We start from the raw sequence: 224067 nt of genomic DNA on the forward strand, positions 1-224067 counted from the left end.
GAACGAATGACGGTATCACGCTGCTCCACATCAATATGGATGCAGGTCATGGCGGGGCTTCCGGCCGCTTCGAGCGGCTGAGAGAGGTCGCACGCGTCTATGCCTTCGCGCTCGCCGTGACGGAAAAAGCCTGATCCCCAGAAAGCTCGGGCCACACTCCGTCCCCGAAGCGCGGCCCGCAGGCGCCCGTCCCTTGCTGATTTTCAGTAAGGGCGATCGCCAATGATGGTGACGCGTTCCATCTGCCGGACAGCCGGCCAGTAATCCGCGGCGGCATAATGCTGACAGGCGCGATTGTCCCAGAACGCAATCGAGTTCTTCTGCCAGCGGAAACGGCATTGATACTCGGGAACAGCCGCCTGCGCGTAGAGATGCGCAAGCAGGGCGTCGGACTCCGCCTTCTCCATGCCGACGATATGTTGCGTGAAGGCGATGTTCACATAGATGCCCTTGCGGCCTGTTTCAGGATGGGTACGCACGACTGGATGTTCCACCATCGGATACTTCCGGTTCATTTCCTTGATTTCCTCCGGTGTCTTCCCCGCCTTCTCCATCAGCTTGCGAAAATGTGCAAAATCATGGACGGCAACAGCACCGTCGATCTTCCCCTTCACCTCTTCGGATAGACCGTCATAGGCCGCATACATGTCGGAGAAGAGCGTATCGCCACCGACATCAGGGACCTCGACGGCGCGCAAAACGGAGCCAAGCGACGGGCATTCGCGCCAGGTCACGTCGCTGTGCCACTTGTTCTCCTTGCCCGGCCGCTCCCGATTATGGGTGATGGCGAGAACTTCCGGGTAACCTTCCTTGTGGGGGGCGAAGGGATGTACCTCCAGTTCGCCAAACTGGCGGGCAAAGGCGAGATGTTGTTCGGTCGTGATGTCCTGATCGCGGAAGAATATGACCTTCCATTGCAGTAACGCTTCGCGCAGTACGGCCCGCGTTGCGGCATCCGTTGGTCTGGAAAGGTCGATACCTGAAATTTCCGCGCCGATGGCCGGGGTGAGCGGAGCTATCGAAAACGCCGCCGTCTCTGGTAACACAGCTGCCTGACTCATGATTTCCTCCTCCTGACGGGATTCCTCCGATCCCTCGATTGTGGAAGCCTAATGCGAGAATGCGCCCGAGCGCCCGCTCGCAATTTGGAAATTCCATCCTGCGGAATTAAGATATGGGTTTGTGACGCGGAGAGGCCAATGCCGCACTCACCCGGCGACATCGAAGGCGTGCAACCCGTTCTGCGCAGTCTTGCCGTTCTCGAAGCCTTGAGTGCGGCAAGAACGGCGACACTTACTCATCTGCACCATGCGACGGGTCTGCCGAAGCCTACGCTTGTTCGTCTTCTCGACACGATGATCTCCGCCGGCTATGTGCGCCGCATTTCACGCACCGCCGGTTACACGCTTACCGAGCGGGTTCTTCGCCTTTCCAGTGGCTTCCGTCATGCCGATCTTGTCGTGGAAGCATCAAGACCGTTTCTTTCCGCCCTCACGGCAGAGCATAAATGGCCGGTTGCCCTAGCAACGCTCGATCACGAAGCCATGCTGGTGCGCATTTCGACACGTCATCAGAGTCCGTTCAGTACCGATCCGGACTGGTTGAACAGGCGGCTCCCGATGCTCGTCTCGGCGCTTGGGCGGGCATATCTCGCGTTCTGCCCTGCAGAAGAACGGCGTCTCATTCTCGCGGCCCTCAAAAGCTCAAAAGCATCGATGAACACACAGGCGCGCGATGAGAAATATGTTTTGTCCATGCTCGATGCGATCCGCAAGCGCGGCTACGCCACAACCGCACCAATGCGCGGTGACCCCGCAATGGGCCTTGCCATTCCCATCATGGGAGGAGAGAGGGTCGCTGCCTGCATTACCATGCGCTATCTGGGCTCGACCATGAACGAAACGGAAGCCGCCGAGCGCTATCTCGTCCCCATGCAAAATGCCGCAATGGCAATAGCCGCTGCGCATGGACGCATGCTCAGCGGCGCGTAATCGTCACCGCGACCTTGCTGGAGCCGATAGCATGGACGCGAAGGCTCTGGTTGTCCTCGTCGCTGGTCGCTTCGCCGCCTTCGACCTCAACATCGTAGCCGTTCGGATATTGCAGCCGAGGCACGAAGATTTCCGTCTCGCCCCCCTCCTCAGCCTCGTAGACAAAACGAAACGCGCCGCTTTCACGCTTGAACTTCATCTTGAGCGGCCGGCCGGAAATCGCGCGCGCGTAAGGCCTTACGAAGCCCTTGAGGCCGCGGCCGCCACTGTCTATGTCCGAAGGATCGGTCCTCTGGTCGATGCTGTAGATCGAGAGGTCTTCCTGGTTCCAACCGTCGCCCACAGCCTGATCGTTGCGATTGGAAGCGGTGTAGTTCCACTGCGTCGAATTCATCAGCAGCTGGTCGAGCGCGTTATACATGAGGTCGAGCGCAATGATGTGCTTCTCCCAAGGGACTTCCGTCCGGTCGCCTGCGTCCCATGCCTTGTAGGCGGCGGCCTCGTCCAGGTCGAAGGGAATACCGAACTCGCCGAGGAGCGCGGGTGCGCCTTCTCCCCCGTTGAGAGTTACCGAAGCATCCTTCAGACGGCCGAGCTGGCGCACATAGGAAGCCTCGATCGCATCCGCGCCTTCCGTCGTTCGGCCGGTATAGGGATTGACCTTCACCGGGAAGTCGAAGCGCTTGGTCGAGAGTGTCACGATGTCGTACCAGTGGCTTGCATTCACCGTGCGTTCCGGCATGTCCGGCGGAAAGCCATGACCGAGGCCCGCACCCGGGTCGAGTTCTGCAAAAAGCAGCCAGTCCTTGTTGATGGCACGGACACGCTCGGCAACGCGCGCGAAGAACGGCCCCATGAAATCCTTTTCCATTTCGAAGCGGCGATCGCCACGCTCGACGAAGAACTCTTCATTCAAAGCTTCGATCGTGCCACCAGCAAGGCGATAGACGCCCGCGCGCTCGAAGGGGCATGCCGCCTTGTCCTTCCAGATAGACACGCCGTCGGGATTGACCAGCACGTCGCGCTTCTTCACGACGGCACGCTGCTCCCAGTCGATTCCCATTTCGGGGATTTCGCGCGCAAGGCCGCGCGCCGCCGCGAAGCCATCAAGCGGCGACCAGGCAAGCCCCGGCCGCGCGGGAAACGGATTCTTCTCGGTCGGCCCGAGGTGGCGATAGCTGAGCGAGAGGCCTACATAGCCGGAACCCGGCTCATTCAGCGAGTCGAAGCCGATCACATTGGGCAAATCCTTTACCCGTTCGGCCACAGCCTCCATCGCCCCGAGATAGTGCTCCTGCAGAAAGTCCTGCGCGGTCCGGCCCTGCACCATGAAATCCGGGCAGAAGGTATTTCCGGCAAAGAAGAGCGTCCACATGATCGCATTCGCCGGATATTTGTAATTCTGCGACCAGGTCATGGTCGGATAGTTTTCTTCCTGCCGTCCGCCGCGCGCGGCGTCATACTTGTATTGCATGACATGCGCGGCGCCCGAGGCGTGGAACTTCGTGAAATCCAGTCCCACGGCATCGAATAGCCATGCGGGTGCACCGTCGCCACCGGTCATCCGGCTCCAGACGTCCTGATGAAAATCGACGAAGACATACATGCCGTAATCGCCTGCCTTGCGGCAGAGCGTCGCGAAATAATCGAGATAGGCCTCGTCATAACGGAATGGCCCCTCATGCTCGACCGCCTCCCAGGTCGTGAGCAGGCGCAGGCAGTTGAAGCCCCATGCCTTCAGCCGCGCGAAATGCTCGTCCGCCTCCGCGAGCGGAAAAGGACGCCCCACAAACGAGACGGTTCGGTGATCGGCAAAATCGGTGGGGATGTTGGTGTGCCCGTTCGGCGCGTAGGGCACCTTGCAGTCGCCACCGAGATTGACGCCACGCAGGAGGCGCGTCCGCCCATCGGTATCCCTGAACCACTCCCCTTCCATCCCAAGCCGCGGCAGCGTCATCCCGTCCTCCTCTTGTTGTTGATCGGAGGATAACGGGCACGGACCCCAGGGAACAGGCGCAACGGCCAATATTTGCAAGCCGGCGCCCGAGGGGGCACCATCCCGCCATCGAAATATGAGAACCCTTGGGGAGCAGAAGACCGTGAACGCGCCGACGAGTGAGAAGACAAGAGAGAACCTGCCGCCGCTGCCAGCCCAGCCGAAGGGCTTGCCCTGGCCAACCGGGGAATGGCCTGAAAGCGATTTGCCTGCAGGGACCGACAAAAAGCGGCTCGCGGCACTGATGAATCATGCTTTCGCCGACGAAGCCCCCGCCGATCTCGGTGAAACTCATGCCGCCGTCATCATCAAGGACGGCAAGCTCGTACATGAGCGCTACTGGGCGGGCTTCGGACCGGACGTCACCTGCCCCTCGTGGTCAAAGGGAAAAAGCATCACGCATGCTCTTGTCGGCATCCTTGCAGGCGATGGCAAGATCGACATCCATGCGCGCGCCGATGTGCCCGAATGGGCGGACGAGAGCGATCCGCGCCACGGCATTACGCTTGACCTCCTGCTTCGCATGTCCAGCGGGCTCGCCTTCCGCGAGGATTATGTGCCGGAACACCCGTCCGACGTCATCGAGATGCTGTGGGGGGCAGGCAAGGACGATGTGGCGCATTTTGCGGCTTCCTTCCCGCTGGAGCATGAACCCGGCAGCTACTGGTCCTATGCAAGCGGCACCACAAATATCGTGAGCCGCGCAGCGGCGCGCGCCGCGGGCGCCTTCGGTGCGGATTTCGAGGCTTTCATGCGCAAGCGGCTTTTCGATCCTCTGGGCATGACGAGTGCAGCGCCGAAATTCGATGCGGCAGGCACCTTCATCGGCTCCTCCTTCTGCTTTTGCACGCCGCGCGATTTCGCCCGCTTCGGCTATCTCTATCTGCGCGACGGTGTGTGGGATGGCGAACGCCTCCTGCCCGAAGGGTGGGTCGATTATGCGCGCACGCCGACATGGCAGCAGCCGGACAATGAAGGCCCCTATGGCGCGCACTGGTGGCTCGACATTGCTGGCCCCGGCAGCTTCTCGGCCAATGGCTATGAGGGACAATACACGGTCGTGGTGCCAGAGCTCGACATGGTGGTCGTACGGCACGGGAAGACGCCCCTCGAAGCCAAGCTCAATCCGAAGCGGTGGATTGCAGATGTGGTGGATTGTTTCCGCACAGCCTGAGCCCTTCCTCGCGAGGTCAAATTGCGGCGCGCTTCGCTCCCGGCTCGTGTAGACTGCGCCGCGAACAACGGTACAGGGGTATTTCCTTGGGCAGCATCGTCCGTTTTCCCGGCGATCTCATCACCGAACATGACAGACGGCGGCTGACATCCGCCGCGGAGGGGTCTCCGTTCGACCTCGAATTCCGGAAGAACGCGCAAGGCGTCCTCGCCTCCTATCTGACGCGTTGCGGGCATCTGCGCCCGAGCTTTCGCCTTCGGAAGTCACCGGAAGGCTGGGAAGCGATTTCGATGGGAGCAGACGACGCAGGCGTCGTCGCCGCAAGCGGACGCAGTGCGGAAGATCTCTTTCGCGCGCTTCTCCCCTCGTCTGAAAAAAACTGAAAAAACAAATACACGGGAGGATCGAATGAACATTATGGCTGGCATCGCGAAACCGGAGGATCTGGGTCTGGACCCGGCGCGCCTGTCGAACATCACCAACTACTTCCAATCCTATGTGGACCGGGGAAAAATCGCCGGGTTCTCGACACTGATCTCGCGCCACGGCGAGATCGCGCATTTCGAGACGGCCGGACAGCGCGATCGCGAGCGCGCCCTTCCGATGGAGAAGGACACGATCTTCCGCATTTATTCGATGACGAAGCCGATCACGAGCCTCGCATTGATGATGCTCTACGAGGAAGGTCACTTCCAGCTCACGCACCCCGTCTCTCGCTACATCCCGGAATTCAAGGAGCTCAAGGTCTGGGCGGACGGCACAGCGGAAAAATACGAGACGAAGCCCTGCGAGCGCGAGATGACGATCCGCGACCTGCTCACGCATACATCGGGCCTTACCTATGGCTTCATGTACGAACATCCCGTGGACGAGCTCTATCGCAAGGCGGGTATCGAGGGCGCGAACACGGTCGGCCTCACTCTCAAGGAAACGGTTCAGGCGCTGGCGAGTATTCCCCTGCTCTTCTCACCCGGCTCCCACTGGAGCTATTCGGTCGCCACGGATGTCTGCGGCTATCTTGTGGAGGTGCTATCGGGGCGCCCGCTCGACGAGTTTCTGACCTCGCGCATTTTCGCGCCGCTCGGTATGAACGATACGGGTTTCTTCGTACCGAAGGACAAGCTCGACCGGTTCGCAACGAATTATTATCGCGATCCGAGGACGCGTAAATCCGGCATCATGGATGTGGGCGACGAGACAAGCTCCTATGCCAGAGCGCCGCGTTTCCTCTCCGGTGGCGGGGGCCTCACCTCGACCATCGCCGACTACTGGCGCTTCTGCCAGATGCTGCTCAATGGCGGAGAGCTCGAAGGGGTGCGCCTCTGCTCACCAAAGACCATTGAGTTCATGACCATGAACCATCTGCCGGGCGGGCAGACGATGAAGCAGATGTCGATTTCGGCTTTCAGCGAGCTGGCGGCGGAAGGGGCGGGCTTCGGTCTGGGCTTTCAGGTTCTGCTCGACCCCGCCGAATCCCAGGCCATCGGGTCCGTGGGCAATTTCTCCTGGGGCGGTGCCGCATCGACCTATTTCTGGATCGATCCGGAGGAGGATCTGATCGCGATATTCATGACGCAACTCTATCCTTCTTCCACCTACCCGCTTCGGCCGCAGCTTCAGCAACTCGTCTACGGCGCCGTGATCGAGTAACCGCACATCATGCCTCTCTGGATCCCGCTGACGATTGCGGCTGCCTTCCTGCAGAATCTGCGCTCGACACTGCAGAAGCAGCTTACCGGGCAGATGTCGGCCATTGGCGCGACTTATGTCCGCTTCGTCTACGGGCTTCCGGTAGCGGCGCTCTATCTCTTGGGGCTTGCCGCCTTCTCGGATGCGGCATTGCCCCAGCCAAACCCGTCTTTCCTGATTTATGCCGTGATCGGCGGTATCGCACAGATATGGGGAACGGTGCTGCTCGTCGCGCTTTTCGCCTATCGGAACTTCGCGGTGGGAACGACCTATTCAAAGACGGAGACGATCCAGACGGCGCTTTTCGGCATCATCGTACTGGGCGACCATCTCAGCCTCGGCGCTTTCGCGGCAATCCTTATTTCGCTTGCGGGCGTCGTCGCCATTTCCATCGCACAGTCCCATCTTACGCTGGGCACTTTCTGGCGCTCGCTCGGCGAGCGGCCCACTCTCATGGGTATTGGCTCTGGGGCCTGCTACGGCATTGCAGCAGTGTGCTATCGCGCCGCCTCCCTTTCACTGGAAAATCCTGACTTCCTGCTTTCGGCGGGCTACACACTGGCCGCCGTCCTGACCATCCAGACCGTGGTGATGACGGTCTGGCTTTATCTGCGCCATCGCAACGAGCTCGCTGCCTCGTTTCGTACGTGGCGCGTGAGCAGTCTCGTCGGCCTCGCTGGGGCACTTGCCTCGATGGGCTGGTTCACGGCGATGACGATCCAGAATGCGGCCTATGTGCGTGCGCTCGGCCAGATCGAACTCGTTTTCACCTTTGCCTCCTCGCGCTTCCTCTTTCGCGAGAAAACAAATGCCCTCGAACTCACAGGCATAGCGCTCGTGATCGGCGGTATCTTGCTACTGATTTTCGTTCGCTAGGGTTTGTGCCCCTCGTCCCGGGGCACGGCTTGCGCCGGCCCCGGGGTATTGGTGGCCGCGGAAAGCCGAGCTGCCATAGCGTGGGGGGCAAGGGGTCGCTGGCAACTCTTCCGCTGCCACCGCCAGACGCGCTCGGGGTGCGCGCCGAGGTGGGTGCCGGGTGCGAATGCCAAGGTGGTAAGGGGACGCTCCACCGTAAACATCCGCATCTGGCGGTTAGTCTTTATCAGCCTGGAACAGCTATCTGATTTTGTCCGGCCGGGGCTTGGGGGCAATAGACCGAACGCAACCCGACACAGCGACAGTAGAACAGAGAACCCGTTCCGAAAAGAAGATTCGTCCGTAGACGCACGATTCTACCCAGGCTGTCCCGCTGCGGGACAAACCTCGATAGACGACACTATAAATGCCTTCAAAATGTGCGTTCTCTAATGGGGAACATCACCCGCGACAGTCGTGCGATGCATGACGCGCAGATGTCCGTCATAGCCGCCATCCGCATAGTGCAACGTGCAGCGATTGTCCCACATGGTCAGCATCTCCGGCTGCCAGCAATGCCGGTAAACGAATTCATCTTTTGTCATGTGATTGTAAAGAAAGCCGAGCAGTGCCGCCGATTCTTCGTGTGTCATGCCCTCGATGCCGACGGTATAAACGGGACTCGCATAAAGCGCCTTGCGCCCTGTTACCGGATGTGTCCGCACCAGCGGATGCGGGCAAGTCTTCTCCGCTTCCTTACTGACAATAATCTTCATTGTCCGCGCTTCCTTCTCCTGCGCGAAGATACCTTCGGTACCATATGGCAGCGCAGCGCTATGGATCGCGACTAGACCATCCAGCATGCCCTTCATCTTGTCAGAAAGCGCGTCATAGGCGCGGGTGCAATCCGCATAAAGCGTGTCTCCCCCTACTGGAGGCACAACCTTGGAATGAAGAATGGTAGCGGCGGGTGGCTCTTCCTGAAAGCTCCAGTCGGAGTGCCAGCCCGCACCGAAGTTTCGCGCCTTTTCATCCGGCTCGCGGCGAAGCTCGAGAATATGCGGGCGGTCCTCCATCGGCGCGATGAAGGGGTCGTGGCCAAAGGGACCAATCTGGAGCGTAAACGCCTCCAGCTCATCATGGCTGAGCGGCTGACCGGGAAACCAGATGACGGCATGATCGGCCCAGGCTTGCTTCACCTCCGCCAGAATATCCGCTGATAAAGGTTTCGAGAGATCGAGGCCGGTGATTTCCGCCCCGAAACCCCTCTCGTTCGGTCTCACATGAATGTGTCTCGTCCGCGTAGCGTTTTGCGACATGGCTTTCCCTCCCTGCCCTGTTTGCCGGGCTTTGAGGAGAGAGTGCCATATCGCGGAGAGTTGCTCTACTGAAGCGGCACCCCGCTAATCGTGATGCGGTGCATCAGGCGCTTTTCACCGTGATAGTCGTTCACTGCGAAATGCCACGTCGCACGATTGTCCCAGAAAGCGACCGAGCCTTCACGCCACTCGAACCGGCAGGTGAATTCCGGGCTTGCGGCATGGGCATAGAGATATTCCAGGAGGGATTTGCTCTCCGCCCACGTCCAGCCCTCGAAATGGGTCGTGAAGGCCGCGTTCACGTAAAGCGCCTTGCGCCCGCTCAGCGGATGCGTGATGACGACCGGGTGCACCGCCTCGCCGACCATGCTCTCGCCCTTGAAGCCCGAGGCCTGATCGCTGGACTTGTAGGCACCGGCGGTACCGAAGACGTGCGCATTCGAATGCACGGCCTTCAAGCCTTCGAGCGTTTTCTTGAGTCCGTCCGACAGGCCTTCATAGGCCTTGTACATATCGGCGAAGAGCGTATCGCCGCCTGTCTCCGGCAATTCCCGGGCAACAAGGATTGACCCCATCGCAGGCGCGGCATCATAGGAATGGTCGGTGTGCCAGCCGCCGCCGATATTCACCTTCTGCTCCTTCTCCTTCCGCACTTCTGCAATTTCGGGGTATTCGCCATTGGCGGGGAAGAATTTGTTGATGTCGATCTCGCCCCAGCGGCGCGCAAAGGCAATGTGTTCTTCCGGCGTCAGCGTCTGGTCGCGGAAAAAGATCACGCCATAATCACGATAGGCTGCACGGATTGTCTCCATGTCGCTATTGCTCGGATTGGCGAGATCGACGCCAAGAACCTCGGCTCCGCAGCCGGGTGTGACCTTCCTGATGGTTGCCGTCTGGCGTTCCATGATTTTCCTCCCGTGGCATTTCCTCCCTTGAGAATATGCCCGGCAGAGCGCAACATTGTTACCTAGGTAACAATTTATGAATCCATGCGATCAAATTCGGATCGGCAACGGATTGCCGAAACTTTCAGCAAAAACGGATGGTTCTCCCGCTGCCCGGCGAGGCTGCGAGAAGCGATAGCCGCCCATGCCCAAATCACCTGGGCAGAGACAGGGCACTGGATCTACGACACAGGAGACGAGGCGCACGGCCTTTACGGTGTCCTTTCCGGATCGGTCAAGACCCATGTCGTGCTCGATAATGGCGAGAGCGTACCGATCAGCATCTCAGGGCCCGGCACCGTTTTTGGCTATGCGGCGCAGGTACTCAGAGGTCGGCGCGTGACGACCGCCATTGCGAGGGAACGCTCCGAGATCATTTTCATTCCGCAGCGCGCGCTCGCTGCCATTGTGCGGGATATGCCGGAACTCTGGCTGCATTTCGCGGAACTGGCGACAGAGCAGCTTGTGTGGGCCGCGCGCGCCTATGCGGAACGCCTGCGGCTCCCCCCGCGCGCCCAGATCGCAAGCCGCCTCTACCTCTATACGTTCCCTTGGGGCGACGGCGGCCCTGCGGTCCTTCCCATCACCCAGAGCGAGCTATCGGAACTGACCGGCTTTTCGCGGAAAACTGTAAATCTCATTCTGAGAGACCTCGAAAAACACAAGCTCATCGAAACCGGATATCGCCATATCCACGTCATCGACCCGGCAGGCCTGCAACGGATCGCTCTGGCGCCCGCCGAATAAAAAAGCCCGCACCGTTCCCGGCGCGGGCTTCTCGCCATTTGTTTTTGCGGCTACTCGGCTGCCTGCGCCACCGAGATGCCCGCCATGCGATTGAGGCGCGTCTTGATGATGGCTTCGGCTTCCGAAACCATGCGCGTCACGAGTTCCTGGCACGACGGGATGTCGTGGATCAGGCCCTGCACCATGCCGGCAGACCAGATGCCGTGATCGGGATCACCTTGCTCGTAGACAACTCGGCCGCGCGCGCCCGCCACGAGATGCGCAATATCCTCGATCTTTGCGCCGCCCTTCTTCTCGATCTCCACCACTTCCTGGCTCACGGCATTTCTCGCCACTCGGGCCGTGTTGTGCAGTGTGCGGAAGATGAGATCGGTCGAGCGCTCGTCATTGGCGACGATCTGCTCCTTCACCTTCTGATGGATGGCGCTTTCCTTGGTGCACATGAAGCGCGTACCCATATTCACGCCTTCAGCACCCAGCGCAAGCGCGGCAACGAGACCGCGCGCATCGCCGAAGCCACCCGACGCGATCATCGGAATCTTCACCTTGTCGGCCGCGGCCGGGATCAGGATCAGGCCCGGAATGTCGTCTTCACCCGGATGGCCCGCGCATTCAAAACCGTCAATCGAGATCGCATCGACGCCCATGCGTTCGGCGGATAGCGCATGGCGAACGGCCGTGCACTTGTGAATGACCTTGATGCCATGTTCCTTGAAGTGATTGACGTGTTCCTGCGGCTTGTAGCCCGCGGTTTCGACAATCTTCACGCCCGACTCGATGATCGCCTGGCGGTACTCCGCATAGGGCGGCGGCTTCAAGGCGGGCAGGATGGTCAGGTTCACACCGAAAGGCCGGTCTGTCAGGCCCTTGCACTTCTCGATTTCCTTGCGCAGGTCATCAGGTGTCGGCTGCGTCAGCGCGGTAATGAAGCCCAGCGCACCGGCATTGGCCACTGCCGCCACAAGCTCCGCCCGGCCGACCCACTGCATGCCGCCTTGCACGATCGGGTGTTCGACCCCGAACAGTTCCGTGAATCTGGTTTTGAGCACGTTCTCTCTCCCTCAATGAAGTCCGGCCTCTTCGGGGCCGTCTCCGTCAATTCGCCGATGCCGAAAGTTCTAGCAGATGCGCCGAGCCGATTGCACGTCGCGAATCCATTGCAAACATTGGAAAATGCCTTGCCGCAGCGTCGCCCAAGGCTTCCCAAATGCTTGAAATGACGGGAAAACCGGCGCACTCTGCCGATCCAAGATCAAACATCAGATTGTTCAAGCATGAACAACGACGCCAATTGGGACGCCTACCGGATTTTCCTCGCGGTAGTGGACACGCAAAGCCTTTCCGGCGCTGGGCGGCGGCTGAAGCTGAGCCACGCCACGGTGGGGCGCCATATCGCCACGCTTGAGAAGCGTCTCGGCGCGAAGCTCTTCGTGCGCGAGCCGACCGGATATGCGCTGACCGGTGCGGGCGAGCGGCTGCGCGCTGAAGTGGAACCGATGTCGCTCGCTGCCGAGCGCGCGCTCCACGCGGCGCTCGGTGCGGATGGCGAAGCACAGGGGCTTGTCCGTGTCGCCATTCCCCACAGTCTCGCCTCCTACTGGTTCATGCCCTATCTCGCGGAATTCCAGAGCCGTCATCCGGGCATCGAAATCGAAATCGTGAACGAGGTGACGCAGGTTTCGGTGAAGCGGCGCGATGCCGACATCGTGATCCGCCCCTATGGGCCCGGCCGCGAGAATGTCGTTGGCCGCAAGATCGGCCGCATCGGCGTCGGCTTCTATGCGTCGCGCTCATACGCGGAGCGGTTCGGTCTGCCCTCGAAGCGCGAAGAGTGGAAGGATCACAGCGTTGTGGGCTTCGGGGGCCGCGCGGCGGAAGTGGAGCTTGCGGACTGGCTCGCCCATGTGACCCAAGGCGCGCGCATTGCGTTGCGCTGCTTTTCGGACGCCGACCTCGTGCAAGCCGTGCGCGCGGGCGTAGGCATTTCCACGCTCGTCTGCCTCACCGGCGACCATTACCCGGACCTCATCCGCATCGCGCCGCAAAAGCTGGCGAACGGTACGGAAATGTGGCTCCTCGCCCATCCTGACCTGCGCGACACGGCGCCTGTGCGCGCGGTCATCGACTTCCTTGGCGAGAAGGCAAAGATCGACCGCGACCGCCTTTCGGGCCGCAACGCGGGCTGAACGTTCGCGAACATCGGCATTCGCACCCCTGAACAAGCAGCATTTGGCATTCCGCGCCATTATGAGCGCGACGAAATTCCGGAGGAAAATCCATGGCCCTGCCCGATATCCTGAAAGACAAACTCGAAGTGCCGGTCATCGGCTCACCGCTCTTTATCGTATCCGGCCCCGAGCTCGTGATTGCCCAGTGCAAGGCAGGCATCGTCGGTTCCTTCCCGGCACTTAACGCGCGGCCCGCACATGTGCTGGAAGAGTGGATCACGCGGATCAAAGGTGAACTCGGCGAATATCAGGCAAAGCATCCCGAAAAGAAGGTCGCACCTTTCGCGGTTAACCAGATCTGCCACGCCTCGAATGATCGTCTCGCGCATGACATCGACATCTGCACGAAACTCGAAGTACCGATCATCATCACCTCGCTCCGTCCGCCCGCCGAAGTGATTACCGCAGCGCATTCCTACGGTGGCAAGGTGTTCCACGACGTCATCAATGTGAAGCATGCGAAGAAGGCGGCTGAACAGGGCGTGGACGGACTAATCCTCGTCTGCGCCGGTGCGGGCGGCCATGCGGGTACGCTCTCCCCCTTCGCGCTTGTGCGTGAAGTAAAGCAGTGGTTCCAAGGTACGGTCATTCTTTCAGGCGCGTTGTCTGATGGGTGGGGTATCGCGGGCGCACTCGCGATGGGTGCGGACCTTGCCTATATGGGCACACGCTTCGTCGCCACGGCGGAAGCAAATGCCGATCAGGCGTACAAGGATCATCTGATCAAGTATGCCGCTGAAGACATCGTCTACAGCAACCTCTTCACGGGTGTGCATGGCAACTATCTTGCGCCTTCCGTTGCCGCAGCAGGTCTCGACCCGAACAATCTGCCGGAAGCCGACAAGTCGAAAATGAATTTTGGCTCAGGCGGCAACATGAAACAGAAGGCGTGGAAGGACATATGGGGCTCGGGCCAGGGTATCGGCCAGATCGCAGACGCACCACCCGTCGCCGAACTCGTCGACCGGTTGAAGCGCGAATATGCGCAGGCCTGCCGCGAATTTGCAGCGCGCATGCCCGCCGAGGCGCTGACAGCGGCGAAGGCTGCCGCCGAGTAGGTCTTGCGACAGAAAGAACAAAGGGCGGCGGGGTAAATCCCGTCGCCCTTTCTGTTTGACCGCCCCCAATCAGGCGATGTAGCGCGCGAACGTCAGGCTCAGAAGACCGAGCGCGTAGAACGTGAGGGCTGAGGTTGCGAAGGCGCTGAGAATGCCTTCGATACGATTTGATATCTTCATCAGACTGATCCTTTTGCAATAAGAGGAGAGGACGCATTGGCAATCAACGGAGAGGCCGGCTCGATGCAGCCGAGATCGGCAAGCGTCGTGCGGACGGCGATGTCGAGGGACGTGTGGGGCTCATGACCGAGAAAGGCGACGAGCTTCGAGTTGTCGAGACGGAGCGGCTGTTTCCAGAGATAGCGCATCTCACGCATCTCCCTGAAGGTCTCGACAAAGGGTGATAGCAGCGTCAGCGCGAACCAGGGGAGACGCTTCACCGGCGCATGGGGTACGCGAGCGGCATAGCGGATCGCATCCACCATCTCCATTCCCTGTTCAAGCCAGTGCCCACCGAAATTGAAAGGCGCAAAACGCGGCAGCTCGCCAGCGCGCAGGAGAAGCCGCGTCATCGTTTCCGCCATGTCCGGCAGGTAGGCCCAGTTGTGGCCGACATGATGCGGGCCGGGATAGGCGACCGAGCGGAGCTTCTTGCCCGGTTTCACCAGGCCTTGCGCGAACCAGTTGTTGCCTGCATTGCGGCCGCCGAAGAAATCGCCCGCGCGGAGAATGAGGACGGGGACGCCCTCCTCCGAGGCTATGCGCAGGCGACGCTCCATCTCGACGCGGAGCTTGCCCTTCTTCGTCTTCGGCTTCTGTGGTGAGTCCTCGCGGATCGCCGGAAAGGCATCCGAACCGTAGTTGTAGACCGTGCCGGGAAAGGCGATCCGGGCGCCGACGGCTTTCGCAGCGGCAATCGTGTTGTCGAGCATCGGCACCACCGTGCCTGCCCAGTTGCGGTAGCCGGGCGGGTTCACGCCATGGACGATCACATCCACGCCCTCCGCCGCGGCGCGGACATCGCTGGCCCGCATCGCGTCGCCCTTCACCCAATCGATGAAGGGCATATCGGCCATCTGCCGGGCGGCTGCCTTGGGATTGCGGTTGAGGGCGCGGATCTGCCAGCCATGGGCGTGAAGGGCCTTCGCCATTTCACCGCCGAAGCCGCCGGTCGCGCCGAGAATAAGTGCTGTCGAAGCCATGTTTCCGTCTCCAGTCGCCGTTTCGTTGACTGGAGAATGGTTTATTCATGTGCGAATATGAATTGCCGAAGTTTCGCTAATATGTATACATTTTCGTATGACTGATGCATCGCCCGGCTGGGAGCTCTACCGGTCTTTTCTCGCGGTCGTCCGCGAAGGAAGCCTCTCTGGAGGGGCGCGCCTGCTCGGCCTCACCCAGCCCACAGTCGGCCGCCATGTAGATTCGCTGGAAGCCTCGCTGGGCGTCGGCCTGTTCACACGCTCGCAGGGCGGGCTCGCTCCCACGGAGGTTGCCCTCGCCCTCGTGCCCCACGCCGAGGCCATGGCCATGGCCGCAGAGGCGTTGCGGCGGGCCGCCTCAGGCGAGGCAGAGGACGACCGCGGCACCATCCGCATCACGGCAAGCGAAATGATCGGCACGGAGGCACTGCCGCCGATCCTTGCCCGTTTCAGCGAGGACCATCCGCGTATCGCAGTCGAACTCGTGTTGTCGAACCGGACCGACGATCTCATCCGGCGTGACGCCGACATTGCCATTCGCATGGTCCGTCCAACGCAATCCTCGCTCGTCGCGCGCAAGGTCGGCGTCATAGGCCTCGGGCTTCACGCCCACAAGAACCTGATCCAGCGTTTTGGCATGCCCATGACTGTCGAAGAACTCACGCAACTTCCGATCATTGGCTTCGACAGGGAGTCCTCCATCCGCCGGCTCAAGGATCTGGGCGGCTTTCCCTTGTCCCGCGAGCTCTTTGCCTTCCGGTGCGACAGCGACGTGGGTCAGTTCGCGGCCCTGAAGGCCGGCGTTGGGTTCGGCATGTGCCAGTACCCGCTTGCGCGGCGCTATCCAGACCTTGTCCCGGTGATGACGGGGGTGATCGAGTTCGAGCTCGACGTCTGGATCGCCATGCATGAAGACCTGAAGACGAGCCGCCGGATGCGCCTCATGTTCGATCATCTGGCGGAGGAAATGGCGGCTTATACGCGGCTTTCGCCCCGGGAACCCGCGGAAAAGCAAGGCCGCAAGTAAGCGGTCGCCCGCATCGCCCTCGCCTGCTATATCACTCGCAAACAAGCCTTCCCCTGCGTTTCGAGGATCCTTCATGTCTCAAGCAGCCGAAACCAATCCCGCAAAGTCCGGCGAAAAGCCCAATCCGCCGCTCGCCTCCTTCAACTGGCAGGACCCGCTGCTTCTCGAAAGCCAGCTGACCGAGGAAGAGCGCATGGTGCGCGACAGCGCCCGCGCCTATTGCCAGGAAAAGCTTTTTCCCCGTGTGAAGGAAGCGAACCGCAACGAGATTTTCCATCGCGAGATCATGAACGAGATGGGCGCGCAGGGCATGCTGGGCCTGACGCTGCCGGAGAAATATGGCTGCGCCGGACTTTCCTATGTCTGCTACGGGCTCGCCGCGCGCGAGGTCGAATATGTCGATAGCGGTTATCGCTCGGCCATGAGTGTGCAGTCCTCGCTCGTCATGCATCCGATCCATGCCTATGGTAGCGATGCGCAGCGCGAGAAATACCTCCCGAAGCTCGCGACCGGCGAGTGGGTCGGCTGCTTCGGCCTCACCGAGCCCGATCATGGTTCGGACCCCGGCTCCATGAAGACGCGCGCGAAGAAGGTCGATGGTGGCTATGTGCTGAACGGCGCAAAGATGTGGATCACCAATTCGCCGATCGCGGATCTCGCCGTGGTCTGGGCGAAGACCGATGATGACGTCATCCGTGGTTTCGTCGTGGAGCGCGGCTTCAAAGGCTTCGAGACGCCGAAAATCGAAGGCAAGTTCTCGCTGCGCGCTTCCATCACCGGCGAAATTTCGCTTCAGGATGTTTTCGTGCCGGATGAAAACATGTTGCCGAATGTGCGGGGCCTTGCCGGGCCCTTTGGCTGTCTCAACCGGGCGCGTTACGGCATTGCATGGGGCGCGATGGGCGCCGCTGAATTCTGCTGGCACGCCGCCCGCCAGTACACGCTGGATCGCACGCAGTTCGGGCGCCCGCTCGCCGCGAACCAGCTCATCCAGAAAAAACTTGCCGACATGCAGACCGAGATCACGCTCGGTCTTCAGGGCTGCCTGCAGCTTGGCCGCATGTTCGACGAGAACAAGGCCGCCCCCGCATCCATTTCACTCATGAAGCGCAACAATTGCGGCAAGGCGCTCGATATCGCCCGCGTCGCGCGCGACATGCATGGCGGCAACGGCGTCTCCGATGAGTATCACGTCATCCGCCACGTCATGAACCTCGAAGCGGTGAACACTTACGAGGGTACGCATGATGTTCATGCGCTGATCCTCGGTCGCGAACAAACGGGCATTCAGGCGTTCTTCTGAACGACAGGCTTGCGAGCAGACGGCGCACCTGCGTCCCGCAGGAAGAGCATGAACAGCGCCATGGGCCGCTTGAAGACGAGAAGATAGGTCACGTGCAAGACGACGAAGAGAACCAGAAGGTTCGCCGCCGTCTCGTGAACTTCCTCGAGCGCTTCGTTCTCCTTGCCGTCCCGGTCGTGCTCGCGCTCCCCGTCGTCGTCGGCGAAGGCCGGCGCGATAGTCACTTCAGCGGCAAACCCGTCAATCGGCGGCGGCTCCATGAGGAGTCCCGTTCCTGTCGCGAGCAGGAGCGTGACGACGATGCCTGCGAGGAGCGTCCGGCTGATCATCGGATGATTGAGGCGCCGGACTTTTGCGAGTTCCGTCAGGTCGGGGAAGAGCCGCGAGATGCCGAGCTGCCGCGGGCCGACTGCCGCCCAGAGGGCGCGAAAGAGGATGACGGCGGCAACGGCATATCCGAGCCAGTTGTGCAGGCCTTCGAGTTCGTCGCCTGTGAAGTAAGCCGCGGTGACGAGGAGAGCGAGCGCCGCGTGATAGAGCCGAATCTTGTGAAATACCGACATTTGAAACCAACCATATTCGAGCCCCGCCCGGAATATGGCCGCTTCGCATGAGACATGGCCAGACTGCATCTTGTCGCAGACACGTCGTTATTCATTCGCAGATTCAAGTGCAACAATTCAGGCGCTGCGCATGCCCCGCTGGCGCTCAGGGCCTACATCCACGTGAATGAAATCCGAACGCGGATAATAACCGACACCACCAGTGCCGATGTCGAGCGACGCCGTCCGCAGATATGACAGTTCGCGGCCCGGAACGCGAATGTCCACTACCATGCCGCGCATGTAATAGCTCTTCTTCGCGACACCGGCATTGCTGCGGCAGCCTGCTGCAATGGAGAACGGTGTCACTCGTCGTGGAACGGCAGTCTTAGCACTGCGTACCAGGCGTAGCCGCGATAGAGCGGGCGGAACTCCAGTTCCGCTCCGAGCTTCGCCGCAAGTGCTTCCAGCACACGCTTGAGGTCGCCGCGCGGGCTCACATGGAATTGTGCAAGCCATGCCCGCAGCATCGAACGAAACCACCGCGGCAGCCGTTCCTGTTCGCCAAAATCGACGATGTGGAGGCTACCGCCCGGCGCCAGATTGCAGACGCCTTGCGCAAGCGTCGCCTGCCAATCCGGGATCATCGACAGCGTGTAGGACATGTAAATGCGCTCAAAGCGGCTCACGCCAAAAGCCGCATAGGGGTTGAAGCGCGTGGCATCCCCCTGCGCGAGGCTGAGTTCCACCCCCCGCCGCCCGGCGGCAGCCTTCGCCGTCTCCAGCATCTCTTCCGAGATGTCCATCCCGTGCAGCCTTGCCCCGGGGAATAGCCGCGCGGCGCGGATGAGATTGCGCCCGGTGCCGCAACCGACCTCCAGCACCGTCGTTCCGGGTACGGCATTCAGATCGTCGATCAGCCGATCGCGGCCAAGCAGATAATATCGGCGGGTAAGGTCGTAGATATGGCGCTGGTACCGATAGGTCCGGTCCATCAGATGCGCGTGATTTTCCTCGCCATGTTCAACCGCGCTCACGACATCAGTCCTTCAGGATATAGAGGTGAAACCCGCCATAAATCGAGGAACGGTCGCGCGCAGTGAAGGCCAGCGACTCTTCGGCGCGATAGTCCCACTGCGCGAGGATTGCATCATCCACCCGGCCCGGCAGCAGGGTCGGTTCCGCCGCCGTACGGAAGATGACGCGCGCGCCGGGACGCGCGGTGCGAGTCATCTGCGACCAGAGATCGTTCAGTTGCGCATCCGTCATCCAGTCCTGCGCATCGAGCAGCACGAAGCGGTCGAGGCTTGCATCGGCGCATTCGCGCAGGTGGTCCGTGAAGGATGCGTTCAACACCTGCATGCTCTTGGCCCGTGCCTGCAACGCCGCGAAGTTTTCGCGCTTCAGATAGGGTGGGACCGCGGCATCTTCGCCAGGCGCATAGGAGCGCGCGAAGGCCTGCCAGGCGAAGTAGTTTTCCGAAAGGGGAAAGCCGCAGGCAAGGCGTTCCAACCTTTCGCGGAGCACGAGGCGCATTTCGCGTCCGCCCGACAAGGCTTCATATTGGGCGGGCGGAATGCCGAGTCCGTAAAGCGTCGAGGGCTTGCCCGTCAGCCAGGCGATTGTGGGCTTCTCGAAGAGCGGGGCGAGCTTCTCGTCGAAGAAGCGCCGCTGACTCTCCATCGTCGGTGCTTCGAGAATGCCGCGCAGCCGCACGCCATAGGCCCGCGCAGCGATGTGCGCTATGCCGATGAAATGGCCGAGCAGACCGTGCCGGAAGAAGCCGCGCGCGAAGAGGGAAATGCGGCGCCGGAAGCCTGCGGGCCTCTTGTCCCAGTAAGTGCGGCTCTTTTCGTCGAGTTGCGGACGAATGAAGCGTTCATAGTCGGCGATATTCTCGCGCCTGTCCCCGCGCCCGAAAAAGCGGAAGAAGTGCTCGTAGCTCGGCAAGTGCGCCGCACCCGCAAGCTTCAGCTTGACCAGCGCCACATGGGTCGGATTGAGATCAAGGGCGGTCACGCGCACTGGAGCTGCCGTCATGTAGGACAGCGCATTGCAACCGCCGGAGGCGATCGTGACGATCCGCGTATCCGCGCTCATGTCGGCATGAAGGTCCATCGCGGCGATATCGACGTCGGGATCTTCCCATATCTGCGGATAGACAAGACCCGTAAAGAGCCAGGTGAAAAGACGTTCGGTCAGCCCTTCCCTGGAAACCGCCTTGTGACGATGGACAGCCGCGCTCAGGCGGCGGCGAACGTCGCGCCTGCCCCCGGCAACGGCAGCATCCTCGGCAAGCGTTTCACTGGTCGCTTCGGCGGTCGTGTCTGACAAGGGGTCACTCCGTTTGCAGATGGCCGACTCGCTTTGCGCGCGGCCCTGACTTGCTGCTACAGCGTTTGCGTAACGTTCGTGTGACGGCCTCGCGACGCCGCAGCTTCCGAATCGGAAAGAGAGGCGTATAGTTCGAGGGAACGAACCGAAAAAACCCCAGGAAACACCGTCTTCCGGTCGTATCGGCAAGGCTCGCCGGATTCGGCAAAGAATGACGTCCAGCCAGCAGGCGCGGTCATCCCGCGCCAAAATCCGGATTTATTCTCGTGGACTCGCGCGCAACCACGTCCCGGACGGACAGCCCTTCGGATTCCAGCCCGCTTTGGCGCCTGGTCCCGCTTGTTCACCGCCACAAGTGGCGCTTCTGGGGTGGCATGTCGCTCATCAATGGGGGGCGGCTGCTCGAAGCCTTCATGCCCCTCTTCCTCAAGATGGGGATCGACAGGATCGCTGCGGAGGATTACCGCCTCGCGCTTCCTGCCCTCGCGATCCTCGGCCTCATGGTGCTGCGCTATATCGCCTTCAATCGCGGCCGCCGTTATGTCCGGGAAGTCGGCGTCGCCGTCGCCTATGAACTGCGCCAGCGGCTCTACTGGCATCTTGAGCTTCAGGGGCCGCGCTTCTTCTCGCGCTACACCACGGGCGACCTGATGGCGCGCGCCATCAACGACATCACGCTGATCCGGCAGTTGGTCGGCATGGGCACCCGGCTCCTTTTCGTGCTGGGCTTTTCCGGCATCATCGCCTTCATTTTCATGTTCTATCAGTCGCCCTGGCTCACGCTTTGGCTGCTGCCGGCGCTGCCGGTCTTCGCTGTTCTGGGATGGATCATCGCGAAACGGATATTCACCCAGTCGACCCAGGTACAGGAAGGCTTCTCCACTCTTTCCGCGCAGGTGCAGGAAAACCTCAACGGCATCCGCACCATCCAGACCCACGCACAGGAAGAGCGCGAGACAGAACGCTTCGAGGCCACCTCGGACGCTTACGCGCGCGACTATTACAAGCTGATGTTCCTGAACTCCGGCCTCACCTCCGCCATGCTGGTCGCGACGGGCTTCACGACGCTTCTCGTCGTCGGCTATGGCGGCATGCAAGTGATCGAGGGCGTGATCACGCTCGGCACGTTCACCGCTTTCATCTTCTACCTCAACATGATGCTCGCTCCGATCCGTGAAGGCGGGATCATGGTCACCCTCTTCCAGCGCGGCGGTTCGGCGGCCGCGCGCATCTTCGATATTCTCGATCACGAGCCCGAAATCCGCGACGCGCCCGAAGCATCCCCGCTGAACGAGGTCGGCGGCGCAGTCACATTGAATCATCTCTCCTATGTCCATCCCGCCAGCAGCGGCGATGAGGGCTGGCCCGCGCTCAACGATGTCACGCTCGATATCAAGAAAGGCGAGATGATTGCTCTGCTGGGCCGGGTCGGTTCGGGCAAATCCACATTGCTCAGGCTGATCGTGCGGCTGCTCGACCCGCCGCCCGGCACCGTCTATCTCGACGGGCGCGACATCCGCATGCTGCCGCTCGCGCAGGTCCGCAGCCAGATCGCCATGGTGCCGCAGGATCCGTTTCTCTTTGCGACGCATATTGCGCAGAATATTTCCTACGATAATCCGGAGCGGACAACGGAGGAGGTCTGGCGCGCGGCTGAAAGCGCCGACCTCGAAACCACAATCCGCCGCTTTCCCGAACGCCTCGAAACGCTGGTTGGCGAGCGCGGCGTGACACTTTCCGGCGGTCAGAAACAGCGTGCAAGCCTCGCCCGCGGCCTCATCCGGGAAACGCCTGTCCTCCTCCTCGACGATTGCTTCTCATCCGTCGACACGGAGACGGAAGAATTCATTCTTTCGCGGCTGAAGGAACTCAGGCACGGCCGCACCACCCTCATGGTGTCGCATCGCGTCTCGACCGCACGCCATGCCGACCGGATCGTCGTTCTCGACCAGGGGCGTGTCGCGGAGGTCGGGACACACAAGGAATTGCTCGCCAAGGGCGGGCTCTATGCCACGCTGGAACGTCAGCAAGGCCGCCGCGACGAACTTGAGCAGACCATCGCGGACGAAACCGGAGGTGATTCATGAGCGACGCCCCGGCGCCCCGTCCTGCCCGCCGCGACCATTCCGTTTTCGACGACGAGATGGAAACGCGCGGCTTCGATTTTTCGCTCCTCATCCGCCTCATGAGCTGGATGCGGCCTTATCGCCGCATCGCTTTCCTCGCGCTCGTCTTCGTCCTGCTGGCGGCCAGCGCCGCCGTGCTGGCGCCGGTCGTGGTCAGCCGTGTCGTCGTGGACGGCATTCTTCTCCCCGCAGGCAATGAAGGGGCGCCCGATTTCGGTCAGAAGGCGCTCAATGGGTGGCTCTCCGGCTTCATGGCGGTTCATCCCCTCATCTCGGCATGCATTCTCTATGGCTTCTGGACGTTGCTATGGGCGCTGTTCGGCCACGGTTTCCGCACCATGCTGGCGCGCACCGTTCTCAATGGACTGCGCGATCTCCGGCGCGACCTTTTCGCTCATCTCGAAAACCTGCCATCGAGCTTCTACGACCGCGTTGCCGTTGGCCGTGTGATGACGCGTCTCACCAACGATGTCGAAACGCTGTTTGAATTGCTGGCGGGCTTCGGCGTTCTGCTCGGCGAGTTCGTTCCCTTTTTCGCCGCCGTGTCGGTGATGCTGGCGCTCAATCCGACGCTCACATTCGAACTCATGCTGCTCCTGCCGGTCGCGGCGCTTGCCACCTGGATATTCCGGCGTGTCTCGCGGCAGGTCTATCGCGGCATTCGGTCAAGCCTCTCGCGGCTCAACGAGAACCTGCAGGAGAACCTTTCCGGCATCGAAGTGGTGCAGCTTTATGGCCGCGAAAAGATCAATTACGAGCGCTATACGGAGATCAACGAGGAGAACCGCGAACAGGAAGACCTCGCCGTCCGCATCGAGAGTTATTACGGCCCGGCCATGGACAGCATGGCCTTTCTCGCCATGGCAGCGATCGTGTGGTTCGGCGGGCATCATGTGTTGTCAGGCGCGGCGACGCTCGGCAGCGTCATCCTCTTTGCGCAATTTGCCGACATGATGTTCCGGCCCATCGTCGCGATGGGCGAACAATGGAATGTCGTCTTCCGCGCGATGGCGAGCTGCGAGCGCATCTTTCAGGCGCTGGACTGGAAGGAAGCACTGCAGAAGCCCGTGGAACCGAAGGAGCTGCCCGCCGATCTCAAGGGCGATGTGCGTTTCAACCATCTCACTTTCGGTTATACGCCGGGCACGACAATTCTGAAGGATGTGACGTTCGACATTGCGCCGGGCGAGCGCATCGCAATCGTCGGGCCGACGGGTTCGGGAAAGACGAGCCTCATCCGCCTGCTCTGCCGCTTCTACGATGTTCCGGCAAACAGCATCATGATCGACGGCGTCGATATCATGGATGTGGACCCCTCCGAGATCAGGAAGCGCATCGGTGTGGTGTTGCAGGATTTCCATATTTTCTCGGGCACAGTTTACGACAATATCATCCTCGGCAATCCGAAGGTCACGCGGGAGGATGCGCGCCGCGCCGCGCGTCTCGTTCATGCCGATCCCTTTATCCGCCTGCTGCCCCAAGGCTATGACACGGTGCTGACGGAGCGCGGGCGAAACCTCAGCCACGGCCAGCGCCAGCTTCTCGCCTTTGCCCGCGTCCTCGCAATGGACCCCGAAGTGCTGATCCTCGACGAAGCGACGGCCAGCATCGACACGGAAACGGAACTCATTATTCAGGATGCGCTCGCCAAGGTGACCGAGGGACGAACCTCCGTCATCATCGCGCACCGGCTGCAAACGATCAGGGAAGCGAACCGGATCGTCGTTCTCACGGGCGGCGAGGTCCGCGAGATCGGTACGCATGAAGAACTCATGGCGCAGGGCGGCCTCTACAAGACGCTCTATGAATTGCAGGTGCAGGATCTTGGCTCGAGCGGCGCAGCTTCCTGATGCGGCGGGAGTTGCTCCCCGATGGGAGCTGAAGTAGCGTCAATATCAGTTGAAACGCAATGAGTGGCCCTTCTTATGACCGAGCATGTCTTGCCTTTTGCCCTTCCTGCCCAGCTCGATCCGGCTCTTTCCGGCATCTCCGACTACTGGCGCAGTCTCATTCGCGGCAAGGCGAGCAATATGCCTTACTGGGATGATGTGAAGCTCTCCGAGCTTGGGAGCGGCGCGGATAGCGCAATGCTGATGACAGTCTTCGACAAGCCGCAGCGGTTCCGCGTTGAAATTGCCGGCAAGGAAATCAGCTCGCGATATAGCGGCGAGCTACAGGGCACATTCACCGACGAGATCGACGTCCACTCTCCGATCGAGTTTCTGCGGGCGCAAGCAAGCGCAACCGCGGAAGGCAGGGTGCCGACCTATTACGCAACTGAAGACTATGCGCGGCTTCTCCTTCCCCTCTGGGGCGAAGGACATGTAGGCATGTTGCTCGCGGGCTATTCCTGGGCCTGACGATCAGAGTTCTTCTATCGATATTTGCGGCAGAAGCCGCTCCACATCGTCCGTCCGGCAGAGTTCCGTGCCGGGCGACAGGAGCGCCGCCGTGCCCCCGGCCATTCCGGCCCTCAATGCCTCGCTCATGCTCTCGCCCGATGCAAGCGCATTGATCAGCATGGCGAGGAAACTGTCTCCTGCGCCGACCGAACTCACCGGCGTAATTTCCGGTGCCCGCCCTCGCCAGCTCCCTTCCTCGCAGACAAGCATTGCGCCGTCGGCACCCAGCGTCACAGCGACGGCATCCGCCTTTTTCTCACCAACAAGACTGCGGGCTGCATCGAGCGTTTCCTTGTCCGTCTGGATGGGCAGGCCAGTAAGCTCGCGCAATTCGCGGAGGTTCGGTTTGATCAGATAGGGGCGCTCACGAAGTGCTGCGGCGAGAGCCGCGCCCGATGTATCGACGGCAAGCCTTGCGCCCAGTTTGCGCGTTATATGTGCGATCTCGGCATAGGCCTCGTCCGGCGCGCCCGGCGGAAGACTTCCGCTCGCCACGACAAATGAAACGCCGTTCATCGCCTCCAGAGCGCCCCTCGTCGCGGTCCAGGCCGCCTTGTCCAATACCGGTCCGGCCAAAACGAACCGGAACTCGTTCCCGGTCTGCCGTTCGAAGGCGGTGAAACTCTCGCGGGTCTCTCCCGCCAGAGGGATAACGACATCCTCTATCCCCTCGCGCTCGACCAGCTCCTGCAAAACCCTGCCCGTCACCCCGCCTGCCGGATAGAGCGCCGTCACATCCGCGCCCGCCCGCAAGAGAACGCGCGCCACGTTTATGCCGCCGCCACCGGGGTCGCGATGGGCCTCGCCACACCGCATCTTGACCTCAGCTTCGATGCGTTCCACGGACGTCGAAACGTCCACGGCAGGATTCAGGGTGAGAGTGACGAGCTTTACTGACATATCCGGTTCCTGTTTCCTTCGGACCTGAAGTTCAGCTTAACGGATCGGCGGAACCGGGGAACCATTCATCAGCAGCGCTGAATGATCGCAGAGGTATTGCTGTTTCCGTACTGCTCGGCCAGCGCTTCGTGCCCGTTACCCTTCTGGATGACATAGGACTTGTTGTTCTGGCCGTCCTGAATGCTGCCGGCGAGGTTGTTGCTGCCCTGCTGGCTCGCATAGGCGGAATTGCCAAAGCCGTTCTGCGTGGCAAGAGCCAGGTTTCCGCCGTTGAAAAATGTACTGCAACTATTCCCGTGGAGTTTGCTGCCCGACGTGGCCGGCCGTCCACCTCTCTGCACGGCCTTCATGACCTTTCTTTCGGACTTGAAACGCTCCAGCGTATTTGTCGCCGTCCAGGTTTCAACACTCGTCCCCTTCTTGTTCTGCTTGACGATCGAGTAGTTCAGATCGCCTGTCTGCAGGACGCTAGCCCCGCTGCCGGCCCAGGCTGCGGGCGCCCCGGCCAGAAGCGTGAAGGCGATTGCCGTTGCTGCGAATGCTCGTGTCTTTTTCATCTTTCTCTCCTGCGTCTTTGCCGTTCCCGCGGGAACCTTGTCCGCTTTTCTACAGAGAAGGCGGTGATCGGCGGCTGAAGCAGATGTTCATCTGCCGTTCAGATGAGATCACCCCGAGGCGGGCTGACGCTTTTTCGCGTTGCCTCAAAAAGACCTTGTCGCTGAACGGAATATGAATGGCGGGTTCAGGCAGCGCTCAGCACGAGCCCGCTACAACTTGCATCGTCAACAGGACGAGCCCCGAGGGCCGATCCAAACAGGAGATGCAAAATGAAAAAGTTTCTACTCACGACGAGCACCATCGCAGCCCTGATCGCGGTCGGCGTCACGAGCGCCAATGCCGGCAACTCGGCCTCCGTCTATCAGAGCGGTCGTCACAATACCGGCGTCTACACGCAGAACGGCTACCACAACAAGGGCGCCATCGACACTGCCGGTCACGGCAACTACTCCAAGGCCACGCAGCAGGGCGAGTGGAACTATCTCTACCAGCAGCAGCTCGGCAACCGGAACGCCGCCCTCACCGACCAGTACGGCCGCAACAACTACGCGGTGACGGGTCAGGAAGGCCGCAACAACTCTTCCGCGACGATCCAGACCGGCCGCAACAACACCGCGGGCACCGCCCAGATCGGCAAAAACCACAAGGCGACGACCGATCAGTGGGGCTCGAACAACACCGCCGCCACGATCCAGGTTGGCAACGGCCAGAAGGCGAACACCGTCCAGACCGGCAAGGGTAACACCTCGGTCGTCATCCAGGGCGGCTACTAAGCGGATTTCATCGGGGGACGGCTTCGGCCGTCTCCCGCGACGTCCCCCAAAAACGGGAGCAGAACAATGCGACTCAAATGGACCTCATTGGTACTCGTACCCATCGTCTTCGGCTGCGCGGCGGCCACAGCGTCGCCGCCCGCTCCCGAAGCATGCGAAATCCGCGCTATTGAAACGGCCTCCGGGCTGCGGCTTGAAAGCGTCGTCTATGGCGCACCGGGCGAAGCAGGCTCCTACGCCATGTCTCTCGAACGCACAGGTTCCGGCGGCACGTCGGAAGTGCGGCAAGGCGGCGACTTCGTGATCGAGGATGGCGGCGAAACCGTCGTATCCGTCACGGAGTTCAATCGCGGTGCGCGCGAAAGCCTTCACGCGTATATGACGGTCGAGAACGGCTACGACAGTTATAGCTGCGGGCTTTGACCTCCGCTTCACCGCCCCAGCCGGTAGTGATCGAACCATAATACGCGCAGTTGCTGACCTTGCGGCGTGTAGCCGATGAGACAGAGCCCCGAAGGTTCGACCGGATTGTTGCCCAGCACCCTGTTTTCATAAATCGCAGCGCATCCCGCGAGTTTCTCGCCGGGATGCGCTTTCGACCAGCGGCAAAGCTCCTCGTGTCCATCGATCATCAGCCGGTCGGTCAGCCGTTTTCCGCGCCAGGCCGGCGCGATAAAGCTCCGGCAGAAAGCGAACTTCTCGCGCATCCTTGGAAGAATCTGGATGTCCGCCGTCAGACAGCCCGCAATTTCGTCACCGGCGTATATCGCGATCACCATCTCTTCGGCGCGCCGCTCCGGCGATGTATCGGCGGGGAGGATTCCTTCGCGCTTCCACATGGCAATTGCGTCGTTCATGGCGCCCCGGTCTTGCCGATGCCAGACGCGCCGGTAGTCGACGGTCTCCGCTTCTGCCATTTTTCTCTTCCCGCAATAAAAAGGGACGGCCAGTTTCAGCACCAGCCGTCCCTCGGGAAAGAGGTCACAAGGTCCAGATTGGAGCGGCCCTTCTCCTCAACGCATCTCAGGCGCCGAGTTGGAAGCCCTCGTAATCGGCAGCCGCCACAGCATCGAGTTTCTCGCCATAGACGTTCACGCCGCCCGTATAGGGCATGAAGACACGCGGCTTGCCGGGAATGTTCGCGCCCATGTACCAGGAATTCGCTTGCGGATAGAGCGTTTCGCTCGCGAGTTCGTTCACATGCGCGACCCATTCATCTTCCGCCTCGCGCGTTGCCTCGATGGAGCGGATATTGCCTTCCGTCAATCGCTTCACGCAGCCCGCAATCCAGTCCACATGCTGCTCAATGGAAACGATCATGTTGGAGAGCACCGAGGGGCTGCCGGGACCGGTGATGAAAAAGAGGTTGGGGAATCCCGCAGAGCCAAGTCCCAGATAGGTGCGCGGTCCCGCCGCCCACTTCTCCCGGAGTTCCGCGCCGTCTCGCCCCCTGATATCTATCGAGAGCAGCGCACCGGTCATCGCATCGAAGCCGGTCGCGAAGACAATGGCGTCGGCTTCATATTCCTTGCCGCCGCAGACGACACCTTTTTTGGAAATCCGCTCGATGGAATTCTCCCGCAGGTCCACGAGATCGACATGCGGCTTGTCGAAGGTTTCCAGATAGTCTGTGTCGAGGCAGAGCCGTTTTACGCCGACGGGATGATCGAAAGGCAGCAGCTTTTCCGTCACGTCCTTGTTCTTTACCGAAGCGCGCATCTTCGCACGGGCAAACTCGGCGGCCAGATGGTTTGCTTCCTGCGTCGCCATCAGGTCGCCATAAGCGCCGAGAAAAGCGAAGCCACCTTGATCCCAGCGCGTCTCCAGTTCCTTCTGCAACGCATCGGGCGCCATCTCTTCGGCCAGCGTTTCGTTGTATTCGAAGCAGATGATCCCGCCCGGGGTTTCGCGTGCATGACGACGATCCTCCAGCAGCGTCTCCTTTGAACGCTCGACCTCTTCGCGCGTCAGCGGGCGGTTGCCCGCAGGCAGCGTGAAATTCGCCGTACGCTGAAACACCGTCAGATGCTCTGCCTCGGCTGCGATGACCGGGATGCTCTGGATACCGGATGATCCGGTGCCGATCACGGCGACACGCTTACCGGAAAAGTCGACGCCTTCATGCGGCCAGCCGCCCGTGTGGTAGCGCTCGCCCTCGAAATCATCAAGCCCGTCGAAATCGGGGACGCGCGCAGCGGAAAGACAGCCCGTTGCCATGATGCAGAAGCGCGTGGAAACGAAATCGCCCTTATCCGTCTCTACCGCCCAGAGGCCGTTCCGTTCGTTGTATTTTGCGGAGGTCACGCGCGTCTCGAAGCGGATATCGCGCTTCAGGTCCAGCTTGTCGGCCACGTAATTCTGATATTGCAGGATTTCCGGCTGCGCTGCGTAGCGCTCGCTCCAGTTCCAGCCGCGCTGAACCTCGTCCGAAAAACCATACTGATATTCAAGGCTTTCCACGTCGCATCGTGCGCCGGGATAGCGGTTCCAGTACCAGGTTCCGCCCACACCATCGCCTGCCTCGAAGACCCGTACCGAAAGGCCAAGTTCCCGCAGACGATGAAGCATGTACATGCCGGCAAATCCTGCGCCGACAATTACCGCGTCGATTTGTTCGGATTGCGCGTTCGCAGGCGCACCCTCTCCCTGAGCAGCCATTCTCTCCTCCCTCGTTTTTTGTTGCTCCGACTCTAGACCGGGAGACGCAACGCACAAGAGAAGAAGATTCGCCCTCGATGCTGCAGCGCATCAAGGGAAGCCGGGAAAAGCCCGGCGGCCCTGCGGAAACGGCAAACGCCGGAGCCTTTTCCAAGGTTCCGGCGTCTGCTTCCTTCTTTTATTCGCAGCTTTATTCGTAGACGAACTCGGCGCCGTCGAGATCGATTTTGGGCAGTTCGTCTTTCTCGACCCAGTAGTCCTGGGTGTGCTGCCATTCCGGCTTGTCGCCGCGCTTCGGCAGCAGGTGCATACCGCGCATGAGATAGCCCGGATTGAAATTCTCCGGGTCGATCCAGGGCAGCAACGGCATGTTGCTGTCTTCCTTGCGGAGCGCGACCGTCACCTTCTTCGCGCCCTTCTTGTCCATATGCTTCAGGAGACGGGCAACGAAATCGCCAAGCAGATCCACTCGGAGTGTCCAGCTCGCGCGGAAGTAACCGAAGACCCAGATCAGGTTCGGCACGCCGGTGAACATCATGCCGCGATAGGTCACGGTGTCGGCGAAGTTGAGCGGCTTGCCGTCGATATCGAAGTCGATATCGCCGAGCACACTGAGGTTGAAGCCCGTTGCCGTGACAATGATGTCGGCTTCGAGTTCCTTGCCCGACTTCAGCAGAATGCCCTTCTCCGTATAGCGTTCGATCTCGTCTGTCTCGACCGAGGCCTTGCCGGAGGCGATACCCTGGAAGATATCGCCATCGGGTACAAAGGCAACGCGCTGCTGCCAGGGGCGGTAGCGCGGCGTGAAGTGCTTCTCCACCGTTTCTTCCGGCAGAAAGAGGCGGACAGCGTCGAGCAATTCCTTGCGCACTTCTTCCGGCTCTTCAAAAGAACGGCGCGCGAATTCTGCCTGGTTGTGCAGGATTTCACGGCGCGTGATTTCGTGGATCCAGTTCTCGTCGACTTCGAGCTGACGCAGCCGGTCGGCAAGTTCGTTCTCGTTGCGGCCGGGAATGAAGTAGGTCGGTGAGCGCTGGAGCAGCGTTACATGCTCGCAGTCACCTGCAATCGCGGGGACGAGCGTCGCCGCCGTCGCGCCGGAGCCGATCACGATGACCTTCTTGCCCTTGTAGTCGAGATCTTCCGGCCAGGATTGCGGATGGATGATCTGGCCCTTGAACTTGTCCATATCCGGCCATTCGGGCGTGTAACCTTCCGAGTGACGGTAGTAGCCCTGGCACATCCAGAGGAAGTTCGCGGTGAAGCGGCGCTCCTCGCCCGTCTTCTTGTCGGTCGCATAGACCGTCCAGAGATTGTCCTCGCTCGACCACTTCGCCGTCGTGATGCGGTGGTTGTAGCGAATGTGGCGATCGAGGTCGTTCTCCTCGATCACCTCTTTCATATAGGTGAGGATTTCCTGCGCCGTCGCGATGGGCGTTCCGGTCCAGGGCTTGAAGCGATAGCCGAAGGTGTAGAGATCGCTGTCGGAGCGGATGCCCGGATAGCGATGCATGTGCCAGGTGCCGCCGAAGCCGTCGAGGCCTTCAAGCGCGACGAACGTCTTGTCAGGACACTGCTGCTGCAAATGATAGGCGGCGCCGATGCCCGAAATACCGGCCCCGACGATCAGCACGTCGAAATGCTCGGTTTTCTGGCCCGTTTCCGGTTTTGTGAGAGTTTCTGTCCCTGCCATTTTGGCTCTCCTCCTGTCGACGCTTCTTTGGGGGCGCCGGATTTTCGATGCCCCCATCTTGACCCTCTCAAATTTAGGGTCAATACCCTAATTTCGTTCCGGCTGGATTAAATTGACGCAGGGCAAGCCTGCCCCGAGACCGGATTCGGAAGCAAAAAACGCCATTTTTTGTCAGCAGACAGAGCATTGGCCGCAAGGCGGAAGAATGCAGAGGCCGAAACGCCCCGCGGCAGGCGGTAAATATCGTGGCAGGAAGGCACGGAAGGCCAGACCGGTCTGGCTGGGGCGGGAGGGTTCGAACCTCCGAATGGCGGGATCAAAACCCGCTGCCTTACCACTTGGCTACGCCCCAGCAGGGCCGAGAGGCCCGGTGTAAACGGCCTCGCGAAACGCGGCGGAACATACCGGCATCGCCCCGGGGGTGCAACCGGATGCAGCGCATGCCGATTCCGGCGGAAAGTGGGGCCGCCCTGCCCCGTTCGCGCTTGCGGCCCCGGGGTTTGACGGCTATAACGCCGCCTCGAATTGGCGAGCGGAGTGTGGCGCAGTCTGGTAGCGCACCTCGTTCGGGACGAGGGGGTCGCAGGTTCGAATCCTGCCACTCCGACCACTAAAAGACGCCAATTCATAATAGAGGCTCCCGGCGCTTATCGGCGCGGGAGCCTTTGTTCGTTTCGGATCGTCGCTTCCCGCTGGCTCTACCAGCCGAGCAGGCCGCCGATCAGGTCGAGAATGGAGCCAAAGCTGCCGCCGCCGCCCGGCGCACAGGCGTGGACCGGCTTGGCGCTCATGAGAAAAGCCGCCGAACCTGCACCCGCTGCAAGCATGGCCGCCGAGGCCGTCATTTTAAGACGGTTCAGCCGAAACAGTTTCATAACAAGACATCCCCTGTAGCTGTTGAGTAGCATCGGCTAACGTCAGCAAGATGCGGGCCGGAGCGGGCCTGCCGCCGGTAACGATAAAATTGCGAGGAATCTCCCCATGTCCGTGACGCTTTACGATTTCACCGCCGCGCCGAGCCCGCGACGCGCGCGCATCCTGCTCGCCGAGAAGGGAATCGTCCATGAGACGGTGCAGGTCGACCTCGCCAAGGCCGAACAGCTCGGCGAGGCCTATCGCAAGATCAACCCCGCCTGCACTGTGCCCGCACTGAAACTCGAGGACGGCACGATCCTCACGGAGAATATCGGCATCGCCGCCTGGGCCGAGGAAGTTGCGCCCGAACCCCGCCTTCTTGGCACCACCCCTGCCGAAAAGGGCCTCGTCTTCAGCTGGAACGCGCGAATCGAATTCGAGGGCTTCATGCCCATCGCCGAAGTCCTGCGGAACACCTCGAAGGGCATGGCCGGCCGCGCCCTTCCCGGCCCCATCGACCTGCCGCAGATCCCGGAGCTGGCAGCGCGCGGCTCGCAGCGCCTCACGCGCTTCTTCGACGTGCTCAACGAGCGTCTCCAGGGCCGCGACTACATTGCTGTCGACAGCTTCTCGCTTGCCGACATCACGGCACTTGTCTGCATCGATTTCGCAAAATGGGTGAAACACGAACCGAAGCCGGAGCACACAGACCTGTTGCGCTGGCATGCGGCGGTATCGGCCCGGCCCGGCGCCAAGGCGTGAAACCGCAAATTTGACAGACGCCCCCTCCCCCCTATGATGCGCCCACTCGATGGTTCCGAGGGACGTCCTTTAGAGGGCGCACCCAAGGAGGCAAGAGGGAACAGGGTGAGGCGAAAGCCAATGCCCTGGCTGCCCCCGCAACTGTAAGCGGCGAGGCTTCGTTCCAATCATGTCACTGGCTGCCACGGTCCTTTTCAAAGGGCTGGCATCCCGGGAAGACGGAACGAGGCCCATGACCCGCGAGCCAGGAGACCTGCCAGCGAGTTCGTCATCTGCCGTGGCCGGGGGTGTGCCAGGGGGACGTCGATCCGCTGGCAATCTGCCGTTCGGCAATGAGCCGCCTGGATTTCCGTTTCCATGTCTCTCTCCCCGCGCACCGGCGCCATGCGGCCGGGGTGGCCGCGCAAGAGAGACAGGACTCTGAACTCAATGACTATCAAAGGCTGGGGGGCCTGCGTCGCCCTCACATTCGCGGCATTTGCCGCCACCTCCGCACATGCGGAAGAGGCAATCGTCACACCGGAACTTCTCGTATCGGCGGGCGTCGAACCCATTCCGGTAAAGCAAGTCTCGAGCTCCTACACCATCGTCACGGCGGAAGAGATCGAGAAGTTCCAGTACCAGGACATCACCGACGCCCTCCGCTCCGTGCCGGGACTCCATGTCGTGCCTTCGGGCGCACGCGGCACCGTGACCACGGTCTTCACGCGCGGCGCGAATTCCAATCACACGCTCGTACTCCTGAACGGCATGCCGCTGAACGACCCGGCCTTCCCGAACGGTGCGGCCAATCTCGCCGGTATCCCGCTCGACAATGTGGCGCGGATCGAAGTCGTGCGCGGCCCGCAATCCGCCCTTTACGGCAGCCAGGCGATCGGCGGCGTCATCAACATCATCACGAAGTCGGGTGCCGGCAAGCCGTCGGTGACGGCGCGCATCGAAGGCGGCACGCTCGGCACCCTCAACACCTATGCGAGCACTGGCGGCAGCTTCGGCGCGACCGATTACTTCTTTTCGGTCTCGCGCGAGGATACGGATGGCAATGACATCACGCCGGCCCGCCTTCGCGACGCCCGCGGCGAAGAAGAGGACGGCACGGAAACGCTCTCCGCTTCCGGCCGCATCGGCACGGCATTCAACGAAAATGTGAGTGGCTCCGTCTTCGTTCAGTATACGGAAGCCGAAGCCGATACGGATGCCGACGGTTCGACCGCCGGCTTTGCCAGCGTCTACCAGAACTTCGATAGCATCTTCGAGTCGAAGCGCCTCTTCATTGGCGGCGACCTTTCGGGACGCTTCCTCGACGGCAAGTGGCGGCCGAATTTCTCGCTGGGCTACACGGACCAGAAGTCGGATTCGAACGACACCCCGGATCCCGGCGGCTCGATCTATCTCGACCGCACGACGAATGAGGGCCGGACCATCAAGGCCGCCTTCGACAACGCCTTCGACCTCACGCCGGAACAGACGCTCTCCATTGGCGGCAGCTATACGCGCGACGAGTTCGAGTCGAGCGGCTACCGCGATCTCGGCGGCTTCGTCATCACGCAATCCTCGGATGCGAAGACGAATGCCTTCGCTCTCTATGCCGGCGATCACATAAGCGTTGGCGATCGTTTCTTCGCGACAATCAGCGCGCGCTACGACATGCCCGAAGATATGGAGGACCGCTTCACCTTCACCTTCGCCCCCGGCATCTACAACCCGGAGACGGATACACGCGTCACCGTTTCCTACGGCACGGGCTTCAAGACGCCCTCGCTCTATCAGCGTTACGGCTTCGACGTGAACACGTTTGGCGGCTTCCCGTCCGGCGTTTATACGGGAAACCCCGACCTCGCGCCCGAAAAGAGCCGGGGCTTTGAAGTCGGCCTCGAACAAGGCTTCGGCAGCAAGGTCCGCACGGGTGCCACCTGGTTCGAAACGAAGATCGAGGACGCAATCTCCATCGTCTTTGTCGGCGCCAACTCGACCGCCATCAACATCGACGAACTCGACACCAAGGGCGTCGAAGCCTTCATCGAGTACAATCCGTTTGCGGAACTGACCACGCGTCTCGACTACACACTGACGATCGTGAATTCCGATCAGTTCGCAAGTTCGATGGTCCGCCGCCCGCGGCACCAGCTCGGCTTCACGGCAAGCTGGGAAGTCATTCCCGGCACGGTTCTTTCGACCAATACGGAATGGGTGGATATCGACCGTGACGTCCCGCGCGACGGTTTCGGCTTCTATCTCGATCCCGGTCCCTACACGGTCGTGAACATTGCCGGATCGCACCGCCTCACAGAGAATGTGAAGCTCACGGCGCGGGTGAATAATCTGCTCGATGCTCACTACGAACCGGCCAACGGCTTCGTCGCGCCGGGCATCGAAGCGCTCGCGGGTGTCGAAGTCACCTTCTGAGCCATATGCACAAACGGCAAAAGGCGCGGGAGAAATCCCGCGCCTTTTCTATTCCGCCATATGTGCTCAGCGTCCGGTGAAATTCGCCGCGCGCTTCTCCACAAAATGCGCCACGCCTTCCTTGAAGTCCTCGCTCGCGAAGCTCTTCTGCATCTCGCTGTCGCCGATCTCGAGCGCGTCGTTGAAATTCTGGAACAGCGCCTTCCATATCTGCGCCTTCATCACGGCCATGGAACGCGGCGACACGGTCTGGGAAAGCATCCGTGCATAATCCATGACATTCGCCATGAATTTTTCCTGCGGGAAGACCTTGTTGACGAGCCCCATGCTTTCGGCCTCCGCCGCAGGCACTTTGCGTGCCGACATCAAAAGATCAAGCGAACGGGCCGGTCCGACAAGATGCGGCAGCAACCATGAAACCCCGTGTTCGGCGATAAGGCCGCGGCTTGCGAAGGCCGTCGTGAACTTCGCCTCCGAACCTGCAAAGCGCATATCCGCATAAAGCGCGAATACGAGGCCGAGCCCTGCCGCCGGCCCGTTAATCGCGGCAATGACCGGTTTCTTCACCTGCATGAGATAGCCGAACCGTCCGCCGTAATGCGGGCTCACATCGGGGCCCAGCCCGCTGGCAAAATCGAACTCTTCCTCGCGCGAGGCTGTCGCCAATTCGCGATCTTCCCACTTCTCCGGTTTGATCTGCTGCAACAGATTCATGTCCGCACCGGCGCAGAAGCCGCGCCCCGCGCCCGTCACCACGATGACGCGAACCTTGTCGTCGGCGACGGCCGCCGCCATCGCCTGTTTCACGCTTTTTTCCATCGCCGCCGTCCAGGCATTGAGCTTGTCCGGCCGGTTGAGCGTCAGCACGGCAATACGGTCCTTCACCTCGTATGTGAGGTCTTCATAAGCGGTCATTTTCTACTCCCTCCCTATCCGGCTATTTCACGCCTTTGGGAAGGAGTATAGGCCGAACCCGCCCTCATGCGACAAACTGCGCTTTTCGAATCTGTGGCGCTGCGGTTTTTCCGGGCGTATGTTTTTCCTCATGGGGAAGACACAAACATATGGGCAAACGCCGCTCGCCCGCTTCGGTGCCGTACAGGTGCTGGCGCTGCTTGCGATGTTCTTCCATATCGCCTCGCCCCTCGCGCTCCAGCTCGCCACCCCCTCGACGGATGGTCTTTTCCAGACCGTAATCTGTTCCGGCGGCGTTGCGCAGACGGTCTATATCGACGAGCAGGGTAATCCCGTCGAACCGGCCGCCCCGGCCTCAAGCGTACATGACTGCAAATCCTGCGTTCATCATTGCGGTGCCGCCGCGCTTGCTGGCTTCTTCGCGCTCCCCGCGCCGCAATGGGCGCTCCCTGCGCCGCTGCGTGTTGCCTATGCCGCGTTCTCCGGCGGCATTTCCTACAGCAACCATTCCCGCGCCCCGCCTGCCTGACCTCAAGCGTCCAATAACCCTTTCATAACGACGCCTGCAGCGCGCCCCGCTAGCGGGCGCACATACTTTTTGGGCAGGCAACATGAAGATTTCTCCCCCATTCGGGGGCGCGGCTCTGGCTGCGCTCCTTTCCGCAATCGTCACCCCCGCTTATGCGGCAGAAGATGAAGCGATCGTCCTTCCGGAAATCGTCGTGGAGGGCGAGGAGGTCGTCACTCCCCTTTCCGGTCTTGCCGATCCTTCCTTCTCCCTCGGCACACTCACCGTCCCCGGCGTTGCGCAGGCGCAGCAGGAAATGTCGCTCATTCCCGGCGCCGTTTCCCTCGTTCCGGCGACGCGCTATCAGGACACCTATGCGCATAACTTCGAGGACGTGATGGACTTCACGCCCGGCGTCTATGCGCGCAAGCGCTTTGGCGCCGAGGTCCGCCTTTCCATTCGCGGCTCGGGACTTTCGCGGTCATTCCATATGCGCGGCCTCGAAATCCTTCAGGATGGCGTTCCTTATAACCTCGCCGATGGTGCGGCCGATTTTCAGGAGATCGATCCGCTCATCGCGCAGCACATCGAAGTCTACAAAGGCGGCAACGGGCTTCGCTTCGGTTCGGCAACACTTGGCGGCGCGGTGAATTTCGTCACGCCCACTGCCCATACGGCGCAGGCCGCAAACCTCGTCCGCTTCGAGGGCGGGAGCTACGGCACGGCGCGTATCCACACCGAAACCGCGCGCATTCTCGGCAATACGGATTTCTTCGCCGCCATGAGCGCCAATCATGTGGATGGCTTCCGCCAGCAGGAATCGGAAAAGAGCATCCGCTTTTCTGCCAATCTCGGTCATCGCTTCAACGACGCGGCCGAGACGCGCTTCTATCTCGTTTCCAACACCGTCGATCAGGAACTGCCGGGTACGCTGACGCTTGCGCAGGTGGAGAACACACCGGAACTCGCAAGCCCCGGCAACATCGCGCTCAACCAGCAGCGCAATGTCCGCTCCCTTCGCTTTGCGAACAAGACGACCCTCACACTCGATGAAGGTTCGACGCTCGATTTCGGCGGATATGCCGGTTACAAGCGGCTCTATCATCCGATCTTCCGCGTCCTCGACCAGCGCGGGCCGCTGGCCGGTCTCTTCGCGCGCTACAACACGGAAAGCCTTGTTGCCGGACACCGCAACATGCTCACCATCGGCGGCGACTTCTCCTGGGGTGAGGTCGATGCAAAACAATATGCGAACCTCTCCGGTTCGCGCGGCGCCTTGCTCGCAAGCGGTACGCAGACCTCGACCAATCTGAAGATCTACGCCGAGAACCATTTCTATGTGGTCGAAAATGTGGCGCTGGTCGGCGGGTTGCAGGCCGTTCACTCCTACAGGAAATTCACCAACGACCTCGCGCCCGCGCAGAGCGACAGCGCGGATTTCACCTCAGTAAGTCCGAAAGCCGGCGTCCTCTGGGACGTGGCGGAGACGGCGCAGGTCTATGGCAATGTCACGCGCAGCTATGAGCCGCCGACCTTCTCCGAACTCGTGCAGGCGACTGTCTTCCAGTTCGTACCGCTCGATCCGCAGCGTGCGGTCACGGCAGAAATCGGCACACGCGGTACCGCAAGGAACGTCGCATGGGACGTGGCCTTCTACCGCGCCCGGGTTAAGGGCGAACTCATCAACTACACGGTGAGCCCGAGCATACCCGCTTCCACCTTCAACGCCGATGAGACGATCCATCAGGGGATCGAGGCCTCGCTCACGCTTGATGTTGGTGCGTGGGGATTGCGAAATCTGCCGGGCGGCGGCCGCCTCCTGTTCGAGCAGGCCTATATGTATAGCGACTTCGCCTTCGATGGCGACGCCACCTATGGCGACAACAAGCTCGCGGGCATGCCGCCCCATGTCTATGTCGCGGCGCTCCGCTACAAATCGTCCGCGCCGAACGGCCTTGGCTGGGACATCGCACCGAAAATGGAATGGGTGCCGGATGGCGGTTATGTCGATTACGCAAACCGTCTCAAGGCGCCCGGCTACACCACCTTCGGCATCGAGGGTGGCGTCGATCTCATGAAAGGCGTTCGTCTTTTCGTCGATGCGCGCAACCTGACCGACAAGCACTACGTTTCGACCTATAGCAACATCACGGATTCAGCTCTGGCCGCGACCAACGTCTTCTATCCGGGCGAAGGAAGAAGCGTGTTCGCAGGTCTCAAACTCGCATTCTGAACAACAAACCGTCATTGGAGAAATCGAATGAAACTCTCGGCGTTCTCGCTTTCCTTGTTGGGCGTTCTTGCCCTCGCCTCGCCCGCCGCCGCGCATGTCGTCCTCGACGGGCCGATGGCCTCCGCGGGCGCCTATTACAAGGCGGTCTTCCGTGTGCCGCATGGCTGCGACGGGTCGGCGACCACCGCCGTCTCGGTTCGCATTCCCGAAGGTGCCATCTCCGTGAAGCCTCAGCCGAAGTCCGGCTGGACGGTGAAGACCGAAACCGCACCCTACGCGCAGACCTATGAAATCCATGGCAAGAAAGTCTCCGAAGGCGTGGTCGAGGTCACGTGGGAGGGCGGACCGCTTCCCGACGACATGTTCGACGAGTTCGCGCTGACGATGAAGCTGCCGGACGACAAGGAGACAATGATGCTCTTCTTCCCGGTCGCGCAGACTTGCGAGGATGGCGCCATTTCCTGGGATGAGTTCCCCGCTCCCGGCGTCGACCCGCATTCGCTCGCCTATCCCGCACCGTCGCTGATGCTGCATCATGGCGAGGGTCACGAACATCACCATTGATGCTTCCCCATACCTATCTGCTAGTCTTCTCCCGAATGAATGACAGGAGGAAGAAATGGGCGTGACGCTGCCGAAGCAGGGCACCGAATGGGGCAAGCTGAAAACCGAGATGGAGGCGCGCGGCTCCCATGACGTCAAATGGCGTGACGGGAAGACCGCCGTCTACGTCTTCAATGCCGGGCCGGATGTCGCGGAGGTTCAGAAAGAGGCCTACACGATGTTCATGTCGGAAAACGGCCTCGGCCCGATGGCCTTTCCGAGTCTGAAACAAATGGAGGAGGAAGTGGTCCAGATGGGCCTCGCCCTGCTTCACGGGCCGGAAGGCGCGGCCGGCAACATCACATCAGGCGGCACCGACTCAATCACGATGGCGGTGAAGACCGCGCGCGATTACGCCCGCAAGGAGCGCGGTGTCGAGGGCCAGTGCAACATCGTCGCGCCGTGGTCGGCGCATCCCGCCTTCGACAAGGCGGCGAAGCTGATGGAGCTTGAGATCCGCCGCATCCCCTGCGCCGATCTTCTGGCCGATGTCGCGGCGATGGAAAAGGCGGTCGATGCCAACACCATCATGCTCGTCGGTTCCGCCCCCTGCTTCCCCTATGGCCTTATCGACCCGATTGAGGAACTCGGCGTGCTCGCCACGAAAAGGAACCTCTGGCTCCATGTCGATGCCTGCGTCGGCGGCTATATCGCGCCTTTCGTGCGCATGAATGGCGGCGACGTGCCGCCCTTCGACTTCGAGGTGCCGGGCGTCATGTCGATGTCCGCCGATCTTCACAAATATGGCTACTGCGCCAAGGGTGCTTCCACCGTTCTCTTCCGCTCAGAAGAACTTCGTGCGCACATGATCTTCGATTGTGCGGACTGGCCGGGCGGGCGAATGGTCACGCCGACGCTCGCGGGTACGAGGCCGGGCGGCGCCATCGCGGCGGCCTGGGCGGTGATGAATTTTCTGGGCGAGGAAGGCTACCGCGCAAAGCACAAACAAGTGACGAATGCGCGCGAGGCCATTGAGGCGGGGATCGCGAAGCTCGGCTTCCGTGTTCTTGGCCGCCCGCAGCTCGGCATCGTTTCCTTCACCCATGACGAAGTCGATCCCTTCGCCGTCTGGGGCAAGCTCTTCGAGCGCGGCTGGTTCACCAGCCTCACCACCGAGCCGAAGGGCCTCCACCTCATGCTTTCGCCCTTCCATGAGAGCGTGACCGGCACCTATCTCACCGATCTCGAATGGGCGCTCGGCGAGGTCAAGGCCGGGAACGAAGGCAAGAAGCGCGAGGCGCGCTACAGCTAGCTCCGGCATGAGAAGAGCCCGCCTCTCCCGGGGGGAGGAGAAGCGGGCTCAGAATACTCGTACGCAACTAGCCATCGGGGACATATGAAACAACGTCCCCGCGACCGATCAGTTCCCGGTCGCGTCGTCGATGCCTTCACCCATTTCCTCGGCCGGGCCGTCATCGAACATCGAGCCCGAATCCGTAGCCTGATCCAGTTCCTCACCCGCCTCTTCCATGGGGCCTTCGTCGTCGCATGCGGCCAGACCGCCCGCGAGCGGGAGGATCAGGGCAATGCCGAAGAGAGTCTTGCGCAACATGAATGGTCTCCGTCTGTGGTGACAGGTCCGGCGCGTCATGCGCCGGGACAGTGTGGCCGGCAGCAGAACCGCCGTGCCGGGTCGGGAAAGAGAACGCGCGGTTTTCATCCGGGTTCCACAGGAGTTCCATAAAATGCCTGACGCAGGGGCAGGCCCCCTACCCATCCCTTCCCCGCCGATTACGGCTTGCGGAGCCCCGATTGCCGTTTTCCCCGGCTGCGCTACTGCTACACTCCCCCGAAACAACAGAGTCACCTGGGGAGGAGACGATGGGCGGAGCGACGATCATTTCCGGCACGCGGACGGCCGAAAACGCCATGCTTCAGGAGCGGGCCGCGCGCGCCGCGAGCGGCTTCAAGAGCCTCGGCATCGGGCCGGGAGACGTCATCGCGGTTTATCTGCGAAACGACTTTCCCTTCATGGAGGCCTCCGCGGCGTCCGGGCTGGTCGGCGCTTATTCAACCCCCGTCAACTGGCACAACTCGCCCGATGAGGCGCGCTACATCTTCGAGAACTCAGGCGCCAAGGCCATCGTCATCCATGCCGACCTTCTGCGCGGCATCGAAACGGCGATCCCGAAGGATGTTCCGGTCTTCGTTGTGGAGACACCGCCCGAGATCGTCTCGGCCTATGGATTGTCGCCCGACGACGCGAAACTTCCGCCGGGCGCGCAGAGCTGGAGCGAATGGCTCGCGCAGTTCCCGCCCATCGAGGCAGGCCCCGCCGAGCCGCCCGGCTCCATGATCTACACATCCGGCACCACCGGCCATCCGAAGGGTGTGCGCCGCGCGCCGCCCACCGCGGAGCAGGCCGTTGCCTGGGCCTCGATCATCGGCAAGGTGATGGGCTTCAATGCCGCTTACGGCGAGCCGCAGGAGATGGTCACAGTCGTTACCGGCCCGATGTATCACTCCGCGCCCAATGCCTACGGGCTCTACGCCTTCCGCGTCGGCGCGAACATCATCCTTCAGCCGCGTTTCGACCCGGAAGAACTGCTGCAGATGATCGAACGCCACAAGGTCACGCATCTTCACATGGTGCCGACCATGTTCGTCCGTCTACTGAAGCTTCCCGACGAGGTGAAAAAGAAATATGACCTTTCCTCGCTGCGCTTCGTGGTTCACGCGGCTGCGCCCTGCCCTGTTCACGTCAAGCAGGCGATGATCGAGTGGTGGGGGCCGGTCATCAACGAATACTACGGCGGCACGGAAACCGGCGCGGTCGTCTTCTGCAATTCGGCAGAATATCTCGCCCATCCCGGCACCGTCGGCAAGGCGGTCGACGATGCGAAGGTCATGGTGATCGGCGAGGACGGCAAGGAACTCACGCATGGCGCGACCGGCGAGATCGTCTGCCGAACGTCCACCATCCCGGATTTCACCTATCACCGCGACGACGAGAAGCGCCGCAACTCGGAAAAGGCCGGGCTCATCGCACTCGGCGATGTCGGCTATCTCGACGAGGACGGCTTTCTCTATCTCTGCGACCGCGCCAAGGACATGGTGATCTCGGGCGGCGTGAACATCTATCCCGCCGAGATCGAAGCCGAGCTCCACAAGATGCCGGGCGTCGGCGATTGCGCCGTCTTCGGCATTCCCGACGAGGAATTCGGCGAATCCCTCTGCGCCGTCGTCCAGCCCCAGCCGGGCGTGACCCTTCAGGAGGGCGATGTCCGTTCTTTCCTGCGCGAGCGGGTCGCGGGCTACAAGGTGCCCCGGAAAGTCGAGTTCCGCAGCGACCTTCCGCGAGAGGACTCCGGGAAAATATTCAAGCGCAAGCTCCGCGAGCCTTACTGGGAAGCCGCCGGACGCAAGATCTGACTTTTCGGCCAACACGGCGCCAAACGAGACGGACACGAAAAAGGGGCGGGAAACCGCCCCTTATTTTTGGGTGCAGTGCGGCAGAATGTCTCGCCGCATCGCAAAATATTCATAGGCTGACATCTTGTCAGTTTGTGCGATGCAGCATATCTTCAGTTCAACGAGACAAGAGAATCGCCGGCAAGGCGACAGCCCCTTCAAGGGGGATGGAAACGATCGGGCCGGACTGAGTGACATTCGAACGAACGAGGTAAGCCCATGACTTCCGCACAGCATCTCGCATCCAATGTGGCGGCGCATACGAGGTCTCTTGGTGCCGACATCACGGCCCAGGCTGAACGCCTCTGGACGGCCGTCAAAACCGTGCCCGCCAAGGCGGTTCATGGCTTCAACGGAACCGAAGCCTTTGTGGCCGGCGGCTACACACTGCTCTCGCTTTATGCGGCTGGTTTCGTGGCCTATATCGCCGCCATCTACTGATCGTCTCCCCCGAAGGAGACCTGGATTTCCCGGTGCGGCGGCTTGTCCGCCGCGCCCCGCTCTCTCATTCCCGCATAGAACCGTTTCCGCCTCCGAAGGAGGCCCCTTGCCCAGCCTCGATTTGCACCCATATACTAAGCCTTCCTTATTAACAGGCATACACTCTACTAAAGCGGCGGGTGAAAATCATGAGTAACGGCAAGAACCAGAATCCGGATCGCAGCACGGGCTTCCTTCTCCGCGACAATTCCCGCTTCATGAAAGTGGCATTCTCGGAGCGCGTCAGCGGCCTCACACAGGCGCAATGGGGCGCCCTCGCCCAGCTATCGCGGCATGAGGGGCTCAATCAGGTCGGTCTTGCCGATCTTCTCGAAGTCCAGCCCATCACCGTGGCGCGGCTTATCGACAAGCTTGTCAGCCTCGGCGTGGTAGAGCGCAGGCCAGACCCCAACGACCGGCGCGCGCAGCAGCTTTTCCTTACCGGCAAGGCGCAGCCGCTGCTCGATCAGATGTGGGAGGCTGGCGACGAAATTCTCGATGAGGCCTATGCGGGCTTCACCGATGACGAACGAACCGCGTTCATCGACATGCTTGTACGGATGCGCAGCAATCTCGCACGTGTCGCACAGGGCGGAGCGCGCAGCCGCGACGTCTTCAGAAAGGCAAGCTGACCGCGCCATTGCGATCCGGTGCCAGACGGTCCAATCTGCCGCCAACACCGGAGGAGAGATGGCCGTTCAAATACCTTACGTCCGCGAGATCGAGTTCGAATATGGCGACTGCGATCAGGTGTCGCCGCTGATCCGCCGCGTCGTCGCGAACAATCCGTCCGCCTTCACCTACAAGGGCACGGGCACCTATATCATCGGCGAGGGCGAAGTCGCCGTGGTCGACCCCGGTCCCCTGCTCAATGAGCATGTCGGGGCGCTGATGCGCGCGCTCGAAGGCGAGACCGTCACCCACATCCTCATCACTCACACGCATAGCGATCACTCGCCCGCCGCCGCGCCCCTGAAGGCGCTCACCGGCGCGGAGACCTATGCCTACGGGCCGCATGGCTCGGGCCAGCTCAACACCCCGGACGATGTGCAGGTCGAGGAAGACGGCGACATGGCTTTTGTGCCGGATTTCGAGGTTCGCCACGGCGACATCATCGAAGGCAATGGCTGGACGGTCGAATGTGTCTACACGCCGGGCCACACATCGAACCATATGTGCTTCGCGCTTCAGGAAGAGAAGGCGCTCTTCAGCGGCGATCACGTCATGGGCTGGTCAACCAGCATCGTCAGTCCGCCCGATGGCAACATGGAGCAGTATATGGCCTCGCTCCGCCTGCTTCTTGAGCGCGATGATGAAGTCTACTGGCCGACGCATGGTCCCGCGATCACCGATCCCAAGCCGTTCGTGCGCTCCTTCATCGAACATCGCGAGGACCGCGAGCGCCAGATCATGGAACAGCTCGCCGCCGGCCACACGCGCATTCAGGACATGGTGCCGATCATGTATGCCGCCGTCGACAAGCGGCTATACCCGGCTGCCGCGCGCTCCGTGCTTGCCCATATGGAGCACCTCGTCGCGACCGGCGCCGTCGCAACGAAAGGCAAGCCCGGCCTCGGAAACGACTACTGGCTGGCTTAGAAAACCGGCGTCATCCCGCCGCGCCGAGCTTCACCTTCAGCGCGTGCAGGTAAGTGCGGATGCGGTTCGCGTTCGCGCCCATGTCGCTGATGCCGACACGTGAGACCGAGCGCATATCGACCGCCGCGCCGTCGCCGCGTTCGGTGACGCGGATCGCGACATCGTCCTTGAAGTTCATGACGCGCGTCGTCGCCGTCGCTTCGATCATCCCCTCTGCGGGGTTGGAGGCGACGATTTCCCAGCCCATCTCGCGCGCGGTTTCGAGCGCGGCTTCATAGACCTTGCCGGGCTGCATGTCGATTTCGAGCGTCGTGAGGTCTGGATAGGCCTGCGCCTGCAACTCGGCGAGGTCCGCCGGTTCCGCCCGGTCGAGCGGGTTCGATGTGGTCCCGCGTTCGGCCACCACCGCGTCGAAGGCGGGCGGATTGTCGAGGTCGGTCGTGATGTCGTGGATGCCCGGCACTTTCGATCCCGCGATCATCGCCTGCCCGACAGGTGCCGCAACGAGAAGCCCGATCACCAGACCGGCGATTGCCGTGCGCACGCCGCTCCGCGACGACATGATGCTGATGATGAGTGCGACGGCGGAAACCACAGCGCCGATCAGGCCGATAGCCGCGCCACCTGCGAGGCCAAGCAGCGCCGGACGGAAGTCGATCACGCCGAAGCGATGACCGAGAATGCCGAGCGCGAGTATCACCAGGCCGAGGACGGATACCCTCAAGCCCCACACGGCAAGCCGCGACTTGTCACCTGTCATGGTGTTCTGTTCTTTCGTTGCGGCGGACGGGGTGTCCGCCGGGATGTGGTTTGCCTTGCCCGGCGCGCCTTTCTACTCGGCAGCGGTTGCCGTCGGCAGCGTATAGTCCTTGAACGTCTCGCGCAGCGCGAGCTTCTGGATCTTGCCCGTCGCCGTGTGCGGGATTTCGTCCACGAAGACCACGTCGTCCGGCATCCACCACTTGGCGATCTTGCCTTCCATGTAGCGCAGGATGTCGTCCTTGGTTGGGCTTTCGCCCTCGTTCGGCACGATGATCAGCAGCGGGCGTTCGTCCCATTTGGGATGCACGATGCCGATAACGGCGGCTTCCGCGACCTTCGGGTGACCGACCGCGAGGTTCTCGATCTCGATGGAGGAAATCCATTCACCGCCGGACTTGATGACGTCCTTCGCGCGGTCCGTGATCTGCATGTAGCCCTGTTCGTCGATGGTCGCGACGTCGCCCGTGTCGAACCAGCCATCCTCATCGAGAATATTGCCGCCCTCGCCCTTGAGATAGGCGCCGGCGACGGCCGGTCCGCGCACCATCAGGTGGCCGAAGGCCTTGCCGTCGGAGGGAAGCTCGTTGCCGTCGTCGTCCGTAATCTTCATCTCGACCGTATAGATCGCGCGGCCCTGCTTCACCTTCACGTCGATCTGCTTTTCGAGATCCCACTCGTCCATGCCCGCCTTCAGCGCGCCGAGCGTGCCCATGGGCGACATTTCCGTCATGCCCCAGGCGTGGAAGACCTTCACATCGTACTTGTCCTCGAAGACCTCGATCATGGAGCGCGGCGCAGCCGAGCCGCCGATCACCACGCGCTCGAGCTTCGGCAGTTCCGATTTCGTCTTTTCGAGATATTGCAGCAGCATCAGCCAGACGGTCGGCACAGCCGCCGTCACGGTCACGCCTTCCTTGTCGAGAAGCTCATAGATGCTCTCGCCATCCATGTTCGCGCCGGGCATGACGAGCTTCGCGCCGACAGCGGGCGCGGCGAAGGCAATGCCCCAGGCATTCGCGTGGAACATCGGCACCACGGGCAGGATCGCGTCCGCCGATTTCATGCCGAGCGCGTCGCCCATGTTCGCCGCCATCGAATGCAGCACGTTGGAGCGGTGCGAATAGAGGACGCCCTTGGGGTTGCCCGTCGTGCCCGACGTGTAGCAGAGGCCGCAAGCCGCGTTCTCGTCCACTTCCGTCCATTTGAACTCGCCGTCTTCCGCCTCCACGATCTCCTCGAAGCAGAGCGCGTTCGGGAGTTTCGTCTCGGGCATGTGGGCCTTGTCCGTCATGATGACATAGGCCTTCACGTTGGGCAGCTTGTCGGCGATCCCTTCGAGGATCGGCACGAAGGTCAGGTCGAGGAAGATGACCTTATCTTCCGCGTGATTGATGATGTAGATGAGCTGTTCGGCGAAGAGGCGCGGGTTCAGCGTGTGGCAGACCGCGCCCATCCCCATGATGCCGTACCAGGCTTCGAGGTGGCGCGCCGTGTTCCAGGCCATGGTCGCGACGATGTCGCCTTCCTTGATGCCGAGCCGCGTCAGCGCCTGCGCGACCTTGCGCGCCCTCAGATGCACTTCCCTGTAGGTGGTGCGCGCGATCGGACCCTCGACGGTCCGTGTCACGATTTCCCGGTCGCCATGAAAGCGGGCGGCGTGGTCGATAATGCTCGTCACGCGCAGCGGCCAGTCCTGCATCAATCCCTGCATGGGTCTCGTTTCCTCATTTCCTGAAGTGACGCCGGGTTTTCCCGGCCTTATCCCCGTTTGGGTCAGTCTAGCGGCGAAGCCCCCGGCGGACAACGCTTGCCCTCATGCCCGCCCCCCGAATCCTTGCCTCGCATGGCCTTGCCCCCTCTAATGGGCGGCAAAACGGCAAATCGCCAAAGCACATCGAAACAGGGAGTTTCCCCATGACCGAGCTTCATTTCCGGTCCGCCTCCGACCTCGGCCGGATCATCCGCCGCCGCGAGCTGTCGAGCGTGGAGCTCACCGGCCACTACATCTCGCGGATCGAGAAGCTCGACGGCAAGACCAATGCCGTCATCGCCCGCGATTTCGACCGCGCCATGACACTCGCGAAGGAAGCCGACGAGGCCTTCGCCCGCGACGAGATCAAGGGGCCGCTCCACGGCCTGCCCTTCACCATCAAGGATGCCTATGAAGTCGAGGGCATCGTCTCCACGGGCGGCGCCCCGGTCTGGAAGGACCATGTGCCCGCGAAGAGCGCCACCGCGGTCGAGCGGCTCCAGCGCGCGGGCGCCATCGTCATGGGCAAGACCAACGTCCCCTACCTTTCCGGCGACCTCCAGACCTATAACGACATCTACGGCACGACGAACAACCCCTGGGCGCTCGACTGCGGCCCCGGCGGCTCGTCTGGCGGGTCCGCCGCCTCGCTCGCGGCGGGCTTCACGGCGGCCGAGTTCGGCTCCGATATCGGCGGCTCGATCCGCACCCCCGCCCATCTCTGCGGCGTCTTCGGCCACAAGCCGAGCTTCGACATCGTGCCGAAGCGCGGCCATCTCTCGCCGCCGCCCGGTGCCTTGTCCGAAGGCGATCTCTCGGTCGCGGGCCCGCTCGCCCGCAGCGCCGAGGATCTCCGCCTCCTCCTCTCCCTCACCGCCGGGCCCGACTGGGCGGATGCGGCGGGCTGGAAGCTCGACCTTCCCGCGCCGCGCGCGACGAAGCCACGCGAGCTTCGCGTCGCCGTCTGGATCGAAGACGAGTTCTGCGACATCGACGCGGAAAGCGCCGAGCTTCTCATCAATGCGGCCAAGGCGCTCGAAGCCTCCGGCGCCAGCGTCGACTGGAACGCACGGCCCGACTTCACGCTGGCTGACATCACCGAGTGCTATCTCATCCTGCTCCATTCGCAGATCGGCGCCGGCATGCCGCAAAGCATCCGCGATCACTGGGCCGAAATGAAAAAGGGCTTCGCCGCGGACGACAAGAGCCATCAGGCGCTGCAAGCCATCGGCGGCACGCTCTCGCTCGCCGAGCGCGCCATCTGGAAGGAACGCCAAGCCCAGTTCCGCTGGAAGTGGCACAACTTCTTCAAAAGCTACGATGTCGTGCTCGCGCCGGTGCTGATGCGCCCCGCCTTCGAGCACAATCACGACAGCAACTGGCACAAGCGCGCGCTCGAAGTGAACGGCGTCATGCGGCCCTACATGGATGTGCTGGTCTGGGCGGGCCCCGCCGTCGTCTCCTATCTCCCGGCCTCCGTCGCGCCGGTCGGCGTCACGAGCGCGGGCAAACCCGTCGGCATCCAGATCATCGGCCCGCACTTGGAGGACTACACGACCATCGAGGTCGCGGCGATGTTCGAGGATATTCTCGGCGGGTTTACACCGCCCGATGGGTGGTGAGGTTCAGCTTGTGCTTCCGACCCGCATAGAACTTGTCACCAATGACGCGGACAAGCTTCTTGTCCTCGAAGATATCGAGCGTTTCTCCGACGGAAGCGGCTGGAAGGCGTTGCTCCGCGTTCGCTCTGGATGGCTGGCATTCGAGCACGACCTCTACTTCTCCGAAAAGCATCTGGCCAGTGCGATATCGAGTCTTGCGACGATGTCCCGTAACGGGCACGCAATTGCGAAACTCACGGGAACCTGGGAGCCGGACTTCCTCTGTCTCGAACTACATACCTTGGGTCATGTCGAAGTCAGGGGCGAAATTGGACACGGTGATTCCTGGAAGCAGATAGTGCGTTTTTCATTTCAAACCGATCAGACGGTGATAGCGCCCTTGATGCGTGACCTCAGCGCGCTCCTTCACACCGGTATTTAGGCAAAATCGTCATGGCCCGGCCTCTCCGTTTCTTCCCACCCTCCCCCTGAGGGAGGGTCGAAAAACTCAAACGCAGTGCAGGGTTTTTCGGGGAGGGGTAAGCGAGAGCGTTCGGCGCATAACCGGAAGCGCGCAATTTGACGATGGCGGAGAACCCCTCCCCTGAAAATCCTGACGGATTTTCAGACCCTCCCACAGGGGGAGGGTGGTCCAGACGATAAGCGCAGAGACCTACCGCCCTTTGACACCACCCGCTCCCCCTCCCATTATGCCGCCAAGCCGCACAATGAAAATCCGAGGAGCTCCCCGATGAGCCTGTCCAACGCCGCCGTTCGCGATATCGAAACGCTTGTCCATCCCTACACCAATCTCGACACGTTCCGCGAGACGGGCCCGATGATCATCGAGCGCGGCGAGGGTATCTATGTCTTCGACAATGGCGGCAACAAATATATCGAGGGCCTTGCCGGTCTGTGGTGCACCTCGCTCGGCTATAACGAGCAGGAGCTGATCGACGCCGCCACCGAGCAGATGCGCCAGATCCCCTTCACGCATACCTTCGGCGGCAAGAGCCATGAGCGCGCGGCGGAAGCGGCCGAACGGCTCAAGGCCATCGCGCCGCACGCCGCCTCCAAGGTTCTCTTCTGCGGTTCGGGTTCGGAAGCGAACGACCAGCAGATGAAGCTCGTCTGGTACTACAACAATGCGAAGGGCCGCCCGAACAAGAAGAAGTTCATTTCCCGCACGCGTGGCTATCACGGCGTCACCGTGGCTTCCGCCTCGCTCACGGGCCTGCCCGCCAACCACCGCGACTTCGACCTGCCGATCGAGGGCGTGCTCCACACTGACTGCCCGCATTACTACCGCTACGCGGAGCCGGGCGAAACGGAAGACGAGTTCACGACGCGGCTCGCGAAGAACCTCGAAGACCTCATCATAAAAGAAGACCCGGATACGGTCGCGGCCTTCATCGCCGAGCCGATCATGGGGGCCGGCGGCGTCATCATTCCGCCCGCCGGTTACTTCGAGAAGATCCAGGCGGTGCTGAAGAAATACGACATCTATTTCATCGCCGATGAAGTCATCTGCGGCTTCGGCCGCACGGGCAACATGTTCGGTTCGGAAACATTCGGCATGAAGCCCGACTCGATCTCCGTCGCCAAGGCGCTCTCATCCGCCTATTTCCCCATCGCCGCCGTCACGGTCGGCGAGGAGATGTTCCAGGCGATGATCGACGAGAGCAAGAAGATCGGCGTCTTCGGCCACGGCTACACCTATACCGCCCATCCGGTCGGCGCCGCCGTCGCCGCGAAGACGCTGGAGATCTACGAGAAGCGCAACATCGTCGGCCATGTGCGCGGCCTCGCGCCGCGCTTCGAGGGCCATGTCGAGCGCCTCGCCGAGCATCCCCTCGTCGGTCATGCCCGCGCCAAGGGCCTTATTGGCGCCATCGAACTCGTCGCCGACAAGTCGGACAAGCGCTCCTTCGATCCCAAGGCCGGCATCGGCGCCGCCGTTGTCGCCGCCGCGCAGCGCAACGGGCTCATCCTCCGCGCGCTGGCGGGCGACATCGTCGCCTTCTGCCCGCCGCTCATCATCACGCTCGAACAGGTCGAGGAAATGTTCGCCGCCGTCCACAAGGCGCTCGACGAAGTCGAGGCGATGGTGAAGAAGGACAATCTCCGCGCAGCCTGAAAGGCCGGTTCATGACCCGCGAAATCCGTTTTCAGCTCATCTTCGAGGGTAAGGCCTCGCCGGAAGACGAGATGGGCCGCCGCATGAATGTCGAGACGGAGGCGATCCTCCAGCCCGGCGCCATCGAGGCGCAGGTTGCGGGTGGTGCGGCCACGGCGAAGTGCAATGCCGTGGTCGAGAACGACGATTATGGCGGCTTCTCGGAAACGGGCGAGATCGTCTTTGGCGGCGGCTCGCTCTTCTATACGAGCACGGGGGACGGGAGCCTTGGCGAAACGCCGGACCCTGCGGTCCAGCTCGGCCATGTCACCTTCCGCGTCGAGCGCGGCACCGGCATCTTCATGGGCGCCAGCGGCTACATCGTCTCCGCCTTCACCGTGAACGAGGACGCCCGCGTCCGCGACAGCCAGAGCGCGGTCGTTTTCGTGGGGTGAAGGTGATTTTCAATGCGATCTCTCTTCCCACCCTCCCCCTGCGGGAGGGTGGGAAGAAGCAATGCTAGATCCGTAGTCGCGGGGAGAGTTTTGAACGCCACCACACCCAAAAATGTCACCCCGCCCCAAACGGCCTGCTTTCGACCGTGTTTCGTGGACAAGTTGAGAAAGGGCCGTTTGACCCTCCCCGAGGGGAGGGTAGGTGGGACCGTCGTCGCAGACTCAAACGTGCTGGCCGCCATTGATCTGGATTTCGGTGCCGTTGACGTAGCTCGACTGATCCGTACACAGAAAATAGATCGTCCGCGCCACTTCCTCGGGCGTGCCGAGGCGCTGCATCGGAATTTCGGCGACGATCTTGTCCGTCCCCGGCGACAATATCGCCGTGTCGATCTCGCCGGGCGCAATCGCGTTCACGCGCACGCCGAGCCGTCCGAACTCGGATGCCATTTCGCGCGTCAGCGCGGCGAGCGCCGCTTTCGAGGTCGCATAGGCGGAGCCTGCGAAGGGGTGTACGCGCTCGCCCGCGATCGAGGTCACGTTGACGACCGACCCCTGCGCCGCTTTCAGCTCTTCCACGAGGCCGCGCGCCAGCATCACCGGCGCAAAGAAATTCACCTGAAAGACCTGCGTCCAGGTATCGACATCCGTATCGAAAACGCCGAGCCGGGAGCCGCCCGTTCCCTTGGGCGAAATCGCCGCATTGTTCACCAGCGCGTTCAGCCGGCCACCCTGATCCTTCAGCCGCTCGCGCATCTCGGCAATGGCGGCTTCCGTATTCTTCACATCGGCAAGGTCCACCTGGATGTGATCTTCCGGGCCCGCTTCCCAGGGGCAGTCCTCCGGGAAAGGATGACGCGAACAGGTGATCACGCGCCAGCCCGCGCTCGAAAAGCGCTTTACCGTCGCATGGCCGATGCCCCGGCTCGCACCGGTCAGGATCAGTGTCTTGCGCTCTGCATTGTCAATTTGTGTCATGGCCGCAATCTAGAGGAAGCGCCCCCTATGCGCCAGCGGTTGCGGAGCTACACGGCGACCCGGCGCTGCTGCACGGCCAACCGCTCGCTCTGAAGCCGCGCATTGATCTCCGCCGCGGCAAGCGAGGCTTCGAGCAGTTCCCCCTCCACCGCCACGCCCTTTTCATCGCGAAGCCAAAGAAGGACATCATAGAGGTGCCAGACATCCGGCGCGCCCACATGAACCGGATGCGGGAATGAAACGTCCTTGCCGGCTGCATATTTCTGCATGTTCTGCCGCGTATAGCCCAGCATCTCGGCCATATCGCTGAGATTGACGAGGTCGGGCTTTGCCTCGACCAGCTCCGCGCCGCGCAGGGCCTCGCGAACCTCGCGCCATGCCGACGCCATTGCCTGCCCGGCGCTTGCCGCATCCCGCGAGAAGCTCAGGGCAATTCTGTCCCGCTTGCCCACACCGACAATCGCATCGTCGCAGCCTGCCTCGAACAACGCATTGACGATGTCGTCGGGATCGCCGAAAGGCGCCACGAGAGAAAAGATCAACTCGAACTCATAAACGGACATCGTCTTTTCCCGCTATTCCCTGCTGTCCTGCATGTATTTGCAATGATCGATCAAACGCCGGATCTGCCTCGCGTGGTTCTCTGCGGATCGCGGCGTACTCCAGATCGAAAACTGGCAGAACTCGCCACACCGGCAGGTCTCGTCGTTCCAGGGGCAGCGCAGATAGCCGAAGCAGTGCCCCCTTCCCTTCACGAAGGTCCAGCCGGCCTCTTCCGCGTGGCGAATAGCCTGTTCGATATCCTTGTGCGGATGGCGCGATCGTCCGGCCATATTGCCTCATGGAATGATAGGGAATTCGATTTGGTTGTCAAGTGACAACCTGCGGGTATTGGGTCACCAGAGGGGCAATCTTCCCTCAATCCGCCGTCATGTCGACAGAATCCAGTGCCTCTTCCAGCACCTCCCCCGGCGTGCCCGATGCGTCCACCCGCGCCCATGTCATTTTGCCTGGATCATAGGCAAGCTGCTTGCGCAGCACTTCGATGCCCGCATCGGAGGGATCGCGCCCTTCCCTTTCGCGTGCCGCGACGCGTTCCTCCAGCACCTCCGCCGGTGCTTCGAGCCAGAGCCCGCGAAATCGCGCATCTGTCCCGGATGTCAGTTCTGCGACGGCGAGGCGCTCCTCTTCCCGCGCAAAGACGGCATCCGTCACCACGCTCCGTCCGGCTTCCAGCGCCTTGCGCGCGAGTGTGTGCATTTCCTCATAAACCCTGTTACCCACGCCCGGCGCATAGGCACCGTCCGGCAGGCGGTCGAGGGGACCGGCACCAAACATCCGTTTGCGAATAATATCGCTCCTCAGATGCACCGCACCGAGCGGGCCGCCAATCCTCGTGACAATTTCCTTCGCCACGGTTGACTTCCCCGTGCCCGAAAGTCCCCCTATGGCAACGAGAAGCGGCTGCGTTTCTTCCAGCGCCTTCAAGGCAAAGTCGAGATAGGCGCGCGCCTTTTCCCGTTTCTCATTGTCCCGCTTCTTCTCGTCGCCTTCGCCGTTCACCTGCACCGCCGTCACCTTGGCGCGCACCACCGCGCGCATGGAAACGAAGAGCGGCAGCAGCGCAAGCCCCCGGATCGCAGGCCCGATATCCTCCTCACGGAGACTGTCGAGCCAGGTGTTGAGCGCACGGGCCGCAAAACCCGCGAGCCGCGCATCGCGCCCGGCGCGAAAGGCGAGGTCCATCAGCAGAAAGGCGAGATCGTAAAGCACATCGATCCGCGCCAGCCGGTCGTCGAATTCGATGCAGTCGAAAATGACGGGGTGACCCTCCACCATCGTCACATTACCGAGGTGAAGGTCGCCGTGGCAGTGGCGCACATATCCGGCCTTGCGGCGTTCATCGAGAAGCGCGGCATGTCTTTCGATCAGCGCCTCGCTCAGCGCCGTCACGCGCCGCACCTTCTCCGCGTCGAGCACGGTTCCGGCGACGGGCTTCATATCCTCCGCGCTGCCCGCGACGATGCTTGCCGTGCCCGCCGCGCCGCCAAAATCGGGCGTCACCTCGGCCTTGCCGTGGAAGGCAGCGACATTCACGGCAAGCTCCGTTACCGCCGAAAGGTCGAGCGCGCCTTTCTCCGCCAGCGTCGCGAGAAGCCCCTCGCCGCCAAAGCGTTTCATCTCCACGAGATATTCGACTGCCTCGCCCTCATCGCCGCCGATGACGAAATCCCCGCCCCTGCGGCGCACCGGCGTCACGCCGAGATAGATATCCGGCGCCGTGCGGCGATTCAGTTCCACCTCGTGTTCGCAGGCAGCTTTCCGCTTTTCCAGCGTCGAGAAGTCGAGGAAGGTGAACTTCACCGGCTTCTTCATCTTGTAGGCGCGCGCGCCTGCAAGGAACACATGCGAGGCATGGGTCTCGATATGCGTCACCGTCTCGTTCGCGCCAAGACCGTGGGCATCGCCGCTTTCAAGAAAGCCGAGCAGCGCCTCGTTCTCGCTTCTATCGGTCAATATTCCGTCCGTTTTCTCAAGCGCGCTGGAACCGGGTGAGCTTTTCGCTGCCTGCCGGGTCTTGATGGATGATGACTTCCGAGCCGGGGAAGGCCGCCATCACATCCTTCTCGACTTCGTCGGAAATGCGATGCGCTTCCGTCAGCGTCATCTTGCCGTCGAGTTCCAGGTGAAACTGGATGAAACTGTAGACACCCGATGTGCGCGTCTTCAGTTCGTGCAGGTTCACCACTTCCGAATGCTGGCGCACGATATCCTTTATGCGCTCGCGGTCCTCTTCGGAGAACTCACGGTCCATGAGCTGGTTGAATGCGTTCATCACGATCTTCGCCGCGCTCCATGCAATAAGCGCCGCAATCACGATGCCGAAAACGGGGTCCGCCCAGTGAAGGCCGAGAAAACCCGACAGCACCAGCGCCGCGATCACCGAAAGGTTCATCAGCAAGTCGCCGCGGTAATGGATCGAGTCCGCCTCGATGGCGAGCGAGCGCGTCTGGCTCACCACGTGGCGCTGATAGGCGACGAGCGCGAGCGTCAGTCCAATGGCAATGACGACCACCGCGATGCCCGCGCCTGAGTAATTCACAGGTTCGGGGTTCATCAGCCTCGTGATCGCCTCGAAGGTGATGTAGCCGGCCGATCCAAAAATGAAGATCGACTGGCCGAGCCCCGCCAACGCTTCGGCCTTGCCGTGGCCGAAGCGATGTTCGAGGTCAGCGGGTGCAAGCGAGGCGCGCACGGCGAAGAGGTTGAGCAGGGAGGCCGCCCCGTCGAGCAGCGAGTCGGTCAGCGTACCCAGCATGGCGATGGAGCCGGTGTACCAATAGACGACGCCCTTCAGCGCGATCAGCACGACGGCGACCGCCACGGCCGCGAGCGTCGCGCGCCGCATCAGCCGCTCATATTCCGGCGCGACGCCGGTTTGTGCATTTGGGGGGATTACTTTTTTTGTGCCGGCTGCGTCCGTGGTCTCGCCGGTAATCTCTGGGGCGCTCATGCGCAGCCTGCCTCCCGGCATTTGTAACGGTTTGATGACATTACGATGACAGTCAGGGGTAGAGTTTCTCGGTTTGCCACCGGGTCGCGCCGGATTCCCTTTTGAAAACAAGGCGGTCATGCAATCTGAAAGGCCGGTCGCGCCAGAACTCGATCCGTCGCGGCACGATACGGAAGCCAGACCAGTGAGGGGGTCTCGGCACCTTCCCGAGGGCGAATTTTGCTGTAAAAACAGCGACTTGCTTCTCCAGCTCGAAACGGGTTTCCAGCGGGCGCGATTGCTTCGAGGCCCATGCACCGATCTGGCTGTCCTTCGCGCGCGAGGCAAAATAGGCGTCCGCCTCTTCCTCGCTGACGGGGACAACCTCGCCGCGAACGCGCACCTGACGGCGCAGGCTCTTCCAGTGGAAACACAGCGCGGCGGCCGGATTTTCCTTTAATTCCAGTCCCTTGATGCTTTCGAGGTTGGTGTAGAAAACAAAGCCGCGCTCGTCCACGTCCTTCAGCAGCACCATCCGCACATCGGGAAAGCCGTCCTTGTCCGCCGTCGCCAGCGCCATGGCGTTCGCATCCTCCGGTTCCTTCTCGCGCGCGAGCGCCATCCACGCGTGAAACAGCGCAATCGGCTCCTCACCGTCGAAAATCCGGTTCTCGTCCGCCTCGGCCTTTACGTCCGTCATGCTTCGTCCACTTCGCGACCCTCAGTCAAAAAGCGCTGTTTTCTGCGCTTTTTGCCACGGGGCTCCGCTCCAATCTTGCCACAATCGCACTTCTATATAGGTAAGTCTTATATCGCTTGGGGGCGACCAAAGCACAGGATTGATCGTTATGAAATTCGTTCAGGGATTGGCCATCGGGGCGATGGCGCTCTCGCTCGCTGCTTGTGACCAGAGCATGTATGGCAATGGTGGCGGCATCAACAAACAGACCGTCGGCACGGTCGGCGGCGCAGTCGCGGGCGGCCTCGCGGGCTCGCAAATCGGCGGCGGATCGGGCCAGCTCTGGGCAACGGGCGCCGGTGTGCTGCTTGGCGCCTTCCTCGGCGGCGAGATCGGCAAGTCGCTCGACCGCGCCGACCGGCAGTATATGAGCCAGACAACCTACAACACGCTTGAAAACGGCCGGTCGGGTCAGCCGGTTCGCTGGCAGAACCCGGATTCCGGCCATTATGGTACGGTGACGCCGCAGCCTGCCTACCAGCAGGGCAATTACAATTGCCGCGAGTATACGCAGACTGTTTATATCGACGGACGCAGCGAGCAGGCACATGGCACGGCGTGCCGACAGGCGGATGGCTCCTGGCAGATCCAGAACTGACAAAATCGCGGGGGCGGGCCGTTTATCATGAGTTTTCTTCGGCCCGCCCTCTCGTCCGGCCTTGTGTTGCCGGTCCTTCTTTTCGCCCTTCACCTCTCGCCCCTGCACGCAGCGCCCGGCGTTACGGTCGATGAGGGTCTTCGTCAGGTTGCGCCCTCCGAAGCGGAGCAAAAAGCTCGCTTTAGCGAGGGCGTTGCCGCCTATGATGCGGGTGACTTCAGCAAAGCCTACGAAATCTGGCTCCCGCTCGCGCAGCAGGACGACCTCGCAGCCATGCGCAATGTCGCCCTTCTCTTTCGCGAAGGGCGTGGCGTTGCCCGCGATCCCGCCCGAGCGCTCTATTTCTACGAACGGGCGGCGCGCGGCGGCCTCGTATCCGCACAGTTGAACACCGCCTTCATGTATCTCGAAGGCGATGGTATCGAACGGGACTACAAGACGGCTTCCTTCTGGTTTCATGCTGCCGCCATCGCTGGCGTTCCTGCGGCGCGGTACAATCTCGGCGTGATGTATGAAAAGGGCCTCGGGGTGGAGAACGACCCTGCCCGGGCCCTTGGCTGGTACGCGCTGGCTGCGCGCGTCGGCCACGAGCAGGCCCTTCAAAGGTTAACGCTGCTCGTCCCCAGCCTGCCCGGCCCCCCGCCGCCCAGCGAGGCCGATGCCGCGCTTTCCCGTACCACTCCACCGCCCACGCCCGCCGAATTCGACCGGCTCGACCATGGGGCGCCTTAACCAATTCGTATAGCGGCTCACCTAATCTGCGTTCTTCAGCGGTTTGGGAGTAGCGCCCTTGCGCAATCCATATGAAGTCCTGGGCGTTGGCCCCGGCGCAAGCAATGCGGATATAAAGGCGGCCTATCGCAGGCTTGCGAAAGAATTGCACCCCGATACGCGAGGCGGATCGGCTGCACTTCATGCCCGTTTTCAGGAAGTGACGGCCGCCTATAATCAGCTCAAGGACGAGGCATCGCGCCGCCTTTTCGAAGCGGAGCGGTTGAGCGAAGCCGCTCAGCGGCGACGGGAACCCGCCTTTGAGGAAACCGCTTCTCCTTCAGTTGCTGCGCAAGATGCACAAGACGACGTCTTCTCCGAGCTCTTCGAGGGCATCAAGAATGCAGGGAAGCGCGTTTTTCGTGCTCGCGGGGAAGACCGCAGCTATCGTCTTTCCGTCAGCTTTCTCGAGGCGGCAAACGGTGCACGAAAGCGTGTGAAACTCGCCGACGGGCGGACTGTCGAGCTTGCCGTTCCCCCCGGCACCACGGATGGCGGGAAAATCCGCATGCGCGGTCAGGGCAGCGAAGGCCATGGTGGCGCAGCACCGGGCGATGCCATCGTCATCGTCGATGTCGCGGCACATCCCCATTTTGCGAGGGAAGGTGCGGATATCCACCTCACCCTGCCCGTCACGCTGCCGGAAGCCGTACTCGGCGCGAAGGTGGAGGTGCCGACTGTTGCCGGCCCGGTGACGCTGACGATCCCTGCAGGCTCCAATTCAGGCACGAGGCTGAGACTCAGGGGAAAAGGGCTTCCTGAGGAAGGCGCCGCAACCCGCGGCGATCAATATATTACCCTCTCGCTCACACTCCCGGACGTTTCGGACCCCGCCCTCAAGGACTTTGCGTCAGGCTGGGCCGCCGGCCTCAAGCACAATCCACGCAAGGGTTTTTCGGAAAACTGAACGGTCACGAATCGACACGAATCGTGAAGAAAGCCCATCCTTGCCGCACGGCTTTTTTGTTAGACCGGTAGGGGCTTTTGTGTAGGATGCGGCTCGATTTTCGGCCAAGACAGTTCACGGGGAAACGATGAGCGAAGCCATCACCAGCACGAGCCCGGTCGTGAAGGGCAGCCTGATGAAGGGCAAGCGCGGCCTTATCATGGGCGTTGCGAATAATCGCTCCATCGCGTGGGGTATTGCCAAGGCCTGCGCCGAGCAGGGCGCTGAAATCGCGTTCACCTATCAGGGCGAAGCGCTGCAGAAGCGTGTTTTCCCGCTCGCGGAATCGGTCGGCTCGACGCTCGTTCTGCCCTGCGACGTTACCGACGCCGCGAGCATGGACGCGCTCTTCGAACGTCTCTCGAAGGAATGGGGCAAGATCGATTTCTTCGTTCACGCCATCGCCTATTCGAACAAGGACGAGCTCGACGGACGCTACGTCGATACGACGCTGGACAACTTCACCGCCACCATGGCCATCTCCTGCTACTCGTTTGCCGCGCTCTCACAGCGCGCCGAGAAGCTGATGCCGGACGGCGGCTCCATCGTTACGCTTACCTATTACGGTTCCGAGAAGGTTATCCCCCACTACAACGTGATGGGTGTGGCGAAGGCCGCGCTCGAAGCAAGCGTGCGCTATCTCGCCGTCGACCTGGGACGAAACAATATCCGCGTCAATGCCGTTTCTGCCGGGCCGATCAAGACGCTTGCAGCCTCAGGTATCGGCGACTTCCGCTACATCCTGAAGTGGAACGAACTCAACTCGCCTCTGAAGCGCACGGTCACTATCGACGAGGTGGGCAATACCGCGCTCTACCTCCTCTCCGATCTCAGTTCGGGCGTTACAGGCGAAGTCCATCATGTCGATGCGGGCTACCATGTCGTGGGCATGAAGGCCGAAGATGCGCCGGATATGAGCATCGTCTGACAATCTCCTGTATTGTTCCTGCCGGTTCACAGCTTGAGGCAGGCCTTTCAAGGCCAGACGGACAGCCATGTCGCATAATACGTTCGGTCATCTCTTCCGTGTCACGACCTGGGGCGAAAGCCATGGGCCGGCGCTCGGCTGCGTGATCGACGGCGCACCGCCCCGGATTCCGGTGAAGGCGGAGGATATCCAGCACTGGCTTGACCGGCGGCGGCCCGGCACATCGCGCTTCACGACGCAGCGGCGCGAGCCCGATGCCGTGAAAATCCTGTCGGGTACTTTTGTCGAAGACGGCATCGAACTCACCACCGGTACGCCGATTTCGCTGATGATCGAGAATGTCGATCAGCGCTCGAAGGACTACGGGGATATCGTCGAGAAATTCAGGCCAGGTCATGCCGACTTCACCTATTTCTCCAAATACGGCATTCGCGACCATCGCGGCGGCGGACGCTCCTCCGCGCGCGAGACGGCAGCGCGCGTCGCGGCGGCGGGCATCGCGCGCGCCATGCTGCCCGGCGTCAGCATTCGCGGCGCGCTTGTGCAGATGGGTCCGCACAAGATCGATCGTGCGAACTGGGACTGGGAAGAAACCGAAAACAATCCTTTCTGGTGCCCGGACAAGACGGCTGCCGCAAAATGGGAGACCTATCTCGACGGTGTGCGCAAGGCGGGATCATCCTGTGGCGCGGTGATCGAAGTTGTGGCCTCGGGCGTTCCCGTGGGCCTCGGCGCGCCGATCTATGGCAAACTGGATGCCGACCTTGCGGGTGCGATGATGAGCATCAATGCGGTGAAGGGTGTCGAGATCGGCGAAGGCTTCGCGGCGGCAGCACTCTCCGGCGAGGAAAACGCCGACGAAATGCAATCCACCAATCACGGCCTTGCCTTCTCGTCGAACCATGCGGGCGGTATTCTCGGCGGGATATCCACGGGGCAAGATGTTGTAGCGCGCTTCGCGGTAAAGCCCACTTCCTCGATCCTTGCCCCTCGCAAGACGGTGACCAAGGGTGGCGAAGAGACGGAAATCGTGACCAAGGGCCGGCACGACCCCTGCGTCGGCATTCGCGCTGTACCCGTGGGCGAGGCGATGATGGCCTGCGTCCTCGCAGACCACTGGCTGCGCCATCGCGCACAGGTCGGCGAAGGGCACACCCCATGAGTGAGCAGGACTACCTGTCCGCTCAGTACGTGAAACAAAAGGGCGAAGGCATCGTCTATGGCGGTCTGATGATCGCCTTCGGCATCGTTCTTTTCGGAGTTCCGCGCGCGCCGCTTATTTCCCTTGTCGCTGCGGGTCTCTCTGCCGGGGTGGCCGTCTATCACTGGCCCTTTGTCAGGAAGAACCGCAAGGCGCTGGCCATCTCTCCGGCCGGGATCACACTTGACCGGCTGGGCCTGCTGCCGTGGAACGCGATTGCGGATGTGACCATCGTCGAGCGATATATCCGAATGATCCGCAATGCCGATCTTCACATCACCTTGCGCCGGCCACTGAATACGGCGGTAGAAAATGCGCCGAACGCGAGTATCTTTCAGCGCTACATGTACCGCTGCTGGAATGCGCCTTCTTCCATGGAAGTCGTCGTAAAACTTTCGACGCTCGACACGCGGCCGGAAGAGGTCGAAGGGGCGGCTCGCCAGCACCTTCCACGCGATATCTGACAGCGCTCAAGCGCGCCGGAATATCCCCACCAGTTCGACATGTGCCGACCAGAGGAACTGGTCGATGGGCGTCACCCCCTCAAGACGATATCCCCCGTCGAGAAGTGCTCGTGCATCGCGGGCGAAGGTCGCCGGATTGCAGGAAACCGAAACGACAAGCGGCACATCCGATCTTGCGATCTCTTCAGCCTGAGCAAATGCGCCAGCACGCGGCGGATCGATAACGATGGCATCGAATTTCTTCAACTCATCCGCCAGCAGCGGACGGCGTGCGAGATCCCGTGTCTCGATGGTCACGGGCTTCAGGCCGAGATCCGGCCCTTGCCGATGTACGGCGCGCTCCAACGCGGCAAGGGCTTTTTTTTCTCCTTCGACGGCATGAACCGAGGCGCCGCCCGCCAGTGCGGCCGAAAAAGTTCCGCACCCGGCAAAGAGATCAACGACATGGCGTGCGCGGCCCACACCTTCACGCACGAGACGTACAAGCGCCGTCTCCCCTTCTGCTGTCGGCTGAAGAAACCCTTTCACCGGCAAACCAACACGCAGACCGGACAGGTCGATCTCGGGCAGACGCCGCTCGGCGAGGATTTCATCATCCCATGAAAGACGCGCAACATTCGCGGCCTGTGCACGTTGCCCGAGCTCTGCGCGCAACGGTCCATCGAGCGGCTTGCCGCCCGTGACGGCGACGTCGAGGCCATTCAAGGTCGAGGTAACGAGAATGGAAGCCCGGGTGCGGCGCGAAAGACCCGGCAAGACCAGCTCACCCAATCGCGCCACGAATTGCTCGATTTCGGGGACAACCAGCGGACATTCGGAAATGGCGACGATCTCGTGGCTTCCACGTTCGTAGTAGCCCACTGTCACGCCTTTTTTTGTGCGCGTAGCCGCGAAGGTGGCGCGGCGGCGGCTTCGCGGTGCAGTAAGAAGAAGCGGTGCGACCTCGGTTTCGATCCCGCGCGCGCGCAAAGCCGCCTCCACCTGCTCGCGCTTCCAGACCGCATAGCCGGCAGGCGCCAGTTGCTGGATCGAGCATCCGCCGCAGCGCATGAAATGACGGCAGGCAGGTGAGACACGTTCCGGTGAGGGCGTGACGATCTTCAGGAGAGAAGCGCGCCCTCCCCCTTCAGTCGCAACACGGACACGCTCACCCGGCAGCACGTAAGGAACGTAGAGCGTTTCGCCTTCAACGTCGGCGAGGCCATCGGCCTGCGCGCCGAGCGCATGAATGTCGATATCGATCTCAGCCATGTTTGCGCGCCGCTATGAGGAATTCGCGATTGCCATCGCCACCTTCGATGGGGCTCGGCGTTACGCCGAGAACCTGCCAGTTCATTTCATCCGACAACCAGGCCGAGATATCCTCGCATACCCGCTCGTGCAGTGCTGAATCGCGCACGATGCCGCCCTTGCCGACATTCTGCGGACCCGCCTCGAATTGCGGTTTGACAAGCGCCACGAGGGTCGCGCCCGGCTCGGCGAGAACGAGTGCCGGGGGCAACGCTTTTTGAAGGCCGATAAAACTCAGATCCGCGACGATGAAAGAGAAGGCTTCGGGGATCGTTTCACGCGTGAGATCGCGCGCGTTCAAACCCTCAAGCGAGCGCAGACGGCCGTCTTCCGCGACTTCCCGTGCAAGCTGGCCATGCCCCACATCCACGGCAACAACGGATGCCGCGCCTCGCTCCAGAAGAACCTGCGTGAAGCCGCCGGTGGATGCACCAAGATCAACGCAAATCTCGCCCGAGGGATCGAGGCCGAAAGCATCAAGCGCGTGAAGGAGTTTCAGCGCACCGCGCGAGACGTATTCGCGCTCCGCCGCCTCCATTTCAATCTCATCTGCCGGTCCAACCATGTCGGAGGGCTTCGAGGCGAGTTGTCCCCGCAGGCAGACCTGGCCGGCCTTGATTGCAGCCTGTGCGCGCGTACGCGTCGCAACAAATCCCCGTTCGACCAGTGCGAGGTCGAGGCGCATTTTCCCGCTATGCATGGAGAGGCTCAGACGAGCTTCGGCAAGGATTGCGGCGCAAGCTCGCGCAAATCCGCGATCTGCCGTTCAAGGCCGAGAGCCGCCACGGCCGTCTCCGCGATCTGGGCCGCATTGAGCCCCGCGGCGTCATACATCTTCTCGGGCTTGTCCTGATCGATGAAGATGTCGGGCATTGCCATGGGCCGCACCTTCAAGCCGCGATCAAGCGCGCCGGAGCGGGCAAGGAAATCCAGCACATGGCTGGAAAAACCACCGATGGAGCCCTCTTCCACCGTAATCAGCACTTCATGCTCGCGCGCGAGGCGGGCGATCAGATCCTCATCCAGCGGTTTGGCGAAGCGCGCATCTGCGACCGTTGTCGAAAGACCAAGCGCGGCCAGATGATCCGCCGCCTTCAAGGCTTCGGCGAGACGTGTGCCGAGCGAGAGGATCGCCACCTTCGAGCCTTCGCGCAGAACGCGGCCCTTGCCGATTTCGAGCGGTGTGCCGATCACCGGCATCTCGACGCCGACACCCTCGCCCCTGGGATAACGGAAGGAGGACGGACGGTCGTCGATGGCAACCGCCGTCGCAACCATGTGCTTCAACTCCGCCTCGTCCGCTGCCGCCATCACGACAAACCCGGGCAAACAGGCAAGATAGGTCACATCGAAGGAGCCTGCATGAGTGGGACCGTCGGCGCCGACGAGCCCCGCGCGATCAATCGCAAAACGCACCGGCAGGCGCTGGATTGCAACATCGTGCACGACCTGATCGTAGGCGCGTTGCAGGAAAGTCGAATAAATGGCGGCAAAAGGCTTGAAACCTTCCGCGGCGAGGCCTGCGGCGAAAGTCACTCCATGCTGCTCGGCAATGCCGACATCGAAAGTGCGCGTGGGGAACTTTTCACCGAACAGATCGAGGCCCGTGCCAGAAGGCATGGCTGCCGTGACCGCGACGATCTTGTCGTCCTGTTCCGCGTGTGCGACGAGCGCTTCCGCGAAGACCTTTGTATAGCTCGGCGCATTGGCCTTCGCCTTCGCCTGCGCGCCCGTGACCACGTCGAATTTCGAGACGCCGTGATATTTATCCTCGGCCGCTTCGGCAGGCGCGTAGCCCTTGCCTTTCTGGGTCACAACATGAATGAGAACCGGACCTTCCGCGTCGCGCACATTCTTCAGGACGGGCAGCAAATGGTCGAGGTTATGCCCGTCTATCGGACCGACATAATAAAGACCCAGCTCCTCGAAGAGCGTGCCGCCCATTGCCATGCCGCGCGCATATTCCTCGGCGCGCCGCGCGCTTTCCTCAAGACGCTTCGGCAGGAGCTTCGCGAGCTGCTTGCCGAGATGGCGCATGGAACGGTAGGTACCGCCCGAGAGCAGTCGCGCGAGATAGGCGCTCATGGCGCCGACGGGCGGCGCAATCGACATGTCGTTGTCGTTCAGGATAATGACGAGACGGCTGTCCATTGAGCCGGCATTGTTCATCGCCTCGTAAGCCATGCCCGCAGACATGGCACCATCACCGATCACGGCGATGACGTTGTTGTCCCCACCCTTGAGGTCGCGAGCGACAGCCATGCCGAGGCTCGACGAAATAGACGTCGAGGAATGAGCGGCCCCGAAGGGGTCGTAGTCGCTTTCGGCGCGCTTGGTGAAGCCGGAGAGGCCCTCGCTCTGACGCAACGTGCGGATACGGTCGCGGCGGCCGGTCAGAATCTTGTGCGGATAGGCCTGATGGCCGACATCCCAGATGATCCGGTCATCCGGGGTGTTGAAGACGTAGTGCAGCGCGACCGTGAGCTCGACCACGCCAAGACCCGCGCCGAGATGTCCCCCGGTCTGCGAGACGGCGTCGATCACCTCCAGGCGCAGCTCGTCGGCAAGCTGACGCAAATCGGCTTCGTCGAGCGCGCGGAGATCCGCCGGTATTTTTACCCGGTCAAGAAGGGGGGTGGCAGGACTTCTGGTCAACACTCACCTCGGCCGCCATGGGCCCGATATGGCCGGAATCCGGCCCTGAAACGAGAGCCGGAAAATCGTGTGCCATTCACGTCTCTCAGTTGCGGCGCGTTATAACGAAATGCGCAGCCTGACGCAAAAGGTCGGCTCTTTCGTCAAATAAATCAAGATGTTGGATAGCCTGATCGGCAAGCATCCGAGCCTGTCCGCGTGCGCGATCCACACCCATGATCGAAACAAAGGTCGCCTTGCCTGCGGCTGCATCTTTTCCGACCGTCTTGCCCAGCGTTTGGGCATCGCTTTCGGCATCGAGCAGGTCATCCGCGATCTGATAGGCAAGGCCCATATCGTGTGCGTAGGCGTGAAGCGCGTGATCGGCCTCCGCCGAAGCGCGGCCAAGAACCGCGCCTGCCTCGCAACAGAAGGAGATCAGCGCCCCTGTCTTCAATTGCTGGAGGCGAGTGATGCCGCCAATGTCGAGTTCCCTGCCCTCGCTGGCAAGATCGATCATCTGCCCCCCCACCATGCCATGTGCGCCCGCGGCATGCGCCAGACGGCGCACAAGCTCCACCCGGACGCGCGCACGTTCATGGGTCTCGGGGTCCGCGAGAATGTCGAAGGCAAGCGTAAGGAGCGCGTCGCCTGCGAGTATGGCGGTCGCCTCGTCATACTCCCGGTGCGTCGAGGGCAAGCCGTGGCGAATGTCGTCATCATCCATGGCCGGGAGATCGTCATGGACAAGCGAATAGATATGCACGCATTCGGCGGCCGCCGCCGCCCGGAGCGCGGCATCTGCCGACACACCGAAAAGCGACGCGCTCTGGCAAACGAGAAAGGGACGGAACCTCTTGCCGCCGCCAAGCGCCGCATAGCGCATGGCCTCGGCCACACGACCTTCGGGCCCTTCGGTGCGCGGCAGCAGACGGTCGAGCGTCCTGGCGACGTCTTCCGCCGTGGCCGAAAGCGCGGCTTCAAATGATTGTGTCGTACCGGGGGAAAAACTCATCGGCGGCGGGTGCTCAGCCCACATCCAGAGGCTCGGTGCCTGAAGGCTCACCGGAAGAGGACAGACTGATCTTATCGATTTTCGCTTCGGCCGCCTTGAGGCGGGCCTCGCAATGCGCCTTCAGCGCCGTGCCGCGCTCATAGAGATCAATGGATTTTTCCAGTTCGGCGCTGCCGGATTCGAGCTGGCTTACAATCTTTTCGAGTTGCGCAAGCGCTTCCTCGAAGCTCAGCTTCTCGATGTCCTTATGGGCGTCGGCTTTGGCGGCGGACATGTTCGTCTCCTCTCGCGCATCGTTCTCAGGTCTTCAGGCGGTGAGCATCAGCGCTTTCACGTGAGCTGCGGCGCTCGCCGCCAGTGCTTTCAAGTCATATCCGCCCTCAAGGGCAGAAACAACGCGGCCTCCACAGAGCCTGCCGGCTGCTTTCACAAGTTCGGCAGTCGCCCAGCCGAAGTCTTCGTCGGTGAGCTGTAAATTGGCCATCGGGTCCGCCATATGCGCATCGAAACCCGCCGAAATGAAGATGAAATCGGGGCGAAACATCTCGATGGTGGGGATAACCGAATCCGACATCGCGGCCCGGAACTCCCCGGATCCCGCGCCGGGCTGCAGGCAGCGATTATAGATATTACCGAGCCCGTGCTCACTTGCCCGGCCCGTGCCCGGATAGAGCGGCCATTGATGGGTCGAGATGTAGAGAAGCGAGGGGTCTATCTCGAAGGCGGCTTGCGTGCCATTGCCGTGATGGACGTCGAAATCGAGCACGGCGACACGCTCACAGCCATGCACTTCGCGCGCATGGAGCGCGCCAATGGCTATGTTGTTGAAAAGACAGAAGCCCATGGCGGTTTCGGGCTCGGCGTGATGCCCCGGCGGGCGCACCGCGCAGAAGCCGTTGCGGGCGCTCCCTGCCATAACCTCATCCACCGCATGAACGACGGCGCCCGCCGCACGATAAGCCGCTTCAAGCGAGCCCGGCGACATCGAGGTATCGGCGTCGATGCGTCGGAAGCCCTCCTGCGGCACCGACCCTTCGATGAAGTCGATATGGCTTTCGGGGTGGACGCGAGCGATCTGTTCACGTGTCGCGCGCGGTGCCTCTACACGCTGGAGCAGCGCGAATTCTTCTGCTTCGAGCGCGCCCAGCACCGCGCGCAACCGGTCCGCGCATTCGGGATGGCCGGGTGGCGTTTCGTGCTCAAGGCAGGCGGAATGGGTGACGAGAAGCGTGGTCATTTTCCCAGCCTAGCACATGGCAAAGCGGGCTTCAGGCGCGGCTGTACCAGTCCACGCCCTTCTCGTCGCGGCGCACTGTCGCAAGGCCCCGTCCCAGCAGGCAATTCAGGTGGGCGAGGCTTTCGCCTGTTGCCATGAAAAAGACTTCCGGGCCGATCTTGCGCTTGAAAAGAGCGGGAAAAACATCAATTGCGCGCTTCGGCTCGTCCAGCATGTCGAGGAGCTTGGCAAGCCCCTCCTCGTGCCCGTCGATGAGCTGCGTCAGACGCTCGTGAAGACCGTAGAAAGGCTCGTTGTGTGCGGGCAGAACGAGGACATCATTGGGCAGGTTTTCGCGGATGCGCTTGCAGCTGTCGATCCACTCCTGAAGCGGGTTTTCATAAGCTTCGGTCGGATGGACACTGATATTCGAAGATATCCTCGGGAGCACCTGATCGCCGGAAATCAGGATGCGATCTTCCTCGCAATAGAGGCAGACATGCTCGGGGGCATGGCCGGAGCCGACGACGACGCGCCATGTACGCCCGCCGACACTCAATTCATCTCCCTCACGCAGACGGCGGAAGATATCGGGCAGTCGCGAAACCCGCTGACCGAAGCCGCCGAACCGCTTGCGATAACTTTCGACGCCACGATCGCTGAAACCGGCGGCGCGGTAAAAATCGAGGGCTTCCTGCGGTGCATCGCGGCCCGTATCGAGGACAAGATTGCGGCACATCAGGAAGTCGGTCCGCGACATCTGGAGGTCGACGCCCCATTTACGGCTGAACCAGCCCGCAAGGCCGACATGATCGGGGTGGAGATGGGTGACGACGAGGCCGGTGACCGGCTTGCCGCGCAGACCCGTCTTGAAAATCTCGCGCCAGAGCGCCTTGACCTCATCGGAGGCAACGCCTGTATCCACAACCGTCCAGCCGTCGCCGTCTTCCAGAAGCCAGAGATTGATATGGTCGAGCTGAAAGGGAAGCGGCATCCGCACCCACCAGATGCCCGGCGCGGCTTCCATCATTTCAGCCGGCTCCGGCACCCTGTCGAAGGGATAACGCAGACCGCGACTTTCTATGGGTGCCTGGGAAATATCGGACATGTGAACTCTCGAACGGGCGCGCACGGAAACTCGCGCGGCACCCGTCCGTGATAGGCGCAGGGCGAAGCGAGGTCAAACCGGCCTTTCACCATGCCAGCCTGACGCTGCGGAAAGAGGCTTCTCAGTCTGCAAAAACGGCGGAGTCGCCTGCCATCAGGCTCTCCGCTCCTGCCGTCGCCGGGGCAAGAAGGCCGTGCACGGCAGGCAACACATTCGCCGCATAAAACTGCGCAATTTCGAGGCGCGATGCCGCCTTGCCGCCGAGCGCCGCGCGAGCAAGGTAATGCCCGCCTGCCGCCGTACCGAAGAGGCGGAGGTAAGGCGTTGCGCCCGCAAGGCAATCGTTCGTGGCAGACTTCACCTTTGCGAGCATGTAGTCCGTCGCCTTGTCCAGCGTGTCGAGCGCATCGTCGAGCGCCGCACCGATGCCCGTCAGAACCTTGTCGTTCGATGAGCGCGCCTCTCGCGCCGTGTCCCGCATTTCAGCAATGAAAGCACGCGCGACATCGCCATTTCCGAGCGGCAATTTGCGCGTCACAAGGTCGATTGCCTGAATGCCATTGGTGCCTTCATAGATCGGCAGGATGCGCGCATCGCGCAGGAACTGCGCCGCGCCCGTTTCCTCGATGAAGCCCATGCCGCCGTGAATCTGCACGCCGATGGAGGCCACCTCGACACCGATATCGGTGGAGAAGGATTTTGCGATGGGGGTCAGGAGATCGGCGCGGGCCTGAGCGGCACTGCGCTTATCCCCGGTGTCGCCAGCATGTGCAGAATCGATCGCGACGGCGGTTGCGTAGCAGATCGCACGCGATGCATCCGTCAGCGATTTCATGGTGAGCAGCATACGGCGGATATCGGGATGTTCGATGATGGGTGCCATTTCACCAAGCGGAAGATCCGATCCTGCGGGGCGGCCCTGCTTGCGTTCTTTCGCGTAGTCCAGCGCGTGCTGATAGGCGGCTTCCGCGATGGCCACGCCCTGCGTGCCGACAAGAAGACGGGCGTTGTTCATCATCGTGAACATGCAGGCGAGGCCGCGGTTTTCCTGACCGATCAGCGTGCCGATGGCGCCTTCCCTTTCGCCATAGGACATGACGCAGGTGGGGCTGCCATGAATGCCGAGTTTCTCTTCAAGGCCGATGCAGAAAGCATCGTTGCGGCTCCCGAGAGAGCCGTCTTCATTGACGAGGAACTTCGGCACGAGGAAGAGCGAGATGCCCTTGGTGCCCGCAGGCGCATCGGGCAGGCGGGCGAGGACGAGATGGACGATGTTTTCCGCCATGTCGTGATCGCCATAGGTGATGAAAATCTTGGTGCCGGTGATGCGATAGGTGCCATCGCCCTGCGGAACGGCCTTTGCCTTCAAGGCATTAAGGTCGGAGCCCGCCTGCGGCTCAGTGAGGTTCATGGTGCCGGTCCACTCGCCCGAGATGAGCTTGGGGAGGTAGAGTTTCTTCTGTTCCTCGGTGCCATGAGCCGTCAGCGCTTCGATGGCGCCCTGGCTGAGGATCGGGCAGAGGCCGAAGGAAAGGCAGGCCGCATTCCACATTTCCTGCATGGCGACGGAGAGCGCCACGGGCAGGCCCTGTCCGCCGAAATCCGGCGTGGCTGCGAGGCTGCCCCAGCCGCCCTCCACCCATTTGCGGTAGGCATCAGCAAAGCCCGAAGGTACTGAAACGTCTTGGTTATTCAGCTTGACGCCTTCGGCATCGCCCGAGCGGTTCAAGGGGGCCAGGACATCCGCCGCAAGCTTCGCCCCCTCTTCCATCACGGATTCCACGAGGTCCGCCGAAAGGTCCGCGAAGGGGCCGGTGCCCATCAAACCATCAAGGCCCGCGACCTCATTCAATGTGTAAGCCATGTCGCGAACGGGCGGACGATATGTCATGAAGGCTCCTCAACTACAAAGAGACGCGGGGGACGGCTGATTTCGTGCCTTTTACTGTATTCTCCGCGTCGTGTGTACCGAGCGAAAGAATGGATTCAAGGTGGGCGGCGTGGCGGAATGCCTGAAGGCAACGGCGGAAGCGATCGAACGGGCGGGCGCCGCGATCCGCGAGGGCAGGCTTGCCGGTTTTCCGACAGAGACGGTCTATGGTCTCGGTGCCGATGCGACAGACGACAAGGCCGTGGCAAGCATTTTCGAGGCGAAAGGCAGGCCCCGCTTCAACCCGCTGATCGTGCATGTGGCGGATTTTGCGGAAGCTGAAAAATACTGTGTTTTCAATGCGGAAGCCGAAAAGCTGGCGCGTATCTTCTGGCCCGGCGGCATCACGCTGGTGCTGCCGAGGCGCGCGGACACGCCGCTTTCGCTGCTGGTGAGCGCGGGCCTCGACACGGTGGCGATCCGCGTGCCTGCGCATGAGACAGCGCGCGCCCTCATCAAGGTGGCGAAACGGCCGCTCGCAGCACCCTCGGCAAACCCCTCCGGCAAGGTGAGCCCGACTTGCGCCGCCCATGTGATGGAAGGGCTTGGCAGCGCGCCGCAACTTGCCTTCGTGCTCGACGGGGGCCCCTGCCCGCTTGGACTTGAATCCACCGTCATCGGATTTCCTCAAGGAATACCGACACTTCTCAGGCCCGGCGCGGTGGCGCGGGACGAGATCGAGACGGTACTGGGCAGGCCGCTCATGGACGCCGACGCGGCGCGCGGCGAGGAAGGCCGTGCCTCGCCCGGCCAGCTCGAAAGCCACTACGCGCCGGGCTCGCCGATCCGGCTCAACGCCCGGGAGGTCGCAGAGGACGAGGTGCTGCTCGCCTTTGGGCCGGATGCGCCGGACGCGAAAACCTCAATGAATCTCTCGGCTTCCGGCGATCTCGGGCAAGCGGCGGCCAACCTCTTCGCGATGCTGCGCGCGCTCGACGCGAAAGCGCAAGGCCGCCGCATCGCCGTCATGCCGATCCCCATGACGGGACTTGGCGAGGCGATCAACGACCGGCTGAAAAGAGCAGCCGCCCCAAGAGAATCAAAGGGTTAGAGAGGTCCAACCAGGATCGTCGGGATGCCGTTCGTCGGCGGCTTGATGGTGGCGACGGCGGTGCCTTCTTTCCGGCCCGGCTTCACCTCCGACACATCGCGGCCAGCGGCAGCGAGGCGGTCGCGGACGGCCGTCACATTCTCCGCCTTCCAGGCAAGTCCCCAGAAATGCTCGGCTTTTGGCGCTTTCGCCGTGTCGAGCGGCTGGACCACCTCGATGGTGAGACCGCCGGTACGGAAGAAAAGCTGGCGGACGCCCCATTCAGGCTTGGTGTGGTCGAGGGCGAGGCGGATGCCGAGCTTGTCCCCGAACAGCGCCTTGCAGGCCTCCGCATCGGGGGTCATCACCACGACATGATCGCAGGCGGAGATGGCCTGCGTCTCCGAAACCCCTTCGGACAGGGGCGCGAGCGGGAGCGCGTCCGCGGGGCTAAGATGTTGAATTCCCAGCATGAAAAGACCTCGGGTCTGGTCTTTCGGGAGGGCGATGGTGCGCCATTCGCGGATGGCGCCCGTGATCTCGTCGCGGCCCTTGCCGTCGACAGGCGCACCGGAGGCAAGGCCGCGCGCATTGAAGGCGGCGCTGGCGGCCGCCGCATCGTCCACGCCCAGCACGATGCCGTAAAGCCCCTCGCCCTGCGCATCGAGATGAGCTTTCAAGGCGTCCGCATTCGCCCCTTCGGCGACCGGCGCATAAAGCTCCACATAGGTATTTGCGAGGCGGTACAAGACGTTACCGGTGCCGACGCCCGGATGGACACCCTTCCAGGAGGGCTCGCGGCCGAAGATCGCCGTGTAGTTCTTCTCCGCTTCCTTCAGGTCGCGGACGGCAATGATGATGTGGTCGACGCTCGTTACTTCAGTCATTTTCAGCAGTCCATTCGAGGGCTTTGCGGCGGCACAATAGGCGTATTGCGGGAGGGCCGCCAGAGGACGGGAAGCAAGCCGGTTTGCGCGGAATTTGTGCCCGGGAGCGGGGACAAGCAGGGGATGACTGTCATCGAAACGTCATCATAACGTCACAAAGACTATTTCAGTTCGTTCGTGTACGGAGGAAAAATAAATAGTCCCCGGTTTTCGTTCTGGAAGGTGTACTCCCAACCCGTTCGGAACTCGAAAAGGTCCACCGGACCTTTTCGCTCGCTTGCACGAGACGTTCCTCACCCCCTCAAGGGGGAGGCGAAGTAAAAAGGCAATTCCCGGCGAGTTGTCCCCGCCCCCGGTCACCCGACCACCCGGCTTTCGCCGGGGGGACACATTTGCTTAGATCATCCCTCACAGCCCACCCAGAAGAAGGCAAAGCCCATGCCCCTCTCCGCTCCCCGCCTGCGCACCATGCTCGACGAGCTCACCCGTCAATATGGCGTGCCGGGGGCCTCCATTGCGGTCTGGTCCGGCGGCGCGATGAAAGAGGCGGCGGCGGGCGTCTGCAATATCGAGACGAAGGTGCCGGTGACGTCCGACACGTTGTTCCAGATCGGCTCCATCACCAAGCTCTATACGACGGCGCTTGCCATGCAGCTCGTGGAGGAAGGCAAGCTCGACCTCGACAAGCCGGTGCGGGACATTATCCCCGATTTCGCGGTGGCTGATGAAGAGGTCGCGGCGGCGGTGACACTTCGCCACCTGCTCAACCATACGAGCGGGATCGACGGCGATTTCTTCAAGGATGCGGGGCGCGGCGAAGACCGGGTGGAGAAATATGTCCGTCTACTGAAGGGTGTGAAGCAGATACATCCGCTGGGGCAGATGTTTTCCTATTGCAATGCGGGCTTCGTGGTGGCGGGCCGCATGATCGAACTGGCTACGGGCAAGACATGGGACAAGGCGGTGCGCGAGCGGCTCGCGAAGCCGCTCGGCACACCCGCCTTCTCGACGCTGCCGGAACAGGCGATGCGGCACCAGACGGCGATCGGTCATGTCGGGCAGCCCGGCGCGCTCGCCGTGACGCCGATCACCTATCTCGCACAGTCGAACGCGCCCGCAGGCTCGATGCCGATGGCGAAGGCCAGCGACGTGATCGCCTTTGCGCGCATGATGATGAATGACGGCGTGGCGGCTACGGCCACGCCGATCCTGAGCGCGGAGAGCGTGCACCAGATGCACCTGCGGACCGTGACCTGCCCGCCGCAGATGAACATCGACGCGATCGGGCTTGGCAGTTTCCTCTGGGACTGGAATGGCGACGGGCATTACGACGTGTTCGGCCATGACGGCTCGACCATCGGACAGGCGGCCTGGCTGCGCTATCACACAGAGAGCGAGACGGCAGTGGCCCTGCTGACCAATGGCGGCAATGGCAAGGGGCTTGCCGACGAGATGCTGGCCGCGATCTTTTCGGACAGCGCGGGTATCCAGCCACCTGAGCCGCCCGCGCCTGCGCGGGACGGTATGCCGGAGGTTTCGCGGCTCACCGGCACCTATGGCAAGGCGAGCGGGACAGTCGAAATTTCGGTGAAGGATGGTGCGCTCGTGGCGATGCACAAGCCCGCGCCAGACTTCGCGGCGCTGCAGGGGACTTACGCAGTGGAGCTTCGTCCTCTGAGCGAGACCTTGTTCATCGGAACCATGCAAGGCTACACGCGGCCCGCGACCTATCATTTTCTAGAGGAGGACGATCAGGGCCGCGCGCTTTATCTCCATACGGGCGCGCGAGCTCATCGGCGGGTGGAGTGAGGGTGCGTGGGGGATTTGCCTCTAACCGCGCCTAAAACAGAAGTGTCATCCCGGCGAAAGCCGGGACCCATTAGCGGCGCTGCAACCAATGAGCTATTTCGTCTACATCCTCGCCAGCCGCAAGCATGGGACACTCTATGTGGGCGTGACGAACGATCTCGCCAGGCGCGTGGAGGACCATCGCAGCGGCATCGCATCCGGCTTCACGAAGAAATATCGTGTCCATATGCTCGTCTATGCGGAAACTTATGATGATATAGAAGAAGCCATCAAGCGCGAGAAGGCGATCAAGGAATGGAAGCGCGCCTGGAAAGTGCAATTGGTCGAGAAGGCAAATCCCGAGTGGAACGATTTGACGGAGTCTCTGAATCGATAGGCCAATGGGTCCCGGCTTTCGCCGGGATGACATTGTTTTTTGTAACGGATGATTTGCTTTACATCGGAGGCACAAGAACCGGCCGCCAAACTGCGGCATTGCCATGAAACCCACGCCCGAGACATTAGAGCGGCTGAAGGAAATCACCGGCGACAAGGGCTTTGTCGCCGAGGAGCGCGACATGGCGCCCTATCTCGTGGAACGGCGCGAGCTCTACAAGGGCCGCGCGGCAGCGGTGCTCAAGCCCGCAACGACGGAAGAGGTTTCCGCGATCATGAAGGTCGCGCATGAGGCGGGGCTTCATGTGGTGCCGCAGGGCGGGAACACGGGGCTTGTCGGCGGACAAATGCCGGACGGTACGGGCGAAGAGATCGTGCTGAGCCTCACGCGCATGAACAAGGTGCGCAGCCTCGACGCGGAGAACAACACGCTGAGCGTCGATGCCGGCGTGACGCTGGCCACCGCGCAGGAAGCGGCAAGCGCGGCCGACCGGCTTTTCCCGCTCAGCCTCGCCTCCGAAGGCTCGTGCCAGATCGGCGGCAATCTCGCGACCAATGCAGGCGGTACGCAGGTGCTGCGCTACGGGAATGCGCGCGACCTCGTGCTCGGGCTCGAGGTGGTGCTGGCGAATGGCGATATCTGGAACGGGCTGACGGGGCTCCGCAAGGACAATACGGGCTACGACCTCCGCCATCTCTTCATGGGATCGGAAGGGACGCTCGGCATCATCACGGGGGCGGTGCTGAAACTTTTTCCCCGCCCGCGCGCGGTCTCGACGGGTTTTGCCGCCGTGCCGGACGTGGCCGCGGCGGTGAAGCTGCTCCGCATCGCAGACGGCTTGTCGGGCGGACAGGTGACGACCTTCGAACTGGTGCCGCGCATCGGCGTCGAATTCGTGACGCGGCATCTGGAAGGCGCGAGCGATCCGCTGCCCGAGGCATCGCCCTGGTATGTGCTGATCGAGATGACGGCAGGCGCGGAGACGGCGAAGCTCGACGAGACGATGGAAATGGCGCTGGAAGAAGGGCTCGACACGAAACTCGTGACGGACGCCGCCATTGCGCAATCGGAAGCGCAGCGCGACGACTTCCGCCGCCTGCGCGAGAGCCTTTCCGACGTGCAGCGCGAGGAAGGCGGCAGCATCAAGCACGATGTTTCCGTGCCCGTGTCGCGGATGGCGGATTTCATTACGCGGGCGACGGACGCCGTGAGCGCGCGGCTGCCGGGCATTCGCCCCGTCCCCTTCGGCCATATCGGTGACGGGAATGTTCACTTCAATCTGAGCCAGCCCGTGGAGATGGACAAGGCGGCGTTTCTCGCGCTCTGGGGCGAGATGAACGCCATTGTGCACGGGATCGTGCGCGAGATGAACGGCTCCATCAGCGCGGAACACGGCGTGGGGCAATTGAAGCGCGACGAAATCGCGGCGACGAAATCGCCGGTGGAGATGGCGCTGATGCGCGCAGTGAAACAGGCGCTGGACCCGAAGGGGATTCTCAATCCGGGGAAGGTTGTTTGAGGGGGAAGCCTTTCCCCTTACGTATCACAAAAATACTGTCATCCCGGAGCTTGTCCCCGGGATCCAATCCACCTTACGGCAAATGCATGAGCTATTTCGTCTATGTTCTTGCCAGCCGCAAACACGGAACGCTCTACATTGGCGTAACGAACGACCTTGCACGACGCGCCTGGGAACACCGGGAAGGCATCGGGTCAAAGTTTACGAAGAAATACGATGTTCACAGACTGGTCTATGCAGAGCCGTATGAGGACATCGAACGCGCAATCCAACGCGAAAAGACCATGAAAGAATGGCCGCGTGTCTGGAAGATCCGGCAGATTGAGCGTGACAATCCCGAGTGGGATGACCTCTGCGACAAACTGAACGGATAAGCGAGTGGGTCCCGGCAACAAGTGCCGGGATGACACCTGTTTTTTAGCTGTGGCCGTGCCGAAAGCTTTCGCCGGGGTGACACCCTGATCTTCAATCCGCACTGCGCGCCAGCGCATTGCCGATGGGCAGGTTCTGGGCGGGGACGATCAGCACCTTGTCGATGCGGGGCCCGTCCATATCGACGATCTCGAAGCGGTAGCCGTTCCAGGCGAAGTAGTCGCCCTCGCGCGGCAAGCGGCCGAACCAGTTGAACATGACGCCTGCGAGCGTGTTCACCTCGGAGCTTTCATCGCCCGGCAGCTTCTGAAGCTTCAGGAGGCGGCGCACTTCCTCCACCGACACGACGCCGTCGATGATCCACGAACCGTCCTCGCGGATGGCGACGGCGGAATTGCCGGGCGCCGCGTGATCGGAAATATCGCCGATCATGGCGAAGAATATCTCCGACATGGTGATGGTGCCGACGACATCGCCATATTCGTCGATGATGAAGCCCATGAACATGTTTTCGGACTGGAGGATGCCGAGCGCCTTCAACACGCTGGCCGTGCGCGGGATATAGAGCGGCTGCGACATGCGCGCGAGGAGCTGGTCGTTGGAGCGCGGGTTGAGATAGAGGTCTTCGAGACGGACCATGCCGATGAAGGGCCCGTTCGAGCCGCGCCGGATCGGATAGCGCATCATCTGATGCTCGCGGATGACGGCGAGGTTTTCCTCGACCGGCTCCTCCACATCGAGCCAGACGAGCTGGACGCGCGGCGTCATGATTTCGGCAACGCGCGTATCGCTGAGATGGAAAACACGGTTCACGATATCGCGCTCGACGCTTTCGATGGCGCCAGCGGCGGCGCCTTCCTCGATCAGATGCTTGATCTCGTCTTCCGTGACCTTCGGCACTTCACGGCCCGTGAAGCCATAAAGCTTGAGGACGGCCTCGGTCGACCAGGAGAGAAAGGTGACGGCGGGACCGAGCAGTTTCGAGAGCTGGTTCATCGGCCGGGCGATGGCGGAGGCGATGCCTTCCGGGTTTGCCAGCGCGAGGCGCTTCGGCACCAGCTCGCCGAGGATCAGCGACAGATAGGTGATGATGACGACGACGAAACCGAAGGCGACGGGCTCCGCGTAGACGCCGATCCAGGGCCAGTCCGCAATGAGGGCGGATAGCGGCCCGGCCAGCGTCGCGCCACCGAAGGCACCGGCAAAGACGCCGACCAGCGTGATGCCGATCTGGACGGAGGAAAGAAAGCGGCCCGGCTCCGACTGGAGCTTGAGCGCGGCTTCGGGACCGGCGGCAGGGCCATCGCCGCGCTTGCGCTTCGACAGGAGCGACTGGAGGCGCTGGCGGCGCGAAGAGACGACTGCCATTTCCGACATCGAGAAGAACCCGTTCAAGAGGATCAGAACGAGCAGGATGATGATGTTCGAGAGCATGGTGTCCCCGGGGGCCTGAAGGGCGATTATAGGAGCAAAGTGCGGCCGTGGCGACGGGGAAGCGGCGGCGACTAAATCACGCTATTGTCAGCAGCTTTCGCGCGGGGGTGGAGAAAGCACATGGCCAGCATGGAAATCGAATCAATCGAGGTGAGGTCCGCGACGGATGCGGACCTCGCGGCGCTTGTGGCGCTGTGGGAGGCCGCAGGCCTGACGCGGCCCTGGAACGATCCGGCGGAGGACATCGCCTTTGCGCGGCGCGGGCCTGCCTCCGATGTGCTGGTGGGAACGAGCGAGGGGCGCATCGTTGCCAGCGTCATGGTCGGCCATGACGGGCACAGGGGCGCGGTCTATTACGTGTCGGCGGACCCGGCGCTGCGGGCGCAAGGCCTCGGCCGGCGCATCATGGCGGCGGCGGAAGACTGGCTGCGGGAACGGGGTGTGTGGAAACTGAACCTGATGGTGAGGCGCGGAAACGAGGCCGCAACGGGGTTCTATGCGGCGCTCGACTATGCGCAAGATGAGGTCGTGGTGATGTCGAAGCGGCTGAGGGAGGGGTGAGGAAGATATTTGCACGCGAAGACGCGAAGGCACGAAGAAGGATTTTGGCGCTTCGCGCCGAAAAGAATTTCAGTACCTGCATCAACCACAGGGGTCATCCCGGCGAAAGCCGGGACCCATTGGTTCCCTCAGCAAGAGCTGTTTGCCGTCTTGCCCGCCGTGCGGCACTGCTTCATTTGCGAGAGCCGCGGCAAGCTGATTTGCGAGTGGGTCCCGGCTTTCGCCGGGATGACAATTTTGTTTTGGCTCTGTCTGCGACCAAAACCGCAGATCAGAACAAGCCCATCTGGCGTTCGTCGGCGACCGGCTGTTTCTTGCGGGCGGGCTCTTCGGGCGCGGCCTCGGCGACACCCCGCTCCTGAAGGGAGGGGCCGTCATTCGCGACGCGATTGATCCGTGTGCTGACGGGTATCGCCTCCATGAGATCGTCCGGCGCGGGACGGAGCAGCGCGAGAAGCTCCTTTTCGCTCGCCGCCGGATCGAGCCAGAGATCCCAGTCCTTCTCGTCCAGAATGACGGGCATCCGGTGGTGGACGGGCGCGAGGGCTTCGTTCGCCTCTGTCGTCACGATGGCGCAGCTGTCGAGTTCGCTGCCGCCGGACGGCATCCATATGTCCCAGACGGCAGCCATGGCGAAGGGCCGCCCGTCCTTGCGGCGGATGAAGAAGGGCTGCTTCGGTCCCTTTCCCGATACGGCTTTCCACTCATAGAAGCCGTCGGCGGGCATCAGCGCACGGTGATGGCGGAAGGCGCCCCGGAAGGAGGGCTTTTCGGCAATCGTCTCGGCGCGCGCGTTGATGAGGATCGACTGGGGCATTTCCTTCGCCCATGAAGGGACGAGCCCCCAGCGCACCAGCAGGAAGCGGCGGCGGCTGCCGCCCTCACCGTCCTGCTCGCGGACCACAATGGGCACGGGCTGGGAGGGCGCGATGTTGTATCGCGGGGGGAAATCCGGCTCGTCCAGATAGGCGAAGAGATCGCGCATCGCGTCCGGCGGCATGGTGATGGAAAAACGTCCGCACATGGCGACAAACTAGACCGAGTCGGCAGGTGAGGACAAAGAGGCTGTTATCTTGTAACATTGCCGCAGACACAGGAGGCGGCATGGCGGCGCAGAACGCGGTTCACGCGCATACATCGCATAATCACCGCGAATGCATCGACGATGCGCTGACGCGGGCGCGAGAGATCTGCGCGGTGCGCGGCGTGCAACTGACGCCGCTGCGCGAAAAGGTGCTGCAAATCGTCTGGCGGAGCCACAAGCCGGTGGGCGCCTATGATGTGCTGGACGAACTGACGCGGAGCCACAAGGCGGCCCGGCCGCCGACGGTCTATCGCGCGCTCGACTTTCTGATGAGCGAAGGCCTCATTCACAAGATCGAATCGCTGAATGCCTATCTCGGCTGCACGGAAGCGGGCGCGACACATTCCGGCCAGTTCCTGATTTGCCGCCAATGCGGCGCGACGGAAGAGATCGTCGATCCGAAGCTCGAAACGGCGCTCGACCAGGCGGCGAAGCGGGCCCATTTCATAGCGGAACGCAAGGTGGTGGAGATTTCGGGGCTGTGCGCCCGATGTGCGGCCTGACGCGCGGGTCCGGATGGAATTTCCGCGCGAGACTTTTCCCATAGCCGCGAAAACCCTCTAGGATCGCCGCCAACCCGGCCTTTCCCACGGAGCTTCCTCATCATGATACGCCCCCTGCCCCTGTTCGCGTACCTCGCGGCTGCCAGTATCTCCCTCGCCGCGACGAGCGCGGGGGCCGTGAGCTCCAAATACCAGACGGGCACACGCTCGGGCCCATTCGTGGCGACGGAGAAATCGCTGAGCGACCTCGTGGGCGACGAATACGAGATCAAGGGCAATCTCGGGACGGCGCTGATCCTGCAGAAGGGCGCTTCCGTCTATTCCTGCCAGATCCCGCCCGACCCCGAGAAGCTGGACTTCAAGCCCTATTTCGTCTGCGCGGAACTTCAGGAACGGCCCCGCGACGCAACGGCAAGCGAAAAAGAAGAAGAGACTCCCGCAACAGGGAATTGACCGAAGGCGGCGCGGCCATAATGCTGCGCGCCTTGAAACCGGAAATCCCAGGAAACGCGAAACAGGATCAGGGAGAAGACAGATGAGCTACAAGCCTTTCGACCTTTCGGGAAAGGTGGCCCTTGTGACGGGCGGCAATGGCGGTATCGGCCTCGGCATGGCGGATGCCATCGCGCAATCGGGCGCGGATGTCGCGATCTGGGGCACGAATGAAGACAAGAACAAAAAGGCCGCCGACCAGCTTCGCGCGCATGGCGTGAAGGTTTATTCGCGCAAGGTGGACGTTTCCGACGAGAGCCAAGTGATCGACGGGATCGGCGCGACGGTGAAAGAGCTTGGCCGGATCGACTCGGTGTTCGCGAATGCGGGCGTTGGCTTCGGCGCACCTTCCTTCGTCGAGATGTCGACTGAGGTCTACAGGAAGACGCTGGCGGTGAACCTCGACGGCGTGTTCTGGACGCTGCGGGAAAGCGCGCGGCATATGGTCGAGCGCGCGAAAAGCGGCGATGCGGGCGGCTCGCTTGTCGGCATTGCAAGCCTTGCCGCCATCGAGGGCGCGGCGCGCAACGAAGCCTATGCGGCGACGAAGGGCGGCGTCATCTCCATGATCAAGAGCGTAGCAGTGGAACATGCGCGCTACGGCATGCGCGCCAATGCCATTCTGCCGGGCTGGATCGCCACCGACATGACGGCGCAGGCGCAGGCCGCGCCCGCCTTCGCGGAAAAGGTGATCCCGCGTGTGCCCGCACGGCGCTGGGGCGAGCCGGGCGATTTCGGCGGCGTTGCCGTCTATCTCACCTCGGATGCCTCGTCCTACCATTCGGGCGACACTTTTATCATCGACGGCGGCTACGCGATTTTCTGAAGAAGAGCGGGCGATTTTCTGAAGAAGAGCGGGCGATTTCTGAGGACACATGACGAACAAGCGGGACAGCACCTTGACGGAGGACGCCGATATCGACCGGCGGCTCATCCTGATGGCACGCACGGTGGTGGTGCTGTTCCGCGAGTTCGAGAAGATCGCGCGCGAGCTTGAGATCACGATCCCGCAATACCGCTTTCTGCTGTTTCTGAAACGCGGGCCGAAGCGGGCGGGCGAACTGGCCGTGGAAGCGGCAATCAGGAAGCCGACCGCTTCCGGCCTCATTGCCGACATGGAAAAACGCGGGCTCATCGCGCGCAAGCCGGACAAGGATGACGGGCGGAGCGTGAAGCTCAGCCTGACGGCGAAGGGGCTGAAGAAGCACCGCGAATTCGAGGAGGCGCTGGCGCGCTACCTGCCCTCGCTGCTCGAAGCGGGCGACGGGGGACGGATGCTCGACGCGTTTTCGGAACTCGCCTACATCATCGACAGTCGGCGGGAGAATACCGGCCCCGTGGCGGTGGACGATCTCGTGGAAGACGCGGACCGTGGCTGAACAACATAAAGGCGGGGGAACGTCATGAGTCTCGATCTCAATCCGGTGTCCGTTTCGGACTATCGCGAGGTGGCGCGCAAGCGGCTACCGACGCAGCTTTTTGATTATCTCGATGGCGGCTCCTACGCGGAGCGGACGCTCGGCGACAATGTGGAAGCTTTCGGGCGGCTGAAGCTGCGCCAGCGCGTGCTGCGCGATGTCAGCCATATCGACACCTCCGCGGATGTCTTCGGCAAGACATGGACGATCCCGGCTGCCCTCGCGCCGGTCGGCTTTGCGGGCATGTATGCCAGGCGCGGCGAAGTGCAGGCGGCGCGCGCGGCCGAGAAGTTCGGCGTGCCCTACACGCTCTCCACGGTCGGCATCTGCTCCATCGAGGAAATCGCCAAGGCGACGACCAAGCCCTTCTGGTTCCAGCTTTATGTGATCAAGGATCGCGGCTATGCGGCGGAACTGATGAAGCGCGCGCATGATGCGGGCTGCTCGGCGCTCGTCTTCACGGTGGACCTTGCCGTGCTCGGCGCGCGCTACCGCGACATCCGCAACGGCATGAACACGAAAATGTCGGCCGGCAAACGGCTCAAGGTGGCCGCCGACTTCGCGCGGCGCGTTCACTGGCTGAAGAACGTGGCGCTTGGCGGGCGGCCGCTCGATTTCGGCAATCTGCGCGAGGCGGTGCCGGGGGCGCGCGGCTTCGGCGCCTTCGGCGCATGGGTTGCGCAGAACCTCGACCCTTCGATGACGTGGGACGACCTCGAATGGGTGCGCAAGAACTGGCCGGGCAAGATCATCATCAAGGGCGTGATGGACGCCGACGATGCGCGGCTCGCGATGAACGCGATTTCACCGGAAGGCATCGTGGTGTCGAACCACGGCGGACGGCAGCTCGACTCGACGCCTGCGACCATCGAGGCGCTGCCCGCGATCCGCGAGGAAGTGGGGGACGCGACAACGGTGCTGCTCGATGGGGGCATCCGCAGCGGACTCGACATCGTGAAGGCGCTGGCGCTTGGCGCGGATGCCTGTCTGATGGGGCGGCCCTGGGTCTATGCGCTGGCGGCGCGCGGCGAGGCAGGCGTTTCCGCGATGCTCGGGACGATGAAGCAGGAAATGCATGTCGCGATGGCGCTGACCGGCAGCACGAAGACAAGCGAGATCGACAAGAGCGCCATTGCGTGACCGAGGCGAGGCGCGATTAAACGATGAAGAGGCCCGTGCGTTCTTTCTGCACCCCCCGGCGGAGCGGGGCAGCAAGGAAAGCAACCATGCTCAACATCGAGAAAACGGATAATGGCGTCATTCACGTCAGGGCGTCCGGCAAGCTGACCCAGCCCGATTACGACACTTTCGACGTTCAGTTCGACAAGGTGGCGCAGGCGAACAAGCCGGTGCGCGTTCTCGTGGAGCTGGATCGCTTCGAGGGCTGGGACGCCGCCGGACTTTGGCAGGAACTCAAATTTGATGTGACGCATAATGACGATCTTGGCCGCGTGGCCATTATCGGCGACAAGACCTGGGAAGAATGGGGCGCGAAAATATCGGAACCCTTCTTCAGCGCCGAAATGAAATATTTCGACAAGACGCAGGCCGCCGAAGCGCGCGACTGGCTGATGCGGCCCTAGGCTGCCAGCGTCAGCGCTCCAGCTCCGCGCGACAGGCGGCTTTCAGAAGCGGCAGGCGATCAATCGCCACGTTCCAGATGATTTCGACATCCACATCGCCATAATCATGACGCAGGATTGAACCGAAGCGGCGAAGGTTCGCAAAGTCCACGTCTGGATGGCGCTCGTCCAGCATGTCGCCGATCTTTCGCGCCGCTTCGCAGATACGCTCGAGGCAACGTTCGACGGCATCTTGCGCGAGCGCATTCGCGCGGAACGTCTCAAGACCCAGACCCGCGATGTGGCTTTCGATACGAAGGACTTGCTCCAGCATGTCTTCGATGCGCCGGCGTGGATCGCTAGAAGACATAAATTTCGTCCTCGGCGAGATGCTGTTTCAATTCCGGTTTCATATCCGGGCGGCGGCGAACGATATCCGTCGGAATGCCGGTCATCCGTTCGATCATGCCGCCGATGCCGGCGAGAGCAACAATATCGATGCGGCGCGCTGGATCGATGTCGGTAACTATATCGAGATCGCTATCCGGCCCGTCCTCCATGCGTGCAACCGAACCGAAGATGGCGAGGTGAAGGACGCCTTGCCTTTCAAGTTCAGAGCGCGCTTTTTGCAGTGTACGGAGCACATATGCGAGGCGGCTGCGGTGTTGCGGGCGATCCGACAGGGTCGCCTGAAGCGCCCGCAAGCTGGCCCGCAGCGGCGCGCCCCTGCCCTTCTCGAAGTTGACGAGGGTTGCCCGCGAAATGCCCGCGCGGCGGGCGAGCTCTGCCTGGGTAAGGCCCAGCCGGGCGCGGGCGGCGCGGCAGTCAGCAGGGGAAAGAGTGTGGGCCGATGTTTCCATAGCTGCATAATGTACAATATTTGTCTTTTTGTCAAATATTGCACATTATAGACCCAGAGAGGCTGTTTCCCCTCCCCAAACGGCTTGCAGCCGTTTGACCCTCCCACAAGGGGGTGGGAAGTGAGCCGTTCTACTCCGCCTTTGTGATTCGGAGAATCTGGCCTTCTTCCTCGTCGGTGAGGAGATAGAGAGCGCCATCCGGCCCCTGCCGCACATCGCGAATACGCAGGCCGAGTTCCTTCAGCATGGGTTCGTCGCCCGTGACCTCATTGCCCTCAAGGGTGAGGCGGGCGAGCTGCGGGATGGCGAGGCCACCGACAAAGAGCGAGCCCTGCCATTCGGGGATCGCATCGCCGGTATAGAAGGCCATGCCGGAGGGACCGATGGAGGGCACCCAGTAATGCACGGGGTCTTCCATGCCCGGCGCCGAACTCTCGCCCGAGCCGACCGCCAAACCGCTATATTCCCGGCCATAGGTCACAACGGGCCAGCCATAATTCTTGCCGGGTTCGGGAATATTGACCTCATCGCCGCCGCGCGGCCCATGCTCATTGGTCCACAGCGCGCCCGTTTCCGGGTGGAGCGCCGCGCCCTGCTGGTTGCGGTGGCCATAAGACCAGATTTCGGGGAGCGCACCTTCTTCACCGGCGTAAGGATTGTCCTCCGGGACGGTGCCGTCCGGCCAGATGCGCACGACCTTGCCGAGATGGGACGAGAGTTCCTGTGCCTGTCCGCGAAACTCCTTCTTCGAGCGTTCGCCAAGGGCAATGAAGAGATGGCCCTCGCGATCGAAGACGAGGCGGGAGCCGAAATGAAGCGTGCTCGCTTCCTTGGGCTGCTGGCGGAAGATCACTTCCACGTCTCTCAGTTGCGGCGACATGCTCTCGGTGAGATGGCCGCGCGCGACGGCGGTGCCGTTCGTGCCACCTTCGCCCTTCTCGGCATAGGTGAGATAGACGAAGCGGTTTTCCTCGAAATCAGGATCGAGCGCGACGTCGAGCAAGCCGCCCTGCCCGCGCGCATCGACCTGCGGCACGCCATAGGCGGCATCGCCGATCTTTCCTTGCGGCGTGACAATGCGCAGGAAGCCCGGGCGCTCGGTGACGAGAAAATTGCCATCGGGCAGGAAGGCAAGGCCCCAGGGATGGTCGAGGCCTTGCGCCACCGTTTCGACGCGGACCTTCACCTTTTCGGTCTGGAAGGTTTCATCCAGCGCGGCGGCGGGAGCAGCAAGAGCAGCGGCGAGAGCGAGAGCTAAAGCGGAATGGCGGATCATGCGTCACCTTTTTGGGCGGAAGAAGGACAGATTTACGCGGCTACACGACAAAAGTAAGGCGGGAGGACGTGCTTGACAGGGTAAGGAGCAAAAGGTTTAGTTAGGTAACCGAACTAAAATGACGGAACCGGCAAAGGGCCGGGTTTTCCGCGTGCAGGGAGAGCTTCCATGGCCATTCACACACCGCTTTGCGACCTTCTGGGCGTCAAATATCCGATCATGCTGGCGGGCATGGGCGGCGTCTCCTACGCGGAACTCGCCGCCGCCGTTTCCAATGCGGGCGGCTTCGGCACGCTCGGCATGGCCGGACTGCAGCCGGAAGAAATCCGTGTGCAGATGAAGAAGGTGAAAGACCTCACCGACAAGCCCTTCGGCGTGGACCTGCTCGCGGCGGTACCCGAATCGCTCGAAAAGACCGCCGACATCATGATCGAGGAAGGCGCGACGGCCTTCATCTCCGGGCTTGGCGTGCCGAACAACATTCTCGAAAAGCTGCATGGCGCGGGCATGAAGGTGATGAATGTCTGCGGCACGGTGAAACATGCGGTGGCGGGCGAGAAGGCCGGGCTCGACGGCGTGATCGCGCAAGGGACCGAAGGTGGCGGCCATACGGGCAAGGTTGCCGGCATGGCGCTGATCCCGCAGATCGTGGATGCGGTGAAGACGATCCCCGTCGTCGCGGCGGGCTCCATCATCGACGGGCGCGGCCTCGCGGCGGCGCTTGCCTTCGGCGCGCAGGGCGTCTGGATGGGTACGCGCTTCATCGCGGCCAAGGAATCCCATGCGGGCGACATGTACCGGCAGGTGATCGTGGAAGCCAAGGACACGGACACGATCGTGACGCGCTGCTACTCCGGCAAGACGATGCGCGTGTTCAACAATCCTTACGTGCAGGACTGGGAGAGCCGCCCGCAGGACATCCAGCCCTTCCCGCAGCAGGCCATCCTTTCGACCCAGAACAATGTGATGGGCGGCATTGGCGGCCAGATCGAGGGCCTCGAGCGCGACCGCTCCTGCTTCGCCATGGGCCAGGGCGCGGGCGGCATTCACGAAGTGCTTTCTGCAAAGGACATCGTGGACCAGACGATGGAAGAAGCCGAGCGCGTGCTCGAACGGCTGAAAAAATTCGGCTGAGCGGCCTGTCCCGCCCCGGGAAGGCCCGCTTCGTGCAGCGGTGATTGCCATCGAGCGATCACCGCGGCTTGCTGGAGGGCCTTCGGGGCGATATGGCACAAGGCTTGTGCAAAAACGGGACGGCGAAGAAAAAGCGGCTTTTGCCGCTGGCGCTTGCGGCTGCGCTCGCCGCCCTCCCCTTTTTCACGGTGCGGGCGGAGGCCCTGCCCGCCAGCGTGACACAGCTGGCCGAGGTGCTGGGCGGCGTTCACCATCTCCGAACGCTGTGCGGCACCAATGAAGGCCAGCTCTGGCGCAACAAGATGATCGAGATGATGGGCACGCTGAGCCCGGGCGAAGCCGAGCGGCAGGCGCTTATCAAGCATTTCAACGATGCCTTTTACCGCTATCGCAACGCCTATCCCAACTGCACCCCGACGGCGACCAGCCAGGCCGACCGCCTGATGCAGGACGGGCACCGGCTGGCCGAGGAACTCGCGGCAAGCGGGCTGGGCAGATAAAAGCCGTTTCAGGGCTGTATTTACGCCGATTTACTCCATTTCGGGCGCTATTAACCTGTCTTTGATGAAACGGGAGACATTCGCCGTCAGTGTGTTACAAAGGCGGAAGTTACGGGGGCAACCCGGCTCGCAGAGGCCGGTGTCAAACACTTTCGGAGAAGGACCCATGGCAGAAGATTTTCCCGGAGACGCCAGTTTCGGTCCGCTCGACGAAGACGGACATGACGCTTCCCCGCTCACCGAAACCGAGCAGCGCCGTGTCGCGCTCCAGAATATTCTGGATGCATGGGACGAGGCGCTGGGCGAAGGCGTGGATGCCGACATCCTTGCGACCACCGCGATTTTCGCGGCGCTTTCCGACATGGTGGAAGCCTATGGCGAGGAGCCTGTGGCGGATATGGCCAACGGTCTTGCCGACCGGGTACGTCAGGGCGAATTCACACTGAACCGCACGCTTAACTGAGCGGCTTCAGATCACCGGGACGCTCATCCGTTGCCAGAATGACAGCCGCGGAGCCTTCTGCGTTTTCCCCGGGCATACGAAATTGCGCCAGAAGCGGCGTCTGAGCGATGGCGCCGGAGAGAAGCGCTTCGGCATCGGCAATGCCCGCGAGGAAAGCCTCATTCTTCGGATTTGAACGACAGTGGCCCCGCGAGGTGGCATAGCAGGACTGCGCCGCGGAAAGCGGCAGTCCCATGACGTTCACCATGAAATCGACGAATGCGCGGCGGCTGTCCGTACGCCGCAGACGCCCTGCCCGTTCGGCCTCGATGGTAAGGCCCATCATATAATCGTGCACCCAGAAAGACTTGGCCGCCGGAGAAACGGCGCCGGAGTCGAGCTGGCCGCTCGCGCGAAGTTGCCTTTTCACATGAGCGAAAAGACGCGCAGCCTCCGCGTCGGCCGCAGCCGAGCGCCGTCGGAAAAAGCCAAACATTGCCCCACCCAGAAAAATTCACCCACAACCGATGTTTCAGCGGTTGCTTACTCAATCCGGGAACAGGGCGCTGTCGCCTATCTGACAGCAGGGCAAGAATGCACTCTTTCATTTGAATGAGGGGCATTTTTGCCGAAAACACTCTAGCCGTCCGCGAGCTCTTTCAACGCGGCAAAGTCGCAGATACGGATGCCGCCATTGCTATTCTCGATGAGGCCTTCGCGCTGCCAGTCGGCGAGGAGCTCGTTCATGTATTGCCGGGAAACGCCGACAAGCGAGGCGATATCGCTCTGGGAAAGGCGAATGTCGAGGAGAAGACCCTCCGCATCCTGTCTGCCGTGGACATGGGCAAGACGGACAAAGGCACTTGCCGCGCGCGCGCGCGCGCTGAGCCGCCGGGCGATGGTCGCGTTGAAATTCGAGCGGATGCTGTAGCAGAGAAGAAGAGCGAAGTCGTGCATGTAGCGGGGTTCGCGCGCCACGATCCGGCGATACCCCGATACCGGAAGCAGGAAGAGCTTGCATTCGCTCAAGGCCGAGAACTCCATCGGACGGGGCCCATCGTCGAAAAGCACCGCCTGCCCAATCCATGCGCCTGGGCCTATTGTCCAGAGCGTCATCTTTTCCATATCGCGGAAATAGTAGAAGGCGCGCAGATCGCCTTCGAGCAGCGCATATACGCCCGCGTGATCGAGGTCTCCCTGCCTGTAGACGGCTGCGCCGGCAGGAACGGTGACGATATGCCCGTGATGGATAATGGCCTGCTGCAACTCCTCCGGCCGCTCGCCCAGCCAGCCTTTGGACAGAAGCTCCAAAGCCTTCGGTTTCGTCCAGTTCGTCATCGGTTGCCCCCCAACCGGGGTCCGACCTGGCGCCGAACCCTGCTCTAGATCATCACCTCTATCAGCCGCGGCCCCTTCTGTTTCACGGCAGAACTGAAAGCATCGGCGAAGTCCTCGACCGTTTCAACACGAACCGACTCGACGCCCATGCCCTGCCCGAGTTCGACCCAATTGAGCTCCGGGTTGTGCAGATCGAGCATGGAGAGCGCCTTGGGGCCGGGGTTCTCGGCGCCGACGCGCATCAGCTCGATGTTGAGGATCGCATAGGAGCGGTTGGCGAAGATGACGTTCACGACATCGAGCTTCTCGCGCGCCTGCGTCCAGAGCGCCTGCAAGGTATACATCGCGCCGCCATCGCCGTGGAGGCAGACCACTTTGCGGTCCGGGCAGGCGACGGCCGCGCCGGTTGCCAGCGGCAGGCCCTGACCGATGGCGCCGCCGGTGAGCGAGAGATGGTCATGCGGCGCTGCATTCGCTGTCGAGATCATCGAGCCAATGCCCGAGGTCGCGGCCTCGTCGGAGATGATGGCGTTATCGGGGAGGAAGTGGCCGACAATCTGACCGGCGGTGAACTGGTCGAGTGCGGCGCCCGCCTTTGGCAGATCCGGCTTTTGAAGCGGCGCGACATTGGCCGGCTCCTTCGGCGCGGCGATCGCCTGTGCCACCGCTTCAAGCGCGGCGACACCATCCTCATGGGCATGAGCGAGATAGAGGATGCCGGTCCCCTCCGGCGTGCACCAGCTCGGCTTGCCTGGATAGGCGAAGAAGGAAACGGGCGGCTTCGCGCCGACAAGGATCAGCTGTTCGACATCGGCGAGCGAGGTCACGATGTCTTCCGCAAAATAGGGAATGCGCTCGATGGCGACGCGGCCCGCACCACGCTGGAGACGCGGCGCGAAGGTGTCGCACATGATGCGCGCGCCGGAGGCCGCCGCGATGCGGCCGGCAAGGGCAAGCCCCTCTTCCTTCAGCGCCTGCCCACGCACGAGGATCGCGGTCTTCCGGCCGTTCTTCAGGGCCTTTGCGGCGGCATCGACCGCCTCGCGGGAAACGGCGGCAGGACCGGGCACGGGAAGCGCGGGCGCGGCATGTTCTGCCTCGAGCCAGGCGGTGTCGGCGGGCAGGACCAGCGTTGCGATCTGGCCGGGGGCCTGCATCGCGGCCTGCACGGCGCGCGCGCCATCGGCGGCGACGGTCTTCGGGCTGTTCGACGAATGGAGCCAGCCGGAGACGGGCCGCGCAAAGCCCATGATGTCGGAGGCGAGCGGCGCATCATATTGCGCGTGATAGGTCGCGTGGTCGCCGACAATATTGACGATGGGGGTGGAAGCGCGGCGCGCATTGTGCAGGTTCGCAAGGCCGTTCGCGAGGCCCGGCCCGAGATGGAGCAGCGTCGCGGCGGGCTTCTCCGCCATGCGGCCATAGCCATCCGCCATCCCCGTCACCGCGCCTTCAAACAATCCCAGGATCGCGCGCATGCCCTCGACCTTGTCGAGCGCGGCAACGAAATGCATCTCCGAGGTGCCAGGGTTCGAGAAGCAGACCTCAACGCCCGCGTTCACAAGCGTCCGCACAAGGCTTTCCGCACCGTTCATGATTGGTCTCCCCGAGGATTTCTTTTTTCAGATTTCAAGACTAAAGCAAAAACGTACAGGCGACACGCACGAGAACAACGACGCCGAAAATAATGATGAGACCGCCCGAGACACGGTTCACGACGGCGAGCAGGCGGTCGTTCATCTTCTGCCGGAAGAGGCTGACGAAACCGGACAGGCCCGCCCACCAGAGCGCCGAGCCCGCCATGACGGCAAGGACGACCGTTGCAGCGTGTTCGTAATCCTCGCCCGCATCCGCAAGCCCCGCGACACCGCCGAAGATCGCGATGAAGCCGAGCATGGTTGCCGGGTTCGTGATGGTGAGGAAGAAGGTGGTGGCAAAGACAGCCGCCATTGCACCGGAAAGATTTTCTTCCGTCGTCTCGTCGAAATGCGGATGGGACATCAGCGTGCGAATGCCGAGCGCGAGGAGAAAAAGCCCCCCCACGATTTGCAGCGCGGTTTCGAAACGGATCACGATTTCGATGGCGGCAGTGAGGCCGAAGGCGGCGATGGCGGCAAAGATCGCATCGCCCGTGGCCGCGCCCGCGCCGGACAGGAAGCCGTTCAACTGGCCGTAGCGCAGCGTGCGGCGAATGACGATCAGATTGACAGGGCCGATGGGTGCCGCGACCGCAAGACCGATCGCCACACCGTTCGCCACCAGACCGAGATCAATCATGCCGGTATTCGACTTTTCTGCTGAACCACCACTCAGGCAACCACGACATCATTGCCGGGCGGCTCCGCATAGAGCTTCTCGACAAGGGCCGCGCGGCGGCCGAGCGCAACCGACTGGTTGATATAGCCCTTGTCGGTCAGTTCGCCCGCATCGACGCTTGGCGGCTCCGTCATCAGCAGCGCGCGCACGACGCGCGTGCTCGATCCCGGATTGCCCTTGTTATGCGCACGCAAGCCCTCGGCCAGACGCTCCAGCACGGCGGGATGACGCACGAGGTCTTCCACGGCGAGCGAAGGATCGCCCGCAATGTTGCGGCAGGCGGGAATGTTCGGGAAGCCGAGAATGCCGATCCATGACCGATCCAGCCCGGCAACGAGCGCATCGGACAAGACACCGTTCGAGCCCGCAACGATATCGACGCGGAGCTTGCCCGCGCTCACCCATGTGCCGGTGGAAAGCTTGAAGTCTTCGGCGACACGGCCATCGAAGACGAGACCTTCCTCGGGGCGCTCTTCATCGAGGAAACGCGCGCCGTCGCCGAGGCGGTAGAAACCCTCCTCGTCATAGGCTTCCGCCGTCTTTTCCGGGTTCTTGTGGTAACCGGGCGTGATGCAATCGCCGCGAACGCGCACTTCCATCTTCTGACCGACAGGCGCGAGCTTCAACTCGACGCCGGGAAGCGGCAGGCCGAGGAGACCCATGCGCTCGGTGGGCCAATGGACATTGCAGATGGTGGGCGCGGTTTCGGTGGCGCCATAGCCCGACGAAAAGACGATGCGCTCGCCCGCCGCGCGGACAGCGACCTTCTGGATACGGTCGTAAAGATCCTGGCTCAGCGCCGCGCCGCCATAGGCAAGCGTGCGAAGACGCGAGAAGAAGTTTTTCGCCAGCGCCTCGTCGCCTTCGAGTTCGTCCGCCAGCATGGTATAGGCGGCGGGCACATTCGAATAGGCGGTGGGCGCGATTTCGCGGAGGTTCTGCACGGTTTCGGCAAAGCCGCCCGGAACGGGACGGCCACCGTCGATGTAGAGCGTGCCGCCGCCGACAAGCAGGTTGTTCAGGATGGCGTTGCCGCCGAAGCAGTGGTTCCAGGGAAGCCAGTTGAGAAGCACGGAAGGCTCCTCGTTTTCTTCTTCCACGGTCACGCTTTTCGGCATGACTGAGTTCACGCACATCATGCGCTGCGTGGTGATGACGGCTTTCGGCATGCCGGTTGAACCGGAGGTGAAGAGATATTTCGCCACCATGTCGAAGTTGAGCCTGGCGTAACTCTCCTCGACATCGTTGCCGGGCGTGGTTTCGGTGAGCGAGGCGAAGGGCGTGCCGAGCGAGCCATCGACGGTGACGAGTTCGACGCCATCCAGATCGAGGGCCTTCAGCGCACGCTCGAAGGGCGCGCCCTCCTGCATGAAGATCAGCTTCGGCTCGACGAGGTCGAAGACGTAGCGGAGCTTTTCAAAGTCGGAGCTCATGGTGGAATAGGACGGAGACACCGGCGCGGCGGGAACGCCCGCGAGGATCGCGCCATAGGTCATGAGCGCATGTTCGATGGAATTGCCGGAAAGGATCATCACCGGCTTCGACTGATCGAGGCCGCGATCGAGCAGCGCCTGCGCGATGGCATTTACCTTCGCGCTGGTTTCGGCATAGGTGAGGAGATCCCAGTCGCCGAAACCTTCCTTGACGGATTTGCGCTTGCCGAGCCAGACGCGGTCCGGCGCTTCCGCCGCCCATTTGCGGATCGGCTCGATGAGGTTCGAGGGTACGGCGCGCAGCGGATGCGGATTGCGCAGGACGATGGAACCATCCGCGCGGCGCTCGACCTCTAGCTTGCGTTCCACATAGCGCGGATCGCGATAAGGAGGCACATTCAGGTCCACGTTCGTCACCCCCGTCACGCGTTCACATCGACGATGGCGCGGCCGCGCACCTTGCCTTGCAGAATTTCGCCTGCAAGCTTTGGCACATCGTCGAGCTTCGCGCGGAAGCTCATCGCTTCGAGCTTCTTCATGTCGAGATCAGTGGCGAGACGAGCCCATGCTTCCTCGCGCTTTTCCTTCGGCGCCATGACGCTATCGATGCCCGCGAGCGTGATGCCGCGCAGAATGAATGGCGCGACGGAGGCCGGCAGGTCCATACCCTGCGCGAGGCCGCAAGCGGTAACCGCGCCGCCATATTTCGTCGAGGCGAGGACGTTGGCGAGCGTGTGGCTACCGACGCAATCGACGGCGCCCGCCCAGCGTTCCTTGCCGAGCGGCTTGCCGGGTTCGGACAATTCGTTGCGGTCGATGATCTCGGCAGCACCGAGGCCTTTGAGATAATCCGCTTCGGAGGCGCGGCCTGTGGAGGCGATGACGCGATAGCCGAGCTTCGCGAGAATGGCGACAGCGACGGAGCCGACGCCGCCCGCCGCGCCCGTGACCAGCACATCGGAGCCCGGCTTCACGCCATTCTTTTCAAGGCCGAGGACGGAGAGCATCGAGGTATAGCCCGCCGTGCCGATGGCCATTGCCTGTTCATTGGAAATCGCATCCGGCAGCTTCACCAGCCAGTCGCCCTTCACGCGCGCCTTCTGCGCATAGCCGCCATTATGGCCCTCGCCGACACCCCAGCCATTCAGCACAACGCGGTCACCCGGCTTGAAATTTGGATTATCGGATTTCTCGACCTTGCCCGAAAAGTCGATGCCCGGAATGAGCGGCCAGTTGCGGATGATCGGCGCAGCGCCGGTAATCGCGAGGCCGTCCTTGTAGTTCACCGTCGAATAATCGACGGCGACGGTAACATCGCCCTCCATGAGATCGGCTTCGGTGAGGTCTGCGAATTCGACCTGCGGGGCCTTGTCGCCCTTCGATACGCGGATGGCGCGGAATGTCCCTGTCATTTCCTGTCCTGACTTCGGTTTTTGGCGCCTTGAGGCGGCTTTTTGAATGTCTGTTGGCGACAAACGAGCCCAAATCAGCCGCTGGGTCAAGCAGCGGGAGCCGCGGGCCTCGGCGCTCTGGCACTCACCTGGCCTGGCGAGTGCTAGTTCATTGATTTCATTGAACGAATCGCAGCATTCGCATGTTTGTCAATCTCGACGCGTGAAATTTTCACGACTAGGATTCACTTGTTACGAGGCTCTTTTGATTTTCGGCGATTTACGGCGATTTGCGGCGTTGCCGTCTGGATTCAAGCGATCTGGAGGTTCAAGCGTGAGACAGGTTTCGGAACTGAAGAAGCTCATCGAAGGCTACCGGCTGGTGACAGCCGAAATTCTCTACCGGATGCCCGACCATCCAAAGCTCCTGCAAAGCTATATCTGGCAGGACTACGACCTGGAGCCGAAATATCCGGCGCTGTCCAAATTTCTGGATTTCTGGGGACGCGAGCTCGACGGACCGATTTACTCGGTGCGCGTGGGCACACGCCGGGTGATCCATCCGAGCGAGTTCGTGCGGGCGGATTTTTCAGAGATGCTGCATTAGAGGGGGTTGAGAGAGCCCTCCACCACGTCGCCCTGACCCCCTTCCGGCGGCTCGTTCACGGCGTATTTTCTTGCCGTGATGCCAAGACGTGGATGGCCCGCCGCCTTAATTCCAAGGGAGGGTCGGGCGTGACCTATTCTTGTTTGTTTCGTCCCGGTTGTTAGTGACGTGGCAGGGCCTCGACGAAGGTGATGGGCTCACCCGTCGCCTGCGCCGCAAGTTCGTCTTCCCACATGGCGCGATGGCCGCGCACGACAGTGCCCACCGGCCAGCCCTTCACCTGCATGCCGTCATAAGGCGTCCAGCCGCATTTCGAGGCGATCCACTTGTTCTCGATGGTGCGTGTTGCGCTCATATCCACAATCGTGAGGTCCGCGTCATAGCCGACCGCGATGCGGCCCTTGCGCGACATGCCAAAAATGCGCTGCGGGCCCGCGGACGTCAGGTCCACGAAACGCTGCAGCGTGAGGCGGCCTTCGTTCACATGGTTCAGCATGACGGGAACGAGCGTCTGCACGCCGGGCATACCGGAAGGCGACTTCGGATAGGGCTGCGCCTTTTCCTCCGCCGTGTGCGGGGCATGATCGGAGCCGATGACGTCGACGATGCCCGCGGCGAGACCTGCCCAGATGCCGTCGCGATGCTCCACCCCACGAATGGGCGGGTTCATCTGCGCATAGGTGCCGAGCTTCTCGTAGCATTCGGGCGCGGCGAGCGTGAGATGTTGCGGCGTTGTTTCCACGGTTGCGATATCCTTGTTCTGCGCAAGGATTGGCATTTCGTCTGCCGTCGAGATGTGCAGCACATGGATGCGCTTGCCCGCCTCGCGCGCGAGACGCAGGACACGCTTGGTGCAAATGACGGCGGCTTCCGCGTCGCGCCAGACAGGATGCGTCTCGACCTTGCCAAGCAGCGCCAGCTCGCGACGCTCACGCATGCGGAACTCGTCTTCCGAGTGGAAGGCAGCGCGACGGTTGATCGCGCGCAACACGCGCAGCACGTCTTCGTCCTTTTCCACGAGCAATGTGCCGGTGGACGACCCCATGAAAACCTTGATGCCGCAGCAACCGGGCGTGCGCTCGATCTCGGGCAGGATATCGACGTTCTGCGTCGTCGCTCCGCCATAAAAGGCAAAGTCGCAATACATGCGGTGACGCGCGCGATTGACCTTGTCGGTGATGGCGTCGGGGTCTGTTGTCGGCGGGGCGGTGTTCGGCATTTCGAAAACGGAGGTGACGCCGCCAAGCGCAGCGGCGCGGCCGCCCGCTTCGAGGTCTTCCTTGTGTTCGTTGCCAGGCTCGCGCATGTGGACCTGGCTATCGGTCACACCGGGCAGGACATGCAGCCCCTTCACATCGACAATCTCGGCGGCATCGGCGCGCGAGAGATCGCCGATGGCGGCGATACGACCGTCCTTCACCGCGATATCGGTTTCGCCGATCCCGTCATGATTGACGACGGTGCCTCGGCGGAAGATGAGATCGTAGGTAACGCTCACGGGGCTTATCCTTTGTCGGACCGGGATGATCCATTGTGACCGGCATTCTGGCCGTTCGGCGCGGTTTTCGCCAGCAGGCCGGCGGCTGCGTCGTAAACGGTGCCGACGGCGAGGTCTTCCATGAAATTGCGGCCGCTCAACAGGAAATCCTCGCCTTCCTCGGCCCTGATTTGCTCCAGCGAACGCGGCACACGCACAGTAACGGCTTTCGGTCCCCAGGGCGCGTAGATCGCATCCGCCGTCGGCCCGAAAAGACCAATGGTAGGCGCACCGGCGGCGGCGGCAAGATGCATCAAGCCGGAATCATTGCCGATATAGAGGCGGACACGCGCGAAACAGGCGCCCACTTCATCAATGCCCGCGCCGACGAGATCGATGCGGCGCTCCGGCGGCACGGCTTCGAGGACCGGGCGGCAGGCCTCGTCCTCGCCGGGGCCACCCGTGACAAGCAGATGCGCACCTTCCATCGGACCGCCGGGACCGAGAAGACGGCGGGCGAGTTCGGCGAAACGGTCCACCGGCCACATCTTGTAGGGCCAGGCGGCTGTCGGCCCGATCGCAAGTACGCTCACCCCATCGGGAATTGTCTGCCGGGCCTTTTCCGCCATTTCCGCGCCCGGCCAGAGGCGCGGGGACGGCACAGGGGCCAGCCCCACGGCCTTCGCATTGTGTTCGACACGGTGAAGCGTGTGCTCGGGCTTGAGAATCCGGCGGTCGAAGGTCCACAAAAGCCAGGCTGTCGCGGAGCCGCGCAGATCGACCACGATGTCGAAACGGCGGAACATGGTGGCCTTCAGAAGCTTGCGCCAATGGCCGATGCGCTTTGCCTTGCGCATCTCGATGATGCGTGTGACGCGGGGCGCGTGAGCGAAGACGGGGACGGCCAGCGGCCCGCAGGCGACCCAGAATTCGGCCTGCGGGTAGCGGTCCATCAGGCCGCCGAGCACGCCAGTCGAGAGGACGGCATCGCCGATACGGTTGGACGCAATGAAGAGAATTCGCATTTACGGGTCCGCGAACGGCCTGAGATTCGGACGCGGCGGCGGCGCCTCCGCAGTTTCCGGTTACAGGCGGGTTATAGGGGGCATGAGAGGACGTGCCAAGTTCGGCAGACTTCTGTAGCTTCCTTGCAGCGTGAGGCGACCGGCCCTAAATCTGGAGGCCGGAACAAAACGAGGCACTACTTATGTCAGGGGCACTTCCTACGGAGGCTCTGGCTTCGCCCTTGAGCGGGCGCGGCGTTCTCAGGATCGCAGGCGAGGAAGCACGCAGCTTTCTGCAGAATCTCGTCACCAATAATGTGGAAAAAGCCGGACCGGCAGAGGCCGTCTATTCCGCCCTGCTGACACCGCAAGGCAAATTCCTGTTCGACTTCTTCATCGTGGAAGAGCCCGGCGGCGGGGGCGCACTGCTCCTCGACTGCGACGGCGCACGGGCGGGCGACCTCGCAAAGCGGCTCGGCATGTACAAGCTGCGCGCCAAGGTGACGATCGAGGATCGGAGCGAGGCGTTGGGCGTCGTGGCGTTCTGGCATGAGGATGCGAGCCCGATGGCGGAGGGGCCGGGCTTCGCAGACCCGCGGCTGCCCGGGATGGGGCGGCGCGCGATCCTGCCAAAGGGCGAGATTGACAGCGCGATCAAGGCCGCCGGGGCCAAGGCCGCGAGCGAGGATGCCTGGCACCGGCTGAGAATCGGGCTTGGAATCGGCGATGCCGCAAAAGATTTCGAACCGGACCGGACCTTTCCCCTTGAGGTGAATTTCGACGAACTTAACGGCATCGACTTCCACAAGGGCTGCTATATCGGCCAGGAAGTGACCTCGCGCACGAAGCGGCGCGGCAGTGTACGCAAACGGCTGCTGCCAGTGCATGTGGAAGGTGACATGCCCGCGCCCGGCACCCCCATCAAGGGCGGCGCGCGCGAAGTCGGCACCCTTCTATCCACCGATGCCGAGACGGAACGCGCGCTGGCGCTCATTCGGCTCGATCTCGTGCGCGCCTCGGTGCTGGAAGCGGAAACCGCAGAAATCCGCCCGGAAATCCCCGTATGGCTGCCGGCCCTCGCGGCAGAGGGAGACGATAATGGCGATACCGAAGGCGAGTGAGGCGGGGCGCTGCCCCTGGCCGGGCGACGACCCGCTTTATGTCGCCTATCACGACGAGGAATGGGGTGTGCCGGAATATGACGACCGGGCGCTCTTCGAGAAGCTGATCCTTGACGGTTTTCAGGCCGGGCTCTCATGGATCACGATCCTGCGCAAGCGCGAGAGCTTCCGCGAAGCATTCGACGGGTTCGGACCTGACATCATCGCGCGCTACAAGCCCGCGAAGGTCGAGAAACTGCTGGAAAATGCCGGGATCATCCGCCATCGCGGCAAGATCGAAGCGACCATCGGCAATGCACGCGCCTGGCTCGACATGAGGGAGAAGGATGAAGGCTTCTCGGATTTTCTGTGGAGCTTCACCGATGGTGTGCCTCAACAGAACAAATGGAAGAGCATTTCCCAGGTGCCTGCCGAAACGCCGATGAGCGTTTCAATGTCGAAGGAATTGAAGAAGCGCGGCTTCAAATTTTGCGGACCGACGATTGTCTATGCGTTCGCGCAAGCCGTCGGCATCGTCAACGATCATCTTGTGACCTGCCCGCGCCACAAGACTTGCTCCGCATTGGCGCGAAATCAAAACAAATAATTAAGCGGCGTTATGCGCTTCTGTTCGCACGCCATCAATGTTCCGCCACATTGTCGGCACATGCGGGCCACGTTGCGCCCTTAGCTTTGCTTCCGTTCCAGCCAGCGGAGGGGATTCCAAAAATGTTCAAGCGCCCCAAGGGTGTTTCCGATACCGATCCAACGCCATCGCCGGGTTCTCCCGGCGCACAAACTGCGAGCGTTGATCCGAAACAGACACCGCCCGACACCTACCCGGAAGACCGTGAACGCGACACCGACAACGCCGCGCGTTCCATCACACCATCCTACCAAGCAAGGAAGCCGACCGTGCGCACTCTTCAATCGACTGCCAGTTCCTCCACCTCGTCGACGCCCACTGCGGCGAACCTGCATGTGGGGCGCGGGCTCAAGCTCGAAGGCAAGATCCAGTCGTGTGACTCGCTTGTGATCGAAGGCGATGTGCAGGCGACGATCGAGAGCGGTACACTGACGATTTCCGAAACCGGCGAGGTTCGCGGCGAAGCGACCGTCGATGCGGCGGAAATCAACGGCAAGTTCGACGGCACGCTGACCGTGAAGAAGTGTCTGACAATCAATTCGTCGGGCCGTGTGACGGGCACCGTGCATTATGGCGAGCTCAAGGTGGAACAAGGCGGCCAGGTCAGCGGCGAAATCCGCGCCGAAGGTGCCGAAGGTGCCTCCGACAAGCCGCGCCTCGCGTCGTCGAGCAGCAAGGACGAGAGCAAGAAGAGCGACGACAGCTCCCCGGCTTCCGGCAACAGCTCCAGCCGTACGGCCTCGATGATCTGATATCCCGTCAGGGATAGAGCCATTCCCCACGCGCCGCGTCCGCCGAAAAGCGGATGCGCGCGCGGCGGTGGCCGGAGCGGCTCAAGACAAGGATATCCGCCTCCTCGAAGATGAATTCAAGGAGCGCAAAATGCCTGCGCCCTTCCTCCAGCCTTTCGAGCGGCGGAATAATTCCTTCCACATCCTGCGGCAGGCCCGATACCGGGCCGGATGAAAGCGCGCCGGGCGCGGCCTCGGCGAGATAAGCGCGGCGGCTTGGCGGCGCGGCGCTTGCCCATGCCGCATCGGCGAGGGAGCCCTGGCGGTGAATCGCGGCCTTTCCAGAAAAACGAGCCTGAATATCGCAGGCCGGATCGTAGAAAAGCAGGGAAGCGCGCGGGTCCGCGGCGATCTCGGCCACCTTGTGCGAGCGGGCATCGGTGAAAAAGGAAAAGCGGCGCGCCTCGCGCTCCAATGCCCGCAGGATCACCGTACGCATGGCAGGAGCGCCATCGGCTGCAAGCGTTGAAAGCGCTGGTTTACGCAAGGGCGAGGCGGCATTTTCAAGCCCCGCTGCCGGAAGAGCCAGCGCCAGAGCCGCCATATCCCCAAGCGTCAGGGTCCTCAGCGCCTCTCCCTCCAGCGGCATGGAGGGAAAATCCATCACCGGCATCGTGGCTCCTTCCTTCGTAGCTGTTTCTGTTTCCTCGGCAGTAGCATCGCCGGGACGGCTGTTCTATTTTATCCGGGCGGCAAGGGGAGCCGCATAGCGCATTTCGGGCACAAGAAAACTCCACATTCCGGGATGCGCGCCGGCAGCAAGATCAGAATCAGGTGAACAGTGACCAAAGTCGTCATCAGCGGGACGGGCGTTTTCACGCCGCCCAACTCCGTCAGTAACGCGGAACTCGTCGAGACCTTCAACACCTATGTGCGCAAGCATAATGAGGAAAACGCCGCCGCCATCGAGCGCGGCGAAATGGAGGCTCTCGCGGAATCGAATGTCGAATTCATCGTCAAGGCCTCAGGTATCGAGTCACGCTATGTGATGGACAAGTCGGGCATCGTCGACCCCGATATCATGGCACCGAGGCTTCGCCAGCGTTCGAACGACGAGCCATCGATCCTGGCCGAGATGGCGGTGGACGCCGCCCACAAGGCGATGAAGCGCGCGAACAAGACCCCCGCGGATATCGATGCGGTGCTTGTGGCCTGTTCGAACCTCGAACGCCCCTACCCTGCCATTGCCGTCGAAGTGCAGGATCTGCTCGGCATCGAAGGCTTTGGTTTCGACATGAACGTCGCCTGCTCGTCGGCCACTTTCGGCATCCAGACCGCCTATGACATGCTGCGCTCGGGCTCGGTCGATTGCGTGCTGATCGTCGACCCGGAAATCTGCTCGGGACATCTCAACTTCCGCGACCGCGACAGCCATTTCATTTTCGGCGATGTATGCACGGCGATCATCCTCGAACGCGAGGAAACCTGCACGGCGAAGGGCGCGTGGGAAATTCTCGGTACGCGGCTGATGACGAAATTCTCGAACAACATCCGCAACAATTTCGGTTTCCTCAACCGCGCAACGCCGGAAGGGATCGGCGCGAAGGACAAGCTCTTCGTGCAGGAGGGCCGCAAGGTCTTCAAGGAAGTCGTGCCGATGGTGTCGCAGCTCATTCTCGACCATATGGCCGATGAGGGGCTCGACCCGAAAGACCTGAAGCGCATGTGGCTGCATCAGGCGAACAAGAGCATGAACGACTTCATCGGCCGCAAGGTTCTGGGCCGCGACCCGGAACGCAGCGAGCAGCCGAACATCCTTCAGGAATATGCGAATACGAGTTCGGCAGGCTCCATCATTGCCTTCAGCCAGTTCAGCGAAGACATGAAGGAAGGCGATCTCGGGCTTATCTGCAGCTTCGGCGCGGGCTATTCCGCAGGCAATGTGCTGGTGAGAAAGCGCGCCTGACGACGCGCTTTCTCAATTCGCATCATTTCTTCAGCGGCTCGATGGTGACGATGCGGAATGTCTGCATCTCGCCATCCTGTTCCAGCACCGAGAGATATTCACCCAGCTTGAACTCGTGGCGGTCGAGCTTGAAAAAGGGCTCGTCTGCCTCCGGCGTCGATACGTCGTAATCGATCGACCAGCCGCGGCCAATATGGCGCAAAAGACCCTTCTGGTCGGGCTCGCCTTCCCAGAAACGGCGCACGGTGCATTCCTTCGAATGGGCTTTCCATCCTTCCGGGTCGAGCATCATGTCGCCATCAAGCGGGACGATGAGATCGTAGCCATGCGCGGGCGAACCGTTCGGATAGTCTTCGTTGCGGGCGAGACTCATATGGACGTGATAGAGGGTCATTCGGTCTTCCGTTCTCTTTTTAATTCGGTGTGTCTTCAGAGCGCCGGGTTCAGTGCGCCCGGTTCAATGCGCCATAAGCACGGGGATCGTGGCGTGGGAGCGGATATGCTGAGTCGCGCCGCCGATGATGAATTCGCGCAGGCGGCTGTGGCTGTAGCCGCCCATGACCAGCAGATCGGTCTTCGCCGCCTCTGCCTGTTCCAGGAGAACCTCGCCCGCCGCGCGGCCCGCCGCATCGACAAGATGCACATCGGCCACGACGCCGTGAAGCTCCAGATAATCAGCAAGGGTCGAACCGGGGCCCGGATCGAGCTCCTTGCCGCCGATGCAGAGGATCGTGACCTTCTTCGCCTTTTCGAGGAAGGGAATAGCCGCGGTGACGGCATGGGCAGCCTCCGCGCTTTCATCCCAGCCGATGCAGACCGATCCGCCAACGGGGTTCCAGGATTTCTGCGGGGCGATCAGCACGGGACGGCCCGCGCTCATCATTGCCGCTTCAAGCGCGGTGCCGCCCGCGACGCCGCTCGTTCCTTCGCCAAAGACGATCAGGTCCGAAAGGCGGCTATGCGAGGCGACGACTTCATCGCGCCTGCCCGTGACATCGAGGAAGCGAACCGAGGGAAGTTTCACCTCGCCGCCCTTCTCCGCGAGGGGAACGCCCGCATCCCCGGCAATCTTCGCGAGGGCCGATTTCACACGGCCGGACGCCTGATCGGCGCCTTCGCGGGCCGCCTGCATCAGATCCTCGATCACCTGCCCGGACACGCCGTCGCCGAGATAAGGCAGGGCTTCCGTCGGGTCGGCCCGGGCGAAAAGGACGACAAGCTGTGCCTCGAACGCGCGAGAGACGGAGAGTGCGGTCGTAAGCACTTCGACATCCTCCGCCCTTCCTGCCAGAGGAACGAGAATTTTGCGGACGGACATGGTCAGTCTCCTTTGTTGTTGTCTTCAGTGCCTGGCGCCGGCGCGAAGAGAGAACCGCGCTCTTTGCCGAGCAGCAGAACAGGGCAGCCTGCGGCAGCCGAAAGGCGCGCCGCATCTTCATCGCCGCCAAGCCAGTTTGCATTTATCACAAGCAGTCCGACACCCCCGTGACGCGCAGCGGCCGCGACATCGGCAGGCGTTTTTCCCTTTGCGGGGAGGCGAAGGAAGCTGGCGCCAATGCGGGAGGCAAGCGTTTCGGCGAAGGCGCTGCAACTTTCGCCTGCGCTCGATCCGTCATCGACCACGCCAACGGGACGGCCGGGCAGCACGGGCTGAAAGGCCGGGCGAAGGGGCGGCGAGGCGCGCAAGGGCAGCGCACCGCGAAGCCCGGCGCTGCCCGATACAAGAAGAACATCGGCCCGTGCCTCGCTCGTCGCGGCGCGAACGGTACGGCCGACCTCGCGCACGGATTCGCCGGGCGCACGGATAACAAGCGTATCGCCCGAGGAGGCACTTGCCGCAAGCGAGGAAAGCGGACGGCCGCGACGCACATCGAAGCTCCAGTCCACATGCGCTTCGCCCGCAATGCGCGCAAGCATGCGCCGCGCGCTTTCGGCCTGCGCCTTCATGGCACGGAGCATGCGCTCGGGATCGAGCGCGCGCACATCGCCGGAAAAGGAAATCTCGCGGGCGAAAGGAAGGCTCGCCAGCGCGACCAGATTATCGTCCTCCACGAACACGCCCTTCAGGCGCGCATCTGCGGAGGCAGCAAGCCGCGCGGCAAGGACCAGCGTTTCGCGAGCGACGAAGGAGGTGTCGAGGCCGATCACGATGCGCGGCACGGCGCCATCGCCTTCCTGCCCGTCCGGCCCCCTGCGCTGCGTCCTGTTCGCGGGGCTTGCCATCATGAGCCCCTCTTGCTGCTGGCGCTTTCGTCCGAACGCTGGGCAAAACGGCGCTGGTTGTCGGCGAAGGCGGCGAGACGTTCTTCCGCCCGGGCGAAAATCGACCCTGCCGGGAAGTGACCGTCCGCCCCACGCGCACCGGCGGGGGCGCCCATGAGAAGTTCCACGCCCTCCTCCACATGCTCCACAGGATAAATTGCGAACACGCCGCGATCCACCGCATCGACGACATCCTGCCGGAGCATCAGATGCTTCACGTTCGATGCAGGAATGAGCACGCCCTGATCGCCGGTGAGGCCACGGCGCATGCAGATGTCGAAAAAACCTTCGATCTTGTCGTTGACGCCGCCGATGGCCTGCACCTCGCCGAGCTGGTTTACCGAGCCCGTAACGGCGAGACCTTGTGTTATCGGCGCTTCGGCAAGCGCGGAAATGAGCGCATAGAGTTCGGCGGAGGACGCGCTGTCGCCGTCGACGCCGCCATAGGACTGCTCGAAAACAATGCTCGCGCTCATCGAGAGCGGGATCTCGGGCAGAAACTGGCCCGAGACATAACCGGAAAGAATGAGCACGCCCTTGGTGTGGATCGGGCCGCCAAGCGCCACCTCGCGCTCGATGTCGATGACGCGGGCGGAACCCAGCCCCATGCGCACACGCGCCGTGATGCGGCTCGGGCGACCGAAGGTGATGCTGCCCATGGACAGAACGGAAAGACCGTTCACCTGACCGATGCGCTCGCCCTCCGTATCGATCATCACGATGTCGCGCGTGATCATTTCGAGGCTGCGCTCGCGCAGGCGGTCGGCACGGGCGATCTGCGCCTCGACGGCCTCGTCCACATGGCCGGCGGCAATTGCCGCTGCGCCGCCGCTCCGCGCGATGTGGTCCGCCTCGCACATGAGGTCGACGATGGGGCGCATGACCATCGAGAGCTTTTCGGCATCTTCCGCCTGACGCGAAGAGCGTTCGATGATGCGGCCGACGCCGGAGCGGTCGAGGGGCAGCAGGTTCTCCTCGCGGCAGGTGCTGGCGAGAAGACGCGCATAGAAGATGTCGTTCTCGGTCTCGCGGTCGATCTCGTCTTCGAAGTCGGCGGCAACCTTGAAGAGTTCGCCGAAATCCGGGTCGAGATTGCTCAGCATGTAATAGAGGTAGCGGTCGCCGAGCAGGATCACCTTCACGTCGAGGGGAATGGGATCGGGTTCCAGCGAGACCGTGCTGACGAGGCTCATATATTCGCCCGCGCTTTCGATCACGAGCTTGCGGCGGCGAATGGCACGCTTCAACGCATCCCAGGCGAGCGGCTCGCGCAGAAGTTTCAATGCGTCGATCAGCAGATAGCCGCCATTGGCACGGTGCAGCGAGCCCGGCTTGATGAGCATGAAGTCGGTGACGAGCGCGCCCATCTGCGGCATGTGTTCGACGCGCCCGAGCAGGTTCGCCATTGTGGGATGATCCTCATAGAGGATCGGTGCGCCGCCGCCGATATAGCCGCCCGCATCGGCGATGTCCTGCGCGCGCGAGGTCGCGGCGCCGCCCTTGCGGGCATCGGCCGAGTTGTCGACGATCACGTTCACTTCATAGCGGCGGAAGGGATCGCTCTGTGCGAAGCCGCCGCCCCGCCCCTGCATCATGGCCTGCATGGCGGCCATGACGCGCTGCTGCTCGTCGTTCTCTCCTTCGCCGCCACCGCTCGCGAACATGCCGATATTCGCGACAAGGTCTTGCGTTACATCGTCCAGCCAGCTGGTGACCGCGGGCAGTCCCTCGAAATGGGAACGCAGATCGCACATCGATTGTGTAACGGCACGCTCGGCGACTTCCTTGTTCAGCTCACCGATATGCTGACGATGTTCCTTTTCCCAGCCAGGCAGGCGCTCAAGCGTTTCGGCAAGTTCCTTCTGGAGAGACTGGATCGTCGCCTCGATGCGCTTGCGGTCTTCCTCCGGCAGCTTGTTGAATTCTTCGGGCTTCAGGACATTGCCGTCATGTACGGGCGCGAGCGCGAAGCCCGCGGGCGTACGCAGCAGCGCGATTTCCTGCGCCTCCGCCTTGCCGCGCAACTCCTCGAAAGCCTGTTCCTGCCGCTCCTGATATTCCTCGTCGATGGACTGGCGGCGGTTCTGATATTCCTCACTTTCGAGGATCGAGGGGATCGTGACCTTCAGATCCTCGATCAGCCGGTCCATGCCGTCCTTCATCAGGCGGCCCGTTCCCGCACCGAGTTCGAGCGCGACGGGTTTGTGTGGCGTGGTGAAGTTGTTCACATAGGCCCAGTCGGAGGGGGCGCGTTCCTTCTTCGCGGCGCCAGCGAGAAAGCGCAGCACAGCCTCGTGCTTGCCCGCCCCGTCCGGGCCGAGCACGAAGATGTTGTAGCCCTGACGGCGAATGGCCGTGCCGAAGCGCAGCGCATCAAGCACACGCTCTTGTCCGACGAGGCCTGTGTGGTCGTCGAGTTCGGCTGTCGTGGCGAATTCGAACTGGCTCGTATCGCAGGCGCGATAGAGGAGTTCGGAGGGTATGGGGTCGACGGCCATATTGCTGATCTTGCCTGTTCAGTCTTATTGCGGGTATTTTCCGCGCCGGGCTGCAGCAGAGCTTATCCCCATGCGCATCATGGACAAAGCCGCCGTTTCGCTGCAATTGGACAGTTCCGCGCAGGCGGTTCATTCTCCTTGATCGACAGCAACCTCGATGCCCCTTAAGTTCCGGCTTCCATGACCACGCCCAAACGCAAATCGGCGGCCCGGAAGCCCCAGACACAACCCCGCGCCTGGCAGCGCATGCTGAGCGGGCGCAGGCTCGACCTGCTCGACCCCTCGCCTCTCGACGTGGAGATCGACGACATTGCGCATGGGCTGGCGCGCGTTGCCCGCTGGAACGGGCAGACGCATGGCGACCACGCCTTCACGGTCGCCGAGCATTGTGTGCTGGTGGACGATATCTGTGCGCGCTTCCGGCCCGGCTGGCCCACCAAATGGCGGCTCGCGGCCCTGCTGCACGATGCGCCGGAATATGTGATCGGCGACATGATCAGCCCGTTCAAGGCGGCGCTCGGGATCAACTACAAGGCCTTCGAACATCGTCTCGAAGTGGCGATCCATCGCCGTTTCGGACTGCCGGACGAGCTGCCGCAGGCGGTCGAAACGCTGATCAAACGGGCAGACCATGCCTCGGCCTTTTTCGAGGCGACGCAGATTGCGGGCTTCTCCGACGAGGAAGCGGCCGAGTTTTTCGGGCGACCCCGCGGGCTCACGCCGATCGTGATCGAGCCCTTGCCGACGACGAAGGCGCAGGCCCGGTTTCTGGCCCGTTTCCGGGAGCTTACCGATAGCCGGAACGCCGATAAGTAGCGGTTTCCTCTCGATTTACGCCCGGGTTTGCACAAATTTGTGTTATTAGAATCGTATAGTCGATTCCGATGCGGGCGCGTCATGCGAGTCCGCGAGACCGGCACCGCAATCCCCGAGCGAATGATGATTTATGTGAGCCCTCTGAGCGCCGTCGAAGATGCGATAAGGGATGTCAGGCCCTCGCATCTCGTGAGCCTGCTCGACCCCGAAACGATGATCGACACGCCGCAGGGCGTTATCCCCACGCAGCATCTGCGCCTTTCGGTGAACGATATCTCCGAGGAGATAGACGATCTGGTGCCACCAGGTGCGGGACATGTGGCGGAACTCATTGAGTTCGTTCAGGGCTGGGACCAGGAAAGCCCGCTGCTGGTTCATTGCTGGGCGGGGATCAGCCGCTCGACGGCAGCCGCCTTCATCACGCTTTGTGCGCTCAATGAAGGCCACCCTGAAGACGACTTCGCAAAGCTCGTGCGCGCGCGCGGCGCCCACGCTCATCCGAACCGGCTGATGGTGCGCCATGCGGATCAATTGCTGAAACGCGACGGTCGCATGTCGGCCGCAATCGAGGCACTCGGGCCGGGACGCGCCTGCTGGGAAGGCGAACTCTTCGCGATCCCCCTTCGCCCCGGCCACGACTGAGGCTGCATGGAAAAGGCCCCCGCAAAGCCCTCCGTCCAGTCCGCCGCCGAAGCGGCGATGCGCTCCGACAAGGCCGTCGTCATCGGGCTCAATGCCGCTATCGTCACCGTTTCCGATTACGGGCCGAAAATCCTCGTCGTGCCGCATGACGAGGCGGACGGCACCGGCGGCTGGGACGCACTGCCCTTCGGTCCGTTCAATCCGCTGGAACACCGCACACTCGAAATCGGTCTGCGTTCCTGGGTGCAGGAGCAGACGCAACTCGAACTCGGCTATGTCGAACAGCTCTACACGTTCGGCGATCGTGGGCGTCACTCGCTGGAAATCGAGGCGCCGGGCGAGCATGTCGTCTCCGTCGGCTATCTCGCGCTGACGCGCAGCCATGACGAAACATTGAAGGGTGCTGCCTGGCGCGACTGGTATCAGCACTTCCCGTGGGAGGACTGGCGCGAGGGAAAGCCGCCGATTATCGATCAGGTGATCGTGCCATTGTTGCGCGAATGGGTGGCCAAACAGTCGGAGGCGTCACCGCCGGAACTCGCGCGAGGCAAGCGCCGCGACCGGATGCGGCTTTGTTTCGGCGTCGATGGTGTCGCGTGGGACGACGAGAAGGCGCTGGAGCGCTACGAACTTCTCTACAGCGCGGGCCTGCTGCTCGAAGCGGCGCGCGACGGACGGCCGAACGCGCAACATCTCTTCCAGGGCAAGGCGCCGCAACTCGGGCGGCCCATGCAGTTCGATCATCGGCGCATTCTGGCCACGGCGATGAGCCGGCTGCGCGCCAAGATCAAATATCGTCCCGTCGCCTTCGAGCTGATGCCGCCGGCCTTCACGCTGTACGAACTGCAAAAGACAGTGGAGGCGCTGCTCGGCCTCCATGTTCACAAACAGAACTTCCGCCGCCTCGTCGAGAATGCAGGGCTGGTGGAACGCACGGGCCGTATGTCCACCCGCACCGGCGGCCGCCCGGCAGAGCAGTTCCGCTTCCGCCGAGAGGTGCTGAATGAGCGCCCGGCGCCCGGCCTCAAGCTCGCCCCATCGCGCAGCCGGGCAAATAGCTGAGCGTTTTCAGTATGTTATACGAATAGATCAGCCGTATATTTCGTCTTGAATCTCATTGTCATCCCACCAACATAAAGTGCGTTGACGCGGCTAATGCTCAGTCGTAGCATAAGCTCGAATTTGAGCCCGGCCCCCCTTTCCCGGTGAGTATCGCGTAAAGATGGGTGTCGGCGTTTTTGATAGCCCCTTTATACTCACTTTGAGCATATAAGGTGGCGGACTAGGGAGGTCGATATGGCCCTCGCAGGTGAAATGCAGCGGAAGACGGGCACAGAAAAGCCCGCGGCGCGTCAGTTCAAACAGATGGACATGCCCGAGCTCGAATATACGCCCGGCATGGCAAAGGAAATGGCGCCTCTCTACGAGAAGGTGAAACACGTCATTCCTTCCGTCGAGTGGCCCTTCTTCGCGCCCTATATCCACGCGATCAACACGCTCAAGAAAGAGCGCGGCGCGGTCGTGCTTGCGCATAACTACCAGACGCCGGAAATCTTCCACTGCGTGTCGGACATTGCGGGCGACAGCCTGCAGCTCGCCAAGGAAGCGGCGAAGGTCGATGCCGACGTCATCGTCCAGTGCGGCGTTCACTTCATGGCCGAAACCTCGAAGCTGCTGAACCCGCAGAAGACCGTGCTCATTCCCGATGCGAAGGCGGGCTGCTCGCTCGCCGATTCCATCACGGGTGCGGATGTGCGTCTGCTGCGTGAGACCTATCCCGGTGTGCCGATCGTGACCTATGTGAATACGTCGGCAGAGGTGAAGGCGGAAAGCGACATCTGCTGCACATCTTCAAACGCATTGCAGATCGTCGAGAGCTTCGGCACGGACCGCGTACTCTGCATCCCGGACGAGTTCCTGGCGAAGAACATCGCCAAGCAGACGGATGTGACGATCCTCACCTGGAAGGGCCATTGCGAAGTGCATGAGCGCTTCACGGCGGAGGAACTGCGCCAGTACCGCAAGGACGATCCGAACATCGTCATCATCGCGCATCCCGAATGCCCGCCCGAAGTCGTCGAGGAAGCGGACTTCTCCGGCTCGACTTCCGGCATGATCAACTGGGTGAAGGAAAACCAGCCCAAGCGCGTCGTCATGGTGACGGAATGCTCCATGAGCGACAATGTGGCGGTGGAAAACCCGAACGTCGAATTCGTGCGGCCCTGCAACCTCTGCCCGCATATGAAGCGGATTTCGCTGAAGAACATCCTCGAAAGCCTTGTCTATATGCGCGAGGAAGTGACCGTCGATCCGGCGGTCGCCATGCGCGCACGCCAGGCTGTCGAACGGATGATCAATCTCGGCAACTGAGCCGCCCGTTACTTCGGGGGGTCATTCGGAAGGTGCTGTCATGACACAAGGCAACATCGTCGATGCCGGCGACGTTCTGATCGTCGGCGCGGGCCTTGCCGGCCTTTTCACGGCGCTCAAGCTCAGCCCGCGTCCCGTGACGGTGCTTGCGGGCGCGCCTATCGGCGACGGCGCCTCGAGCGCCTGGGCGCAAGGCGGGATTGCCGCCGCCATCGAAGCGGGCGACACGGCACAGTCCCATGCGGCCGACACGATTGCGGCGGGCGCGGGCACGGTCGACGAGGAAGCCGCACTCTCCATTGCAAGCGAAGCCGCTATCCGCATCGAAGACCTGCTCAGGCTCGGTGTGCCCTTCGACCGTGATATCGAGGGCAAGCTCGCGGTCGGCCGCGAGGCAGCGCATAGCCACCGGCGCATCGTTCACGTCAAAGGCGACCAGGCGGGCAAGGCGATCATGCAGGCGCTTGTCGCGGCCGTGCGCGCCTGCCCCTCCATCCGCGTGATGGAAGGGCTCTCGGCCTATGAACTCGCCATCGAGAACGGGCGCGCAGCAGGCGTCTTTGCGCGGCCGGCCAATGCGGTCACCGCGCCGCAGCCCCTCCTCATCAAGGCACGTTCCGTGGTGCTCGCATCGGGCGGCGTCGGCCAGCTTTTCGCCGTCACCACCAATCCGCTCCAGGCGCGCGGCGAAGGCGTGGCCATGGCGGCGCGCGCGGGCGCACTGATCGCCGACCCTGAATTCGTGCAATTCCATCCGACCGCCATTGCCGGTGCGCGCGATCCCGCGCCCCTCGTCACCGAGGCGCTTCGCGGCGAAGGCGCGATCCTTGTCAACAAGGCAGGCCAGCGCTTCATGACGGCGATCCATGAGGACGCGGAACTCGGCCCGCGCGACATCGTTGCCCGCGCAATCTTCCGCGAGATCGCAAGCGGGCGCGGGGCCTTTCTCGATGCGCGCCCGGCGCTGGGAACACGTTTCGCCGAAGCCTTCCCGACCGTCTACGAGAATTGCCGCTCGCTCGGCATCGACCCGGCGCGCGAGCCCATTCCCGTTGCGCCTGCCGCGCACTACCACATGGGCGGCATTCACGTGGATGCGCGTGGCCGCAGCACGGTGGAAGGCTTGTGGGCCTGCGGTGAAGTCGCCTCGACGGGCATGCACGGTGCGAACCGGCTCGCAAGTAATTCGCTGCTCGAAGCCATTGTCTTCGGGGCGCGCATTGCTGCCGATGTCGATGGCTCCGTGCCGGAAGGCCGCGCGACGCAGGACATCGCGCCGCCCTTGATCGGCTCCGCCACATCGCCCGACACACCCTTCGTGGATCAGCTCCGCCAGATCATGACAACGCATGTCGGCGTCGAGCGCGAAGGCGCGGGCCTTGCATTTGCGCTCACCGAAATCGCGCGGCTCGAACGCGCAGCGGGACCGGCCAGCCTCTTTGGCAATATCGCGACGACGGCAAAGCTCATCGCCGCTTCCGCCTATGCGCGCGAGGAAAGCCGTGGCGGCCACTATCGCACGGATTTTGCCGAGCCCCGCGCGCCCTGGCGGCACCGCACATTCACCACGCTGAAGGAAGCGAACCGCATTGCGGACGCGGCGACCGGTGTCCTGCCTGCATCGCAAACAACAGAAACACAGGCCAGCGCATGATCCTGTCGCCGCTCCCTTCGCTCATGATCGAGCCTGCCGTGCGAGCTGCACTCGCCGAAGATCTCGGCCGCGCTGGTGACATCACCACGCAGGCGACGGTGCCCGCCGAAGCAAAAGCCCGTGTGCTTCTCAATGCGCGCGAGAGCGGCCGTGTTGCCGGGCTCGATTGTGCGCGCATGGCATTTCGTCTCGTGGACCCCTCGCTCAAGGTTGCCATCGTCAAGGGCGATGGCTCGGATGTCGAACCGGGAGAGACCATCGCCGCCATCGAAGGCCCCGCGCGCGGCATTCTCACGGGCGAGCGCGTGGCGCTGAACTTCCTCGGGCACCTGTCCGGCATCGCGACCTCGACACGCGAGATCGCGCGCGCGATCGAAGGCACGCAGGCTCATGTCTGCTGTACGCGCAAGACAACGCCGGGGCTGCGCATATTCGAGAAATATGCCGTGCGCGCCGGTGGCGGCATGAACCATCGCTTCGGCCTCGACGATGCCGTTCTCATCAAGGACAACCACATCGCCGTTTCCGGCGGCATCGCCGCCGCCATTACCCGAGCCAAGGAAGCAAGCGGCCACATGGTGAAGATCGAGGTGGAGGTCGATACGCTCGACCAGCTCGACGAGGCACTGAAGGCCGGTGTCGATGCCGTGCTCCTCGACAATATGAGCCCGGAGACGCTCACCGAGGCTGTCCGCCGCATCGACGGTCGCGCGATTGCCGAAGCATCAGGCCGCATCACCGCGAAGACGGCGCCCGCCATCGCCGCGTCAGGCGTCGATCTCATCTCCTGCGGCTGGATCACGCATTCCGCGCCCTGCCTCGATATCGGCCTCGACTTCGATAGCCTGACGGCCTCCTGACCTCTTCGCGCTTCCCCGTTTGCGATAACTGGACTACGGTCCACAAAATCAAAACACAAACGGGAGGCGATCATGGGACAGGCGAACGGACGGCAGTCCATCTTCATCACAGGCGCGGCCTCGGGCATGGGGCTCGAAACGGCGCGGCTCTTTCGTTCAAAAGGCTGGTTCGTCGGCGGCTATGACGTGAACGGCGCCGGGCTTGCCGCGCTCGAGAAGGAACTTGGCGCGGAGAACTGCATCGTCGCCAAGCTCGATGTCACCGACAAGGACGCCTATGACGCGGCGGTTGCGAGCTTCGGCGAGGCGACCGGCGGCAAGATGGACATTCTCTACAACAATGCCGGCATCGGCGCGGGCGGCCTCTTCGCGGATATGGATTTCGCGGAAAACCTGCGCGTTGTGCAGGTGAATTTCATTGGTGTGCTGAACGGCATCCATGCCGCGGTGCCGCTGCTGAAGGCGACCGAGAACTCGCTCTGTTTCACAACCTCGTCCTCCTCGGCGACCTATGGCATGCCGGGCATTGCCGTCTATTCGGCGACAAAGCACGCGGTGAAGGGCCTCACGGAGGCGCTCTCCATCGAGTTCAAGCTCATCGGCGTGCGCGCGGCGGACGTCCTGCCCGGCCTCATCGACACGCCGATCCTGCCGGAAGGCGCGGCGGCCAATGCGCCAAAGGAGGGCATGTTCCGTTCGATCCCGCCGATGGAGGTCGCAAAGGTCGTCTGGGAGGCCTATGGCTCCGACAAGCTGCATTGGTATGTGCCGCCGGAACTGGCGGAACTCGACAAAGCCGCAGGCAATGCGCCGGAAATGGTGCGCGAGCAGATCGCGACCACAGGGCCCATCGCACCGATGCTCAGGGCGATGGAAGAACAGGCCAAGGCGAAGGGCTGAGCCTTACCGGTCGCGTCAGGCGAGGGCCGCTTACGAGCGGCCTTCGCTCCGCGCGGGCTTGTAGAAGATGTGGCGGCCGATCTTCGCCACTTCCACCATGCTCGCCGCCCAATAGGGCTGCACGTAATCGGCATGATAGAACATGGCGGGCGCGACCTTCGTGTCGTCTAGCCGGCCCAGCGTCACATATTCCGCCGTGCGCATCGCCTTTGCCCAGGCGCGGCGTTCACTCGGCTTCTTGCTCAGGCCCTTGTCACAGGTGAACGAGAACTGGCAGCCGGTCTTGCGAGACGCGCCCTGATAGACCACGCCGCAAATGCTGTCGGGATAGTGCTTGGAGCCCACGCGATTGAGGATCACGCGCGCGACGGCCATCTGCCCTTCGCTCGCTTCCCCGCGCGCCTCGAAATAGATGCCGGCCGCAAGGCAGCGGCGCTCCTTCTCCATCACACTCGCCTTGACGCGAACGAGCGGCGTATCGACGTCCATCGGCACACCCGGCGCAGGCATGAGGATGCTCGCTGTCTGTACGGCATTGTCGAGAATGGAGCTGTCGCCCGAGAAGGCGCCCGCGAGATCGCGGCCATGCGCGGGCGCATAGGCAAGCATGGGGGTGTATTTACGGACGGGGGTGACCGGGTCCGGCGTCGCCATGGCGCTCAGCACCGTGCCGGACACCACACCGAGGCAGACGAGCGCCGCGCCCGTCTGCGCAGCCCCGGCGACAAGATGGCCCAGGTCGAGCCATTGAAACAATCTACGCATCGTTCTCTAAACCCGTCTGCTTTGTTGTGCAGTTCTCGGGACAATCCCTTCTGTCGAGGGTTTTTGTCCGGCCTTTTTGAGGCCCTTTCGTGAACTACGGACAGCACCGCACGTGCCAGAGCCCGATGCCGCATCGGCACCCGGGCAATCTTCATTCGTTAATCACTGGCCGGGAGATAACATCGGGGTTCAGGCACAACAACGTCATAATTGTCGTATTGTTGACGGATTGAGTTATGTGCTTGAAGAATAACGACTATTTGGCTGCGACAAATCGCACACAGCACGAATTAACGCTGTGTGAGTGTGTTAAAATGGCGCACAGCCGCGCATTTCACATCGACTCAAAGCATTAACGCCGAAGACTCAATTTCGCCTGAATTGTTAACCTTCCGTACACACATCAATCCCGAAACAGGACAATCTGTCTACGGAGTATTCTCGAAACAGTCACGCCGTCCCGGTGTCTTTCGCACCCGCGAGAGCCGATTGTGCGGCTGCGAGACGTGCGATCGGCACGCGATAGGGCGAGCAGGAGACATAGGTAAGGCCCACTTCCTCGCAAAAGGCGATGGAGGCCGGATCGCCGCCATGCTCGCCGCAAATGCCGAGCTTGATATCGGGGCGCGTTTCCCTGCCCCGCTCCGCACCGATCTTCACAAGCTCGCCCACGCCTTCGCGATCGAGCGAAACGAAGGGATCCTGCGTCAATATCTTCTTGCCCATGTAGTCGTTCATGAAGTGCGCGGCGTCGTCGCGGCTGATGCCGAAAGTCGTCTGCGTCAGGTCGTTCGTGCCGAAGGAGAAGAACTCCGCCGATTGCGCAATCTCGCGCGCCATAAGTGCCGCGCGCGGCAATTCGATCATGGTACCGACGATATATTCGAGCTTCGTATCCTTTTCCTTCTCGATTTCCGCCGCGACGGCAACGATGCGCGCCTTAAGGAAGTCGAGTTCGGTTTTCATGCCGACAAGCGGGATCATGATTTCGGGGATCACGGGCGCACCCGTCTTCTCCGCGGCGAGCAACGCCCCCTCGAAGATCGCGCGCGCCTGCATCTCGTAGATTTCCGGGTAGGAAATGCCGAGGCGGCAACCGCGATGCCCGAGCATCGGATTCGTTTCCTCAAGCTCGGTGAGGCGGCGGCGCAGCTTCTCCGCGTCCATGCCGGTCTCTTGCGCGAAATCGGCGATCTCCGCCACGCCCTTCGGCAGGAACTCGTGCAACGGCGGATCGAGCAGGCGGATCGTCACGGGCAGCCCGTGCATGATCTCGAAGAGCTGGCGGAAATCGTCGCGCTGCATCGGCAGGATTTTCGTCAGCGCGGCGCGGCGGCCCTTCTCGTCGCCCGCCACGATCATCTGGCGCACGGTGACGATGCGGTCTTCCTCGAAGAACATGTGTTCGGTGCGGCAAAGGCCGATGCCTTCCGCGCCGAACTTGCGCGCCGTCTCCGCGTCATGCGGCGTTTCGGCATTGGTGCGCACTTCCATGCGGCGGTGCCTGTCGGCCCATTCCATCAATTGCGCGAAATCGCCGGAGAGTTCCGGCTGAAGCGTCGGAATGCGGCCCTTGAGAACCTGTCCGGTAGAGCCATCCACCGTAATGACGTCGCCCTTGCAGAGCGTAACGCCCGCCACCGTCATCGTCTCGGTCTTGTAGTCGATGCGGATCGAGCCCGCGCCGGAGACGCAAGGGCGGCCCATGCCGCGCGCAACCACCGCCGCATGGCTCGTCATGCCGCCGCGCGTCGTCAGGATGGCGACGGCGGAATGCATCCCGTTGATGTCTTCCGGGCTCGTCTCGACGCGCACCAGCACGACATCCTTGCCCGCCTGGCGCATGGCGGCGGCTTCGTCGGAGCTGAAGACGATCTCGCCCGACGCCGCGCCGGGTGAGGCAGGCAGGCCCGTCGCGATCACGTCGCGCGGGGCATCCGGGTCGAGTGTCGGGTGCAGTAACTGGTCGAGCGATGCCGGATCGACGCGGCCAATTGCGGTCTCTTCGGAGATCAGCCCTTCCGCCACCATGTCGACGGCGATTTTCAGCGCGGCCTTCGCCGTGCGTTTGCCGGCGCGCGTCTGGAGCATCCAGAGCTTGCCTTCCTGCACGGTAAACTCGACATCCTGCATGTCGGTGTAGTGGCGCTCCAGCCGGTCGAAGGTCGCGGAGAGTTCGGCGAATGCGTCGGGCATCACCTCTTCCATCGAGGGCTTCTTGTCGTTGCCTTCGATGCGCGCCTTCTTCGTCAGGCTTTGCGGCGTGCGAATGCCCGCCACCACGTCCTCGCCCTGCGCATTCACGAGGAACTCGCCGTAATAGGCTTTCTCGCCGGTGGAGGGGTTACGCGTGAAGGCAACGCCCGTCGCCGATGTATCGCCCATATTGCCGAAGACCATGGCCTGCACATTGACGGCCGTCCCCCAGCTTTCGGGAATATTGTGCAGGCGGCGATATGTCTCCGCGCGGCGGTTCCGCCACGAGCCGAAGACGGCGCCAATCGCGCCCCATATCTGCTCGTTCACATCCTGCGGGAAGGGCTTGCCCAGTTCTTCCTCGACGCGCTCCTTGTAGCGCCCGATCATTTCCTTCCAGTCATCGGCGGAAAGTTCGGTGTCGAGCGCGTATTCCTGCTCTTCCTTGAAATACTCCAGCAGCTCTTCGAAATTGTGGTGATCGACGCCGAGCACCACGTCCGAATACATCTGGATGAAGCGGCGATAGCTGTCATAGGCGAAGCGTTCGTCGCCCGCGCGTTTCGCAAGGCCAGCGGTCGTCTCGTCATTGAGGCCGAGGTTCAGCACCGTATCCATCATGCCGGGCATGGAAGCGCGCGCGCCGGAGCGCACGGAAACGAGCAGCGGGTTTTCCGGGTCGCCGAATGCCATGCCCACGGTCTTGCCGATCTGGGTGAGCGCGGCCTCAAGCTGTTCCTTCAGCCCTTCGGGGTATTGGCGGTCATTGGCATAGAAGGCGGTGCAGACTTCGGTGGTCACCGTAAAGCCCGGCGGCACCGGCAGGCCGATATTCGACATCTCGGCGAGGTTCGCGCCTTTGCCGCCGAGAAGGTCGCGCATCGCGGCCGCACCTTCCGCCTTGCCGTCACCAAAGGAATAGACCCACTTCTTTTCAGCCATCGCACTTGCCTTTGTTGAGGCGAACAGGAGAACGGCCGGGGTTATCCCTCGACCTTGGAAAAATCGGCGACCTCGTGGAGGCCTGCGCGGATTTGCGCCAGAAGTTTCAGCCGGTTCGCGCGAACATCTGCGTCGTCCGCATTCACCGTCACCTTGTCGAAAAAGGCATCGACCGGCGCGCGGAGCTTCGCGAGCGCCGACATGGCGGCACCGAAGTCTTCCTTGGCGACCGCGGCCCTGGCGTCCTTCGCGGCCGTCTCGATGGCAGCAGCGAGCGCCTTTTCTTCCGGTTCCACGAAAAGCTTTTCGTCCGGCGCGGCATTGAACGCGCCTTCGCCGTCCTTCTTCTCTTCGATACGAAGGATATTGGTCGCGCGCTTATACCCGGAAAGCAGGTTCGCGCCGTCTTCCGTCGACAGGAAGTCGGAAAGCGCCTCGACGCGCTTCACGATGAGGGCAGGATCCATTACCCCGCTCAACGAAGCGCCAATCAGATCATACCGCGCGCCGCGGTCACGTAGATAGACTTTCAGACGTTCATAGAAAAAATCGTCGAGAGGACCGCAAAGCGCCACATCCCAATAGAAGTCGGCATCCTTTCTCAGCGCCTTCTCTTTGAAGTTCTCAAAGACCATTTTTCCCCCGGCGCTCTCGACATCCTGGTACCAAACGGCCTCTTTCCAGTCGCCCTGATATTTGTCCTCGACCCGATCGAATTCGTCCTTTGGCAGAGCATTACGCCAATGATCGCGCAGAAGGGGGGGAAACGCGAAGTCATAGAGCGCTGTGCCCAAATCCATCCGGATTCCCGCCTCCAGAAGGATACGGAATACCCCAAGCACCGCACGCCTCAATGCATAGGGGTCTTTGGAACCGGTAGGCGTCTCACCGATACCAAAGAATCCGACCAGCGTGTCGATCTTGTCGGCAAGCGCGACGGTCTTGCCGAGCGGCGTCGAGGGCACGGCGTCGGTCGGTCCGACAGGCGAATAATGTTCGGCAATCGCATCCGCGATCTCGTCGCCGAGTCCGTCGTTCCGCGCGTAATAGGCGCCCATGAGGCCCTGAAGTTCCGGGAACTCGTAAACCATCTGACTGGTGAGGTCGGCCTTGGCCAGTTCGCCCGCAACGCGCGCCTTTTCCGCGTCTGCGCCCGGCACGAAGGGCGCAAGCGCCTCGGCAAGCTTGCCTATACGCATCGCCTTGTCATGCACCGTGCCGAGCTTCGCGTGGAACACGACTTCCTTCAGCTTCGGCAGACGGCTCGTCAGCGTGTGCTTTCTGTCCTGACCCCAGAGGAAGCGCGCGTCGGCGAAGCGCGCGCGCAGCACGCGTTCATTGCCGTTCACAATGGCCTTGCCGCCGTCTTCCGCTTCGAGGTTCGCGACCACGATGAAGCGGTTGCTGAGATTGCCCTTCGCGTCGAGACAAGCAAAATATTTCTGGTTCGCGCGCATGGTGCTGGTCAGCACTTCCTGCGGCACGGACATGAATTCGTCGTCGATGGCGCCCATCAGCGGCACCGGCCATTCGACGAGCCCGGCCACCTCATGCAGCAGCGCGTCATCTTCCTTGAGCGTCAGCCCTTCCGCCGATGCCAGCGCCTTTGCGCCCTCATGGATGAAGTTCGCGCGCTTCTCGGAATCGAGAACGACCTTCGCCTCGAAAAGCTTCATGTCGTAATCGGTGTAGTCCTTCACCGCGAAGGCGTCGCCACTCATGAAGCGATGGCCGCGCGTGGTATTGCCGGACTTGATGCCGTCAACCTCGAAGGGAACGACTTCGCCGCCGAGAATGCAGAGAATCGAATGGAGCGGGCGCACCCAGCGCAGCGTGCCCCTGCCCCAGCGCATGGACTTCGGCCAGGGGAAGGCGCGGATCGTGGCGGGCACGATCTCGGCAATAACATCCGCCGTCGCGCGGCCCTTCTTTTCCGTCACCGCGACATAGAAGGCGCCCTTCTTGTCTTCCTGCACGCTCGCTTCGTCGATGGACGACAAGCCCGCCGCGCGGAGGAAGCCTTCAATGGCCTTTTCGGGCGCGCCGACCTTGGGGCCCTTGCGCTCTTCCTTCACATCCGGCGTCTTTTCCGGCAGATCGTCAATGACGAGCGCAAGACGGCGCGGCGTCGTATAGGCGCGCGCGTTCTTTCCCTCGACGCCCGCCTGCTTCAGCGCATCGGTGACGAGACGCACAAGGTCTTCGCCGGCGCGCTTCTGCATCCGTGCGGGAATTTCTTCCGAGAAAAGTTCGAGAAGCAGCTCGCTCATGCCGCGCCCCCGGCCGGCGTCTTCAGCCATGCCTCGGCGCAGGCCTTGGCCAGCGTACGGACGCGGCCGATATAGACCTGACGCTCGGTGACCGAGATCACGCCGCGCGCATCCAGCAGATTGAAGTTGTGGGAGGCCTTGATGACCTGGTCGTAAGCGGGCAGCGGCAGCGGCTGTTCGCGGTCAAGCAGCGCCGCGCATTCCTTCTCCGCATCCTCGAAATGGCGGAACAGCATTTCCGTGTTAGCCGCCTCGAAATTATGCGCGGAATATTCGACTTCCGCCTGATGGAAGACGTCGCCATAGGTCACGCGGTCTTCGCCGGTCGCGCCGTTGAAGTCCAGTTCATAGCCATTGTCGACGCCCTGGATATACATGGCGAGACGCTCAAGCCCGTAGGTCAGCTCGCCGGAGACGGGCGAACAGTCTTGCCCGCCGACTTGCTGGAAATAAGTGAACTGCGAGACTTCCATGCCGTCGCACCAGACTTCCCAGCCGAGGCCCCAGGCGCCGAGCGTCGGGCTCTCCCAATCGTCCTCGACAAAGCGGATGTCGTGGTTCGCGGCGTCGATGCCGAGTTCCTTCAGGCTCTCCAGATAGAGTTCCTGAAGATTGTCCGGGTTCGGCTTCAGGATCACCTGAAACTGATAATAGTGCTGGAAGCGGTTGGGGTTCTCGCCATAGCGCCCGTCGGTCGGGCGGCGCGAGGGCTGCACATAGGCCGCCTTCCAGGGGAGCGGCCCCAATGCGCGCAGGGTGGTCGCGGGGTGGAATGTGCCCGCGCCCATCGACATGTCATAGGGCTGCAGGATCACGCAGCCCTGCCGCGCCCAATAAGCCTGCAATTTCAGGATCAGGGACTGGAACGAATTGTCGGGCTTCGCCGTCATGTGAGGAGGCGCTTTCAAGCGAAATCGGCCAGCGGAATCGGAGCCCTTGGACGCATGGCCTCGGGCGGGCGCAACCTAGCCGCCGCTCCGGGGAGGGTCAAGTTGAAGGCTGGCAAGGCGAACCGGTAATGAAAAAGGCATCAGGCAGCCGGATCATGACTGCCCGTCAGCGAATCGGTCCTCTTCACATCCCGCCTCAGCGGTCGCGGCGGCTGTGCTCCGGCACATAGATACCGTCGCCGCCGTCACGCAGCGTACCAAGGTCACGCGGTTCCACGCGCGAGCGGCTCCGGGCGCGGGCAAAGGCTTCACGCTGGCGCTCCGCCGTGCGGGCAAGCGCGGTATAGGCCGCATAGCAAGCCGCGATCAAAACGGCTGCAAAGACGATCTTCGTCATTTCATCGTCCTTTCGAACTGCCGGACCCGATGGAACCCGGCCAAGGAAACCCTATTAAAGGCCAAAACGGCTCCAAAGGGAACGCTTCTCGGCTGCGGCGATCAGTCCTTCAGCGAATTTCGCCCCGAAATCGGCCCCGAACCTCTCGAATCCGCCTTCTGCGCGGGTAAAGCCCATGCCGCCGCCCGGTCGCCACCAGGGTGTGCGCTGGGTCACGAGCTTCAGCTTCACTTCCTTGCCGAAGAGCTCGCGCATCCTGGCCCGCAGATCCGCAATGCCGTCGATGAGGCCGCGCTCCAGCGCGCCTGCCCCCGCCCAGAACTCGCCGGAGAAGATGGCCGGGTCGTCCGCCTTCAGCCGCTCGCCCCGCGCGTCGCGCACGAGCTTCTTGAAGTTCTCGTGGACGTCCTTCTGAAGCGCCACAAGGCGCTTCACATCGTCTTCCTTTTCCGGCTGGAAGGGATCGAGCATGGCCTTGCTCTCGCCTGCCGTGTGAACGCGGCGCTCGACGCCAAGTTTCTCGATCAGCCCGGTGAAGCCGAAGCCCGCCGAGACGACACCGATGGAACCGACGACCGAGCTTTCATCCGCATAGATCTCGTCCGCCGCGCAAGCAATCATGTAGCCGCCAGATGCCGCCACGTCTTCGGCGAAGGCATAGACCGGCAGTTCCTTTTCCTCCGCCAGCGCGCGAATGCGCTTGTAGATGAGCGAGGACTGCACGGGCGAACCGCCCGGCGAATTGACGATGAGCGCCACCGCCTTCACGCCCCTGAGCGAGAAGGCCGCTTCGAGCGGGCCTGCGACGCTGGCAAGGTTGAGCCCGCCGCGCAAGGGCTGCGAGGGGCCGATGGTGCCCGAGAGCCGCACCACCGCGACGACGGGTTTCGGCTCCCAGCCGGGAACGATGTGTTTGCGAATGGGGGCGGGAAGGAAAGGCGCTATGCGTTTTTTCATGACCCATTAGATAGGGAGAAGGCGGCCGTCCGGCAAGCCGGGCCGCACAGGGTTCTCAGGCAGGCTGGTCGAGCAGCAGCGCCTCGCCCCGGCGGAGCAGCGCTTCCGTGCGCTCGGTGAAGCGCCCGTCGCGGCCATGAAGCACGAGGCCCGGCCGGAGCGTAAGCGGCGCGCGCGAGCCGCGCTGACCGCGCACGATGATGCGCGAGGCGGCCTTGCCCGCTGCGGGCCAGAGCGGAAAGACCTCGATGCCGCCCAGATGCCCCGTCATGGAGGCGAGAAGATCGCCCAGCGCCTCCGCCCGGTGGATGAAGGTCACCGTGCCCTTGGCCCGCGCCATCACGCAGGCAAAACGCACCCAGTCGTCGAGATCGGAGCCGAGCGTCAGATGCGCCTGGGCCTTGCTCGAATTGGGCGAGGCGGGGCTCGCTGCCGGGTCGTGATAGGGCGGATTGGCAAAAACGTGATGCCAGGCATTCGGTTCGAGGCCCATCGCCGCGAGGTCGCGCACGGGATGTCCGATATCGCCCTCGGCGATGGACACCCTCTCGCCAAGCCCGTTGCGGGTGATGTTCGCAGTCGCAAGCCTTACAAGTTCCGGCTGCAATTCGATTCCCGCCACCTCAAGCCCGCTCACACGGGAGGCAAGGCAGAGACTTGCCACACCGGCGCCCGTACCCGCCTCCAGCGCCCGCTCGCCCGCCCGCGCGGGCACGGCCGCCGCCAGAAGCACCGCATCGAGCCCCGCCCTGTAGCCCTTGGCGGGTTGCAGGATTTTCAGCTTGCCGTCCAGGAACCCATCATCGGTTATTTCCTCGCCGGTTGGTGCGCCGCTCATTGGATATTGCTTCCTTTCGGGGTTTCACTCCCGCTCGGGGATTTCACTCCCCTTGGCGTCGTCGAGAATCTTCCGTGCGCTATCGAGCTCTTCGTCGGCCACCATGATACGCCTCGGCAAGATGCCCAGCGAGCCTTCCACGATGCTGGTATGGCTGTCCAATTCGAAGGGCTCGATGCCCTCCTCCCGCAGTCTGTGCTTCAGATAGGAAATGAAAACGGGGTCGTTGGTGCGAATCAGCTCTTTCACGCGCGATTCTTCTCCCTTTAGGGTCCAGGCGGCCGCTGAACCGGGCTGCGACATATGGCCTGCCGCTCTTGCCGCCCCCGGCACCCCAACCTATGCTCACTTATGACGGCAGGATAACACAAGCCGTATGTGGAAATTCGGGATTCCAGACGGAAATCCGGCCTCAATTCAGGAGTGGTGTGTGGGCGTTGTTGTTCCCCTGGAGGAAGATCGTGGTCGCGGCCAAAACGCGGTAGCGCAGCTTCAGGCGCTGGTTGCCGATGAAATGGAAACCGTAAACGAGTTCATCCGTGAACGGATGGCCTCCGAAGTACCTATGGTTCCCGAGCTCGCAAGCCATCTCATCAATTCCGGCGGAAAACGGCTGCGGCCGATGCTCACCATCGCCGCCTCGCGCATGTGCGGCTACAAGGGCAAGGACCACATCAAGCTCGCCGCCACTGTCGAGTTCCTGCACACGGCGACCCTCCTCCATGACGACGTGGTGGACGAGAGCGACATGCGCCGCGGCAAGAATACCGCGCGCACCATCTGGGGCAATCAGGCAAGCGTGCTCGTCGGGGATTTCCTGCTCGGCCGCGCCTTCAAGCTGATGGTCGAGACGAAATCGCTCCGCGCGCTCGAAATCATTGCCGATGCCGCCTCCATCATCGCCGAGGGCGAGGTGATGCAGCTGGCTTCCGCAAAGGATACCGGCACGACCGAAGACGCTTATCTGCGCGTCATTTCAGCCAAGACCGCCGCACTCTTTGCCGCCGCGACCGAAATCGGCGCCGTCATTTCCGAGCGCGACGGCGGCGAGGCGGCTGCGCTCGAATCCTATGGCCGCAATCTCGGCATCGCCTTCCAGCTCGTCGACGATGCGCTCGACTATGGCGGACGCGCCTCCTCGCTCGGCAAGAATACCGGCGACGATTTCCGCGAAGGAAAGATCACGCTGCCCGTCGTCCTCGCCTTCCGGCGCGGGTCGGCGGAAGAGCGCGCCTTCTGGCAGCGCACGCTGCAAGAGGGCGACCGGCAGGACGGCGATCTCGAAAAGGCGGTCGAGCTGATGAACAGCCATTCTGCGCTGGACGACACGATCCTGCGCGCGCGGCACTACGGCGCCATCGCCATCGACGCGCTCGCGATTTTTCCCGAGAGCCCCTATCGCGATGCGCTCACCGCGCTTGTCGAGTTCTGCATCAACCGCAATCACTGATCCCCTTCCCCCGCGAGGGAGGGTCAGACGGCCTCGCCCGCCGCGACCCACCAGCCCGGATGGGCGGCGGCAATGACATGCGCGGCTTCCCTGGCCGCCTCCTCGGATGGATAAAGGCCGAAGCAGGTCGCGCCGGAGCCGGACATGCGCGCGAGCAGGCAATCCGCCGTTCCTGCGATCGCCTTGCGCACCTCGCCGATGCGAGACGCGATCCCGATCGCCGGCGCTTCAAGGCCATTTCCCTCTTCCCTCGCCCAGCGCACGACATCATCAAGGTTTGCGAAAGCAGGCAGTGTCGGCGCGTCGGGCGCCTCCGGCAGGACCGGCGCCCCCAGTTCGCGGAAGACGGCCGAGGTGTGCAGGACAAAGCGCGGATTGACCAGCACGAACCATGAGCGCGGCAAAGGCAGGGGTTCGATCTTCTCGCCAATGCCCCAGATCAGCGCGGAGGAGGAAAAAAGGCAGACCGGCACATCCGCGCCGAGCGAGGCGGCAAGCGCGGCGAGCGCCGTCTCCTCTGGCGTCACGTCCCACAGGCGTAACAATGCGCGCAGCGTGGCCGCCGCATCGGCGGAGCCACCACCGATGCCGGACGCGACCGGCAGGTTTTTTTCGAGCGTCAGATGCGCGCCCGCCGTCACGCCGGTGAGGCCGCGAAGCGCGCGCGCCGCGCGCAGCACCAGATTATCCGCCTCCCCCTCAAGCCCCTTCGCGAAAGGTCCGGTGACTTCGAGAGAAAAATTGTCCGCTGCGGCTGCCGTCACGCGGTCACCCAGACGCGCGAAGGACACGAGGCTCCGCAGTTCGTGATAGCCGTCTTCGCGGCGGCCCAGAATGCGTAATGTCAGGTTGATCTTCGCGAAGGCGTCTTCGCTTACGGGGCCCCGCATGGACTTACGATCCTGCCGCTCCGTCGGGAAGGGTGCCCTTCAGCTCGCTTTCCACACCCTCGCCCGCCTCAAGTCCGAGATCGAGCTTCGTGCGCAATATGCCCACACGCCGTTCTTCGGGCTCCATCGCCAGCGCGTGGCTCCACTGGAAGCGCGCTTCGATCCGGCGCCCGACCTTCCAGAGCGCATCGCCCAGATGTTCATTGATCGTCGGATCGCCTGGCTGCAACTCCGCCGCCCGTTCAAGATATTTCACGGCAAGATCGTATTCGCCCAGCCGATAGCGCGCCCAGCCGAGGCTGTCGACGATGAAGCCGTCATTCGGGCGGCGCTCCACCGCCTTCTCGATCATGTCGAGCGCCTCGTCGAGCTTGCGGTGCTGCTCGACCCATGAATAGCCGAGATAGTTCAGTACCAGCGGATGCTCGTTCGAAAGATCGAGCGCCAGCAGGAGGTCGGCCTCCGCCTTGTCCCACTGCCCGAGCCGCTCAAGGCAGATCCCGCGCGCATAATACAGCGTCCAGTTCGCCGGTCCCGGTCCGCCGGAGAGCGCGATCGCGCGCTCATATTGCTGCGCGGCTTTCGTGTAGTTTTCCTTGGCGCGGTAGATATCGCCCATGGCGACGATAGGCTCCAGCTTGCCCGGCGCTTTTTTCGACACGGCTTGAAGGATGGCGATGGCTTCCTCTTCCTTGCCGAGCTCGTTGAGCGCCAACGCTGTCTGGATACGCGCATTGAGATAGAGAGCGGAATCCTCATCGACCTTTGCATAGGCCGCAACGGCGTCCGCCCAGCGTTCCTGCTGTTCGTAAGTACCGGCGAGCAGCGATTGCGCGATGTCGAAATCGGGCCGCATGTAAAGCGCAAGACGAAGATAGAGTTCGGCGAGGTTGCTCGCCGTGTCGTTTGCCAGCGCACTGCCAAGCCCGTAAAGCGCTTCGGCCGTGCCCTCCGCCGCATTGCTCGCAAGCGGTGGCAGCGGTTTGCCGGCGTCAAGCTGCTTCAGCGCATGTTCGGCAAGCGGGTGCTCGGGCGAGAGTTCGATGAAGCCTTCGAGGGCGGTGCGCGCTTCGTCGCTGCGGCCCTGCCGCTGCAGGAAGCTCGCATAGGCCTGCACGATGCGGATCGAGCCGCCGCCGCTGGTTTCCATCGCCTCTGCATAGGCTTCGCCCGCGCCCTTGTCGTCGCCCAGCACTTCCAGCATCAGGCCTTCGTGGAAGGAGCGGAAAAGCGCAAAGGCCGCGCGGCCCTCGAAGGCCCCGATCCGCTCCATCGCCAGTTCCTTGTCGCCCTCGCCCACCGCCGCCCAGGCGTCGGTCAGCGTGCCGACAAGCGCCGTGAAGGGGCCGGGCGTCGCCGCCGCGATCTGGCCGCGTGCCTCCGCATAATTTCCGTGTTTCAGGTCCGCGAGCGCAAGTGTGACGCGCGGCATCCGTTCGCCGGGTTCAAGCGCGACGAGCTTCTTCGCCAGCCTTATGGCGCGGTCCATGTCGCCGCCCACCAGCGCCGACATGAAGGCGCGGTCGAGGATGACGGGATCGTCCGGCTCGTCGGCGAGCGCGCGATCGTAGAAATCGGCAGCCTTGAGGTTTTCGTTCACCGAGGCGGCGTAGCGCCCGGCGAGATAGGCACCGTAAGGTGTTTCCGTCTCGCCCCGCGAAAACAGGCCATCGGAAAAACCGCCCGTACCGGCGCAACCGGCAAGCACCGGCGCGAAAACGGCAAGCAGCGCGGCAATCCTTGCCGCACGCCCGATACGCAGGACCGGCGTTACGCGCGCGAACGCCGCATCTTTACATTTCATCCGGGGGCTGGCCTCCGTGCCTCAAGTTGTCCGGCCCGCCGGAAGGCGGGCCGTCACAACACTATATAAAAGCCTCGTCCCCCGCCATCCGCGGATCGGGCTTACATATTCGGGTAGTTCGGGCCGCCGCCGCCTTCCGGCACCGTCCAGTTGATGTTCTGGGCCGGATCCTTGATGTCGCAGGTTTTGCAATGGACGCAATTCTGCGCGTTGATCTGGAAGCGCGGATTGGAGCCGTCGTCGTCGCGAACAACCTCATACACCTGCGCCGGGCAGTAGCGCTGCGCGGGCTCGGCATATTTCGGCAGGTTGTAGGCGATCGGAATGGCCGGGTCCTTCAGCTTCAGATGGACCGGCTGATCTTCCTCGTGGTTCGTCGCCGAGAGGAAGACGGAGGACAGCTTGTCGAAGGAGAGCTTCCCGTCGGGCTTGGGATAGTCGATCGGCTTGCAGTCTTTCGCTTCCTTGATCGACTCGAAATCCGCCTTCTTGTGGCGAAGGGTGAACGGCAGGCCGAGCCCCAGATTGTTCATCCACATTTCAATGGCACCGAGCCCGGTGCCGATCAGTGTGCCGAAGCGCGTGAGAAGCGGCTTCACATTGCGAACGCGCTTCAGATCCTTGTAGACCGGGCTCTTTTCGTAGGCCTCGCTATAGGCGGTCAGTTCGTCGCCCTGGCGGCCATCCTTCACGGCCTCGAAGGCCGCTTCCGCACCCATCATGCCGGTCAGCATGGCGTTGTGGCTGCCCTTGATGCGCGGCACGTTGACGAAGCCCGCCGAACAGCCGATCAGCGCGCCGCCGGGGAAGGTGAGCTTCGGGACCGACTGGAAGCCGCCTTCCGTGATCGCGCGCGCGCCATAGGCGATGCGCTTGCCGCCTTCGAGCGTCTCGGCCACCGCCGGATGATGCTTGAAGCGCTGGAATTCATCGAAGGGCGAGAGGTAGGGGTTCTTGTAGTTCAGGTGAACCACGAAACCGACCGACACGAGGTTGTCGCCGAAGTGATAGAGGAAGGAGCCGCCGCCGGTGCTGTCGTCGAGCGGCCAGCCGAGCGTGTGCTGCACGAGGCCCTTCTTGTGCTTCGCGGGATCGACCTCCCAGAGTTCCTTCAGGCCGATGCCGAACTTCTGCGGATCGCGGCCTTCGTCGAGCTTGAACTTGCGGATCAGTTCCTTCGACAGCGAACCGCGTACACCTTCACCGAACAGCGTGTACTTGCCGCGCAGTTCCATGCCCGGCGTGTAGCTGTCCTTGTGGCTGCCGTCCTTGGCAACGCCCATATCGCCGGTCACCACGCCGCGCACCGAACCGTCCTCGGCATAAAGCACTTCCGCACCGGCAAAGCCCGGATAGATTTCGACGCCCAGTGCCTCGGCCTGTTCAGCGAGCCAGCGGCAGACATTGCCAAGGCTGACGATGTAGTTGCCGTGATTGTTCATCAGCGGCGGAAAGAAGATGTTGGGCAGGCGCAGGCTGCCGGCCGGGCCGAGCAGGAGGAAATGGTCGGCGGTCACTTCGGTCTCGACCGGCGCCCCCTTTTCGCGCCAGTCCGGCATCAGCTTGTCGAGGCCGATGGGGTCGATCACCGCGCCGGACAGGATATGCGCGCCGATTTCCGATCCCTTTTCGATCACGCAAACCGAAATATCGAAATCTTCTTCCGCCGCAAGCTGGCGCAGCCGGATCGCCGCCGACAGGCCCGCCGGGCCGCCGCCGACGATGACGACGTCATATTCCATGTACTCGCGTTCGACTGCCGCCTCGCTCATATTCTTCTTCTCCTTATCCGGCGCTTTTCGCGCTTTTCGCGCCGCCGGATCGCCGCTGAAATCAGGGCTCCGTTATGGTGCGAATGCCCTTTCGGGTCAATATTACCGGGCTCGTGGAACCGCCTGTCTCCAGTTGCGTGTCATTCTCAACAAGACGCGCAGTCCCGCCCGCGATAGAACAAGTGTAGGTTTGGCTTTGCGACCGTCAAATCGTGTCGCATCCGTGAACCGTTCAAATCCAGAGACGCCAGGAACGCCGATGAACAGCTCCGGCAACGAAGAACCGCTCAGCCCGCAGCAAGCCGCCGCGCTTCTCGCTTTTCATGTGGAGGCGGGCGTTGCGGATTTCTTCTGCGACGAGCCCGTGAACCGCTATGCGCTTTCCGACGCCGCCGCGCCGGAGCAAGCCGCGCGCGCGGCGGAAACAAGGCCGGGCTCACGCGAAGCGCCGCGCGGTCCGCGCCCCGATCCGCGCGGCGAGATGGCCCCCTCCCCGCCCGCCGCTCCGGCGTCCGCACCGCGTCCCGCCTCCCCCTCCGCTATTCCGCTCGAGGATGCGCAGGCCGCCGAAAATGCGCGCATCCTGGCGGCGCGCTGTTCGACGCTGGAGGAATTGCGCGAGGCGCTTGCGAATTTCGAAGGCTGTCCGCTGCGTTACACGGCGAAGAATCTCGTATTCGCGGACGGCAATCCGAAAGCGCGCGTGATGATGGTCGGCGAGGCGCCGGGCCGCGACGAAGATCTGCAAGGCCTTCCCTTTGTCGGCCGTGCCGGGCAATTGCTCGACCGGATGCTCGCCTCCATCGGGCTCGACCGGAGCTCGGTCTATATCGTCAATACGCTGCCCTGGCGTCCGCCCGGCAACCGCACGCCGACGCCTGCCGAACATGCCGTCTGCATGCCATTCGTCGAGCGGCATATCGAACTCGTCCAGCCCGAAGTTCTCGTCCTGCTCGGCGGCGTTTCTGCCAAACAGCTCCTTCAGACCGGCACCGGCATCATGCGGCTTCGCGGCAAATGGGCGACGGTGCGAATCGGTGAGCGCGACATCCCCGCCCTGCCGACGCTTCACCCCGCCTATCTGCTCCGTCAGCCCGCGCAGAAGCAGCTTGTCTGGCGCGACCTCCTCGCCCTCAAGGCGCGGCTCACCCCGCCATCGGCCTGAGTGTTAACCAATTCGTCCGATTTCGGGACAGGCGGGCCGATCTGCGCTTGTGAGCAGCGCCGCCGCCGTTAATATGTGCCCCATGAACCGGGGGGCTCATCATCTCCCCGTCGCTCGTGCGGCGGGACGCCTGTTTTGTGCGGCAGCTTTCAGCGCCGCGCTTTTCCTTTCCGCATCTCTTTTTTCTTCACTTCTTTTTTCTTCACCGGCCAATGCCGGAAACATCCTGCTTGCCGAGGCAAGCGGCCAGCAGCCCATGCGCATCTGGAGCCCGGAAATCCTGGGCGGTGCCGACCGCGAGCTCTATCGCGACATCATCGCGGCGACCGAGCGCGGCCACTTCAAGACAGCCGGCAAGCTGGAGGCGAAGCTCAAGGACAAGCGCCTCATGGGCCATGTCCTCTACATCAAATATATGGGCCCGCACTACACCACGCGCTATTCGGAGCTGAAGGCGTGGCTCGCCGAATATAATGATCACCCGGGCGCCGCCGACATCTACAAGCTGGCGCTCCGCAAGCGCGGCTCGGCCGCCTATCCCGACAAGCCCGTCTCCCGCCGCTGGCGCCAGCCCATGCATGCGGCCTATGCGGTCGATGACGGCGACGCCGAAAATCCCTCGCCGCGTTTTCGCGAAATCGACCGCGAGGTTCGCCGCATGGTATCGAGCGGCACGGCGGATCGCGCGCAGGCCTGGCTTCGCCGCAGCAATGTGCGCAACGCGCTGACGAGCCTCGAACTGGACAAGGTGCGCGAGCGCGTCGTCGCCTCTTACTTCCTCGAAGGCGAGAACGAGAAAGCCTATTCGCTCGCCAGCGCCATCCTGCAATCGCATGGCGGCAGAATGCAGCGCGCCAGATGGTATGCGGGCCTCGCCTCATGGCGCATGGAAGACTACGCCACCGCCGCCAGCCATTTCGAATATCTCGCCTCGATGCCGCGCCTTTCGCCCTGGACGAAGGCGGCGGGCGGTTTCTGGGCCGCGCGCGCCTGGCTCGCGGCAGGAAAGCCGGAGAAAGTCGCGCCGCTGCTCGAACTTGCCGCCGAAACCGGCGCCACCTTCTATGGCGTCCTCGCAACGCGTCAGCTTGGCCGCGACCTTCATATCGACTGGGTGGAGCCGCGCATCGACGAAGCCTCCTTCCGCCAGCTGACGGAAACGGATGCCGTGGCGCGCGCCGTCGCGCTGATGCAGATCGGCAAGCGCGACCTCGCCCGCGAAGAGCTTATCCGCGCGCACGGGCTCATCGACCCCTCGCTCGATCAGGCGCTGATCGCGCTGGCCAGTTTCTACGATCTTCCCGCCGTCGAGCTTCAGGTCGCCAACGCGGCTTATGTACCCGCCTCGCGCGCGCCGCGCGGACGCATCGTTCTCAATGCCGGTCTTTTTCCGGTGCCGGACTACATGCCGAGCACGGGCTACAAGGTCGACCGCGCTCTGCTCCTCGCCTTCATGCGGCAGGAGAGCAAGTTCCGTCCCGACGCCATGTCATGGGCGGGCGCGCGCGGCCTCATGCAGATCATGCCGGCCACCGCGAGCCATATCACGCAGGACCGTTCTCTTGCCCGCGCCAACAAGGACAAGCTTCTCGATCCGACCTTTAACATCACGCTGGGTCAGGACTATCTGACCGAACTGATGGGATCGGGCGAGCCCTATGGCAATCTCTTCATGCTGACAACGGCCTATAATGGCGGTCCGGGGAACCTCAACCGCTGGCTCGCGAGCATGGATTTCAAGGGCGACCCGTTCCTCTTCATCGAGAGCATTCCGGCCGCCGAAACGCGCGGCTATATCGAACGCGTCGTCACCAATTACTGGATCTACAGCGAACGCCTCGGCCAGCCGGTCGGCTCGCTCGACGCCTCCGCCTCCGGCGCCTGGCCGGTCTACAGCCCGGCGCGCTGACGCCGCCTCAGACCGGCAGGGCCTTCAGCGCCATGTCGGCGACCTGCTGCAATTCCTTCTTCGTCGCGCCGCCCGACGCCTGAACGGAAATCCCGTTCATCACGGCCGAGACATAGCGCGCCAGCGCGGCCGGGTCCGCATCCGGCGGAAGATCGCCTTCCTTCTTTGCGCGTTCGAAGCGTTTCCTGATCTTCATGCAGCCCGCCTGGCGGCGCTGGGCCAGTTCGTCGCGAATGGCGCTGCTCTCCTCGCCGCCCGCAAGGCCTGCCGTCACCAGCATGCAGCCATGCGGCGACCCTTTCTCGCATTGAGATGAAGCGGCATGGCAGAGCAACCGCTCCGCGGCCTCGCGCACGGTCGGTGCGGCCAGCGCCTCGTCCATCGAGCCGCCCTTCATCTCTTCATAGCGGTCGAGCGCGCGGCGGAAGAGGCCTTCCTTGTTGCCGAAAGCGGCATAGAGGCTCGGCGGCTTGATGCCCATCGCGTTCGTCAGTTCCGATAGCGACGCGCCCTCATATCCCTTTTCCCAGAATACGGTGAGCGCCTTGTCGAGTGCCTCGTCCACGTCGAAGGCACGGGGCCGTCCCATGGCCATGAGGTGTCCTCCATGAATTTTTTTAGTTTCCACTACATAAGCATCTTGAAGGGGGGGCTTCAAGGCCCATATGCGTAGTCATCGCTAAACAAGTCGCTACAGAAGTCCAGTCTCGGGACCGGCCGGTTTCCTCCTCCCTCTCCCCCTCGCCGGCCGGTTCCACCCCATAAAGCCCCCAGTTCCGGCCCTTTTCGGGCCACAGGAGTACGCCATGCCCCGCATCCTTCCCCGCTCCTTTTCCGGCCGTCTTGCCGGTGCCGGTGTTGCCCTTTCCGCGGTCATCATCGCCACCGGCATTGGCGCCGCCGCCGTCTCGGGCAACGAGAGCGAACCCGCCGCGCAGGAGGCGCAGGCACCCGCTTCCGTCTCGGTCGCCCGCGTCGAGCCGCGCGACCTCACCGCCTGGAATGAATTTTCGGGCCGCCTCGAGGCGGTCGAGCGCGTGGAGGTTCGCCCCCGCGTCGCCGGCCTCGTCGAGGAAGTCCATTTTCGTGAAGGCGCTCTCGTGAAGAAGGGCGACCTTCTCTTCACGGTCGACCGTGAGCCCTATGCGGCGGAAGTTGCCCGCACGGAAGCCGAACTCGCCTCCGCAAGGTCGCGCTATGAATTTGCCCGCGCCGACCTTTCCCGTGCGCGCCAGCTCGTCGCCAAGGGCACGATCTCGAAGCGCACCCTCGACGAGCGCCAGAATGTCTTCGGCGAGGCCGAGGCCGCTCTCAACGCCGCCGAGGCCGCCTTGAGGACGACGCGCCTCAACCTCGAATACACGGAAATCCGCGCGCCGATCTCGGGCCGCGTCGGCAAGGCCGAAATCACGGCGGGCAATCTCGTTTCGGCGGGCCCCGGCGCGCCGGTACTGACCACGCTCGTCTCGGTCAGCCCCATCTATGCGAGCTTCAACGCGGATGAACGTGTCGTCGCCCGCGCGCTCAAGGAACTTCCCGGCGCCGATGCCCATGCAAGCGTGGCCAAAATCCCCGTGGAGATGGGAACGTCGGCCAGCGAAGGCACGCCGATCCGCGGTCATCTCCAGCTCATCGACAATCAGGTCGATGCGCAGAGCGGCACGGTTCGCGTCCGCGCGGTCTTCGGCAATGAAGATGGCAGCCTGATCCCCGGCCAGTTCGCCCGGCTCCGCATGGGCGAGGCGGCGTCGCGCCCGGTGCTCGCGATTTCCGAGCGCGCCGTCGGCACGGATCAGGACAAACAGTTCGTGCTGGTCGTCGACGATGCGAACAAGATCGTCTGGCGTGAAGTGAGGCTCGGGGCAACCGTCTCGGGTTTGCGTGAAGTCACCTCCGGCCTCTCGGCGGGCGAGCGGATCGTGGTAAACGGTCTCCAGCGTGTGCGCCCCGGCGATACGGTGGAAACGCAGGAAGTCGCCATGCGCGCGCCGTCGCAATTCGCCGACGCAACCAGCGCCTCCACCCGCTAACTCACAACAAGACAGGCCGGCTCAGGACCGGCCTGTCTCTCCCCTTCGCCAAATAGCTGTCACGTACTTCGTGCGAGGTGCGAACAGAGGAATGTTGCCATGAACATCTCCCGCTTCTTTATCGACCGGCCGATCTTCGCCGGTGTGCTCTCGGTCCTCATCTTCCTTGCGGGTCTGCTTGCACTCCCCAACCTGCCCATCTCCGAATATCCGGAAGTTGTGCCGCCCACCGTTGTCGTGCGTGCGCAATATCCCGGCGCAAACCCGAAGGTGATCGCCGAAACCGTCGCCACGCCCATCGAGGAAGCGGTGAACGGCGTCGAGGACATGCTCTACATGTCGAGCCAGGCGACGACGGACGGGCTGATGACGCTCACCGTCACATTCGCTCTCGGCACGGACCCCGACAAGGCGCAACAGCTCGTGCAGAACCGCGTCGCGCAGGCCGAGCCCCGTCTGCCGGAAGAAGTGCGCAGCCTCGGCATCACCACGATCAAGAGCTCGCCGGACCTCACCATGGTCGTGCATCTGACCTCGCCGAATGGCCGCTACGACATGACGTACCTGCGCAACTATGCCGTCCTCAACGTGAAGGACCGGCTCGCGCGGCTGCCCGGCATCGGGCAGGTCAATCTTTTCGGTTCGGGCGATTACTCCATGCGCATCTGGCTCGACCCGCAGAAGATCGCCGAACGCAATCTCTCCGCCAGCGACGTGGTGAACGAAATCCGCGCGCAGAATGTGCAGGCGGCTGCCGGTATCATCGGTGCTTCGCCGACGCTCTCCGGCATCGATCTCCAGCTTCCGGTGAATGCGCAGGGCCGTCTCCAGAGCGAGGAGGAGTTCGGCGACATCATCGTGAAGACGGGCGAAAACGGCGAGGTCACGCGCCTGCGCGATGTGTCGCGCATCGAGCTTGGCGCCGCAGAATATGCGCTGCGTTCCCTCCTCAACAATGACAGCGCCGTCGCCATCCCGGTCTTTCAGGCGCCGGGCTCCAACGCCATCGAGATTTCGGACAATGTCCGCGCGACCATGGCCGAATTGAAGGAGAACATGCCGGAAGGCGTCGACTACAGCATCGTCTACGATCCGACGCAGTTCGTGCGCGCCTCCATCGATGCCGTCATCCACACGCTGCTCGAAGCGGTCTTCCTCGTCGTCATCGTGGTGATCGTCTTCCTGCAAACATGGCGGGCCTCGATCATTCCTCTCATCGCCGTGCCCGTTTCCATCGTCGGCACTTTCGCGGTGATGTATCTCTTCGGCTTCTCGATCAACGCGCTCTCGCTTTTCGGCCTCGTGCTTGCCATCGGCATCGTCGTCGACGACGCCATCGTCGTGGTGGAAAATGTCGAGCGCAACATCGAGCGAGGGCTCTCGCCGCTGGATGCGAGCTACCGGGCGATGCGCGAGGTTTCCGGCCCCATCGTCGCCATCGCGCTCGTCCTCGTCGCGGTCTTCGTGCCGCTCGCCATGAGCTCCGGCCTCACCGGCCAGTTCTACCGCCAGTTCGCACTCACCATCGCGATCTCGACGGTGATCTCGGCCATCAACTCGCTGACGCTGTCGCCCGCGCTTGCCGCCCTGCTGCTCAAGGGCCATGACGCACCGAAGGACCGTCTCACACGCGGCATGGACTTCGCCTTCGGCTGGTTCTTCCGCCGCTTCAACCGCTTCTTCGGCGCAAGCTCGGAAGCCTATGGGCGCGGCGTCACCGGCACCATGTCGCGCAAGGCCGTGGTGATGGGCGTCTATCTCGCCCTTGTCGGCCTCACTTACGTGATGTTCCAGGCGGTGCCCGGCGGCTTCGTACCCGCACAGGACAAGCAATATCTCGTCGGCTTCGCGCAACTGCCGGACGGAGCCACGCTCGACCGCACGGAAGACGTGATCCGCCGCATGGGCGACATCGCGCTCGATCAGCCGGGCGTGAAGAACGCCATCGCCTTCCCCGGCCTCTCCATCAACGGTTTCACCAACAGCGCCAATGCCGGCATCGTATTCCTGGGTCTGGACGAGTTCGAGAAGCGCGAAGACGCCTCCCTCAGCGGCTTTGCGATTGCAGAACAGCTCAACGAGAAGTTCGGCCAGATCCAGGATGCCTATATCGCGATCTTCCCGCCGCCGCCCGTGCAAGGTCTCGGCACCATCGGCGGCTTCAAGCTGCAGATCGAGGATCGCTCGGGCAATGGCTATGGCGAGCTCGACCGCGTGGTGAAGGATTTCCTCGCCGCCACCGAAAAGGCGCCCGAACTCGCCGGTCTCTTCACCAGCTATCAGGTGAACGTGCCGCAGCTCTATGTCGATCTCGACCGCACACGCGCGCGTCAGCTCGGCGTTCCCGTGACGAGCGTCTTCGAGACGATGCAGATCTATCTCGGCTCGCTCTATGTGAACGACTTCAACAAGTTCGGCCGCACTTATTCGGTTCGCGTGCAGGCGGATGCGCCCTATCGCGCACGCGCGGAAGATATCGGCAAGCTGAAGGTCCGCTCGAACTCCGGCGAGATGGTGCCGCTCTCCGCTCTCGTCCGCGTCGAGCCTTCCGCCGGGCCGGAGCGCGCCATGCGCTATAACGGCTTCCTCTCGGCCGATATCAGCGGCAATGCGGCTGCCGGTTATTCCTCCGGCGAGGCACGTGCCGCCGTCGAGCGGATCGCGGCGGAGACGCTTCCCAAGGGCTTCGCCTTCGAGTGGACAGAGCTCACCTATCAGGAAATTCTTGCGGGCAATTCCGCCCTCATCGTTTTCCCGGTGGCGCTGCTCCTCGTCTTCCTCGTGCTCGCCGCGCAATATGAAAGCCTGACGCTGCCGCTCTCGATCATCATGATCGTGCCGATGAGCCTTCTCGCCGCCATGACCGGTGTCTGGTTCACGGGCGGTGACAGCAACATCTTCACCCAGATCGGGCTGATGGTGCTGGTGGGACTATCGGCGAAGAACGCCATCCTCATCGTCGAATTCGCGCGCGAGCTCGAATTTGCAGGCCGCACGCCGGTCGAGGCCGCCATCGAGGCGAGCCGTCTCAGGCTCCGTCCGATCCTGATGACCTCCATCGCCTTCATCATGGGCGTACTGCCGCTCGCGATCTCGACCGGTGCGGGCTCCGAAATGCGCAACGCGATGGGCATCGCCGTTCTCTTCGGCATGCTCGGCGTCACCGCCTTCGGCATCTTTCTCACGCCCGTCTTCTATGTCCTGCTACGCCGGCTCACGGGCAACCGGCCGCTCCGCCAGCATGGGCAGGCGCTCGACATGGGCGAACCTCTTTCTCCCGCCCCCGGCCACGCGGCCCCCTGAGCCGCGTGGCACCCCCGCCGCCGCGCCGTCGTCATGGCCGATGGCGCGGCGGCATCTTTTCCGGTTATAAGCAGTGCAGTGAAGAAAGGCCCTTTCATGCCCATCGACGAGACGCGCGAGTTCATTCCCCTCAACATCGCGGTTCTGACCGTCTCCGACACGCGTACGCCTGAAGACGACAAATCCGGCGACATCCTTGCCGAGCGCGTCGCGAAGGCCGGACACACCGTCGCCGCGCGCCGCATCGTGCCGGACGACAAGGGTCTCATCCGCGCCGCGCTCAAGTCGTGGATCGCCAGTCACGGTGTCGATGTCGTCATTTCCACTGGCGGCACCGGCCTCACCGGCCGCGACGTGACGCCCGAAGCTTTCCGATCCGTCTATGACAAGGAGATCGACGGCTTCTCCGCCCTCTTCCACCGTGTGAGCTTCGACAAGATCGGCACCTCCACCATCCAGTCGCGGGCGACGGCGGGCGTGGCGCAAGGCACCTATCTCTTCGCCCTGCCGGGTTCGCCCGGCGCCTGCAAGGACGGCTGGGACGAAATCCTCGTCCACCAGCTCGATTATCGCTTCCGGCCCTGCAACTTCGTCGAGATCATGCCGCGCCTCGAAGAGCACAAGCAGCGAAAGTAGAGTGCGGCCTTAGCCAGCAATGGTCCGTTCAAAAAGGTCCGCATACTCGTCCCGGCTCACACCGCGCGGGTTGGTAAAGGTGCAAACATCCTTCGCGGCATGCGCTGCGAGATAGTCGATCATGTCCGCCGTGACGCCCATCTCCCCGAGATTTTTCGGAAGGCCGAGCCGCGTGTTGAGCGCCTCGATCTCGTCCGAAACATCGGCGCCTTCAGCCAGCCCCATCGCCGAGGCGATGCGGGGCAGCGCCTCGCCAATCTTTTCGTGATTGAAGCGAAGCACCGGAGGCAGGCAGACAGCATTCAACGTGCCGTGATGGAGCCGCAGACCGGGAAGCGAACCACAGGCATGGCTCATGGAATGAACCGCGCCGAGCCCTTTGGTGAAGGCCATCGCGCCTTCGGTCGATGCCATCATCATGTTCCAGCGCGCCTGCGCGTCCGTCCCGTCCGCCACAGCGCGTTCCAGATGCCCTTGCCCGAGCGCCCGGCGAATGCCGTCAAGCCCGACCGCGTCGGCGGGCGGATTGACCTGCCGCGAACAGACGGCCTCGATGCAATGGGCGATCGCGTCCATCCCTGTCGCGGCGGTGAGGAGCGAGGGCAGGCCAAGCGTCAGATCGGGATCGCAGATCGCAACACGCGGAACGAGATGTTTGCTTGCCAGAATGAGCTTCTCGCCATTCGACATGATGACGACGGCGCCGGTCGAAACTTCACTGCCGGTGCCCGCCGTCGTGGGAACGGCAATGAGCGGAGCCACCGGGCCTATCTTCCGTGCACCGCCAAGGCCCGCCGTATAGGAGAGCAGTTCGTCTTCATGCGTGACGGCAAGCGCCACCGCCTTGCCGAGATCCATCGAAGAGCCGCCGCCCACCGAGATGATACCGTCGCAGCCCGCTTCGCGGTATAGCGCGGCGGCGGCGAGCACTGCCTCTTCGGTCGGATTTTCCGGCGTGTCATGAAAGATCGTCGTCTGGAACTCGTTCGACATCGCACCGCGCACCTTGTCGATGATGCCGGCTCTCAGCAATCCCTGGTCCGTGCAGATAAGCGGGCGCGATATGCCATTCCCCTTGAGGGTGCCGCCAAGCTGTTCGAGTGCGCCATGATCGAACAGAACCGTCGTGCAGAATGTGAGCGTCGCCACCTTGGTTTTCCTTTTGTCTTTGTATGAAGTTCAGTAGCTGTCCCAGCTATCGGTTTCTTCCTTGTCGAACCGCGAAACAAAAAGCTCCCAGAGATGTTCGCTTTCGCCTTCTTCGAGAAGTTTCAGCCTTCCCCGCAGCGAACGGCGCGTGAGTTCGCCCTTCCGAAAACTTTCGATGAGATCGAGAAAATGGGAAGCCTGGTCGCGTGAGAGTTCGACGGTATGCATTGCCTTCTCCTCAATGGTCCACGGGACAGCCGCAGCGCTCGTCGGCGGGCGTAAGACAGAGAAGAAGCCGCGTCAGGTTTGTGCCGAAGATGGGCGGTGAGCGATGCACCACACCGCCCGATGTATCGCGCCTGCCCGCGAAGATGCCTACCGAGAAGCGCGGCATCTCATGTACCGTGCCGCGAAAGTCGCGCTGCCTGCGAAGCGCGAGATCCGCCTCGGCGGGAGGAACCCATTGCGTTCCCGGCCCGCGATAGGTCGAAAGGAGGCGCATCGGCACGTGGTCCTGATGAAACCGGCTGCACGCATCGTCGTCGATGCATTCCAGCCGCACTTCGAGTTCGCTGCACGCCGCGCGCGCGGCGAAAACCCGGGCAAGCGCCACAATGTCCATTCGCAGCCAGGGCACGCAATCTTTCGGCAACTTATCGGCAACGCGCTCTACCGGGGCGACGAAGCGCGCCGCCGGCAGTTCCTCCGGCGAGAGCGCATCCAGCCATTGCGGGATTCCCTCCGGCACCCGCCGATGCAGGATATCGGGCGCGGCCGCCCGCGGCTCGATCTTCGCGATGGCATTCATGTCAGGCGGCAGCCCCGCTCTGCCAGATGGGGAAGGGATCGCGAAGCCGGTCCCATTCTTCCCAGTCGAACCTCGGCTTTTCGTCGGAACCCAGCAGGCAGGCGTCGAGTTCGCGCCTGATCCACGCCTCGTCCATGTCGCGGCCGATGAAGACGATTTCCTGGCGGCGGTCGCCCCACACCTCATGCCAGTTCTTCTTCAGGTTTGCGCGCCATGCGGCGTCATCGGGCCAGCGCTCGCGCGGCAGCACGTCCCACCAGTGGCCGATGGCCTCGTTGCGGACGAGCGCGCCCGCCTGGCTCACCTCCCCGACCCATTCGGGCCGCGTCGCGAGCCAGAAATGCCCCTTGGCGCGGATCACGCCCGGCCAGCTCGAATTGAGGAAGCGGTGAAACTTTTCTGGATGAAAGGGCCGCCGCGCGCGATAGACGAAGCTGCGGATTCCATATTCCTCGGTCTCCGGCGTGTGTTCGGCGAAACCGAAGAGTTCCTTGAACCAGAGGGGATGGCGCTGTGCCTCCTCGAAGTCGAAAAGCCCGGTATGGAGCACTTCCCCGAGGCCTACGCGGGCGAAATTCGTCTCGACAATCTTCGCATCCGCGTTCAGCGAACGGATGATGCTGCGCGCGAGGTCCAGTTCCTGCGGGCTCGCCTCGTCCACCTTGTTCAGCACGATCACATTCGCAAATTCGATCTGCTCGACGAGAAGGCTCACCAGCGAGCGGTCATCGTCCTCGCCGAGGCTTTCGCCGCGGTCGGCAAGAAAGTCGCTTGAGGCATAGTCCTTCAGCAGGTTCGCCGCATCGACCACCGTCACCATCGTGTCGAGTTCCGCGACATCACCAAGGCTTTCGCCGAACTCGTCGCGGAAATCGAAAGTCGCGGCAACGGGCAGCGGTTCCGAAATGCCGGTCGATTCGATCACCAGATAATCGAAGCGCTCATCTTCCGCGAGCGCACGTACCTCTTTCAGAAGGTCGTCGCGCAACGTGCAGCAGATGCAGCCATTGGTCATCTCGACGAGTTGTTCCTCCGAGCGGGTGAAGGAGGCATCGCCCGCGCGAACGAGATCCGCGTCGATATTCACCTCGCTCATGTCGTTGACAATGACAGCCACCCGCCGCCCCTCGCGATTGTTGAGGATGTGGTTCAGCAGCGTCGTCTTGCCTGCCCCCAGAAAGCCGGACAGCACAGTGACGGGTAGTTTCCGCTCGGACATGGGCAGCACCTCGATGGAAAAAGGGAGCGCTTGGTTTATGATGTGATGTTATAACATTACATCCCTGGGGTATTTCAAGCCCTCAAGCTGTTTTTCCGTTGTAGCTGCCGCCTTGTCGCGTCACGATTCCATCCGGGCAGGAATCATTCGTGCGGGAGAGGCTTCGGACATGTTCAAGGAATTCAGGGAATTCGCCCTCAAGGGCAATGTGCTCGACATGGCGGTCGGCATCATCATCGGCGCCGCCTTCACCACCATCGTCAAGTCGCTTGTCGACGACATCATCATGCCGCCCCTCGGCGTCATGCTCGGCGGTGTCGACTTCACCAATTATTTCATCGCGCTGAATGGCGACGCTGCGGTCGCGACGCTCGCCGAGGCGAAGGAAGCGGGCGTCGCCGTTCTTGCCTATGGCAAGTTCATCAACGCGATCCTGCAATTCACCATTGTCGCCTTCGCGCTCTTTCTCGTCATCCGGCAGATGAACCGGCTGAAAGCACGCATCGCCAGCGGCGACGCGCCCGCGCCAGCCGCGCCGCCCCGCCAGGAAGTGCTGCTTGAGGAAATCCGCGATGCTCTCCGGGCGAAGAGCTAGTCCTTCCTGCGCATCACATAAAACACATAGGAATACTGGCCGGGATTGCTTTCGAAGAGAGCGATCTCGGCCTCTTCATTGGCGAGCACCTCTTCCGCCGCCTCGCCATATTCCGCCCGCATCTCCGCGATCCGCTGCCTCATCGGCGTGTAATATTCCGCCCACCAGTCTTCCGGCGGCAGCACATGCGTACCGAGAAGCTCGTATCCCGCGCGCGCCGCCGCATGGGCGTTCGACGAGATCGTCCCCATCGAGGGATAGGCCGCCTCCCAGAAATCCTGCGCGGCTTGCGAAGGCGTCGCCGTCAGCCAGGTGCATTCCGACACGGCAATCGAGCCGCCCGGCTTCAGGAAGCGCCGCCATGTTTCGAGCCCGCGCTCGAAGCCAAGCAGGTAGATCGAGCCCTCCGCCCAGATGAGATCGAAGCTCCCGTCCTTGAAGGACAGAGCCTCCATGTCGCCGCGCGTCACCACGAGCTGCGCCTCGCTCACGCCTTCCTTTTCGGCGCGCGCATTGAGCTTGTCGAGGAAAGGCTCGAAGAGGTCCACCGCCGTCACGCGCGCGCGCATCTTCTTCTTTGCCGTCAGCCGCAGGAGCTCGAAAGCGGACGCCCCCTGCCCGCAGCCGAGATCGGCGATCTCCGGGCTTTCGGGCAGCGGCGGCAGCATTGAAAAGGCGATTTCCGTCGCGACGGCGCTTCCCGGTCCGTTGCGCGGCAGCGCCAGTTGCAGATCGAGGAAAATCTTGAAGGGATCGAGATCGCTCATGTTTTCTTCCGCCATTTCGCAAGATCCGCGCCCTCGTCGATATCGGCAAGCCGGTCCAGCAAGGCAACGCTCATATTCTGTTCACGGATGTTTTTCAGCGTATCCGCCATCGTTTCCTCACTCGACCAGCGCACGCCCTCGAAGATGTCCTTCACGCGCGGGCGGCGCTTCTGGCCCACCAGCCAGTAGCCGCCATCCTCGGCCGGGCCGATCACGGTGTCGTTCCCTCCCAGCGCGGCGAAGGCAGCGGCGATGTGGTGTTTCCCGATGCCGGGAATATCCGCGCCGATGATGACGACCGGGCCCGGCGGCAGATCGCGGAAGAGGCTCCCCATGCGGTGCCCGAGATCGCCCTCGCCCTGCCCCACGCGCGGAATGTCCTCCGGCCAGATGCCCGGTTCATGGACCGCGCGGTCCGGCGCCACCGCGATCAGCGTGTGCCAGCGCGGGTCGCGCCCGACCCGGCGAATGAGCCCCGCCGCCGCCTCGCGATAGAAGCGCAACGCTTCCACCGCGCCGATATCGCGCGCCAGCCGCGTCTTCACCCGGCCGATCAGCGGCGCCTTGGCCATGATGACGAGTTGCGGGTCGAGCGACACCTAGGAATAGACCTTCGCGATCACTCGCGGCGGCACACGCAGATAATAAAGTGCGAGGCAGAAAAGATTGCGCAAGGAGCGCGCGGCGAAACCGTCGCGCAGGTAACGCGCGGGGCTCGTGACCGCGAGTGTGCGGAGCATGACGAGCCTGCGGCGCGGAATGCGGCGCACGAGGTCCACATCCTCCATCAGCGGCAGGTCGCGAAAGCCGCCCGCCTTCTCATAGAGACGCCGGTTGATCAGCAGCCCCTGGTCGCCATAGGGCAGCTTCATGAGCGCGCAGCGCAGCGCCACCATCTTCTCGATCAGCCGCGCCCAGCCGGAAAAATCATCCAGCGCGAAGCGGAACGAGGCCGCCATCTCGCCATCGCGGAAGCGCCCGCTCTCGATCTGCTCGAAGAGCTTTTCGACTTCGGATACCCAGCCGGGTTCGAGCACCGTGTCGGCATGAAGGAAGAGCAGCCAGTTGCCGCGCGCGGCCTTGGCCCCCGCCGCGAGCTGCGGCCCCCGTCCCTTCGGCGCGCGCACCAGCTTCGCGCCCGCCGCCTCCACGATCTCCAGCGTCTCGTCGCTGGAGCCGCCATCGACCACGATCACTTCCTGCACGAGCCCGCGCACGGCGGCCGGCACCAGCGGTGCCAATGTCCGGGTCAGGGTCTCTTCGGCATTCAGGGTCGGAATAATCACACTAAGCATGCGCGCACGATATCCGCAGCGCCGCATTTCTCAAAATGGGGCCACTTCCCTGCCTTCAGCGCGGCCGGTGTTGCGTGTCCAGGCCCGCCGTGATGAAGAGGGCAGTAGCCGTCCCCTCGATATCGGCCGTGTGCCAGACGCCCGGCTCGTTGACCGCATACTGGCCGGGTTCGAGCGTAACGGTCTTCGCCCCCTCCGGCGTCTCCTGATGCAGGACCATCCGCCCCGCCACGCAGAGCACGATCTCGGCGCCTTTCGGATGCATCTCCCAGCCCTCCCAGGGGCCTGTGAAACTGTGCATCGCGACAAGGCGGCCTTCCGCGCCGTCAGCGTCGTGACGTGCGCCATAGGCCTCGTACCAGTCCATGCCGCCGGTGAAATCCGGCTGCACGCTGGCCTTGCCGCCGGGGCCCAGATGGACCGGATTCTTCGACATTTCGAGTGCGCTCATTCCTGTCTCCCTTTCTCCGCCTTCGCTGCCCCGGCAGTCTAGGGCGCGCGCGGGGCGTAAACAATGTTCTTGTTATGTTCTCTTGTTCGGGTATACTTATGCCCATGACGACGAGTCGCGAAACAGCGCCCCCCGGCCACCCCGCGCAAACCGCCAATTCCCCGTTTGGCAACCGCGCGGCCAAGCGGCCCTACGGCTTCACGGACCATCGCCCTGTCACCCGCGGGGCGCCCCTCGTACCCCCGAGCGTCCGCAAGCCTGATCTGCCCGAGAGCGGCCGCCGTGGCCGGGGCGCGCTGACCAACAAGAGCGGCCGCTACGAGCCGCTTTCGCGCGAACTCGCCGATGATGGCTGGGACAATCTCGAAGACGTGCCCGCGCTGAAGACGCAGGTCACGGAAGAGAGCCCGCGCCACATCATCACGCGCAATGCCTCGCCGGACATTCCCTTCGACCGCTCGATCAATGCCTATCGCGGCTGCGAGCATGGCTGCGTCTACTGCTTCGCGCGGCCGACACATGCCTATATGGGGCTCTCGGCGGGTCTCGATTTCGAGAGCAAGCTCTTTGCCAAGCCCAATGCGGCGCAGCTTCTCGAAAAGGAACTTGCGAAGCCCGGCTATGAAGTCGCGCCCATCGCCATGGGCACGAACACGGACCCCTATCAGCCGATAGAGCAGCGCTACCGGATCACGCGGAGCCTTCTCGAAGTGCTCTCCACCTATAATCATCCGGTGACGATCCTGACGAAGTCCGCGCGGATCGTGCGCGACATCGACATTCTCTCCTCGCTCGCGGAGCGCAATCTCGTGCGTGTCGCGCTTTCGGTCACGACGCTCGACGCGAAGCTCGCCCGCGCTCTGGAGCCGCGCGCTTCCACGCCCGCGCGCCGCATCGAGGCGATAAAGCTCCTGTCGGATGCCGGTATCCCTGTCGGTGCGATGATCGCACCCGTCATCCCGGCGCTCAACGACATGGAGATCGAGAAGCTCCTCACCGGCGTCGCCTATGCGGGCGCGCGCGATGCCAACTTCGTCATCCTCCGCCTGCCGCTCGAAATCCGCGACATTTTCGTCGAGTGGTTGCAGGAACATGCACCGGACAAGGCCAATCATGTCATGTCGCTCATCCGCCAGATGCGCGGCGGCAAGGACTACGATGCGAAATGGGGCGAGCGGCAGGCCGGCACCGGGCCTTATGCCTGGCAGATCGCGCGCCGCTTCGAACTCGCCACGAAGAAACTCGGCCTCGGCGACCGCTCGCGCGAGGGCCGCTCCCTCGACTGCTCGCAATTCCTCGTGCCCGGTCGCGGCAAACAGCTCGCGCTTCTCTGAAATTCAGTCCCCTCCCGGCCTGCCGGGAAACCATGTGCGGAAACCATGTGCGGAAATCATGTGCGGAACGGCAAACAGATGAGCTACTTCGTTTACATCCTGACAGACCAGAGAGACGGCCCCCTCCATATCGGCGTGACGAACGACATCGCGCGCCGTGCATGGGAGCGCCACGAATATCGCCATGCGCATGGGCATGGAAATCGCGATGATAGAGGTGCCCGCTTCACCGAGCGATATGGTGTGCGCCGTCTCGTCTATGCCGAAACCCATGACGACGCCGAGCAGGCAATCAAGCGCGAAAAGGCGCTGAAAGCGTGGAAGGACGACTGGAAGATCGAACTGATCGAAGGCGCCAATCCCGAATGGGACGACCTGACGGAGACGCTGGGCCGGTAAGGGTTGGTGCACGCGAAGGCGCGAAGACGCGAGGTGTTCAAAAAATAACATGTCACCCCCGGGCTTGACCCGGGGGTCCAGGGGCTCCGGGTGTGGCGCATGAAGGACTATTACGTCTACATCCTCGCGAATGGTCGAAATGGAACGCTTTACGTCGGTATAACCAACGACATTCAGCGCCGCGTCTCCGAGCATCGTGAAGAAATCGATAAAGGGTTCACGAGCCGGTACGGCGTAAAGCATCTCGTCTGGTACGAAGTGCATAGCGAAGCGCGAGCGGCGATCCAGCGGGAGAAAAATCTCAAGCATTGGCCGCGGGCATGGAAGGTTGCCCTCATTGAGGAGACGAACCACGCATGGCGCGACCTCTACCCGGAGCTATTTTGAGTTGTGCGAAGAGAGACGCCGCCTGCCGGCGGCTTTTGGACCCCCGGGTCAAGCCCGGGGGAGACATGACAATGGTGAAACGGCCCTCGCCGGGATGACGCCTTGGTTTTGAACAGAGTCAGAGAAATAGAGACTTCTCAAAACTTGCCCCCTTCCCCCTCGCCATGACTCGCGGCACACTCGCGCCCATGCCACCCGCTCCAAAAAAACCGGCAGGAAAGCCGAAAGCAAAGCCCGTCCTCGCAATGCCGGACTACGCCATCGAGACGGAAGAAGGTGCGCCCGCGCGTCTCGTCTGCGGCGTCGATGAGGCGGGGCGCGGCCCTCTCGCGGGGCCGGTCGTTGCCGCCGCGGTCATCATCGACATGTCGAACTGCCCGGACGGGCTCAACGATTCCAAAAAGCTCGACGCCCGCCGCCGCGAGGAACTCTTCGCCGCGCTCGCGGATTGCGCGGAAATCGGCGTCGGCATAGCCAGCGTCGAGGAGATTGACGAGATCAACATCCTGCAGGCGACCATGCTCGCCATGACGCGCGCCGTCGCTAGCCTCCCCCGCGCGCCGCATGTCGCGCTCATCGACGGCAATCGCTGTCCGCAAGGTCTCGCCTGTTCGTCCCGCGCGGTTGTCGGGGGCGATGCGCTCGCCCTTTCCATCGCCGCCGCTTCCATTGCGGCCAAGGTCACGCGCGACCGGCTGATGCACGAACTGGCCAACGCCCATCCCGGTTACGGCTTCGAACGCCACATGGGATATGGCACGCCGCAGCATCTCGATGCGCTTTCGCGCCTCGGGGCGACACCGGCGCACCGCCGCAGCTTCGCGCCCATACGCAAGATATTGAGTCCCGGCCTCGACAAGGGACTCGATATTGTGTCCAACGAATCTGTTAACCTATTGATTCAAAAGAATTATTGACCGCGAATCCCCTCTGACTCATGATCGCCGCCTTGTCATTTTCGAGGGGTAGATCGAGTGGGGCGCGTCAGCGACAAGCCGGGCACTAAAAAAGAGAATCCGGCTGAAATCATCATTCAGGGCGACAGCATCGAGGCAATGAACGCATTGCCCGAAAAGTCCGTGGACCTCATCTTCGCGGACCCGCCCTACAACCTTCAGCTTGGCGGCGATCTCACGCGGCCCGACCAGTCCAGGGTCGATGCCGTCAACGACGAGTGGGACAAGTTCGCGAGCTTCCAGGTCTATGACGAATTCACCCGCGCCTGGATGACGGCCGCGCGCCGCATCCTGAAAGATACCGGCGCGATCTGGGTCATCGGCTCCTATCACAACATCTTCCGTGTCGGCGCGACGTTGCAGGATCTCGGCTACTGGATCATGAACGATGTGATCTGGCGCAAGTCGAACCCGATGCCGAATTTTCGCGGCACGCGCTTCACCAATGCGCATGAAACGCTCATCTGGGCGGTGCGCGATGCGGACCAGAAGAAATATACCTTCAACTATGACGCCATGAAGGCGCTCAACGAAGACCTGCAGATGCGCTCCGACTGGACGCTGCCGATCTGCACAGGCGGCGAGCGGCTGAAAGATGACGAAGGCGGCAAGGCGCATCCGACGCAGAAGCCGGAATCCCTTCTCCACCGCGTTCTTCTCGCGACGACCAATCCGGGCGACACGGTTCTCGATCCCTTCTTCGGCACCGGCACGACGGGCGCCGTTGCCAAGAAGCTCGGCCGCAAGTTCATCGGCATCGAACGCGAGCAGCGTTACATCAAGGTCGCGCGCGAGCGCATCCGTCAGATCAAGCCGGGCGCGGCGGAAGACCTGAAAGTCACGACCTCGAAGAAGGCCGAGCCCCGTGTGCCCTTCGGCACCATTGTCGAGCGCGGCCTGCTCGAACCCGGCGTCACGCTTTACGATCCGCAGCGCCGCCACGCCGCGCGCGTCCGCGCCGACGGTTCGCTCGTCTGCCGCGATGCGACGGGCTCGATCCACAAGATCGGCGCGCATGTGCAAGGGCTCGAAGCCTGCAACGGCTGGACCTTCTGGCACTTCAAGACGGACGGCAAACTCAAGCCCATCGACATCCTGCGCCAGAAGGTGCGCGCGGAGATGGGGTGAGAGGCGGTTCGCGTGAGCGAACGAAAAGGTCCGGTGGACCTTTTCGAGCCTCGAACGCCCTGAGCCATGCGAAGGGCCGGGCAAGCCACACCCTCCTTCGTCATTGCGAGGAGCGCAAACCAAAACAAAATGTCATCCCGGCACTCGTTGCCGGGACCCAATCCACCTCACTGCAAGAACGAACGGCCAATGGGTCCCGGGAATAAATCCCGGGATGACACTTCTATTTTTAGCTCTCGCCGAAGACACCAAAAATCGTCCTTATACAAAATAAATTTCATTAAGACGTAGTCGGCACCCAGCCCACACCAGTGAGATAGGTCAGTTCATTCAGGTTCGGACGATGGCAGCCTGTGGACGAACTTTGAGAAACGACGCTCGAGATGCTGCCCCATCCAGTGCACCCACATTGCCGGCCCACACCAGACTAGGAGAACTATTGCAACAGCTAAGGGCAGCCCATTCTCCCACCACTGAACGTGTAAGACTGCGTATAGGACAGGAAACAAAGCTATCTCCAGAACAAAGATAAACGCAGTGTTCCCATGTTCTCGCAAATGCCGGTACGAATCGCTTAAGTCGGCCTCGAAGTTCACGATAGTTTTTTCCGACCCGTCCTCATCGTCGCTCGCTATTTTTTCAGTAGACTGAATAGAGCGTCGTTTGGCCAGTTTATTTAGATATGCATAGACAATACTGGCTTCATACCCTTCCTTGAACCCGAATCTCCCCTGAACGTGCGAGCGCCAAATTCGCCAACCTTGGAATACACAAAACAGAAGGGTGGCGAGAAGGGCGGGAACATAAAAGCCACTCCATACCAGAGTGGAGAGCACGACTGCAGCAACTAGCGTGATGGCATAAGGGCTTTGCCACAATGAAACGCTATGACCATTTCTGTCCGTGAAATCTAGCACTCTGGTCGCATGAAAAACTAAGATTGGGTAGGACGCGAAATAGCAATAGAGAGATCCCAGCAATATCCAAAAAATTAGATGGGGAGCCCCAAAGCTTTCCGTTCCCATCGCCACGAATTTTTCAACCCCAGCAGACTGCAGAAGGGGGCTGGTTTCGTACAACCAAGCGACAAACAGCATTCCTGCTATTGATGGCATTAGATATCTGACTAGGTAATTTTCCCACCACCTTGTTATACCAGACATTCCGCTCTCCTATTTCCTCCGTACAGAAACAAGATTGTACGCAGAATATATCGAGGCAGACAATCTCACCGCTTCGCGAACAGCGGTCCGGCGTCCGGCATGGCATGCGCCGCGACCTTTCGCATCACGGTCGGCAGAGCCTCGCCTGCGATTTCATCGAGCGGCACCCATGCGCCTTCCCCGGGGACAAGTTTTTTGCGCGTCGTCGCGGTGTAGACTTCGAGTTCCAGATGGAAATGGGTGAAGGTGTGTTCCACCAGACCGGGGACAAGTTTCCATTCAGCATCGAGCGGTGCATGGTCGAGCGGCGCGTGATCGAGCAGATCGTCCGTACCCGGCTTATCCCCGCCCCCTTTATCCCCGCCTCCCGCTGTTTGTGACGGTTCGATGACGTTTCGATGACGTTCGGCCCGCTTTATCCCCGCACCCGGGGACAAGTCGCGCTTGTCCCAGGGTGTGCCCGGCACTTCCATCATGCCGCCGAGCAACCCCTTTTCCGGCCGCCGGCGGAGCCAGACTTCCTCGCCCCTTGTCAGCCAGAAGCAGGCACCGCGCCTCACCGGCCTCGGCTTCTTCGGCGCCCTCGCAGGCAACACGGATTGTGTGCCCGCTTCCCTCGCGTCGCATAAGTCATTGATCGGACAGCGATTACACGATGGGTTCTTCGGTGTGCAGATGGTCGCGCCGAGGTCCATCATGGCTTGAGCGAAATCGCCTGCCCGTTTTTCGGGCGTCAGCATCGCCGCACAGGCGCGGATTTCGGGCTTCACGGCGGGCAGCGGGTCACGCAAGTCGAAGAGCCGCGCCACCACGCGCTCCACATTGCCGTCGACCACCGTCGCGGCGCGCCCGAAGGCAATCGCGGAGATCGCCGCCGCCGTATAGGGACCGATGCCCGGCAACACCCCAAGCCCTTCTAGCTCTTCAGGAAATTTCCCTCCGTATTCGGATGATATGACCTTCGCGCAGGCGTGCAGGTTGCGCGCGCGGCTGTAATAGCCGAGCCCCGCCCACTCCCTCATCACCTCTTCCTGGGGGGCCGCCGCCAGCGCCTCGACGCTGGGCCAGCGCGTCAGGAACCGCATGAAATAGGGCCCGACCGTCGCTACCGTCGTCTGCTGGAGCATGATTTCGGAGAGCCAGACAGCATAAGGGTCCGCCTTCTCGCCTTTCCGCGCGCGCCAGGGCAGCACGCGGGCATGTTTGTCATACCAGGCAAGCAGCGGCCCTGCTGCCGCTTTGCCATTGTTTTTCTTTGGGTTTTCCTTGGGTTTTTCGGATCGTTCGGACATTCCCTAGTCTTCGCTTGGAAGCGGCCTCTCCGTCAATTCGCATGGCGGCCGATTTCGAGTCAGAATGCGCGCCATGAACGGGATCACCGGGAATAAAGTGGCCACGCGCCGTTACAGCCAGCCGCCCATCGGCGCGCGGGTGCTTGCCGTCGCGCGTTCAGTCTTCGTGAAGCGCGGATTCCAGGAGGCCCATGTCCTTGCCCATTGGCCGGAGATCGTGGGCGGCGGTCTTGCGGAGTTTTCGGCCCCGGAAAAGCTAGTCTTTCCAAGGGGTTCCGGGGATGACGGGGGCAAGGCCCGCCGCAGCGGCGCCACGCTCACCATCCGTGTCGACGGGCCCATCGCGGTCGAGATCAGGCATCTCGAACCGCAGATCATCGAGCGCATCAACTCCTATTACGGCTACGGCGCTGTCGCGCGGCTGAAACTCGTGCAGGGCCCGCTGCCGCAGAAGCCCCGGCCAAGGTTTCGCCGGATACGTGCGCTGCGCCCTGAAGAAAGGGCGCTCCTCGCGCAAGGCCTTGAAAAAATTGAAGAACCGTCGCTGCGTGACGCTCTCGAAAAGCTCGGCGAGCGGGTCATCGGGGCGGAACGGCGGCGCTAAGCCCGCGAGTCCCGATTCTCGGCTCAAGGCAACAGAAAGGTTTGGTTGAGAGGCCCCCGCGCCACCGCCATAATGCCCCAACATCTGGTAGGAAGCAGCTCTCGTGAATCAAAATAAAGCAATCATCGCCGGTGCGGCCGCTATCGCCGTTCTCGTGCTCTTGTATCTTGGATACCTGTTCCTCGGGCCCAATGGCAGCGCCTCGGAGCCTCTAGCGGGTACGCCGGATACGGCTTTCGAGAAGGAACTTCTGGTTCCCGGCCCCCTTGGCGACATGGCGCTGGGCGATCCGATGGCACCGGTGACGGTGATCGAATATGCCTCACTCACCTGCAACCATTGCGCGGACTTCAACAACAATGTGAAGCCGAAGCTCGCAGAGCAGTACATAGAGACAGGCAAGGTCTACTACATCTTGCGTGACTTCCCCTTCGACCCGATCGCGACGGCGGCCTTCATGCTGTCGCATTGCGCGGGCGAAGAGCGCTATTACGGCTTCATCGACGTGCTCTTCAAGCAGCAGACGCAGTGGGCCTTCACGCAGACGCCGATGGAAGACCTCAAGGCCATTGCACGGCAGGGCGGCTTCTCCGAAGAGCGTTTCGACCAGTGCATGAAGGACGAGCGGATCTTCGATCACGTCAAGGATGTGGCCACGCGCGGCGCGAAGACCTTCGGGGTGCGCTCCACGCCGACCTTCTTCATCAATGGCGAGAAAGTGGAAGGGGCTGTGCCCTGGGCGGAGTTCGAACCGCTGATCGAGAAGGCTCTTGAGGGCAAGAAGATCGCCCCCGAAGCCGCAAGCGGCGACGCCACACCCGCCGAACAGGAATAACCGCAAGCGCTTGATTCAAAAAGATAAAGCGCCCCAGCAAGATCGAGACAGACAGTGAAGTTCAATCGCCTCCGGCTTTCAGGTTTCAAATCCTTCGTCGACTCGACCGATCTCATCATCGAGCCGGGCCTGACGGGCGTCGTCGGTCCCAATGGCTGCGGCAAGTCGAACCTGCTCGAAGCCATGCGCTGGGTCATGGGCGAGAACTCGTTCAAGAACATGCGCGGCTCGGGCATGGAAGACGTGATTTTCGCAGGCACGGCGGGCCGTCCCGCCCGCAATCATGCGGAAGTTGTCCTCTATATCGACAATGGCGACCGCTCGGCGCCCGCCGCCTATAATGACTGCGAGGTGATCGAGGTTTCGCGCAAGATCGAGCGCGAACAGGGCTCGACCTATCGCATCAATGGCCGCGAAGTCCGTGCCCGCGACGTGCAGCTTCTGTTTGCCGATGCCTCGACCGGCGCGCACTCCCCCGCTCTCGTGCGGCAGGGCCAGATCGCGCAGCTCATTTCCTCCAAGCCGATCAACCGGCGCCGCATTCTGGAAGAGGCGGCGGGGATTACCGGCCTCTATACGCGCCGCCACGAAGCCGAACTCCGGCTGAAAGCCGCGGAAACGAACCTCACCCGCCTCGACGATGTGGTCGCGCAGGTCGAATCCCAGCTCGCCAGCCTCAAGCGTCAGGCACGGCAGGCCGTGCGCTATCGCAATCTTTCGGGCCAGATCCGCGAGACGGAGGCGATCCTCCTCCATCTGCGCTGGACGCAGGCCGTGACCTCGCTCAAGCAGTCGGAAGAAAAGCTCGCAGAGACGGATGTCCGCGTTACCGAACTGACCCGCGAAGCTGCCGCCGCGACGACGCTTGAAGCCGAAGCGGCCGACCGCCTGCCGCCGCTGCGCGAAAAGGAAGCCGAAGCCGCGGCGCGCCTCCATCGCCTCACCGTCGAGCGCGACAATCTCGATGCCGAGGAGGCGCGCGCCAGAGAGCAGGCCTCCCGCCTCACCGCGCGTCTTGAGCAGATCGGGCAGGATCTCGGCCGCGAACGGCATCTGATCGAGGATACGCAGGGCGCGATGTCGCGGCTCGACGCAGAATCGCAGGAACTCAAGGGCGCCGAGGAAGGTCAGGCGGAGGCTCAGGCCGCCGCGCAGGCCCGCGTCGAGGAAAACCGCGTCTCGCTCGATGCGACCGAGCAGGAGCTCGACCAGCTCAATCAGGAAATCGCGGCCCTCAGCGCCGAGCGCACGAGCCTTGTGCGCACCATCGAGGCGGGCCGCCAGCGCATCGAGAAGCTGGAGCGTCAGCTCGCCGAAATCGCGCGCGAACGCGAGACCTTGTCGGACGCCGAAGAAAAAAAGGCGCAGATTGCCTTGCAATCCGCCGAGCTCGACGAGGCGGCAAAACGGGTAAGCGATGCGGAACGTGCCGCGCTCGAAGCGGAAGAGGCCCGGCGGGGCGCCCAGGAGCGCGAAAAGGCCGCGCGCGAGCCGATGCAGCAGGCCGAACGCGCGGCGGGCGACCTCGCTGCCGAGGCGAAGACGCTTGCGGACATGCTTTCCGTCGGCGAAAGCGACCTCTGGCCGCCCGTAATTGACGCCATCGCCGTCGAACATGGCTATGAAACGGCGCTTGGCGCCGCGCTTGGCGACGATCTTGGCGTACCGGAAGATGCGGCGGCGCCGATCCATTGGGGCGCCCTGCCGCCCTTCGACACGCCACCGGCCCTGCCGGAAGGTGCGACCCCGCTTTCCTATTTCGTGAAAGGTCCGAACTCTCTCGCGCGCCGCCTGTCGCAGATCGGTATTGTGGTTTCGGTTGAAGATGGCGAGCGCCTGCATGCCCTGCTTGCGCCGGGCCAGCGGCTGGTCACCAAGGAAGGTGCCCTCTGGCGCTGGGATGGCTACACCGCCGCAGCCGATGCACCGACCGCCTCCGCCCGCCGTCTCGAACAGCGCAATCGCCTCGCCGATCTCGAAGGCGAGCTTGCCGAAGCGCGCAGCAAGGCATCGGAAGCCCGCAACGCTTTCGATGCTGCGCATGTCGCCGCCGAACAGGCGATGCAGGAAGAACAGGCCCGCCGCGCCGCGCTTCGCGAGGCACAGGGTGAGAATAACCGCATTCGCGATGCGCTGGCCTCGGCCGAGCGGGCCGCCTCGGCGCAGCTTTCGCGGCTTGCGGCGCTGGCGGAATCCGATGAACGCCTGTCGGGAGACAAGGGCGAAGCGGGCCGGGCGCTTGAGGAAGCGGAAGTCGCGCTGCAAAACCTGAAGCCGGATGAAGAGCCGCGCGCCCGCGCGGCGGCGCTCCGCGACAAGGTGGCGGCCCTCCGTCTCGAACTTTCGGAAGCGCGTGCCGAGCATGAGGGGCTTCGCCGCGAGGCCGAACAGCGCGCGCGGCGTCTTGCCGCCATCGCACAAGAACGCGACGCCTGGCAGCTTCGTGCAACGAATGCCGAACGCCAGATCGGCACGCTGGAGACACGCAAGGCCGAGGCGGAAACCGAACTCAAGGCGCTTGAAGGTGTGCCCGCCGAAATCGAGCAAAAGCGGAATGCCCTTCTCACCTATATCTCGGAGGCCGAAACAGGCCGTTCGCAGGCTGCGGATGAGCTGGCCCAGGCCGAAAAGGTTCTCACCGAAACGGCCAAGCATTCCAAGGATGTGCAGCACCAGCTTTCAGCCGCGCGCGAAGAACGCGCCCGCATCGACGGGCTCGTGGACGGGGGACGCCAGCGCCGCACCGAATCGGAAGAACGCATCCGCGAAGTGCTTGAATGCGAGCCGGAAGCGGCGATTGCGCAGGCCAACCTCGAAGAAGGCGCCGAGCTTCCCGAACATGACCAGATCGACGCGAAGCTCGAACGGCTGAAACGCGAGCGCGAAAGCCTCGGCGGCGTGAACCTTCGCGCCGAAGAAGAATCGCGTGAACTCACCGAGCAGCTCGAAACCATGACGGGTGAACGCGAAGACCTCGTCAGTGCCATCGCCAAGCTTCGTCAGGGTATCGGCAGCCTCAACCGCGAAGGCCGTGAGCGCATGCTCGAAGCCTTCGAGAAGGTGAACGAGAATTTCTCGCGTCTCTTCACCCATCTCTTCGGCGGCGGCGAAGCCCATCTCAAGCTCACCGAATCGGAAGATCCGCTGGAAGCCGGCCTCGAGATCATGGCGCGACCACCGGGCAAGCGCCTGCAGGTTATGTCGCTGCTGTCGGGTGGCGAACAGGCGCTCACCGCCATGTCGCTCATTTTCGCGGTATTCCTCACCAATCCCTCGCCCATCTGCGTGCTGGACGAAGTGGACGCGCCGCTCGACGACGCCAATGTCGAGCGGTTCTGCGACCTGATGGAAGAAATGACGAGGACCACGGATACCCGCTTCCTCATCATCACTCACCATGCGCTCACCATGGCCCGCATGAACCGCCTTTATGGCGTGACCATGCAGGAACGCGGCGTATCGACCCTTGTCTCGGTCGATCTCGATGTCGCCGAGACGCTTCGTGAGGCCTCCTGACGAGGCCATCAAGTGCCATGACGCAAGGGAAAGGCCCCCTCTCGCGGGGGTCTTTTTCATGTCTTCCAGAGACTCGCCGGGGCATCTCCGTCCGCTCCCGGCGAGGCCGAATGCCGCAGCCGCGAAATCGGCTGAAAAATAGCGTCAATTCAATGACTTACACCCCCTCCAGCGGTCCTTGACAGGTTATTACCCTGACAGTAGGGTGCGCGCGGCTTCGGTCCGGGGCGGGGCTCTGAAAGAGCATTTCTGACGGCGGAGCTTCGCTTTGAAACGGAACGAGGAAGCTGGCACTCCCCCGGATGGCGACAAGGTCGCCCAGAAGAGAGAACTCGATCTTCTGGAACGGCGTATAGCGACTGCGCGCGATGCTCATCGCAGCACGGAAGCAAAGGGAACGAGGCCGGCACCGACGGGCAAACCCTCCGATATGGGGGTCGCCATGAGGCTCTCCTCCGAGCTCGTTGCAGGCGTTCTGATGGGGGCTGGCATCGGCTGGTTCTTCGACTGGTTATTCGGCACCCTGCCGATATTCCTGGTGATTTTCACCGGACTCGGGACGGTAGCAGGCGTAAAGAATGTGCTTCGCGCGACGCAGGCGATGAATGCGACCGCGGCGGAGAAGAAAAAAGATCCATCCGGGCATTAAGCCCGGCGACGTAACGGCCGGCCTCTCTGTCCGGCACTAAATCTGAGGTTGAGGCATACCAGTGGCAACAGGCGCCGAACAATCCGGAGGCGGTTTTCCCGTCGACCCCCTGCACCAGTTTGTTGTGCAGCCCCTCATTCCCCTCAATATCGGCGGTCTTGACGCCTCCTTCACCAATGCGAGCTTCTGGATGGTGGCCACGGTTGTTGCCGTCGCCGTCTTCACAACGCTCGGCATGGGCAAGGGCGCGATGGTACCCGGCCGCATGCAGTCGGTGGTGGAGAGCTTCTACACCTTCATCGCCAACATGGTCCGCGACAATGCCGGCCAGGATGCGATGCGCTTCTTCCCGTTCATCTTTTCGCTGTTCGCCTTCATCTTCTTTGCGAACATGATCGGGATGTTCCCCTACGCCTTCACCGTGACAAGCCACATCGTCGTCACCTTTGTGCTGGCGGGCACCGTCTTTGTCGGCGTGACGCTGACAGGCTTCATTCTCCACGGCGCGAAGTTCCTGAAGGTTTTCGTTCCGAGCGGCGTACCGATGGCGCTTCTTCCCCTCGTGGTCGCGATCGAGATCATTTCGTATTTCTCGCGCCCGATCAGCCATTCCGTCCGTCTTTTCGCCAACATGCTGGCCGGACACATCATGCTCAAGGTGTTTGCCGGCTTCGTCCTCACCTTCATGACGATGGGTGTGGTCGGCTGGGCGGGCATGATCCTGCCGCTCTTCATGATCGTCTGCCTCACAGCGCTCGAGTTTCTCGTCGCTGCGTTGCAGGCCTATGTCTTCACGATCCTGACCTGCATGTATCTTCACGACGCCCTCCACCCGGGTCACTGACCCGGTCGGCGGACGCCAAGTCCCTAAACAGAAATGGTGGCGGCTCCGGTGGCCGTTCCCACTCTCCAAAACGACCCCAAAAGGAGCATCTAACTATGGAAGCAGAAGCAGCGAAGTTCATTGGCGCCGGTATTGCGTGCCTTGGCATGGGCGGCGCCGCCATCGGCGTGGGCCAGATTTTCGCGAACTACCTGGCGGGCGCGCTGCGCAATCCGTCGGCGGCCGATGGCCAGTTCGCCCGTCTGATTTTCGGCTTCGCCGTGACGGAAGCGCTGGGCATCTTCTCGCTGCTCGTCGCGCTCATCCTGCTCTTCGTCTGATCCTTTTACGGATCGGCCAGCCGGTTGCCTTGCGAGGCAGCCGGCGGCAGCCGACTTTGCCTGACCGGAGACCTACATGATCGCCGAAGCCATGGCTCAGGAACCTGGTAGTGAACTCATCGCCGAGACCCATGTCCCGGACGCTGAACATGCGGGAGGCTTTCCGCCTTTCGACGCTACTACGTTCGAGTCCCAGATCGTCTGGCTGGTACTGAGCTTTCTCGCTCTGTACTTCCTGATGTCGCGCGTGGCCCTGCCGCGCATCGCCACGGTGCTCGAAGAGCGCCGCGACCGCATCGCAGACGATCTCGACCAGGCCGCGCAGTTCAAGCGGCAGACCGATGAAGCGATCGAGGCCTATGAAAAGGCGCTGGCGGAAGCCCGTGCCAAGGCCCACGAAATCGCGCAGGAAACACGCGACCGCCTGCATGAGGAGACCGAAAGGCAGCGTCTGGCCATCGAGGCCCGGCTCGCCGAGAAGATTTCGGAAGCCGAAAAGCAGATCGCATCCACAAGGGACGCAGCTCTCGCCAATGTGCGCAGCGTTGCCGTGGATGTGGCGGGCGCCATCGTCACGCAGCTCCTCGGCGAGGCGGACCCCGCCGCCGCCGAGCGGGCGGTCGACACCGAACTCAAGTAACGCGAAGGACGAGCCCACATGCTCGCTACAGCCGAATTCTGGATCCTCGCCTGCCTTGTCGCGTTCTTCGCGATCCTTGGCTACTTCAAGGTTCACCGCACACTGGCCAGCTCGCTCGACAAGCGTGCTGCCGACATTGCGGCCGAACTCGATGAAGCCCGCCGCCTGCGTGAGGAAGCGCAACAGCTCCTCGCCTCCTATCAGCGCAAGCAGCGCGAGGCGATGAAGGAAGCCGAGGATATCATCTCCCAGGCCAAGGCCGAGGCCGAGCAGCTTGCGAAGGAGACCCGCGCGAATATGGAAGCGCAGGTCGAACGCCGCACGAAGCTTGCCGAGGACAAGATTTCCATGGCCGAGACCCAGGCTGTGAACGATGTCCGCTCGGCCGCCGCCGATGTTGCCATCAGCGCCGCCCGCCGCGTCATCGCCGAGAAAGTCGATGCCGGAAAGGATGCGCAGATCATCGAGAAGTCGATCGCCGATCTCGCCTCGAAGCTGCACTAAGCTGCACTAAGCTGCACTAAACTGCGCTAACAGCATCGGGCAAACGCAAGCTCTCGAACCCCCCGCCCCGCCGAACAGGCCGGGCGGGGTTTTTGTTTGCCTTTTCGCTCCCCCCTCCGGTTCAATAAGGCACGGGATCAGGGGAGGCATCATGCTCGACAGATACGAGGCGACCCGTTTCACCCATGAGGGCGTGACGAAACCGGTCTATGTGCGGGGTTCAGGCCCCGCCGTCATCGTCATGCATGAGATACCGGGGATAACGCCGGAGGTGATCCGCTTTGCGGACTGGGTGGTCGATGCCGGCTTTCGTGTCTACATGCCGCTGCTCATCGGCAAGGCCGGACCTCCCCTCACCATCGGCTATGTTGCGCGCTCCATCGCGAAGCTCTGCATCAGCCGCGAATTCCACATCCTCGCCTCCCACAGCTCCAGTCCGGTGACGATATGGCTGCGCGCGCTTGCCCGCCACGCGCATGAGAAAGCGGGTGGCAAGGGAGTGGGCGCAGTCGGCATGTGTTTCTCCGGGAACTTCGCGCTTTCCATGATGCTGGAGCCTGCGCTTATGGCTCCGGTCCTTTCGCAGCCTTCCATGCCCTTCCCGCTCGGGGCGGAACGCAAGGCCGCGCTTCACGTCTCGCCGGAAGAGTTCCAGTGCGTCAAGGATCGCTGCGCAAAGGGGGACAAGGTGCTTGGCCTCCGCTTCAAGGGCGACCGGATGTCGCCGCCGGAGAAATTCGAGACGCTCCGGCGCGAACTCGGTGACGCTTTCGAGGGGATCGAGCTTGAGGACAAGGACGCGAACCCGGACTCGCCCGCACCCAGCCCGCATAGCTGCCTCACCGTGGATCTCGTCGACAAGGACGGCGAACCGACCAGAGAAGCGGCGAAGCGCGTCATCTCCTTTTTGCAGGAACGTCTTCTCGCGGCTTAGGGCGCGATAACCGTCAGTTCCGGCCACATAGCCTTCCAGCGGGCGGCCTTTTCGGCATAGCGTCCGGCATTGAAATTCGCGACGCGGTTCGGCCGGATCGTCATCGCCTCGATGTCGGAGAGCCCACAAGGCGCATAGAGCGTTCCGTCGGGCTGCAGGCCGACCATGCAGGCGGGCGCGAGGAAGCGGTCTATCCCCTCGCATGAGGAGCGCAGCGGCGGATAAGCCGTGCCGAATTTTTCCTCGTACCAGAGATGAACGCGGGCCTGATTGCGCAACTCGATTTCCACGTCGAGGCCCGCAAAAAGATCGCCGCAACGCCGGATCGCGGCATCCTCCGCTTCCCAGCTCGTATCCGGGTCGAAATAGAAGATGTCGTAATCCTTGATGCCGTAGCCCGCCGGGCGATCCGTCAGGACGTTCCACGCCGTCTGGAAGAGCGACCCCGAAACGAGCCACGCATCGCGCAGGCCGAGCGCGGGCAGGCGTACGAGGATGTCGCGGTTCACATCGTTTGCGAGTGCAAACTCGATGAACCGCGCCTCGTCCATCCTATTCCGCTGCCTGGGCCGGAGCGGGCGGTGCCCAGCGCAGCACGGGCCTGCGAGCGGCCGCCGTCTCGTCGAGCCTGCGGCGCGGCGACATATAGGGCGCGCCGGTGAAGCGGTCCTTGTCGTTCGATCTTGCCGCACGGGCGAGATCCTTCAGCGTTGCAATGAAGAGATCAACGGCCTGCTTCGATTCCGTTTCGGTGGGCTCGATCAGCAGCGCCCCGTGGACAACAAGCGGGAAATACATGGTCATCGGATGATAACCCTCGTCGATCATCGCCTTGGCGAAATCGAGCGTCTCGATGCCCGTGCCCTTCAGGAAGCGATCGTCAAACAGCGCCTCGTGCATGCAAGGCCCTTCGAAGGGGGCCGACAGATCGTCTTTCAGCGACGCCAGCACATAGTTCGCGTTCAGCACCGCATCTTCCGCAACCTGGCGCAGTCCGTCCGAGCCGTGGCTCAGCATATAAGAGAGCGCACGAACGAACATCCCCATCTGACCGTGGAAAGCGGTCATGCGGCCGAATGGCTGGGTACCGTCCGCGCTTGCCTCGTCTTCCGTCTCGACGAGGCGGAACCCGTCCTTGTCATGCACGACATAGGGAAGCGGCGCGAAGGGTGCGAGTGCCTCCGAGAAGACCACGGGACCGGCGCCCGGCCCGCCGCCGCCATGCGGCGTCGAGAAGGTCTTGTGGAGGTTGATGTGCATCGCATCGACGCCAAGATCGCCCGGACGCACACGTCCCACGATGGCGTTGAAGTTCGCGCCATCGCAATAGAAATAGGCGCCCACCTCATGTACGGCATCGGCGATTGCCACAATGTCGCGTTCAAAGAGACCGCAGGTGTTCGGATTGGTCAGCATGATCGCCGCGACATCCGGCCCGAGCTTCGATTTGAAAGCTTCGAGGTCGACGCGCCCTTCCTTCGTCGCAGGGATCGCATCCACCTTGTAGCCGAGCAGAGCCGCAGTGGCAGGATTGGTGCCATGCGCCGACTCCGGCACGAGTACGCGTGTGCGCTGTTCGCCCTCGCCCCGCGCGGTCAATGCCGCGCGGATCGCCATCATGCCGCAAAGCTCGCCATGCGCGCCCGCCTTGGGCGAAAGCGCGACGCCGGGCATGCCGGTCAACTCCTTCAGCCAGTGCGACAGTTCATGCATCAGCTCAAGAGCGCCCTGCACCGTTTTCTGCGGCTGCAACGGATGCACGTCGCCAATTCCCGGCAGACGCGCCACCTTCTCGTTGAGTCGCGGATTGTGCTTCATCGTGCAGGAGCCGAGCGGATAGAGCCCTGCATCGATGGAATAATTCTTCGAGGAAAGGCGCACGAAGTGGCGCACCACTTCCGGCTCGGACACGCGCGCCAGTCCGATCTGGCCCTGCCGTTCGAAATTACCGAGATGCGAGGTGAACTCCGCCGGCTCGTCGAGATCGACGCCGCAAGCCCCCGGATTATCGAGTTCAAAGAGGAGCGGCTCTTCAACCTGCAATGCCTTGTTGCCGGTGAAGGTCTCGCGTGCCCCCTCGGCCGATCCACCACCGATCGAGGTCGGACGGCCCTGCTTGTTCATGCCGGACATTAGAGCACCTCCTTCAGCGCCGCCTGATAGGCCGCGCGATCCGCATCCGTATTGATCTCCGTCGACGCCACAATGAGGAGGTCTTCGACCCCCTTTACGCCGGGCAGCAGCCGCGATGCGGGCACACCGCCAAGCACGCCCTTGTCTGCCAGCGCATCGACGACTTCCGCCGCAGGCTTTGGCAGACGCATGGTGAATTCGTTGAAGAAGGCCTTGTTCAGAATTTCGACACCGGGCACCGACGCCAGCTTCTCGGCAAGGCTCACCGCCGCCGCGTGATTGATGCGGGCGAGCTGTGCATATCCATCCTCGCCCAGCAGCGACATGTGGATGGTGAAGGCAAGGCAGCAGAGACCGGAATTGGTGCAGATGTTCGATGTCGCCTTTTCGCGGCGGATATGCTGCTCGCGTGTCGAAAGCGTCAAAACGAAACCGCGCTTGCCATCCGCGTCGACCGTCTCTCCGCAAAGGCGTCCCGGCATTTGCCGAACGTATTTTTCGCGCGTGGCGAAGAGGCCGACATAAGGCCCGCCGAAGTTGAGGCCATTGCCGATGGATTGCCCTTCGGCGACCACAATGTCGGCACCCATTTCACCGGGCGGCGTAACCGCGCCGAGCGAAACGATTTCCGGCACCACGGCAATCAGCAGCGCGCCTTTCGCATGGGCCGCTTCCGCGATCGGACGCAAGTCATGAAGCTCGCCGAAGAAGCCCGGCGTCTGCACGACGACGCAGCTCGTCTCGTCGGTGATGTGAGAAATAATGTCTTCAACCGTATCCGGCAGGGCCGGCGCCATGATTTCCAGCTTGTAGCCCGCAAAGTCGGAAAGGTTCTTCACCACCGCCGAATATTGCGGATGCAGCGTGCCCGACAGAACGGCCTTGCGCCGCTTCGTTACGCGATGCGCCATCAGCACCGCCTCTCCGCACCCCGTCGAGGCGTCATACATGGAGGCATTCGCCACATCCATGCCCGTGATCATTGCGACCTGGGTCTGAAATTCGAAGAGATATTGCAGCGTTCCCTGCGCGATCTCCGGTTGATAGGGCGTGTATGAGGTCAGGAACTCCGAGCGCTGGATCAGGTGATCCACTGCGGCGGGAACATGATGGCGATAGGCGCCGCCGCCTACAAAGAAAGGGGCACTGCCCGCCGCCACGTTCTTCGCGGCCATGCGAGAAAAGATGCGCTCGACCTCGAGTTCGCCTTTCCGGCGCGGCAAGTCCACAAGGCCCTCGCGACGCGCGCTTTCCGGCACGTCGCGGAACAGTTCATCGACGCTTTTCGCGCCGATGACGCCCAGCATCTCGCGCCGGTCGGTTTCGGTCAGGGGCAGATAGCGCATGATCGCATTGTCCTTTCGGGGGATCGCGGTTGGTTCAGGGAAAGCCTTACTGGAGGCCTTCCACGAATTCGCTGTAGGCGGCTTCGTCCATCAGCTTGTCGAGTTCACCGGGATTGCTGAGGCGCAGCTTGATGAACCAGCCATCGCCCATCGCGTCCTCGTTGACGCCTGCGGGCGTCGCTTCGATGTCGCCGTTCACATCGACGATTTCGCCGCTCACGGGCGAGTAGACCTCGCTCGCTGCCTTGACGCTTTCGACCACCGCGGCTTCATCGCCCGCGGCCAGTTCCTTGCCGACTTCCGGCAGTTCGACGAAAACGACATCGCCGAGTTGTTCCTGTGCATAATCGCTGATGCCGATGGTCGCGATGTCCCCGTCGACGCGCACCCATTCATGCTGATCCGTAAAGCGAATATCGCTCATGCCAATCCCCTGATTCCTGTTAGCCGCAGCAAATCCTATTTGCCTGCTTTGTGAAAACGCTTCGTGATAAAGGGCATCGCCGCGACTTTCGCCGGACGCCCTTTCCCTCGCACCATCAGTTCAATGCCGGTACCGGTCTTTGCGGAGCCGGTCTCGACATAGCCCATTGCTATCGGTCCACCGACGCTCGGCCCATAGCCGCCGCTCGTCACCACGCCGATCTTCTTGCCCGATGCATCGGTGATTTCCGTGCCTTCGCGAGCGGGCGCCTTGCCTTCCGGCAGCAGCCCGACGCGCTTCCTCGGTGCCCCATTTGCGATCTGGTCGAGAATGATCTTCGCGCCAGGGAAGTTTCTCTCCTCGCGCCGGCGCTTTGAAATCGTCCAGGTCAGCGCGCCCTCGACCGGCGTCGTCGTTTCGTCGATATCGTGGCCGTAAAGACAGAGCCCCGCTTCGAGGCGCAGCGAATCACGCGCGCCGAGGCCGATGGGCTCCACTTCCGGCTCGGCCAGAAGTTTCTTCGTCAGCGCGACGGCTTCCTGTTCCGGCAGGGAGACTTCATAGCCGTCCTCGCCCGTATAACCGGAGCGGCTGACGATGCAGGGGATCCCCGCAACATTCATTTCCCGGCCGGTCATGAAGGCCTGCTCCGCAGCTTCGGGGGCGAAGCGCGCAAAAACCTCTGCCGCCTTCGGCCCCTGCAGCGCGATCAGCGCCCGGTCCTCGATCCGCTTCAGCCGTATGCCGTCCGGCAGGTGCTTTTCGATATGGGCGAAGTCGGCATCCTTGCAGGCCGCGTTCACGACGAGAAAAAGCACCCCGTCCTTCACAGTGCGCGTCACCATCAAGTCGTCGAGAATGCCGCCCTTTTCGTTCAGCAGCAGTGTGTAGCGGATGGCGCCGGGAGCGAGATCGCGAATGTCGCCCGGTACAAGCGTTTCAAGCGCGGCGGCGACCGCCTCATGGTCCGGCCCCTCAAGCCAGGCCTGCCCCATATGCGACACGTCGAAAAGACCTGCCGCGTCGCGCGTTTGCAGGTGCTCGGCGAGTACGCCCGCAGGATACTGGACGGGCATGTCGTACCCCGCAAAAGGCACCATCTTCGCGCCCAATTCGACATGGAGCGCGTGCAGCGGCGTCGTCTTCAGGGAATCCACGGCTGTGGCAGGTTCCGACATTGGGCTTCCAGGTTCTTCCCCCTTGCGGGGAACAAGTGCGAATCAAATTGGACCGCTACCCGGCGAATTGCTCCGCTTGTAGCGCCCCACTCTGTCGCTGAACCTGAGAGATTTCGCGTCCAGCCGTTAGACCGGCCTGCCGCTTACGCCCTTCGGTGAGACCGGAAAATTCGCTTCCGGTCTGCTTTCCAGAGATTCATCCCCCTGCGGTCCTGGGTGCCTGAGAGTTTCCGGGGCGGTTGCTCCTTCGGCGCCGGGATACTGCGATCTTTTGCAGACCCGGACTCTCCCGCAGAGTTCATCTGTGTGGAGTGATCATATGTTGCGGCCCGCCAGAGTCAAATGGCAAGGCGGGCGACCCCTTTGAAAGCGCCGAATCGCGGCGTTTTCAGGCTTTAACGGATCGGGATATAGGACGTGCGGCGATTATATTCGAGCTGTTCCGGGGTGAGCTGAAAACCCACGAGAATCTGGTAGATGCTGCCATCCGCACGGCCGCCATAGGGAAGGATCGTTCCCTCCACCGTCTTCACGAAATGGACCTGGCGCTGACCCGGCTCAAAGACCACCGGCACCTCATAAACCTGTTTCTTGTCGAAGGCATTAAAGCGGCGCGTCACCGCGACGAAGGTCTTGAGCGTGAGCGCACGGGCGGGCGCGGCAGGCCCGATTTCCGCAACGCCATTAAAGGCGATATCGACGGTAATGGTCGATTCCTCGACATCGTATTTGCAGGTCGAGACGACCTTGCCGATCTCCGCCTTGGCAACCACATCGGTAAGATCCGTGCCTGCACCCGAAAGAAGGGTCACATGGTCGGTCTCGTTGAGGACACCGACGGCCGGGCAAGGATAGAGCGTGGTGCCGCCTTCCTTGATCTCGCCGCCGCCAAACATGCCGCAACCCGACAGCGTCAGCGCAGCGGCAACGGCCAGCACAGGCGCGGCCCGGCGTGAGCGGGAAGCAAGTTTCGTCGGACGGCTCGGCGCGGGCAAGAACGGCATCTTTGTGTCACTCGGTTTGTTGGCGAGGCAGGATGGCAGGCAGGTGGAACACGCGGGCGGGCTTTCTTGACTTTCCCTCAGCGGCCCCCTCTATTACCGCCTTGAACGGTCTCGAAAGCCTTGCAATTCATAAGGTTAGTCGAGACTCGGGACCGCCCCCGGCAGCGCGCAAACTCTATCGGAGTGGTCCCGAAGTCACAAGGCGGACGAGTGCGCCTGCAAGGCCTGCCTGGGCAGCTTCCTGCGGGCAGCGCCAGGTGCAATCCCCCAGAATGGCATCCCGAGAACGGATATGAGCGAGACACAGGCAAAGCCCCCTCTGACGCTGCTCCTCGCGAGCCCGCGCGGTTTCTGCGCCGGTGTCGATCGCGCGATCCAGATCGTCGAACTCGCCATCGAGAAATACGGCCCGCCCGTCTATGTGCGTCACGAGATCGTCCATAACCGCTATGTCGTGGAAGAACTGGAGCGCAAGGGCGCGATCTTCGTCGAGGAACTCGACGAGGTGCCCGCTGGCGCGAAGGTCATATTTTCCGCGCATGGCGTACCGAAATCCGTGCCCGAGGAAGCGCAGTCGCGCGAGCTCTTCTTTCTCGATGCGACCTGCCCCCTCGTCTCCAAGGTCCATGTGGAAGCCGAGCGGCTTCACGAGCGCGGCCTCGAAATCCTGCTGATCGGCCATGCGGGCCACCCGGAAGTGATCGGCACGATGGGCCAGTTGCCGGACGGCGCGGTGAGCCTCATCGAGACGGTGGCCGACGCGGAAGCGCTCCAGCCGCGCGACCCGGAGAAAATCGCCTTCGTGACCCAGACGACGCTCTCGGTCGACGACACGGCGGAAATCGTTGCCGTGCTCCGCCGCCGCTTTCCCTCGATTGCCGGCCCGCACAAGGAAGACATCTGCTACGCGACAACGAACCGGCAGGAGGCGGTGAAGAGCATCGCTCCCAAGGCCGATGCGATGCTTGTCATCGGTGCTCCCAATTCGTCCAATTCCATGCGCCTTGTCGAAGTCGCGGAACGCGCGGGCTGCGCTTATGCGGCGCTCGTGCAGCGCGCGAGCGACATCGACTGGGCCGCGCTGGGAACGCCGAAGACGCTCGGCCTCACGGCGGGTGCGAGTGCGCCCGAAATCCTCGTGGAGGAAGTGATCGACGCTTTCCGGCAACATTTCAGCGTGACGGTCGAAATGACGTCCGTCCGGCGCGAGTCCGTGCAGTTCAAGCTGCCGCGCGCGCTCGCCGTCTGACGGGGGAAATATGGCTGTCTATACCGAAGTGACCGACGAGGAGCTGCGCGCCTTCCTCGAAACCTATGACATCGGCTCTCTCATGTCCTATCGCGGCATTGCGGAGGGCGTCGAGAATTCGAATTTCATGCTCCACACGGACAAGGGCGCCTACATCCTCACGCTTTACGAGAAGCGCGTTGCGGAAGAAGAGCTCCCGTTCTTTCTGGGCCTGATGAACCATCTCGCCTCGCGCGGCATCGAGTGTCCGACACCGGTAAGGGACCGTGAGGGGCAACTCTACAGCCGTCTCGCCGGGCGTGCCGCCGCGATCATTTCCTTCCTCGAAGGCATCTGGATAAGACGGCCGCAGCCGCGCCATTGCGTCGAGGTCGGGCGCGCGCTTGCGGGCATGCATATCGCGGGCGCCGACTTCGAGCTCACGCGGAAGAATGCGCTCAATGTCGATGGCTGGCGTCCGCTTTTCGAGTCCTGCCGCGGCGGGATAGAAGCGTATCAGCCGGGACTTGCGGAAGAACTCGACAATGAACTGACGCTGCTTGCGCGCGACTGGCCGCGCGACCTGCCCTCCGGCGTCATTCACGCCGATCTCTTTCCCGACAATGTCTTCTTTATCGGCGACCGCCTCTCCGGCCTCATCGACTTCTACTTCGCCTGCAACGACGCCTTCGCCTACGACCTCGGGGTTTGCATCAACGCCTGGTGCTTTGAGGATGACGGTTCGTTCAACATCACGAAGGCGCGGGGTCTTCTGCAATCCTACACGCAGGTGCGACCGCTGGAGGCAAGCGAGCTTGCTGCCCTTCCCCTTCTCGCGCGCGGTGCCGCCATGCGCTTCCTTCTGACGAGACTCTATGACCTTATCAACCATCCACCGGGTGCTTTCGTGAAGCCGAAGAACCCGAAAGAATATCTGGCGCGGCTGCGCTTCCATCGCGGCGTTTCCTCGCCGGCCGGATACGGGCTCGACGCATGAGCGGCGATACTGTCGATCTTTATACGGATGGTGCTTGCTCCGGCAATCCGGGGCCTGGTGGCTGGGGTGTGCTCCTGCTCTACAAGGAAAACGAAAAGGAGCTTTGCGGCGGCGAACCCGCCACCACCAATAACCGCATGGAACTCATGGCCGCGATCCGGGGCCTCGAGTCGCTCAAGCGCGACATGAAGGTGCGCGTCCACACGGATTCGAACTATGTGAAGGACGGCATCACCAAGTGGATTCACGGCTGGAAGAAGAACGGCTGGAAGAACGCGAAAAAAGAGCCGGTGAAGAATGCCGAACTCTGGCAACGCCTCGAAAAGGCGATCGAGCGGCATGACGTCTCGTGGCACTGGGTGAAGGGGCATTCCGGCCACCCGGAGAACGACCGGGCAGACGCCCTCGCGCGGCAGGGCATGGCGCCCTATCTCTCCAACCCGAAATGAAAAGGGCCTCCCGGTGGAGGCCCTTTCCGCATTCTTCTGACGTGCCGCTCAGCTCAGCTGCTGCAGCATCGTTTCGGCGCCTGAGACTTTCGCCTCGCCCGGGTTCGGTTCCTTGTTCAGGCTCTTCACCAGGCCGTCATCGACCAGCATCGAGTAGCGCAGCGAGCGCGTGCCCATGCCGAAGCCCGAGCCGTCGAAATCGAGGCCGAGCGCCTTCGTGAAATCGCCATTGCCATCGCCGAGCATGGTCACCTTGCCGTCCGCGCCCTGCTGCTTGCCCCAGGCGCCCATGACGAAGGCGTCGTTCACCGAAAGGCAGGCGATTTCATCGACGCCCTTGCCCTTGAATTCGTCCGCGCTCTTGATGAAGCCCGGCAGGTGCTGGTTCGAGCAGGTCGGCGTGAAGGCGCCGGGCAGCGCGAAGACCACGACCTTGCGGCCCTTGAAGAAGTCGCCCGTCTTCACCGGCTGCGGCCCCTTGTCCGTCAGCTTCATCAGCGTCGCTTCGGGTACCTTGTCTCCGACATTAATGGCCATTCGAGCCTCCTCCTGTTGCGCGCGGGCCATCAGGGCCTCATGCGGTGTTGGCGGCATTTAAACGCCAATCGGCGCCGAGTGCCAGCCCCGGCGGATGCGCACGCGCATCACATTGTCTTGTGGATCACGTAAGCCCTGACAGGGTCCGAAAAAATGAAGGAAAGCTCCTCGCCTTCCAGCATGGCGGGCGAGAGCACTTCCACTTCCATCGCATAACGCACGGTATCGCCTTCCCGTTTCACGCGCGGTGTTCCGAACCATGTATTGCGCGGGCCCGTCACGATGAGTTGCGGCGGCGTGCAGCCGGGCCCGCAGCCTTTCAGCCGCACTTCGAGCGTTGGCGCCTCGTTCTCGCGCCATTTGACCTCGATGAGATCCGGGTCGGCGGGCGGCACGGGCACGCGGGCAAGGGCGGCACGAAGGCGCGCCGCATCCGCCGTCTCCCCCATCGCCGCATCCGGCACGGCGGGCGGTACGGTGAGTTCCAGTTCCGCCCGTCGCGGCACGCAGATATCGGCGCAAATGCCGTAAAGCATCGAGAGGCGCAGCGTCACCGGGCGCGTCCCGTCTTCTGGCACAATGCGCAGCGGCCATGTCAGCCCGTGCTTGTAGCCAAAGGTGATGTCGCCCGGTGCATCGAAGCGCTCCGGCGCAGGCCATCTGAGTTCCACACCCGCCACATTCTCCGATGCCGACCAGTCGAAGACCGGCGGAATGCCCGAATCACCCGGCTTTTCCCAATAGGTTTTCCAGCCATCCGCCAGTTCGAGATCAATGCCTGCGAGAAAGGCGGCACCGTCATGCGCGCGCACCGCGCTTACAAGGGCGAGGCCGCGTACGCCCTCGCCCGGCGCGGCGCCAAGCGGCGTGGCGGCGAACCAGGCACCCAGGCACACCAGCAGAAAACCAAAGCGGACCGCCGCTCTCATATGCATATCCCGTCATTGTCTTTAGCGCGCGCCGCGCCATATCTCTTTCAATGTGAACCTAGCATCGCGCGATCCTTACGCACTGCTCAAATAGCCGTGACCACAAGGAAGCGTGACATCCATCGCGCAAGGGTGCAGGATTTCGGGAAGGTTGCGCTTTATGTTGTGCCCTATCGGCGTGGAGGTGGTTCTGTCATGAGCTCTATGTCGGCGGATATGAGCTTTCGCCCCGAGGACGACGGCTTTCTCGAGGGCAAGATGCTGATCGCAATGCCCTCGATCGGCGATGACCGTTTCGACCGGACGGTCATTTATATGTGTGTTCACAATCCCGACGGGGCGATGGGCATCGTCGTGAACAAACCGGCCGACAACATCACCTTTCCCGACCTGCTCGACCGCCTGGAGATCGAGGTGCCCGGCACAAGGCAGCCCAACGAGATCGCCTGCCCCGTGCTTGCGGGCGGGCCGGTCGAGATGGGCCGCGGTTTCGTCCTTCACACGCAGGATTATTTTTCCGACGAAGCGACGCTGCCCGTGGACGAGAATGTCGGGCTGACCGCAAGCGTCGATATTCTGCGCGCGATGGCCACCGGCTGCGGACCGAGCCGCGCGCTCCTCGCGCTCGGCTATGCGGGCTGGGCGCCCGGCCAGCTCGATGCCGAGATACAGGCGAATGGCTGGCTCCATTGCGACCCGGACCCGGAGCTTCTTTTCGGCCTCAATCTCGACGCGAAATATCACTCGGCGCTGGCGAAGCTCGGCATCAACATCTCGCTGCTCTCAGGCGAGGCCGGTCACGCCTGACCGCGATCAGCGCTGCCGGTAATGGGCCCCGGCAACGCCTCAGCGTTGCCAATAATGAGCAATGAAGTCGAGCGCCTCGGCCGCGCGCATCGGCTGGCCGAAATAATAGCCTTGCCCGTAGTCACAGCCCATCGCGGCGAGGTCGGAGGCCTGCGTTTCGCTTTCCGTCCCTTCGGCCACGACTTCCATGCCGAGATCATGCGCCAGCGTCACCATCGAACGAATGATGAGCGGCGTTTCGCGGTCCGCCGACATGCCCGCCACGAATGAGCGGTCGACCTTCAGCGTATCGAAGGGAAAGCGCTGCAAATAGCTCAGGCTCGAATAGCCGGTGCCGAAATCGTCGAGCGACAGCCCTGCCCCCAGCGCCTTCAGACGGCCGAGCATGTTGGCGGCGAATTCCGGGTTCTCCATGACGAGCGATTCCGTCACTTCGAGCTTCAGCGATCCGCGCTCGATATCGATGCGGTTCAGCACGCGCTTCACATCGTCGATAAGATCGTGGCGCAGAAGCTGGCGGCTCGACACATTGACGCTGACGGTCAGCGCGCGCTCCATCGGGAAGAGCTTCTGCCAGGTCGCGAGTTCCTCGCTCGCCGCGCGCAGCGCATAACGGCCGATCTCGGTGATGGTGCCGAGTTCTTCTGCCAGCGGCACGAAACTGTCCGGCGTCAGCAATCCTTCCTTCGGATGGTTCCAGCGGATCAGCGCCTCGAAGCCGCGCACCGTCCCCTCCGTCAGCGACATGATCGGCTGGTAATAGACTTCCATCTCCTTGCGCTCGATGGCGTGGCGAAGATCGGTTTCGAGCGAGAGATTGTCGTCCGCCTCCGCGCGCATCCCGGCTTCGAAAAATTCGATCCGCGCCTTGCCGGAACGCTTCGCGCGATACATCGCGATTTCAGCTTCCGTCAGCAGTTCTTCGGGATGTTCATGCGCGTCCTCGCAGATCGCCACGCCGACAGAGCAGGTCGGATAGATTTCGTGTCCTGCCACCTCGATGGGCTGGCGCAGGAACTCGCTTGCCTGTTCCGCGAAGGCCAGCGCATCGTCGCGTTCCGTCCGCGTGGCCAGCAGCACCGCGAAACTGTCGCCATCGATCCGCGCCACCGTGTCGTCCTGCGTGACGAGCGACTCGAGGCGGCGCGCAATCGCGATCAGAAGTGCGTCGCCACCCGAATGACCGATGCTGTCATTCACGGTCTTGAAGCGGTCGAGGTCGATCAGCAGCAGCGCCGCGCGCGGGCGTTCGAGCAGGCCCCGGCGGCGAATGGCGCGTGCCATGCGGTCCATGAAGAGCGCGCGGTTCGGCAGCCCCGTCAGGCTGTCATGCACGCTGTCATGCATGAGCCTTTCCTCGGCGAGCTTCTGCGCCGAGATGTCGCGTACCGTGCCGATGCAGCGCGTCGCATAGTTTTCCGGTCCCGCCACGCAGGTTGCCGAAAGCGCCACCCAGCGGAATACGCCATCCGAATGCCGCATCCTGAATTCGAGCGCGAAGGAAACATTGCCGCGTCCGATATAGGCATTGAGCGCGGTCCGGTAGGTTTCACGGTCGGCGGGGTGCATGTGCTCGCGCCATGCGACTTCATTGCCGTCCAGTGTGCCCGCATCGAGGCCGAGCATCGCCTCGACGGAGGGCGACACATAAAGCTTGTCGTTGGTGATGTCCCAGTCCCAGACGCCCATGCGCGCGCCCGTCAGCGCAAAGGCGTGGCGCTGTTCGCTTCTGAGCGTGCCGATATCGGCGCGGCGCCGTCCGCCTTGCGCGTGATAGGCGGCGGCAAAGGCGAAAAGTGTCAGCGCCGTGGTGAAGACGCCGCCCGCAAGCACGGTGCCCGCGAATGTACCGCCCAGCCAGCCCATCGCATGAAAGGCAGCGAAAAAACCGGCGAACGCAAACAAGGCCGCCCCGGGGATCAGCAGTTGTGCGGGCCGCACACCCCGCAGCGCCGCCATGACAACCAGCGGCGCGCCGCCGAAAAGGGCCACGGCCAGAAAGATCCGAACGAAGAGAGCCGCCCCCGAAACCGTGATGAAAGCGAGCGGGATGCCGGCCAGCACTGCATAGCCCAGCAGGCGGGTTGCGCGGGCAAGCGAGGCGGAGTGGCGTTCGCTATCCAGAAAGAAGCGTTCCAGCATGAAGACGGAAGATGCGAAAAGCGTCAGCGCGATGGTGCGCACGACAAGATCCCACCAGGGCGGTAGCGAGAAGATCGTGGCGAGATAGCCGAATTCGCCTAGCAGCACGAGAAAGCCCGCGCCGAGCAGCGCCGCCGTGGCGCGCGCTGCCGCCACGCGCGTAAGGATACCGAGAGATGCCATGTAGACGCCGAAGGCCGCGATCACGGCGAGCATGCCGCCCTGGATGAGGGAAAGGCGCTGCGTGAAGCGGCTCCAGGCCTCTTCGTGCCAGAGATAGATACCCCCGTCCGTGTCATGCGCGGCGTGAAGCGCAACGGCGATGCTCGTCTGCGGCTCACCGGTCAGTGCATAAACATCGAAGCCCCGCCAGGCATGGACGCTGGAGGGTGAGGGATCTTCGCCGCCCGCCGTCAACGCGCGATCGAACTCGACCTCCGGCTGCGGCCAGAAAAAGGCTCCCAGACCCTCGCTCCGCCGGTCCGCAATGAGAAGGCGGGTGACAATTTCCTCGCTCCGGTTGCGAAGCGCCAGCACACGCCAGATACCGCTCTCTTCCGCGCCGCCGTTCCACAGCACGATGGAGCCATCTTCAAGTTCGCCCTCTTCCACCGGCTCGTCATCGGCCAGTGTCTCGGCCGCGATCTCGTTTTCTCCGCTTGCGGGCGGTTCGATGGTGAGCTTCTTGCCGGATGCCGAATAGTTGTGAACATAGGGCGTGAGATCGATGACGGGATGTGCGTCGTCCATCGCCACCGCGTCGAGCGCCTTCGCAGCGCCCGGCAGCATCAGCAATCCGAACGCCAGCGCAAGCGCGGCGCGCGCGCCTATCATGCGCGCCTTCATCTGGCCCCCTCGCCGCATCCCCTTGAAAACCTCTCTCGACTTACTTGCGCCGGTCGTCGCGCAGAATGGCGAAAACCGCGTGATCGCGCCATGCCCCATTGATCCGCAGATAGCCTCTCGCGATGCCTTCTTCGGTAAAGCCGCATTTGCGAAGCACCGCGCGGGAGCGCTCATTCTCCGGCAGGCAGGCCGCCTGCAACCTGTGCAGCTTCAATTCCTCGAACACGAAGGGGATAAGCGCACGCACCGCAGATGTCACATAGCCGCGTCCTGCATGGCGTTCCCCCGCCCAGTAGCCCAGCATGCAGCTTTGCTGAACCCCTCGCTGCACGCCCGAAAGCGTGCATCCGCCAAGCAAAGCATGATCTTCCTCATGAAAGATGAAGAAGGGATAGGCATGATCCTCACGAATTTCGCGCTGATAGCGGCGCAGGCGGCGGCGATAGGAGGCGCGGGTCAGATCGTCGGGCGCCCATGTCGGCTCCCAGGGGGTCAGGAAGGCGCGGCTCCGGTCGCGCAGTTCCGCCCAGGCCTCATAATCGCCGAGCTGCGGATTGCGCAGATAGACGCCGTCGCCCAGCACCATCGGCGTGACGTCAGGTCTCGATATCGAGCGAAGAAATGCCATCGGCGACAGGCCCTCGTCAGCGACGGGCAGCCCCTGGGCGCCCCCCTCCCTCTCAAAGCCGCGCGGTCGCGGCGCTAATTCGCGAATCTTGCCGCGAGACGGTCATAGGATTCAAGTCCGCCGCCGGCCCCCTTGAGCGGCCCGATGGCGGAAAGGGCCAGCCCTTTGCCGCCAAGGAGCTTGCCGGCGAAGCGCCTTACGGCCGCCGCATCCACCGCCTCGACCTTCTCGACCAGTTCCTCGATGGGCAGCACCCGCCCGTGGATCATGTATTGGCGGGCGATCTGCTCGGCGCGGGAGGAGGAACTTTCGAGCCCCATCATCAGCCCTGCCTTGATCTGCGCGCGGGCGCGGGCGACCTCGGCCTCGCTCGCATCCTCGCCGAGCCGCCCCAGTTCGCCCGACAGCACCGGCATCAGCTCCGCCACATGTTCGGGCGCCGTGCCCGCATAAAGGCCGAAGACGCCCGTATCCGCGAAGGACCATGAGAAAGCGAAGACCGAATAGCACAGGCCCCTCTTCTCGCGCACTTCCTGGAACAGGCGGGACGACATGCCGCCGCCCAGCACGCCGGAAAACACCTGCGCCACATAATAGTCCGGGTCCGCATAGGTCGGCCCCTCGAAGGCAAGCGCCAGATGCGTCTGTTCGAGATCACGTTCCTTGCGGATTTCGCCGCCCTGAAACATGGCCTTTGCAGCGGCATTTGTTTTGTGCTGCGGCAGCGTGGTGAAGCGTTCGGTGGCGAGCTGCACCAGTTGCCGGTGGTCTATGCCGCCCGCCGCCGCGAGCACCATGCCCGGCGCGAGATAGCGTTCGCCCATATAACCTTGCAGGTCGTTGCGGCCAAAACCCGACACCGTGTCCACCGTGCCGAGGATCGAGCGGCCGAGCGGCTGGCCGGGATAGGCGGCCTCCAGCAAGTCGTCAAAGACCACATCGTCCGGCGCGTCATGCGCCTGGCCGATCTCTGAAATGATGACGCCGCGCTCGCGCTCCACTTCTTCAGGGTCGAAGACCGAGTTCTGCAGGATGTCGGCGAGAATATCGACAGCGAGCGGCAGGTCGTCGCGTAGCACCCGCGCATAATAGGCCGTCGCCTCATGCGTGGTATGGGCGTTCAGATGCCCGCCCACCGTCTCGATCTCTTCGGCGATGGCGAGCGCCGAACGGCGCTCCGTGCCCTTGAAGGCCATGTGTTCCAGCATGTGCGAAACGCCATGCTCCCGGTCGCGCTCGTGCCGCGCGCCGGTATTCACCCAGACGCCGACCGAGGTCGTCTGCAGATGGGGCATGCTGTCGGTCACAATGGTGAGGCCGTTTTCGAGGCGGGTCACTTCAACGGACATGGACAGAATTCCTGACGGACATGGACATACTCCTGCTTGGCTCCTTCTGTACTCGAAACGCTCAGGCAGCGACGGAGCGGGCGCGCTCGCGGATAAAGGCTTCGATGGCGGCAAGGTCGTTCGGCAGCGCCGTAAGACGTTCCTCGCGCTCGAAGAGATCCGACATGGCGGGCGGCAGGTCTGGATGAATACCCGTCGCCTTTTTCACCGCGTCGGGGAATTTTGCCGGGTGCGCCGTTGCCAGCGTCACCATCGGCACACCAGCATGTCCGCGCAGTCTTGCCGCAGCGGCAAGACCGACTGCCGAATGCGGATCGACGAGTTCTTCCGTTTCTTCCAGCGTCTTGCGGATCGTCTCTGCCGTCTCGGCCTCGTCCACACGGGCCGCCGCAAAGCGCTCGCGGATCATCGACATCGGTTCGGCATCGACCTCGAAGGCGCCCGATTGCGTCAGGCCCTGCATCAGCCGCGTCACGGCCGCGCCGTCCTGCCCATAGGCATCGAAAAGCAGACGCTCGAAGTTGGACGAGACCTGAATATCCATGCTCGGGCTGATGGTCGCCACGACCTTGCCGACCTCGTAGCGCCCGGTTTCGAGCGTGCGGGCGAGGATGTCGTTCACATTGGTCGCCACGATGAGCTTTTCGATGGGCAATCCCATTTTCGCCGCCACGAAGCCTGCGAATATGTCCCCGAAATTCCCTGTCGGCACCGAGAAGGAGACCGGACGGTGAGGCGCGCCCAGCGCCACCGCGCTCGTGAAAAAGTAGACGATCTGGGCCATTACGCGGCCCCAGTTGATCGAGTTCACACCCGCAAGGCTCACTTCGTCGCGGAAGGCATGGTCGTTGAACATCGCCTTCACCAGCGCCTGGCAATCGTCGAACGAACCCTCGACGGCGATGTTGTGGACGTTCATGTCCAGCACCGTCGTCATCTGGCGGCGCTGCACCTCCGACACCCGGCCCTTCGGGTGCAGGATGAAAATATCGGTCGTGTCGCGGCCCCGGAAAGCCTCGATGGCTGCCGAGCCGGTATCGCCGGAGGTCGCGCCCACCACCGTGATGCGCCTGCCCTTTGCCGCCAGCACATGATCGAAAAGGCGGGCGAGGATCTGCATCGCCACGTCCTTGAAGGCGAGCGTGGGGCCGTGAAAGAGTTCGAGCAGCCAGTCATTCGCCGCCATTTGCCGCAGCGGCACAACGGCCTCATGGCGGAAGCCCGCATAGGCGGCGGCGATCATTTCGCGCAGATCCTTGTCGGCAATCGCCGCGCCGATATAGGGGCGCATGACGCGGAAAGCCGTCTCCTCGTAAGTGAGGCCGGCAAGGCTCGCGATCTCGCTCTCGGTCCAGCGCGGCCACTCGGCGGGCACATAAAGCCCCCCGTCGCGCGCCAGCCCCGTGAGCAAGGCATCCTCGAATTCAAGCTCCGGGGCCTGGCCCCGCGTGCTGACGTACTTCACCATAATCTCCAGGATAACCGGCTGCCGGAATTGGGCCGGGACCGGACGGACGTAACCTAGCCTCGTGTGCGAGCCGAGGCAATCGGCATCCTGCCGCGCTGGAAGTTCTATTCATTTCAACTAGTTGTCCAGATAGCGCGCCTCGATATGGGCCTTGAAGGCCGCTGTGCCAAGCGGGCTTCCGGTCGCCTCCGAAACGATTTCGTCGGGTGTCCGGCTTGCTCCCTTGCCATGCACATGGGTGCGCACGAAGCCGAGCAGCGGCTGGAAATCGCCCTCCGCCAGCGCCGCCTCCAGCCCGTCATGTTCGCTCTTTGCCGCCTCGAAGAGCTGCGCGGCGGCGAGCGCCCCCAGCGTATAGGTCGGGAAGTAGCCGAAGGAGCCCGATGGCCAGTGGATGTCCTGCATGCAGCCCGCCGCATCGTCGGCCGGCCGGATGCCGAGCAGGCTTTCCATGCCCTCGTTCCAGGCGGCGGGCAGACCGGCGGCGGTCAGCTCGCCCGCGATCATCGCCCGCTCCAGCCGGTAGCGCAGCATCACATGCAGCGGATAGCTCACCTCGTCGGCCTGAACGCGGATGAAGCCGGGCGCGACCTTGCGGTAGTGACGGAGAATATTTTCCGGCGCCCATGCCGGCCCCTCGCCTCCAAATGCCGCCTTCAGGCGCGGCGCAAGAAAGCGGATGAAGCCTTCCGTCCGCGCCGCCTGCATCTCGAACAGCAGCGACTGGCTTTCATGGATCGTCATCCCGCGCGAACGGCCGACCGGCTGGCTGCGCCATTCCGCGGGCAATCCGCGCTCATAGAGCGAATGCCCCGTCTCGTGGATCACCGCCATCAGGCTTTCGGTGAAGTCCGCCTCGTCGTAGCGCGTGGTGATGCGGCTGTCGTCGGGCACACCGCCGGAAAAGGGATGCAGGCTTACATCGAGCCGCCCATGCGCGAAGTCGAAGCCGATCAGATCCATCACCTCGCGGCCGAGTTTCTCCTGTTGCGCAACGGGGAACGGCCCCTCGATCGGCAGCCGCTCCGGCCCCGCCGCCTGATGTTCCATGACGTCTTGCAGCAGACCGGGCAGGAAACTCTCAAGCCCGGCGAAGAGCACATCGATATCGGCCGAGCGGCGGCCCGGATCGTAGCCGTCGAGCAGCGCATCGTAATGCGAGAGCCCGAAGGCATCCGCCTTCGCTGCCGCCTGTTCGCGCACCAGTGCGATCAGCTTGTCGAGTTCGGGCGCGAGGCTCGCATAATCGTTCGCCGCACGCGCCTTGCGCCAGACCATTTCCGTATGCGATTTCTGGCGCGACAGCCGCGTCACCAGCGAAGAAGGTGTCGCCGTCGCATGGGCGTGAACACGCGCCATCTCGGCAAGATTCGCGCGGCTCCATTCGTCCAGCCCGTCGGCCTCATGTGCGGCGGCAAGAAGCTCCGCCACTTCCGGCGCCGTCAGCGTTTCATGCGCGATCAGCGAGATCACCGCCTGCTGTTCGGCGCGCGCGCCCGCGCCGCCTTCCGGCATCATGGTCGCGCGGTCCCAATGCAGCACCGCCTGCGCGCCGTAAAGCGCCGAGAGCCGCTCGAAGCGCTCCTTCAATGCCTCATAGGCCGCGGTCGAATTACGCTCGCTCATTTTCGCTTTCGTCCGATCCGTCCGTTCGACTTGTGATAGGCAAGGTAGACGCCGACCAGCACCACCGCGAGGCCGAACCAGGTCAGCGCATAGTCGAGATGGTTGTTTGGAATGTCGATCCGCGTGCCTTTCGGCTTCGGCCATTCGCCCGCGAAACTTCCCGCTTCAGCCTCGACGATGAAGGGCGCAACCGTCACGCCCTCAAGACCCGCCCCCATGATGGCCGGGTCGCGTATCATCCAGACATTCTTTGCCGTGTCGTCCGGCCCGTCGAACCAGCCGCGATGCTGGGCTGCGCGCAAGGTGCCGGTGAAGCTCACCTCGCCTTCGGGCAGATCGCCATGCGCGTCCTTGAGTTCGACCGGCACAAAGCCGCGATCGACCATCACCACCGCGCCCTCCGCCACTTCAAGCGGCGAGACAATGCCGTAGCCCGCCGCGCCGCCCGGCGCTTGCGTGAAATGATGAAGCTCGCGGTTGAGGAAATGGCCGCTCAGCGTGACGCGCTCATATTCCGCGTCCGCCACGTCGAAGCTCTCCCATGTGCCGGGCGCGGGCAGCGGTTGCGGTTCGCCGTGGACCCGCGTCTCGATCCGCTCGATCAGTGCTTCTTTCCAGGCAAGCCGCTCGACCTGCCAGACGCCAAGCCCGATCAGCACAGGCAGCGCCGCAAGCGTCATGACGGTGGGCCAGAGCAATGGCCGGAAAAAACGATTGTCGCGAAAGCTCATTTTTCGAGGCGGCCCTCTTCTGCCTTGTGCCGGAACTGCTGCGCCACGAGCCAGCCTTTCAGCGGACGGATCAGCCCGACCGTGAGCGCGAGGGTCAGCGGAATCCACAGTACCGCATGCACCCAATAGGGCGGCGACCATGTGAACTCCACCCAGAGCACGAGGCCGACGATGATGAAGCCCGCGATCATCATGATGAAGACCGCCGGGCCGTCGCCCGCATCGGCGAAGGAATAGTCGAGCCCGCAGACCTCGCATTCGGGCGCAAGGTCGAGAAACCCCTTGTAGAGCTTGCCCTTGCCGCAGCGCGGACAGCAGCCTTTCAGCGCCACCTCGACGGACGAAGGTCCGCTCTTTTCCGATTCCGTCATTCGCCTCTCCTCAAAAGCCGAGGGCGGGCCGCTTCCGCGCCCGCCCCCAAACATGTCTCTTTCCGTCTTCGCTTCTCTTAGTGACCCGCGGCGACAGCGCCGGCAGAGCCCCAGATGTAGATCGCGAAAAACAGGAACAACCAGACCACGTCGACGAAGTGCCAGTACCAGGCAGCCGCCTCGAAGCCGAAATGCTGCTTCGGCGTGAAGTCGCCCTTCACCGCGCGCAGCAGGCAGACGATCAGGAAGATCGTGCCGACAAGCACGTGGAAGCCGTGGAAGCCGGTCGCCATGTAGAAGGTCGAGCCATAGATGCTGCCACCGAAAGAGAAGGTCGCATGGGCGTATTCATAGGCCTGCACACAGGTGAAGAAAGCGCCGAGGACGACGGTCAGGATGAGACCCTGAACCAGCCCCTTGCGGTCGCCATGCTGCAATGCGTGATGCGCCCATGTCACCGTCGTGCCCGAGGTGAGCAGGATGATGGTGTTGAACAGCGGCAGGTGCCAGGGATCGAAAACCTCGATGCCCTGGGGCGGCCAGTGACCGCCGGTGAATTCATAGCGCGCGGCCTGGATCTCCTCGCCCGCAAAAAGGCTCGCATCGAAGAAGGCCCAGAACCATGCAACGAAGAACATCACCTCGGAGGCGATGAAAAGAATCATGCCGTAGCGCAGGTGAAGCTGTACGACCGGCGTGTGATCGCCCCGGTTCGCCTCGCGCACAACGTCGCGCCACCAGCCATACATGGTGTAAAGGACGATGGCGAGACCGACGATGAAGACCCACGGCGCAGAGCCGTGCATCCACTGAACGGCGCCGATCGCGAGGATGAATGCGCCGATCGAACCGACGACCGGCCAAGGGCTCGGGTCGACCAGGTGGTAGTCGTGATGTTTGGCGTGGGCGTCAGCCATGTCCCCTCTTCTCCACTTCAGCGCGCCCCGCAAGCGGCGGCGCTAGCAACCAATTCAGTTCCGGCACACGCCGGTCATCATAAACGTCTCGAAGCGAACGGCGTCAGAGCGGCCGGTTCGCCACATTGCCTCCAAGCTTCACGATCGTCACCACGAAGAACAGCACGATGAAGCCCGCGAGCGCCCAGGCGATGGCGAGATTACGCTGCCGCCGGCGCTTGATCTGTTCTTCCGTCCAGTGCGGCGCTTCGACCTCGTGGCGTTTGCTTTCATCCTGTTCCTGGCTCATGTCCCCTCCTCACATGCCTGGCACGAGGGCGCCCGCAGGGAGCGCGCCAAGGCCGAAGATCTTCTCCACCAGCAGAAGCGAGAAGATGAGAAAGAGATAGAGGATCGAGTAGCCGAAAAGGCGCATCGCCGCCTTTTCCTGCGCCGCGCCCGGCTCCTTGCGCCAGAGGCTGAAGGCAAACCAGAGGAAGCCTGCGCCGAGCGCCGCCGTCACGCTCATATAGAGCGGACCGGCAAAGCCCAGGAAACCCGGCAGCAGCGTCACCGGCACGAGAAGCGCCGAATAGATCATGATCTGGCGGCGTGTCGCCTTGTCGCCCGCAACGACCGGGAGCATCGGCACACCGGCCGTCTTGTAGTCGCCGCTGCTGCGAAGCGCGAGCGCCCAGAAATGCGGTGGCGTCCACATGAAGATGATGAGGAAGAGCACGACGCTTTCGAGCGTCACGGTGCCCGTCACGGCGGCCCAGCCGATCATGGGCGGGAAAGCGCCCGCGGCGCCGCCGATCACGATGTTCTGCGGTGTGCGCCGCTTCAGCCACATCGTGTAGATCGCCACATAGAAGAAGATGGTGAAGGCGAGGAGAGCGGCTGCGACCCAGTTCACGAGAACGCCCATCGTCATCACGGAGAAGACGGAGAGGATCGCACCGAAGGCGGCTGCTTCCGAAGGCGTCACGCGGCCCGCCGGAATAGGCCGTTTCACGGTCCGCGTCATGCGCGCGTCGATGTCGGCGTCATACCACATGTTAAGCGCGCCCGACGCGCCTGCGCCGACCGCGATGCAGAGCAGCGCCGTAAAGCCGATCACCGGGTGGATGCCGCCCGGCGCAACCGCAATACCGACCAGTGCCGTGAAGATCACGAGCGACATGACGCGCGGCTTCAGCAGTTCGAAAAAATCGCGCGCGGACCCCATCCCTCCATCTGGAAGGGCTTGCGTGCGTTCGTTGCTGATCGCGGTCTCGGACATGAACTCGACTGATCTTTCTTGCAGGTCTTTGGCTTGCGGGTCTTTCAAGGCGCTCCGGCCGGGACGGGCCCGGCCGGAGCAATTCGTCACTTGATCCGCGGCAGATCCGAGAACTGGTGGAACGGCGGCGGGGAGGACAGCGTCCATTCGAGCGTCGTCGCACCTTCGCCCCAGGGGCTGTCGCCAGCCTTCTGCTTCTTGATGAAGGCCTGTGCGAGGCCGATCAGGAAGATCACCACGCCGAAGGCGGAGATATAGGAGCCGATCGAGGAGATCAGGTTCCAGTAGGCGAAGGCATCCGGGTAATCCGAATAGCGGCGCGGCATGCCCTGCAGACCGAGGAAATGCTGCGGGAAGAACACCAGGTTCACACCGATGAACGTGACCCAGAAGTGCAGCTTGCCCCAGAACTCGGAGTACATGTAGCCGAACATCTTCGGGAACCAGTAGTACCAGCCCGCGAAGATCGCGAAGACGGCGCCGAGCGACAGCACGTAGTGGAAATGCGCCACCACATAATAAGTGTCGTGCAGGGCACGGTCGACGCCGGCATTGGCGAGCACGACGCCCGTCACGCCGCCGACGGTGAAGAGGAAGATGAAGCCGATCGCCCAGACCATCGGGGTCTTGAACTCGATCGAACCGCCCCACATCGTCGCGATCCAGGAGAAGATCTTGATGCCTGTGGGTACCGCGATGACCATGGTGGCCGCCACGAAATAAGCCTGCGTGTTGACCGACATGCCGACCGTATACATGTGGTGCGCCCACACGATGAAGCCGACGAAGCCGATGGCGACCATGGCATAGGCCATGCCGAGATAGCCGAACACGGGCTTGCGCGAGAAGGTCGAGATGATCTGGCTGACGATGCCGAAGCCCGGCAGGATCAGGATGTAGACCTCCGGGTGACCGAAGAACCAGAACAGATGCTGGAACAGGATCGGGTCACCGCCGCCTTCGGGCGCGAAGAAGGTCGTGCCGAAATTGCGGTCCGTCAGCAGCATGGTGATCGCGCCTGCGAGAACCGGCAGCGAGAGCAGCAGCAGGAAGACGGTCACGAGCACCGACCAGACGAAGAGCGGCATCTTGTGCAGCGTCATGCCGGGGGCGCGCATGTTGAAGATGGTGGTGATGAAGTTGATCGCGCCGAGGATCGACGAGGCGCCCGCGATGTGGAGCGCGAGGATCGCGAAGTCCATCGCCGGTCCGGGTGCGCCGGAGGTCGAGAGCGGCGGATAGACCGTCCAGCCGCCGGAAGCACCGGTGCCGCCGGGGGCGCCGGGCACGAACATCGAGATCACGAGCAGGCCGAGCGCGGGCGGCAGCAGCCAGAACGAGATGTTGTTCATGCGCGGGAAGGCCATGTCCGGCGCGCCGATCATCAGCGGCACGAACCAGTTGCCGAAACCGCCGATCATGGCAGGCATCACCATGAAGAAGATCATGATGAGGCCGTGCGCCGTTACCAGCATGTTGAAGAGGTTGTGGTCGCCCTGCAGGATGCCGTCGCCGGGATGCATCAGCTCCATGCGCATCACGACGGAGAAGGCGCCACCGATGATGCCCGCGAAAATCGCGAAGAAAAGGTACATCGTGCCGATGTCCTTGTGGTTCGTCGAATAGACGTACCGCTTCCACCCGGTGGGGTGATCGGCGTGATCGGCGTGTGCACCCGCAGCTTGCCCTGCCATCTCTCTAACCCTTCGTTCTTACGATGTTTGCTTCACTGGTAGCGGAGGCGCTCAGCGCGCGTCCACGGCCTGTGCCAGTTTAACCTTGCCGTCAGCGCCTGCATCCGCCTGCTGCTGTTCGGTCCATGCCTGGAATTCTTCCTGCGTCACGACCTTCACATTGATCGGCATGAAGGCATGGCGCGTGCCGCAGAGTTCCGAGCACTGGCCGTAATACATGCCGGTCTTCTCGGCGCGGAACCAGGTCTCGTTCAGGCGGCCGGGCACGGCGTCGATCTTCACGCCGAACTGCGGAACCGCAAAGGCGTGGATCACGTCGGCGGCCGTCACGATCACGCGCACCGTGGTGTCGACCGGCACCACCATCGCCTCGTCGGCGGTGAAGAGGCGCGGCTGGCCGGGTTCGAGATCGGCGTCCTCGACCATGTTCGAGATCAGCTCGATGTCGCCATGGTCGGGATATTCATAGCCCCAGTACCACTGGTAGCCGACCGCCTTCACCGTCATGTCGGCTTCGGGGATCACGACTTCCTTGTAGAGGAGGCGGAAGGAGGGAATGGCGATCACGACCAGGATCATCACCGGCAGCACCGTCCATGCGACTTCGAGCAGCGTGTTATGCGTCGTCTTGGAAGGTGACGGGTTCGCGCGGCTGTTGAAGCGCACGATCACGATACCCAGCAGCACTGCCACGAGAATCACGATCGCCGTGATGATCCAGAGCAGCATGTTGTGGAAGGAGATGATGTCATGCATCACCGGGGTCACCGCGTCCTGGAGACCCAGTCCGCCATCGACCGGCGTCGCATGCGCGGCCGTTGCGAAACCGCCGCCCAAAAGCCCCGTCGCAAGAGCCGTCGCGAAAAGGCCAAATACGTTCGAAAACCGCATGCTTATCCCCAGCTATTCAATTCGCTTTCCGGGCGCCGCCCGGACATCCGTGACCAAAGAGGAAGTTGGCGCCAGAAACCATAAAGCGCTTCCCGCCGCAAGCTTCGCCGCGCGCTCTCTTCATTGTTTTGCCGGGCGGCGGCATCCCCCTGATGCAGTCTGCCGAAGAAGCATCGCGGCACTGACATGCGCCGCGCTCCGCCCGGCAGACGACTCGCAGGCGCCAGTATAGCCCCGGTGCGGCGACAAACCACAGTGCGGCCATGGTTTTGCGACGTTTTGCCACAATAAGCGGGAGAATCCGGTCCCCGAAGATACGTGAAATTCCGGTTCACCCTTTCGTATGGAGCGAAATGTCCTAGAGTATTGGTTGGATATTTGTTGCGGAGGATTCGCATCTATGCGCGACGAGGCGCTCATTCATTTTCATCTCGGCCGCCGCATTTCAGCGGGGCTCCTGCTGCCGCAGAACGGAGGCGCGGCGCCCGAGCTTTTGTCGGAAGCCGCCCCCTGGCTCGATCCGCGCGATCCGGGCCGCTGCGTCGTCGGTTTCTGCGCCGCGCATCCCGATCTCGTGGGCGATGTCGTCGGCCCGCCGCCCGAAGGCTGGCGGGACTGGGGCTTCAATGAGTGGGACAACTGGTTCGGCCGCATCAATGGCGTCTTCCTTGTCGATTTGCGCTCGCTCAAGGTCACGCAATATCCGCTATATAGTTGTGCGCCGCATATCGTGCCTTGTGACCTTTCGAGCCTGCCCCGGCGGCTCGTTCCGGTCGAGGAATGGCTCGCGCGCTAAGTCACACGCTCACGGACAGGCTTCATGACCTCCTCCCCCGACGATCTTTTCTTCGCCCGCACCGGGCTCGACCGCGACCGCGTCACCGGCCTTGTCGGCGACACGCTCAATGGCGCGGATGACGGCGAGCTCTTCATGGAATTCCGCCAGTCGGAGGCGCTCGGCTTCGACGATGGCCGCCTCAAGACCGCGAGCTTCGACACCAATCAGGGGTTCGGCCTTCGCTGCGTCGCAGGCGAATCGACCGGCTATGCCCATGCCTCCGACCTCTCGGAAGCCGCGCTGAAGCGCGCCAGCGAGGCCGTCACCGCCGTGAAGACCGGCCATTCCGGTGTTTCGGCGGAGGGCCCGGCCCGCACCAACACGCATCTCTATACGGACGAGAACCCGCTCGGCGCCCAGAGCTTCGAGGAGAAGGTGAAGCTTCTCGCCGAGATCGACGCCTATGCGCGCGCGAAGGATGCCCGCGTGCAGCAGGTTTCCGCCTCGCTCGCGGGCGAGTGGCAGGCGGTCGAGATCATTCGCGCGGACGGCTCGTCCTTACGCGATGTGCGTCCCCTCGTCCGTCTCAATGTTGCCATCGTCGCTGGCGACGGCGACCGGCAGGAAACGGGCTCCTTCGGCGTCGGGGGCCGCATGGGCTACGAAACCTTCATCGATCCGCTGAAATGGCGCGCACAGGTCGACGAGGCGCTGCGTCAGGCGCTCGTGAACCTCGAAAGCGTGCCCGCCCCCGCCGGCGAAATGGATGTGGTGCTCGGCCCGGGCTGGCCCGGCATCCTGCTGCACGAGGCGATCGGCCACGGCCTCGAGGGCGATTTCAACCGCAAGAAGACCTCCGCCTTTGCAGGCCTTCTCGGCCAGCGCGTCGCCGCACCCGGCATCACGGTGGTGGACGACGGCACGCTTGCCGACCGCCGCGGCTCGCTCACCATCGACGACGAGGGCACGCCGACATCGCGCACCGTCCTTATCGAGGACGGCATCCTGAAAGGCTACATGCAGGATCGCCTCAACGCCCGCCTCATGGGCATGGCGGCCACGGGCAACGGGCGGCGCGAATCTTACGCGCATCAGCCGATGCCGCGCATGACCAACACCTACATGCTCTCCGGCAATCACGAGGCGGACGAAATCCTCTCCTCGGTGAAGAAGGGTCTCTACGCCGTCTCCTTCGGCGGCGGGCAGGTCGACATCACGTCAGGCAAGTTCGTCTTCACCTGCACCGAGGCGTATCTCATCGAGAACGGCCGCATCGGCGCGCCGGTGAAGGGCGCAACGCTGATCGGCAACGGCCCGGACGTTCTCACCCGCGTCACCATGGTCGGCAACGACATGAAACTCGATCCCGGCATCGGCACCTGCGGCAAGGGCGGTCAGGGCGTCCCCGTCGGCGTCGGCCAGCCGACGCTGCTCGTCAAAGGCCTCACCGTCGGCGGCACTGCGCAGGCGGCGTAAAGACCGTCAAAGCCCGTAAAGAAACCGCCCTATTCCCTCACTGCTCCGCAGGCGGATGATGCGCGCATGGCGGCCATGTTTGCGCAGCGCCTCCATGATCTTCCCGTCATGCGACGCCTTGAAATTCCAGACATAGCGGAAAAATTCGGCATCGAAGCGTTCCGGGCAGCCCGGCGCCACGTCGCTGCGCGTCTTGCCGTAGTTCCGCGCGGCGCGGCGGAACACGCGCCACATGCAGACGCGGCGCGGCATGTCCATCCAGATGATCGTGTCCGCGCGGCATGCGGATGTCCCATGTCGCGCTGTAATTGCCGTCGATCACCCACTTGTCCTTCGCGACCGCTTCCTCGACCAGCGGGCGGAATTTCCCGGCCCCAAGCTCCACCCAACCGGGCTGCCACCAGAGCCGGTCGAGATGCGTCACGGGCAAGCCGAAGCGCCGCCCGAGCGCGCGCGCCAGCGTCGACTTGCCCGAGCCCGGACTGCCGATCAGGAGAATGCGCTGCACCTCTAGCCCTTCGAACTGTGGCAGACGGCCTGCAGCTTGTTGCCTTCCGGGTCGCGCACATAGGCGCCGTAATAGTTCGGATGGTAGTGGGGCCTGAGTCCCGGCTCGCCCTCGCTCGTCCCGCCCATCTCCAGCGCCTTCGCATGGAAAGCATCGACCGCCGCGCGGTCCGGCGCGAGGAAGGCGACATGCCCGCCATTGCCCGGCACGTGGCGCTCGCCATCAAACGGCTTCAGCACGAAAACCTTCGGCCCCGTCGCCGTCCCGTAGGAGGCAAGTCCCGGCGCCTTGAAGAAGGGCACAATGCCGAGCACCGCCAGCACCGCATCGTAGAAGGCAGCCGCCTTGTCCGGGTCGCTCGAGCCGATGGTGACGTGACTGAACATGAGTGACCCCTCAGACGATAAATCACCGATACGCTGAAACTACCTCCCCCTTGCGGGGAGGTCGAGAAATTCGCAGTACGCGGATTTCTCGGGTGGGGGAAGCGGAATGTCGTTGTCCCCCAGCGCATAATTTCCACACCAGCCCCCCACCCGAAACGCGTTCCGCGTTTCGACCTCCCCGCGAGGGGGAGGTGAAGAGACAAAGGGACCCTAAAACGCAAACTCCTTGTAGACCGGCTCCACCTTGCCGCCCCAGCGCCCGTGATAGAGATCGAGCAGGTCTTGCGCGGGCGACTGTCCCTTCTCGACGATCTCTTCCACCGTGCGCAGATGGATCGCCTCGCTCGCACCGACGCCGTCGTCGTTCCCGCGCGCATCGAGGCCCGCGCGCGAAATCGCGACCGCCTTGCGCGCCACGTCGAGCAGCGTGCCGCCACGGAAGGGCGTCTTGAGCCCGTGCTTCGCCACCTGGTCGCGTAAGGCCTGGCGCTCTTCCGCCGTCCAGTCCTTCACGAGGTCCCATGCCGCATCGAGCGAGGACTGGTCATACATGAGCCCCACCCAGAAGGCAGGCAGCGCACAAATGCGCGCCCAGGGGCCGCCATCCGCGCCGCGCATCTCCATGTAGTTCTTGATGCGCGCTTCCGGGAAAATCGTCGTCAGATGATTGTTCCAGTCGCCCCGCGTCGGCACTTCGCCCGGCAGCGCGGGCAGCCTTCCGTTCAGGAAGTCGCGGAACGACTGCCCCGTCGCATCGATATATTTGCCGTCGCGATAGACGAAATACATCGGCACATCGAGCGCATAATCGACCCAGCGTTCGAAGCCGAAGCCGTCCTCGAAAACGAAGGGCACCATGCCTGCGCGCTGATTGTCCGTGTCGGTCCAGACATGGCTGCGATAGGAAAGATATCCGTTAGGTTTTCCTTCCGTGAACGGAGAATTGGCGAAAAGCGCGGTCGCGAGCGGCTGCAGAGCAATGCCCACGCGCAGCTTCTTCACCATGTCGGATTCCGAGGCGAAGTCGAGGTTCACCTGCACCGTGCAGGAGCGATACATCATGTCGAGACCCATGGTCCCGACCTTCTTCATGTATTCCGTCATGATCTTGTAGCGGCCCTTGGGCATGACGGGAATTTCGTCGCGGCGCCAGTTCGGCGTGAAGCCGAGGCCCAGAAAGCCGATGCCGTGTTCGCCGCCCACTTCCTTCACCTGTGCGAGGTGATCGTGCAGCTCCGAACAGGTCTGGTGCAGCGTCTCGAGGGGCGCGCCCGAAAGCTCGAACTGCCCGCCGGGCTCCAGCGAGATGTTGCCGCTGGTGTCGTTTTCGAGGCCGATGATATTCTCGCCCTCATAAACGGGCCGCCAGCCGAAGCGCGTCAGCCCTTCAAGCATCGCGCGGATGCCGTGGTCGCCGCCATAGGGGATCGGCGTCAGGCCGTTCATGCAAAAGGGAAATTTTTCGTGTTCGGTGCCGATGCGCCATTGGTCGCGCGGTTTCGACCCGCGCTCAAGCGCGGCCACGAGATCGCGACGGTCTGTGATGGGCTCGGGCCCGGCAACGAGAATGCTCATTCGAGCCCCTTTATTCTTCGCGGACCTTGTTCGAGCCGGATGCCCCTGCCCTGCCGCCGATCCTTCATGACGCCGGCCACACCCGCGTCGCAAAGATGTAAGAGCGCGTGCCGCACATGGCAAGCGTCAATGCCGGTTCAAAAAGTAACAGGACAAGCGCGCGGGAGGACAGGGCCGCAGCCAGTTTGGAGGGATTCAATTTCGGGGAAGGGGGTACAAGCCGGACGTGGCCTGTTTCGACCTTGCACAGAACTGGATCGGGTCCCGGTGATCCCGGCCTTCGCCGGGACAGGCAAGTGCCGGGATGACACTGAATGAACCGAGGCCTCGCGTTTCCTTCAATCACGCCACCCGCGCCATCCGCCGCCGGATAGTGGAGAGGAAGTTCGTGCGCTTCTTCTGCGTCGAGGTGTCCATCTGGTAGCAACCAAGCCAGACCTGCCGGCAGTCCTTCCCGCAGAGCGCGCGCATACCGCGCATGAGAATGCGGCGATGCGGCTCGCCGACGAGCTTCGACCACCACCACGAAGCGCCACAGCTCGTCACGCCGCCCATGAAGCGAATATTCTGCAAGCGCGGCTGTATCGCTTTGCCGCCATCGCCGAGATCGAAAGCCGTGCCCGGCACCCAGACGCGGTCGAGCCACCCCTTCAGCATGGCAGGCATGTCATACCACCAGGTCGGAAAGACGAAGACGATGCCGTCAGCCGAGCGAAGCTTCTCCTTGTAGTGTTCGAGCCCCTTGCCATTGCTCGTGGGGTCTTCGTAAGTCTCGTGTTCTTCCGCGCTGAAACGAGGATCGAAATCATCCGCATAGAGATCGACAAGCTCCGTCTCGTGCCCTGCCTGATCGAGACCCTCCAAAACAGCGTCGCACATCGCAGCGACATAGCTGTCGGGTTTCGGATGGCAATAGACGACCAGCACGCGCATGGGTGTCTGTCCTTTCGGAGGTGGCGGAAATCAACATCGGTGCATCAAAAACGAATTGCGTTTCTTCGGGTTCCATTGCCTCCAGATGGACGCAGAAATGCCCTCTTTACGGACGAAACTCGACGCTCCCCAAAAATTCAGCGTCATCCCGGGATTTATTCCCGGGACCCATTGGCAGTTGCGGCAAACGGCGAGGCGAGTGGGTCCCGGGGACGAGCCCCGGGATGACACTTGTTTTTGGTTCGCGAGTATCGCTACCAGTCCCCCAGCATCAGCCCGACTGCCGCCAGCGCCGCAATCGCCGCTGTATCGGCGCGCATGATGCGAGGCCCGAGAGAAATCGCCATCGTATCCGTCCGTGTCCGCAGCATGTCGCGCTCGGCGGGCGAGAAGCCGCCCTCCGGCCCGATCAGCACGGCGAGCGGCGCGCCCTTCTTTCCTTCATCGGCCATCTTCTCAAGCGCGGCCCGCGTCGCGCCCGGCCCTTCGTTTTCGTCGCAGAAGAGAATCCTGCGTCCCGGGGCTCTTTCGTCCCATTTCGAAAGAAGGTTTGCCAGCTTCTCCGCTTCGCGCACCTCCGGCACGGCAACGAGGCCGCATTGCTCGGCCGCCTCCACCGCGTTCGCCTGCAGGCGTTCGTCCTTCAGCCGCGTCACCACGGTCCGCTCCGTGAAAACGGGCTGGATCACGGCCGCACCCATCTCCGTCGCCTTCTGCGCGATGAAGTCGAGCCGCGCCTTCTTCACCGGCGCGAAGAGAAGCCAGATGTCCGGCAAGCCTTCCTGCGCTCTCGTCCGCTCCGTCAGTTCCAGCACGCAGTTCTTCTTGTGGGCTTCCGCAATCCGCGCCGCCCATTCGCCGTCGCGCCCGTTGAAGAGCAGCACCTGGCTTCCCTCGCCCATCCGCAGCACATTGACGAGATAATGCGACTGGTCCTTTTCGAGCGTCAGATGCGCACCCGCCCCGGCGAGGCTCTCTTCTATATAGAGACGCGCCTTGCCGCTCGCGCAGCGCGGGTTCTCGGTGATGTCGGGAATTGTGTCGGCCATCGCACCCTCAGTCGTCACTCACCTTGTAAGGCGCGCACTACCTTTGCCAAAAACAAAATTGTCACCCCGGCGAAAGCCGGATCGCAAGTGAACCTGTCATAATAAAAATCAGACTGAACCACTGAAGCAATCACATGCTCCCTCGAAAGACAGCCCGTGTTCTTCTCTTCGACGGCGACAACCGCCTCCTCCTCATCCGGATGCATGACCCGGATGTCGGCGATGCTTCGGGCAAGGTGCTGGAGCGCGCCTATTGGGTGACCATCGGCGGTGAAATGGAGCCTGGAGAAGATATTGCCATTGCGGCAAGGCGGGAGCTGTTGGAGGAGACGGGTCTGGCAAACTCCTGGATCGGCCCTCCGGTCTGGACCACCGAACATGTGCTTTGCGTCCACGGCAAGAACCGGCTCATGCAAGAGACATTCGTCCTCGCCCGCACCGATACAACCGGTCTCGACCGCAGCGGCTGGACGGAGCTCGAGCGTGCCGTCATCCGGGACATGAAATGGTGGACCCTTGGCGAACTGACCCAAACCCGCGACCTGATCTTCCCGACTTCGCTGGCAGCGCACCTCCCGGCGCTGATCGCCGGAGATATCCCCGCATCGCCGCTCGCCATTGCGCCCTGACGGGGACAAGTGCGGGCTTTGTAACGGTTCGATGACGTTCGTGTGACAGTCGGGCCGAATCGGGCCGCTTTGTCCCCGGGCGCACGCCTCTCCCTCGCAGGTGCAAAATGTCTCGTCCGGGGATAGTCTCACCCACCGGAAAGGGCACTCGACACGCCTTGCCGCCCGCCCAAACCATGCCGGAAAGCCTCCAAAGGAAGAGATGGAAGAGAGAGCCGAAGACCAATCCCGCGTTGCCGACGCCCCGCTTGAGAACTGGGTGGACGCCCATGCGCCTGCGGCCCTGCGTCCTTACGCGCGGCTCGCGCGGCTCGACCGCCCCATCGGCTGGTGGCTGCTGTTGCTGCCCTGCTGGTGGTCGCTCGCGCTGGCAAGCGAGGGCTGGCCCTCTCCCGTTCTTCTCGTCCTCTTCCTCATCGGTGCTGTCGCCATGCGCGGCGCGGGCTGCACATGGAACGACATTGTCGACCGCGACATTGACGCCGCCGTCGCGCGCACGCGGTCGCGTCCCATTCCCTCCGGTGCTGTCAGCGTCAAACAGGCATGGGTGTTCCTTCTCGCGCAATGCCTTGCCGGGCTTTGCGTGCTTCTCTCCTTCAACAGTTTTGCGATCCTTCTCGGGCTTTCCTCGCTCATCCTCGTCGCGATCTACCCCTTCATGAAACGCATCACCTACTGGCCGCAATTCGTGCTCGGCCTCGCTTTCAACTGGGGCGCGCTGATGGGATGGGCCGCCGTCAAAGGCGAACTCTCGCTTGCGCCCTTGGCTCTTTATCTCGGCGCCATTGCATGGACCGTCGGCTATGACACGATCTATGCGCATCAGGACAAGGAAGACGATGCGCTGATCGGCGTGAAGTCGACGGCGCTCAGGTTTGGTGCATCGACGAAGAAATGGCTGTGGGGCTTCTACGGCATCATGGTCGCGGCGCTCCTCGCGTCGGGCGCGCTCGCCGGTCTCGGCTTCTTCTTCTATCCGGTGGTGGCGCTTGCCGCCGCGCTGCTCGTCTGGCAGATCGTCACGCTCGACATAGACGATCCCGCGCGTTGCCTGCGCCTCTTCCGTTCCAATCGCGACTTCGGGCTTATCGTCTTCATCGCCATTGTCGCCGGGCAGGTGGCTTGAAAGCCCCTCATTGCTGCGGTTTCACGTCCGACAGCTTGTCCACTTTCCGCAGGTCCGGGAATAGCCACATCCATATGCCGACGACGCCGAGTGTGCCGATCCCGCCAATGATGACGGCGGGCACCGTACCAAACCAGGCTGCGGTGACACCGGACTCGAACTCGCCCAACTCGTTCGATGCCCCTATGAAAAGCATTTCCACCGCCGTCACGCGACCAAGCATTTGTTGCGGTGTCGCCAGCGGAATAAGCGTCGAGCGGATATTGACGCTCACCATGTCGGCCGCGCCCATGATGGCGAGCGCGCCGAGCGTCAGCCAGAAATTTTCCGACAGGCCGAAGACGATAGTCGCGACGCCGAACAAGGCCACGCAGGCGAACATGATGTGGCCCGTCCGCTTCCTGATCGGGCGCCAGATGATCAGCAGGTTGACCACGATTGCGCCGACCGCCGGGGCGGAGCGCATCACGCCGAGGCCTTCCGGTCCTACATGCAATATGTCGCGTGCGAAGATCGGCAGCAGCGCCACCGCGCCGCCGAGGAGCACCGCGAAAAGATCGAGCGAGATCGCGCCCAGCACGATGGGTGTGCGCCTCATATAGGCAATGCCTGCGGTCACGCGCGCGAAGGCCGATGTCGCGGCGGCGTGTTGTGCGACGGGCGGGCGTGTGCGGATCATCAGGAAGGCAACCGTCACCATCATGAAGAGCGCGGCGCAGACCGCATAAACGAAGACGGGGCCGAAAAGATAGAGCCCGCCGCCGATAGCAGGCCCCGTGATGACCGCGACCTGGAATGTCGATGAGCTCACCGCGATCGCGCGGGGCAATTGCACCGCCGAGACGAGCAGCGGCACGAAGCTCCGCGAGGCCGGCGCCATGAAGGCGCGCGCGCAGCCGAAGAGCGCAAGCGCCGCGTAGAACCAGGTCACGTCGCCCGTATGCGTCAGCGTCAGGATGATGAGCCAGCCCGCGGCCGCTGCTTCGAGCACGCCCGCCACCGCCACGATGTAGCGCCGGTCGATCCGGTCCGCGATGTCGCCCGCTGGCAGCGTCAGCAGCACGATGGGCAGGAATTGCGCGAGCCCCACATAGCCGAGCGCGAGCGGACTTTCCGTGATGTCGTAGACCTGCCAGCCCACCGCCACCGACTGGATCAGCATGGCCAGCGTGCCGAGGAAGCGCCCTGAAATATAGAACCTGAAATCGCGCAGCCGGAACAGCTCGGCGGTCGTGTCTTCGGAGGGGGGTGTCGGGGAATCTGTCATGGGCGCATTTCCTTCGGCGGTTGTATGCCGCAAGCCGCTCGCCCTGTCGCGCCCTTTCCGTGCACGTCGTTTTGCCGCAGTTCGGGGTGCTTGATTTTCGCACCTGCAATGTTACATATGCTGCAACGCAACATTCTCCGTAAGGAGGCTAGAATGAACAAGATTTTCAAACAGTGGCTCCACAACGCCGCGCTCGCCGCCGAGGCTTTTACGGGTCAGGCACATTGGTATGAGATCGCGGGTGAGCCCGCTGCCGTGCCGGTGCGTACAGCCCGAAAGGCGCCCCGCGATGCGGATTTCGGCGCGCTTCGCGCCGCCGACTGATCAGAGCGAGAATGCTCGAAAGCCCGGTTTTCTGCACTCTTTTACGTGAGTTCAGGACCGGGCTTTTCCATATGCTGCGCCTTCCCCTTCCTTACTCACTTGACCGATCGGCCTGAACCATGGTTCATTCCTTGAGAATGAACGGGGGTTCACTTCTTGGCTTACCGGCAAACAGACAAAGTGGCGGCCCGTCTCGCCGAAACGCGGCGCAGCATTCTCGATGCGGCGCGGGACCTCGTTGCCGAGGGCGGTTTTGCTGCCGTACAGATGACGGAAGTCGCGAAAAAAGCGGGTGTCGCCACCGGCACGCTCTACCGCTATTTCTCGTCAAAGGAAGCGCTCTGCCGTCAGGTCTTTCGCGAAGTATCGACACGCGAGATGGGCATGCTTGCCGAAATTGCCTCCGGCGATGAAACGGCGCACGAACGGCTCGTGAAGGTGCTGCGCACCTTCGCCGGGCGCGCTGTGCGTGGACGCAGGCTCGCTTATGCGCTGCTCGCCGAGCCAGTCGATGTGAACCTTGCGGAGGAGCGGAGCTTCTTCCGGCGCACACATGCCGAAATTTTCGCGGGCATTCTCGAAGACGGAATTGAAAACGGCGAACTGCGGAAACTCGACGCCCGCATTGCAGCCGCCTGTATCGCCGGCGCGATCCCTACAGCGCTCATCGGGCCGCTGGCGCCGCAAAGCCATGAACTCGAGAATAATCCCGACCGCGTTGTCGAAGAGATTGTGAAGTTCTGCCTTGCAGGTGCAGGCGTCGCGGCCCCCGAGCCAAAAGAAAAAGCCAAAGAACGGAGAACAACAGCATGAGCATACTGGCAAAGGATCTCCTGACCTCGGGCCAGCTGGCACTCGTGCGCAAGCGCTCCGACTTCCGCGGCACATGGCTCGTATTCCATGCCTGGGCGGTCATCTTCGGCACGATGGCGCTCTTTGTCGCTTTTCCCAATCCCGTCACCTATATCGTTGCGGTGATGGTGATCGGTGCGCGTCAGCTTGGCCTCGCGATCCTCATGCATGATGGAGCGCATGGCATTCTCACAGAAAGCCAGAAACTCAATTCCTTCCTGAGTCAGTGGTTCTGCGCCTATCCGATGATGGCGGAAACAGGGGCCTATCGCCGCTATCACCTGAAGCATCATGCAAACACGCAGCAGCCGGAGGATCCCGATCTCATCCTCTCCGCGCCCTTCCCGATCACGCGCAAAAGCTTCAAGCGCAAGATGGTGCGCGACATTACCGGACAGACCGGCTACCAGCAGCGCAAGGCGCAAATTCTGAACGCGCTCGGCAAGTCCGAATGGCCCTTCGGGCAACGCCTGAAAAATTACCGGGCCAAGCTCGGTCGCGCGACGCTGGCGCAACTGGCCGTCTTCGGTGTGCTCGCGGCGAGCGGCCACTGGTATCTCTATTTCATTCTATGGCTTGTTCCCTTCCTCACCTGGCATCAGGCGATCACGCGCATCCGCAACATCGCCGAACACGCGATGGTACCGGATAATGACGACCCCTTCCGCCATGCCCGCACGACCAAGGCAAACCTGATGGAGCGCGCGCTGATCGCACCCTACTGGGTGAACTATCACGTCGAACATCATCTGATGATGTGGGTTCCTTGCTACAACCTGCCGATGGCGCGCCGTTTTCTCATCGCGAACGGGTATGGCGAGCGGATAGAAACAAAGGCCGGCTATGCCGAGGTACTTCGCATGGCCACCTCACGTCCCGACACGGACGACAAGCCCGGCTCGGTGATCCACAACGCGCGACGGCGTGTTTCGGGCGTTACCTCCGAAGGGTTCGAGGAAAACCAGGGCGCGGCCTGAACCATCCTCTTGACCAAGGCTTCCCTTGCGTCCGATCCGGCTGTCTTTGCCGGTCGCTGAGCGCGTGCTAAGTCTCCCCAACAAGAATTTATCCGGGGAGAGGAAGATGTCAGAGGCCGCGCAAGCCGATCAGGAAACGACGCCCATCCGCGAGGCGCATCGCTTCGACGAAAAGCGGTTGGAAGCCTATTGCCGGGCGAATGTGGAGGGCTTCGGCGGAGAGCTTGAGGTTCGTCAGTTCGAGGGCGGCCAGTCGAACCCTACCTTCCTGCTCATCACCACAGGCCCCGGCGGCGGCAAGCGCTACGTGGTGCGCAAAAAGCCTCCCGGGCAGTTGCTCGCGAGCGCGCATCAGGTCGATCGCGAATACCGGGTCATGAAGGCGCTTGCCGAGACGGACGTGCCTGTTCCTCACATGTACGCGCTGTGCGAGGACGAAAGCGTCATTGGCACTTCATTCTATGTGATGGAATATCTAGAAGGCCGCGTCTTCCGCGAATCCGTCATGCCGGAAGAAAGCGAGGCAGAACGCCGCGCTGTCTATGCCAGTCTCGCCGAGAACCTCGCAAAGCTGCACAAGGTCGACTACCAGAAAGTAGGCTTGGGCGACTTCGGAAGGCCCGGCAACTATTTCGAGCGGCAGATCGGGCGCTGGATCAAACAGTATCGCGGCGCCCAGACTACCGATGTGCCCGCAATGGAAAAGCTCATCGACTATCTGCCAAAGCACATTCCCGACGAGCCCTCAGTGACCATCGCTCACGGCGATTACCGCCTCGGCAATACGATGTTCCACGCCACAGAGCCGCGCATGATCGCGGTGCTTGACTGGGAACTCTGCACCATTGGCCACCCGCTTGCCGACGTCGCCTATGCCTGCATGTACGACCTTCTTGGCGTCGCCGGTGGCGCAGAGCAGATCGATCGGACGAAGACGCCGGGCGTGCCGACGGAAGAAGAATTCGTCGCCGACTACTGCCGTCATGCGGGCCGTGACGGCATTCCAGACTGGAACTTCTACCTTGCCTTTTCAATGTTCCGTCTCGCTTCCATCAGTCAAGGCGTCTACAAGCGCGGCATTGACGGAAATGCAAGCTCCGAACGAGCCAAAACGCTCGGAGACGCATGCAGAAATCTGTCGGAACATGCATGGCAGATTATACAGCGGAGCTGACACCCCGCCTGTTTCCGGGAGAAACATGACTAACATCCCGTAAACGGCCTAACAGCTTTCAAGAGAACGTTAAACAAATCTCCCTACCATTCTGGATATTACGGATAGCATTTCGTTCGCCGTGGCGGCTTCGGAGTGCGGGAAGTGGGGAGCAGTTATGGGCCGTCCCTTCGACATGGGACCGCAGGCAGAGGAAAATGCACCGTGTACGGATAGTACACGTGCGGCCGATGGAGAACGGTTTTATCGCGCTCTCGTCGAAAATGCCGGTGACATTCTCACCATTCTCGATTCCAGTGGCTCCATTACCTATCAGAGCCAGGCCGCACGCAAGGTTCTCGGCGCCCCGGGGGAAACGGTGATCGGCCGTCGCATCGTCGATCTCGTCCACCCGGATGATCGCAAGCGGTTGGAACGGAAAATCGAGGAATGTGCCCGCGTTCCCGGCGCGGAAGTACTGGAAGTCATCCGGCTTTCTCATGCGAACGGGAGCTGGCGACGCCTCGAAACCCGGGGCCGCAACCTGCTTGGCGATCCGAATGTTGCGGGTATTCTCTGTGTTTCCCGCGATGTCACCGAAACCTACCGTTTGGAACATCAATTGCGCGAAGCCGAGCAGCTCGCACGCTTCGGCCATTGGCGCTGGGTGAAAGGCGAGCCTGCGCCTCAATGGTCAAGGGGAGTGGCCCGCATTCTCGGCCTCGATGAAGAGAAGTTGCCCGCCGGCGGCGACTGGTACGAGCATCTGGTTCACCCCGAAGACCATAGTGAACTCCTCTCGAAATTTCTCGACGCGTTTGAAACGCACGAGCCGGTCAACTGCGTCACGCGGTTCCGTGCTGGAGACGGGTGTTACCGCTACATCAAGACCTATGCCTATGCGGAGGCGGACGCGTTCAGCGAAATCGGTGCGCTGGTGGGTCTCGCGGAAGACGTCCATGAGGAAGTCGAAGCGGAGTTGGCGGTAAAAGCGAGTGAGGCAAAATATCGCCTTCTCACCGAGCAAGCCTCGGACGTTGTTGCACATTACGACGCCGAGTCCCGCGTCATGTTCATTTCCCCCGCGGTCGGGCCCATTCTCGGTCGCACACCGGAAGAATTCGTCGGCAAGCCCATTTCCGAGGAGCTTATTCACCCCGACGATTTTCACCGCGCTCGCAGCGCTTTCGTTCAATGTGCGCTCAAGGGTGAGCAGGTGCAATTCGATTACCGCTTCCTGCACAGCGACGGACACTATGTCTGGCTTGAGTCGACAATGCGCGGTGCGCTCAATTCAGACGGGGTGCGCACCGCTGAAGTGATTGGCGTCACTCGCGACATCAGCGAGCGCAAGCGGCATGAAATCGAGCTGCTGGAGGCTCGCGAACGTGCCGAATCCGCGAACAGAACCAAGTCTCGCTTCCTCGCCAATATGAGCCATGAACTGCGAACGCCGCTTAATGCCATTATCGGCTTTTCGGATATTCTCAAGATGGAAATGTTCGGAGCGCTCGGCCATGAGCGCTATTCGGAATATGCACAGCTCATCAATGAGAGCGGCGCACTCTTGCTGGATCTCATCAGCGACATTCTCGACATGTCGAAAATCGAAGCCGGCAAGTACGAGCTTCATCCCGAAGCGCTCGACCTTTCGACCCTTATCGAATCCTGCGTGCGCATTGTGCGCGGCAAGGCGGAAGAGAACGGTGTGCAGGTCGTGCGCTCAATAGAATGCAGAGACGGAGCAAAGATCGTAGCTGACGAGCGCGCGCTCAAGCAGATCATCCTGAACCTTCTCTCGAACTCGGTGAAGTTCACGCCCTCTGGCGGATGCATTTCCGTCAAGGTGATCGAAGCCGATTGCGGTATCCGTTTGACCGTGGCCGATACCGGGCGCGGCATCCCGAAGGACCAGATTGCACGGCTCGGACAACCTTTTGAGCAGATTGCGACAGATGCAGCGCTCAGCAAACAGGGAACGGGCCTGGGTCTCGCGCTTGTACGCTCCCTTGCCGAACTGCATGGCGGACGGATGGTGATCGAAAGCGAATTCGGCGAGGGTACGCTCGTCACGGTCACACTGCCGGAAGTCCCCTATTGCGAAGTGCCCGCCTGGCCTGTGGCCGAAGGCACCGACCCCTTGCCGGACGCAACCGCCGCCGGCTGAGGTCAGCCGGCCATCATGCGGCGAAGCGCGCTATCGAGTTCAGCCAGCACCTTTGCTGCGGCAGGCTCTTTCGCTATTCCCTTGTAGTAAGCTTCCGCCTTCGGGTAGTCGCCCAGCGGATTGACGTGACCGAACATCGGTCCGATCTGATCGAAGAAGAAGAGAATGGGCACAAGTTCGCAATCGGCGAGCGTCAGGCTGTTCCCGACAGCATGCTCGCCGCCTGTGAGATAGGCTTCGAGCCAGCCCATCGCCTTCTGAAGTTCCGCCATTTCGCGAGCGACCAGCTTTGCGTCCCGGCCTGCCGGATTGATCTGGCTGAAGAGCTCGCCCATCGGCTCCATGACGTAGAGATCGCCGATCCGGCAAAGCGCCCGCATGCGGGCAATCGAAGCGGCATCCTTCGGCCGAAGCGAAACGCCGAGCCCCTTGTCTTCGAGATATTCGCAGATCGTTTCCGATTCCGGCACGATCACATCACCATCGACGAGCAGCGGCACCTTGTGCATGGGTGCAAGGCGGCTGAATTCCTCTTCGAGGTCCGGGTCCGGCATGTCGAGAAACTCGACTTCGAGGTCCTTGGCGTAAACCGCCATTCGGCAGCGCGACGCAAAAGGCGAGAGCTGCGAGCTGTACATCTTCATGCCGGTCTTGATGCCCATGGGCTATTTCCCGTTCAGCTTTCCGTCGTAGCGAAACGGCCGGTCCCAGAAGGAACCGGCCGCCATTTTCTTCATGTCACGCGCGGGCACATGCACCGCAAATGACGAAACGCTTCACGATCACTCGGCCGCCGCGCGAAGCTGTTCCTTGTGCTTCTTGAACTCGAGCTTCGCAATGGTGCGGGCATGGACTTCGTCCGGTCCATCCGCAAGACGAAGCGTCCGCATGCCGGAATACATCCGGGCGAGGCCGAAATCGGAGGTCACACCGCCGCCGCCATGCGCCTGGATCGCGTCGTCGATGATCCTGAGGGCCACATTCGGCGCTGCCACCTTGATCATCGCGATTTCCGCACGGGCGACCTTGTTGCCTACCGTGTCCATCATATAAGCGGCCTTGAGCGTCAGCAGGCGCGCCATTTCGATGTCGATACGGGCGCGCGCAACACGCTCTTCCCAGACCGAGTGATCGGCAATCTTCTTGCCAAACGCCTCACGTGTGAGAAGGCGCTTCACCATGGCCTCCAATGCGCGCTCGGCCACACCGATGGTGCGCATGCAGTGATGGATGCGGCCAGGCCCAAGGCGGCCCTGGCTGATTTCGAAGCCACGGCCTTCGCCGAGCAGCAGGTTTTCGGCCGGGACGCGGACATTCTCGAGAATGACTTCGGCATGGCCATGCGGGGCATCGTCATAGCCGAAGACCGGGAGCATACGGACGACCTTCACGCCCGGCGCATCGAGCGGCACGAGAATCTGCGACTGCTGACGGTAGGTATCGGCCTTCGGATCGGTCTTGCCCATCACGATCGCAATCTTGCAACGCGGATCGCCAACGCCCGACGACCACCACTTGCGGCCGTTGATCACGTATTCGTCCCCATCGCGTTCGATGCGGGTCGCAATGTTCGTGGCATCGGAGGAGGCAACCTCCGGTTCGGTCATGAGGAAGGCCGAACGCATTTTGCCTTCGAGCAACGGCTCCAGATATTCCTTTTTCTGGCGTTCATTGCCGTAGCGCTCGATCACTTCCATGTTGCCGGTGTCGGGGGCGGAGCAATTGAAGACTTCCGATGCCCAGCCGACGCGGCCCATGACTTCGCAAAGCGACGCATATTCGAGGTTGGTCAGGCCGCCGCCACGCTCGGATTCCGGCAGGAAGAGATTCCACAGCCCGGCGTCCTTCGCCTTGGGCTTCAGGTCTTCCAGAATCTGCGGCACCTGCCAGGGGTTGCCTGCCGCGCGGAAGGCTTCCATCTGGTCGTTATAGGTCTTTTCGTTCGGATAGATGTGCTCATCCATGAACCGCTCGAGACGAGCAAGCAGTTCCTTGGTTTTTTCATTGTGGTCGAAATTCATCGATCTCCCCTTCGTATTTTTATGGGCCGGGACCGTAGCCCCGTCGCAATGTCGAATGCGGGCACTCTAACGGGTCGAGGAGAGCAAATCACGTGGAAAGCCACGCCGGATCGAGGGTCTTTTCACACCCTCTCTGGTATGCGGATCAGTCTCGCCGCAGTGCGAAAAAACGGCGCAGAAGCTCCGCGGCGTGGCTCTCGCCAAACCCTCCATAAACTTCGGGCCGGTGGTGACAGGTCGTCTGCGCGAAAATGCGGGGTCCGTGGTCCACGCCCCCGCCCTTCTCGTCGGGCGCCCCGTAATAGAGGCGTCTGAGCCTCGCAAACGAGATCGCTCCCGCACACATCGGGCAAGGCTCCAGCGTCACATAGAGATCGCAGCCAATCAGCCGTTCCGTTCCCAGCGTCGCGCAGGCCTCCCGGATCGCGAGAAGTTCGGCATGAGCCGTCGGATCTTTCAGTTCGAGGGTCCGGTTCCCCGCCCGCGCGACGATCCGCCCTTCCCCATCCGCGACGACCGCGCCGACCGGCACCTCGCCGCGTGCGGCGGCCGCTTCGGCCTCCTCGAAAGCCAGGTCCATCGGACGCCGTTCGGGGCGCATTCGGGGGCATGCCCGGGGGGGTGTGGGGGTGTCGGGTCCGGCGGTCATGGGCGCGACCGTGCCGTGTGGCCGCTTTCTTGGCAAGCGCCAGCTTCCATCTCATGTGGTTCGCACATCCTGCCACCTTCCTGTATGGCGGGGCTCCTGCTAAAGAGAGGCCCATGACACCCCGCTCAGACACCCCTCCCTCCGCGCCCGAAGGCGACCGTATCGCGAAAGTCATCGCGCGGGCGGGCATATGCTCGCGCCGCGAGGCGGAAAAGCTCATCGAGGAGGGCCGCGTCACGGTAGATGGCAAGGTGCTGAAAAGCCCGGCTCTCAACGTCACGGGCCGCGAAACCATCATCGTGGATGGCAAGGTGCTGCCCTCCAAGGAGCCGACAAGGCTGTGGCGCTACCACAAACCGGCCGGTCTTGTGACCACAGCGAAAGATCCGGAGGGCCGAACAACCGTTTTCGAGAAACTGCCGGACGAGATTCCCCGCGTCGTTTCGGTGGGGCGCCTCGACATCAACACCGAGGGGCTGCTGCTTCTCACCAATGACGGCGAACTCGCCCGGCTGCTCGAACTTCCCTCCACCGGCTGGACCCGGCGCTACCGTGTGCGCGCCTGGGGCCGCATCACACAGGCGGACCTCGACAAGCTGAAAAACGGAATCACCGTCGAAGGTGTGCGCTATGGCCCCATCGAAGCCGTCATCGACAAGGTGCAGGGATCGAATGTCTGGCTGACCCTCGGCCTCAAGGAAGGCAAGAATCGCGAAGTGAAGCGCGTGCTTGCCGAGCTTGGATTGAGCGTGAACCGGCTGATCCGGCTTTCCTTCGGACCGTTCCAGATTGGCGACCTTGAGCCCGGCGACATCAAGCTGGTGCCGCAGCGGGTGCTGATGGATCAGCTTGGCGCTCATGCCGGGCAGTTCGCACAACCAGAGACCCGCCCCGCCCGGGCACCGGCACCGGCCGGAAAGCCCGATCATCCTGGCAAAGGGGCCGGCAGGCCGAAGAGCAAGGCGCCGCGCCCGCACCGCGCCGGCACTGTGGACAAGAAGGCTCCGACGAGAAAAGGGCCGCAAAAAAAGAGTTCAGAGAACAAGAGCCCCGAAAACAAGAAACCGGACAACCGGAGAAAGGCGCCCCATGCGGATCGTCGGCGGCGCTCTTAGAGGCCGCGCCATCACAGCGCCGAAAGGCGACATCGTACGGCCGACCAGCGACCGGACGCGCGAAGCCCTGTTCAATATTCTCGCCCATGCCGATTTCGGCAGTTTCGAGCTTGAAGGGGCGCGTGTGCTCGACCTCTTTGCCGGCACCGGCGCACTCGGCATCGAAGCGATTTCGCGTGGTGCCGCCTTCGCGCTCTTCGTCGAGGACAATGCCGAAAGCCGCGGGGCGATCCGCGAGAACCTCGAATATCTCGGGCTCAACGGCAACGCGAAAATCTACAGGCGCGATGCAACGCGGCTCGGCCCCCGCCCCGGCAGCGTCGGCCCGGCCTTCTCGCTCGTCTTCGCCGATCCGCCCTATGGCAAGGGGTTTGGCGGCGCGGCGCTTCTCTCCGCGCGCGAGGGCGGCTGGCTCGCGCCCGATGCCCTGTGCATCGTGGAAGAAACCGCGATGGCCGATTTCGAAGCGCCGGAAGGTTTCGAGGAACTCGACCGCAGGCGCTACCGCGACACCGAAGTCGTTTTCATGCGGCTCGCGTGAGTTTCGCTCTCCAGCATCGAGGAATGTTACCTTGCTCCTGATACCCGGCCTTTCCGCCATTGCCGACAAATACGACGCGCTGCTCTGCGATGTCTGGGGTGTGCTGCATAACGGGAAGCGCGCCTATCCGGGCGTACCGGAAGCGCTGGCGAATTTCCGCGCCAAGGGCGGGCACGTGCTGCTGCTTTCCAACGCGCCGCGCCCTTCGGATGCGCTGCCCGCCATGTTCGAGAGCTTCGGCATTCCGCATGACGTCTATGACGGCATCCTGACCTCGGGCGATGCGACGCGGCTCTGCCTTTCCAGCCATGAATACGGGACAAGCTGCTACCATATTGGCCCGGACCGCGACCTTGCCCTTTTCGAGGGCACGGGTGTCGACCGCGTTGCGGAAGAGGAAGCGGATGTCATTCTCGTCACTGGCCCCTTCGACGACGAGGTAGAAGGACCGGAAGACTACCGCGAACAGTTCGGACGGCTCGTCGCGCGCGGCCTGCCGCTCATCTGCGCCAATCCCGACATCGTTGTCGAACGCGGCGAGCGCCACATCTATTGCGCGGGCGCGCTTGCGAAACTCTATGGCGAGCTTGGCGGCCGGGTCATCTATTTCGGCAAGCCGCACGGGCCGGTCTATGACATCGCGCGCCAGCGGCTCGCCGGGTTCGCGGGCAAGCCCGTCCCCGATGCGCGCATCCTCGCGGCGGGCGACGGCCCTCTCACCGATATCAAGGGCGCAAACGACGCCGGCATAGACGCCCTTTTCATCACCGGCGGCATCGCCGCGGCGGATTGCGGCCCCTCACCCGAGGCCCCCGAAGAAGATCGCATCGCCCTTGTGCTCGAACGGGCGGGCATCCGGGCCGTCGGCGCCATGCCCCGTCTCGTCTGGTAGGCCGTCCCGGGAACGCAGGGGCTGCGGCCCCTTTCCGGCCCCATACTTGACGCTGCCGGGCCGATCCGCCATGACCTTGAACCAAATCCAACCCCCGGAGCACCGCCCTCACCCATGCAGATCATCCGTCATTACGAGCAGGTACCGCCCGGTCTTCGGGGCGCGGTCTATGCGCTCGGCAATTTCGACGGTGTGCATCTCGGCCACCAGCAGGTCATCGGCAAGGCGGCCGGCATCGCAAGGGAGCTTGGCGCACCGCTCGGCGTTCTCGTCTTCGAGCCGCATCCGCAGCAGTTCTTCTTTCCCGACAAGCCCTTTTTCCGGCTGACCCCGTTTCGCGCCAAGGCGCGGCTGCTCGAAAATATCGGTGTCGACGTGCTGGCGGCGCTCCCTTTCGATGAGAAGATGTCGCAAAAGCTCGCCCCCGAATTTGTGCTCGACGTTCTGGTGAACGGGCTTCACGCCATTCATGTGGTCGCAGGTTATGATTTCCGCTTCGGCAAGGGGCGGGGCGGCGATGCGGCAGCGCTTTCCTATATGAGCGAGATGGAAGGCTTTGGCGTCAGCATCGTCGAAGAAGTTAAGGAGGATGGCGTGACTTTTTCCTCAACCCGCATTCGTGAGCTTCTCGCAAATGGCGATCCACGCGGCGCGGCAAAACTTCTCGGCCATTGGTGGACCGTCGAAACCCATGTCCAGCAAGGCGACCAGCGCGGCCGCACCATCGGTTTCCCGACCGCGAACCTGCCGCTGGAAGATCATGTCCAGCCAGCCCTCGGCGTATATGCCGTAAAGATCGAGATAGAGGACGGGGCTCATAAAGGAACTTATGAAGGGGTCGCGAATGTTGGCCGGCGGCCCACTTTCGACAAGGAAGACGTCCTTCTCGAAGTTCATATTTTCGACTTCGACGCCGACATCTATGGCGCGCATGCCGCTGTCTCCTTCATCGAATACATCCGGCCGGAGCAGAAATTCGACGGGTTGGACAGCCTCAAGGCGCAGATTGCAAAAGACAGCGAAAAGGCGCGGCAGATACTCACGGACCTGCCATCCGGCGCATGACATCCCCCCTTCGCGATCCAGCCGATTTCATCCGTGGCAATACGGCGCTGCACGAGCCGCCGCTTATCCCTGAAATCAGCCTCCACCTCGCCACCGAGATTGTGCCTATATGGCAAATGACGGAGGAGGAGCTTGAGAAATCGGGCCTCCCGCCCCCTTTCTGGGCCTTTGCCTGGGCAGGCGGGCAAGCTCTCGCACGGCATATCCTCGACAACCCCTCCGTCACCAGCGGCAAAAGCGTGCTCGATTTCGGCTCGGGTTCAGGCCTTATCGGCATTGCTGCGGCCAAATCTGGCGGAACCCCTGTCCTCTGCGCCGATATTGACGGCTTTGCCGTTGCGGCAATCAAGATTAACGCCGCCTCTAATGGCGTCGCAGTTGAAGTGACTGCGGAAGATCTTGTCGGGGTGGAAAACCGGGGCTGGGATGTGATCCTTGTTGGTGACATGTGTTACGAGCGCCCGCTGGCTGAGCGGATCGAGGCCTGGTTGCGCCGTCTCGCAGGTGAAGGCGTCGAAGTGCTGATCGGCGATCCCGGCCGAACCTATCTGCCGAAATCGGGCCTTGAGAAGATCGTCTCCTATGCGGTGAAGACCACGCGGGAGCTTGAGGACACCGATGTCCGCAATACCAGCGTCTGGCGGGTGCTGCCCATCTGAGCTGTTCAATCCCGCTCAGGCGACAAGGCGTCCGTGCACATCGCCTTGCGGCTTTAGGCTTTGCCAGCCTTCCCGTCCGGTGCTAATTCCAAAACAGAACTTATTGCAGCAGCAGCGTTTGCCCGCGGAGGACAAGATGATGACCGACCATGTGCTCGTGACCGTCGAAGACGGTGTCCAGATCGTCACCATGAACCGTCCTGACAAAAAGAACGCCCTGACAGCCGATATGTACAAGGTATTGGCGGATGCGATCGAAACGGCCGATGCAGACCCGAAAATCCGCGTAACGCTCTACACGGGGTCGGGCGGCTCCTTTACGGCAGGCAACGACCTCGGCGATTTCGCCAAGGCCGGCACGACGCCGCTGGACGAGCAGCCAACCGAAAAGCCGCATGTGACGCGCTTCCTCGAAAATCTCGCCAATGCCGAAAAGCCGATTGTCGCCGCTGTGAACGGTCTGGCCGTTGGTGTCGGCGTGACCATGCTGCTTCATTGCGATCTCGTCTATGCGGGCGCAAGCGCGACCTTCCAGATGCCTTTCGTCAATCTCGGCCTGGTGCCGGAAGCGGGCTCGACCTTCCTCCTCCAGCGCCAGATCGGTATTCAAAAGGCAGCCGACCTTTTCCTCACTGGCAAAAAGCTGGGCGCAGAGAAGGCGGAGGCCATCGGGCTTGTGGCCGATGTGTTCCCCGACAACGAGTTGCCGGTAGAGGCACTCGCTCGCGCCAAGGCTCTTGCCGCCAAGGCACCGAACGCCGTGCGCGCCACCAAGGCGCTGCTGAAGGACAATGACCGCCCGCGTGTCGGGGAGGCGCGTGAGGCCGAAGCCCGCGTCTTCGGTGCGCAGCTCCGGTCCGACGAAGTGAAGGAGGCGATCAGCGCCTTCTTTGAAAAGCGCGCGCCCGACTTCTCCAAATTCGACTAGGGCTTGCCGCCGGCAAGCTTGACCATCTCGACGGCAACTTCCTCGCCGGCGTTCTGGTTCTGGCCGGTGACCAGCCGTCCGTCGACGGTAATGTGATTGGCGAAGAAGTCCCGGAAGGCGGTCGCGGATTCGAACTTTGCGCCCGCCGCGCGCAATTCGCGCTCGGGATGCTGCGGCGTGATATCGATGCCGAGTTCGTGAACCTGCTTGTCTGTCACAGCCGTAAGACGGCGGCCTTCGACCAGCGGCGCACCGTTTTCGTCCTTCGCATTGAGCAGACCGAGCGGCCCGTGGCAGACGCCGCCGACGATGCGCCCCGCGCTCCAGGCTTCCGTCACCTTCTCACCCAGTACATCCGAGGTGCCGAGATCGTAGGCCGCGCCCCAGCCGCCCGCGAGAAAGACGATATCGTAGGACGCGAAGTCCACATCGTCGATCCGGGCCGAATTCGCTACCTTTTCCTGCAAAACCGGGTCGGCGAAGAAGCGCTTGTCCGCCGGGGCGGCCAGAAGCCAGGCCATATTTTCGGTCGTCGGATCGACGGGGATTTCGCCGCCTTCGATGCTTGCCAGATCGACGTCCATGCCCGCTTCCAGGAAGGCATAATAGGGAGCCGTCATTTCCGAAGCGAAAACCCCGGTGGGATCGCCGCCTTCGCCGAGCGTCGCGTGGCTCGTGGTGACGATGAGCGCCTTGCCGCCTTCCAGCGTATAGCGGGGCCCGTCATAGGCGGGATGATAGCCGAGCGCCGTCATCAGCGGCGGCAGGCCAAAACGGCCAATGACCAGCAGCGCGACAGCGACAAGAACAAACCCGACCAGAAACTTCTTCATTTTGCCGCCATCCCGTTGCGTTGCATCGAAGCCGGAGTGTTGCCAGCCGGATATAATGGCGTCAATTACTTTATCTCCCGGATGTTCCCGGCTCAGATCGGCCCGCCCAAGGCCGCGAGCCGCCGTCTGATTTCGGCGAGGAAAAGCTGCGTCGGCAATGTCTGCTCGGCTTCCGGTTTGGTGATCAGGTAGAGCAGGTAATTCGGCAACATTGCCTGTGGCAGGATCGGCCAGAGCGTATCGCTCGCGGCCGTATCTTTTGCGACAGGCGTCGGCAGGAAGCCGATGCCGACGCCCAGCCCGATCATGCGTTTTGCTTCTTCCAGATTCTCCGCCTCGCCCGCAGGGTCATCGCCCAGGCTGTAGCGCAGACGGAAATGGCGGACATCGTCCGGCTCGTCCGAGCCCGTTACAACAAAGCGTTCCTTCGCCAGTATTTCCGGGTTCGCGATGCAGGAGCCGAAAAGCGGATGCGAACGCCCGCAATAGAGCTGCTGGTATTCACGCATCAGCGGTTCGTAGAGAAGATCGGCTCGGGGAGCGCTGTCGAAGGCGATGCAGACTTCGGCCATATCCTTCAGCAATGCCTCAACGACGATACGCCGTGGCGCTATATCGATCCTCAGCCTGATGCGGGGATGGCGGCGGCGCATCGCATCGAGTGTTTCGTCGAGTTCCGGCGAAACGACGCCCGATACCGAACGGATCGTCAGCAGCCCCTCCACCTCGCCTTCGACCTCTGCCATGGCCCGGGGCAGCGCCTGCATCTGATGGAACAGATGTTCGGCAAAGCCTGCCACGATGCGGCCCTGCGGTGTCAGTTCCACACCGCGCGCGCTGCGGATGCAGAGGTCCGCATCCAGATGCCCTTCCAGCCGCTTCAGCGCGAGGCTGACGGCAGGCTGCTGCAGATTGAGACGGCGCGCGGCGGCACCGATCCCGCCCGCTCGCGAGATTTCGAGGAATATCTTGAAGAGATTGAGGTCGATCCTGTGGAACAGCGCCGGATCGGACCGAAAAGGCTTCCTGCTCAATATGAACTCTCCTCCGCGTAGTCTGCCTCGGCCCATAAACAGGATCAATGACCAGCATTGACCGTTTCCGTCTTCGCCGTTCCTGCCCTGCCCGGCACTCTGGGTTCGACTTTGACGAGGGATGTGAATGGCAGGGAATTTCGACGGGCAGCGGGCAGTGGTAACGGGCGCCGCAAGCGGCATCGGTCACGCCATTGCCGAAGCCTTCGCGGGCGAAGGCGCATCCGTCATGGGCCTCGATCTCCAGGCTTCGGACGTCCACGCCTTTCCGGTTATCGCGGCGGATGTCGCGAGCGAGAAAGCCGTGCGCGAAGGCATTGCCGAGGCGGCCGAAAAACTTGGGGGCATCGACATTCTCGTCAATTGCGCGGGAATTGAAATTGCCTCGCCGCTGGCAACACTCGAAATTTCCGACCTCGACCGGATGCTGGCCGTCAATCTGCGCGGGCCCGTCCTCGTCATGCAGGCAGCGCTGCCGCATCTCGCGCCGCAGGCCCGCATCGTCAATATCGCCTCCGAACTCGCCTATCTGGGGCGCGCGGGCTCATCCGTCTATGCGGCGACGAAGGGCGCAATCCTTTCGCTCACGCGTTCATGGGCGCGCGAATTCGCGCCGGACATTCGCGTCAACGCCGTTGCACCGGGCCCGGTCGACACGTCGCTGCTCGATTTCGAAAACATGACACCGGCGCTCAAGGCGCTCGAAACCTCGAACCCGCTCGGGCGCATCGGCCAGCCAGGAGAAATCGCAGGCGCAGTGCTTTTTCTCGCCAGCCCGGACGCGGGGTTCATTACCGGCCAATGCATCGGCGTCGATGGCGGCGCCGCAATGAGGTGAGCGAATGAGCGTATTGATGCAGGAAATGAGCTGGCCCGCCTTCGAGGAGAAGACGAAGGCGCACGCGCCTTTCTTTCTGCCCGTCGGCGCGACCGAGCAGCACGGGCCGCATCTCCCGCTCGGCACCGATGCTTTCCTGCCGACCCATGTCGCGAAGGAAGTCGCGGCCCGCGTCGGTGGCGTCGTCGCGCCCGCCATTCCCTATGGCTACAAGTCGCAGCCGCGTTCGGGCGGCGGCCAGCACTTTCCCGGCACGACAAGTCTTGCCGCAAACACCCTCACCCTTGTCGTGCGCGATGTGATTCACGATCTCGGTCTTCACGGCGCGCGGCGCTTCGTTGTTGTGAACGGTCATGTCGAAAATGCCTGGCCCATCATCGAAGGGATCGACCTGGCGCTACGCGAGCTTCGCCGCGACGGTATCGAGGATGCCGTGGCACTTCGTCTCGAGTATTGGGATTTCGTGCAGGCGGAAACACTCGATCGCCTTTTCCCTGAAGGCTATCCGGGCATCGACCTCGAACATGCGAGCCTTCTGGAAACCTCGATGATGCTGCTCGTCCGGCCCGATCTCGTCGACATGTCGAAAATCCCGAATGACGGGCCGGCGGTATTTCCGAAGTTCGACCGCTATCCGGTGACACCGGGTCTCGTCCCGGCGTCCGGCGTCCTTGCCTGCGCGCAAGGCTCCTCCGCCGAAAAGGGAGAGTGGCTTTTGTCCGATCACGTCAATCTCATCACCGATGCCATTCGCGCCGAATTTTCACTCTGAAAGAGGTGAGCCATGACCGCACCGGAAATTTCCCCGCCGCTCGATGCGATCCTTCAGGAAATCAAGGCGACAGCCGCGCTGCCGCTCGCGCAGGCGAAGACGCTGCCGCGCGAGGCCTATGCCGACGAGGACTACTTCACCTTCGAGCGCGACAACATCTTCAAGAAGGACTGGATGTGCCTCGCGCATGTCTCTCAACTGAAAACACCGGGCAGCTATATCGCGCTCGATCTTTTCGACGAGCCGCTTCTCGTTATCCGCGACCGCCAAGGCATCGTCCGTGTACTCTCGCGCGTCTGCGCACATCGCGCAATCGACATCATGCCGGACGACGACGCCTTCCCGCGCGAGGGCGAAGCGCGGCTTCTGGTCTGCCCCTATCACAAATGGGTCTATGAGCTCGACGGCACGCTTCGCGGCTGCACGCAGATGCATAATGCCGAAGGCTTCGACAAGGCGGACTGGAAACTCTCCGAATTCCGCAGCGAGGTCTGGAACGGATTCGTCTTCGTGAATTTCGATGGCAATGCCATGCCGCTCGCCGAACAATATGCGGATTTCGACCGCGACATCGCGCCGTGGAATGTCGCCGACATGGAAATCGCGATCGAGCTCGAATGGGAGTGCGATTTCAACTGGAAGGTGATGGTCGAGAACTGGATGGAGTCCTATCACCATATCGGCACTCATGCGGCGACGCTGAACGTCAACATGCCGGGTGAGCTTACATGGAGCGAACCGGAGCACCCCTATTTCCTCCACGCCCATCTTCCCTATACGGATAAACTGCGTGGCGAGCTGCGCGCCTCTCAGGCGGGCGGACCGGCGGTGCCGGGCTTCAAATGGATCGAGGGCCTGAGCGAAACCCAGGCCTTTGAATGGGGACTCTTCACGGGCTTTCCCTGTTTCATGTTCCTGACCACGCATGACCGCGCCCTCTGGTACAGGCTGCTGCCCGTCGCGGCAGATCGCTGCCTGCTGCTGACGACGACGCTCGTCTCGAAGGAGGCGAAGGACGCGCCTGATTACCAGGAGGCCCTTGCCAGCGAGACGGAGATGCTCAACACCTTCCACTCGGAAGACATGGTGATGAATGCCGCCGTCCAGCGCGGGCTCAGGTCGAGCAAGGTGGTGCGGGGAAGGCTCAGCCATCTGGAGGAGCCGGTCTGGCTCATCCAGCGCTATCTCGCGGCCCGAGCCGATGGCCGCTACCCGGAAAAGGCAAACCGCGCGCCCTATCACGGGCCTCGGGCCATGCAGGCGGCGGAGTAAGCCTCAATAAGCCAGCGGACGTCCGCCGACGACAAGGCGCCCCGCCCAGAGGCGCGGCTGACCGGACTGGCCGAAGGTAAGCGGGCGGCGGGCCGAAAGCGGGTTCGCGCCCGCATGAGGCTGCGGATTGGAGACCTGCAGCGCGCCAAGGCGGCGCTCCGCCGGGTGGAGCATTCCCTCCCGGTCCTCGATCAGCAGCGGCAAATTCAGGGCCCGGCCCCAGGCGCGCCAGCGCGACGAGGCGTCCACCCCGTCCTCGCCCGCATATACCACGAGGTTTCGGGCCGCATTGCCAGCGTGGCACAATTCAACGATTGCCACGAATTTCGAGGCCTGACGGTCGCAGGGGAGCACCCGCAGCGCCACCCCGTCAAAGGCGGACATGGGTTCCGACCATTCGAAGCGGCCCAGAATGGGCGAGCTGTCATAGGCGGTCACGGCGTCCTTGTAGACGCTGGCGAAGCGGATAAAGCCGAAAGCGCGCTCGACAAGCCCCGTTGCTTTCACGGCAACGTGCTGTGGCAGGTGAAACGGATCGGCATCGAGCTCACCGCCCCGCCAGACCCTCTTCTGCCGCTTGCGCTGCTTCACACATTCACCGGACGTCAATGCCGTCGCTCCTTCAAAACCTGCTGGAGCGGATTTTAGGCCCCGAGTGGTTGGCGGCCTGTTAACGGGCGCGGCCAAATCGGCACAAAATTGGAGCGACCCCGCCCCTTTCCCGCCCACTCTCCGTCTTTGGCTTTCGCGCGGCTTTGCGGCATTCTCTCGCCCGACAAACAAGGCCAAGCCCAGAGAAAGCCAGCCCCCGCCCATGTCCTATGCCTCCCTCCGCGAATTTCTCGACCAGCTCGATGCGACCGGCGACATCGCCCGGGTGAAGGAGCCCGTTTCCACCGTTCTGGAGATGACCGAGATTCAGACCCGTCTTCTGGCCGAGCAGGGCCCTGCCGTCCTGTTCGAGAAGGCGGAAATGGCGAATGGCCAGGCCTCGCCCATGCCCGTTCTCGTCAATCTCTTCGGCACGGTGGAGCGCGTCGCGCGCGGCGTCACGGCGAATTTCGCGGGCGGCGCCCCGGTTGAGAGGACAAAAGCAACGGATCTGCGCGAAGTGGGCGAGGCGCTTGCCTTCCTGCGCCAGCCCGAGCCGCCCGGCGGCTTCCGCGAGGCGGTTTCCATGCTGCCGCTGCTCCGCACCGTCATGGCGATGAAGCCGAAGACCCTGTCCTCCGCGCCCTGCCAGGAAGTTGTGCTGAAGGGCAGCGACATCGACCTCACCCAACTCCCCATCCAGACCTGCTGGCCGGGCGAGCCCGCGCCGCTCATCACCTGGCCGCTCGTCGTCACCAAGGGCCCGAAGGGCGTCAAGGAAGACGATTTCAATCTCGGCATCTACCGCATGCAGGTGCTGGGCAAGAACAAGACGATCATGCGCTGGCTCGCGCATCGCGGCGGCGCGCAGCATCATGCGCGCTGGAAGAACGAAAAGCGCGAGCCGCTTCCCGCCGCCTGCGTCATCGGCGCGGACCCGGGCACGATCCTCGCCGCCGTCACGCCGGTCCCCGACACGCTCTCGGAATATCAATTCGCCGGGCTGTTACGCGGCCAGAAGGTCGAGCTCGTCGATTGCAAGACGGTGCCGCTGAAAGTGCCCGCCACAGCAGAGATCGTCATCGAGGGCCATGTCTCGCTCGACGAATATGAAGACGAGGGGCCCTACGGCGACCACACCGGCTATTACAATTCGGTCGAGAAGTTCCCGGTCTTCACCGTCTCGGCGATCACCATGCGGCGCGACCCGATCTATCTCTCGACCTTCACCGGCCGCCCGCCGGACGAACCTTCGGTGCTCGGTGAGGCGCTGAACGAGGTTTTCATTCCCCTCCTCCAGCAGCAATTCCCGGAGATCGTGGATTTCTGGCTGCCGCCCGAGGGTTGCTCCTACCGGATTGCCGTCATCTCGATGAAGAAGGCCTATCCCGGCCATGCCAAGCGCGTGATGATGGGCGCATGGTCTTACTTGCGCCAGTTCATGTATACGAAATGGGTCATCGTCGTGGACGACGACATCGATGCGCGCGACTGGAAGGACGTGATGTGGGCGATCTCGACGCGCATGGACCCCGTGCGCGACGTGACGCTGATCGAGAACACGCCCATTGATTATCTCGACTTCGCCTCACCGGAGTCCGGTCTCGGCGGCAAGATCGGCCTCGACGCCACCAACAAATGGCCGCCCGAGACAAAGCGCGAATGGGGCCGTCAGATCCGCATGGATGAAGAGGTGATCGAAGCGGTCACGAAGAAATGGTCGAAGCTCGGCCTCCCTGGCACGGGCAAACCGATCTGGAAGTAACGCTTATATTTTCAGCCGTTTGCGGAGCAACGGTATGTCGTCGGATTTCAGCAATGTTTCCTCCGCGTTCCCGACTGGTGCGTGCAGAAACTTTTCCCGCACCAGCTTCTCTATCAGATTCCGATTGTTGCGGAATGCTTCAAGAGCCAACTTTTCGCCTCCACCGAAATCGCCGAAATAATCTTCAAGAGCTTCACGGCTTATGGCGCAGCGATGCCTGTTACCCGCGGAAGTGCCGGTGAAGAGTACGACGTCCCTGTCGACGTCGTACCGTGCCTGCGGAGAGGCGAATTCCAGGTCGATACCGGGAACAGTTGATCGCGTCTCACCCGTCGCCTTAAGCAGACCATCTCTGGTTGCCGCCTCCAGTACGCCGAGCCCCTTCAAGAGGAGGGCTTTCCACTTTTTCCCGCGTCCGGCGGCATCATGCCAGGCAGCCGAGAGATCATGGACGCGGTCCTCAAGAAGAATCTGAAGTAAACTTTCGGCCTGCACAATGTCCTTGCCCTTCTTCTCGTTCAGCCTGTCGGGCCTTTGCGCAACGATCAGCTTGTGCAGGGCGTACCGCTCGGGTGTGGGCACAGAGACATAGACACCCGCACCATGCAGCACGACCGCACGCGTCGGTTCATGGACGAGATAATCGAGGAAGCGCAGCGGGTGAGCATCCGTCGCGAGTGCCGGCAAGGGTTCCGGTTCACCGCTATCGGCACCCCGGTTAGGCGTCAGGAAGTCTACGCGTAGTCCGCCTGCCGCCAGATAGGATGTCGCCCGTGTTGGATCTTTCAGGTGCGGAACGGGCCTGAAACTTTCATCGACTGCTTTCAGTATCGCCAGGGGCGGAGGGGTTTTGTCTTTCGCGGCAACGGAGATGGTACGATGTTGAGCGATGTCCAGATCGCCAGTTTGCAGAGAGGCGGCGGGGAGGCGAACACCCAGCATCGCCGCATATGTCTGATAGGCAATCGTGCCAACCAGCACGGCGCGCAAGCGGAACACTCCTGCCTGCGCCAGAGCCTGCAGCACCTGTCCCATTTTCGCCTGCGGGCGAGGCAGATAGGCTGAACGGACAAGCATGGACACCAGCGCCTGCCTGTCGCGAGCGTCGTCCAGCGCGCTTCTGTGACGGTCAATTTGCTCGAGGAGCTCTTCCGTTTCAGGACCTACATATTTTTGTCTTCGACCTTCGGGGGTCGTCTCCTGAAAATACCAGTATTTGCGGCCACGCACCGTCTTCGCGACGAAGTTACCGTCGCCCGTAAAAGCACTTTCGAAAGCCGCCACGCCGCAGCGATCGACCAGATCGGCATAGGCTGTATGCATGGCGAGAGGTATTCTGGTCGACATGGCGTTATACTCTTTTCGCAGTTTGAGTATAACATCATCAACTCACCCTCCTGTCAACCCGCATTATACTCATCCTGCAAGTTGAGTATAACATCCAGAAACCCCGGTACTCCCATGATCCCCGTCACCGACAGGCTCTCTATCGAGGACGATGAAATCTCGATCAGCTTCATCCGGGCTGGCGGGCCGGGTGGACAGAACGTCAACAAGGTGTCGAGCGCCGCGCAACTCCGCTTCGACGTGCGCACTTCGCCGTCGCTTCCCGAGCGCGTGCGCGAAAGGCTGGAGCGGATCGCGGGCACGAAGCTCACCAAGGACGGCATCATCGTCATCACGGCGAACCGCTTCCGTACGCAGGAAGCGAACCGGCGCGACGCCATCGACCGGCTCGTCGAGATGATCGCCGCCGCCGCGCACCAGCCGAAATTCCGTGTGCCGACCAAGCCCAGCCGCGCGGCCAAGAAAAAGCGCGTCGAGGAAAAGGTGAAGCGCGGCTCGGTGAAGAAACTCAGGAGCCGCCGCCCCTCATCTGAGGATTAACTCTCAGGCTTCGTAAATTCCGCTTCGATATGGAAGCGCACTTCATTGCCGACGGCAGGCCACCAGTTGGCGAGGCCCCATTCGGAGCGGTCAAGTGTTCCCTCCGCCGAAAAGCCGAGCTTGTCCGCGCCGGTCAGCGGATCGGGCGCCGCACCGTTGAAGGTCACGGTGAATGTCGCGGGATGCGTCTGCCCTGCCATGGTGAGGTCGCCCGCAACCTCCCCCGTACCCTGGCTCGTGCGGACGATGCTCGTGCTCACGAAACGAATATCTGGATAACGCGCGGCATTGAAAAAATCGCTGCCTGCCAGCATCCGGTCGAGTTCGGCGACATTCGTGTCGACACTCGCCGCCTTGATCGTCACATCGAGTTTACTCTTCTCCGGCGCACCCGGCACCGCTTCGAGCGTTGCGGCCACCTCATTGAAGCGCGCCACGAAGCGCGAAAAGCCGAGATGGTCGACGCTGAAGGTCACGCTCGTGTGCTGCGGGTCCGCACGATAAGTGCCGCCCGGCGCATCGACCGGATCGCCGCTCACACGATGCGTCGCGACGTTGAAGGCCGTGCAGGCGCTGAGCGACGCAGCAACAACAAGTACACCCGCAAAACGCATCACCCTCATGTCGATCGCCTCAGGATTTCGTCGCGGCGAGATCGATACGCACCGTCACCTCCGGCCCCGCCACATCCGGCGACGCGAGCTGTCCGCCGCCCACGCCGAAATCGAGCCGGTTCAATGTGGTCTCGCCTGTCACATGCGCCTTGTCGCCATCGATATCGAGTGCGAAAGGCAGCATCACGGGCTTCGTTTCCCCGCGCAGCGTCAGCGTTCCTTCCGCAAGATACTGGCCGTCATCCTTCTTGCTGAAGCTCGTCGCCTCGAACACCGCCTTCGGATAGTCCTCGACATTGAACCAGCCCTCCTGCGGCAGATATTCATCCTTCTGCATCTCCCCCGTGAGGCAGGACACCATATCGATAGTGACGGCGACGGAGGACTCATCGAGCGCTTCCGGGTCGAAGGCAATGTCGGCAACGAAGGTCGAGCAGCTTCCGGTGAAGCTCTTGCCGCTTCCGTCTGTCCCTTCCCAGGTAATCGTGCCGGGCGTCGCGTCGGCCGCCCAGTTCGTGACGGCCAAAGCGGGAGCAGCACCCGCCAGAAACGCGAGACAGATGGTGGTGAAGCGGATCAATTTCCGTTTCCTTTCCTGAAAAGTGCGCGCGACGGCAACATGCGCGTCAGCACGTCGTCGCGCTTCGCAAAGTGATGCCAGAAGGCCGCTCCAATATGAAGGGCGATGAGCGTTGCGGCGAAGACGGCAATCGTCCAATGCGTCCATGACGCCGCCGTTTCGATTGCCGCTTTCTGCGGATGGCCGGCGACGAAGCCGATATGCGGCAGCGGCACGATCCCGTAAAGCACGGTCGGAATGCCGAGCGGCGAGGCGGAAACGATCACCCAGCCCGTCAGCGGCATCGCGATTAGTGCGGCGTAAAGGCCCCAATGCGTGAGCTTTGCAAGCGCGCGCTCGTAGGGCTTCAGCGATGCAGGAAGCGGCGGCGGATTGTTGCCCGCGCGCCAGGCGATGCGCGCAACCACGAGCAGAAAGACCGTCGCGCCAAGAGATTTGTGGAACTGGAAGAGCGGAAAGGTCCAGGGATCGGTGAGCGGCAGCCGCGTCATCGTCACGCCGATGGCGAGCATGGCGAGAAACAGCACCGCAATCAGCCAGTGCAGCAAAACGGCGGCAAGGCCAAAACGTCTTTCCGAGTTACGCCATTGCACACCCGCTCTCCCTTTGAGCAAGAGCATGCCCCGCGCCCCCCATCCTCACAACATCAACTTGCCGTGAGCGCCGCCTTGAGAGGTTCAGCCTGTTCTTCATCGAAGGCGACAAGTACGATCCTCTGCGGAAATTCATGTGTCTTCATATGATCGCGGCAGGCCGCCACGGCGATCCTGGCCGCCTTTTCCGGCGGATAGCCGAATATCCCGGTCGAGATTGCCGGAAAGGCGATGGACGGCATCCCGTAGTCCGAAGCGATCTTCAGCGCATTCCGGTAGCAATTTGCCAGCAATTCGGCCTCGCCCTCCCCGCCGCCATGCCAGACCGGCCCGACCGCATGCACGATCCATTCGGCGGGCAGATTGTAGCCGCCCGTGATGCGGGCCTCGCCGGCCGGACAGCCGTCATAAGCCTGACACTCGTCGATGAGGCCCGCTCCGGCCGCGCGAAATATCGCACCACAGACGCCACCGCCCGGCGCAAGGCGCTCATTCGCGGCACTGACGATGGCCGTGACCTTCAATCTGGTGATATCGCCGGTCTCGACCGCGATCACAGGTTCGGATGCCATGTGTGATATCCCGTGCTAGCTTTCCCCGGCACAAATCGAATCATGCTCGTGGGTGCGAGACAAGCACGGCCTCACATCGGCCTGAAACCGCGGCATAGCACCGGAGGAACCCATGGGCTTTTATTCCGCTTCGCCTACCATTGTCGGCGTCTATGTCGGCCTTAACCTTCTCATCAATCTCTTTCTCGCCTATCGCGTTTCGGCAAACCGCGTTCGCTCCAACGTGATGACCGGTACCGGCAGCGACGACGCGCTCTACAATGCCAGCCGCGCCCACATCGTGAATGTGGAATATACGCCCATCGCTCTGATCGGCCTCGTGGTGCTGCATCTTCTCGCGGCCTCGATCTATGTTCTCCATGTCGTCGGCCTCGCTCTGACCATCGGTCGCGTCCTGCATGCGATCGGCGTCTCGCGCACCGGCGAATCGACTCCGCCGCGCCTCGTCGGCACATTGCTCACCTGGATCGCCATGCTGGTCGCCGGTATCGGCTGCCTGTGGTATGCGCTCGTCTGACCACATCAACCACTGCCGGAAACAATCCATGAGCATGCCCGCCACTGCCGCCTCCACCGAATCCGCGCTCGATACTGCGGCCATGCTGGTCGAGCGCGCGCGCAAGGCGGGGGCCGACGCGGCGGAAGCGCTTGTCATCGAGGGCACCTCGCTCGGCGTCTCGTGGCGGCTCGGCAAGCTTGAGGATGTCGAGCGTTCGGAGGGCCGCGATGTCGGCCTGCGCGTCTTCATCGGCAACAAGCAGGCAAGCGTCTCTTCCACCGATCTTTCGGAAGCCGCGCTCCAGCCCATGATCGAGCGCGCGGTCGCGATGGCGCGTGTCGCACCGGACGGTCCGTGGTGCGGCCTGGCCGACCCCGCGCGTCTTGCGCGCGACTGGCCGGATCTCGAAATCGAGGACAAGGCTCCAGCACCCGGCGCCGAACAGCTCGCCGCGCGCGCTGCACAAGCCGAAGAAGCAGCACTTGCCGTCGAAGGCGTCACCAATTCGAGCGGCGCAGGCGCAAGCTATGGCCGCTCCGGTGTCGCCCTCGTCACCAGCAACGGCTTTGCGGGTTCCTATGCGGGCACCTCTTCTTCCTTCTCCTGCTCCGTGCTTGCGGGCGAAGGCACGGCGATGGAGCGCGACTACGAATTTTCCTCGAAGCGTTATGCCGATGCGCTCGAAAGCCCCGCCGAGGTTGGCCGCCGCGCCGGCGAGAAAGCCGTGCGGCGTCTCAATCCCCGCAAGGTGAAGTCGCAAGCCGTACCCATCGTCTACGATCCGCGCGTCTCGGGCGGCCTTGCCGGCCATTTCGCCAGCGCAATTTCAGGCGCCGCCATCGCGCGCGGTACGAGCTTCCTGAAAAAGGAAATGGGCAAGCAGGTCTTCGCCAAGGGCATTTCCATCGTGGACGATCCGCATATGAAGCGCGGCCTCCGCTCCAAGCCCTTCGATGGGGAAGGCGTGAAGAATGGCCGCTGGACCCTCATCGAGGACGGCATCCTCACCACATGGCTGCTCGATACGGCAACCGCGCGCCAGCTCGGACTCGAAACGACAGGTCACGCCGCGCGCGGCACGGGCGGCCCGCCGTCGCCCTCGACAACCAATCTCTACATGGAAGCCGGCTGCGTTTCCGTGAAGGAGCTCATCGCCGACATCAAGCAAGGCCTTTACGTCACCGAGATGATCGGCATGGGCATCAATGGTGTCACCGGCGATTACAGCCGCGGCGCCTCCGGCTTCTGGATCGAGAATGGCGAGTTCGTTTATCCTGTGAGCGAAATCACCGTCGCGGGCAATCTGCGCGACATGTTCCTCAACATGACGCCGGCCGACGACCTCGAATTCCACTATGGCACCAATGCGCCGACCATCCGTGTCGAGGGCATGACCGTTGCCGGAAGCTGAGGCGAGGGCCGCCGACTTTGCGCTCCTGAAAGAGGCTGTGCGCGAGGCGGGTGCCATCGCCATGCGCTTCTTCGGTACCGATCACAAGCAGTGGTCGAAGGCCCATGACAACACACCCGTCACCGAAGCCGACATCGAAGTGAACGAACTGCTTCACGCGCGGCTGGCGGGGGCGCGGCCGGATTACGGCTGGCTCTCGGAGGAGACTGAGGACGACTCATCGCGCCTGACCAGCCAGCGCGTCTGGGTGGTCGATCCCATCGACGGCACGCGCGCTTTCGCCAAGGGGCGCCCGCATTTCGTGATTTCGGTCGCGCTGGTCGAGGAAGGGCGTCCCGTTCTCGGCGTTCTTTTCAATCCCGCGACGGATGAATTCTTCGAGGCGGAAGCAGGCCGGGGCGCGAGGCTCAATGGCCGCCCCATCCATGTCAGCGATTGTTCCCGCATCGAAGGCTGCCGGATGATTGCCTTCGCGCCGATGTTCAAACATCCGGCCTGGCCGGAGGCATGGCCGGAAATGGATATATCGGACCGCAATTCCGTTGCCTATCGCGTCGCTCTCGTCGCCTGCGGCGCGGCGGATGCCACGCTCGCGCTCAACGGCAAGAGCGACTGGGATCTCGCCGCCGCCGATCTCATCCTGCATGAGGCAGGAGGCCGCATGACCACGCATGACGGTACGCCCTATTTCTACAACCGCGCCTCCACCCGCCATCCGAGCCTGCTTGCGGCGGGCCCCGCGCTTTACGATGCGCTCTTCGAGAAGGTGGGCAAACTCCAGCTTCCGCCCCGCCGCTAGTCGCCGCCGCCGGGCGCCACCAGTCGCTCCCGGCGTCGCGCCGTGCTAGGATTGCTGCAGCGCAGCGCACATCTCTGTCTGGCCTGTCTGGAGGATTTCATGTCGAAGCAGCTTCTTCATCTCGTTGTCGGGGGCGAGCTCACGCATCTCGAAAGCCATGATTTCAAGGACGTGTCGAAGCTCGACATCGTCGGCATCTTCCCTAACTATGAGGAGGCTCACAAAGCATGGAAGGCGGCTGCCCAGCGCACCGTCGACAATGCCCATATGCGCTATTTCATCGTCCATCTGCACCGGCTCATGGACCCTGAACAAGAAGAACAAGAAGGTCAGCATGAGCACTGAAGATAACAGCGTCCGCGATCCGGCCGCCCCCCCGAGCGCCCTCACATCCCTTCTCTACCTCTTTGCCTTTCTCGCGGCCGTCTTTCTCGCGGCCGCCGCGGGCGGCGCCGTGACCGCGACAAGCGTCGGTGACTGGTACCAGCTTCTCGACAAGCCGCCGCTCACGCCGGAACCCTGGGTCTTTCCGGTCGTCTGGAATTTTCTCTATTTCCTGATGGCCATTGCCGCCTGGCTCGTCTGGCGGACCTCGGGGAGCTTCGACCGCTCCGGGCTGCCGCTCGCGATCTTCGGCTGCCAGCTTTCGCTCAATCTCACCTGGAGCATTCTCTTTTTCGGCCTCAAGAGCCCCACTCTTGCCTCCGTCGAAGTCATCTTCCTCGACATCGCCATTGCCGGCACGATTGCGTCATTTGCGCGCTACAGCCGTCTTTCGGCTGTTCTCCTGCTGCCCTATCTGGCATGGGCTCTCTTCGCCACCTATCTCACCATAGGCATTGCCGTCCTGAACCAGTGACGGCCCCAAAATGCCAATTGGATGAAGCGTTTACCATTTCAGGGCTTTATGGCGGCTGAGCGCGGCCCGTGATATTGTCCGCCCCTTGATTTGGGCCGCTTGATTTGGGACCGCTTGACTTGGGGCCCGCATGACCGGGGCCCCGCATGACCGGGCGGCGCGGCGGACGCGCCCCACAGAGACAGGCCAGAATGCCGAGCCAGACCACCGACGCCAAACCCCGCGATCAGAAAGCGGGTTCGACGCCCCGATCCGATTCCGCGCTGCCGCTGCCTGCGGCGGATCTCGGCATGCGGGACGTCATTTCCCGCATGGCACGGGAGTACCTGAAGCCGCATTGGCGCACCGCCGCCATCGCGCTCCTCGCGAGCGTCGTGGTCGCGGCCTCCACCGGCGCCGTTCCCGTCCTCATCAAATATGCACTCGACAATATCGTCGGCACCGATGCGTGGATGCTGCTCCTCGTCTCGGCAGGCGCCATCGCGGCCACATCGCTTCAGGCCATCGCGACCTATATCTCGCGCGTCAAGATGGCGACCATCGGCCAGTACATCGTTGCCGAA

At 62.6% G+C, this 224067-nt stretch carries 226 protein-coding genes, 2 tRNA genes and 2 riboswitches (2 of these 230 only partly in view); of the genes, 115 read left to right on the forward strand and 113 right to left on the reverse strand.

All coding sequences use genetic code 11. The annotated features are described in order from the left end of the window. Nucleotides 1-134 carry the 3' end of a S9 family peptidase gene (locus tag ABJO61_RS07195; RefSeq protein ID WP_348327893.1) on the forward strand. The gene continues 1966 nt to the left of window position 1, outside the view, so 134 of the gene's 2100 nt are visible here — the last part of the coding sequence; its start codon lies off the left edge, out of view; it ends in the stop codon at nt 132-134. Between the two features lie 69 nt (nt 135-203). On the opposite strand, the gene ABJO61_RS07200 is transcribed toward ABJO61_RS07195, so the two are convergent. After that, the gene (locus tag ABJO61_RS07200) at nt 204-1061 is read right to left on the reverse strand and encodes a TauD/TfdA family dioxygenase (RefSeq protein ID WP_348327890.1); all 858 of its coding nucleotides are present in this window, start codon (nt 1059-1061) and stop codon (nt 204-206) included. A gap of 138 nt (nt 1062-1199) precedes the next feature. Here ABJO61_RS07200 and ABJO61_RS07205 point away from each other — a divergent pair, with 138 nt between their 5' ends. After that, complete coding sequence (locus ABJO61_RS07205; protein WP_348327887.1) at nt 1200-1991, forward strand: DNA-binding transcriptional regulator; 792 nt, start codon at nt 1200-1202, stop codon at nt 1989-1991. Here ABJO61_RS07205 and ABJO61_RS07210 read toward each other — a convergent pair. Next, nucleotides 1978-3948 (reverse strand): cellulase family glycosylhydrolase, encoded by a 1971-nt coding sequence (locus tag ABJO61_RS07210; protein ID WP_348327884.1) that lies wholly within the window; start codon nt 3946-3948, stop codon nt 1978-1980. The genes ABJO61_RS07205 and ABJO61_RS07210 overlap by 14 nt on opposite strands. A gap of 142 nt (nt 3949-4090) precedes the next feature. On the opposite strand from ABJO61_RS07210, the gene ABJO61_RS07215 reads away from it, so the two are divergent. The 4 genes from ABJO61_RS07215 to ABJO61_RS07230 all read left to right on the forward strand — a co-directional run bounded on the left by ABJO61_RS07215 (nt 4091) and on the right by ABJO61_RS07230 (nt 7726). Next, entirely contained in the window at nt 4091-5161 is a 1071-nt protein-coding gene (locus ABJO61_RS07215) for a serine hydrolase (protein ID WP_348327881.1), read from the forward strand. 86 nt (nt 5162-5247) lie between these two features. Further along, on the forward strand, nt 5248-5544 hold the full coding sequence (locus tag ABJO61_RS07220) for a hypothetical protein (protein WP_348327879.1): 297 nt from the start codon (nt 5248-5250) through the stop codon (nt 5542-5544). Nucleotides 5545-5569: 25 nt separating this feature from the next. Then, nucleotides 5570-6811, forward strand: a complete 1242-nt coding sequence (locus ABJO61_RS07225; RefSeq protein WP_348327876.1) for a serine hydrolase domain-containing protein — start codon at nt 5570-5572, stop codon at nt 6809-6811. A 9-nt stretch (nt 6812-6820) separates the two neighbouring features. Beyond that, nucleotides 6821-7726, forward strand: a complete 906-nt coding sequence (locus ABJO61_RS07230; protein WP_348327873.1) for a DMT family transporter — start codon at nt 6821-6823, stop codon at nt 7724-7726. Between the two features lie 428 nt (nt 7727-8154). On the opposite strand, the gene ABJO61_RS07235 is transcribed toward ABJO61_RS07230, so the two are convergent. Together ABJO61_RS07235 and ABJO61_RS07240 are read right to left on the reverse strand one after the other, a co-directional pair. Further along, nucleotides 8155-9024, reverse strand: coding sequence for a TauD/TfdA family dioxygenase (locus ABJO61_RS07235; protein WP_348327870.1), 870 nt, complete (start codon nt 9022-9024; stop codon nt 8155-8157). A 65-nt stretch (nt 9025-9089) separates the two neighbouring features. Further along, entirely contained in the window at nt 9090-9929 is an 840-nt protein-coding gene (locus ABJO61_RS07240; protein ID WP_348327867.1) for a TauD/TfdA family dioxygenase, read from the reverse strand. Nucleotides 9930-10013: 84 nt separating this feature from the next. Here ABJO61_RS07240 and ABJO61_RS07245 point away from each other — a divergent pair, with 84 nt between their 5' ends. After that, nucleotides 10014-10715, forward strand: coding sequence for a Crp/Fnr family transcriptional regulator (locus ABJO61_RS07245; protein WP_348327864.1), 702 nt, complete (start codon nt 10014-10016; stop codon nt 10713-10715). Nucleotides 10716-10765: 50 nt separating this feature from the next. Here ABJO61_RS07245 and ABJO61_RS07250 read toward each other — a convergent pair whose 3' ends face one another. Beyond that, nucleotides 10766-11764 (reverse strand): nitronate monooxygenase family protein, encoded by a 999-nt coding sequence (locus ABJO61_RS07250; protein ID WP_348327861.1) that lies wholly within the window; start codon nt 11762-11764, stop codon nt 10766-10768. A 225-nt stretch (nt 11765-11989) separates the two neighbouring features. Here ABJO61_RS07250 and ABJO61_RS07255 point away from each other — a divergent pair, with 225 nt between their 5' ends. Beyond that, nucleotides 11990-12901: a LysR family transcriptional regulator gene (locus ABJO61_RS07255; RefSeq protein WP_348327858.1), complete on the forward strand. Its 912-nt coding sequence runs from the start codon at nt 11990-11992 to the stop codon at nt 12899-12901. 92 nt (nt 12902-12993) lie between these two features. Further along, a complete protein-coding gene (locus tag ABJO61_RS07260) occupies nt 12994-14001 on the forward strand; it encodes a nitronate monooxygenase family protein (protein ID WP_348327855.1) in 1008 nt (335 codons plus the stop codon). A 179-nt stretch (nt 14002-14180) separates the two neighbouring features. Here the strand turns inward: ABJO61_RS07260 and ABJO61_RS07265 are convergent, their stop codons facing one another. Next, a complete protein-coding gene (locus ABJO61_RS07265; RefSeq protein WP_348327852.1) occupies nt 14181-15203 on the reverse strand; it encodes an NAD-dependent epimerase/dehydratase family protein in 1023 nt (340 codons plus the stop codon). Between the two features lie 97 nt (nt 15204-15300). On the opposite strand from ABJO61_RS07265, the gene ABJO61_RS07270 reads away from it, so the two are divergent. Next, entirely contained in the window at nt 15301-16230 is a 930-nt protein-coding gene (locus ABJO61_RS07270; protein ID WP_348327849.1) for a LysR family transcriptional regulator, read from the forward strand. A 73-nt stretch (nt 16231-16303) separates the two neighbouring features. Further along, complete coding sequence (locus ABJO61_RS07275; protein ID WP_348327846.1) at nt 16304-17533, forward strand: acyl-CoA dehydrogenase; 1230 nt, start codon at nt 16304-16306, stop codon at nt 17531-17533. Here the strand turns inward: ABJO61_RS07275 and ABJO61_RS07280 are convergent. The 4 genes from ABJO61_RS07280 to ABJO61_RS07295 all read right to left on the reverse strand — a co-directional run bounded on the left by ABJO61_RS07280 (nt 17518) and on the right by ABJO61_RS07295 (nt 20409). Then, nucleotides 17518-18096 carry a cytochrome b/b6 domain-containing protein gene (locus ABJO61_RS07280; protein WP_348327843.1) on the reverse strand — a complete coding sequence of 193 codons (579 nt, stop codon included), beginning with the start codon at nt 18094-18096 and terminating at the stop codon, nt 17518-17520. The two genes, ABJO61_RS07275 and ABJO61_RS07280, sit on opposite strands and share 16 nt — an antisense overlap. A gap of 117 nt (nt 18097-18213) precedes the next feature. Continuing rightward, on the reverse strand, nt 18214-18444 hold the full coding sequence (locus ABJO61_RS07285; RefSeq protein ID WP_348327840.1) for a DUF882 domain-containing protein: 231 nt from the start codon (nt 18442-18444) through the stop codon (nt 18214-18216). Continuing rightward, entirely contained in the window at nt 18441-19112 is a 672-nt protein-coding gene (locus tag ABJO61_RS07290) for a class I SAM-dependent methyltransferase (protein WP_348327837.1), read from the reverse strand. Before ABJO61_RS07290 ends, ABJO61_RS07285 begins: the two co-directional genes overlap by 4 nt. Nucleotides 19113-19116: 4 nt before the next feature. After that, complete coding sequence (locus tag ABJO61_RS07295) at nt 19117-20409, reverse strand: DUF3419 family protein (protein WP_348327835.1); 1293 nt, start codon at nt 20407-20409, stop codon at nt 19117-19119. Nucleotides 20410-20675: 266 nt separating this feature from the next. Here ABJO61_RS07295 and ABJO61_RS07300 point away from each other — a divergent pair, with 266 nt between their 5' ends. The 3 genes from ABJO61_RS07300 to ABJO61_RS07310 all read left to right on the forward strand — a co-directional run bounded on the left by ABJO61_RS07300 (nt 20676) and on the right by ABJO61_RS07310 (nt 24895). Beyond that, nucleotides 20676-22496: an ABC transporter ATP-binding protein gene (locus ABJO61_RS07300; protein WP_348327832.1), complete on the forward strand. Its 1821-nt coding sequence runs from the start codon at nt 20676-20678 to the stop codon at nt 22494-22496. Beyond that, entirely contained in the window at nt 22493-24385 is a 1893-nt protein-coding gene (locus tag ABJO61_RS07305) for an ABC transporter ATP-binding protein (RefSeq protein ID WP_348327828.1), read from the forward strand. The genes ABJO61_RS07300 and ABJO61_RS07305 overlap by 4 nt, the downstream gene beginning before the upstream one ends. 75 nt (nt 24386-24460) lie before the next feature. Further along, entirely contained in the window at nt 24461-24895 is a 435-nt protein-coding gene (locus ABJO61_RS07310; protein WP_348327825.1) for a hypothetical protein, read from the forward strand. A 3-nt stretch (nt 24896-24898) separates the two neighbouring features. Here ABJO61_RS07310 and ABJO61_RS07315 read toward each other — a convergent pair whose 3' ends face one another. Further along, nucleotides 24899-25837: a 1-phosphofructokinase family hexose kinase gene (locus ABJO61_RS07315; protein ID WP_348327822.1), complete on the reverse strand. Its 939-nt coding sequence runs from the start codon at nt 25835-25837 to the stop codon at nt 24899-24901. 68 nt (nt 25838-25905) lie between these two features. After that, nucleotides 25906-26394 (reverse strand): hypothetical protein, encoded by a 489-nt coding sequence (locus ABJO61_RS07320; RefSeq protein WP_348327819.1) that lies wholly within the window; start codon nt 26392-26394, stop codon nt 25906-25908. Nucleotides 26395-26664: 270 nt separating this feature from the next. Here ABJO61_RS07320 and ABJO61_RS07325 point away from each other — a divergent pair, with 270 nt between their 5' ends. Next, complete coding sequence (locus ABJO61_RS07325) at nt 26665-27168, forward strand: curlin (RefSeq protein ID WP_348327817.1); 504 nt, start codon at nt 26665-26667, stop codon at nt 27166-27168. A 66-nt stretch (nt 27169-27234) separates the two neighbouring features. Continuing rightward, the gene (csgH, locus tag ABJO61_RS07330) at nt 27235-27591 is read left to right on the forward strand and encodes a curli-like amyloid fiber formation chaperone CsgH (RefSeq protein ID WP_348327814.1); all 357 of its coding nucleotides are present in this window, start codon (nt 27235-27237) and stop codon (nt 27589-27591) included. A gap of 8 nt (nt 27592-27599) precedes the next feature. Here csgH and ABJO61_RS07335 read toward each other — a convergent pair whose 3' ends face one another. The 4 genes from ABJO61_RS07335 to ABJO61_RS07350 form a co-directional block, all read right to left on the reverse strand. After that, nucleotides 27600-28085 (reverse strand): hypothetical protein, encoded by a 486-nt coding sequence (locus tag ABJO61_RS07335; RefSeq protein ID WP_348327810.1) that lies wholly within the window; start codon nt 28083-28085, stop codon nt 27600-27602. Between the two features lie 106 nt (nt 28086-28191). Next, entirely contained in the window at nt 28192-29826 is a 1635-nt protein-coding gene (locus ABJO61_RS07340; RefSeq protein WP_348327807.1) for an NAD(P)/FAD-dependent oxidoreductase, read from the reverse strand. 190 nt (nt 29827-30016) lie between these two features. After that, nucleotides 30017-31519, reverse strand: a complete 1503-nt coding sequence (locus ABJO61_RS07345; protein ID WP_348327804.1) for an NAD(P)/FAD-dependent oxidoreductase — start codon at nt 31517-31519, stop codon at nt 30017-30019. 277 nt (nt 31520-31796) lie between these two features. Next, nucleotides 31797-31871 (reverse strand) — tRNA-Gln (locus ABJO61_RS07350). A gap of 181 nt (nt 31872-32052) precedes the next feature. On the opposite strand from ABJO61_RS07350, the gene ABJO61_RS07355 reads away from it, so the two are divergent. Then, a tRNA-Pro gene (locus tag ABJO61_RS07355) sits at nt 32053-32129 on the forward strand. 88 nt (nt 32130-32217) lie between these two features. Here ABJO61_RS07355 and ABJO61_RS07360 read toward each other — a convergent pair. Continuing rightward, the gene (locus ABJO61_RS07360) at nt 32218-32394 is read right to left on the reverse strand and encodes a hypothetical protein (RefSeq protein WP_348327801.1); all 177 of its coding nucleotides are present in this window, start codon (nt 32392-32394) and stop codon (nt 32218-32220) included. A 106-nt stretch (nt 32395-32500) separates the two neighbouring features. Here ABJO61_RS07360 and ABJO61_RS07365 point away from each other — a divergent pair, with 106 nt between their 5' ends. Both ABJO61_RS07365 and ABJO61_RS07370 read left to right on the forward strand, forming a co-directional pair. After that, nucleotides 32501-33136, forward strand: a complete 636-nt coding sequence (locus ABJO61_RS07365; protein WP_348327798.1) for a glutathione S-transferase — start codon at nt 32501-32503, stop codon at nt 33134-33136. Between the two features lie 33 nt (nt 33137-33169). Next, nucleotides 33170-33412, forward strand: a riboswitch (cobalamin riboswitch). A gap of 153 nt (nt 33413-33565) precedes the next feature. Then, the gene (locus ABJO61_RS07370) at nt 33566-35542 is read left to right on the forward strand and encodes a TonB-dependent receptor (protein ID WP_348327795.1); all 1977 of its coding nucleotides are present in this window, start codon (nt 33566-33568) and stop codon (nt 35540-35542) included. Nucleotides 35543-35608: 66 nt separating this feature from the next. Here the strand turns inward: ABJO61_RS07370 and ABJO61_RS07375 are convergent, their stop codons facing one another. After that, nucleotides 35609-36457, reverse strand: a complete 849-nt coding sequence (locus tag ABJO61_RS07375) for an enoyl-CoA hydratase (protein ID WP_348327792.1) — start codon at nt 36455-36457, stop codon at nt 35609-35611. A 130-nt stretch (nt 36458-36587) separates the two neighbouring features. On the opposite strand from ABJO61_RS07375, the gene ABJO61_RS07380 reads away from it, so the two are divergent. The 4 genes from ABJO61_RS07380 (at nt 36588) to ABJO61_RS07395 (ending at nt 41053) form a co-directional block, all read left to right on the forward strand. Next, nucleotides 36588-36986, forward strand: coding sequence for a DUF2946 family protein (locus tag ABJO61_RS07380; RefSeq protein WP_348327789.1), 399 nt, complete (start codon nt 36588-36590; stop codon nt 36984-36986). Nucleotides 36987-37068: 82 nt separating this feature from the next. Next, nucleotides 37069-39198, forward strand: coding sequence for a TonB-dependent receptor (locus ABJO61_RS07385; protein WP_348327786.1), 2130 nt, complete (start codon nt 37069-37071; stop codon nt 39196-39198). 27 nt (nt 39199-39225) lie between these two features. Beyond that, nucleotides 39226-39762, forward strand: coding sequence for a YcnI family protein (locus ABJO61_RS07390; RefSeq protein WP_348327783.1), 537 nt, complete (start codon nt 39226-39228; stop codon nt 39760-39762). Between the two features lie 55 nt (nt 39763-39817). Next, a complete protein-coding gene (locus ABJO61_RS07395) occupies nt 39818-41053 on the forward strand; it encodes an aspartate aminotransferase family protein (protein WP_348327780.1) in 1236 nt (411 codons plus the stop codon). Nucleotides 41054-41161: 108 nt separating this feature from the next. Here the strand turns inward: ABJO61_RS07395 and ABJO61_RS07400 are convergent, their stop codons facing one another. Next, a complete protein-coding gene (locus ABJO61_RS07400) occupies nt 41162-41353 on the reverse strand; it encodes a hypothetical protein (RefSeq protein WP_348327777.1) in 192 nt (63 codons plus the stop codon). Nucleotides 41354-41622: 269 nt separating this feature from the next. Here ABJO61_RS07400 and ABJO61_RS07405 point away from each other — a divergent pair, with 269 nt between their 5' ends. The 4 genes from ABJO61_RS07405 to ABJO61_RS07420 all read left to right on the forward strand — a co-directional run bounded on the left by ABJO61_RS07405 (nt 41623) and on the right by ABJO61_RS07420 (nt 45291). Then, on the forward strand, nt 41623-43173 hold the full coding sequence (locus ABJO61_RS07405) for an acyl-CoA synthetase (protein WP_348327774.1): 1551 nt from the start codon (nt 41623-41625) through the stop codon (nt 43171-43173). Between the two features lie 258 nt (nt 43174-43431). Then, the gene (locus tag ABJO61_RS07410) at nt 43432-43653 is read left to right on the forward strand and encodes a hypothetical protein (RefSeq protein WP_348327771.1); all 222 of its coding nucleotides are present in this window, start codon (nt 43432-43434) and stop codon (nt 43651-43653) included. A gap of 188 nt (nt 43654-43841) precedes the next feature. Beyond that, nucleotides 43842-44324 (forward strand): MarR family transcriptional regulator, encoded by a 483-nt coding sequence (locus ABJO61_RS07415; protein WP_348327768.1) that lies wholly within the window; start codon nt 43842-43844, stop codon nt 44322-44324. A gap of 58 nt (nt 44325-44382) precedes the next feature. Then, on the forward strand, nt 44383-45291 hold the full coding sequence (locus tag ABJO61_RS07420; protein ID WP_348327765.1) for an MBL fold metallo-hydrolase: 909 nt from the start codon (nt 44383-44385) through the stop codon (nt 45289-45291). A gap of 10 nt (nt 45292-45301) precedes the next feature. Here the strand turns inward: ABJO61_RS07420 and ABJO61_RS07425 are convergent, their stop codons facing one another. Then, nucleotides 45302-46051, reverse strand: coding sequence for a DUF1499 domain-containing protein (locus ABJO61_RS07425; RefSeq protein WP_348327762.1), 750 nt, complete (start codon nt 46049-46051; stop codon nt 45302-45304). A 72-nt stretch (nt 46052-46123) separates the two neighbouring features. Further along, a complete protein-coding gene (locus ABJO61_RS07430; protein WP_348327759.1) occupies nt 46124-47764 on the reverse strand; it encodes a 3-(methylthio)propionyl-CoA ligase in 1641 nt (546 codons plus the stop codon). 203 nt (nt 47765-47967) lie between these two features. Between ABJO61_RS07430 and ABJO61_RS07435 the strand changes: the two genes are divergently transcribed. The 4 genes from ABJO61_RS07435 (at nt 47968) to ABJO61_RS07450 (ending at nt 51975) form a co-directional block, all read left to right on the forward strand. Further along, a complete protein-coding gene (locus ABJO61_RS07435; protein WP_348327756.1) occupies nt 47968-49425 on the forward strand; it encodes an amidase in 1458 nt (485 codons plus the stop codon). Continuing rightward, on the forward strand, nt 49415-49846 hold the full coding sequence (locus tag ABJO61_RS07440) for a hypothetical protein (RefSeq protein ID WP_348327753.1): 432 nt from the start codon (nt 49415-49417) through the stop codon (nt 49844-49846). Before ABJO61_RS07435 ends, ABJO61_RS07440 begins: the two co-directional genes overlap by 11 nt. 309 nt (nt 49847-50155) lie before the next feature. After that, on the forward strand, nt 50156-51541 hold the full coding sequence (locus tag ABJO61_RS07445; RefSeq protein ID WP_348327750.1) for an aminotransferase: 1386 nt from the start codon (nt 50156-50158) through the stop codon (nt 51539-51541). 11 nt (nt 51542-51552) lie between these two features. Continuing rightward, nucleotides 51553-51975, forward strand: coding sequence for a hypothetical protein (locus ABJO61_RS07450; protein WP_348327747.1), 423 nt, complete (start codon nt 51553-51555; stop codon nt 51973-51975). 222 nt (nt 51976-52197) lie between these two features. On the opposite strand, the gene ABJO61_RS07455 is transcribed toward ABJO61_RS07450, so the two are convergent. The 6 genes from ABJO61_RS07455 to pdxH all read right to left on the reverse strand — a co-directional run bounded on the left by ABJO61_RS07455 (nt 52198) and on the right by pdxH (nt 57146). Further along, a complete protein-coding gene (locus tag ABJO61_RS07455; RefSeq protein ID WP_348327744.1) occupies nt 52198-52953 on the reverse strand; it encodes an SDR family oxidoreductase in 756 nt (251 codons plus the stop codon). A 47-nt stretch (nt 52954-53000) separates the two neighbouring features. Continuing rightward, entirely contained in the window at nt 53001-53516 is a 516-nt protein-coding gene (locus ABJO61_RS07460) for a DNA-binding protein (RefSeq protein ID WP_348327741.1), read from the reverse strand. Between the two features lie 12 nt (nt 53517-53528). Beyond that, the gene (locus ABJO61_RS07465) at nt 53529-53786 is read right to left on the reverse strand and encodes a hypothetical protein (protein WP_348327738.1); all 258 of its coding nucleotides are present in this window, start codon (nt 53784-53786) and stop codon (nt 53529-53531) included. Nucleotides 53787-53871: 85 nt separating this feature from the next. After that, nucleotides 53872-55470: an AAA family ATPase gene (locus ABJO61_RS07470; RefSeq protein WP_348327735.1), complete on the reverse strand. Its 1599-nt coding sequence runs from the start codon at nt 55468-55470 to the stop codon at nt 53872-53874. Between the two features lie 16 nt (nt 55471-55486). Beyond that, the gene (locus tag ABJO61_RS07475; RefSeq protein WP_348327732.1) at nt 55487-56467 is read right to left on the reverse strand and encodes a cation diffusion facilitator family transporter; all 981 of its coding nucleotides are present in this window, start codon (nt 56465-56467) and stop codon (nt 55487-55489) included. 52 nt (nt 56468-56519) lie between these two features. Then, entirely contained in the window at nt 56520-57146 is a 627-nt protein-coding gene (pdxH, locus tag ABJO61_RS07480; protein ID WP_348327730.1) for a pyridoxamine 5'-phosphate oxidase, read from the reverse strand. 148 nt (nt 57147-57294) lie between these two features. On the opposite strand from pdxH, the gene ABJO61_RS07485 reads away from it, so the two are divergent. From ABJO61_RS07485 to ABJO61_RS07510, 6 genes are all read left to right on the forward strand, one after another. Then, the gene (locus ABJO61_RS07485; RefSeq protein WP_348327727.1) at nt 57295-57783 is read left to right on the forward strand and encodes an RT0821/Lpp0805 family surface protein; all 489 of its coding nucleotides are present in this window, start codon (nt 57295-57297) and stop codon (nt 57781-57783) included. Nucleotides 57784-57810: 27 nt separating this feature from the next. Continuing rightward, the gene (locus ABJO61_RS07490) at nt 57811-58515 is read left to right on the forward strand and encodes a tetratricopeptide repeat protein (RefSeq protein ID WP_348327724.1); all 705 of its coding nucleotides are present in this window, start codon (nt 57811-57813) and stop codon (nt 58513-58515) included. A gap of 58 nt (nt 58516-58573) precedes the next feature. Then, the gene (locus ABJO61_RS07495; protein WP_348327721.1) at nt 58574-59461 is read left to right on the forward strand and encodes a DnaJ C-terminal domain-containing protein; all 888 of its coding nucleotides are present in this window, start codon (nt 58574-58576) and stop codon (nt 59459-59461) included. A gap of 127 nt (nt 59462-59588) precedes the next feature. Continuing rightward, a complete protein-coding gene (gene fabI, locus ABJO61_RS07500) occupies nt 59589-60428 on the forward strand; it encodes an enoyl-ACP reductase FabI (protein WP_348327717.1) in 840 nt (279 codons plus the stop codon). 67 nt (nt 60429-60495) lie between these two features. Next, nucleotides 60496-61590, forward strand: coding sequence for a chorismate synthase (aroC, locus tag ABJO61_RS07505; protein ID WP_348327714.1), 1095 nt, complete (start codon nt 60496-60498; stop codon nt 61588-61590). Next, on the forward strand, nt 61587-62093 hold the full coding sequence (locus tag ABJO61_RS07510) for a hypothetical protein (protein ID WP_348327712.1): 507 nt from the start codon (nt 61587-61589) through the stop codon (nt 62091-62093). Before aroC ends, ABJO61_RS07510 begins: the two co-directional genes overlap by 4 nt. Before the next feature lie 6 nt (nt 62094-62099). Here the strand turns inward: ABJO61_RS07510 and ABJO61_RS07515 are convergent, their stop codons facing one another. From ABJO61_RS07515 to ABJO61_RS07550, 8 genes are all read right to left on the reverse strand, one after another. Then, on the reverse strand, nt 62100-63344 hold the full coding sequence (locus ABJO61_RS07515; RefSeq protein ID WP_348327709.1) for a class I SAM-dependent RNA methyltransferase: 1245 nt from the start codon (nt 63342-63344) through the stop codon (nt 62100-62102). Continuing rightward, entirely contained in the window at nt 63337-64083 is a 747-nt protein-coding gene (locus ABJO61_RS07520) for a TlyA family RNA methyltransferase (RefSeq protein ID WP_348327706.1), read from the reverse strand. The genes ABJO61_RS07515 and ABJO61_RS07520 overlap by 8 nt, the downstream gene beginning before the upstream one ends. A gap of 8 nt (nt 64084-64091) precedes the next feature. Further along, nucleotides 64092-66038, reverse strand: coding sequence for a 1-deoxy-D-xylulose-5-phosphate synthase (gene dxs, locus ABJO61_RS07525; RefSeq protein WP_348327939.1), 1947 nt, complete (start codon nt 66036-66038; stop codon nt 64092-64094). Nucleotides 66039-66123: 85 nt separating this feature from the next. Then, nucleotides 66124-67032 (reverse strand): polyprenyl synthetase family protein, encoded by a 909-nt coding sequence (locus ABJO61_RS07530; RefSeq protein ID WP_348327703.1) that lies wholly within the window; start codon nt 67030-67032, stop codon nt 66124-66126. Nucleotides 67033-67045: 13 nt separating this feature from the next. Beyond that, a complete protein-coding gene (locus tag ABJO61_RS07535; protein WP_348327700.1) occupies nt 67046-67306 on the reverse strand; it encodes an exodeoxyribonuclease VII small subunit in 261 nt (86 codons plus the stop codon). A gap of 33 nt (nt 67307-67339) precedes the next feature. After that, a complete protein-coding gene (locus tag ABJO61_RS07540) occupies nt 67340-68269 on the reverse strand; it encodes a histone deacetylase family protein (RefSeq protein WP_348327697.1) in 930 nt (309 codons plus the stop codon). Nucleotides 68270-68300: 31 nt separating this feature from the next. Next, nucleotides 68301-69356, reverse strand: coding sequence for an MBL fold metallo-hydrolase (locus tag ABJO61_RS07545; protein ID WP_348330967.1), 1056 nt, complete (start codon nt 69354-69356; stop codon nt 68301-68303). Between the two features lie 121 nt (nt 69357-69477). Next, the gene (locus ABJO61_RS07550; RefSeq protein ID WP_348327691.1) at nt 69478-71247 is read right to left on the reverse strand and encodes an acyl-CoA dehydrogenase; all 1770 of its coding nucleotides are present in this window, start codon (nt 71245-71247) and stop codon (nt 69478-69480) included. Between the two features lie 109 nt (nt 71248-71356). Between ABJO61_RS07550 and ABJO61_RS07555 the strand changes: the two genes are divergently transcribed. After that, complete coding sequence (locus ABJO61_RS07555) at nt 71357-72337, forward strand: L-threonylcarbamoyladenylate synthase (protein ID WP_348327688.1); 981 nt, start codon at nt 71357-71359, stop codon at nt 72335-72337. Here the strand turns inward: ABJO61_RS07555 and ABJO61_RS07560 are convergent. Then, nucleotides 72334-73203, reverse strand: coding sequence for a VOC family protein (locus ABJO61_RS07560; RefSeq protein ID WP_348327685.1), 870 nt, complete (start codon nt 73201-73203; stop codon nt 72334-72336). The genes ABJO61_RS07555 and ABJO61_RS07560 overlap by 4 nt on opposite strands. Nucleotides 73204-73641: 438 nt before the next feature. On the opposite strand from ABJO61_RS07560, the gene ABJO61_RS07565 reads away from it, so the two are divergent. The 4 genes from ABJO61_RS07565 to ABJO61_RS07580 all read left to right on the forward strand — a co-directional run bounded on the left by ABJO61_RS07565 (nt 73642) and on the right by ABJO61_RS07580 (nt 77281). Further along, a complete protein-coding gene (locus tag ABJO61_RS07565) occupies nt 73642-75012 on the forward strand; it encodes a serine hydrolase domain-containing protein (RefSeq protein WP_348327682.1) in 1371 nt (456 codons plus the stop codon). Between the two features lie 88 nt (nt 75013-75100). Then, the gene (locus tag ABJO61_RS07570; protein ID WP_348327679.1) at nt 75101-75388 is read left to right on the forward strand and encodes a GIY-YIG nuclease family protein; all 288 of its coding nucleotides are present in this window, start codon (nt 75101-75103) and stop codon (nt 75386-75388) included. A gap of 103 nt (nt 75389-75491) precedes the next feature. Then, nucleotides 75492-76907: an FAD-binding oxidoreductase gene (locus tag ABJO61_RS07575; protein ID WP_348327676.1), complete on the forward strand. Its 1416-nt coding sequence runs from the start codon at nt 75492-75494 to the stop codon at nt 76905-76907. Between the two features lie 86 nt (nt 76908-76993). Continuing rightward, complete coding sequence (locus tag ABJO61_RS07580; RefSeq protein WP_348327673.1) at nt 76994-77281, forward strand: GIY-YIG nuclease family protein; 288 nt, start codon at nt 76994-76996, stop codon at nt 77279-77281. A gap of 91 nt (nt 77282-77372) precedes the next feature. Here ABJO61_RS07580 and ABJO61_RS07585 read toward each other — a convergent pair whose 3' ends face one another. After that, nucleotides 77373-78713: a hemolysin family protein gene (locus ABJO61_RS07585; protein ID WP_348327670.1), complete on the reverse strand. Its 1341-nt coding sequence runs from the start codon at nt 78711-78713 to the stop codon at nt 77373-77375. Nucleotides 78714-78842: 129 nt separating this feature from the next. Between ABJO61_RS07585 and ABJO61_RS07590 the strand changes: the two genes are divergently transcribed. Next, the gene (locus tag ABJO61_RS07590) at nt 78843-79274 is read left to right on the forward strand and encodes a GNAT family acetyltransferase (protein ID WP_348327936.1); all 432 of its coding nucleotides are present in this window, start codon (nt 78843-78845) and stop codon (nt 79272-79274) included. A gap of 271 nt (nt 79275-79545) precedes the next feature. Here the strand turns inward: ABJO61_RS07590 and ABJO61_RS07595 are convergent, their stop codons facing one another. Then, nucleotides 79546-80298, reverse strand: a complete 753-nt coding sequence (locus ABJO61_RS07595; protein ID WP_348327667.1) for an SOS response-associated peptidase — start codon at nt 80296-80298, stop codon at nt 79546-79548. An 80-nt stretch (nt 80299-80378) separates the two neighbouring features. Between ABJO61_RS07595 and ABJO61_RS07600 the strand changes: the two genes are divergently transcribed. The 6 genes from ABJO61_RS07600 (at nt 80379) to ABJO61_RS07625 (ending at nt 84354) form a co-directional block, all read left to right on the forward strand. Further along, complete coding sequence (locus tag ABJO61_RS07600) at nt 80379-80861, forward strand: Fur family transcriptional regulator (protein WP_348327664.1); 483 nt, start codon at nt 80379-80381, stop codon at nt 80859-80861. Between the two features lie 102 nt (nt 80862-80963). After that, nucleotides 80964-81314 (forward strand): hypothetical protein, encoded by a 351-nt coding sequence (locus tag ABJO61_RS07605; protein ID WP_348327661.1) that lies wholly within the window; start codon nt 80964-80966, stop codon nt 81312-81314. 82 nt (nt 81315-81396) lie between these two features. Beyond that, a complete protein-coding gene (locus ABJO61_RS07610; RefSeq protein ID WP_348327658.1) occupies nt 81397-82179 on the forward strand; it encodes an SDR family oxidoreductase in 783 nt (260 codons plus the stop codon). Nucleotides 82180-82228: 49 nt separating this feature from the next. After that, nucleotides 82229-82732, forward strand: a complete 504-nt coding sequence (locus tag ABJO61_RS07615; RefSeq protein WP_348327656.1) for a MarR family transcriptional regulator — start codon at nt 82229-82231, stop codon at nt 82730-82732. A 24-nt stretch (nt 82733-82756) separates the two neighbouring features. Beyond that, the gene (locus tag ABJO61_RS07620; protein ID WP_348330965.1) at nt 82757-83911 is read left to right on the forward strand and encodes an L-lactate dehydrogenase; all 1155 of its coding nucleotides are present in this window, start codon (nt 82757-82759) and stop codon (nt 83909-83911) included. A gap of 86 nt (nt 83912-83997) precedes the next feature. Then, on the forward strand, nt 83998-84354 hold the full coding sequence (locus ABJO61_RS07625) for an STAS/SEC14 domain-containing protein (protein ID WP_348325409.1): 357 nt from the start codon (nt 83998-84000) through the stop codon (nt 84352-84354). A gap of 10 nt (nt 84355-84364) precedes the next feature. Here ABJO61_RS07625 and ABJO61_RS07630 read toward each other — a convergent pair whose 3' ends face one another. From ABJO61_RS07630 to ABJO61_RS07640, 3 genes are all read right to left on the reverse strand, one after another. Further along, nucleotides 84365-84703 carry a HepT-like ribonuclease domain-containing protein gene (locus ABJO61_RS07630; RefSeq protein ID WP_348325411.1) on the reverse strand — a complete coding sequence of 113 codons (339 nt, stop codon included), beginning with the start codon at nt 84701-84703 and terminating at the stop codon, nt 84365-84367. After that, nucleotides 84693-85193: a helix-turn-helix domain-containing protein gene (locus tag ABJO61_RS07635; protein WP_348325413.1), complete on the reverse strand. Its 501-nt coding sequence runs from the start codon at nt 85191-85193 to the stop codon at nt 84693-84695. Before ABJO61_RS07635 ends, ABJO61_RS07630 begins: the two co-directional genes overlap by 11 nt. Before the next feature lie 130 nt (nt 85194-85323). After that, nucleotides 85324-86469 (reverse strand): PQQ-dependent sugar dehydrogenase, encoded by a 1146-nt coding sequence (locus ABJO61_RS07640; RefSeq protein ID WP_348325415.1) that lies wholly within the window; start codon nt 86467-86469, stop codon nt 85324-85326. A 168-nt stretch (nt 86470-86637) separates the two neighbouring features. Between ABJO61_RS07640 and ABJO61_RS07645 the strand changes: the two genes are divergently transcribed. The 3 genes from ABJO61_RS07645 (at nt 86638) to ABJO61_RS07655 (ending at nt 88566) form a co-directional block, all read left to right on the forward strand. Then, complete coding sequence (locus tag ABJO61_RS07645; RefSeq protein ID WP_348325417.1) at nt 86638-87603, forward strand: nitronate monooxygenase family protein; 966 nt, start codon at nt 86638-86640, stop codon at nt 87601-87603. Between the two features lie 92 nt (nt 87604-87695). Further along, nucleotides 87696-88103 carry a TIGR02301 family protein gene (locus ABJO61_RS07650; protein WP_348325419.1) on the forward strand — a complete coding sequence of 136 codons (408 nt, stop codon included), beginning with the start codon at nt 87696-87698 and terminating at the stop codon, nt 88101-88103. Nucleotides 88104-88269: 166 nt separating this feature from the next. Then, a complete protein-coding gene (locus ABJO61_RS07655) occupies nt 88270-88566 on the forward strand; it encodes a hypothetical protein (RefSeq protein WP_293336542.1) in 297 nt (98 codons plus the stop codon). Here ABJO61_RS07655 and ABJO61_RS07660 read toward each other — a convergent pair. The 6 genes from ABJO61_RS07660 to ABJO61_RS07685 form a co-directional block, all read right to left on the reverse strand. After that, complete coding sequence (locus ABJO61_RS07660) at nt 88559-89041, reverse strand: hypothetical protein (RefSeq protein ID WP_348325421.1); 483 nt, start codon at nt 89039-89041, stop codon at nt 88559-88561. The two genes, ABJO61_RS07655 and ABJO61_RS07660, sit on opposite strands and share 8 nt — an antisense overlap. Nucleotides 89042-89184: 143 nt before the next feature. Continuing rightward, nucleotides 89185-89883: a Crp/Fnr family transcriptional regulator gene (locus tag ABJO61_RS07665; RefSeq protein ID WP_348325423.1), complete on the reverse strand. Its 699-nt coding sequence runs from the start codon at nt 89881-89883 to the stop codon at nt 89185-89187. A gap of 44 nt (nt 89884-89927) precedes the next feature. Then, nucleotides 89928-91478, reverse strand: a complete 1551-nt coding sequence (locus ABJO61_RS07670) for an acetolactate synthase large subunit (RefSeq protein ID WP_348325425.1) — start codon at nt 91476-91478, stop codon at nt 89928-89930. A gap of 40 nt (nt 91479-91518) precedes the next feature. Then, nucleotides 91519-92160, reverse strand: coding sequence for a LysE family transporter (locus ABJO61_RS07675; protein ID WP_348325427.1), 642 nt, complete (start codon nt 92158-92160; stop codon nt 91519-91521). 32 nt (nt 92161-92192) lie between these two features. Continuing rightward, on the reverse strand, nt 92193-94049 hold the full coding sequence (locus tag ABJO61_RS07680) for an AMP-binding protein (protein WP_348325500.1): 1857 nt from the start codon (nt 94047-94049) through the stop codon (nt 92193-92195). A gap of 5 nt (nt 94050-94054) precedes the next feature. Beyond that, nucleotides 94055-95044 (reverse strand): MDR family oxidoreductase, encoded by a 990-nt coding sequence (locus tag ABJO61_RS07685; RefSeq protein WP_348325429.1) that lies wholly within the window; start codon nt 95042-95044, stop codon nt 94055-94057. A gap of 313 nt (nt 95045-95357) precedes the next feature. Here ABJO61_RS07685 and ABJO61_RS07690 point away from each other — a divergent pair, with 313 nt between their 5' ends. Beyond that, complete coding sequence (locus ABJO61_RS07690; protein ID WP_348325431.1) at nt 95358-95630, forward strand: Usg family protein; 273 nt, start codon at nt 95358-95360, stop codon at nt 95628-95630. Nucleotides 95631-95790: 160 nt separating this feature from the next. Here ABJO61_RS07690 and ABJO61_RS07695 read toward each other — a convergent pair whose 3' ends face one another. Together ABJO61_RS07695 and ABJO61_RS07700 are read right to left on the reverse strand one after the other, a co-directional pair. Further along, complete coding sequence (locus tag ABJO61_RS07695; protein ID WP_348325432.1) at nt 95791-97128, reverse strand: dihydroorotase; 1338 nt, start codon at nt 97126-97128, stop codon at nt 95791-95793. 5 nt (nt 97129-97133) lie between these two features. Beyond that, on the reverse strand, nt 97134-98132 hold the full coding sequence (locus ABJO61_RS07700) for a glycosyltransferase family 9 protein (RefSeq protein ID WP_348325434.1): 999 nt from the start codon (nt 98130-98132) through the stop codon (nt 97134-97136). Nucleotides 98133-98353: 221 nt separating this feature from the next. On the opposite strand from ABJO61_RS07700, the gene ABJO61_RS07705 reads away from it, so the two are divergent. The 3 genes from ABJO61_RS07705 (at nt 98354) to ABJO61_RS07715 (ending at nt 100609) form a co-directional block, all read left to right on the forward strand. Continuing rightward, nucleotides 98354-99232 carry a folate-binding protein gene (locus ABJO61_RS07705; RefSeq protein WP_348325436.1) on the forward strand — a complete coding sequence of 293 codons (879 nt, stop codon included), beginning with the start codon at nt 98354-98356 and terminating at the stop codon, nt 99230-99232. Continuing rightward, nucleotides 99210-99818, forward strand: coding sequence for a DNA-3-methyladenine glycosylase I (locus tag ABJO61_RS07710; protein ID WP_348325438.1), 609 nt, complete (start codon nt 99210-99212; stop codon nt 99816-99818). Before ABJO61_RS07705 ends, ABJO61_RS07710 begins: the two co-directional genes overlap by 23 nt. A gap of 122 nt (nt 99819-99940) precedes the next feature. Further along, complete coding sequence (locus ABJO61_RS07715) at nt 99941-100609, forward strand: polymer-forming cytoskeletal protein (RefSeq protein ID WP_348325440.1); 669 nt, start codon at nt 99941-99943, stop codon at nt 100607-100609. A 7-nt stretch (nt 100610-100616) separates the two neighbouring features. Here the strand turns inward: ABJO61_RS07715 and ABJO61_RS07720 are convergent, their stop codons facing one another. Beyond that, complete coding sequence (locus tag ABJO61_RS07720) at nt 100617-101261, reverse strand: pyridoxamine 5'-phosphate oxidase family protein (protein WP_348325442.1); 645 nt, start codon at nt 101259-101261, stop codon at nt 100617-100619. A gap of 168 nt (nt 101262-101429) precedes the next feature. Here ABJO61_RS07720 and ABJO61_RS07725 point away from each other — a divergent pair, with 168 nt between their 5' ends. Continuing rightward, the gene (locus ABJO61_RS07725; RefSeq protein WP_348325444.1) at nt 101430-102554 is read left to right on the forward strand and encodes a beta-ketoacyl-ACP synthase III; all 1125 of its coding nucleotides are present in this window, start codon (nt 101430-101432) and stop codon (nt 102552-102554) included. Between the two features lie 22 nt (nt 102555-102576). On the opposite strand, the gene ABJO61_RS07730 is transcribed toward ABJO61_RS07725, so the two are convergent. From ABJO61_RS07730 to ABJO61_RS07745, 4 genes are all read right to left on the reverse strand, one after another. After that, a complete protein-coding gene (locus ABJO61_RS07730) occupies nt 102577-102948 on the reverse strand; it encodes a hypothetical protein (RefSeq protein WP_348325446.1) in 372 nt (123 codons plus the stop codon). 63 nt (nt 102949-103011) lie between these two features. Then, entirely contained in the window at nt 103012-103872 is an 861-nt protein-coding gene (locus ABJO61_RS07735; protein ID WP_348325448.1) for a universal stress protein, read from the reverse strand. A 2-nt stretch (nt 103873-103874) separates the two neighbouring features. After that, nucleotides 103875-104780 (reverse strand): hypothetical protein, encoded by a 906-nt coding sequence (locus ABJO61_RS07740; protein ID WP_348325450.1) that lies wholly within the window; start codon nt 104778-104780, stop codon nt 103875-103877. Continuing rightward, nucleotides 104777-107314 (reverse strand): AAA family ATPase, encoded by a 2538-nt coding sequence (locus tag ABJO61_RS07745; RefSeq protein WP_348325452.1) that lies wholly within the window; start codon nt 107312-107314, stop codon nt 104777-104779. Before ABJO61_RS07745 ends, ABJO61_RS07740 begins: the two co-directional genes overlap by 4 nt. Nucleotides 107315-107494: 180 nt before the next feature. Here ABJO61_RS07745 and ABJO61_RS07750 point away from each other — a divergent pair, with 180 nt between their 5' ends. The 7 genes from ABJO61_RS07750 to ABJO61_RS07780 all read left to right on the forward strand — a co-directional run bounded on the left by ABJO61_RS07750 (nt 107495) and on the right by ABJO61_RS07780 (nt 114556). Further along, nucleotides 107495-108130 carry an HD family hydrolase gene (locus tag ABJO61_RS07750; RefSeq protein ID WP_348325454.1) on the forward strand — a complete coding sequence of 212 codons (636 nt, stop codon included), beginning with the start codon at nt 107495-107497 and terminating at the stop codon, nt 108128-108130. Between the two features lie 81 nt (nt 108131-108211). Continuing rightward, nucleotides 108212-108772: a protein-tyrosine phosphatase family protein gene (locus ABJO61_RS07755; protein WP_348325456.1), complete on the forward strand. Its 561-nt coding sequence runs from the start codon at nt 108212-108214 to the stop codon at nt 108770-108772. Between the two features lie 6 nt (nt 108773-108778). Then, nucleotides 108779-109834, forward strand: coding sequence for an NAD regulator (locus ABJO61_RS07760; RefSeq protein ID WP_348325458.1), 1056 nt, complete (start codon nt 108779-108781; stop codon nt 109832-109834). Nucleotides 109835-110068: 234 nt separating this feature from the next. Further along, nucleotides 110069-111142, forward strand: a complete 1074-nt coding sequence (nadA, locus tag ABJO61_RS07765) for a quinolinate synthase NadA (protein WP_348325460.1) — start codon at nt 110069-110071, stop codon at nt 111140-111142. Nucleotides 111143-111182: 40 nt separating this feature from the next. Next, on the forward strand, nt 111183-112796 hold the full coding sequence (locus tag ABJO61_RS07770) for an L-aspartate oxidase (RefSeq protein WP_348325462.1): 1614 nt from the start codon (nt 111183-111185) through the stop codon (nt 112794-112796). Continuing rightward, on the forward strand, nt 112793-113656 hold the full coding sequence (gene nadC / locus ABJO61_RS07775; RefSeq protein WP_348325464.1) for a carboxylating nicotinate-nucleotide diphosphorylase: 864 nt from the start codon (nt 112793-112795) through the stop codon (nt 113654-113656). The genes ABJO61_RS07770 and nadC overlap by 4 nt, the downstream gene beginning before the upstream one ends. A gap of 72 nt (nt 113657-113728) precedes the next feature. Beyond that, entirely contained in the window at nt 113729-114556 is an 828-nt protein-coding gene (locus ABJO61_RS07780) for an SDR family oxidoreductase (RefSeq protein ID WP_348325466.1), read from the forward strand. 30 nt (nt 114557-114586) lie between these two features. On the opposite strand, the gene ABJO61_RS07785 is transcribed toward ABJO61_RS07780, so the two are convergent. The 8 genes from ABJO61_RS07785 to ABJO61_RS07820 form a co-directional block, all read right to left on the reverse strand. Continuing rightward, on the reverse strand, nt 114587-115321 hold the full coding sequence (locus tag ABJO61_RS07785; protein WP_348325468.1) for a cell wall hydrolase: 735 nt from the start codon (nt 115319-115321) through the stop codon (nt 114587-114589). A 450-nt stretch (nt 115322-115771) separates the two neighbouring features. After that, nucleotides 115772-118459, reverse strand: coding sequence for a pyruvate, phosphate dikinase (ppdK, locus tag ABJO61_RS07790; RefSeq protein WP_348325470.1), 2688 nt, complete (start codon nt 118457-118459; stop codon nt 115772-115774). A gap of 41 nt (nt 118460-118500) precedes the next feature. Next, nucleotides 118501-120729, reverse strand: a complete 2229-nt coding sequence (glyS, locus tag ABJO61_RS07795) for a glycine--tRNA ligase subunit beta (RefSeq protein WP_348325472.1) — start codon at nt 120727-120729, stop codon at nt 118501-118503. Next, nucleotides 120726-121619: a glycine--tRNA ligase subunit alpha gene (locus ABJO61_RS07800; RefSeq protein ID WP_348325474.1), complete on the reverse strand. Its 894-nt coding sequence runs from the start codon at nt 121617-121619 to the stop codon at nt 120726-120728. Before ABJO61_RS07800 ends, glyS begins: the two co-directional genes overlap by 4 nt. Before the next feature lie 196 nt (nt 121620-121815). After that, a complete protein-coding gene (locus tag ABJO61_RS07805) occupies nt 121816-122016 on the reverse strand; it encodes a hypothetical protein (RefSeq protein ID WP_348325476.1) in 201 nt (66 codons plus the stop codon). A 54-nt stretch (nt 122017-122070) separates the two neighbouring features. Continuing rightward, nucleotides 122071-122973 carry a S49 family peptidase gene (locus tag ABJO61_RS07810; RefSeq protein WP_348325478.1) on the reverse strand — a complete coding sequence of 301 codons (903 nt, stop codon included), beginning with the start codon at nt 122971-122973 and terminating at the stop codon, nt 122071-122073. A gap of 55 nt (nt 122974-123028) precedes the next feature. After that, nucleotides 123029-123811, reverse strand: a complete 783-nt coding sequence (locus tag ABJO61_RS07815) for a methyltransferase (protein ID WP_348325479.1) — start codon at nt 123809-123811, stop codon at nt 123029-123031. A 24-nt stretch (nt 123812-123835) separates the two neighbouring features. Continuing rightward, entirely contained in the window at nt 123836-124060 is a 225-nt protein-coding gene (locus ABJO61_RS07820; protein WP_348325481.1) for a DUF2007 domain-containing protein, read from the reverse strand. A gap of 181 nt (nt 124061-124241) precedes the next feature. Here ABJO61_RS07820 and ABJO61_RS07825 point away from each other — a divergent pair, with 181 nt between their 5' ends. Beyond that, nucleotides 124242-125261, forward strand: a complete 1020-nt coding sequence (locus tag ABJO61_RS07825) for a polyprenyl synthetase family protein (protein WP_348325483.1) — start codon at nt 124242-124244, stop codon at nt 125259-125261. A 23-nt stretch (nt 125262-125284) separates the two neighbouring features. Here ABJO61_RS07825 and ABJO61_RS07830 read toward each other — a convergent pair whose 3' ends face one another. The 3 genes from ABJO61_RS07830 to ABJO61_RS07840 form a co-directional block, all read right to left on the reverse strand. Then, nucleotides 125285-126151, reverse strand: coding sequence for a 4-(cytidine 5'-diphospho)-2-C-methyl-D-erythritol kinase (locus ABJO61_RS07830; protein ID WP_348325485.1), 867 nt, complete (start codon nt 126149-126151; stop codon nt 125285-125287). Nucleotides 126152-126155: 4 nt separating this feature from the next. Next, complete coding sequence (locus ABJO61_RS07835; RefSeq protein ID WP_348325487.1) at nt 126156-127955, reverse strand: tetratricopeptide repeat protein; 1800 nt, start codon at nt 127953-127955, stop codon at nt 126156-126158. Nucleotides 127956-128056: 101 nt separating this feature from the next. After that, nucleotides 128057-129727: an electron transfer flavoprotein-ubiquinone oxidoreductase gene (locus ABJO61_RS07840; RefSeq protein ID WP_348325489.1), complete on the reverse strand. Its 1671-nt coding sequence runs from the start codon at nt 129725-129727 to the stop codon at nt 128057-128059. Nucleotides 129728-129986: 259 nt separating this feature from the next. Here ABJO61_RS07840 and ABJO61_RS07845 point away from each other — a divergent pair, with 259 nt between their 5' ends. Together ABJO61_RS07845 and ABJO61_RS07850 are read left to right on the forward strand one after the other, a co-directional pair. Then, nucleotides 129987-130892, forward strand: coding sequence for a uracil-DNA glycosylase (locus tag ABJO61_RS07845; RefSeq protein WP_348325491.1), 906 nt, complete (start codon nt 129987-129989; stop codon nt 130890-130892). A gap of 256 nt (nt 130893-131148) precedes the next feature. After that, entirely contained in the window at nt 131149-132801 is a 1653-nt protein-coding gene (locus ABJO61_RS07850) for a lytic transglycosylase domain-containing protein (protein ID WP_348325493.1), read from the forward strand. A gap of 7 nt (nt 132802-132808) precedes the next feature. Here the strand turns inward: ABJO61_RS07850 and ABJO61_RS07855 are convergent, their stop codons facing one another. Then, nucleotides 132809-133396, reverse strand: a complete 588-nt coding sequence (locus ABJO61_RS07855; RefSeq protein WP_348325495.1) for a TetR/AcrR family transcriptional regulator — start codon at nt 133394-133396, stop codon at nt 132809-132811. A gap of 211 nt (nt 133397-133607) precedes the next feature. On the opposite strand from ABJO61_RS07855, the gene ABJO61_RS07860 reads away from it, so the two are divergent. The 3 genes from ABJO61_RS07860 to moaB all read left to right on the forward strand — a co-directional run bounded on the left by ABJO61_RS07860 (nt 133608) and on the right by moaB (nt 138770). Continuing rightward, complete coding sequence (locus tag ABJO61_RS07860; protein ID WP_348325496.1) at nt 133608-134831, forward strand: efflux RND transporter periplasmic adaptor subunit; 1224 nt, start codon at nt 133608-133610, stop codon at nt 134829-134831. 99 nt (nt 134832-134930) lie between these two features. Further along, the gene (locus ABJO61_RS07865) at nt 134931-138134 is read left to right on the forward strand and encodes a multidrug efflux RND transporter permease subunit (protein ID WP_348330963.1); all 3204 of its coding nucleotides are present in this window, start codon (nt 134931-134933) and stop codon (nt 138132-138134) included. Between the two features lie 96 nt (nt 138135-138230). Then, nucleotides 138231-138770, forward strand: coding sequence for a molybdenum cofactor biosynthesis protein B (gene moaB, locus ABJO61_RS07870; RefSeq protein WP_348323804.1), 540 nt, complete (start codon nt 138231-138233; stop codon nt 138768-138770). A 9-nt stretch (nt 138771-138779) separates the two neighbouring features. On the opposite strand, the gene ABJO61_RS07875 is transcribed toward moaB, so the two are convergent. The 4 genes from ABJO61_RS07875 to zigA are packed head-to-tail and all read right to left on the reverse strand — an operon-like array spanning nt 138780 to nt 141946. Beyond that, the gene (locus ABJO61_RS07875; protein ID WP_348323806.1) at nt 138780-139919 is read right to left on the reverse strand and encodes an iron-containing alcohol dehydrogenase; all 1140 of its coding nucleotides are present in this window, start codon (nt 139917-139919) and stop codon (nt 138780-138782) included. Nucleotides 139920-139949: 30 nt separating this feature from the next. After that, nucleotides 139950-140147: a hypothetical protein gene (locus ABJO61_RS07880; protein ID WP_348323808.1), complete on the reverse strand. Its 198-nt coding sequence runs from the start codon at nt 140145-140147 to the stop codon at nt 139950-139952. A gap of 10 nt (nt 140148-140157) precedes the next feature. Further along, nucleotides 140158-140727: a DUF1826 domain-containing protein gene (locus ABJO61_RS07885; RefSeq protein WP_348323810.1), complete on the reverse strand. Its 570-nt coding sequence runs from the start codon at nt 140725-140727 to the stop codon at nt 140158-140160. 1 nt (nt 140728) lies between these two features. Beyond that, nucleotides 140729-141946, reverse strand: a complete 1218-nt coding sequence (gene zigA / locus ABJO61_RS07890; RefSeq protein WP_348323812.1) for a zinc metallochaperone GTPase ZigA — start codon at nt 141944-141946, stop codon at nt 140729-140731. A gap of 169 nt (nt 141947-142115) precedes the next feature. Here zigA and mscL point away from each other — a divergent pair, with 169 nt between their 5' ends. Continuing rightward, entirely contained in the window at nt 142116-142541 is a 426-nt protein-coding gene (gene mscL, locus ABJO61_RS07895) for a large conductance mechanosensitive channel protein MscL (RefSeq protein WP_348323814.1), read from the forward strand. On the opposite strand, the gene ABJO61_RS07900 is transcribed toward mscL, so the two are convergent. Genes ABJO61_RS07900 through ABJO61_RS07915 form a run of 4 tightly spaced genes read right to left on the reverse strand, consistent with a single transcriptional unit; the run spans nt 142538 to nt 145054 of the window. Then, nucleotides 142538-143308 carry a class I SAM-dependent methyltransferase gene (locus ABJO61_RS07900; protein ID WP_348323816.1) on the reverse strand — a complete coding sequence of 257 codons (771 nt, stop codon included), beginning with the start codon at nt 143306-143308 and terminating at the stop codon, nt 142538-142540. The genes mscL and ABJO61_RS07900 overlap by 4 nt on opposite strands. After that, nucleotides 143305-143907, reverse strand: a complete 603-nt coding sequence (locus ABJO61_RS07905) for a TIGR04282 family arsenosugar biosynthesis glycosyltransferase (protein ID WP_348323818.1) — start codon at nt 143905-143907, stop codon at nt 143305-143307. The genes ABJO61_RS07900 and ABJO61_RS07905 overlap by 4 nt, the downstream gene beginning before the upstream one ends. Next, nucleotides 143908-144603, reverse strand: a complete 696-nt coding sequence (locus ABJO61_RS07910; protein ID WP_348323819.1) for a TIGR04283 family arsenosugar biosynthesis glycosyltransferase — start codon at nt 144601-144603, stop codon at nt 143908-143910. It lies immediately after the preceding gene. A 55-nt stretch (nt 144604-144658) separates the two neighbouring features. Continuing rightward, entirely contained in the window at nt 144659-145054 is a 396-nt protein-coding gene (locus ABJO61_RS07915; RefSeq protein ID WP_348323821.1) for a cupin domain-containing protein, read from the reverse strand. A 104-nt stretch (nt 145055-145158) separates the two neighbouring features. Between ABJO61_RS07915 and ABJO61_RS07920 the strand changes: the two genes are divergently transcribed. From ABJO61_RS07920 to ABJO61_RS07940, 5 genes are all read left to right on the forward strand, one after another. Continuing rightward, on the forward strand, nt 145159-146388 hold the full coding sequence (locus ABJO61_RS07920; RefSeq protein WP_348323823.1) for a PA0069 family radical SAM protein: 1230 nt from the start codon (nt 145159-145161) through the stop codon (nt 146386-146388). Nucleotides 146389-146466: 78 nt separating this feature from the next. Beyond that, entirely contained in the window at nt 146467-146787 is a 321-nt protein-coding gene (locus ABJO61_RS07925) for a GIY-YIG nuclease family protein (RefSeq protein WP_348323825.1), read from the forward strand. Between the two features lie 99 nt (nt 146788-146886). Beyond that, the gene (locus tag ABJO61_RS07930) at nt 146887-147174 is read left to right on the forward strand and encodes a GIY-YIG nuclease family protein (protein ID WP_348323827.1); all 288 of its coding nucleotides are present in this window, start codon (nt 146887-146889) and stop codon (nt 147172-147174) included. Between the two features lie 245 nt (nt 147175-147419). Further along, nucleotides 147420-148091 (forward strand): ribonuclease HII, encoded by a 672-nt coding sequence (locus tag ABJO61_RS07935; RefSeq protein WP_348323829.1) that lies wholly within the window; start codon nt 147420-147422, stop codon nt 148089-148091. A 57-nt stretch (nt 148092-148148) separates the two neighbouring features. Next, nucleotides 148149-149258, forward strand: a complete 1110-nt coding sequence (locus tag ABJO61_RS07940) for a site-specific DNA-methyltransferase (protein ID WP_348323831.1) — start codon at nt 148149-148151, stop codon at nt 149256-149258. Nucleotides 149259-149584: 326 nt separating this feature from the next. On the opposite strand, the gene ABJO61_RS07945 is transcribed toward ABJO61_RS07940, so the two are convergent. Continuing rightward, nucleotides 149585-150421, reverse strand: coding sequence for a hypothetical protein (locus ABJO61_RS07945; protein ID WP_348323833.1), 837 nt, complete (start codon nt 150419-150421; stop codon nt 149585-149587). A gap of 65 nt (nt 150422-150486) precedes the next feature. Beyond that, the gene (gene mutY / locus ABJO61_RS07950) at nt 150487-151713 is read right to left on the reverse strand and encodes an A/G-specific adenine glycosylase (RefSeq protein ID WP_348323835.1); all 1227 of its coding nucleotides are present in this window, start codon (nt 151711-151713) and stop codon (nt 150487-150489) included. 73 nt (nt 151714-151786) lie between these two features. Here mutY and ABJO61_RS07955 point away from each other — a divergent pair, with 73 nt between their 5' ends. The 9 genes from ABJO61_RS07955 (at nt 151787) to ABJO61_RS07995 (ending at nt 160559) form a co-directional block, all read left to right on the forward strand. Then, complete coding sequence (locus ABJO61_RS07955) at nt 151787-152317, forward strand: DciA family protein (protein ID WP_348323837.1); 531 nt, start codon at nt 151787-151789, stop codon at nt 152315-152317. A 103-nt stretch (nt 152318-152420) separates the two neighbouring features. Continuing rightward, complete coding sequence (locus ABJO61_RS07960) at nt 152421-153152, forward strand: DsbA family protein (protein ID WP_348323839.1); 732 nt, start codon at nt 152421-152423, stop codon at nt 153150-153152. Nucleotides 153153-153206: 54 nt separating this feature from the next. After that, a complete protein-coding gene (locus ABJO61_RS07965) occupies nt 153207-156668 on the forward strand; it encodes an AAA family ATPase (RefSeq protein WP_348330958.1) in 3462 nt (1153 codons plus the stop codon). Between the two features lie 268 nt (nt 156669-156936). Continuing rightward, complete coding sequence (locus ABJO61_RS07970; RefSeq protein ID WP_348323031.1) at nt 156937-157317, forward strand: AtpZ/AtpI family protein; 381 nt, start codon at nt 156937-156939, stop codon at nt 157315-157317. A gap of 61 nt (nt 157318-157378) precedes the next feature. Continuing rightward, on the forward strand, nt 157379-158161 hold the full coding sequence (locus ABJO61_RS07975) for a F0F1 ATP synthase subunit A (RefSeq protein WP_348323030.1): 783 nt from the start codon (nt 157379-157381) through the stop codon (nt 158159-158161). A gap of 95 nt (nt 158162-158256) precedes the next feature. Beyond that, nucleotides 158257-158481, forward strand: coding sequence for a F0F1 ATP synthase subunit C (locus ABJO61_RS07980; RefSeq protein WP_293336657.1), 225 nt, complete (start codon nt 158257-158259; stop codon nt 158479-158481). A gap of 76 nt (nt 158482-158557) precedes the next feature. After that, nucleotides 158558-159121, forward strand: a complete 564-nt coding sequence (locus ABJO61_RS07985; protein WP_348323029.1) for a F0F1 ATP synthase subunit B — start codon at nt 158558-158560, stop codon at nt 159119-159121. Between the two features lie 18 nt (nt 159122-159139). After that, complete coding sequence (locus ABJO61_RS07990) at nt 159140-159625, forward strand: ATP F0F1 synthase subunit B (RefSeq protein WP_348323028.1); 486 nt, start codon at nt 159140-159142, stop codon at nt 159623-159625. 151 nt (nt 159626-159776) lie between these two features. Further along, nucleotides 159777-160559 carry a dienelactone hydrolase family protein gene (locus tag ABJO61_RS07995; protein ID WP_348323027.1) on the forward strand — a complete coding sequence of 261 codons (783 nt, stop codon included), beginning with the start codon at nt 159777-159779 and terminating at the stop codon, nt 160557-160559. Here ABJO61_RS07995 and ABJO61_RS08000 read toward each other — a convergent pair. The 6 genes from ABJO61_RS08000 to ABJO61_RS08025 form a co-directional block, all read right to left on the reverse strand. Beyond that, complete coding sequence (locus tag ABJO61_RS08000) at nt 160556-161110, reverse strand: nucleotidyltransferase family protein (protein ID WP_348323026.1); 555 nt, start codon at nt 161108-161110, stop codon at nt 160556-160558. The genes ABJO61_RS07995 and ABJO61_RS08000 overlap by 4 nt on opposite strands. Before the next feature lies 1 nt (nt 161111). Continuing rightward, complete coding sequence (gcvPB, locus tag ABJO61_RS08005) at nt 161112-162683, reverse strand: aminomethyl-transferring glycine dehydrogenase subunit GcvPB (protein ID WP_348323033.1); 1572 nt, start codon at nt 162681-162683, stop codon at nt 161112-161114. Nucleotides 162684-162691: 8 nt separating this feature from the next. Beyond that, the gene (gcvPA, locus tag ABJO61_RS08010; protein WP_348323025.1) at nt 162692-164038 is read right to left on the reverse strand and encodes an aminomethyl-transferring glycine dehydrogenase subunit GcvPA; all 1347 of its coding nucleotides are present in this window, start codon (nt 164036-164038) and stop codon (nt 162692-162694) included. Nucleotides 164039-164084: 46 nt separating this feature from the next. Next, nucleotides 164085-164462, reverse strand: a complete 378-nt coding sequence (gcvH, locus tag ABJO61_RS08015; protein ID WP_348323024.1) for a glycine cleavage system protein GcvH — start codon at nt 164460-164462, stop codon at nt 164085-164087. Between the two features lie 35 nt (nt 164463-164497). After that, nucleotides 164498-165640 carry a glycine cleavage system aminomethyltransferase GcvT gene (gene gcvT / locus ABJO61_RS08020; RefSeq protein WP_348323023.1) on the reverse strand — a complete coding sequence of 381 codons (1143 nt, stop codon included), beginning with the start codon at nt 165638-165640 and terminating at the stop codon, nt 164498-164500. 197 nt (nt 165641-165837) lie between these two features. Next, nucleotides 165838-165942, reverse strand: a riboswitch (glycine riboswitch). Nucleotides 165943-166035: 93 nt separating this feature from the next. Continuing rightward, complete coding sequence (locus ABJO61_RS08025) at nt 166036-166644, reverse strand: hypothetical protein (RefSeq protein WP_348323022.1); 609 nt, start codon at nt 166642-166644, stop codon at nt 166036-166038. Nucleotides 166645-166936: 292 nt separating this feature from the next. On the opposite strand from ABJO61_RS08025, the gene ispH reads away from it, so the two are divergent. The 3 genes from ispH to rnhA are packed head-to-tail and all read left to right on the forward strand — an operon-like array spanning nt 166937 to nt 169318. Further along, nucleotides 166937-167893: a 4-hydroxy-3-methylbut-2-enyl diphosphate reductase gene (ispH, locus tag ABJO61_RS08030; protein WP_348323021.1), complete on the forward strand. Its 957-nt coding sequence runs from the start codon at nt 166937-166939 to the stop codon at nt 167891-167893. A gap of 10 nt (nt 167894-167903) precedes the next feature. After that, nucleotides 167904-168869 (forward strand): homoserine kinase, encoded by a 966-nt coding sequence (thrB, locus tag ABJO61_RS08035; RefSeq protein ID WP_348323020.1) that lies wholly within the window; start codon nt 167904-167906, stop codon nt 168867-168869. Beyond that, a complete protein-coding gene (gene rnhA / locus ABJO61_RS08040; RefSeq protein WP_348323019.1) occupies nt 168866-169318 on the forward strand; it encodes a ribonuclease HI in 453 nt (150 codons plus the stop codon). The genes thrB and rnhA overlap by 4 nt, the downstream gene beginning before the upstream one ends. A 48-nt stretch (nt 169319-169366) precedes the next feature. Here the strand turns inward: rnhA and ABJO61_RS08045 are convergent, their stop codons facing one another. After that, the gene (locus ABJO61_RS08045) at nt 169367-169855 is read right to left on the reverse strand and encodes a peroxiredoxin (protein WP_348323018.1); all 489 of its coding nucleotides are present in this window, start codon (nt 169853-169855) and stop codon (nt 169367-169369) included. A gap of 107 nt (nt 169856-169962) precedes the next feature. After that, the gene (locus tag ABJO61_RS08050) at nt 169963-170784 is read right to left on the reverse strand and encodes a protein-disulfide reductase DsbD domain-containing protein (protein ID WP_348323017.1); all 822 of its coding nucleotides are present in this window, start codon (nt 170782-170784) and stop codon (nt 169963-169965) included. A 195-nt stretch (nt 170785-170979) separates the two neighbouring features. Here ABJO61_RS08050 and ABJO61_RS08055 point away from each other — a divergent pair, with 195 nt between their 5' ends. Next, complete coding sequence (locus ABJO61_RS08055) at nt 170980-171591, forward strand: YqgE/AlgH family protein (protein WP_348323016.1); 612 nt, start codon at nt 170980-170982, stop codon at nt 171589-171591. Between the two features lie 39 nt (nt 171592-171630). On the opposite strand, the gene ABJO61_RS08060 is transcribed toward ABJO61_RS08055, so the two are convergent. From ABJO61_RS08060 to coxB, 12 genes are all read right to left on the reverse strand, one after another. Next, nucleotides 171631-174579 carry an EAL domain-containing protein gene (locus tag ABJO61_RS08060; RefSeq protein WP_348323015.1) on the reverse strand — a complete coding sequence of 983 codons (2949 nt, stop codon included), beginning with the start codon at nt 174577-174579 and terminating at the stop codon, nt 171631-171633. Between the two features lie 40 nt (nt 174580-174619). Next, the gene (locus ABJO61_RS08065) at nt 174620-175207 is read right to left on the reverse strand and encodes a GNAT family protein (RefSeq protein WP_348323014.1); all 588 of its coding nucleotides are present in this window, start codon (nt 175205-175207) and stop codon (nt 174620-174622) included. A 74-nt stretch (nt 175208-175281) separates the two neighbouring features. Continuing rightward, nucleotides 175282-176556: a pitrilysin family protein gene (locus ABJO61_RS08070; protein WP_348323013.1), complete on the reverse strand. Its 1275-nt coding sequence runs from the start codon at nt 176554-176556 to the stop codon at nt 175282-175284. 61 nt (nt 176557-176617) lie between these two features. Then, nucleotides 176618-178021 carry a threonine synthase gene (gene thrC / locus ABJO61_RS08075; protein WP_348323032.1) on the reverse strand — a complete coding sequence of 468 codons (1404 nt, stop codon included), beginning with the start codon at nt 178019-178021 and terminating at the stop codon, nt 176618-176620. Nucleotides 178022-178141: 120 nt separating this feature from the next. Further along, on the reverse strand, nt 178142-179650 hold the full coding sequence (locus tag ABJO61_RS08080; RefSeq protein WP_348330956.1) for a carboxypeptidase M32: 1509 nt from the start codon (nt 179648-179650) through the stop codon (nt 178142-178144). Then, a complete protein-coding gene (locus tag ABJO61_RS08085) occupies nt 179647-180381 on the reverse strand; it encodes an SURF1 family protein (protein ID WP_348325403.1) in 735 nt (244 codons plus the stop codon). The genes ABJO61_RS08080 and ABJO61_RS08085 overlap by 4 nt, the downstream gene beginning before the upstream one ends. Continuing rightward, nucleotides 180378-180752: a DUF983 domain-containing protein gene (locus ABJO61_RS08090; protein ID WP_348325401.1), complete on the reverse strand. Its 375-nt coding sequence runs from the start codon at nt 180750-180752 to the stop codon at nt 180378-180380. The genes ABJO61_RS08085 and ABJO61_RS08090 overlap by 4 nt, the downstream gene beginning before the upstream one ends. A gap of 77 nt (nt 180753-180829) precedes the next feature. Beyond that, complete coding sequence (locus tag ABJO61_RS08095) at nt 180830-181669, reverse strand: cytochrome c oxidase subunit 3 (RefSeq protein ID WP_348325399.1); 840 nt, start codon at nt 181667-181669, stop codon at nt 180830-180832. A gap of 103 nt (nt 181670-181772) precedes the next feature. After that, nucleotides 181773-181958 (reverse strand): hypothetical protein, encoded by a 186-nt coding sequence (locus ABJO61_RS08100; protein ID WP_348325397.1) that lies wholly within the window; start codon nt 181956-181958, stop codon nt 181773-181775. 9 nt (nt 181959-181967) lie between these two features. Then, nucleotides 181968-182930, reverse strand: coding sequence for a heme o synthase (locus tag ABJO61_RS08105; RefSeq protein WP_348325395.1), 963 nt, complete (start codon nt 182928-182930; stop codon nt 181968-181970). Between the two features lie 86 nt (nt 182931-183016). Then, on the reverse strand, nt 183017-184624 hold the full coding sequence (gene ctaD, locus ABJO61_RS08110) for a cytochrome c oxidase subunit I (protein ID WP_348330954.1): 1608 nt from the start codon (nt 184622-184624) through the stop codon (nt 183017-183019). Between the two features lie 51 nt (nt 184625-184675). Beyond that, a complete protein-coding gene (coxB, locus tag ABJO61_RS08115; RefSeq protein WP_348329260.1) occupies nt 184676-185515 on the reverse strand; it encodes a cytochrome c oxidase subunit II in 840 nt (279 codons plus the stop codon). 400 nt (nt 185516-185915) lie between these two features. On the opposite strand from coxB, the gene ABJO61_RS08120 reads away from it, so the two are divergent. After that, the gene (locus tag ABJO61_RS08120; protein WP_348329257.1) at nt 185916-186311 is read left to right on the forward strand and encodes a hypothetical protein; all 396 of its coding nucleotides are present in this window, start codon (nt 185916-185918) and stop codon (nt 186309-186311) included. Between the two features lie 24 nt (nt 186312-186335). Then, the gene (tldD, locus tag ABJO61_RS08125; RefSeq protein WP_348329254.1) at nt 186336-187769 is read left to right on the forward strand and encodes a metalloprotease TldD; all 1434 of its coding nucleotides are present in this window, start codon (nt 186336-186338) and stop codon (nt 187767-187769) included. Nucleotides 187770-187875: 106 nt separating this feature from the next. Here tldD and ABJO61_RS08130 read toward each other — a convergent pair whose 3' ends face one another. The 5 genes from ABJO61_RS08130 to ABJO61_RS08150 form a co-directional block, all read right to left on the reverse strand. After that, nucleotides 187876-188277 carry an AAA family ATPase gene (locus ABJO61_RS08130; protein ID WP_348329251.1) on the reverse strand — a complete coding sequence of 134 codons (402 nt, stop codon included), beginning with the start codon at nt 188275-188277 and terminating at the stop codon, nt 187876-187878. Between the two features lie 2 nt (nt 188278-188279). After that, nucleotides 188280-188663, reverse strand: coding sequence for a VOC family protein (locus tag ABJO61_RS08135; protein WP_348329248.1), 384 nt, complete (start codon nt 188661-188663; stop codon nt 188280-188282). A gap of 210 nt (nt 188664-188873) precedes the next feature. Next, nucleotides 188874-190238, reverse strand: coding sequence for a glutamate--cysteine ligase (locus tag ABJO61_RS08140; RefSeq protein ID WP_348329245.1), 1365 nt, complete (start codon nt 190236-190238; stop codon nt 188874-188876). A gap of 342 nt (nt 190239-190580) precedes the next feature. Beyond that, nucleotides 190581-191171, reverse strand: a complete 591-nt coding sequence (locus ABJO61_RS08145; protein ID WP_348329242.1) for an NAD(P)H-dependent oxidoreductase — start codon at nt 191169-191171, stop codon at nt 190581-190583. Nucleotides 191172-191425: 254 nt separating this feature from the next. Then, the gene (locus ABJO61_RS08150) at nt 191426-192220 is read right to left on the reverse strand and encodes a 16S rRNA (uracil(1498)-N(3))-methyltransferase (protein ID WP_348329239.1); all 795 of its coding nucleotides are present in this window, start codon (nt 192218-192220) and stop codon (nt 191426-191428) included. Nucleotides 192221-192354: 134 nt separating this feature from the next. Here ABJO61_RS08150 and ABJO61_RS08155 point away from each other — a divergent pair, with 134 nt between their 5' ends. Together ABJO61_RS08155 and ubiA are read left to right on the forward strand one after the other, a co-directional pair. Then, nucleotides 192355-192849 (forward strand): NUDIX domain-containing protein, encoded by a 495-nt coding sequence (locus ABJO61_RS08155; RefSeq protein WP_348329236.1) that lies wholly within the window; start codon nt 192355-192357, stop codon nt 192847-192849. A gap of 202 nt (nt 192850-193051) precedes the next feature. Continuing rightward, nucleotides 193052-193975 (forward strand): 4-hydroxybenzoate octaprenyltransferase, encoded by a 924-nt coding sequence (ubiA, locus tag ABJO61_RS08160; RefSeq protein ID WP_348329233.1) that lies wholly within the window; start codon nt 193052-193054, stop codon nt 193973-193975. A 7-nt stretch (nt 193976-193982) separates the two neighbouring features. Here ubiA and ABJO61_RS08165 read toward each other — a convergent pair whose 3' ends face one another. Further along, nucleotides 193983-195242: an MFS transporter gene (locus ABJO61_RS08165; protein WP_348329230.1), complete on the reverse strand. Its 1260-nt coding sequence runs from the start codon at nt 195240-195242 to the stop codon at nt 193983-193985. A 153-nt stretch (nt 195243-195395) separates the two neighbouring features. Here ABJO61_RS08165 and ABJO61_RS08170 point away from each other — a divergent pair, with 153 nt between their 5' ends. The 5 genes from ABJO61_RS08170 (at nt 195396) to ABJO61_RS08190 (ending at nt 200715) form a co-directional block, all read left to right on the forward strand. After that, nucleotides 195396-195566: a hypothetical protein gene (locus tag ABJO61_RS08170; RefSeq protein ID WP_348329227.1), complete on the forward strand. Its 171-nt coding sequence runs from the start codon at nt 195396-195398 to the stop codon at nt 195564-195566. Between the two features lie 156 nt (nt 195567-195722). Next, nucleotides 195723-196379 carry a TetR/AcrR family transcriptional regulator gene (locus ABJO61_RS08175; RefSeq protein WP_348329224.1) on the forward strand — a complete coding sequence of 219 codons (657 nt, stop codon included), beginning with the start codon at nt 195723-195725 and terminating at the stop codon, nt 196377-196379. After that, nucleotides 196376-197395 (forward strand): fatty acid desaturase family protein, encoded by a 1020-nt coding sequence (locus ABJO61_RS08180; RefSeq protein WP_348330952.1) that lies wholly within the window; start codon nt 196376-196378, stop codon nt 197393-197395. The genes ABJO61_RS08175 and ABJO61_RS08180 overlap by 4 nt, the downstream gene beginning before the upstream one ends. A gap of 106 nt (nt 197396-197501) precedes the next feature. Continuing rightward, complete coding sequence (locus ABJO61_RS08185) at nt 197502-198569, forward strand: phosphotransferase (RefSeq protein ID WP_348329218.1); 1068 nt, start codon at nt 197502-197504, stop codon at nt 198567-198569. A 157-nt stretch (nt 198570-198726) separates the two neighbouring features. Beyond that, on the forward strand, nt 198727-200715 hold the full coding sequence (locus ABJO61_RS08190; protein WP_348329215.1) for a PAS domain S-box protein: 1989 nt from the start codon (nt 198727-198729) through the stop codon (nt 200713-200715). A gap of 2 nt (nt 200716-200717) precedes the next feature. Here the strand turns inward: ABJO61_RS08190 and ABJO61_RS08195 are convergent, their stop codons facing one another. From ABJO61_RS08195 to ABJO61_RS08205, 3 genes are all read right to left on the reverse strand, one after another. After that, on the reverse strand, nt 200718-201377 hold the full coding sequence (locus tag ABJO61_RS08195; RefSeq protein ID WP_348329212.1) for a glutathione S-transferase family protein: 660 nt from the start codon (nt 201375-201377) through the stop codon (nt 200718-200720). A 120-nt stretch (nt 201378-201497) separates the two neighbouring features. Continuing rightward, nucleotides 201498-202736, reverse strand: coding sequence for an acyl-CoA dehydrogenase family protein (locus ABJO61_RS08200; RefSeq protein ID WP_348329209.1), 1239 nt, complete (start codon nt 202734-202736; stop codon nt 201498-201500). 145 nt (nt 202737-202881) lie between these two features. Next, the gene (locus tag ABJO61_RS08205; RefSeq protein WP_348329206.1) at nt 202882-203337 is read right to left on the reverse strand and encodes a nucleoside deaminase; all 456 of its coding nucleotides are present in this window, start codon (nt 203335-203337) and stop codon (nt 202882-202884) included. A gap of 161 nt (nt 203338-203498) precedes the next feature. Here ABJO61_RS08205 and ABJO61_RS08210 point away from each other — a divergent pair, with 161 nt between their 5' ends. From ABJO61_RS08210 to ABJO61_RS08235, 6 genes are all read left to right on the forward strand, one after another. After that, nucleotides 203499-204500, forward strand: coding sequence for a pseudouridine synthase (locus ABJO61_RS08210; protein WP_348329203.1), 1002 nt, complete (start codon nt 203499-203501; stop codon nt 204498-204500). Further along, nucleotides 204475-205041 (forward strand): 16S rRNA (guanine(966)-N(2))-methyltransferase RsmD, encoded by a 567-nt coding sequence (rsmD, locus tag ABJO61_RS08215; RefSeq protein WP_348329200.1) that lies wholly within the window; start codon nt 204475-204477, stop codon nt 205039-205041. Before ABJO61_RS08210 ends, rsmD begins: the two co-directional genes overlap by 26 nt. A 31-nt stretch (nt 205042-205072) precedes the next feature. Beyond that, complete coding sequence (locus ABJO61_RS08220; RefSeq protein WP_348329197.1) at nt 205073-205933, forward strand: TIGR01459 family HAD-type hydrolase; 861 nt, start codon at nt 205073-205075, stop codon at nt 205931-205933. 114 nt (nt 205934-206047) lie between these two features. Next, nucleotides 206048-206998 carry a bifunctional riboflavin kinase/FAD synthetase gene (locus ABJO61_RS08225; protein ID WP_348329194.1) on the forward strand — a complete coding sequence of 317 codons (951 nt, stop codon included), beginning with the start codon at nt 206048-206050 and terminating at the stop codon, nt 206996-206998. Further along, the gene (locus tag ABJO61_RS08230; protein WP_348329192.1) at nt 206995-207657 is read left to right on the forward strand and encodes a methyltransferase; all 663 of its coding nucleotides are present in this window, start codon (nt 206995-206997) and stop codon (nt 207655-207657) included. The genes ABJO61_RS08225 and ABJO61_RS08230 overlap by 4 nt, the downstream gene beginning before the upstream one ends. Nucleotides 207658-207793: 136 nt before the next feature. Next, nucleotides 207794-208585 carry an enoyl-CoA hydratase gene (locus ABJO61_RS08235; protein ID WP_348329189.1) on the forward strand — a complete coding sequence of 264 codons (792 nt, stop codon included), beginning with the start codon at nt 207794-207796 and terminating at the stop codon, nt 208583-208585. On the opposite strand, the gene ABJO61_RS08240 is transcribed toward ABJO61_RS08235, so the two are convergent. Beyond that, the gene (locus ABJO61_RS08240; RefSeq protein WP_348329186.1) at nt 208582-209418 is read right to left on the reverse strand and encodes a type 1 glutamine amidotransferase domain-containing protein; all 837 of its coding nucleotides are present in this window, start codon (nt 209416-209418) and stop codon (nt 208582-208584) included. The two genes, ABJO61_RS08235 and ABJO61_RS08240, sit on opposite strands and share 4 nt — an antisense overlap. 92 nt (nt 209419-209510) lie before the next feature. After that, nucleotides 209511-210452: a LysR family transcriptional regulator gene (locus tag ABJO61_RS08245; RefSeq protein ID WP_348329183.1), complete on the reverse strand. Its 942-nt coding sequence runs from the start codon at nt 210450-210452 to the stop codon at nt 209511-209513. A gap of 127 nt (nt 210453-210579) precedes the next feature. On the opposite strand from ABJO61_RS08245, the gene ABJO61_RS08250 reads away from it, so the two are divergent. From ABJO61_RS08250 to ABJO61_RS08260, 3 genes are read left to right on the forward strand one after another with little or no spacing between them, the layout of a single operon-like run. Continuing rightward, nucleotides 210580-211290, forward strand: coding sequence for an SDR family oxidoreductase (locus ABJO61_RS08250; RefSeq protein ID WP_348330950.1), 711 nt, complete (start codon nt 210580-210582; stop codon nt 211288-211290). Nucleotides 211291-211294: 4 nt separating this feature from the next. Next, nucleotides 211295-212062: a creatininase gene (locus ABJO61_RS08255; RefSeq protein ID WP_348325704.1), complete on the forward strand. Its 768-nt coding sequence runs from the start codon at nt 211295-211297 to the stop codon at nt 212060-212062. Between the two features lie 12 nt (nt 212063-212074). Next, nucleotides 212075-213334, forward strand: coding sequence for an aromatic ring-hydroxylating dioxygenase subunit alpha (locus tag ABJO61_RS08260; RefSeq protein WP_348325702.1), 1260 nt, complete (start codon nt 212075-212077; stop codon nt 213332-213334). A 3-nt stretch (nt 213335-213337) separates the two neighbouring features. Here ABJO61_RS08260 and ABJO61_RS08265 read toward each other — a convergent pair whose 3' ends face one another. Then, nucleotides 213338-213943 (reverse strand): DUF6101 family protein, encoded by a 606-nt coding sequence (locus ABJO61_RS08265; RefSeq protein WP_348325700.1) that lies wholly within the window; start codon nt 213941-213943, stop codon nt 213338-213340. A gap of 205 nt (nt 213944-214148) precedes the next feature. Between ABJO61_RS08265 and ABJO61_RS08270 the strand changes: the two genes are divergently transcribed. Continuing rightward, on the forward strand, nt 214149-215690 hold the full coding sequence (locus ABJO61_RS08270) for a UbiD family decarboxylase (RefSeq protein ID WP_348325698.1): 1542 nt from the start codon (nt 214149-214151) through the stop codon (nt 215688-215690). A gap of 3 nt (nt 215691-215693) precedes the next feature. Here the strand turns inward: ABJO61_RS08270 and ABJO61_RS08275 are convergent, their stop codons facing one another. Next, nucleotides 215694-217037 carry a GSU2403 family nucleotidyltransferase fold protein gene (locus tag ABJO61_RS08275; protein WP_348325696.1) on the reverse strand — a complete coding sequence of 448 codons (1344 nt, stop codon included), beginning with the start codon at nt 217035-217037 and terminating at the stop codon, nt 215694-215696. A 114-nt stretch (nt 217038-217151) separates the two neighbouring features. On the opposite strand from ABJO61_RS08275, the gene arfB reads away from it, so the two are divergent. Further along, entirely contained in the window at nt 217152-217577 is a 426-nt protein-coding gene (gene arfB, locus ABJO61_RS08280) for an alternative ribosome rescue aminoacyl-tRNA hydrolase ArfB (protein WP_348325694.1), read from the forward strand. On the opposite strand, the gene ABJO61_RS08285 is transcribed toward arfB, so the two are convergent. Genes ABJO61_RS08285 through ABJO61_RS08300 form a run of 4 tightly spaced genes read right to left on the reverse strand, consistent with a single transcriptional unit; the run spans nt 217574 to nt 219936 of the window. Next, nucleotides 217574-218200, reverse strand: a complete 627-nt coding sequence (locus tag ABJO61_RS08285; RefSeq protein ID WP_348325692.1) for a YceI family protein — start codon at nt 218198-218200, stop codon at nt 217574-217576. The genes arfB and ABJO61_RS08285 overlap by 4 nt on opposite strands. Before the next feature lie 10 nt (nt 218201-218210). Further along, entirely contained in the window at nt 218211-218771 is a 561-nt protein-coding gene (locus ABJO61_RS08290; RefSeq protein ID WP_348325690.1) for a YceI family protein, read from the reverse strand. After that, nucleotides 218768-219391, reverse strand: a complete 624-nt coding sequence (locus ABJO61_RS08295; RefSeq protein WP_348325688.1) for a cytochrome b — start codon at nt 219389-219391, stop codon at nt 218768-218770. Before ABJO61_RS08295 ends, ABJO61_RS08290 begins: the two co-directional genes overlap by 4 nt. A gap of 26 nt (nt 219392-219417) precedes the next feature. After that, the gene (locus ABJO61_RS08300; protein WP_348325686.1) at nt 219418-219936 is read right to left on the reverse strand and encodes a macro domain-containing protein; all 519 of its coding nucleotides are present in this window, start codon (nt 219934-219936) and stop codon (nt 219418-219420) included. A gap of 112 nt (nt 219937-220048) precedes the next feature. Here ABJO61_RS08300 and ABJO61_RS08305 point away from each other — a divergent pair, with 112 nt between their 5' ends. From ABJO61_RS08305 to ABJO61_RS08330, 6 genes are all read left to right on the forward strand, one after another. Next, nucleotides 220049-220453 carry an MAPEG family protein gene (locus ABJO61_RS08305; protein ID WP_348325684.1) on the forward strand — a complete coding sequence of 135 codons (405 nt, stop codon included), beginning with the start codon at nt 220049-220051 and terminating at the stop codon, nt 220451-220453. 28 nt (nt 220454-220481) lie between these two features. Next, nucleotides 220482-221846: a TldD/PmbA family protein gene (locus tag ABJO61_RS08310; RefSeq protein WP_348325682.1), complete on the forward strand. Its 1365-nt coding sequence runs from the start codon at nt 220482-220484 to the stop codon at nt 221844-221846. Beyond that, the gene (locus ABJO61_RS08315) at nt 221833-222645 is read left to right on the forward strand and encodes a 3'(2'),5'-bisphosphate nucleotidase CysQ (RefSeq protein WP_348325680.1); all 813 of its coding nucleotides are present in this window, start codon (nt 221833-221835) and stop codon (nt 222643-222645) included. The genes ABJO61_RS08310 and ABJO61_RS08315 overlap by 14 nt, the downstream gene beginning before the upstream one ends. Before the next feature lie 99 nt (nt 222646-222744). Further along, the gene (locus tag ABJO61_RS08320) at nt 222745-222990 is read left to right on the forward strand and encodes a DUF4170 domain-containing protein (protein WP_348325678.1); all 246 of its coding nucleotides are present in this window, start codon (nt 222745-222747) and stop codon (nt 222988-222990) included. Continuing rightward, entirely contained in the window at nt 222980-223504 is a 525-nt protein-coding gene (locus ABJO61_RS08325; protein ID WP_348325676.1) for a TspO/MBR family protein, read from the forward strand. Before ABJO61_RS08320 ends, ABJO61_RS08325 begins: the two co-directional genes overlap by 11 nt. Nucleotides 223505-223695: 191 nt before the next feature. Beyond that, a protein-coding gene (locus ABJO61_RS08330; RefSeq protein ID WP_348325674.1) for an ABC transporter ATP-binding protein crosses the window boundary here: on the forward strand, nt 223696-224067 show its 5' end (the start). Its footprint extends 1527 nt past the window's final position; only the first 372 of its 1899 coding nucleotides appear in the window; it begins with the start codon at nt 223696-223698; its stop codon lies off the right edge, out of view.

Origin of the sequence: Parvibaculum sp. (assembly GCF_039973015.1) — a bacterium.
Taxonomy (GTDB): domain Bacteria; phylum Pseudomonadota; class Alphaproteobacteria; order Parvibaculales; family Parvibaculaceae; genus Parvibaculum.

Coding starts and splice junctions, on each gene's coding strand:
- ABJO61_RS07200 (WP_348327890.1), bottom strand. CDS start 1,061: ATGAGTCAGGCAGCTGTGTTACCAGAGACGGCGGCGTTTTCGATAGCT.
- ABJO61_RS07205 (WP_348327887.1), top strand. CDS start 1,200: ATGCCGCACTCACCCGGCGACATCGAAGGCGTGCAACCCGTTCTGCGC.
- ABJO61_RS07210 (WP_348327884.1), bottom strand. CDS start 3,948: ATGACGCTGCCGCGGCTTGGGATGGAAGGGGAGTGGTTCAGGGATACC.
- ABJO61_RS07225 (WP_348327876.1), top strand. CDS start 5,570: ATGAACATTATGGCTGGCATCGCGAAACCGGAGGATCTGGGTCTGGAC.
- ABJO61_RS07230 (WP_348327873.1), top strand. CDS start 6,821: ATGCCTCTCTGGATCCCGCTGACGATTGCGGCTGCCTTCCTGCAGAAT.
- ABJO61_RS07235 (WP_348327870.1), bottom strand. CDS start 9,024: ATGTCGCAAAACGCTACGCGGACGAGACACATTCATGTGAGACCGAAC.
- ABJO61_RS07240 (WP_348327867.1), bottom strand. CDS start 9,929: ATGGAACGCCAGACGGCAACCATCAGGAAGGTCACACCCGGCTGCGGA.
- ABJO61_RS07245 (WP_348327864.1), top strand. CDS start 10,014: ATGCGATCAAATTCGGATCGGCAACGGATTGCCGAAACTTTCAGCAAA.
- ABJO61_RS07255 (WP_348327858.1), top strand. CDS start 11,990: ATGAACAACGACGCCAATTGGGACGCCTACCGGATTTTCCTCGCGGTA.
- ABJO61_RS07260 (WP_348327855.1), top strand. CDS start 12,994: ATGGCCCTGCCCGATATCCTGAAAGACAAACTCGAAGTGCCGGTCATC.
- ABJO61_RS07265 (WP_348327852.1), bottom strand. CDS start 15,203: ATGGCTTCGACAGCACTTATTCTCGGCGCGACCGGCGGCTTCGGCGGT.
- ABJO61_RS07270 (WP_348327849.1), top strand. CDS start 15,301: ATGACTGATGCATCGCCCGGCTGGGAGCTCTACCGGTCTTTTCTCGCG.
- ABJO61_RS07275 (WP_348327846.1), top strand. CDS start 16,304: ATGTCTCAAGCAGCCGAAACCAATCCCGCAAAGTCCGGCGAAAAGCCC.
- ABJO61_RS07280 (WP_348327843.1), bottom strand. CDS start 18,096: ATGTCGGTATTTCACAAGATTCGGCTCTATCACGCGGCGCTCGCTCTC.
- ABJO61_RS07305 (WP_348327828.1), top strand. CDS start 22,493: ATGAGCGACGCCCCGGCGCCCCGTCCTGCCCGCCGCGACCATTCCGTT.
- ABJO61_RS07310 (WP_348327825.1), top strand. CDS start 24,461: ATGACCGAGCATGTCTTGCCTTTTGCCCTTCCTGCCCAGCTCGATCCG.
- ABJO61_RS07315 (WP_348327822.1), bottom strand. CDS start 25,837: ATGTCAGTAAAGCTCGTCACTCTCACCCTGAATCCTGCCGTGGACGTT.
- ABJO61_RS07320 (WP_348327819.1), bottom strand. CDS start 26,394: ATGAAAAAGACACGAGCATTCGCAGCAACGGCAATCGCCTTCACGCTT.
- ABJO61_RS07325 (WP_348327817.1), top strand. CDS start 26,665: ATGAAAAAGTTTCTACTCACGACGAGCACCATCGCAGCCCTGATCGCG.
- csgH (WP_348327814.1), top strand. CDS start 27,235: ATGCGACTCAAATGGACCTCATTGGTACTCGTACCCATCGTCTTCGGC.
- ABJO61_RS07335 (WP_348327810.1), bottom strand. CDS start 28,085: ATGGCAGAAGCGGAGACCGTCGACTACCGGCGCGTCTGGCATCGGCAA.
- ABJO61_RS07340 (WP_348327807.1), bottom strand. CDS start 29,826: ATGGCTGCTCAGGGAGAGGGTGCGCCTGCGAACGCGCAATCCGAACAA.
- ABJO61_RS07345 (WP_348327804.1), bottom strand. CDS start 31,519: ATGGCAGGGACAGAAACTCTCACAAAACCGGAAACGGGCCAGAAAACC.
- ABJO61_RS07360 (WP_348327801.1), bottom strand. CDS start 32,394: ATGAAACTGTTTCGGCTGAACCGTCTTAAAATGACGGCCTCGGCGGCC.
- ABJO61_RS07365 (WP_348327798.1), top strand. CDS start 32,501: ATGTCCGTGACGCTTTACGATTTCACCGCCGCGCCGAGCCCGCGACGC.
- ABJO61_RS07370 (WP_348327795.1), top strand. CDS start 33,566: ATGACTATCAAAGGCTGGGGGGCCTGCGTCGCCCTCACATTCGCGGCA.
- ABJO61_RS07375 (WP_348327792.1), bottom strand. CDS start 36,457: ATGACCGCTTATGAAGACCTCACATACGAGGTGAAGGACCGTATTGCC.
- ABJO61_RS07380 (WP_348327789.1), top strand. CDS start 36,588: ATGGGGAAGACACAAACATATGGGCAAACGCCGCTCGCCCGCTTCGGT.
- ABJO61_RS07385 (WP_348327786.1), top strand. CDS start 37,069: ATGAAGATTTCTCCCCCATTCGGGGGCGCGGCTCTGGCTGCGCTCCTT.
- ABJO61_RS07390 (WP_348327783.1), top strand. CDS start 39,226: ATGAAACTCTCGGCGTTCTCGCTTTCCTTGTTGGGCGTTCTTGCCCTC.
- ABJO61_RS07395 (WP_348327780.1), top strand. CDS start 39,818: ATGGGCGTGACGCTGCCGAAGCAGGGCACCGAATGGGGCAAGCTGAAA.
- ABJO61_RS07400 (WP_348327777.1), bottom strand. CDS start 41,353: ATGTTGCGCAAGACTCTCTTCGGCATTGCCCTGATCCTCCCGCTCGCG.
- ABJO61_RS07405 (WP_348327774.1), top strand. CDS start 41,623: ATGGGCGGAGCGACGATCATTTCCGGCACGCGGACGGCCGAAAACGCC.
- ABJO61_RS07410 (WP_348327771.1), top strand. CDS start 43,432: ATGACTTCCGCACAGCATCTCGCATCCAATGTGGCGGCGCATACGAGG.
- ABJO61_RS07415 (WP_348327768.1), top strand. CDS start 43,842: ATGAGTAACGGCAAGAACCAGAATCCGGATCGCAGCACGGGCTTCCTT.
- ABJO61_RS07420 (WP_348327765.1), top strand. CDS start 44,383: ATGGCCGTTCAAATACCTTACGTCCGCGAGATCGAGTTCGAATATGGC.
- ABJO61_RS07425 (WP_348327762.1), bottom strand. CDS start 46,051: ATGACAGGTGACAAGTCGCGGCTTGCCGTGTGGGGCTTGAGGGTATCC.
- ABJO61_RS07430 (WP_348327759.1), bottom strand. CDS start 47,764: ATGCAGGGATTGATGCAGGACTGGCCGCTGCGCGTGACGAGCATTATC.
- ABJO61_RS07435 (WP_348327756.1), top strand. CDS start 47,968: ATGACCGAGCTTCATTTCCGGTCCGCCTCCGACCTCGGCCGGATCATC.
- ABJO61_RS07440 (WP_348327753.1), top strand. CDS start 49,415: ATGGGTGGTGAGGTTCAGCTTGTGCTTCCGACCCGCATAGAACTTGTC.
- ABJO61_RS07445 (WP_348327750.1), top strand. CDS start 50,156: ATGAGCCTGTCCAACGCCGCCGTTCGCGATATCGAAACGCTTGTCCAT.
- ABJO61_RS07450 (WP_348327747.1), top strand. CDS start 51,553: ATGACCCGCGAAATCCGTTTTCAGCTCATCTTCGAGGGTAAGGCCTCG.
- ABJO61_RS07455 (WP_348327744.1), bottom strand. CDS start 52,953: ATGACACAAATTGACAATGCAGAGCGCAAGACACTGATCCTGACCGGT.
- ABJO61_RS07460 (WP_348327741.1), bottom strand. CDS start 53,516: ATGTCCGTTTATGAGTTCGAGTTGATCTTTTCTCTCGTGGCGCCTTTC.
- ABJO61_RS07465 (WP_348327738.1), bottom strand. CDS start 53,786: ATGGCCGGACGATCGCGCCATCCGCACAAGGATATCGAACAGGCTATT.
- ABJO61_RS07475 (WP_348327732.1), bottom strand. CDS start 56,467: ATGAGCGCCCCAGAGATTACCGGCGAGACCACGGACGCAGCCGGCACA.
- pdxH (WP_348327730.1), bottom strand. CDS start 57,146: ATGACGGACGTAAAGGCCGAGGCGGACGAGAACCGGATTTTCGACGGT.
- ABJO61_RS07485 (WP_348327727.1), top strand. CDS start 57,295: ATGAAATTCGTTCAGGGATTGGCCATCGGGGCGATGGCGCTCTCGCTC.
- ABJO61_RS07490 (WP_348327724.1), top strand. CDS start 57,811: ATGAGTTTTCTTCGGCCCGCCCTCTCGTCCGGCCTTGTGTTGCCGGTC.
- fabI (WP_348327717.1), top strand. CDS start 59,589: ATGAGCGAAGCCATCACCAGCACGAGCCCGGTCGTGAAGGGCAGCCTG.
- aroC (WP_348327714.1), top strand. CDS start 60,496: ATGTCGCATAATACGTTCGGTCATCTCTTCCGTGTCACGACCTGGGGC.
- ABJO61_RS07510 (WP_348327712.1), top strand. CDS start 61,587: ATGAGTGAGCAGGACTACCTGTCCGCTCAGTACGTGAAACAAAAGGGC.
- ABJO61_RS07515 (WP_348327709.1), bottom strand. CDS start 63,344: ATGGCTGAGATCGATATCGACATTCATGCGCTCGGCGCGCAGGCCGAT.
- ABJO61_RS07520 (WP_348327706.1), bottom strand. CDS start 64,083: ATGCATAGCGGGAAAATGCGCCTCGACCTCGCACTGGTCGAACGGGGA.
- ABJO61_RS07530 (WP_348327703.1), bottom strand. CDS start 67,032: ATGAGTTTTTCCCCCGGTACGACACAATCATTTGAAGCCGCGCTTTCG.
- ABJO61_RS07535 (WP_348327700.1), bottom strand. CDS start 67,306: ATGTCCGCCGCCAAAGCCGACGCCCATAAGGACATCGAGAAGCTGAGC.
- ABJO61_RS07540 (WP_348327697.1), bottom strand. CDS start 68,269: ATGACCACGCTTCTCGTCACCCATTCCGCCTGCCTTGAGCACGAAACG.
- ABJO61_RS07545 (WP_348330967.1), bottom strand. CDS start 69,356: ATGTCCGATATTTCCCAGGCACCCATAGAAAGTCGCGGTCTGCGTTAT.
- ABJO61_RS07550 (WP_348327691.1), bottom strand. CDS start 71,247: ATGACATATCGTCCGCCCGTTCGCGACATGGCTTACACATTGAATGAG.
- ABJO61_RS07560 (WP_348327685.1), bottom strand. CDS start 73,203: ATGACTGAAGTAACGAGCGTCGACCACATCATCATTGCCGTCCGCGAC.
- ABJO61_RS07565 (WP_348327682.1), top strand. CDS start 73,642: ATGCCCCTCTCCGCTCCCCGCCTGCGCACCATGCTCGACGAGCTCACC.
- ABJO61_RS07570 (WP_348327679.1), top strand. CDS start 75,101: ATGAGCTATTTCGTCTACATCCTCGCCAGCCGCAAGCATGGGACACTC.
- ABJO61_RS07575 (WP_348327676.1), top strand. CDS start 75,492: ATGAAACCCACGCCCGAGACATTAGAGCGGCTGAAGGAAATCACCGGC.
- ABJO61_RS07580 (WP_348327673.1), top strand. CDS start 76,994: ATGAGCTATTTCGTCTATGTTCTTGCCAGCCGCAAACACGGAACGCTC.
- ABJO61_RS07585 (WP_348327670.1), bottom strand. CDS start 78,713: ATGCTCTCGAACATCATCATCCTGCTCGTTCTGATCCTCTTGAACGGG.
- ABJO61_RS07590 (WP_348327936.1), top strand. CDS start 78,843: ATGGAAATCGAATCAATCGAGGTGAGGTCCGCGACGGATGCGGACCTC.
- ABJO61_RS07595 (WP_348327667.1), bottom strand. CDS start 80,298: ATGTGCGGACGTTTTTCCATCACCATGCCGCCGGACGCGATGCGCGAT.
- ABJO61_RS07600 (WP_348327664.1), top strand. CDS start 80,379: ATGGCGGCGCAGAACGCGGTTCACGCGCATACATCGCATAATCACCGC.
- ABJO61_RS07605 (WP_348327661.1), top strand. CDS start 80,964: ATGATACGCCCCCTGCCCCTGTTCGCGTACCTCGCGGCTGCCAGTATC.
- ABJO61_RS07610 (WP_348327658.1), top strand. CDS start 81,397: ATGAGCTACAAGCCTTTCGACCTTTCGGGAAAGGTGGCCCTTGTGACG.
- ABJO61_RS07615 (WP_348327656.1), top strand. CDS start 82,229: ATGACGAACAAGCGGGACAGCACCTTGACGGAGGACGCCGATATCGAC.
- ABJO61_RS07620 (WP_348330965.1), top strand. CDS start 82,757: ATGAGTCTCGATCTCAATCCGGTGTCCGTTTCGGACTATCGCGAGGTG.
- ABJO61_RS07625 (WP_348325409.1), top strand. CDS start 83,998: ATGCTCAACATCGAGAAAACGGATAATGGCGTCATTCACGTCAGGGCG.
- ABJO61_RS07630 (WP_348325411.1), bottom strand. CDS start 84,703: ATGTCTTCTAGCGATCCACGCCGGCGCATCGAAGACATGCTGGAGCAA.
- ABJO61_RS07635 (WP_348325413.1), bottom strand. CDS start 85,193: ATGGAAACATCGGCCCACACTCTTTCCCCTGCTGACTGCCGCGCCGCC.
- ABJO61_RS07640 (WP_348325415.1), bottom strand. CDS start 86,469: ATGATCCGCCATTCCGCTTTAGCTCTCGCTCTCGCCGCTGCTCTTGCT.
- ABJO61_RS07645 (WP_348325417.1), top strand. CDS start 86,638: ATGGCCATTCACACACCGCTTTGCGACCTTCTGGGCGTCAAATATCCG.
- ABJO61_RS07650 (WP_348325419.1), top strand. CDS start 87,696: ATGGCACAAGGCTTGTGCAAAAACGGGACGGCGAAGAAAAAGCGGCTT.
- ABJO61_RS07655 (WP_293336542.1), top strand. CDS start 88,270: ATGGCAGAAGATTTTCCCGGAGACGCCAGTTTCGGTCCGCTCGACGAA.
- ABJO61_RS07660 (WP_348325421.1), bottom strand. CDS start 89,041: ATGTTTGGCTTTTTCCGACGGCGCTCGGCTGCGGCCGACGCGGAGGCT.
- ABJO61_RS07665 (WP_348325423.1), bottom strand. CDS start 89,883: ATGACGAACTGGACGAAACCGAAGGCTTTGGAGCTTCTGTCCAAAGGC.
- ABJO61_RS07670 (WP_348325425.1), bottom strand. CDS start 91,478: ATGAACGGTGCGGAAAGCCTTGTGCGGACGCTTGTGAACGCGGGCGTT.
- ABJO61_RS07675 (WP_348325427.1), bottom strand. CDS start 92,160: ATGATTGATCTCGGTCTGGTGGCGAACGGTGTGGCGATCGGTCTTGCG.
- ABJO61_RS07685 (WP_348325429.1), bottom strand. CDS start 95,044: ATGACAGGGACATTCCGCGCCATCCGCGTATCGAAGGGCGACAAGGCC.
- ABJO61_RS07700 (WP_348325434.1), bottom strand. CDS start 98,132: ATGCGAATTCTCTTCATTGCGTCCAACCGTATCGGCGATGCCGTCCTC.
- ABJO61_RS07710 (WP_348325438.1), top strand. CDS start 99,210: ATGGCGATACCGAAGGCGAGTGAGGCGGGGCGCTGCCCCTGGCCGGGC.
- ABJO61_RS07715 (WP_348325440.1), top strand. CDS start 99,941: ATGTTCAAGCGCCCCAAGGGTGTTTCCGATACCGATCCAACGCCATCG.
- ABJO61_RS07720 (WP_348325442.1), bottom strand. CDS start 101,261: ATGCCGGTGATGGATTTTCCCTCCATGCCGCTGGAGGGAGAGGCGCTG.
- ABJO61_RS07730 (WP_348325446.1), bottom strand. CDS start 102,948: ATGACCCTCTATCACGTCCATATGAGTCTCGCCCGCAACGAAGACTAT.
- ABJO61_RS07735 (WP_348325448.1), bottom strand. CDS start 103,872: ATGTCCGTCCGCAAAATTCTCGTTCCTCTGGCAGGAAGGGCGGAGGAT.
- ABJO61_RS07740 (WP_348325450.1), bottom strand. CDS start 104,780: ATGATGGCAAGCCCCGCGAACAGGACGCAGCGCAGGGGGCCGGACGGG.
- ABJO61_RS07745 (WP_348325452.1), bottom strand. CDS start 107,314: ATGGCCGTCGACCCCATACCCTCCGAACTCCTCTATCGCGCCTGCGAT.
- ABJO61_RS07750 (WP_348325454.1), top strand. CDS start 107,495: ATGACCACGCCCAAACGCAAATCGGCGGCCCGGAAGCCCCAGACACAA.
- ABJO61_RS07755 (WP_348325456.1), top strand. CDS start 108,212: ATGCGAGTCCGCGAGACCGGCACCGCAATCCCCGAGCGAATGATGATT.
- ABJO61_RS07760 (WP_348325458.1), top strand. CDS start 108,779: ATGGAAAAGGCCCCCGCAAAGCCCTCCGTCCAGTCCGCCGCCGAAGCG.
- nadA (WP_348325460.1), top strand. CDS start 110,069: ATGGCCCTCGCAGGTGAAATGCAGCGGAAGACGGGCACAGAAAAGCCC.
- ABJO61_RS07770 (WP_348325462.1), top strand. CDS start 111,183: ATGACACAAGGCAACATCGTCGATGCCGGCGACGTTCTGATCGTCGGC.
- nadC (WP_348325464.1), top strand. CDS start 112,793: ATGATCCTGTCGCCGCTCCCTTCGCTCATGATCGAGCCTGCCGTGCGA.
- ABJO61_RS07780 (WP_348325466.1), top strand. CDS start 113,729: ATGGGACAGGCGAACGGACGGCAGTCCATCTTCATCACAGGCGCGGCC.
- ABJO61_RS07785 (WP_348325468.1), bottom strand. CDS start 115,321: ATGCGTAGATTGTTTCAATGGCTCGACCTGGGCCATCTTGTCGCCGGG.
- ppdK (WP_348325470.1), bottom strand. CDS start 118,459: ATGGCTGAAAAGAAGTGGGTCTATTCCTTTGGTGACGGCAAGGCGGAA.
- glyS (WP_348325472.1), bottom strand. CDS start 120,729: ATGAGCGAGCTGCTTCTCGAACTTTTCTCGGAAGAAATTCCCGCACGG.
- ABJO61_RS07800 (WP_348325474.1), bottom strand. CDS start 121,619: ATGACGGCGAAGCCCGACAATTCGTTCCAGTCCCTGATCCTGAAATTG.
- ABJO61_RS07805 (WP_348325476.1), bottom strand. CDS start 122,016: ATGACGAAGATCGTCTTTGCAGCCGTTTTGATCGCGGCTTGCTATGCG.
- ABJO61_RS07810 (WP_348325478.1), bottom strand. CDS start 122,973: ATGAAAAAACGCATAGCGCCTTTCCTTCCCGCCCCCATTCGCAAACAC.
- ABJO61_RS07815 (WP_348325479.1), bottom strand. CDS start 123,811: ATGAGCGGCGCACCAACCGGCGAGGAAATAACCGATGATGGGTTCCTG.
- ABJO61_RS07830 (WP_348325485.1), bottom strand. CDS start 126,151: ATGCGGGGCCCCGTAAGCGAAGACGCCTTCGCGAAGATCAACCTGACA.
- ABJO61_RS07835 (WP_348325487.1), bottom strand. CDS start 127,955: ATGAAATGTAAAGATGCGGCGTTCGCGCGCGTAACGCCGGTCCTGCGT.
- ABJO61_RS07840 (WP_348325489.1), bottom strand. CDS start 129,727: ATGAGCGAGGCGGCAGTCGAACGCGAGTACATGGAATATGACGTCGTC.
- ABJO61_RS07845 (WP_348325491.1), top strand. CDS start 129,987: ATGAACAGCTCCGGCAACGAAGAACCGCTCAGCCCGCAGCAAGCCGCC.
- ABJO61_RS07850 (WP_348325493.1), top strand. CDS start 131,149: ATGCGCATCTGGAGCCCGGAAATCCTGGGCGGTGCCGACCGCGAGCTC.
- ABJO61_RS07855 (WP_348325495.1), bottom strand. CDS start 133,396: ATGGCCATGGGACGGCCCCGTGCCTTCGACGTGGACGAGGCACTCGAC.
- ABJO61_RS07860 (WP_348325496.1), top strand. CDS start 133,608: ATGCCCCGCATCCTTCCCCGCTCCTTTTCCGGCCGTCTTGCCGGTGCC.
- ABJO61_RS07865 (WP_348330963.1), top strand. CDS start 134,931: ATGAACATCTCCCGCTTCTTTATCGACCGGCCGATCTTCGCCGGTGTG.
- moaB (WP_348323804.1), top strand. CDS start 138,231: ATGCCCATCGACGAGACGCGCGAGTTCATTCCCCTCAACATCGCGGTT.
- ABJO61_RS07880 (WP_348323808.1), bottom strand. CDS start 140,147: ATGCATACCGTCGAACTCTCACGCGACCAGGCTTCCCATTTTCTCGAT.
- ABJO61_RS07885 (WP_348323810.1), bottom strand. CDS start 140,727: ATGAATGCCATCGCGAAGATCGAGCCGCGGGCGGCCGCGCCCGATATC.
- zigA (WP_348323812.1), bottom strand. CDS start 141,946: ATGTCCGAGCGGAAACTACCCGTCACTGTGCTGTCCGGCTTTCTGGGG.
- mscL (WP_348323814.1), top strand. CDS start 142,116: ATGTTCAAGGAATTCAGGGAATTCGCCCTCAAGGGCAATGTGCTCGAC.
- ABJO61_RS07900 (WP_348323816.1), bottom strand. CDS start 143,308: ATGAGCGATCTCGATCCCTTCAAGATTTTCCTCGATCTGCAACTGGCG.
- ABJO61_RS07910 (WP_348323819.1), bottom strand. CDS start 144,603: ATGCTTAGTGTGATTATTCCGACCCTGAATGCCGAAGAGACCCTGACC.
- ABJO61_RS07915 (WP_348323821.1), bottom strand. CDS start 145,054: ATGAGCGCACTCGAAATGTCGAAGAATCCGGTCCATCTGGGCCCCGGC.
- ABJO61_RS07920 (WP_348323823.1), top strand. CDS start 145,159: ATGACGACGAGTCGCGAAACAGCGCCCCCCGGCCACCCCGCGCAAACC.
- ABJO61_RS07925 (WP_348323825.1), top strand. CDS start 146,467: ATGAGCTACTTCGTTTACATCCTGACAGACCAGAGAGACGGCCCCCTC.
- ABJO61_RS07930 (WP_348323827.1), top strand. CDS start 146,887: ATGAAGGACTATTACGTCTACATCCTCGCGAATGGTCGAAATGGAACG.
- ABJO61_RS07935 (WP_348323829.1), top strand. CDS start 147,420: ATGCCGGACTACGCCATCGAGACGGAAGAAGGTGCGCCCGCGCGTCTC.
- ABJO61_RS07945 (WP_348323833.1), bottom strand. CDS start 150,421: ATGTCTGGTATAACAAGGTGGTGGGAAAATTACCTAGTCAGATATCTA.
- mutY (WP_348323835.1), bottom strand. CDS start 151,713: ATGTCCGAACGATCCGAAAAACCCAAGGAAAACCCAAAGAAAAACAAT.
- ABJO61_RS07955 (WP_348323837.1), top strand. CDS start 151,787: ATGAACGGGATCACCGGGAATAAAGTGGCCACGCGCCGTTACAGCCAG.
- ABJO61_RS07980 (WP_293336657.1), top strand. CDS start 158,257: ATGGAAGCAGAAGCAGCGAAGTTCATTGGCGCCGGTATTGCGTGCCTT.
- ABJO61_RS07985 (WP_348323029.1), top strand. CDS start 158,558: ATGATCGCCGAAGCCATGGCTCAGGAACCTGGTAGTGAACTCATCGCC.
- ABJO61_RS07990 (WP_348323028.1), top strand. CDS start 159,140: ATGCTCGCTACAGCCGAATTCTGGATCCTCGCCTGCCTTGTCGCGTTC.
- ABJO61_RS07995 (WP_348323027.1), top strand. CDS start 159,777: ATGCTCGACAGATACGAGGCGACCCGTTTCACCCATGAGGGCGTGACG.
- ABJO61_RS08000 (WP_348323026.1), bottom strand. CDS start 161,110: ATGGACGAGGCGCGGTTCATCGAGTTTGCACTCGCAAACGATGTGAAC.
- gcvPB (WP_348323033.1), bottom strand. CDS start 162,683: ATGAACAAGCAGGGCCGTCCGACCTCGATCGGTGGTGGATCGGCCGAG.
- gcvPA (WP_348323025.1), bottom strand. CDS start 164,038: ATGCGCTATCTGCCCCTGACCGAAACCGACCGGCGCGAGATGCTGGGC.
- gcvH (WP_348323024.1), bottom strand. CDS start 164,462: ATGAGCGATATTCGCTTTACGGATCAGCATGAATGGGTGCGCGTCGAC.
- gcvT (WP_348323023.1), bottom strand. CDS start 165,640: ATGTCGGAACCTGCCACAGCCGTGGATTCCCTGAAGACGACGCCGCTG.
- ABJO61_RS08025 (WP_348323022.1), bottom strand. CDS start 166,644: ATGCCGTTCTTGCCCGCGCCGAGCCGTCCGACGAAACTTGCTTCCCGC.
- ispH (WP_348323021.1), top strand. CDS start 166,937: ATGAGCGAGACACAGGCAAAGCCCCCTCTGACGCTGCTCCTCGCGAGC.
- thrB (WP_348323020.1), top strand. CDS start 167,904: ATGGCTGTCTATACCGAAGTGACCGACGAGGAGCTGCGCGCCTTCCTC.
- rnhA (WP_348323019.1), top strand. CDS start 168,866: ATGAGCGGCGATACTGTCGATCTTTATACGGATGGTGCTTGCTCCGGC.
- ABJO61_RS08045 (WP_348323018.1), bottom strand. CDS start 169,855: ATGGCCATTAATGTCGGAGACAAGGTACCCGAAGCGACGCTGATGAAG.
- ABJO61_RS08050 (WP_348323017.1), bottom strand. CDS start 170,784: ATGAGAGCGGCGGTCCGCTTTGGTTTTCTGCTGGTGTGCCTGGGTGCC.
- ABJO61_RS08055 (WP_348323016.1), top strand. CDS start 170,980: ATGAGCTCTATGTCGGCGGATATGAGCTTTCGCCCCGAGGACGACGGC.
- ABJO61_RS08060 (WP_348323015.1), bottom strand. CDS start 174,579: ATGAAGGCGCGCATGATAGGCGCGCGCGCCGCGCTTGCGCTGGCGTTC.
- ABJO61_RS08065 (WP_348323014.1), bottom strand. CDS start 175,207: ATGGCATTTCTTCGCTCGATATCGAGACCTGACGTCACGCCGATGGTG.
- ABJO61_RS08070 (WP_348323013.1), bottom strand. CDS start 176,556: ATGTCCGTTGAAGTGACCCGCCTCGAAAACGGCCTCACCATTGTGACC.
- ABJO61_RS08080 (WP_348330956.1), bottom strand. CDS start 179,650: ATGAGCGAGCGTAATTCGACCGCGGCCTATGAGGCATTGAAGGAGCGC.
- ABJO61_RS08085 (WP_348325403.1), bottom strand. CDS start 180,381: ATGAGCTTTCGCGACAATCGTTTTTTCCGGCCATTGCTCTGGCCCACC.
- ABJO61_RS08090 (WP_348325401.1), bottom strand. CDS start 180,752: ATGACGGAATCGGAAAAGAGCGGACCTTCGTCCGTCGAGGTGGCGCTG.
- ABJO61_RS08095 (WP_348325399.1), bottom strand. CDS start 181,669: ATGGCTGACGCCCACGCCAAACATCACGACTACCACCTGGTCGACCCG.
- ABJO61_RS08100 (WP_348325397.1), bottom strand. CDS start 181,958: ATGAGCCAGGAACAGGATGAAAGCAAACGCCACGAGGTCGAAGCGCCG.
- ABJO61_RS08105 (WP_348325395.1), bottom strand. CDS start 182,930: ATGTCCGAGACCGCGATCAGCAACGAACGCACGCAAGCCCTTCCAGAT.
- ctaD (WP_348330954.1), bottom strand. CDS start 184,624: ATGGCAGGGCAAGCTGCGGGTGCACACGCCGATCACGCCGATCACCCC.
- coxB (WP_348329260.1), bottom strand. CDS start 185,515: ATGCGGTTTTCGAACGTATTTGGCCTTTTCGCGACGGCTCTTGCGACG.
- ABJO61_RS08120 (WP_348329257.1), top strand. CDS start 185,916: ATGCGCGACGAGGCGCTCATTCATTTTCATCTCGGCCGCCGCATTTCA.
- tldD (WP_348329254.1), top strand. CDS start 186,336: ATGACCTCCTCCCCCGACGATCTTTTCTTCGCCCGCACCGGGCTCGAC.
- ABJO61_RS08135 (WP_348329248.1), bottom strand. CDS start 188,663: ATGTTCAGTCACGTCACCATCGGCTCGAGCGACCCGGACAAGGCGGCT.
- ABJO61_RS08140 (WP_348329245.1), bottom strand. CDS start 190,238: ATGAGCATTCTCGTTGCCGGGCCCGAGCCCATCACAGACCGTCGCGAT.
- ABJO61_RS08145 (WP_348329242.1), bottom strand. CDS start 191,171: ATGCGCGTGCTGGTCGTCTATTGCCATCCGAAACCCGACAGCTATGTC.
- ABJO61_RS08150 (WP_348329239.1), bottom strand. CDS start 192,220: ATGGCCGACACAATTCCCGACATCACCGAGAACCCGCGCTGCGCGAGC.
- ABJO61_RS08155 (WP_348329236.1), top strand. CDS start 192,355: ATGCTCCCTCGAAAGACAGCCCGTGTTCTTCTCTTCGACGGCGACAAC.
- ubiA (WP_348329233.1), top strand. CDS start 193,052: ATGGAAGAGAGAGCCGAAGACCAATCCCGCGTTGCCGACGCCCCGCTT.
- ABJO61_RS08165 (WP_348329230.1), bottom strand. CDS start 195,242: ATGACAGATTCCCCGACACCCCCCTCCGAAGACACGACCGCCGAGCTG.
- ABJO61_RS08170 (WP_348329227.1), top strand. CDS start 195,396: ATGAACAAGATTTTCAAACAGTGGCTCCACAACGCCGCGCTCGCCGCC.
- ABJO61_RS08180 (WP_348330952.1), top strand. CDS start 196,376: ATGAGCATACTGGCAAAGGATCTCCTGACCTCGGGCCAGCTGGCACTC.
- ABJO61_RS08185 (WP_348329218.1), top strand. CDS start 197,502: ATGTCAGAGGCCGCGCAAGCCGATCAGGAAACGACGCCCATCCGCGAG.
- ABJO61_RS08190 (WP_348329215.1), top strand. CDS start 198,727: ATGGGCCGTCCCTTCGACATGGGACCGCAGGCAGAGGAAAATGCACCG.
- ABJO61_RS08195 (WP_348329212.1), bottom strand. CDS start 201,377: ATGGGCATCAAGACCGGCATGAAGATGTACAGCTCGCAGCTCTCGCCT.
- ABJO61_RS08200 (WP_348329209.1), bottom strand. CDS start 202,736: ATGAATTTCGACCACAATGAAAAAACCAAGGAACTGCTTGCTCGTCTC.
- ABJO61_RS08205 (WP_348329206.1), bottom strand. CDS start 203,337: ATGCGCCCCGAACGGCGTCCGATGGACCTGGCTTTCGAGGAGGCCGAA.
- ABJO61_RS08210 (WP_348329203.1), top strand. CDS start 203,499: ATGACACCCCGCTCAGACACCCCTCCCTCCGCGCCCGAAGGCGACCGT.
- rsmD (WP_348329200.1), top strand. CDS start 204,475: ATGCGGATCGTCGGCGGCGCTCTTAGAGGCCGCGCCATCACAGCGCCG.
- ABJO61_RS08225 (WP_348329194.1), top strand. CDS start 206,048: ATGCAGATCATCCGTCATTACGAGCAGGTACCGCCCGGTCTTCGGGGC.
- ABJO61_RS08230 (WP_348329192.1), top strand. CDS start 206,995: ATGACATCCCCCCTTCGCGATCCAGCCGATTTCATCCGTGGCAATACG.
- ABJO61_RS08235 (WP_348329189.1), top strand. CDS start 207,794: ATGATGACCGACCATGTGCTCGTGACCGTCGAAGACGGTGTCCAGATC.
- ABJO61_RS08240 (WP_348329186.1), bottom strand. CDS start 209,418: ATGAAGAAGTTTCTGGTCGGGTTTGTTCTTGTCGCTGTCGCGCTGCTG.
- ABJO61_RS08250 (WP_348330950.1), top strand. CDS start 210,580: ATGGCAGGGAATTTCGACGGGCAGCGGGCAGTGGTAACGGGCGCCGCA.
- ABJO61_RS08255 (WP_348325704.1), top strand. CDS start 211,295: ATGAGCGTATTGATGCAGGAAATGAGCTGGCCCGCCTTCGAGGAGAAG.
- ABJO61_RS08260 (WP_348325702.1), top strand. CDS start 212,075: ATGACCGCACCGGAAATTTCCCCGCCGCTCGATGCGATCCTTCAGGAA.
- ABJO61_RS08270 (WP_348325698.1), top strand. CDS start 214,149: ATGTCCTATGCCTCCCTCCGCGAATTTCTCGACCAGCTCGATGCGACC.
- ABJO61_RS08275 (WP_348325696.1), bottom strand. CDS start 217,037: ATGTCGACCAGAATACCTCTCGCCATGCATACAGCCTATGCCGATCTG.
- arfB (WP_348325694.1), top strand. CDS start 217,152: ATGATCCCCGTCACCGACAGGCTCTCTATCGAGGACGATGAAATCTCG.
- ABJO61_RS08285 (WP_348325692.1), bottom strand. CDS start 218,200: ATGAGGGTGATGCGTTTTGCGGGTGTACTTGTTGTTGCTGCGTCGCTC.
- ABJO61_RS08295 (WP_348325688.1), bottom strand. CDS start 219,391: ATGCTCTTGCTCAAAGGGAGAGCGGGTGTGCAATGGCGTAACTCGGAA.
- ABJO61_RS08300 (WP_348325686.1), bottom strand. CDS start 219,936: ATGGCATCCGAACCTGTGATCGCGGTCGAGACCGGCGATATCACCAGA.
- ABJO61_RS08305 (WP_348325684.1), top strand. CDS start 220,049: ATGGGCTTTTATTCCGCTTCGCCTACCATTGTCGGCGTCTATGTCGGC.
- ABJO61_RS08310 (WP_348325682.1), top strand. CDS start 220,482: ATGAGCATGCCCGCCACTGCCGCCTCCACCGAATCCGCGCTCGATACT.
- ABJO61_RS08320 (WP_348325678.1), top strand. CDS start 222,745: ATGTCGAAGCAGCTTCTTCATCTCGTTGTCGGGGGCGAGCTCACGCAT.
- ABJO61_RS08325 (WP_348325676.1), top strand. CDS start 222,980: ATGAGCACTGAAGATAACAGCGTCCGCGATCCGGCCGCCCCCCCGAGC.